The sequence below is a fragment of the Geodermatophilus sp. SYSU D00525 genome, assembly GCF_054050475.1.
Genome location: NZ_JBJGZK010000002.1, coordinates 1 through 228,763, shown reverse-complemented (window position 1 = coordinate 228,763; position 228,763 = coordinate 1). Strand labels below are relative to the sequence as shown.

The 228,763-nt window shown below is 74.8% G+C and carries 218 protein-coding genes, 1 pseudogene and 1 riboswitch (1 of these 220 cut by a window edge); of the genes and pseudogenes, 115 read left to right on the top strand and 104 right to left on the bottom strand.

The window, feature by feature from the left end; genetic code table 11:
- A protein-coding gene (locus tag ACI796_RS03070) for a YihY/virulence factor BrkB family protein (protein WP_456939790.1) crosses the window boundary here: on the top strand, positions 1-177 show its 3' end. It extends 894 nt beyond the left edge of the window; the window shows 177 of its 1,071 coding nt (coding positions 895-1,071); the start codon falls outside the window, past its left edge; it ends in the stop codon at positions 175-177.
- Here ACI796_RS03070 and ACI796_RS03065 read toward each other — a convergent pair.
- Positions 174-404 carry a DUF3039 domain-containing protein gene (locus tag ACI796_RS03065; protein ID WP_456939789.1) on the bottom strand — a complete coding sequence of 77 codons (231 nt, stop codon included), beginning with the start codon at positions 402-404 and terminating at the stop codon, positions 174-176. The two genes, ACI796_RS03070 and ACI796_RS03065, sit on opposite strands and share 4 nt — an antisense overlap.
- A gap of 101 nt (positions 405-505) precedes the next feature.
- On the opposite strand from ACI796_RS03065, the gene ACI796_RS03060 reads away from it, so the two are divergent.
- Positions 506-1,459, top strand: coding sequence for a pseudouridine-5'-phosphate glycosidase (locus ACI796_RS03060; protein ID WP_456939788.1), 954 nt, complete (start codon positions 506-508; stop codon positions 1,457-1,459).
- On the top strand, positions 1,456-2,337 hold the full coding sequence (locus ACI796_RS03055) for a carbohydrate kinase family protein (RefSeq protein ID WP_456939866.1): 882 nt from the start codon (positions 1,456-1,458) through the stop codon (positions 2,335-2,337). Before ACI796_RS03060 ends, ACI796_RS03055 begins: the two co-directional genes overlap by 4 nt.
- Before the next feature lie 6 nt (positions 2,338-2,343).
- Here ACI796_RS03055 and ACI796_RS03050 read toward each other — a convergent pair whose 3' ends face one another.
- Together ACI796_RS03050 and ACI796_RS03045 are read right to left on the bottom strand one after the other, a co-directional pair.
- Positions 2,344-2,703, bottom strand: coding sequence for a DUF3099 domain-containing protein (locus ACI796_RS03050; protein ID WP_456939787.1), 360 nt, complete (start codon positions 2,701-2,703; stop codon positions 2,344-2,346).
- A 158-nt stretch (positions 2,704-2,861) separates the two neighbouring features.
- Positions 2,862-3,449, bottom strand: coding sequence for an HhH-GPD-type base excision DNA repair protein (locus ACI796_RS03045; RefSeq protein WP_456939786.1), 588 nt, complete (start codon positions 3,447-3,449; stop codon positions 2,862-2,864).
- Here ACI796_RS03045 and ACI796_RS03040 point away from each other — a divergent pair.
- The 4 genes and pseudogenes from ACI796_RS03040 to ACI796_RS03025 form a co-directional block, all read left to right on the top strand.
- Positions 3,433-6,453, top strand: a pseudogene (locus ACI796_RS03040) (chemotaxis protein CheB); the annotation flags it as partial. The gene ACI796_RS03045 and the pseudogene ACI796_RS03040 sit on opposite strands and share 17 nt — an antisense overlap.
- 233 nt (positions 6,454-6,686) lie before the next feature.
- Complete coding sequence (locus ACI796_RS03035; protein WP_456939865.1) at positions 6,687-7,013, top strand: GAF domain-containing protein; 327 nt, start codon at positions 6,687-6,689, stop codon at positions 7,011-7,013.
- 36 nt (positions 7,014-7,049) lie between these two features.
- Positions 7,050-7,376, top strand: coding sequence for a PAS domain-containing protein (locus ACI796_RS03030; protein WP_456939785.1), 327 nt, complete (start codon positions 7,050-7,052; stop codon positions 7,374-7,376).
- Between the two features lie 178 nt (positions 7,377-7,554).
- On the top strand, positions 7,555-7,686 hold the full coding sequence (locus ACI796_RS03025; protein WP_456939784.1) for a hypothetical protein: 132 nt from the start codon (positions 7,555-7,557) through the stop codon (positions 7,684-7,686).
- A gap of 33 nt (positions 7,687-7,719) precedes the next feature.
- On the opposite strand, the gene ACI796_RS03020 is transcribed toward ACI796_RS03025, so the two are convergent.
- Positions 7,720-7,845 (bottom strand): hypothetical protein, encoded by a 126-nt coding sequence (locus tag ACI796_RS03020; RefSeq protein ID WP_456939783.1) that lies wholly within the window; start codon positions 7,843-7,845, stop codon positions 7,720-7,722.
- A gap of 213 nt (positions 7,846-8,058) precedes the next feature.
- On the opposite strand from ACI796_RS03020, the gene ACI796_RS03015 reads away from it, so the two are divergent.
- A complete protein-coding gene (locus ACI796_RS03015) occupies positions 8,059-8,382 on the top strand; it encodes a hypothetical protein (RefSeq protein WP_456939782.1) in 324 nt (107 codons plus the stop codon).
- Between the two features lie 185 nt (positions 8,383-8,567).
- Here the strand turns inward: ACI796_RS03015 and ACI796_RS03010 are convergent, their stop codons facing one another.
- Positions 8,568-9,782: a glycerate kinase gene (locus tag ACI796_RS03010; protein WP_456939781.1), complete on the bottom strand. Its 1,215-nt coding sequence runs from the start codon at positions 9,780-9,782 to the stop codon at positions 8,568-8,570.
- A gap of 1 nt (position 9,783) precedes the next feature.
- Positions 9,784-11,193, bottom strand: coding sequence for a C4-dicarboxylate transporter DctA (dctA, locus tag ACI796_RS03005; RefSeq protein WP_456939780.1), 1,410 nt, complete (start codon positions 11,191-11,193; stop codon positions 9,784-9,786).
- Between the two features lie 129 nt (positions 11,194-11,322).
- Here dctA and ACI796_RS03000 point away from each other — a divergent pair, with 129 nt between their 5' ends.
- The 5 genes from ACI796_RS03000 (at position 11,323) to ACI796_RS02980 (ending at position 16,228) form a co-directional block, all read left to right on the top strand.
- Entirely contained in the window at positions 11,323-12,219 is an 897-nt protein-coding gene (locus ACI796_RS03000; protein ID WP_456939779.1) for a LysR family transcriptional regulator, read from the top strand.
- Between the two features lie 101 nt (positions 12,220-12,320).
- On the top strand, positions 12,321-13,403 hold the full coding sequence (locus tag ACI796_RS02995; RefSeq protein WP_456939778.1) for a tartrate dehydrogenase: 1,083 nt from the start codon (positions 12,321-12,323) through the stop codon (positions 13,401-13,403).
- A 103-nt stretch (positions 13,404-13,506) separates the two neighbouring features.
- Positions 13,507-14,244, top strand: a complete 738-nt coding sequence (locus ACI796_RS02990; protein WP_456939777.1) for an ATP-binding protein — start codon at positions 13,507-13,509, stop codon at positions 14,242-14,244.
- Between the two features lie 86 nt (positions 14,245-14,330).
- A complete protein-coding gene (locus ACI796_RS02985; protein ID WP_456939776.1) occupies positions 14,331-15,152 on the top strand; it encodes an MEDS domain-containing protein in 822 nt (273 codons plus the stop codon).
- On the top strand, positions 15,149-16,228 hold the full coding sequence (locus tag ACI796_RS02980; protein ID WP_456939775.1) for an anti-sigma factor RsbA family regulatory protein: 1,080 nt from the start codon (positions 15,149-15,151) through the stop codon (positions 16,226-16,228). Before ACI796_RS02985 ends, ACI796_RS02980 begins: the two co-directional genes overlap by 4 nt.
- 52 nt (positions 16,229-16,280) lie before the next feature.
- Here the strand turns inward: ACI796_RS02980 and ACI796_RS02975 are convergent, their stop codons facing one another.
- Positions 16,281-17,528: a PP2C family protein-serine/threonine phosphatase gene (locus ACI796_RS02975; protein ID WP_456939774.1), complete on the bottom strand. Its 1,248-nt coding sequence runs from the start codon at positions 17,526-17,528 to the stop codon at positions 16,281-16,283.
- 22 nt (positions 17,529-17,550) lie between these two features.
- A complete protein-coding gene (locus tag ACI796_RS02970) occupies positions 17,551-17,937 on the bottom strand; it encodes a hypothetical protein (protein ID WP_456939773.1) in 387 nt (128 codons plus the stop codon).
- 168 nt (positions 17,938-18,105) lie between these two features.
- Between ACI796_RS02970 and ACI796_RS02965 the strand changes: the two genes are divergently transcribed.
- Positions 18,106-18,528 (top strand): CBS domain-containing protein, encoded by a 423-nt coding sequence (locus ACI796_RS02965; RefSeq protein WP_456939772.1) that lies wholly within the window; start codon positions 18,106-18,108, stop codon positions 18,526-18,528.
- Between the two features lie 20 nt (positions 18,529-18,548).
- On the opposite strand, the gene ACI796_RS02960 is transcribed toward ACI796_RS02965, so the two are convergent.
- The 3 genes from ACI796_RS02960 to ACI796_RS02950 all read right to left on the bottom strand — a co-directional run bounded on the left by ACI796_RS02960 (position 18,549) and on the right by ACI796_RS02950 (position 21,288).
- Positions 18,549-19,880 carry an adenylate/guanylate cyclase domain-containing protein gene (locus ACI796_RS02960; RefSeq protein WP_456939771.1) on the bottom strand — a complete coding sequence of 444 codons (1,332 nt, stop codon included), beginning with the start codon at positions 19,878-19,880 and terminating at the stop codon, positions 18,549-18,551.
- An 89-nt stretch (positions 19,881-19,969) separates the two neighbouring features.
- Positions 19,970-20,416, bottom strand: coding sequence for a GNAT family N-acetyltransferase (locus tag ACI796_RS02955; protein WP_456939770.1), 447 nt, complete (start codon positions 20,414-20,416; stop codon positions 19,970-19,972).
- Between the two features lie 80 nt (positions 20,417-20,496).
- Positions 20,497-21,288, bottom strand: coding sequence for an alpha/beta fold hydrolase (locus ACI796_RS02950; protein ID WP_456939769.1), 792 nt, complete (start codon positions 21,286-21,288; stop codon positions 20,497-20,499).
- 253 nt (positions 21,289-21,541) lie between these two features.
- Between ACI796_RS02950 and ACI796_RS02945 the strand changes: the two genes are divergently transcribed.
- The 5 genes from ACI796_RS02945 to ACI796_RS02925 all read left to right on the top strand — a co-directional run bounded on the left by ACI796_RS02945 (position 21,542) and on the right by ACI796_RS02925 (position 25,416).
- On the top strand, positions 21,542-22,321 hold the full coding sequence (locus ACI796_RS02945; protein ID WP_456939768.1) for a PIG-L deacetylase family protein: 780 nt from the start codon (positions 21,542-21,544) through the stop codon (positions 22,319-22,321).
- 59 nt (positions 22,322-22,380) lie between these two features.
- The gene (gene dtd / locus ACI796_RS02940) at positions 22,381-22,812 is read left to right on the top strand and encodes a D-aminoacyl-tRNA deacylase (protein WP_456939767.1); all 432 of its coding nucleotides are present in this window, start codon (positions 22,381-22,383) and stop codon (positions 22,810-22,812) included.
- A gap of 247 nt (positions 22,813-23,059) precedes the next feature.
- The gene (gene sigB / locus ACI796_RS02935) at positions 23,060-24,043 is read left to right on the top strand and encodes an RNA polymerase sigma factor SigB (protein WP_456939766.1); all 984 of its coding nucleotides are present in this window, start codon (positions 23,060-23,062) and stop codon (positions 24,041-24,043) included.
- 110 nt (positions 24,044-24,153) lie between these two features.
- On the top strand, positions 24,154-24,705 hold the full coding sequence (locus ACI796_RS02930) for a TIGR03086 family metal-binding protein (RefSeq protein ID WP_456939765.1): 552 nt from the start codon (positions 24,154-24,156) through the stop codon (positions 24,703-24,705).
- Between the two features lie 66 nt (positions 24,706-24,771).
- The gene (locus tag ACI796_RS02925) at positions 24,772-25,416 is read left to right on the top strand and encodes a dihydrofolate reductase family protein (RefSeq protein ID WP_456939764.1); all 645 of its coding nucleotides are present in this window, start codon (positions 24,772-24,774) and stop codon (positions 25,414-25,416) included.
- A 10-nt stretch (positions 25,417-25,426) separates the two neighbouring features.
- Here ACI796_RS02925 and ACI796_RS02920 read toward each other — a convergent pair whose 3' ends face one another.
- On the bottom strand, positions 25,427-28,132 hold the full coding sequence (locus ACI796_RS02920; protein WP_456939763.1) for a bifunctional acetate--CoA ligase family protein/GNAT family N-acetyltransferase: 2,706 nt from the start codon (positions 28,130-28,132) through the stop codon (positions 25,427-25,429).
- Positions 28,125-29,306: an acetoin utilization protein AcuC gene (locus ACI796_RS02915; protein ID WP_456939762.1), complete on the bottom strand. Its 1,182-nt coding sequence runs from the start codon at positions 29,304-29,306 to the stop codon at positions 28,125-28,127. The genes ACI796_RS02920 and ACI796_RS02915 overlap by 8 nt, the downstream gene beginning before the upstream one ends.
- A 205-nt stretch (positions 29,307-29,511) precedes the next feature.
- Between ACI796_RS02915 and ACI796_RS02910 the strand changes: the two genes are divergently transcribed.
- Complete coding sequence (locus tag ACI796_RS02910; protein WP_456939761.1) at positions 29,512-30,219, top strand: metal-dependent transcriptional regulator; 708 nt, start codon at positions 29,512-29,514, stop codon at positions 30,217-30,219.
- A 111-nt stretch (positions 30,220-30,330) separates the two neighbouring features.
- Positions 30,331-32,412 (top strand): S9 family peptidase, encoded by a 2,082-nt coding sequence (locus ACI796_RS02905; protein WP_456939760.1) that lies wholly within the window; start codon positions 30,331-30,333, stop codon positions 32,410-32,412.
- Between the two features lie 6 nt (positions 32,413-32,418).
- On the opposite strand, the gene ACI796_RS02900 is transcribed toward ACI796_RS02905, so the two are convergent.
- From ACI796_RS02900 to ACI796_RS02890, 3 genes are all read right to left on the bottom strand, one after another.
- Positions 32,419-33,516 carry a DUF4192 domain-containing protein gene (locus ACI796_RS02900; protein ID WP_456939759.1) on the bottom strand — a complete coding sequence of 366 codons (1,098 nt, stop codon included), beginning with the start codon at positions 33,514-33,516 and terminating at the stop codon, positions 32,419-32,421.
- A 145-nt stretch (positions 33,517-33,661) separates the two neighbouring features.
- A complete protein-coding gene (locus ACI796_RS02895; protein WP_456939758.1) occupies positions 33,662-34,387 on the bottom strand; it encodes a hypothetical protein in 726 nt (241 codons plus the stop codon).
- A 54-nt stretch (positions 34,388-34,441) separates the two neighbouring features.
- Positions 34,442-34,735, bottom strand: coding sequence for a Dabb family protein (locus ACI796_RS02890; protein ID WP_456939757.1), 294 nt, complete (start codon positions 34,733-34,735; stop codon positions 34,442-34,444).
- 62 nt (positions 34,736-34,797) lie between these two features.
- Here ACI796_RS02890 and ACI796_RS02885 point away from each other — a divergent pair, with 62 nt between their 5' ends.
- The 6 genes from ACI796_RS02885 (at position 34,798) to yczE (ending at position 40,490) form a co-directional block, all read left to right on the top strand.
- Complete coding sequence (locus tag ACI796_RS02885) at positions 34,798-36,051, top strand: glycosyltransferase family 4 protein (RefSeq protein ID WP_456939756.1); 1,254 nt, start codon at positions 34,798-34,800, stop codon at positions 36,049-36,051.
- Between the two features lie 34 nt (positions 36,052-36,085).
- The gene (locus tag ACI796_RS02880) at positions 36,086-36,847 is read left to right on the top strand and encodes a class I SAM-dependent methyltransferase (RefSeq protein WP_456939755.1); all 762 of its coding nucleotides are present in this window, start codon (positions 36,086-36,088) and stop codon (positions 36,845-36,847) included.
- 37 nt (positions 36,848-36,884) lie between these two features.
- The gene (locus ACI796_RS02875; RefSeq protein ID WP_456939754.1) at positions 36,885-37,919 is read left to right on the top strand and encodes a prenyltransferase; all 1,035 of its coding nucleotides are present in this window, start codon (positions 36,885-36,887) and stop codon (positions 37,917-37,919) included.
- A 65-nt stretch (positions 37,920-37,984) separates the two neighbouring features.
- Positions 37,985-38,800 (top strand): glycosyltransferase, encoded by an 816-nt coding sequence (locus ACI796_RS02870; protein ID WP_456939753.1) that lies wholly within the window; start codon positions 37,985-37,987, stop codon positions 38,798-38,800.
- Positions 38,800-39,735 (top strand): glycosyltransferase family 2 protein, encoded by a 936-nt coding sequence (locus tag ACI796_RS02865; protein WP_456939752.1) that lies wholly within the window; start codon positions 38,800-38,802, stop codon positions 39,733-39,735. The genes ACI796_RS02870 and ACI796_RS02865 overlap by 1 nt, the downstream gene beginning before the upstream one ends.
- Before the next feature lie 149 nt (positions 39,736-39,884).
- Entirely contained in the window at positions 39,885-40,490 is a 606-nt protein-coding gene (yczE, locus tag ACI796_RS02860) for a membrane protein YczE (RefSeq protein WP_456939751.1), read from the top strand.
- Here yczE and ACI796_RS02855 read toward each other — a convergent pair.
- From ACI796_RS02855 to ACI796_RS02840, 4 genes are all read right to left on the bottom strand, one after another.
- Positions 40,474-40,803, bottom strand: coding sequence for a TraR/DksA family transcriptional regulator (locus tag ACI796_RS02855; RefSeq protein ID WP_456939750.1), 330 nt, complete (start codon positions 40,801-40,803; stop codon positions 40,474-40,476). The two genes, yczE and ACI796_RS02855, sit on opposite strands and share 17 nt — an antisense overlap.
- Positions 40,793-41,368 carry a class I SAM-dependent methyltransferase gene (locus tag ACI796_RS02850; RefSeq protein WP_456939749.1) on the bottom strand — a complete coding sequence of 192 codons (576 nt, stop codon included), beginning with the start codon at positions 41,366-41,368 and terminating at the stop codon, positions 40,793-40,795. Before ACI796_RS02850 ends, ACI796_RS02855 begins: the two co-directional genes overlap by 11 nt.
- A gap of 161 nt (positions 41,369-41,529) precedes the next feature.
- Positions 41,530-42,798: a YibE/F family protein gene (locus tag ACI796_RS02845; RefSeq protein WP_456939748.1), complete on the bottom strand. Its 1,269-nt coding sequence runs from the start codon at positions 42,796-42,798 to the stop codon at positions 41,530-41,532.
- 63 nt (positions 42,799-42,861) lie between these two features.
- The gene (locus ACI796_RS02840) at positions 42,862-43,323 is read right to left on the bottom strand and encodes an STAS domain-containing protein (RefSeq protein WP_456939747.1); all 462 of its coding nucleotides are present in this window, start codon (positions 43,321-43,323) and stop codon (positions 42,862-42,864) included.
- Between the two features lie 163 nt (positions 43,324-43,486).
- Between ACI796_RS02840 and ACI796_RS02835 the strand changes: the two genes are divergently transcribed.
- The 7 genes from ACI796_RS02835 (at position 43,487) to ACI796_RS02805 (ending at position 49,150) form a co-directional block, all read left to right on the top strand.
- Entirely contained in the window at positions 43,487-43,987 is a 501-nt protein-coding gene (locus ACI796_RS02835; protein ID WP_456939746.1) for an Hsp20/alpha crystallin family protein, read from the top strand.
- Between the two features lie 93 nt (positions 43,988-44,080).
- Positions 44,081-44,470 (top strand): helix-turn-helix domain-containing protein, encoded by a 390-nt coding sequence (locus ACI796_RS02830; RefSeq protein WP_456939745.1) that lies wholly within the window; start codon positions 44,081-44,083, stop codon positions 44,468-44,470.
- A 58-nt stretch (positions 44,471-44,528) separates the two neighbouring features.
- Complete coding sequence (locus ACI796_RS02825; RefSeq protein ID WP_387990729.1) at positions 44,529-44,840, top strand: metal-sensitive transcriptional regulator; 312 nt, start codon at positions 44,529-44,531, stop codon at positions 44,838-44,840.
- Positions 44,841-44,869: 29 nt separating this feature from the next.
- Complete coding sequence (locus tag ACI796_RS02820; protein ID WP_456926947.1) at positions 44,870-45,079, top strand: heavy-metal-associated domain-containing protein; 210 nt, start codon at positions 44,870-44,872, stop codon at positions 45,077-45,079.
- A 29-nt stretch (positions 45,080-45,108) separates the two neighbouring features.
- Positions 45,109-45,975: a hypothetical protein gene (locus tag ACI796_RS02815; protein WP_456939744.1), complete on the top strand. Its 867-nt coding sequence runs from the start codon at positions 45,109-45,111 to the stop codon at positions 45,973-45,975.
- A 35-nt stretch (positions 45,976-46,010) separates the two neighbouring features.
- Entirely contained in the window at positions 46,011-48,257 is a 2,247-nt protein-coding gene (locus ACI796_RS02810; protein WP_456939864.1) for a heavy metal translocating P-type ATPase, read from the top strand.
- Complete coding sequence (locus ACI796_RS02805; protein WP_456939743.1) at positions 48,254-49,150, top strand: oxidoreductase; 897 nt, start codon at positions 48,254-48,256, stop codon at positions 49,148-49,150. The genes ACI796_RS02810 and ACI796_RS02805 overlap by 4 nt, the downstream gene beginning before the upstream one ends.
- Positions 49,151-49,189: 39 nt before the next feature.
- Here ACI796_RS02805 and ACI796_RS02800 read toward each other — a convergent pair whose 3' ends face one another.
- Together ACI796_RS02800 and ACI796_RS02795 are read right to left on the bottom strand one after the other, a co-directional pair.
- Positions 49,190-50,119: a M56 family metallopeptidase gene (locus tag ACI796_RS02800; RefSeq protein ID WP_456939742.1), complete on the bottom strand. Its 930-nt coding sequence runs from the start codon at positions 50,117-50,119 to the stop codon at positions 49,190-49,192.
- Position 50,120: 1 nt separating this feature from the next.
- Positions 50,121-50,480, bottom strand: coding sequence for a BlaI/MecI/CopY family transcriptional regulator (locus tag ACI796_RS02795; protein ID WP_456926943.1), 360 nt, complete (start codon positions 50,478-50,480; stop codon positions 50,121-50,123).
- Between the two features lie 166 nt (positions 50,481-50,646).
- On the opposite strand from ACI796_RS02795, the gene ACI796_RS02790 reads away from it, so the two are divergent.
- From ACI796_RS02790 to cydC, 3 genes are read left to right on the top strand one after another with little or no spacing between them, the layout of a single operon-like run.
- On the top strand, positions 50,647-52,197 hold the full coding sequence (locus ACI796_RS02790) for a cytochrome ubiquinol oxidase subunit I (RefSeq protein WP_456939741.1): 1,551 nt from the start codon (positions 50,647-50,649) through the stop codon (positions 52,195-52,197).
- A gap of 14 nt (positions 52,198-52,211) precedes the next feature.
- Entirely contained in the window at positions 52,212-53,225 is a 1,014-nt protein-coding gene (cydB, locus tag ACI796_RS02785; RefSeq protein WP_456939740.1) for a cytochrome d ubiquinol oxidase subunit II, read from the top strand.
- Between the two features lie 11 nt (positions 53,226-53,236).
- A complete protein-coding gene (cydC, locus tag ACI796_RS02780; RefSeq protein ID WP_456939739.1) occupies positions 53,237-56,617 on the top strand; it encodes a thiol reductant ABC exporter subunit CydC in 3,381 nt (1,126 codons plus the stop codon).
- A gap of 73 nt (positions 56,618-56,690) precedes the next feature.
- On the opposite strand, the gene ACI796_RS02775 is transcribed toward cydC, so the two are convergent.
- Positions 56,691-56,999: a hypothetical protein gene (locus tag ACI796_RS02775; RefSeq protein WP_456939738.1), complete on the bottom strand. Its 309-nt coding sequence runs from the start codon at positions 56,997-56,999 to the stop codon at positions 56,691-56,693.
- 262 nt (positions 57,000-57,261) lie between these two features.
- Between ACI796_RS02775 and ACI796_RS02770 the strand changes: the two genes are divergently transcribed.
- The 5 genes from ACI796_RS02770 (at position 57,262) to ACI796_RS02750 (ending at position 60,200) form a co-directional block, all read left to right on the top strand.
- Positions 57,262-57,498 (top strand): hypothetical protein, encoded by a 237-nt coding sequence (locus tag ACI796_RS02770; RefSeq protein WP_456939737.1) that lies wholly within the window; start codon positions 57,262-57,264, stop codon positions 57,496-57,498.
- A 129-nt stretch (positions 57,499-57,627) separates the two neighbouring features.
- Positions 57,628-58,035 carry a nuclear transport factor 2 family protein gene (locus tag ACI796_RS02765; protein WP_456939736.1) on the top strand — a complete coding sequence of 136 codons (408 nt, stop codon included), beginning with the start codon at positions 57,628-57,630 and terminating at the stop codon, positions 58,033-58,035.
- A gap of 5 nt (positions 58,036-58,040) precedes the next feature.
- Entirely contained in the window at positions 58,041-58,427 is a 387-nt protein-coding gene (locus ACI796_RS02760) for a nuclear transport factor 2 family protein (protein ID WP_456939735.1), read from the top strand.
- A 21-nt stretch (positions 58,428-58,448) separates the two neighbouring features.
- Positions 58,449-58,847: a nuclear transport factor 2 family protein gene (locus ACI796_RS02755; protein WP_456939734.1), complete on the top strand. Its 399-nt coding sequence runs from the start codon at positions 58,449-58,451 to the stop codon at positions 58,845-58,847.
- Positions 58,848-58,895: 48 nt separating this feature from the next.
- Positions 58,896-60,200, top strand: a complete 1,305-nt coding sequence (locus tag ACI796_RS02750; RefSeq protein ID WP_456939733.1) for a PP2C family protein-serine/threonine phosphatase — start codon at positions 58,896-58,898, stop codon at positions 60,198-60,200.
- On the opposite strand, the gene eutC is transcribed toward ACI796_RS02750, so the two are convergent.
- The 4 genes from eutC to ACI796_RS02730 form a co-directional block, all read right to left on the bottom strand.
- The gene (gene eutC / locus ACI796_RS02745; RefSeq protein ID WP_456939732.1) at positions 60,197-60,943 is read right to left on the bottom strand and encodes an ethanolamine ammonia-lyase subunit EutC; all 747 of its coding nucleotides are present in this window, start codon (positions 60,941-60,943) and stop codon (positions 60,197-60,199) included. The two genes, ACI796_RS02750 and eutC, sit on opposite strands and share 4 nt — an antisense overlap.
- Positions 60,940-62,355 carry an ethanolamine ammonia-lyase subunit EutB gene (locus tag ACI796_RS02740; protein ID WP_456939731.1) on the bottom strand — a complete coding sequence of 472 codons (1,416 nt, stop codon included), beginning with the start codon at positions 62,353-62,355 and terminating at the stop codon, positions 60,940-60,942. Before ACI796_RS02740 ends, eutC begins: the two co-directional genes overlap by 4 nt.
- A gap of 86 nt (positions 62,356-62,441) precedes the next feature.
- The gene (locus tag ACI796_RS02735) at positions 62,442-63,323 is read right to left on the bottom strand and encodes an SDR family NAD(P)-dependent oxidoreductase (RefSeq protein WP_456939730.1); all 882 of its coding nucleotides are present in this window, start codon (positions 63,321-63,323) and stop codon (positions 62,442-62,444) included.
- A 36-nt stretch (positions 63,324-63,359) separates the two neighbouring features.
- Positions 63,360-63,791, bottom strand: a complete 432-nt coding sequence (locus ACI796_RS02730; protein ID WP_456939729.1) for a hypothetical protein — start codon at positions 63,789-63,791, stop codon at positions 63,360-63,362.
- Between the two features lie 85 nt (positions 63,792-63,876).
- Here ACI796_RS02730 and ACI796_RS02725 point away from each other — a divergent pair, with 85 nt between their 5' ends.
- The 5 genes from ACI796_RS02725 to ACI796_RS02705 all read left to right on the top strand — a co-directional run bounded on the left by ACI796_RS02725 (position 63,877) and on the right by ACI796_RS02705 (position 67,293).
- Positions 63,877-64,503 carry a hypothetical protein gene (locus ACI796_RS02725; protein ID WP_456939728.1) on the top strand — a complete coding sequence of 209 codons (627 nt, stop codon included), beginning with the start codon at positions 63,877-63,879 and terminating at the stop codon, positions 64,501-64,503.
- A gap of 63 nt (positions 64,504-64,566) precedes the next feature.
- Positions 64,567-64,836, top strand: a complete 270-nt coding sequence (locus tag ACI796_RS02720) for a DUF2277 domain-containing protein (RefSeq protein ID WP_456939727.1) — start codon at positions 64,567-64,569, stop codon at positions 64,834-64,836.
- A 104-nt stretch (positions 64,837-64,940) separates the two neighbouring features.
- On the top strand, positions 64,941-65,474 hold the full coding sequence (locus ACI796_RS02715) for a hypothetical protein (RefSeq protein WP_456939726.1): 534 nt from the start codon (positions 64,941-64,943) through the stop codon (positions 65,472-65,474).
- A gap of 47 nt (positions 65,475-65,521) precedes the next feature.
- On the top strand, positions 65,522-66,016 hold the full coding sequence (locus ACI796_RS02710; RefSeq protein ID WP_456939725.1) for a PGPGW domain-containing protein: 495 nt from the start codon (positions 65,522-65,524) through the stop codon (positions 66,014-66,016).
- Between the two features lie 86 nt (positions 66,017-66,102).
- The gene (locus ACI796_RS02705; RefSeq protein WP_456939724.1) at positions 66,103-67,293 is read left to right on the top strand and encodes an FUSC family protein; all 1,191 of its coding nucleotides are present in this window, start codon (positions 66,103-66,105) and stop codon (positions 67,291-67,293) included.
- A gap of 46 nt (positions 67,294-67,339) precedes the next feature.
- Here the strand turns inward: ACI796_RS02705 and map are convergent, their stop codons facing one another.
- Positions 67,340-68,122, bottom strand: a complete 783-nt coding sequence (map, locus tag ACI796_RS02700; protein WP_456939723.1) for a type I methionyl aminopeptidase — start codon at positions 68,120-68,122, stop codon at positions 67,340-67,342.
- A gap of 69 nt (positions 68,123-68,191) precedes the next feature.
- Here map and ACI796_RS02695 point away from each other — a divergent pair, with 69 nt between their 5' ends.
- Positions 68,192-68,449, top strand: a complete 258-nt coding sequence (locus ACI796_RS02695; RefSeq protein WP_456939722.1) for a hypothetical protein — start codon at positions 68,192-68,194, stop codon at positions 68,447-68,449.
- On the opposite strand, the gene ACI796_RS02690 is transcribed toward ACI796_RS02695, so the two are convergent.
- Positions 68,446-68,676, bottom strand: a complete 231-nt coding sequence (locus ACI796_RS02690; protein ID WP_456939721.1) for a hypothetical protein — start codon at positions 68,674-68,676, stop codon at positions 68,446-68,448. The two genes, ACI796_RS02695 and ACI796_RS02690, sit on opposite strands and share 4 nt — an antisense overlap.
- Positions 68,677-68,824: 148 nt before the next feature.
- On the opposite strand from ACI796_RS02690, the gene ACI796_RS02685 reads away from it, so the two are divergent.
- Positions 68,825-69,373: a DUF6328 family protein gene (locus ACI796_RS02685; protein WP_456939720.1), complete on the top strand. Its 549-nt coding sequence runs from the start codon at positions 68,825-68,827 to the stop codon at positions 69,371-69,373.
- Positions 69,374-69,385: 12 nt separating this feature from the next.
- On the opposite strand, the gene ACI796_RS02680 is transcribed toward ACI796_RS02685, so the two are convergent.
- Complete coding sequence (locus ACI796_RS02680) at positions 69,386-69,832, bottom strand: very short patch repair endonuclease (protein WP_456939719.1); 447 nt, start codon at positions 69,830-69,832, stop codon at positions 69,386-69,388.
- 62 nt (positions 69,833-69,894) lie between these two features.
- Between ACI796_RS02680 and ACI796_RS02675 the strand changes: the two genes are divergently transcribed.
- A complete protein-coding gene (locus ACI796_RS02675) occupies positions 69,895-71,325 on the top strand; it encodes a hypothetical protein (RefSeq protein ID WP_456939718.1) in 1,431 nt (476 codons plus the stop codon).
- Here the strand turns inward: ACI796_RS02675 and ACI796_RS02670 are convergent.
- From ACI796_RS02670 to ACI796_RS02645, 6 genes are all read right to left on the bottom strand, one after another.
- On the bottom strand, positions 71,240-72,001 hold the full coding sequence (locus ACI796_RS02670) for a glycosyltransferase (protein WP_456939717.1): 762 nt from the start codon (positions 71,999-72,001) through the stop codon (positions 71,240-71,242). The genes ACI796_RS02675 and ACI796_RS02670 overlap by 86 nt on opposite strands.
- On the bottom strand, positions 71,998-72,855 hold the full coding sequence (locus ACI796_RS02665) for an NAD-dependent epimerase/dehydratase family protein (protein WP_456939716.1): 858 nt from the start codon (positions 72,853-72,855) through the stop codon (positions 71,998-72,000). Before ACI796_RS02665 ends, ACI796_RS02670 begins: the two co-directional genes overlap by 4 nt.
- Positions 72,852-73,649, bottom strand: coding sequence for an aldolase/citrate lyase family protein (locus ACI796_RS02660; RefSeq protein ID WP_456939715.1), 798 nt, complete (start codon positions 73,647-73,649; stop codon positions 72,852-72,854). The genes ACI796_RS02665 and ACI796_RS02660 overlap by 4 nt, the downstream gene beginning before the upstream one ends.
- A gap of 43 nt (positions 73,650-73,692) precedes the next feature.
- Positions 73,693-74,760 (bottom strand): ABC transporter ATP-binding protein, encoded by a 1,068-nt coding sequence (locus tag ACI796_RS02655; protein WP_456939714.1) that lies wholly within the window; start codon positions 74,758-74,760, stop codon positions 73,693-73,695.
- The gene (locus tag ACI796_RS02650; RefSeq protein ID WP_456939713.1) at positions 74,757-76,313 is read right to left on the bottom strand and encodes an ABC transporter permease; all 1,557 of its coding nucleotides are present in this window, start codon (positions 76,311-76,313) and stop codon (positions 74,757-74,759) included. The genes ACI796_RS02655 and ACI796_RS02650 overlap by 4 nt, the downstream gene beginning before the upstream one ends.
- Positions 76,314-76,411: 98 nt before the next feature.
- The gene (locus tag ACI796_RS02645) at positions 76,412-77,434 is read right to left on the bottom strand and encodes an iron ABC transporter substrate-binding protein (protein ID WP_456939712.1); all 1,023 of its coding nucleotides are present in this window, start codon (positions 77,432-77,434) and stop codon (positions 76,412-76,414) included.
- Positions 77,435-77,649: 215 nt separating this feature from the next.
- On the opposite strand from ACI796_RS02645, the gene ACI796_RS02640 reads away from it, so the two are divergent.
- The 3 genes from ACI796_RS02640 to ACI796_RS02630 are packed head-to-tail and all read left to right on the top strand — an operon-like array spanning position 77,650 to position 79,968.
- A complete protein-coding gene (locus tag ACI796_RS02640) occupies positions 77,650-78,642 on the top strand; it encodes an ATP-binding cassette domain-containing protein (protein WP_456939711.1) in 993 nt (330 codons plus the stop codon).
- On the top strand, positions 78,639-79,502 hold the full coding sequence (locus tag ACI796_RS02635; RefSeq protein ID WP_456939710.1) for an ABC transporter permease: 864 nt from the start codon (positions 78,639-78,641) through the stop codon (positions 79,500-79,502). The genes ACI796_RS02640 and ACI796_RS02635 overlap by 4 nt, the downstream gene beginning before the upstream one ends.
- A gap of 19 nt (positions 79,503-79,521) precedes the next feature.
- Positions 79,522-79,968 (top strand): GNAT family N-acetyltransferase, encoded by a 447-nt coding sequence (locus tag ACI796_RS02630; protein ID WP_456939709.1) that lies wholly within the window; start codon positions 79,522-79,524, stop codon positions 79,966-79,968.
- A 7-nt stretch (positions 79,969-79,975) separates the two neighbouring features.
- Here ACI796_RS02630 and ACI796_RS02625 read toward each other — a convergent pair whose 3' ends face one another.
- Positions 79,976-80,530 (bottom strand): DM13 domain-containing protein, encoded by a 555-nt coding sequence (locus ACI796_RS02625; protein ID WP_456939708.1) that lies wholly within the window; start codon positions 80,528-80,530, stop codon positions 79,976-79,978.
- 81 nt (positions 80,531-80,611) lie between these two features.
- On the opposite strand from ACI796_RS02625, the gene ACI796_RS02620 reads away from it, so the two are divergent.
- Positions 80,612-80,995, top strand: a complete 384-nt coding sequence (locus ACI796_RS02620; protein ID WP_456939707.1) for a PaaI family thioesterase — start codon at positions 80,612-80,614, stop codon at positions 80,993-80,995.
- A 57-nt stretch (positions 80,996-81,052) separates the two neighbouring features.
- Here the strand turns inward: ACI796_RS02620 and ACI796_RS02615 are convergent, their stop codons facing one another.
- Both ACI796_RS02615 and ACI796_RS02610 read right to left on the bottom strand, forming a co-directional pair.
- Positions 81,053-81,664, bottom strand: a complete 612-nt coding sequence (locus tag ACI796_RS02615; RefSeq protein ID WP_456939706.1) for an LppU/SCO3897 family protein — start codon at positions 81,662-81,664, stop codon at positions 81,053-81,055.
- Positions 81,665-81,779: 115 nt separating this feature from the next.
- Entirely contained in the window at positions 81,780-82,019 is a 240-nt protein-coding gene (locus ACI796_RS02610; RefSeq protein ID WP_456939705.1) for a hypothetical protein, read from the bottom strand.
- 121 nt (positions 82,020-82,140) lie between these two features.
- On the opposite strand from ACI796_RS02610, the gene ACI796_RS02605 reads away from it, so the two are divergent.
- Positions 82,141-82,422 (top strand): DUF427 domain-containing protein, encoded by a 282-nt coding sequence (locus ACI796_RS02605; RefSeq protein ID WP_456939704.1) that lies wholly within the window; start codon positions 82,141-82,143, stop codon positions 82,420-82,422.
- Positions 82,423-82,521: 99 nt separating this feature from the next.
- Here the strand turns inward: ACI796_RS02605 and ACI796_RS02600 are convergent, their stop codons facing one another.
- From ACI796_RS02600 to ACI796_RS02590, 3 genes are all read right to left on the bottom strand, one after another.
- Positions 82,522-82,947, bottom strand: a complete 426-nt coding sequence (locus tag ACI796_RS02600; protein WP_456939703.1) for a hypothetical protein — start codon at positions 82,945-82,947, stop codon at positions 82,522-82,524.
- 119 nt (positions 82,948-83,066) lie between these two features.
- A complete protein-coding gene (locus ACI796_RS02595) occupies positions 83,067-84,047 on the bottom strand; it encodes a ferritin-like domain-containing protein (protein ID WP_456939702.1) in 981 nt (326 codons plus the stop codon).
- A 100-nt stretch (positions 84,048-84,147) separates the two neighbouring features.
- Complete coding sequence (locus ACI796_RS02590; RefSeq protein ID WP_456939701.1) at positions 84,148-84,879, bottom strand: TetR/AcrR family transcriptional regulator; 732 nt, start codon at positions 84,877-84,879, stop codon at positions 84,148-84,150.
- 104 nt (positions 84,880-84,983) lie between these two features.
- Between ACI796_RS02590 and ACI796_RS02585 the strand changes: the two genes are divergently transcribed.
- The gene (locus tag ACI796_RS02585; protein ID WP_456939700.1) at positions 84,984-87,170 is read left to right on the top strand and encodes an MMPL family transporter; all 2,187 of its coding nucleotides are present in this window, start codon (positions 84,984-84,986) and stop codon (positions 87,168-87,170) included.
- Positions 87,171-87,221: 51 nt separating this feature from the next.
- On the opposite strand, the gene ACI796_RS02580 is transcribed toward ACI796_RS02585, so the two are convergent.
- The 3 genes from ACI796_RS02580 to ACI796_RS02570 form a co-directional block, all read right to left on the bottom strand.
- Complete coding sequence (locus ACI796_RS02580) at positions 87,222-87,362, bottom strand: hypothetical protein (protein WP_387988812.1); 141 nt, start codon at positions 87,360-87,362, stop codon at positions 87,222-87,224.
- 559 nt (positions 87,363-87,921) lie between these two features.
- On the bottom strand, positions 87,922-88,380 hold the full coding sequence (locus ACI796_RS02575) for an NUDIX domain-containing protein (RefSeq protein ID WP_456939699.1): 459 nt from the start codon (positions 88,378-88,380) through the stop codon (positions 87,922-87,924).
- Between the two features lie 12 nt (positions 88,381-88,392).
- On the bottom strand, positions 88,393-88,926 hold the full coding sequence (locus ACI796_RS02570) for a hypothetical protein (RefSeq protein WP_456939698.1): 534 nt from the start codon (positions 88,924-88,926) through the stop codon (positions 88,393-88,395).
- A 153-nt stretch (positions 88,927-89,079) separates the two neighbouring features.
- Here ACI796_RS02570 and ACI796_RS02565 point away from each other — a divergent pair, with 153 nt between their 5' ends.
- Positions 89,080-95,097, top strand: a complete 6,018-nt coding sequence (locus ACI796_RS02565; protein WP_456939697.1) for a DUF4011 domain-containing protein — start codon at positions 89,080-89,082, stop codon at positions 95,095-95,097.
- A gap of 98 nt (positions 95,098-95,195) precedes the next feature.
- Positions 95,196-96,497 (top strand): threonine ammonia-lyase IlvA, encoded by a 1,302-nt coding sequence (gene ilvA, locus ACI796_RS02560; protein ID WP_456939696.1) that lies wholly within the window; start codon positions 95,196-95,198, stop codon positions 96,495-96,497.
- On the opposite strand, the gene ACI796_RS02555 is transcribed toward ilvA, so the two are convergent.
- Complete coding sequence (locus tag ACI796_RS02555) at positions 96,494-98,731, bottom strand: SpoIIE family protein phosphatase (protein ID WP_456939695.1); 2,238 nt, start codon at positions 98,729-98,731, stop codon at positions 96,494-96,496. The two genes, ilvA and ACI796_RS02555, sit on opposite strands and share 4 nt — an antisense overlap.
- An 11-nt stretch (positions 98,732-98,742) precedes the next feature.
- Positions 98,743-99,093, bottom strand: a complete 351-nt coding sequence (locus ACI796_RS02550; RefSeq protein WP_456939694.1) for an STAS domain-containing protein — start codon at positions 99,091-99,093, stop codon at positions 98,743-98,745.
- 66 nt (positions 99,094-99,159) lie between these two features.
- Here ACI796_RS02550 and ACI796_RS02545 point away from each other — a divergent pair, with 66 nt between their 5' ends.
- Positions 99,160-99,594, top strand: coding sequence for an ATP-binding protein (locus ACI796_RS02545; RefSeq protein ID WP_456939693.1), 435 nt, complete (start codon positions 99,160-99,162; stop codon positions 99,592-99,594).
- 55 nt (positions 99,595-99,649) lie between these two features.
- Here the strand turns inward: ACI796_RS02545 and ACI796_RS02540 are convergent, their stop codons facing one another.
- The 3 genes from ACI796_RS02540 to ACI796_RS02530 form a co-directional block, all read right to left on the bottom strand.
- Complete coding sequence (locus ACI796_RS02540) at positions 99,650-100,246, bottom strand: HD domain-containing protein (protein WP_456939692.1); 597 nt, start codon at positions 100,244-100,246, stop codon at positions 99,650-99,652.
- Between the two features lie 114 nt (positions 100,247-100,360).
- Positions 100,361-101,329, bottom strand: a complete 969-nt coding sequence (locus ACI796_RS02535; protein ID WP_456939691.1) for a TIGR03557 family F420-dependent LLM class oxidoreductase — start codon at positions 101,327-101,329, stop codon at positions 100,361-100,363.
- A 123-nt stretch (positions 101,330-101,452) separates the two neighbouring features.
- Entirely contained in the window at positions 101,453-101,884 is a 432-nt protein-coding gene (locus tag ACI796_RS02530; RefSeq protein WP_456939690.1) for an ester cyclase, read from the bottom strand.
- Between the two features lie 242 nt (positions 101,885-102,126).
- Between ACI796_RS02530 and ACI796_RS02525 the strand changes: the two genes are divergently transcribed.
- The 3 genes from ACI796_RS02525 (at position 102,127) to ACI796_RS02515 (ending at position 105,281) form a co-directional block, all read left to right on the top strand.
- Positions 102,127-103,290: an RtcB family protein gene (locus tag ACI796_RS02525; RefSeq protein ID WP_456939689.1), complete on the top strand. Its 1,164-nt coding sequence runs from the start codon at positions 102,127-102,129 to the stop codon at positions 103,288-103,290.
- Between the two features lie 121 nt (positions 103,291-103,411).
- Positions 103,412-104,341 carry an MBL fold metallo-hydrolase gene (locus ACI796_RS02520; protein ID WP_456939688.1) on the top strand — a complete coding sequence of 310 codons (930 nt, stop codon included), beginning with the start codon at positions 103,412-103,414 and terminating at the stop codon, positions 104,339-104,341.
- A gap of 13 nt (positions 104,342-104,354) precedes the next feature.
- Positions 104,355-105,281 (top strand): fumarylacetoacetate hydrolase family protein, encoded by a 927-nt coding sequence (locus ACI796_RS02515; protein WP_456939687.1) that lies wholly within the window; start codon positions 104,355-104,357, stop codon positions 105,279-105,281.
- 59 nt (positions 105,282-105,340) lie between these two features.
- Here the strand turns inward: ACI796_RS02515 and ACI796_RS02510 are convergent, their stop codons facing one another.
- The 3 genes from ACI796_RS02510 to ACI796_RS02500 all read right to left on the bottom strand — a co-directional run bounded on the left by ACI796_RS02510 (position 105,341) and on the right by ACI796_RS02500 (position 106,626).
- On the bottom strand, positions 105,341-105,544 hold the full coding sequence (locus ACI796_RS02510) for a hypothetical protein (protein ID WP_456939686.1): 204 nt from the start codon (positions 105,542-105,544) through the stop codon (positions 105,341-105,343).
- 122 nt (positions 105,545-105,666) lie between these two features.
- Positions 105,667-106,239, bottom strand: a complete 573-nt coding sequence (locus ACI796_RS02505) for a hypothetical protein (protein WP_456939685.1) — start codon at positions 106,237-106,239, stop codon at positions 105,667-105,669.
- A gap of 228 nt (positions 106,240-106,467) precedes the next feature.
- Positions 106,468-106,626, bottom strand: coding sequence for a hypothetical protein (locus tag ACI796_RS02500; protein ID WP_456939684.1), 159 nt, complete (start codon positions 106,624-106,626; stop codon positions 106,468-106,470).
- Between the two features lie 359 nt (positions 106,627-106,985).
- Positions 106,986-107,137: riboswitch (cyclic di-AMP (ydaO/yuaA leader) on the top strand.
- 12 nt (positions 107,138-107,149) lie between these two features.
- Here ACI796_RS02500 and ACI796_RS02495 point away from each other — a divergent pair.
- The 3 genes from ACI796_RS02495 to ACI796_RS02485 all read left to right on the top strand — a co-directional run bounded on the left by ACI796_RS02495 (position 107,150) and on the right by ACI796_RS02485 (position 109,863).
- Positions 107,150-107,662, top strand: coding sequence for a C40 family peptidase (locus ACI796_RS02495; RefSeq protein WP_456939683.1), 513 nt, complete (start codon positions 107,150-107,152; stop codon positions 107,660-107,662).
- A 61-nt stretch (positions 107,663-107,723) separates the two neighbouring features.
- Complete coding sequence (locus ACI796_RS02490) at positions 107,724-108,638, top strand: carbohydrate kinase family protein (protein WP_456939682.1); 915 nt, start codon at positions 107,724-107,726, stop codon at positions 108,636-108,638.
- Positions 108,639-108,687: 49 nt separating this feature from the next.
- Positions 108,688-109,863: a DUF222 domain-containing protein gene (locus tag ACI796_RS02485; RefSeq protein ID WP_456939681.1), complete on the top strand. Its 1,176-nt coding sequence runs from the start codon at positions 108,688-108,690 to the stop codon at positions 109,861-109,863.
- A gap of 37 nt (positions 109,864-109,900) precedes the next feature.
- Here the strand turns inward: ACI796_RS02485 and ACI796_RS02480 are convergent, their stop codons facing one another.
- From ACI796_RS02480 to ACI796_RS02470, 3 genes are all read right to left on the bottom strand, one after another.
- Complete coding sequence (locus ACI796_RS02480; protein WP_456939680.1) at positions 109,901-110,518, bottom strand: hypothetical protein; 618 nt, start codon at positions 110,516-110,518, stop codon at positions 109,901-109,903.
- An 87-nt stretch (positions 110,519-110,605) separates the two neighbouring features.
- Complete coding sequence (locus ACI796_RS02475) at positions 110,606-111,097, bottom strand: hypothetical protein (protein WP_456939679.1); 492 nt, start codon at positions 111,095-111,097, stop codon at positions 110,606-110,608.
- Positions 111,094-114,366, bottom strand: coding sequence for a TM0106 family RecB-like putative nuclease (locus ACI796_RS02470; protein ID WP_456939678.1), 3,273 nt, complete (start codon positions 114,364-114,366; stop codon positions 111,094-111,096). Before ACI796_RS02470 ends, ACI796_RS02475 begins: the two co-directional genes overlap by 4 nt.
- Before the next feature lie 156 nt (positions 114,367-114,522).
- On the opposite strand from ACI796_RS02470, the gene ACI796_RS02465 reads away from it, so the two are divergent.
- From ACI796_RS02465 to ACI796_RS02455, 3 genes are read left to right on the top strand one after another with little or no spacing between them, the layout of a single operon-like run.
- Entirely contained in the window at positions 114,523-115,020 is a 498-nt protein-coding gene (locus ACI796_RS02465; RefSeq protein WP_456939863.1) for a DUF2510 domain-containing protein, read from the top strand.
- A gap of 35 nt (positions 115,021-115,055) precedes the next feature.
- Positions 115,056-116,462 carry an ADP-ribosylglycohydrolase family protein gene (locus ACI796_RS02460; RefSeq protein WP_456939677.1) on the top strand — a complete coding sequence of 469 codons (1,407 nt, stop codon included), beginning with the start codon at positions 115,056-115,058 and terminating at the stop codon, positions 116,460-116,462.
- A gap of 44 nt (positions 116,463-116,506) precedes the next feature.
- Positions 116,507-116,953: a hypothetical protein gene (locus tag ACI796_RS02455; RefSeq protein WP_456939676.1), complete on the top strand. Its 447-nt coding sequence runs from the start codon at positions 116,507-116,509 to the stop codon at positions 116,951-116,953.
- 81 nt (positions 116,954-117,034) lie between these two features.
- On the opposite strand, the gene ACI796_RS02450 is transcribed toward ACI796_RS02455, so the two are convergent.
- A complete protein-coding gene (locus ACI796_RS02450; protein WP_456939675.1) occupies positions 117,035-117,628 on the bottom strand; it encodes a VOC family protein in 594 nt (197 codons plus the stop codon).
- Between the two features lie 105 nt (positions 117,629-117,733).
- On the opposite strand from ACI796_RS02450, the gene ACI796_RS02445 reads away from it, so the two are divergent.
- The gene (locus ACI796_RS02445) at positions 117,734-118,096 is read left to right on the top strand and encodes a DUF1330 domain-containing protein (protein WP_456939674.1); all 363 of its coding nucleotides are present in this window, start codon (positions 117,734-117,736) and stop codon (positions 118,094-118,096) included.
- 10 nt (positions 118,097-118,106) lie between these two features.
- On the opposite strand, the gene ACI796_RS02440 is transcribed toward ACI796_RS02445, so the two are convergent.
- The gene (locus tag ACI796_RS02440; protein ID WP_456939673.1) at positions 118,107-118,700 is read right to left on the bottom strand and encodes a hypothetical protein; all 594 of its coding nucleotides are present in this window, start codon (positions 118,698-118,700) and stop codon (positions 118,107-118,109) included.
- The gene (locus ACI796_RS02435; protein WP_456939672.1) at positions 118,693-120,087 is read right to left on the bottom strand and encodes a DUF4407 domain-containing protein; all 1,395 of its coding nucleotides are present in this window, start codon (positions 120,085-120,087) and stop codon (positions 118,693-118,695) included. The genes ACI796_RS02440 and ACI796_RS02435 overlap by 8 nt, the downstream gene beginning before the upstream one ends.
- A gap of 210 nt (positions 120,088-120,297) precedes the next feature.
- On the opposite strand from ACI796_RS02435, the gene ACI796_RS02430 reads away from it, so the two are divergent.
- The gene (locus ACI796_RS02430) at positions 120,298-121,155 is read left to right on the top strand and encodes a trypsin-like serine protease (protein ID WP_456939671.1); all 858 of its coding nucleotides are present in this window, start codon (positions 120,298-120,300) and stop codon (positions 121,153-121,155) included.
- Between the two features lie 54 nt (positions 121,156-121,209).
- Here ACI796_RS02430 and ACI796_RS02425 read toward each other — a convergent pair whose 3' ends face one another.
- Positions 121,210-121,941, bottom strand: coding sequence for an endonuclease/exonuclease/phosphatase family protein (locus tag ACI796_RS02425; RefSeq protein WP_456939670.1), 732 nt, complete (start codon positions 121,939-121,941; stop codon positions 121,210-121,212).
- A 164-nt stretch (positions 121,942-122,105) separates the two neighbouring features.
- On the opposite strand from ACI796_RS02425, the gene ACI796_RS02420 reads away from it, so the two are divergent.
- Entirely contained in the window at positions 122,106-123,314 is a 1,209-nt protein-coding gene (locus tag ACI796_RS02420) for a hypothetical protein (protein ID WP_456939669.1), read from the top strand.
- Between the two features lie 184 nt (positions 123,315-123,498).
- On the opposite strand, the gene ACI796_RS02415 is transcribed toward ACI796_RS02420, so the two are convergent.
- The 3 genes from ACI796_RS02415 to ACI796_RS02405 form a co-directional block, all read right to left on the bottom strand.
- Positions 123,499-124,752 (bottom strand): hypothetical protein, encoded by a 1,254-nt coding sequence (locus tag ACI796_RS02415; RefSeq protein ID WP_456939668.1) that lies wholly within the window; start codon positions 124,750-124,752, stop codon positions 123,499-123,501.
- Between the two features lie 239 nt (positions 124,753-124,991).
- A complete protein-coding gene (locus ACI796_RS02410) occupies positions 124,992-126,092 on the bottom strand; it encodes a DUF475 domain-containing protein (RefSeq protein ID WP_456939667.1) in 1,101 nt (366 codons plus the stop codon).
- A gap of 27 nt (positions 126,093-126,119) precedes the next feature.
- Complete coding sequence (locus tag ACI796_RS02405; protein ID WP_456939666.1) at positions 126,120-126,701, bottom strand: TerD family protein; 582 nt, start codon at positions 126,699-126,701, stop codon at positions 126,120-126,122.
- A 169-nt stretch (positions 126,702-126,870) separates the two neighbouring features.
- Between ACI796_RS02405 and ACI796_RS02400 the strand changes: the two genes are divergently transcribed.
- Entirely contained in the window at positions 126,871-127,389 is a 519-nt protein-coding gene (locus ACI796_RS02400; RefSeq protein ID WP_456939665.1) for an HAD domain-containing protein, read from the top strand.
- A 14-nt stretch (positions 127,390-127,403) separates the two neighbouring features.
- On the opposite strand, the gene ACI796_RS02395 is transcribed toward ACI796_RS02400, so the two are convergent.
- The 3 genes from ACI796_RS02395 to ACI796_RS02385 all read right to left on the bottom strand — a co-directional run bounded on the left by ACI796_RS02395 (position 127,404) and on the right by ACI796_RS02385 (position 130,478).
- A complete protein-coding gene (locus ACI796_RS02395; protein ID WP_456939664.1) occupies positions 127,404-128,423 on the bottom strand; it encodes an OmpA family protein in 1,020 nt (339 codons plus the stop codon).
- A 145-nt stretch (positions 128,424-128,568) separates the two neighbouring features.
- Positions 128,569-129,768 (bottom strand): hypothetical protein, encoded by a 1,200-nt coding sequence (locus tag ACI796_RS02390; RefSeq protein ID WP_456939663.1) that lies wholly within the window; start codon positions 129,766-129,768, stop codon positions 128,569-128,571.
- Positions 129,765-130,478: a hypothetical protein gene (locus ACI796_RS02385; RefSeq protein WP_456939662.1), complete on the bottom strand. Its 714-nt coding sequence runs from the start codon at positions 130,476-130,478 to the stop codon at positions 129,765-129,767. Before ACI796_RS02385 ends, ACI796_RS02390 begins: the two co-directional genes overlap by 4 nt.
- Before the next feature lie 756 nt (positions 130,479-131,234).
- Between ACI796_RS02385 and ACI796_RS02380 the strand changes: the two genes are divergently transcribed.
- The gene (locus ACI796_RS02380) at positions 131,235-132,119 is read left to right on the top strand and encodes a DUF4268 domain-containing protein (RefSeq protein WP_456939661.1); all 885 of its coding nucleotides are present in this window, start codon (positions 131,235-131,237) and stop codon (positions 132,117-132,119) included.
- Positions 132,120-132,156: 37 nt separating this feature from the next.
- Here ACI796_RS02380 and ACI796_RS02375 read toward each other — a convergent pair whose 3' ends face one another.
- Positions 132,157-133,797: an NERD domain-containing protein gene (locus ACI796_RS02375; RefSeq protein WP_456939660.1), complete on the bottom strand. Its 1,641-nt coding sequence runs from the start codon at positions 133,795-133,797 to the stop codon at positions 132,157-132,159.
- A gap of 201 nt (positions 133,798-133,998) precedes the next feature.
- On the opposite strand from ACI796_RS02375, the gene ACI796_RS02370 reads away from it, so the two are divergent.
- Positions 133,999-134,586 (top strand): DUF6642 family protein, encoded by a 588-nt coding sequence (locus tag ACI796_RS02370; RefSeq protein WP_456939659.1) that lies wholly within the window; start codon positions 133,999-134,001, stop codon positions 134,584-134,586.
- Between the two features lie 9 nt (positions 134,587-134,595).
- Here the strand turns inward: ACI796_RS02370 and ACI796_RS02365 are convergent, their stop codons facing one another.
- A complete protein-coding gene (locus ACI796_RS02365) occupies positions 134,596-135,264 on the bottom strand; it encodes an NUDIX hydrolase (protein WP_456939658.1) in 669 nt (222 codons plus the stop codon).
- 63 nt (positions 135,265-135,327) lie between these two features.
- Here ACI796_RS02365 and ACI796_RS02360 point away from each other — a divergent pair, with 63 nt between their 5' ends.
- From ACI796_RS02360 to ACI796_RS02340, 5 genes are all read left to right on the top strand, one after another.
- Positions 135,328-136,179 carry an ARPP-1 family domain-containing protein gene (locus ACI796_RS02360; RefSeq protein WP_456939657.1) on the top strand — a complete coding sequence of 284 codons (852 nt, stop codon included), beginning with the start codon at positions 135,328-135,330 and terminating at the stop codon, positions 136,177-136,179.
- Position 136,180: 1 nt separating this feature from the next.
- Positions 136,181-137,581, top strand: coding sequence for an ADP-ribosylglycohydrolase family protein (locus tag ACI796_RS02355; RefSeq protein WP_456939656.1), 1,401 nt, complete (start codon positions 136,181-136,183; stop codon positions 137,579-137,581).
- A gap of 32 nt (positions 137,582-137,613) precedes the next feature.
- Complete coding sequence (locus ACI796_RS02350) at positions 137,614-138,837, top strand: hypothetical protein (RefSeq protein ID WP_456939655.1); 1,224 nt, start codon at positions 137,614-137,616, stop codon at positions 138,835-138,837.
- Positions 138,834-139,508, top strand: a complete 675-nt coding sequence (locus ACI796_RS02345; RefSeq protein WP_456939654.1) for an HD domain-containing protein — start codon at positions 138,834-138,836, stop codon at positions 139,506-139,508. Before ACI796_RS02350 ends, ACI796_RS02345 begins: the two co-directional genes overlap by 4 nt.
- A gap of 230 nt (positions 139,509-139,738) precedes the next feature.
- Complete coding sequence (locus ACI796_RS02340; protein ID WP_456939653.1) at positions 139,739-140,428, top strand: hypothetical protein; 690 nt, start codon at positions 139,739-139,741, stop codon at positions 140,426-140,428.
- Positions 140,429-140,451: 23 nt separating this feature from the next.
- On the opposite strand, the gene ACI796_RS02335 is transcribed toward ACI796_RS02340, so the two are convergent.
- Positions 140,452-142,062, bottom strand: coding sequence for an SIR2 family protein (locus ACI796_RS02335; protein ID WP_456939652.1), 1,611 nt, complete (start codon positions 142,060-142,062; stop codon positions 140,452-140,454).
- Positions 142,063-142,358: 296 nt separating this feature from the next.
- On the opposite strand from ACI796_RS02335, the gene ACI796_RS02330 reads away from it, so the two are divergent.
- The 5 genes from ACI796_RS02330 to ACI796_RS02310 are packed head-to-tail and all read left to right on the top strand — an operon-like array spanning position 142,359 to position 155,298.
- Positions 142,359-146,987, top strand: a complete 4,629-nt coding sequence (locus tag ACI796_RS02330) for a DEAD/DEAH box helicase (RefSeq protein ID WP_456939651.1) — start codon at positions 142,359-142,361, stop codon at positions 146,985-146,987.
- Entirely contained in the window at positions 146,875-148,797 is a 1,923-nt protein-coding gene (locus tag ACI796_RS02325; protein ID WP_456939862.1) for a UvrD-helicase domain-containing protein, read from the top strand. Before ACI796_RS02330 ends, ACI796_RS02325 begins: the two co-directional genes overlap by 113 nt.
- A complete protein-coding gene (locus ACI796_RS02320) occupies positions 148,794-151,964 on the top strand; it encodes a hypothetical protein (RefSeq protein WP_456939650.1) in 3,171 nt (1,056 codons plus the stop codon). Before ACI796_RS02325 ends, ACI796_RS02320 begins: the two co-directional genes overlap by 4 nt.
- The gene (gene drmB, locus ACI796_RS02315; RefSeq protein WP_456939649.1) at positions 151,961-153,688 is read left to right on the top strand and encodes a DrmB family protein; all 1,728 of its coding nucleotides are present in this window, start codon (positions 151,961-151,963) and stop codon (positions 153,686-153,688) included. Before ACI796_RS02320 ends, drmB begins: the two co-directional genes overlap by 4 nt.
- Positions 153,688-155,298 (top strand): AAA family ATPase, encoded by a 1,611-nt coding sequence (locus tag ACI796_RS02310; RefSeq protein WP_456939648.1) that lies wholly within the window; start codon positions 153,688-153,690, stop codon positions 155,296-155,298. Before drmB ends, ACI796_RS02310 begins: the two co-directional genes overlap by 1 nt.
- 7 nt (positions 155,299-155,305) lie before the next feature.
- Here ACI796_RS02310 and ACI796_RS02305 read toward each other — a convergent pair whose 3' ends face one another.
- The 6 genes from ACI796_RS02305 to ACI796_RS02280 all read right to left on the bottom strand — a co-directional run bounded on the left by ACI796_RS02305 (position 155,306) and on the right by ACI796_RS02280 (position 163,229).
- Entirely contained in the window at positions 155,306-156,421 is a 1,116-nt protein-coding gene (locus ACI796_RS02305; protein WP_456939647.1) for a DNA cytosine methyltransferase, read from the bottom strand.
- A 9-nt stretch (positions 156,422-156,430) separates the two neighbouring features.
- A complete protein-coding gene (locus ACI796_RS02300) occupies positions 156,431-156,853 on the bottom strand; it encodes a very short patch repair endonuclease (RefSeq protein ID WP_456939646.1) in 423 nt (140 codons plus the stop codon).
- A 49-nt stretch (positions 156,854-156,902) separates the two neighbouring features.
- The gene (locus ACI796_RS02295) at positions 156,903-157,988 is read right to left on the bottom strand and encodes a DNA cytosine methyltransferase (RefSeq protein WP_456939645.1); all 1,086 of its coding nucleotides are present in this window, start codon (positions 157,986-157,988) and stop codon (positions 156,903-156,905) included.
- 93 nt (positions 157,989-158,081) lie between these two features.
- Positions 158,082-158,804: a TY-Chap2 family putative peptide chaperone gene (locus ACI796_RS02290; RefSeq protein WP_456939644.1), complete on the bottom strand. Its 723-nt coding sequence runs from the start codon at positions 158,802-158,804 to the stop codon at positions 158,082-158,084.
- Between the two features lie 40 nt (positions 158,805-158,844).
- The gene (locus ACI796_RS02285; protein ID WP_456939643.1) at positions 158,845-161,106 is read right to left on the bottom strand and encodes a HelD family protein; all 2,262 of its coding nucleotides are present in this window, start codon (positions 161,104-161,106) and stop codon (positions 158,845-158,847) included.
- A 239-nt stretch (positions 161,107-161,345) separates the two neighbouring features.
- Entirely contained in the window at positions 161,346-163,229 is a 1,884-nt protein-coding gene (locus tag ACI796_RS02280; RefSeq protein ID WP_456939642.1) for a hypothetical protein, read from the bottom strand.
- Positions 163,230-163,521: 292 nt separating this feature from the next.
- Here ACI796_RS02280 and ACI796_RS02275 point away from each other — a divergent pair, with 292 nt between their 5' ends.
- The 4 genes from ACI796_RS02275 to ACI796_RS02260 are packed head-to-tail and all read left to right on the top strand — an operon-like array spanning position 163,522 to position 168,371.
- Positions 163,522-165,642, top strand: a complete 2,121-nt coding sequence (locus ACI796_RS02275; RefSeq protein ID WP_456939641.1) for a helix-turn-helix domain-containing protein — start codon at positions 163,522-163,524, stop codon at positions 165,640-165,642.
- Complete coding sequence (locus tag ACI796_RS02270) at positions 165,639-166,631, top strand: hypothetical protein (protein ID WP_456939640.1); 993 nt, start codon at positions 165,639-165,641, stop codon at positions 166,629-166,631. Before ACI796_RS02275 ends, ACI796_RS02270 begins: the two co-directional genes overlap by 4 nt.
- 3 nt (positions 166,632-166,634) lie before the next feature.
- Positions 166,635-167,525, top strand: coding sequence for a DUF6339 family protein (locus ACI796_RS02265; RefSeq protein ID WP_456939639.1), 891 nt, complete (start codon positions 166,635-166,637; stop codon positions 167,523-167,525).
- Between the two features lie 30 nt (positions 167,526-167,555).
- The gene (locus ACI796_RS02260) at positions 167,556-168,371 is read left to right on the top strand and encodes a sigma factor-like helix-turn-helix DNA-binding protein (RefSeq protein WP_456939638.1); all 816 of its coding nucleotides are present in this window, start codon (positions 167,556-167,558) and stop codon (positions 168,369-168,371) included.
- Positions 168,372-168,406: 35 nt separating this feature from the next.
- Here the strand turns inward: ACI796_RS02260 and ACI796_RS02255 are convergent, their stop codons facing one another.
- The 3 genes from ACI796_RS02255 to ACI796_RS02245 form a co-directional block, all read right to left on the bottom strand.
- Positions 168,407-169,045 carry a hypothetical protein gene (locus ACI796_RS02255; RefSeq protein ID WP_456939637.1) on the bottom strand — a complete coding sequence of 213 codons (639 nt, stop codon included), beginning with the start codon at positions 169,043-169,045 and terminating at the stop codon, positions 168,407-168,409.
- Position 169,046: 1 nt separating this feature from the next.
- Positions 169,047-169,853, bottom strand: coding sequence for a hypothetical protein (locus tag ACI796_RS02250; protein WP_456939636.1), 807 nt, complete (start codon positions 169,851-169,853; stop codon positions 169,047-169,049).
- Positions 169,854-170,364: 511 nt separating this feature from the next.
- The gene (locus ACI796_RS02245; protein WP_456939635.1) at positions 170,365-170,496 is read right to left on the bottom strand and encodes a hypothetical protein; all 132 of its coding nucleotides are present in this window, start codon (positions 170,494-170,496) and stop codon (positions 170,365-170,367) included.
- 300 nt (positions 170,497-170,796) lie between these two features.
- Here ACI796_RS02245 and ACI796_RS02240 point away from each other — a divergent pair, with 300 nt between their 5' ends.
- Positions 170,797-172,653: a DNA/RNA helicase domain-containing protein gene (locus tag ACI796_RS02240; protein ID WP_456939634.1), complete on the top strand. Its 1,857-nt coding sequence runs from the start codon at positions 170,797-170,799 to the stop codon at positions 172,651-172,653.
- A gap of 218 nt (positions 172,654-172,871) precedes the next feature.
- Here ACI796_RS02240 and ACI796_RS02235 read toward each other — a convergent pair whose 3' ends face one another.
- Both ACI796_RS02235 and ACI796_RS02230 read right to left on the bottom strand, forming a co-directional pair.
- Positions 172,872-173,372: a hypothetical protein gene (locus ACI796_RS02235; RefSeq protein WP_456939633.1), complete on the bottom strand. Its 501-nt coding sequence runs from the start codon at positions 173,370-173,372 to the stop codon at positions 172,872-172,874.
- 1,208 nt (positions 173,373-174,580) lie between these two features.
- Positions 174,581-176,089 (bottom strand): DNA-methyltransferase, encoded by a 1,509-nt coding sequence (locus tag ACI796_RS02230; RefSeq protein WP_456939632.1) that lies wholly within the window; start codon positions 176,087-176,089, stop codon positions 174,581-174,583.
- Between the two features lie 790 nt (positions 176,090-176,879).
- Between ACI796_RS02230 and ACI796_RS02225 the strand changes: the two genes are divergently transcribed.
- Together ACI796_RS02225 and ACI796_RS02220 are read left to right on the top strand one after the other, a co-directional pair.
- A complete protein-coding gene (locus tag ACI796_RS02225) occupies positions 176,880-178,691 on the top strand; it encodes a hypothetical protein (protein ID WP_456939631.1) in 1,812 nt (603 codons plus the stop codon).
- A 188-nt stretch (positions 178,692-178,879) separates the two neighbouring features.
- Positions 178,880-180,109 (top strand): hypothetical protein, encoded by a 1,230-nt coding sequence (locus ACI796_RS02220; RefSeq protein ID WP_456939630.1) that lies wholly within the window; start codon positions 178,880-178,882, stop codon positions 180,107-180,109.
- A gap of 222 nt (positions 180,110-180,331) precedes the next feature.
- On the opposite strand, the gene ACI796_RS02215 is transcribed toward ACI796_RS02220, so the two are convergent.
- The gene (locus ACI796_RS02215) at positions 180,332-180,652 is read right to left on the bottom strand and encodes a hypothetical protein (RefSeq protein WP_456939629.1); all 321 of its coding nucleotides are present in this window, start codon (positions 180,650-180,652) and stop codon (positions 180,332-180,334) included.
- 211 nt (positions 180,653-180,863) lie between these two features.
- Complete coding sequence (locus ACI796_RS02210; protein WP_456939628.1) at positions 180,864-182,144, bottom strand: diguanylate cyclase domain-containing protein; 1,281 nt, start codon at positions 182,142-182,144, stop codon at positions 180,864-180,866.
- Between the two features lie 239 nt (positions 182,145-182,383).
- On the opposite strand from ACI796_RS02210, the gene ACI796_RS02205 reads away from it, so the two are divergent.
- Positions 182,384-183,928, top strand: coding sequence for an acyl-CoA synthetase (locus ACI796_RS02205; protein WP_456939627.1), 1,545 nt, complete (start codon positions 182,384-182,386; stop codon positions 183,926-183,928).
- Positions 183,929-184,057: 129 nt separating this feature from the next.
- A complete protein-coding gene (locus tag ACI796_RS02200; protein ID WP_456939626.1) occupies positions 184,058-184,681 on the top strand; it encodes a hypothetical protein in 624 nt (207 codons plus the stop codon).
- Positions 184,682-184,687: 6 nt separating this feature from the next.
- Here ACI796_RS02200 and ACI796_RS02195 read toward each other — a convergent pair whose 3' ends face one another.
- Positions 184,688-185,434, bottom strand: a complete 747-nt coding sequence (locus tag ACI796_RS02195; RefSeq protein WP_456939625.1) for an enoyl-CoA hydratase-related protein — start codon at positions 185,432-185,434, stop codon at positions 184,688-184,690.
- A 122-nt stretch (positions 185,435-185,556) separates the two neighbouring features.
- Between ACI796_RS02195 and ACI796_RS02190 the strand changes: the two genes are divergently transcribed.
- From ACI796_RS02190 to ACI796_RS02175, 4 genes are all read left to right on the top strand, one after another.
- Positions 185,557-186,597, top strand: a complete 1,041-nt coding sequence (locus ACI796_RS02190; protein WP_456939624.1) for a hypothetical protein — start codon at positions 185,557-185,559, stop codon at positions 186,595-186,597.
- Between the two features lie 66 nt (positions 186,598-186,663).
- Positions 186,664-187,257: a DUF6318 family protein gene (locus ACI796_RS02185; RefSeq protein WP_456939623.1), complete on the top strand. Its 594-nt coding sequence runs from the start codon at positions 186,664-186,666 to the stop codon at positions 187,255-187,257.
- Positions 187,258-187,616: 359 nt separating this feature from the next.
- Positions 187,617-188,153: a hypothetical protein gene (locus ACI796_RS02180; RefSeq protein ID WP_456939622.1), complete on the top strand. Its 537-nt coding sequence runs from the start codon at positions 187,617-187,619 to the stop codon at positions 188,151-188,153.
- 82 nt (positions 188,154-188,235) lie between these two features.
- Positions 188,236-189,246 carry a YncE family protein gene (locus ACI796_RS02175; RefSeq protein ID WP_456939621.1) on the top strand — a complete coding sequence of 337 codons (1,011 nt, stop codon included), beginning with the start codon at positions 188,236-188,238 and terminating at the stop codon, positions 189,244-189,246.
- On the opposite strand, the gene ACI796_RS02170 is transcribed toward ACI796_RS02175, so the two are convergent.
- The gene (locus ACI796_RS02170) at positions 189,243-189,812 is read right to left on the bottom strand and encodes a TIGR03086 family metal-binding protein (protein ID WP_456939620.1); all 570 of its coding nucleotides are present in this window, start codon (positions 189,810-189,812) and stop codon (positions 189,243-189,245) included. The genes ACI796_RS02175 and ACI796_RS02170 overlap by 4 nt on opposite strands.
- A gap of 38 nt (positions 189,813-189,850) precedes the next feature.
- Here ACI796_RS02170 and ACI796_RS02165 point away from each other — a divergent pair, with 38 nt between their 5' ends.
- Together ACI796_RS02165 and ACI796_RS02160 are read left to right on the top strand one after the other, a co-directional pair.
- On the top strand, positions 189,851-190,327 hold the full coding sequence (locus ACI796_RS02165; protein ID WP_456939619.1) for a TY-Chap domain-containing protein: 477 nt from the start codon (positions 189,851-189,853) through the stop codon (positions 190,325-190,327).
- Between the two features lie 25 nt (positions 190,328-190,352).
- The gene (locus tag ACI796_RS02160) at positions 190,353-191,129 is read left to right on the top strand and encodes a hypothetical protein (RefSeq protein ID WP_456939618.1); all 777 of its coding nucleotides are present in this window, start codon (positions 190,353-190,355) and stop codon (positions 191,127-191,129) included.
- A 66-nt stretch (positions 191,130-191,195) separates the two neighbouring features.
- On the opposite strand, the gene ACI796_RS02155 is transcribed toward ACI796_RS02160, so the two are convergent.
- Together ACI796_RS02155 and ACI796_RS02150 are read right to left on the bottom strand one after the other, a co-directional pair.
- Entirely contained in the window at positions 191,196-192,428 is a 1,233-nt protein-coding gene (locus tag ACI796_RS02155) for a hypothetical protein (protein WP_456939617.1), read from the bottom strand.
- A complete protein-coding gene (locus ACI796_RS02150) occupies positions 192,425-193,345 on the bottom strand; it encodes a hypothetical protein (RefSeq protein WP_456939616.1) in 921 nt (306 codons plus the stop codon). The genes ACI796_RS02155 and ACI796_RS02150 overlap by 4 nt, the downstream gene beginning before the upstream one ends.
- On the opposite strand from ACI796_RS02150, the gene ACI796_RS02145 reads away from it, so the two are divergent.
- The 5 genes from ACI796_RS02145 to ACI796_RS02125 all read left to right on the top strand — a co-directional run bounded on the left by ACI796_RS02145 (position 193,340) and on the right by ACI796_RS02125 (position 195,974).
- A complete protein-coding gene (locus ACI796_RS02145; protein WP_456939615.1) occupies positions 193,340-193,624 on the top strand; it encodes a hypothetical protein in 285 nt (94 codons plus the stop codon). The genes ACI796_RS02150 and ACI796_RS02145 overlap by 6 nt on opposite strands.
- Positions 193,625-193,665: 41 nt before the next feature.
- Positions 193,666-193,887 (top strand): hypothetical protein, encoded by a 222-nt coding sequence (locus ACI796_RS02140; protein WP_456939614.1) that lies wholly within the window; start codon positions 193,666-193,668, stop codon positions 193,885-193,887.
- Entirely contained in the window at positions 193,884-194,267 is a 384-nt protein-coding gene (locus tag ACI796_RS02135) for a type II toxin-antitoxin system VapC family toxin (RefSeq protein WP_456939613.1), read from the top strand. The genes ACI796_RS02140 and ACI796_RS02135 overlap by 4 nt, the downstream gene beginning before the upstream one ends.
- 82 nt (positions 194,268-194,349) lie before the next feature.
- Complete coding sequence (locus ACI796_RS02130; protein WP_456939612.1) at positions 194,350-194,775, top strand: DUF1810 domain-containing protein; 426 nt, start codon at positions 194,350-194,352, stop codon at positions 194,773-194,775.
- 143 nt (positions 194,776-194,918) lie between these two features.
- Complete coding sequence (locus ACI796_RS02125) at positions 194,919-195,974, top strand: glutathione S-transferase family protein (protein ID WP_456939611.1); 1,056 nt, start codon at positions 194,919-194,921, stop codon at positions 195,972-195,974.
- A 58-nt stretch (positions 195,975-196,032) separates the two neighbouring features.
- Here ACI796_RS02125 and ACI796_RS02120 read toward each other — a convergent pair whose 3' ends face one another.
- The 7 genes from ACI796_RS02120 to ACI796_RS02090 form a co-directional block, all read right to left on the bottom strand.
- Positions 196,033-196,251 carry a hypothetical protein gene (locus tag ACI796_RS02120; RefSeq protein ID WP_456939610.1) on the bottom strand — a complete coding sequence of 73 codons (219 nt, stop codon included), beginning with the start codon at positions 196,249-196,251 and terminating at the stop codon, positions 196,033-196,035.
- Positions 196,252-196,305: 54 nt separating this feature from the next.
- Complete coding sequence (locus ACI796_RS02115; protein WP_456939609.1) at positions 196,306-196,476, bottom strand: hypothetical protein; 171 nt, start codon at positions 196,474-196,476, stop codon at positions 196,306-196,308.
- Positions 196,477-196,529: 53 nt separating this feature from the next.
- On the bottom strand, positions 196,530-196,769 hold the full coding sequence (locus ACI796_RS02110; protein WP_456939608.1) for a hypothetical protein: 240 nt from the start codon (positions 196,767-196,769) through the stop codon (positions 196,530-196,532).
- A gap of 50 nt (positions 196,770-196,819) precedes the next feature.
- Positions 196,820-196,990 (bottom strand): hypothetical protein, encoded by a 171-nt coding sequence (locus ACI796_RS02105; RefSeq protein WP_456939607.1) that lies wholly within the window; start codon positions 196,988-196,990, stop codon positions 196,820-196,822.
- A gap of 323 nt (positions 196,991-197,313) precedes the next feature.
- On the bottom strand, positions 197,314-199,176 hold the full coding sequence (locus ACI796_RS02100) for a hypothetical protein (RefSeq protein WP_456939606.1): 1,863 nt from the start codon (positions 199,174-199,176) through the stop codon (positions 197,314-197,316).
- A 731-nt stretch (positions 199,177-199,907) separates the two neighbouring features.
- The gene (locus tag ACI796_RS02095) at positions 199,908-200,642 is read right to left on the bottom strand and encodes an alanyl-tRNA editing protein (protein ID WP_456939605.1); all 735 of its coding nucleotides are present in this window, start codon (positions 200,640-200,642) and stop codon (positions 199,908-199,910) included.
- Between the two features lie 30 nt (positions 200,643-200,672).
- Positions 200,673-201,407, bottom strand: a complete 735-nt coding sequence (locus tag ACI796_RS02090; RefSeq protein ID WP_456939604.1) for a type 1 glutamine amidotransferase — start codon at positions 201,405-201,407, stop codon at positions 200,673-200,675.
- 140 nt (positions 201,408-201,547) lie between these two features.
- On the opposite strand from ACI796_RS02090, the gene ACI796_RS02085 reads away from it, so the two are divergent.
- Positions 201,548-202,168: a hypothetical protein gene (locus ACI796_RS02085; RefSeq protein WP_456939603.1), complete on the top strand. Its 621-nt coding sequence runs from the start codon at positions 201,548-201,550 to the stop codon at positions 202,166-202,168.
- Positions 202,169-202,214: 46 nt separating this feature from the next.
- Here ACI796_RS02085 and ACI796_RS02080 read toward each other — a convergent pair whose 3' ends face one another.
- The 4 genes from ACI796_RS02080 to ACI796_RS02065 all read right to left on the bottom strand — a co-directional run bounded on the left by ACI796_RS02080 (position 202,215) and on the right by ACI796_RS02065 (position 208,014).
- The gene (locus tag ACI796_RS02080) at positions 202,215-203,288 is read right to left on the bottom strand and encodes an acyl-CoA dehydrogenase family protein (RefSeq protein WP_456939602.1); all 1,074 of its coding nucleotides are present in this window, start codon (positions 203,286-203,288) and stop codon (positions 202,215-202,217) included.
- The gene (locus ACI796_RS02075) at positions 203,285-204,454 is read right to left on the bottom strand and encodes an acyl-CoA dehydrogenase family protein (protein ID WP_456939601.1); all 1,170 of its coding nucleotides are present in this window, start codon (positions 204,452-204,454) and stop codon (positions 203,285-203,287) included. The genes ACI796_RS02080 and ACI796_RS02075 overlap by 4 nt, the downstream gene beginning before the upstream one ends.
- Before the next feature lie 117 nt (positions 204,455-204,571).
- On the bottom strand, positions 204,572-207,211 hold the full coding sequence (locus tag ACI796_RS02070) for a SpoIIE family protein phosphatase (RefSeq protein ID WP_456939600.1): 2,640 nt from the start codon (positions 207,209-207,211) through the stop codon (positions 204,572-204,574).
- Positions 207,208-208,014 (bottom strand): alpha/beta fold hydrolase, encoded by an 807-nt coding sequence (locus ACI796_RS02065; protein WP_456939599.1) that lies wholly within the window; start codon positions 208,012-208,014, stop codon positions 207,208-207,210. The genes ACI796_RS02070 and ACI796_RS02065 overlap by 4 nt, the downstream gene beginning before the upstream one ends.
- A gap of 149 nt (positions 208,015-208,163) precedes the next feature.
- Between ACI796_RS02065 and ACI796_RS02060 the strand changes: the two genes are divergently transcribed.
- From ACI796_RS02060 to ACI796_RS02040, 5 genes are all read left to right on the top strand, one after another.
- On the top strand, positions 208,164-208,889 hold the full coding sequence (locus ACI796_RS02060) for a hemerythrin domain-containing protein (RefSeq protein WP_456939598.1): 726 nt from the start codon (positions 208,164-208,166) through the stop codon (positions 208,887-208,889).
- 417 nt (positions 208,890-209,306) lie between these two features.
- Complete coding sequence (locus tag ACI796_RS02055; protein WP_456939597.1) at positions 209,307-210,032, top strand: hypothetical protein; 726 nt, start codon at positions 209,307-209,309, stop codon at positions 210,030-210,032.
- A gap of 8 nt (positions 210,033-210,040) precedes the next feature.
- The gene (locus ACI796_RS02050) at positions 210,041-210,778 is read left to right on the top strand and encodes an alpha/beta fold hydrolase (RefSeq protein WP_456939596.1); all 738 of its coding nucleotides are present in this window, start codon (positions 210,041-210,043) and stop codon (positions 210,776-210,778) included.
- Positions 210,779-210,887: 109 nt separating this feature from the next.
- Complete coding sequence (locus ACI796_RS02045; protein ID WP_456939595.1) at positions 210,888-213,212, top strand: HelD family protein; 2,325 nt, start codon at positions 210,888-210,890, stop codon at positions 213,210-213,212.
- 55 nt (positions 213,213-213,267) lie between these two features.
- Positions 213,268-214,470 (top strand): hypothetical protein, encoded by a 1,203-nt coding sequence (locus ACI796_RS02040; RefSeq protein ID WP_456939594.1) that lies wholly within the window; start codon positions 213,268-213,270, stop codon positions 214,468-214,470.
- A 68-nt stretch (positions 214,471-214,538) separates the two neighbouring features.
- Here the strand turns inward: ACI796_RS02040 and ACI796_RS02035 are convergent, their stop codons facing one another.
- Positions 214,539-215,759: a cytochrome P450 gene (locus ACI796_RS02035; RefSeq protein WP_456939593.1), complete on the bottom strand. Its 1,221-nt coding sequence runs from the start codon at positions 215,757-215,759 to the stop codon at positions 214,539-214,541.
- Between the two features lie 56 nt (positions 215,760-215,815).
- Positions 215,816-217,438 carry an SIR2 family protein gene (locus ACI796_RS02030; protein ID WP_456939592.1) on the bottom strand — a complete coding sequence of 541 codons (1,623 nt, stop codon included), beginning with the start codon at positions 217,436-217,438 and terminating at the stop codon, positions 215,816-215,818.
- Between the two features lie 96 nt (positions 217,439-217,534).
- Between ACI796_RS02030 and ACI796_RS02025 the strand changes: the two genes are divergently transcribed.
- Positions 217,535-218,626, top strand: a complete 1,092-nt coding sequence (locus ACI796_RS02025; RefSeq protein WP_456939591.1) for a hypothetical protein — start codon at positions 217,535-217,537, stop codon at positions 218,624-218,626.
- Here the strand turns inward: ACI796_RS02025 and ACI796_RS02020 are convergent.
- Positions 218,623-219,294 (bottom strand): hypothetical protein, encoded by a 672-nt coding sequence (locus ACI796_RS02020; protein ID WP_456939590.1) that lies wholly within the window; start codon positions 219,292-219,294, stop codon positions 218,623-218,625. The genes ACI796_RS02025 and ACI796_RS02020 overlap by 4 nt on opposite strands.
- A 108-nt stretch (positions 219,295-219,402) precedes the next feature.
- Between ACI796_RS02020 and ACI796_RS02015 the strand changes: the two genes are divergently transcribed.
- The 3 genes from ACI796_RS02015 (at position 219,403) to ACI796_RS02005 (ending at position 221,994) form a co-directional block, all read left to right on the top strand.
- Positions 219,403-220,245, top strand: coding sequence for a DUF1206 domain-containing protein (locus ACI796_RS02015; protein WP_456939589.1), 843 nt, complete (start codon positions 219,403-219,405; stop codon positions 220,243-220,245).
- A 64-nt stretch (positions 220,246-220,309) separates the two neighbouring features.
- Positions 220,310-221,140, top strand: coding sequence for a DUF1206 domain-containing protein (locus ACI796_RS02010; protein WP_456939588.1), 831 nt, complete (start codon positions 220,310-220,312; stop codon positions 221,138-221,140).
- A complete protein-coding gene (locus ACI796_RS02005) occupies positions 221,137-221,994 on the top strand; it encodes a DUF1206 domain-containing protein (RefSeq protein WP_456939587.1) in 858 nt (285 codons plus the stop codon). The genes ACI796_RS02010 and ACI796_RS02005 overlap by 4 nt, the downstream gene beginning before the upstream one ends.
- 73 nt (positions 221,995-222,067) lie before the next feature.
- On the opposite strand, the gene ACI796_RS02000 is transcribed toward ACI796_RS02005, so the two are convergent.
- The 3 genes from ACI796_RS02000 to ACI796_RS01990 form a co-directional block, all read right to left on the bottom strand.
- The gene (locus ACI796_RS02000; RefSeq protein WP_456939586.1) at positions 222,068-222,829 is read right to left on the bottom strand and encodes an SDR family oxidoreductase; all 762 of its coding nucleotides are present in this window, start codon (positions 222,827-222,829) and stop codon (positions 222,068-222,070) included.
- A 74-nt stretch (positions 222,830-222,903) separates the two neighbouring features.
- Positions 222,904-224,115: an acetyl-CoA C-acetyltransferase gene (locus tag ACI796_RS01995; protein WP_456939585.1), complete on the bottom strand. Its 1,212-nt coding sequence runs from the start codon at positions 224,113-224,115 to the stop codon at positions 222,904-222,906.
- A 161-nt stretch (positions 224,116-224,276) separates the two neighbouring features.
- Complete coding sequence (locus ACI796_RS01990) at positions 224,277-224,666, bottom strand: STAS domain-containing protein (RefSeq protein ID WP_456939584.1); 390 nt, start codon at positions 224,664-224,666, stop codon at positions 224,277-224,279.
- A 274-nt stretch (positions 224,667-224,940) separates the two neighbouring features.
- On the opposite strand from ACI796_RS01990, the gene ACI796_RS01985 reads away from it, so the two are divergent.
- The gene (locus ACI796_RS01985) at positions 224,941-225,255 is read left to right on the top strand and encodes a hypothetical protein (protein ID WP_456939583.1); all 315 of its coding nucleotides are present in this window, start codon (positions 224,941-224,943) and stop codon (positions 225,253-225,255) included.
- A 164-nt stretch (positions 225,256-225,419) separates the two neighbouring features.
- On the opposite strand, the gene ACI796_RS01980 is transcribed toward ACI796_RS01985, so the two are convergent.
- Positions 225,420-228,410 carry a sacsin N-terminal ATP-binding-like domain-containing protein gene (locus ACI796_RS01980; protein ID WP_456939582.1) on the bottom strand — a complete coding sequence of 997 codons (2,991 nt, stop codon included), beginning with the start codon at positions 228,408-228,410 and terminating at the stop codon, positions 225,420-225,422.
- Positions 228,411-228,763: the final 353 nt, after the last annotated feature.

Below are 228,763 nucleotides of genomic sequence, written 5' to 3'. Positions count from 1 at the left end.
CCGATCGCGGCGCTGCTGTTCCTGTTCTTCTTCGGGATGGCGGTGCTGCTCGGCGCCGAGCTGAACGCGACGATCCAGGAGCGCTGGCCGGCGCCGCTGCGCCGGCACACCCGCCGGGCGCAGCGCCGCCGCGCCGCCGAACTCGAGGCCGAGGCCAAGCGCCTCGGACTGCGCTAGTCCTTGCGGAGCTGGTCGTAGACCTCCTTGCAGGCCGGGCAGATCGGGCTGCCGGGCTTCGGCGCCTTGGTCACCGGGAAGACCTCGCCGCACAGCGCCTCGACCAGCGTGCCCATGACGGCGCTCTCGGCGATCTTGTTCTTCTTGACGTAGTGGAAGACCTCGTTGGCGTTGCCCGTGTCCGAGTCGCGGACGTCGGGCTTCTCGAGGAGGTCGGTGTCGCTCACGGTCTCTCCCAGGCTCGGGGACGTCTCCTGCGCGGGCGCCCCGGCGTCCTCCGGCGGAGGTGGTGGCCGGGGGCGTCCGCCCCGCCCACCATGATGGCAGGGTGCCTCCCGAAGCTCCCCGGACCGAGCCCCGCCATGCCGCCGCCGCACCCCTGACCCTCTCCCCCGAGGTGGCCGAGGCGCTCGAGGCCGGTGCCCCCGTCGTCGCCCTGGAGAGCACGCTGCTCGCCCACGGCCTGCCGCGGCCGGACAACCGCGCCGCCGCCGACGACGTCGAGGCGGCCGTCCGGGCCGGCGGCGCGGTGCCGGCCACGATCGCGGTGCTCGACGGCGTGCCGCACGTGGGGCTGACGGCCGAGCAGGTCGACCGGGTGTGCGCCGACCCCGACCTGGCCAAGCTCGGCGTCCGGGACCTGCCGGTGGCCGCCGCCCTCGGCCTGTCCGGCGCCACCACCGTCTCGAGCACCGCGCTGCTGGCCGAGGCCGCGGGCATCGGCGTGTTCGCCACCGGCGGCCTGGGCGGGGTGCACCGGCAGTCGGCCGAGACCTTCGACGAGTCCGCCGACCTCACCGCGCTGTCGCGCACCTCGCTGGCCGTCGTCTGCGCCGGCGTGAAGTCCATCCTCGACGTCCCGGCGACGCTGGAGCGGCTGGAGAGCCTGTCGGTCACCGTCGTCGGCTACGGCACCCGCACCTTCCCCGGGTTCTACGTCGCCGACTCCGGCGCGCAGGTGGACTGGGCCGTCGAGTCGCCCGAGCAGGCGGCCGCGGTGCTCGCCGCACGGCGCGAGCTGGCCCCGGGCGCGGTCGTCGTCGCCAACCCGCTGCCGGCCGACGAGCAGCTGGATCCGGAGCTGCACGCCCGGGTCATCGCCGACGCCCTCGCCGCGGCCGAGGCCGCCGGGGTGCGGGGCAAGGCGGTGACGCCGTTCGTGCTCGACCACCTGCACCGGGCCAGCGAGGGCGCCACGCTGGCGGTGAACGTGCGGCTGGTGCTGCGCAACGCCGAGCTGGCGGGGCGGATCGCGGCCGCGCTGGCCGCCGCGGCCCGCTGAGCACCCGCCCGGTCGTCGTCGTCGGCGACCTGGCCACCGACGTCGTCGCCGTCCTGTCCGGCGGGCCGGCGCCGGGCTCGGACCGGCCGGCCGTCATCCGCACCCGCGGCGGCGGTGCCGGGGCCAACGTCGCCGCGCACCTGGCCGCGCTCGGGGTGCCGGTCACCCTGGCCGGGTGCGTGGGCGACGACCCGGGCGGCGTGGCGCTGGTGGCCGAGCTCGCCGCCGCCGGCGTGGGCCTGGCGGTGCGGACCGTGCCCGGCGCGGCCAGCGGGACGATCGTCAGCCTGGTCGAGCCCGACGGGCAGCGGAGCATGCTCGCCGACCGCGGCGCCAACTTGGACCTGCGGCCCGGTGACGTCCCGCCGCCGGTGCCCGGCGGCCACGTGCACGTGTCGGGCTACACGCTGCTCGACGAGCGCCCCCGCGCGGCCGGGCTCGCGGCGCTGGCCGCGGCCCGGGTGGCCGGGTGCACGGTGTCGCTGGACCCGGCCTCGACCGGGCCGCTGACCGGCTACGGCGTGGACCGGTGGCTGGCCGACACCGCCGGCGTCGACCTGCTGCTGCCCAACGCCGACGAGGCGCGGCTGCTGTCGGGGTGCGCGGACGTCGTCGACGCCGCCCGGGCGCTGGCCGCCCGGCACGGCGCGGTCGCGGTGACCCTGGGGGCCGACGGTGCGCTGTGGGCCGCCGGGACCGCGGTGCTGCACCGCCCGGCGCACCCGGCCCGGGTCGTGGACACCACCGGCGCCGGGGACGCGTTCACCGCCGGGCTGCTCGCGGTGTGGCTGGGCGGGCCGGACGCCGACCCGGCCGCCGCACTGGACGCGGGGCTGGCCCGGGCCGCCGAGGTGGTCGGCCGGCCGGGCGCGCGCTGAGGCGTCTCAGCCCTCGATGACCGTGCCGCCCTCGATGGCGCGCCGCCGGCGGGCGGGGTCGTCGAGGATCCGGTCGGGCTGCGGCGCCCTGTACCGGTGGGCGTTCAGCTTCTTCTTCGGGGGCCGGTCGTTGGCCATGACGACGGCGATCCAGGGCAGCACGGTGCCGAGGACCGCGAAGAGGATCGCGAGCCAGAGGATCTGGTAGGTCGCCGCGGCCAGCACCAGGGCGACGGCGCGGACCGCCATCGTGAGGATGTACCGCTTCTTCCGGGCCGCGTGCTGCTCGGCCAGGCTGGGTTCGGCCTGGGTGATGAGCACCGGCTCCGACCGGCGGGGTCGTGCGGACTGCTGGCTCGAGGCCACGGACACCCATCCCCTCCGCTGGCCCGGGGCCCGACGCTGTCGCCTCACGACCGGGACCGGTCCCTGCTGGCCGGCCCCGGGGATCCCCGGTCCGGCCCCCATGGTGCCACCGGGACAGGGGCTGCGCAGGTGCCTCCGCGGACGATCCCGGGCCACTTTCAGCGTGTCGCGGCCGCGTCCTCCGCCGCCTTCTTGGCGGCCTGCTTCGCGGCCCGCACCTCGGCCAGCGACTCCGGGCCGGTGATGTCGGCGACCGAGCGCCGCGAGCCCTCCTCGCCGTAGGAGCCGGCCGCCTCGCGCCACCCGGGCGGGGTCACGCCGTACTGCTTGCCCAGCAGCGCGACGAGGATCCTCGCCTTCTGCGCGCCGAAGCCGGGCAGCTCGCCGATCCGGCGCAGCAGCGTGGTGCCGTCCGGGACGCCGTCCCACACGCCCTCGGCCCGGCCGTCGTAGCGGTCCACGAGCAGCCGGCACAGCGCCTGGGCGCGGGCGGCCATCGAGCCGGGATAGCGGTGCACGGCCGGCGGTCCCTGGAACCAGGCGAGCAGCCGGTCGGGGTCGGCGTCGGCGATCGCGGCCGCCGAGAGCGTGTCCACCCCCATGCGGTCGGCGAGCAGCCGCGGGCCGGCGAAGGCGCGCTCCATCGGGAACTGCTGGTCCAGCATCATCCCCAGCAGTAGTGCCAGCGGGTCCCGGCCGAGCAGCTCGTCGGCGACCCGATCCTGGGTGATGCGGAGGGTGGGCACGGGCCGATCCTGCCGCACCGGTGCCGGGAGAGTCCGCCCTGCGCCACCGTGGGTGATCGAGGAGCCTGACGGCCCGCCACCGGCAGCTCGGTGGGGAGCGCCTGCACCCTGCCGGACAGGCGTCAGTGGTGCACGATCGACCGCACACACCGGGGGCCCAGCAGCGAGCCCAGGTGGGGCGCCGAGCGCTGAGCCGAGGTGCGCAGCTGTGGACGATGAGCACGAGGCGCGGGGACGAGCTGCTGTCGACGTCGTCGCGCTGGTGACGTCGGCGGGCGGTCTGGACGCCCTGACGGCCGTGCTCGGGCAGCTGGCGCCGGATCTGCCGGCGGCGGTGGTCGTGCAGCAGCACCTGAGCGGCCAGGGCAGCCAGCTGGTGGCCATCCTGCGGCGGCGCACCGGCCACCGGGTCGAGTGGGCCGAGGACGGGGCCCGTCTGGAGCCCGGACTGGTCCTCATCACGCCGCCCCGGCAGTCCGTGGAGGTCCTGCCCGACGGCAGCTGCGCCGTCAGCCGGATGGAGCCGGGGACCGTCGAGCGGCCGCACGACAGGCTGCTGGCCTCGCTGGCCGACTCCTGCGGACCGCGGGCGTTGGCCGCGGTGCTCACCGGGATGGGCAGGGACGGCGCGGCGGGTGTCCGGGCACTGAAGGCCGCCGGCGGGATCGTGGTGGCGCAGAGCCAGGACACCGCCGAGCAGCCCTCGATGCCCCGCGCCGCCGTCGAGGCCGGAGCCGACCTGGTGCTCCCTCTGCACCGGATCGGCGCCGTCGTCACCGACGTGGTGGGCGGTGCCCCGATACCGCGCGACGACGACGAGCGCGACGCCGTCTCGGCGACGTTCGGGAACCTCGGCCGCGTGGCGGCCGCGGCCGAGGACATCGACTGGTCGCGGCACCCGCTCGGGCCCGTGCGCCGGTGGCCGCCGGCGCTGCGCGACGCGCTTCGCCTGGCCGCGGCCTACCCGACGCCGTGCACGGTCATGTGGGGCGAGGAGTTGTTCCACTTCTACAACGACCAGGCCGTGCCGACGCACCGCGACCGGCACCCCGACATCCTGGGGCTCCCGACACGGGAGGCCTTCCCCGACCTCGCCGAGCTGGTCGACGGGATGTGGCGGGAGGTCCGCGCGGGGCGGACCCTCCACATGCCGCAGACGGTCGTGCCGATGGTCCGCGGTCGATCGGTGCAGGACACCTGGTTCGACTTCGTCCACGTGCCGCTGCGCGACGCGGACGGCGCGGTCGCCGGCGTGTTCAGCGTGTGGAACGACCGGACCGCCGAGGTGGTCGGGAGCCGGCGGATGGCGACGCTCACCCGCCTGTCGGCCGTGCCGGCCGCGCACGGCCGGCAGGAGGCGCTGCGCGCCGCGTCCGCGGTGCTCGAGCACGCGGCCGACGTCCCGTTCGCCGCGGCGTACCTGGTCGACACCACCGGGCACGCCCGGCTGGTGCAGTCGGTGGGCCTGCCCGCCGACAGCGCGATGGCACCGCCGCTGGTCCGCGTGGCGCCGGGCGGATCCTGGCCCCTCCACCTGGTCCTGGACTCCGGTCGTCAGGTGGTCGTGGACGACCTGGCCGCGCGCTTCCGCGGCCACCTCATCGGCCCGGAGCGCACGGCACCGGAGACCGCGGTGCTGCATCCGCTGCGGGACGAGGCGACGGACCGGGTGGTCGGCGTCCTGGTCCTGGGCGCCGCCCCGCGACTGCCCTTCGATGGCCGCTACCGGGAGTTCCTGACGCTCGTCGGCGAGACGCTGTCGGGGAAGGCGGCCGAGTCGCACGCCCGTGCACGAGAGCAGCAGCGCCTGTCCCAGCTGGCCGAGCTGGACCGGACCAAGACGGAGTTCCTCTCCAACGTCTCCCACGAGTTCCGCACGCCGCTGACCCTCCTGCTCGCCCCGCTGGAGGAGGCCCTCCGGCGCGCCGACGAGCTCCCCGACGACATCGCCGCGGAGCTGGCGGTGGCGCAGCGCAACGCCCGCCGGCTGCTGCGGCTGGTCGGCACGTTGCTGGACTTCTCCCAGATCGAGGCCGGCCGGCTGCGCGCCCGGTTCGCACCCACCGACCTGGCCGCGCTCACGGCGGAGATCGCCTCGATGTTCCACAGCGCCGCCGAGACCGCCGGGCTCAAGCTCACCGTCGACACCACCCCGCTCCCGCAGCCGGCGTGGGTGGACCCGGAGATGTGGGAGAAGATCGTCTCCAACCTGGTCTCCAACGCGCTGAAGTTCACCTGGACCGGCGGGGTCGACGTGAGCCTGCGCGCCCTGCCCAACCACGCCGAACTCGTGGCCCACGACACCGGCGTGGGCATCCCCGCCGACCAGCTCCCGTACGTACTCCAGCGGTTCCACCGGGTGCCGGGGACCCGCGGACGCACCCACGAGGGCACCGGCATCGGGCTGGCGCTGGTCGACGAGCTGGTCCGCCGCCACCACGGCCGGATGCGGATCACCAGCGAGCTCGGCGCCGGCACCGCGGTCGCCGTCTGGATCCCACTGGGCCGCCGTCCCACCCCGGAGGGCACGCCCGTCCCGGAGGCGCGGGCCGGGGAGGTGGCCGCGGCGATGGCCGAGGAGGCCGGCTCCTGGGACGCCACCCGCGAGCGGAAGGACGCCGCCCTCGATCTCGACGACCACCTTCCGGCCGAGGTCCCGGCCGGCAGGGTGGGCGGGGCGCGGGTGCTGGTGGTCGACGACAACCCGGACATGCGCGACTACGTGACCCGGCTGCTGGCCGCCTCGTGGACAGTGACCGCAGCCCGCGACGGCGCCGAGGCGCTGGACCTGGCCCGCCGCGACCGGCCGGACCTGGTCCTCGCCGACGTGATGGTGCCCGGCCTGGACGGGTTCGCGCTGCTGCGCGCGATCCGCGCCGACGAGGCGCTGGCCGCCGTCCCGGTCGTGCTGCTCACCGCCCGCGCCGGGGAGGAGACCGCCATCGAGGGTCTGCTGGCCGGCGCCGACGACTACGTCGTCAAACCCTTCTCGGCTCGCGAGCTGGTCGCCCGGGTCGCCGCCCAGCTCGAACTGGCCGGCATGCGACGGCGTGCGGCGGCCACCGACGCCTTCCGGCTGGCCCTCACCGACGCGCTGCGCGCGATGTCCGACCCCGCCGACATGCAGGCGCGCGCCGCGGCACTCCTCGGCCGCCATCTGGGTGCCGGCCGGGCGTACTACCAGGAGTTCGACCACGCCGCCGGCACCGTCACGTCCACCGCAACCACACGGACGGGCTGCCGTCACTGGAAGGCACCTACCGGATCGCCGGCTACGGGCAGGAACTCGTCGACGAGACGCTACGGGCGGGTCGGCCGCTGGTCGTCCGGGACTCCGCCGACCTCGACGAGCCGGCCCGGGCGTCGTGGGCGGCGCTCTCGGTCCGCGCCGGCATCGCAGCGCCCAACCTGCGTGCAGGGGTGTGCGTTGCCGCCCTCGGCGTGGCCGACGCCGAGCCGCGGAACTGGACGGACGAGGAGATCGCCCTCGTCGAGGAGACCGCGGAGCGGACCTGGGCGTTCGTCGAGCGGGTCCGCGCCGAGGGGGCACTGCGTGCGTCCTAGGAGCGCTTCCGCACCGTTGCCGACACGGTCCCCGCGTTGATCTGGCAGAACGACGCCGCCGGGGAGATCGTCTTCGTGAACCGCGCCTTCCTCGACTACACGGGTCTACCGGAAGCAGGGATCAGCGGGGAGCGCTGGCACGGGCTGGTGCATCCCGACGAGGCGGACGCCTACGTCGCCGACTACCTGGCCGCCGTCCGGGCCCGGGTCCCCTGGCACGACCGCAACCGGCTCCGGCGCCACGACGGCGCCTGGCGGACCTTCGACAACTACGCCGCCCCGCTGTTCGCGGCCGACGGGACCTACCTCGGCCACGTCGGTGTGTCCGTCGACGTCACCGACCAGAGCAACGCCGCCGAGTAGCTCCCGGGCCTCCACCACCGCCGGACGACCTCCCCTCGCGAGCCTCCAGCGGGCAGAGCTGCGACGATCGGACCGGCCGGGACCGGGTCGACGCCGCCCACCCGACGACCGCTCGCGCGCCGCCCCGCTCCGGGCCGGAGCCGTCGCCGCCGGGGCACTGCGCGACACCTGGCTCCGGGTGCGACCCGCCCTGAGCGGCAGCCGGCACCTCACCCGCGTGCGGGCCGGCCCGCTGCACCACCCCGGTGGCGCGATGCGCGGCTGGCTCGGCATGGACACCGGCCCTCGAGGACGGCGCCGGACGACGTGACCGGCCCCGGCGAGCAGAGGCCCGTAGTCGCTGTCAGCAGTCGTTCGCGCTGCTCCCTCGACGCACGTACCGGTCGGACAGCGTGCCGAGGACGAGGGCGAGCGGGTCGCGGCCCAGCAGCTCGTCGGCGGCGTCCTGGGTGATCCGGAGCCGTGGCACCCCGGCAGTGTGCCCGACGGGGCCGGTGATCCCGCCTGGGTCCTGCCGCGGTCGGCGCCCGGCGACCCCGGCCCTGCCCGCGCGCGCCGCGCGAGGCTCATCCCTCCCGGAGGAGGCTCCGGCCCTCCCACGGGAGCAGCATCGCCGCCGGGTGGGGTGCCGTGGCGGCGGGAACGGGCCACCGGTACCCGCCGGCGGAGAGGGGAGCCCGTGGTGACGGCGACGGACGCAGTCCCGACGGCGCCGGCCGACAGCGCATCGGCCGCCGCGTCGATCACGCAGACCCTCCGGCTCGGTCACGGGGCGCTGTTGCGCGCCCTCCAGGGGAACAGGGTCGACGTCCCCCTCCCGGTCCTCGGCACGGTCCACCTGCCGCCGCTGGACAGCCTGGCGCTGTACGCGGGCCTGGCGGCGCTGGCGGCGGTCGAGGTCCTGGAGTGGCCCGTCGCCGCCGCCATCGGGGTCGGGCACCTGCTCGTCCAGCAGGAGCACTTCCGGTTCCTGCACCACTTCGGGGAAGCACTCGAGAAGGCCTGAACGCCCCACGCTCCCTCGTGGCCCGGCCCGTCGGGCAGTCGCCCGGCAGTGGCGCGGCGCGGAAGTGACGCCGCCCACCGGCCGACCGTGGTGGAGGAGGCCCTGGTCACCCACTGCGCGACCGCCGGCCCGTCACCACGATGGCCTCCGGAGGACGGTGACGACCGGCGCACCCGGCGCTCCCGTCAAGGACGCCGGCCGCGAGAGCCCGACGCCGTTCGGGCCCCGCGAGCCGTCGGCGTGAGCTCGTCCGGGACGGGGACCTCGCGGTCCCGGTGACGGGTGCCGGTCGGACGTCCGACGGCCGGGGAGCGGAGCTGCCGCCCGATGCGCTCCCCCGCGACCGCGGCGAGGCGCCGCGACAGGTCCGGGTCCCGGCTCGGGTCCCCGTCGGTCAGCTCCCCGAGCGCCACCACCTGACCGATCCCCAGCCGCCGCCGCTCCTCCGGCGTCAGCAGCGACTGCCCGACGACGGCGGAGACGAGACGCGGTGCGGAGCGCGCCGCGACGACGGCGGGCAGCTTCCCGCCCAGGGTCTGCCCGTCGATGCGTCCCTCACCGGTGACGACGGCGGCGCAGTCCGCCACCGCGGCGTCGAAGCCGAGGAGGTCGAGGAAGAAGCCGGCCCCGGCCACCCGCCGGGCGCCGAGCCAGCGGCAGGCGAGGCCGAGCCCGCCCGCGGCCCCGGCGCCGGGCTCCTCCGCGAGGGCGGTGGCGCCCAGCAGGCCGGCGAGGTGCCGCAGGCCCGCCTCCAGCTCACGCACCTGGTCCGGGCCGGCGCCCTTCTGCGGCCCGAACACGGCCGCCGCACCCTCGGCACCGAGCAGCGGGTTGGTGACGTCGGTGGCCACGACGAGCTCCACTCCGCCCAGGTCCCGCAGGCCGGACACGTCGATCCCGGCGATCCGCGCCAGCGTCCCGCCCGCCGGGTCGACCTCCCGCCCCGCGGCGTCGCGGAACCGGACGCCGAGTGCGGCGAGCATCCCGGCGCCGCCGTCTGTGCTCGCGCTGCCGCCGAGGCAGAGGACGACCCGCCGGGCCCCCGCGTCGAGGGCCGCGAGCACCGCCTGCCCGAACCCGGCGCTGGACGACGTCATCGGGGCCGGCACGCCCGGCGGGAGGGTGCCCAGACCGCACGTGCCGGCGACCTCGACGACCGCGGTCGTGCCGTCGAACGCGAACGCGGTGTCGTGCCGGCGTCCGTCCGCCCCCTGCACGGCGACCGGGCGGGAGGCGGAGCCGGCGTGCACGGCGGCGGCCACGCTGCCGTCCCCGCCGTCGGCGAGCGGCAGGAGCCGGGCGGTGACCCCGGCCGCCGCCAGGCCCCGCCCGACGGCGGTCGCCACCTCGAGGGCGGTGAGGGAGCCCTTGAACTTGTCGGGGGCGACGAGGACGCGCACGTCAGGTCCTCGCCACCGCGGGGACGGCGACGGCGCCCGGAGCCGGGTGCGGCCGCGCCGGGGCCGCGACGTCCCGGGTCCCCTCCGGCGCCGCGTCGAGCTCCTGCACCGGCGGGACGTCCTCGCCGCGCAGGACCCGGCGGGCACGATCACGGTCCAGCGACCCGTCCCAGGAGGCGATGAACAGGGTCGCCACGGCGTTGCCGCAGAAGTTCACCAGCGCCCGGCACTCGGACATGAACTTGTCGATGCCGAAGACCAGCATGATGCCCGCCGCCGGGATGGTGCCGACGGTGGACAGGGTCGCGGTCAGGGCGATGAAGCCGCCGCCGGCGACGCCGGCCGCACCCTTCGACGTCAGCAGCATGACCGCGAGCAGGCCCAGCTGCTCGGGGATCGACAGGTCGGTGTTCGTCGCCTGGGCGATGTAGAGCGCGGCCAGGGAGAGGTAGATGGCGGCGCCGTCGAGGTTGAAGGAGTAGCCGGTCGGCACCACCAGGCCGACGGTGGACCGCTCCACCCCGGCGTGCTCCATCTTCCGCATCAGGCCCGGCAGGGCCGGCTCGGCGGTGGAGGTGCCGAGGATCAGCAGGAGCTCCTCCCGCAGGTAGCGCAGCAGGTGGAGGACGTTCAGCCGCAGGTGGGCCATCACGGCCCCGAGCACGACGACCACGAACAGCGCCGAGGTGACGTAGAACAGCGCGATCAGCGAGCCGAGGCTGGTCAGCGTCTCCAGCCCGTACTCGCCGATCGCGTAGGCCATCGCCCCGAACGCGCCGAGCGGGGCGGCCTTCATGAGGAACGCCAGGACCGTGAACACGACGGCGGTCAGCCGCTGGACGCCCGAGAGCACCGGGGCGCCGACCTTGCCGACGGCGTTGAGGGCCACGCCGAAGAGCACCGCCATGAAGATGATCTGCAGGATCTCGCCCTCGACGAACGGCGCGACGGCGCTCTCCGGGAGCACGCGCAGCAGGAAGTCCCACCAGTGCTGCTCCTGCCCGGCCGCCACCAGCGAGCCGACGTCCTCGGTGGGCTGCAGCGTGCTGACGTCGGCGTCCACACCGTCGCCGAGGCGGAACAGGTTGATGGCGACCAGGCCGGCCATCATCGCGAGGATCGTGCCGACCTGGAAGTAGGTCAGCGCCTTGATCCCGGTCAGCCCGACCTTCCTCAGGTCGGCGACGCTCGCGATCCCGCCCACGATCGTCAGGAACACGATCGGGCCGATCAGCATCTTCATCAGCCCGACGAAGGCTGTGCCGATGGGCTCCATCGCGACGCCGACCGCGGGCCACAGGGCGCCGACGACGACGCCGAGCACGATGGCGACGAGGACGTGGACGTACAGCTGCCGGTACCAGCGCTTCTTCTCGGCGGCCGGTGGGGTGTGCGCGTGTGACAGGTCCATGGGGCACCTCGGTCCGTGCGGTGGGAGACGTGGTGGCCGCCACGGTGGGTGACCGGGGCCACACGCGTCCAAGACGCTTTCGCTACACCACCGGTAGGTTGGGCCTATCGGTCCGCGGGAGGGAGCGCGGTGGACGTCCGGCAGCTGAGCTACTTCCTGGCCGTCGTCGAGACGATGAACTTCGGCCGTGCCGCCGAGCAGTTGCACATGGCCCAGCCCTCGCTGTCCCAGGCCATCGGCGCGCTCGAGCGGGAGCTCGGCGTCCCGCTGTTCCACCGGGTGGGCCGCGGCATCGTGCTCAGCGACGCCGGCGCCCAGCTGATCGAGCCCGCCCGCCAGGTGGTCCGGGACCTGGAGGCCGCGCGGGCCGCGGCCCGGTCCGCCCGCGGGCTGCAGCGCGGCCGGGTGGAGCTCGTCGCGATGCCCAGCCCCGGGATCGAGCCGCTGACCACCCTGGTCCGCGCCTTCACCACCGCCCACCCGGCGATGACCGTCACCGCGGACGCCGCGTTCACCCCCGAGGAGGTGGTGCAGGCGGTCAAGGCCGGCCGGGCCGAGCTCGGGCTGCTCGGCGCCGCCTCGCCGCCGCACACCGGCGGGCTCCGGGTGCTCCCGATCGAGGAGCAGCCGCTGGTCCTCGTCTCCCCACCGGAGGGCGGGGAGCCCCGCCGGTCGCCGGTGACGCGGGAGGACCTCGCGGGCACGCGGCTCGTCGTGAGCAGGGAGGGCAGCCTCATGCGGCGGCTGGTCGACGACGTCCTGGCCAGCGGCGTCGACGCCCGCATCGTCGTCGAGGCCGAGCACCGCACCTCCGTCCTGCCGCTGGTCCTCGCCGGCGTGGGGCACGCGGTGCTGCCGTCGTCCTGGACCCCGCTCGCCGAGCGGGCGGGCGCGCGCGTCCGGCGCATCGAGCCCCCGGTCCTGCTCCGGATCGCCCTGGTCTCCCGCGCGACCGCCCTGACGCCGGCGGCGCAGGCCTTCGTCGCCTGCGTCGAGGACTACGTCGTCGGCGTGCAGGACCGATAGGGCCGGGCTATCCGTCCCATCGACGATCGGTGTTGGACGGCCGGGGAGGTGACGCCGTTCACTCGGGAGCGACCCCAGCAGCCGTCCTCCCGGAGACCGCCATGACCGCCCAGCGCACCTTCCGCATCGCCGCCATCCCCGCCGACGGAGTCGGGATCGAGGTCGTCGCCGCCGGCCGCGCCGTCCTCGACGCCCTCGCCGGGGCCTCGAACGGCCGCTTCGCCTTCGACTGGCAGGAGTTCCCCTGGGGCGCCGCCTACCACGCCCAGCACGGCCGGATGATGGACGAGGACGGCCTCGAGCAGCTCGAGGACTTCGACGCCATCTACTTCGGCGCCGTCGGCTGGCCGACCGTCCCCGACCACGTCAGCCTGTGGGGCCTGCGGCTGAAGATCTGCCAGGGCTTCGACCAGTGGGCCAACGTCCGCCCCGTCGAGTTCCTCCCCGGCATCCAGAGCCCGCTGCGGAAGGCCGACACCACCGAGCTGGGCTGGGTCGTCGTCCGGGAGAACTCCGAGGGCGAGTACGCCGGCTTCGGCGGGCGCAACTTCGCCGGCCGCGACGACCGCGGTGAGGTGGCCGTCCAGTCCGCGGTGTTCACCGAGGTCGGCTGCGAGCGGATCATCCGGTTCGCCTTCGACCTGGCCCGCACCCGGCCCCGCAAGAAGGTCTCCAGCGTCACCAAGAGCAACGCCCAGCAGTACGGCATGGTGCTGTGGGACGACGTGTTCGCGCGGGTCGCCGCCGAGTACCCGGACGTCGAGACCGAGAGCGTGCTGGTCGACGCGATGGCCGCCAAGTTCGTCCTGCGCCCCGAGGACCTCTCCGTCGTCGTCGCATCCAACCTCAACGCCGACATCCTCTCCGACCTCGGCAGCGCGCTGGCCGGCAGCCTGGGCCTCGCGGCCAGCGCCAACCTCAACCCGGAGCGGCGCTTCCCGTCCATGTTCGAGCCGGTCCACGGCTCCGCGCCGGACATCGCCGGCCAGGGCATCTGCAACCCCGTCGGCGCGATCGGCAGCGCCGCGCTCATGCTCGAGCACCTCGGCCTGCCCGACGAGGCCAAGGCCGTCCAGCACGCCGTCGAGGTCACCTCGGGCAAGGGCATCCGCACCCGCGACGTCGGCGGGACCGCGAGCACCGACGAGGTCACCGCGGCCGTCATCGAGCACCTGTCCCTCTGACCGCCCCTGCCGCGAGGAGCACCCGGGATCGCGTACGGCGTCCCCGGGTGGGTAGACCCGATGCGGGCCGAGATCGACCCCTACCCGGCACCTGGGGTGACGCATGGGCGCGAGCGTGTGGGCGCGACGCCCGCCTCCGGCCCCGTGGCCGGGCCCGCCGGCGACGTGGCCGGAACAGCCGGCCACCCTCGCCGCACTGCCCGGTCTGCGCCGCCGCCTCCGCGCGGCGATCGCCGACGGCGAGCTCCCGGCCGGGTGCGACGACGGCGAACGGCTGCTGCTGGTGGTCGAGGAACTGGTGTCCAACGCGCTGCGGCACGGCCGCCCGCCGGTGACCGTCACGGTCACCGCGCCCCGGCTCGGCTGGCTGGTGGCCGTGAGCGACACCGCCGCCGGCCGGCCGCCGGTCCCGGCCCTCGGGCGGGACCCCGCTCGCGGCGGCATGGGCCTGTCCCTGGTGGCGCGGATCTGCGGTGCGCACGGGTGGGTCGCCGAGGACGCCGCCAAGGTCGTCTGGGCGCGGGTGCCCTACCTCGAGCTGCTCCGGACGGACCGTGCCCACCGGGCCACCGACCGGGCCCGCGGCCTGGCCGAGCGCCTCGTCGAGACCGCGGACCGGACCGCCAGGACCCTGGACGCGCTGGCCGTGCAGGCGGACTCGGGCGGTCGGACCGACGTCGCCGGCCGGTGCCGGAGCGGGGCCAGGCGGGCCCGCCTGGAGGCCGAGCGGGCCCGCTGGGTGGTCCTCACCGCGCCTGGCCCCCGGTCGGACGCCCGGCGCACCGCCCCGCCTCCTCCCCCGCTCGGCAGGACGTCGTCCCCGGTCCCCGGTGTCCTGTGACGGTCCCCGCCGCCGGCGTCCCGGTCCTTGACCCCGGGCGCCCAGCGGTCCGCGCGCACCGCGCGCACCGCGCGTAGCGTTTCCCCGTGGGCGTTGTCGGGGAGGTCCCCGGCACCGAGTGCGGCGAGCACGTCCTGCAGCTGCACCGGTCCGAGGACGAACAGCTGACCGGTCTGACCGCCTGGGTCCGCCGCGGGCTGGACCTGGGCGAGAAGGTCGTCTGCACCGGGTCCCCGCGGCGGCCCGTGGACGCGCTGGTCGCCGCGCTGGACGGACGGGGTGCGGACGCGACCGCGGCCGTGCGCGACGGGCGGCTCGCGGTGCTGACGGCGGAGGACTTCTACGGCGCCGAGAGCCACGCCACCGTGGTGGACCGCGCGCTGGCCGAGGGCTTCGCCGGGGTGCGGATGGCGGCCGACGAGCCCGCCTGGCTGAGCGCGCTCGACCCCGCCGCGCACCGGGTGGTCGAGCAGCAGATGGACGAGCTGGTCTGCACCCGGCCGGTGCACACGCTGTGCCAGTACCCGCACGCGGGCACCGCGGGGTCGCGGTTGGAGGACGTCCTCGCCGTCCACCGGTCCGGGGTGCACGAGGCGACCTTCGCCACGACCCGGGACCTGGACGGGCTGGCCCTGCACGGTGAGGTCGACGGCACGAACGCCGACGTCTTCGAGGCCGTGCTGGCGACGGCGAGCCGGGGCGCGTCGCGGGTGCTGTGGCTGGACCTGGCCGAGGTGACCCACCTGGACGCCGGGTCCTGCTGGCGGCTGGAGGACGCGACGCTGGGGTTCCGGCTGGCCGGCGGCCACGTCCTGCTCGTCGCCCCCCAGCCGCCGGTCGAGCTCATGCTGCAGCTGATGGAGGTCGACGAGCTGCCGGGCGTGCACGTGGTGGCGGGGCGGCCATGACCTCCGGCACCGGAGCGGAGCTGCTGCACGCCGCGCTCCTGTACGGCTCCGCGGACGAACTGGTCGCCGCGGCGGCGCCCTTCCTCGCCGACGGGCTGGCCGCGGGCGACGCGGTGGTGCTCGCCTGCGGAGACGAGCACGACGCGCTCCTGGCCCGCGCCTCCGGCGGCGGGGACCGCGTCCTGCGGCTGTCGTCCGGGGAGGTCTGGACCGGCTGCGCGCGGGCGCTGGCCACCTGGCGCCGGCTCGTGGAGCGCCGGACCGCCGCCGGTGCCCCGCGGGTCCGGCTGGTCGCCGCCGTTCCTCCCGGCCCGGGGCGGTGGGCGGAGTGGCACCGCTACGAGGCGGCCCTCACCGTGGCGCTGGCCCCGCTGCCGCTGACGGCGCTGTGCGTCTACGACCGGCGCGCGATCTCCGACCGGGTACGGGACGGGGTGGAGGAGACGCACCCCCTGCACCTGACCGCCGGCGGTCTCGTGCCCGGCGACCGCTACGTCGAGCCCGCGACGGTGCTGCGGCGGGACTCCGCGAGCCCGCCGCCCGCGGTGCCGGACGGCCCGCCCGCCCTCGTCCTGGCCGGCCTGACCGACGCGACCCGGCTGCCGCAGCTGCGCGCCCACGTGCGGGCCGCGCTGGACGGCGCGGACGGGCAGGCGCGGTCGTACGGCCGGTTCGCCGCCGCGGTCACCGAGGTGCTCGGCAACGCCTTCCGGCACGGCACGCCGCCGGTCGCCGTCCGGGTGTGGACGACGCCGACCCGGCTGGAGTGCACCGTCACCGACTGCGGGGACGGCTTCGACGACCCGCTGGCCGGGTTCGTGCCCCGCGGGAACGGCGCGTCACCGGCCGGAGCGGGCCTGTGGGTGGCCCGGCAGGCCTGCGACACCGTCGAGACGTTCCGCACCCCGACCGGGTTCGCCGTCCGCCTGGCCACCTCGCTGCCCGAGCCGGACGCCAACCCCGGGCCCGCCCCGGGGGTCGCGGCCCCCGAGGCCGCGGCCGACCGCGCGGACCGGGCCCGCGCCGAGGCCCGCGAGCTGGCCCGCCGGCTGGCCGCGCGGTTGCAGCCGTCCTGACCGGAGGCGGCGGGTACCCCGCACCGGTGTCCCGGTCCGTGCCGGACCGGGGTCAGGCGCCCGACGAGGCGTGGCCGGGGTCGGCCCCCTGCTCGGTGGTGCGCTCCCGGGGCGGTCCGCCGTACCAGTCGAGGCAGAGCATCGTCGCGTCGTCGCGGAGGTTCCCGCCGGTCGCCCGCAGCACCGCCGCGCCCAGGGCCTGGACGACCTCGCGCGGGTGCAGGTCCGCGGTGGCGACCAGCGCCGCGGCCACGTCCAGCGACGCCGCGTTGCGCTCCAGCATGCCGTCGGTGAGGAAGACCATCCGGTCGCCGGGCTCGAGGGGCAGCGGCTGCACGTCGAAGGTCTTGCCCGGGAGCACGCCGAACGGCGGCTCGACGCGCAGCGCGATCTCCTCCACGGCACCCGCGCGGAGGCGCAGGGGCAGGGTGTGCCCGGCGTTGACGACCAGCGCCGTGCCGGTGCGCAGGTCGACGCGCACGAGCTGCCCGGTGACGAACCGGCCGGGCGTCGCGTGCCGGGCCAGGGAGTCGTTGGCGTAGCCGGCCTGCGCGCCGAGGTCGAGCCCCTTGCGGCGCCCGTTGCGCAGGCTGCCGACCAGCAGGGTGGCCAGCAGCGAGGCCTCGACCTGGTGGCCGACCGCGTCGGTGATCGACAGCTGCAGGGAGTCCCGGTCGAGGTTGTAGTCGAAGGTGTCCCCGCCCACCTCGGCGGCCGGCTCCAGCCAGCCGGCGAGGGTGAACTGCCCCGCCTCGCAGGTGTAGGCCGCCGGCAGCAGCCGGCGCTGGATCTCCGCGGCCAGGGTGAACGGAGTGGAGCGCATGCCCCACTCGAAGACGTCGGTGTGCCGCCGCGCGGCGACGAGGACGTAGGCCAGCGCGTGCGCGGCGGTCTCGACGGTGGCGACCTCGGACGGGGAGGGCGGGCCGGGCAGCAGCAGCTCCAGCAGGCCGATGGCGTCCCCGCGGTTGGTGACCGGGACGATCACCCGGGCGCCCGCGTCGACGTGCTGCACGTCGACCTGCTGCGTCCGCAGCACGCGCCCGTACGGGCTCCCGCTCAGGGGCACCGTCTCGGCCTGCTCGGCCCCCTGGCTGCGGGCGCCCTCCACCCGGCCCGTGGACGTCAGCCGGACGACCGAGCGGCCGGTGAAGTCGGTGATGAGGAAGTGCACCTCGCGGGCGCCGACCATCTCCGCGAGCCTGGCCGCCACCACCGGCACCGCGTCGACGGGCGGCGCCGCCTCCACCTCGTCGAGGAGCTGGCCGACGTCGATCCCGCCGGCCTCTGACCCGGGCACACGCAGACGGTAGCGAGACGCGTCACCGCACGCCCCCGCCTCGCCGCGACGACGTCGCCGGCCTCTCCCCCGCCCCGGCCCGGGGCGGTCCGGCGGCCGGGTGGGACCAGTCGGTCCTCCGCGCCGGGGAACGCCAGTCGTTCGCCGCCGGCACGCGCCTCACCCGCTCGATCGCCTCGACGCTCCGGCCGAGCGACGTGCTGGTGCGCTCCTGCCGCCGATGTGCGTCCCGGCGGGCCCGCTCGAGGGCCTCGCGCAGCGGCCCGGCCCCCGGCGCGACGGACACCCACGCGGTGCCCCCGGCGACCAGCCGCTCCAGCGCCGTCCCGCGGACGAGACGGGAGACGTCCTCGACGTGGTGCAGGACCCCGACCGCCCTCCCGTCGGCGTCGAGGACGGGCGAGTCCACCGGGAGCCAGGTCCGCTCGACGAACGCTACGGACGTCCGCGCCCCGGTCGAGGTCGTGCGCCGCGGCTCCGGTGCTGCTGGTGCCGCGCCCGCCCTCGGGAGCAGACTCGTCCCGGGCCCCTGGAGGGCTCCCCTTCCCGCGGCGGCCCCGCTCGAGAGGAGGACCCGATGACCACGACCACCACCGGTCACGTCACGGTCGGCGAGGTGATGCGGCCCCCGGTGACGACGGTCGAGCGCGACGCCCACGTGGCCGCGGCCGCCTGGCTGATGAAGAAGCACCACGACAACGCGCTGGTCGTGGTCTCCGACGGCGCGGCGCAGGAACCGGTGACCCTGGTCTGCGACAGCGACGTCGCCCAGGTGGTCGCCGACGGGCGGGACCTCGAGCAGGTCCGGCTCACCCAGCTGCCCCTGCCGCCGATGGTGCTGGTCGCGCCGGACACGCCGGTCACCGAGGCCGCGGAGCGGATGCTCGCGGCCGGCGTCGTCTACGCGCCCGTGGTGCGGGACGGGCACCTGGTCGGGCTGGTCGACATCTCGGCCGTCTGCCGGGGGCTGCTCACCGAGCGGAGGACCGGCGCCGCCTGACCGCCCGGAGCCGGGCGTGCTCAGGCGGCCAGGGCGAACAGCGGCCAGGTGCCGGGGACGCCCCGGAGCGCCCGGACGCCGCGCTCGACGAACTCCAGCCCGGAGCCGACGACGAGGTCCCTGACCGTGCCGGAGACGAGCACCTCCCCCGGCGCCGCCTCCGCCACGACCCGCGCCCCGATGTGCACCGCCAGGCCGCTGACCCCGCCGCCGTCGGCCCGTTCCACCTCCCCGGCGTGCACCCCCGCCCGCAGCCGCAGCCCGACGGTCGCGGCGGCCTCGCGCACCGCGACCGCGCACCGGATCGCCCGCGCCGGGCCGTCGAAGGTGGCGAGCAGCCCGTCGCCGGCGACGTCGACCTCCTGCCCGCCGTAGCGGGCCAGTTCCTCGCGTGCGAGCGCGAGGAACCGGTCGCGGATGGAGGACCAGGCGGCGTCCCCGACCCGCGCGACCAGCTCGGTGGAGCCGGCCAGGTCGAGGAACAGCACCGTGGCGAGGACCGTCGTGGCGGCCCGGCCCGACGGGCGGGTGCCGGTGAGGAACTCCTGGATCTCGGCCAGCGGGGTCTCGGTGTCGCCGAGGAAGAAGAGGTGGTCGTCGCCCTGGAGCTCGACCAGCCGGGCGCCGGGGATGTGCTCGGCGAGGTACCGGCCGATGCCGATCGGGATCATCAGGTCGCCGCGGCGGTGCAGCACCAGGGTCGGCACCCGGATGGTGGGCAGGACGTCGCGCAGGTCGATGTGCGGGTAGAGCTCGAACACCCGGCGGGCCATCCCGGGGCTGGCACCCAGGCGCTGGAGCGTCCCCCACCAGGCGCGCAGCGCCGTGTCGTCCCGGCGTCCGGGGCCCCAGGCGCCCAGCCCGGCCCCCTCGCCCCAGTGCTCGACCAGCCCGGACAGCATCGCCGTCATCACCGGCTCCTCCACCCCGCAGGGGAAGTCCGGACCCCGCGTGATCCGCGGGTAGGCGCCGTAGAGCACCAGCGCCCGGGTGCGCTCGGGGTGCTGGGCGGCGAAGAGCAGGGCCATCGCCCCGCCCTCGGACACGCCGAAGAGGGCCGCCCGCTCGGAGCCGGCCGCGTCCATCACCGCGGTGAGGTCCTCGACCCGCTCCTCGAGGCTGGCCGGGCCCGGCACCGGGTCGGACAGGCCGGTGCCCCGCTTGTCGAACAGGATCAGCCGGCTGAAGCCGGCGAGGCGCTCGAGGAACCGGCGCAGCGACGGCTCCTGCCAGTTCCAGTCGAGGTGGGAGATGAACCCGGGGGCGGCCACGAGGTCGAAGGGCCCCTCCCCGACCACCTGGTAGGCGATGGCGAGGTCCCCGCTCCGGGCGTACCGCGTCCTCGGCGCCACGGGGCAGTCTGGCACGCGGGCCGCCGGCCCCGGCACCCGCGGACGACCCCGGGCCAGGGGCGTCCCGCACGACGGGGTGCCGGTCCCCGTCACAGCGCCCGGGTCAGGACCTCCCGCCCCGTCCGGGTGAACCCGCGGGCTCCGTACCACTCCGCCAGCCGGTGCGACCGCTGTCCGGCGGGCGTGACGACGACGTCGAGCTCGGCGCAGCCACGATCGCGGCACCAGTCGGCGGCGGCGTCGACGAGCCGCGCGGCCCAGCCCTGCCGGCGGTGTCCCGGCAGCACGTAGAGGTCCTCGAGCTCGGCGTTCCGGCCGACCTCGAAGCCGAAGGTGGTCGTCACCGTCGCCACCGCCACGACGCCCGCCTCCGCCTCGGCGACCAGCAGGTGGTTGGCCGGCTCGGCGAGGAACGGGCGGACGCGGGCCCGGACGTCGGCCTCCGAGGTGGCGAACCCCTCCTCGCGGAAGAAGCGCACCAGCAGGTCGGCCACCGCGCCGGCGTCCTCGGGACCGGCCGGCCGGACGCCGCTCATCCCGCCGCTCCGCGGCGCGGGAGGCCTCCGGGAGCCACCGCGACGGACGCCGGGACCGTCCCCGGCCGGCCCCTCGGGGCTCACGGCACGGTGAGGAGGAAGCGGCGCACCGCGGCGTCGAACGCCGCGGGGGCCTCGAGGTTGACGACGTGGCCGACGCCGGGGAGGAGCACCAGCCGGGATCCGGGGATCGCGGCGTGCAGGGCCTCCGCCACCGGCCGCGGCGCCCGCACGTCCTCGGCGCCGCAGAGCAGCAGCGTCGGGACGGCGACGGTCGGCAGCACGTCCCGCAGGTCGGCGTCCGCGAAGGCGGTGAGCATCGACCGCGTCCCGGCCGGACGGACGTCGAGCATCACGCCGCGGACGAGGTCGAGGGTCTCCTGCGGCACGGGGCCGGCGAAGAAGCCGGGCAGGTAGCCGTCGATCCACTCCGCCGGCGGGCGGTCGACCTCGGCGAGCACCCGCCGCAGCCGGGCCTCCACCTCCTCCGGGGGCAGCGACCCCTTCCACCCGGCGTAGGCGGAGACGAGGACCAGGGAGCGGACCGCCTCCGGGTGACGCTGCCACACCGCGAGGGCCAGCCCGCCACCGAAGGACAGCCCGCACAGGTGCACCCGGCCCAGGCCGAGCCCCTCGACGAGCGCGGCCACCGCGTCGGCGTACCCGGCCAGGGGCAGGTCGGCCGGCGGGTCGGGGGACGCGCCACAGCCGGGCGCGTCCCACGCGACCACGTCGAAGTCGTCCGACAGCCCCTCCAGCTGCGGCCGCCACTCCCGGCCGTCGCTCCACCCACCGTGCAGGAGCAGCAGCGGCGCGCCCGCACCCGCGCGGTGGTAGGCGATGGTCCACCCACCGGCCTGGACGACGTCCACGGCGGCCCCTCGACGATGCTGCTGGCCGTGGCGCGGGGCGGCTGCCGTCCCGCGGGCCGAGCGTCCCACCCGGGCTGCCGGCCGTCGAGACGCCGGTTCGCGGGGACCGGACGACCCTGGCGCGACCGCCACCGGACGACTCTGGTGCGACCGCCACGGGACGCGGGATGCTGCCTCGCCGACCCAGGGAGCGGGTCGGACCGGCCGGCCGGGCGGGCAGAGCGCCCGACCGGTGCGGGACGAGGAGGCGGCCGTGCCGCAGAAGCTGACGGTGTCCCAGCTGGGGACGGTCCTGGGGGTCTGGGCCCATCCGGACGACGAGGCCTACCTGTCGGCCGCACTGATGGCCGAGGCCCGGGACGCGGGGCAGACCGTCGTCGTGGTCACCGCCACCGACGGCGAGCTCGGGGGCGACGGTCCGGTCGCCGGCCTGCGGCGGCTGGAGGTGGTGGCCGGCCTGGCCGCGGTCGGCGTCACCGACCACCGGTGGCTCGGCTTCCGGGACGGGCGGTGCGCCGCCGTACCCCCGGACGTCGGCGGCCGGGCGGTGCGCGCCCTGCTCGAGGAGGTGCGGCCGGACACCGTCCTCACCTTCGGCCGCGACGGCCTGACCGGGCACCCCGACCACGCGGCCGTGTCGGACTGGGTCGAGCGGGCCTGGCGGGCGGACGGGTGCCGCGCCCTGCTGCTGCAGGCCACGCTCACGGAGAGCTTCCACCGCCGCTGGGGCCGGCTCACGGAGCGCTCCGCCGTGTGGATGCCCGGAGCCCACCCGCCGTCCGTGCCCGACGCGGAGGTGGCCCTGCAGGTCCGCGCGCACGGGCGGACCGCGCGTCGCAAGCTCGAGGCCCTCCGGGCGCACGCGTCGCAGACCGCCGTCCTCCGGGAGTCCGTCGGGGAGGACACCTACCTCCGCTGGTGGTCGGAGGAGAGCTTCGTCCGGGTCCCCACTCCGCCGGCGGTCCTCGTCCCCAGGCCCCGGGCCCCGGGCGACGTGGTCCCGCGGGCGGTGTCCGGCGGCGGGGACCGCTGACCGTCCCGCCGGGGCGGAGCGGGTCCGGTCGTCGCGCACCGGTCGCGCAGGATGGGCCGGTGCGCGCGGTGGTGAGCAGGGTGTCCTCGGCCTCGGTGACCGTCGACGGGGCCGTCGTCGGGGAGATCGGGCCGGGCCTGCTCGCGCTGGTCGGCGTCGGCCGGCACGACGACGCCGGCCGGGCCCGCGCGCTCGCGCGGAAGGTCCACGAGCTGCGGGTGTTCCCCACCACCGACGGCGCCCGCTCGGCCGGCGACCTGGACCTGCCCGTCCTAGTGGTGAGCCAGTTCACCCTCTACGCCGACACGCGGAAGGGCCGCCGTCCGTCGTGGGACGCCGCCGCGCCCGGGGACGTCGCCGAGCCGCTGGTGGACGAGGTGGTGGCGGAGCTGCGGCGGCGCGGGACCTCCGTCGCGACCGGCGTGTTCGGCGCGCGGATGGCGGTGGCGTCGGTCAACGAGGGGCCGATGACCTTGCTGCTGGAGGTCTGACCCGGCGACGGAACGGGTACGGGGGGTGACCGAACACACGGCCTGTGCGTTCTCTGTGAACCCGGGCCGCGTGGAACACCTGGCCCCGTCGGGACCGTTGTACGGGGCGAAACACAACGGACCACAACGGACGAACGAACCGCGGGGGCCCCGCCGGACAACGGAGCCCCATCCCCGACGCGGGTGCGCCACCGTCACCGGACAGCCGGCGGTGCATCCGAACTCCGAGCAAGGACGAAGACATCCCGTGACGCTCCTCCAGTCTTCCCCCAGCGACGCCCTCGAGGTCCGCTCGCCCCGCCGCGAGCCGGACACCAGTGGCCTGGTGTCGACCGACCTGGTGCGCGTGTACCTCAACACCATCGGCAAGACCGCCCTGCTGACCGCCGAGCAGGAGGTGGAGCTGGCCAAGCGCATCGAGGCCGGCCTCTACGCCGAGCGGCTGCTCGCCGAGCGGCAGCTCACCCCCGCCCTGCAGCGCGACTACAAGGCCCTCGCGGTCGACGGCAAGGCCGCCAAGCGGCACCTGCTCGAGGCCAACCTCCGCCTGGTCGTCTCGGTGGCCAAGCGCTACACCGGCCATGGCATGACGTTCCTGGACCTCATCCAGGAGGGCAACGTCGGCCTCATCCGCGCCGTCGAGAAGTTCGACTACACCAAGGGCTTCAAGTTCTCGACCTACGCGACGTGGTGGATCCGCCAGGCGATCACCCGCGCGATGGCCGACTCCGGCCGCACCATCCGGCTCCCCGTGCACCTGGCCGAGCAGGTCAACAAGGTCGTGCGGACCCGCCGGCGGGTGCACCAGGAGCTCGAGCGCGAGCCCACCGCCGAGGAGCTCGGCCTCGAGCTCGACATGACGCCCGAGCGGGTCACCGAGCTGCTCGAGTACAGCCGCGACCTGGTCAGCCTCGACCAGACCGTCGGCGCCGACGAGGAGTCCCGCCTCGGTGACTTCATCGAGGACGCCGACGCCGCGGTGGCCGAGGACGCGGTGGCCTTCCAGATGATGAAGGGCGACGTGCGCAACGTCCTCTCCACGCTGGAGGACCGCGAGCGCGACGTGGTGGTGCTGCGCTTCGGCCTCGACGGCGGCCAGCCCCGCACGCTCGAGCAGATCGGCAAGCAGTTCGGCCTGTCCCGCGAGCGGGTGCGCCAGATCGAGCGCGAGACGATGGCCAAGCTGCGCGACCCGCAGCGCGCCGACGCCCTGCGCGACTACCTGGCGTAGGCACCGCCTCCGGAGAGCCGGCTCCCCCACGGGGGAGCCGGCTCTCGGCGTTGACAGGGACCGCACCCCGGGCCAGGCTCGTGCTCAACCGAACGGTTGAGGAGACGGCCATGGCGGACACGGCGGAGCGGTGGGCGAGGCTCGCGGACGACTTCGGCCGGAGGGTCGACGGCGTCCCCGCGGACCGCTGGGGCGCCCCCGCGCCGTGCGAGGGCTGGGTGGCCCGCGACGTGGTGCGGCACCTCGTCGAATGGATGCCGTCCCTCTACTTCCCCGCCGTCGACCTGCCGGTGCCCGCGCACCCGTCGGTCGACGACGACCCCGCGGGCGCCTGGCGGGCCACCGACGCGGCGATCCGGGCCCTGCTCGCCGACCCGGAGCTCGCCCGCCGGCCGACCAGCACCCGCGCCGGGGAGATGCCGCTCGAGGACCTGGTCGCGATGACCGGCCTCATGGACCTGCTGGTGCACGCCTGGGACCTGGCCCGCGCCACCGGCCAGGACGAGACGCTGGACGCGGAGGAGGCCTCGGCGTTCCTCGCCGGCATCGAGCCGTGGGACGCCGCGCTGCGCGGCAGCGGGCACTACGGCCCGCGCGTCGCGGTCCCCGACGACGCCGACGACCAGGCGAAGCTGCTCGCCTTCACCGGCCGCCGTCCCTGACCCGGACCCGCCGATGAGTTCCGGCGCCGGCGGCGGTCAGCCCGTCGTCGACACCGAGGAGGAACCGTGGGCCAGCTGCTGAGGGTGCAGAACTTCACCGTCTCGAGCGACGGGTACGGCGCGGGCGAGGGCCAGAGCCTGGAGCGGCCGTTCGGGCACGCCGACCCGGGGGTGCTGATGGCCTGGGCTGTGGACACGGCAGGCTTCCCCGGCCGCACCGGACCGGGCGGCAGCCGCGGCCTGGACGACTACTTCGTCCGCGACTTCTCCCACGGCATCGGCGCCGAGATCATGGGCCGGAACAAGTTCTCGCCCCACCGCGGCCCCTGGCCGGACCTCGAGTGGCGGGGCTGGTGGGGCGACGAGCCGCCGTTCCACACGCCGGTCTTCGTGATGACCCACCACGTGCGGCCCTCGTTCACGCTGTCGGACACGACGTTCCACTTCGTCGACGCCGACCCGGCCACGGTGCTGGAGAAGGCGCGCGCGGCGGCCGGCGGTGCCGACGTCCGGCTCGGGGGCGGCGCCACGGTGATCCGGCAGTTCCTCGACGCCGACCTCGTCGACACGCTGCACGTCGCCGTCGTGCCGGTCGAGCTGGGCGGCGGCCCCCGGCTGTGGACCTCGCCCGACGAGCTGCTCGACCGCTTCCACCGCGACGTCGTCCCCAGCTCCAGCGGGGTCACGCACCACCTGTTCTGGCGGAAGTGACCCGGGCTCCTCAGTCGCGCATGCGGCGGGGGCCGGGGTCGACGCGGGCGGTGGGCGGGCCGACCCGCACGGTGCCGCCGGCGACCACGAGCGAGCGGCCGCCGTGCCAGGGGTCGGCCGGGCCGACGATCACCGGCGACAGCGTCAGGCCGAGCACCTCGGGCAGGTCCTCGGCGAGCCGGGCCACCCGCAGCAGCAGGTCCTCCAGCGCCGCGACGTCGACCGGCTCGGCCCCCCGCCAGCCGTCGAGCAGCGGCCACGCCCGCGGCGCGCGGACCAGCTCGGCGGCGTCGAGGTCGGTGAGCGGCAGCGTGCGGTAGGCGCGGTCGCCGAGCAGCTCGGTGGCCACTCCCCCGAGGCCGAAGCTGACCAGGGCGCCGAACGACGGGTCGTCGACGACCTCGATGACGGTGGCCACGCCCGGCGCGGCCATCTCCTGCACGATCACCGGGTCGCCGGCCGGGATGGCCTCGAACGCGGCGCGGACGGCGCCGGCGTCGGGCAGGTCCAGCCGCACGCCGCCGAGGTCGGTGCGGTGCCGCAGCCACGGCGCCGTCGACTTGAGCACCACCGGATAGCCGATCCCGTCGGCCGCGGCGACGGCCTCGTCCGCGGTGGTCGCCGTCCGCGTGCCGAGCAGCGGCACCCCGTAGGCGCCCAGCAGGGCGATGACCTCGTCGTCGGTGAGCTGCCGCCCGCCGGGTGACTCCGCCATCGCGCCGAGCACCACCGACCGGGCCCGGCCGGCGTCGACGCCGGGCAGCTCGGGCACCGTGCCGGCCGGCCGGCGGCGCCATCGGGCGTACTCGGCGACCCGCGCCAGCGCGATGACCGCCCGCTCCGGCGTCGCGTACGACGGGACCGAGCCGCGGGCCGGCATGCCGTCGGTGTCGGGCACGGTGAGCTCCGGCGGGATGCCCTCCGCCGACAGGAAGGTGGCGAGCACCGGCTTGGCCGAGTCCTGCGACACCTCGCGCAGCGCCCGGCCGTACGCGTCGGGCGAGGTGTGCACCAGCGGCGGGAGGAACACCGCGACGACGGCGTCCACGCCCTCGTCGTCGACCGCCTCCTGCAGCGCCGCACGGAAGGCCTCCGGGGTGCCGGCGGTGCCGATGTCGACCGGCGCCTCCTGCGCCAGGGTCAGGCCCTGGTCGAGGACGGCGTCGGCGACCAGCACGCCCAGCGCCGTCGAGTTGCCGACGACGGCGACCCGGTCGCCCGCCGGCAGCGGCTGGTGGGCCAGCAGCATGCCGACCTCGAACAGCTGGGCGACGGTCTCGACCCGGATGACGCCGGCCGAGGCGAACAGCGCCGCCACCGACTGCTCGGGCACCGCGACCGACGTGCCGGCCAGGCCCGGGGTGAGCCCGCCGTGCCGGCCGCTCTTCACCGCGACCACCGGCTTGGTGCGGGCGACGCTGCGCGCGAGCCGGGCGAACTTGCGCGGGTTGCCGAAGCTCTCCAGGTGCAGCAGCACGACCTCGGTGCCGGGGTCCGTGGCCCAGTACTGCAGCAGGTCGTTGCCGCTGACGTCGGCGCGGTTGCCGGCCGAGACGAAGCTGGACAGGCCGATGTTGCGGCTGCCCGCCCGCTCCAGCAGGGCCACGCCGAGCGCGCCGGACTGCGCGAAGAAGCCCACCCGCCCGCGGCCGGGGACCCGCGGCGCGAGGCTGGCGTCGAGCCGGATCGCCGGGTCGGTGTTGACGATGCCCAGGCAGTTGGGGCCGACCACCCGCATGCCCGAGGCGCGTGCCGCGGCGACCAGCCGCCGCTCGGCCTCGCGGCCCTCGGGCCCGGTCTCGCCGAACCCGCCGGAGATGACCACCAGGCCGCGGACCCGCTTGCGCCGGCAGGCCTCCACCACGCCCGCGACCTCGTCGGCGGGGACGGCGACGACGGCGAGGTCGACGTCGCCGGGGACCTCCTCGATGGAGGCGTAGGCCGGGACGCCGCGCACGTGCCGGGTGCCGGGGTTGACCGGGTAGACCGGCCCGTCGAAGCGGTAGTCGAGCAGGTTGCGCAGGACGAGGTTGCCGATCTTGCCCTCGTCGTTGCTGGCGCCGACCACCGCGACCGACGACGGGGTGAGCAGCCGCGCGATCGACCGGGACTCGCTGCGCTGCTCGCGCTCGTAGGCGACCGCCAGGGAGGTCTCGGTGGGGGCGATCGGGAAGGTCAGGTGGACGACGCCCTCCTCGTAGGAGCGCCGGGCCTGGTAACCGGCGTCGAGGAAGACCCGGACCATCCGGCCGTTCTGCGAGAGCACCTCGGCGACGAAGGTGGTGATGCCGCGCTCGCGGGCGGCGGCGGCCAGGTGCTCGAGCAGCACCGAGCCGAGGCCGCGGCCCTGGTGCGCGTCCTCGATGAGGAAGGCCACCTCGGCCTCGGTGGTACCCGGGAGGCGGTCGTAGCGGCCGACGCCGATCAGCTGGTCGCCGAGCAGCAGGACGAACGCGACGCGGGCGTCGTGGTCGACGTGGGTGAAGCGGTGCAGGTCCCGGTCCGACAGCCGCCTCATCGGCCCGAAGAACCGGTAGTAGCGGGTCTGGTCGGAGCTGCGGTCCATGAGCCCGGTCAGCCCCTCGGCGTCCTCCGGGCAGATCGGGCGCAGGTGCACCGTGCCGCCGTCGGCGGCGATGATGTCGGCCTCCCAGTGCGCGGGCGGCTGCGGCGCCGCCTCGGCGGGGGGCTGGCCGACGGTCTGCTGGTCAGTCACGGGGGTCGTCCGGGTCGAGGCCGAAGTAGGGGAAGGACGCCGTGCGGGTGCGGGAGATCGCCCGGTCGACGCGGGACTCGGTGTACGGGTCCCACGCCGAGAAGCCGGTGTAGCCGCCCTCGGTCATGTGCGTGGGCGGCCGGGCCCGCAGCCCCCGGGCGACGACGTCGTCGCGCCAGGACTGCGGGATCGCCGTCGCCGGGTCCAGCCGCTCCCCCGACGCCTCGGCGAGCAGGTGCGTCCAGGCCCGCGGCACGCAGCGCACCAGCCCGTAGCCGCCGCCGCCGAGGGCGATCCAGCGGCCGTCGCAGACCTCGTGCGCGAGCTCGTGCACCGCCCGGTAGCTGGCGCGCTGGCCGTCGACGGTGAGCGCCAGGTCGGCCAGCGGGTCCTCGTGGTGGGCGTCGCAGCCGCACTGGGTGACCAGGACCTGCGGCGCGAACGCCCGCACCACGCTGGGGACGACGGCGGTGAAGGCGCGCAGCCAGCCGGAGTCGTCGGTGCCGTTGGGCAGGGCGAGGTTGACCGCGGTGCCCAGCGCCTTCTCGGGGTCACCGGTCTCCTCGGGGAAACCGGTGCCGGGGAACAGCGTCAGCGGGGTCTGGTGGACGCTCACGGTGAGCACCCGTGGGTCGTCGTAGAAGGCGGCCTGCACGCCGTCGCCGTGGTGCACGTCGAGGTCGACGTAGGCGATCCGCTCGTAGCCCCGGCCGAGCAGCCAGGCGATGGCGATGGCGGCGTCGTTGAACACGCAGAAGCCCGAGGCGCGGTCGCGCATGGCGTGGTGCAGGCCGCCGGAGATGTTGACGGCGTGCTGCGCCCGGCCGGTGTGCACCAGCTCGGCGGCCTGCACGCTGCCGCCGGTGATGAGCGCGGCCGCGTCGTACATGCCCTCGAAGACCGGGTTGTCGGCGGTGCCCAGGCCGAACGCCTCGTCGGGGTGGGTCGGCGCGCGCCGCACCGCCTCCAGGTAGGCGGGGTCGTGCACCAGGGTGAGCAGGTCCTCGCCGGCCGGCGTGGGGCGGACCACCTCCACCCGGCCCGGCGCCAGCACGCCCAGCCCGTCGGCCAGCCGCATGGTGAGGTCCAGCCGCACCGGGTGCAGCGGGTGCTCACCGCCCATGGTGTAGCCGAGCAGGGCGTCGTCCCACACGACGGCCACCGAGTCGCTCACGGGCCCTCCCTGTCGCCGTCGCCGTCCGTGCCGGGCCCGCCGCCGGGCCGGTGCCCCGCGGGCGGCGCCCGGTCCGGACGCTACCGCCGCGCTCCTGCGGCCGTCCCCTCCGAGGCACCGTGTGACCTCGCCCGGGAGCCCGTCCGCGATCCCCGGACCGGTGGCCCGTGCGCCGTAGGATCGGGGCCGACACGGAGGAGTGCCAGTGAACGACCTCATCGACACCACCGAGATGTACCTCCGCACGATCTTCGAGCTGGAGGAGGAGGGCATCGTCCCGCTGCGGGCCCGCATCGCCGAGCGGCTGCACCAGAGCGGCCCGACGGTGTCCCAGACCGTGGCCCGCATGGAGCGCGACGGCCTGCTGACCGTCGAGGGCGACCGCCACCTGCAGCTGTCGGAGACCGGGCGCGCCCTCGCGACCGCCGTCATGCGCAAGCACCGGCTAGCCGAGTGCCTGCTCGTCGACGTCATCGGCCTCGACTACGCCGAGGTCCACGAGGAGGCCTGCCGCTGGGAGCACGTCATGAGCGAGGCGGTGGAGCGCAGGCTGCTCACCCTGCTCGGCAACCCGACGGTCTCGCCCTTCGGCAACCCCATCCCGGGCCTGGACGCGCTCGGCGGGGAGACCTCGGCCGTCCTCGACGCGCTGACGCTGCTGTCGAACACCGCGACCGCCGAGGGCCGTCAGGTCACCGTCCGGCGGATCAGCGAGCAGCTCCAGGAGGACGCCGCGCTGCTGCGGCAGCTCGCCGACCAGGGCGTCCGCCCCGGCGCCACGATGGTGGCGCAGTCGGTGAACGGCACGATCAGCCTCGACGGGCACCCGCTGCCGCAGGGCGTGGCCCAGCACCTGTTCGTCTCGGCGCTGGACGAGGACCTGAGCCCGGTCGAGGCCGCCGTCCAGCTGTAGCCGCCCCCTGCCCCCGAGCGTCGCAGCGCCCGGTCCCCCGCTGCGGCGAGGGGCCGGGCGCTGCTGGTTACGGTGGGCGGCACCGTCCCGTCGTCCCCGCGAGGAGCCCCGGTGAGCCCGTCCGACGCCGTGCCCGAGACCGCTCCCGAGCCCGATCCGGCGCACCCGTTCGCCCGGCTGGCCGACTTCGTCGCGATCCCGCGGGTGACCGGCCTGGCGCTGGCCGACGACGGCCGGCTGGCGGTCTCGGTGCAGACCCTCGACGCCGACCGGAAGAAGTGGGTCTCGGCACTGTGGGACGTCGACCCCGAGGGGCAGCGCCCGCCGCGCCGGCTGACCCGCAGCGCCCCCGGTGAGGCGGCGCCGGCGTTCGCCCCGGACGGCACGCTGCTGTTCGTCTCGGCCCGCCCCGACCCCGCCGCGGGCAAGGACGGCGGCGAGCCCCGGCCGGCGCTGTGGGCGCTGCCGCCCGGCGGCGGGGAGGCCCGGCCGGTGGTCACCCGGCCCGGCGGCGTGGGCGGGTTCGCCGTCGCCGCCGACAGCGGCGAGGTCGTCGTGGTGGCCTCGAGCATGCCCGGCGCCGCCGACGCGGACGAGGACGAGCAGCGCCGGAAGGCCCGCACCGACGCCGGGGTGTCGGCGGTGCTGCACGAGGCCTACCCGGTCCGGTACTGGGACAGCGACCTCGGCCCGGCGTCCCCGCACCTGTTCTGGGCCGGCGCGCTGCCCGCGGAGGACCCCGCCGGCGAGCCGGCCGGGCCGGTGCCGCTGCGCGACCTGACGCCCGACGCCGTCCCGCCGCTCGGCGCCGGGGAGGCGGTGGCCCTCTCCCCCGACGGCCGGCTGCTGGTGCGCGTGGACTCGGTCGCCGACGGCCCGGCCGGCCGGCGCGACCGGCTGGTCCTGATCGAGACCGCGACCGGCGACGGCCGGGTCCTGGTCGACGACCCGCTGGCCGACGTGTACGCCGCCGCGTTCTCCCCCGACGGCGCCTCGGTGGTCTGCGTGCGCGAGTCGACGACCACCTACGCCGAGCCGCCGGACTTCACGCTGCTGCTGGTCGACGTCGCCTCCGGGGACGCCCGCGACCTGACCCCCGACTTCGACCGCTGGCCCAGCGCCCCACAGTTCAGCGCCCAGGGCGACGCCGTCTACTTCCTCGCCGACGACGACGGCCGGCACGCGCTGTTCCGGGTCGAGCTCGCCGGGGGCGCCCCGGTCCGGCTGACCGGCGACGGCGCCTACAGCGACCTGCGGGTGGCCCGCGACGGCAGCGCCCTGTTCGCGCTGCGCTCTGCCTACGACGAGCCGCCGGCGCCGGTGCGCCTGGACCCGCGCGCGACCGGCCAGCACCCCGAGCCGCTGCCGGCACCCGGCGCGCTCGGGCCGTTGCCGGGCACCCTCCACGAGGTGCGGGCCACCGCCGCCGACGGCGCCGAGGTGCAGTCGTGGCTGGTGCTGCCCGAGGGCGCGAGCGCCGAGACCCCGGCACCGCTGCTGCTGTGGATCCACGGCGGGCCGCTGATGAGCTGGAACTCCTGGTCGTGGCGGTGGTGCCCGTGGGTGCTGGCCGCCCGCGGCTACGCCGTCCTGCTGCCCAACCCGGCGCTGTCGCAGGGTTTCGGGCAGGACTTCGTCCGCCGGGGCTGGGGCGAGTGGGGCGGCGCGCCCTACACCGACCTGATGACCGCCGTGGACGCCGCGCTGGAGCGGCCCGAGGTGGACCCGGAGCGGACCGCGGCGATGGGCGGCTCCTTCGGCGGCTACATGGCCAACTGGGTGGCCACCCAGACCGACCGGTTCCGGGCGATCGTCACCCACGCGAGCCTGTGGGACCTCGACTCGTTCGTCGGCACCACGGACGCCGCCTACTACTGGGAGCGCGAGTGGGGGATGCCGCTGGTCGAGCAGAAGCGCTACGAGCAGAACTCCCCGCACCGGTTCGCCGACGCCATCCGCACGCCGGTGCTGGTGATCCACGGCGACAAGGACTACCGCGTGCCGATCGGCGAGGGCCTGCGGCTCTGGTACGACCTGCAGAAGCGCGGCGTCCCGTCGCGGTTCCTGTACTTCCCGGACGAGAACCACTGGGTGCTCACGCCCGGCAACGCGACGGTCTGGTACGAGACGGTGATCGCCTTCCTCGCCGAGCACGTCCTCGGGCAGGAGTGGGAGCGACCCGAGCTCGTCTAGTCCCGCTCACCCGGCCTCCTCGAGGGTGTTGCCGATCAGCTCGCGCAGCCGGGCGGGGGGCAGGCACCGCGCCAGCCCGTCGGCGAGCAGCCGGGGCAGCCGGGCGTCGGGATCGGCGGCCAGGGCGCGGTCCAGGGCCACGTTGGCCATGGCGCCGTCGCCGCGCAGCCAGGCGCTGACCGCGAGCAGCGTGGCCGGCGGTCCGTCGAGCGGCACCGGCGCGCGGCGGGTGCACTCGGTCCACAGCACCTCGGCGGCCGCGGCGTCGTCGCCGAGCGCCAGGCCCAGCGCGCGGTCGCGGACGTCCGGGATCGTCAGCCCCCACAGCACCCGGGCCACCCGGGCGTCGGCGAGCCGGGTGGCCGCGGTGGCCGGTCCGGGCCGGCACTCGGCCAGGGCCGCGGTGATCGCCGCGCCGGCCTCCGCGGCGACCGCGTCCCGGCCGAGCGCGCGGAGCCGGGCGGCGTGCTCGCGGCCCTCCGCCAGGCAGGCCGCCGCCATCGCGGGCGCCCCCGGGTCGCCGGCGGGCGGGGTGATCCGCGCGGCGAGCGCGGCGCGGTCGGCGGCCAGGACCGCCCCGCCGGCCACCGCCGCGGCGGCCAGCGGGCTCGCCCCGGCGGGCAGCGGCGTCCCCGCGCCGGGCTCGCAGCACGGGTACGGGCAGTCGTAGTCCCACCAGCGGCCCGACCGGACCAGCAGCGCCTCCCGCACCGGCACGTCCCGGGCGTCGAGGGCGAGCACCAGCTCGTGCACCAGGTCGCGGTGCGGGAGCTCCGCCACGGGCTCCCCCGGCCCGAGGGGCAGGACGAGGGCCGACCGGTCGTCGGGGGCCATGACGTCAGGGGCATCGGACACGACCGCCAGCAGCACCGCGACCGGGTCGTCGGTGAGCAGCTTGTCGGCCAGCGTGGCCGCCAGCGCGCGGGCCGCGGCGGGCGGCGGGAGGTCGGCGCGCACGGTGAGGCCGACGCGGCTGCCGTTCGGCCCGCGCAGGCCGACCAGCACGATCGACTCGGCGGGGTGGAAGCCGAGCAGGTGGGGCAGGGCGGCGGCGACCTCGCCGGTGTCGCCGAGCCGGATGACGGGGATCGGGGGTTGGTCCACCCGGCCGACCCTGGGGCGGAACGGGACCCCGATCCGCCCGGACGGTGCGCCTGTGGAGGGGACCGCCCCTGTGGACGGCCGGGCCCGGACCTGTCCGGCCCCTGCAGGGGCCCGCCGCGAGCGTGCGAGCGGTGGGGGTCCTTCCTCAGTCGAGGGCGGCGGCCTGCGTCTCGTACGCCTGCTCGAGCAGGCCGGTGAACGCCGTGAGGTCCGGGCGCCCGCCGGAGGTGTCGGTCCTCAGCAGCACGACCACCCGCTCCCCGTCCTGCACGGTGCCGACCAGCGCCGGCACGGTCAGCTGCTGCCCGTCGGGCCCGGTCACGGTGGTCGTGTAGCTGATCCCGGCGGAGCCGTCGCCGAGGTCGGGGACGTCGAGCTCGGCGAAGGCGATGGTGACCGTGCCGATCTGCGGCGCGCTCACCTGCACCTCCCGGCACTGCTCGAGGTGCTGCCCGAAGCCGGCCGGCGCGTCCTCGGCCGGGCCGCCGGAGGCCAGCGCCTGCACGGTGGTCACCGTCCCGGCGACGGCGACCTGCGCGGCGACGTCGTCGTACTCGTCGAAGGACGGCGAGGTGCCCTGCACCGCGGGCTCGCACTCCGGCGGGGTCACCTGCAGGTCCTCGGTGGCGCCGCCGGCCACCGCCGCGCCCTGCTCCAGCTGGGCCTCGGTCAGCGGGGTGACCTGGGCGCCGGGGCCGAACGCCTCGGCCGGCAGCAGACCGGGCGCGAGGTCGGTCCCGGCGGACGGTGACGACGACGAGGGAGAGGCGGGCGAGGCCGTGCCCCGGACCTCGTCCCCGCCGCAGGCCGCGAGCAGCGGGACGGTGAGCAGGCCCGCGGTGGCGGCGAGCACGGCGCGGCGTCCGGTCACGCGCCGGACGCTAGCCAGCGGCGGGCGGGGCCGCAGCACACCCGCGCGCCGGCGTCACAGCTCGTACTGGACGGCGCTGCGGGCGGCCAGGTACGGGCGGACGTGCTCCGCGATCACCGCGAGGTGCACCGGGTCGGTGGCGTAGCGCCGGAAGGTCTCGGCGTCGGGGAAGTCGGCGACCAGGACCGTGTGCGCGTTGCCCTCGACCAGGCCGGCGTCGGGCGCGACGGTGAACGCCAGCGACCCGGGCACCTGCTCGGGCAGCCGGCGCAGCGCGGCCACCGTCTCGGCCCGCCGGGCCTCGTCGGCGGCGTCGGACCAGGTGAAGTGCACGACGTGTCGGATCACGCCGGTCACCCTGTCAGGCGGGCCCGGAAAGTGGACGGGACGGGGTCGGTAGGGTCCGGCGCATGGGACGACGGCTGCGGATCGCACTGCTGTCGTACCGCAGCAAGCCGCACGGCGGCGGGCAGGGCGTCTACGTCCGGGCGCTGTCGCGGGAGCTCACCGCCCTCGGCCACGACGTCGAGGTCCTCAGCGGCCAGCCCTATCCCGAGCTCGACGACGGCGTCCCCCTCACCCGGGTGCCGAGCCTGGACCTCTACCGCGAGCCCGACCCGTTCCGGACGCCGCGGCCCTCGGAGTTCCGCGACTGGATCGACGTCGCCGAGTGGGCCGCGATGTGCACCGCCGCCTTCCCCGAGCCGCTGACCTTCACGCTGCGCGCCGCCCGGCTGCTGCTCCCCCGCGCGCACCAGTTCGACGTCGTGCACGACAACCAGAGCCTGGGCTACGGGCTGCTGCGGCTGGTCCGCGCGGGCGTCCCGACCGTGGCGACCGTGCACCACCCCGTCGCCATCGACCGCCGGCTCGAGCTCGCCGCCGCGTCCTCGCTGCGCCGCCGGCTGACGCTGCGCCGCTGGTACGCCTTCACCGCCATGCAGGCCCGCGTGGCGCCCCGGCTGGACGCGGTCACCAGCGTCTCGGAGAGCTCCCGGCGCGACATCGAGACCCACTTGCACGTCCCCGCCGCGGGCGTCGAGGTCATCCCGGTCGGCATCGACCCCGACGTCTTCACCCCGCCGCCGGCCGACCGGCCGCGCGAGGCCGACTCGATCGTCGTCACCACCAGCGCCGACGTCCCGCTCAAGGGCCTGGTGCACCTGCTCGAGGCGGTGGCCAAGCTGCGCACCGAGCGGCCGGTGCGGCTGACCGTCGTCGGCACCGCCCGCCCCGGCGGTCCGGCCGAGTCGGCGCTGGACCGCCTCGGCCTGCGCGACGCCGTCCGCTTCACCGGCCCGCTGCCCGAGGCCGAGCTGGTGCGGCTGCTGCAGACGGCCACCGTCGCCGCCATCCCCTCCCTCTACGAGGGCTTCTCGCTGCCCGCGGTCGAGGCGATGGCCTGCGGGACCCCGCTGGTCACCACCGACGCCGGCGCGCTGCCCGAGGTGGTCGGCACCCAGGCCGGCCTGCGGGTGCGGGCCGGGGACGTCGACGAGCTGACGGCGGCGCTGAAGCTGGTGCTGGAGAAGCCGTCACTGCAGGAGCAGCTCGGCCGCGCCGGGCGCCGCCGGGTGCTGGCCTCCTACACGTGGCGCTCGACCGCGGAGCGGACCGCGGACTGGTACGCCGAGGTGCTGGACCGGAAGGGGCGCCGCGGATGACGCCGGGCCCGACGCGCGACCGGGAGGGTCGTCCGTGCTGACCGTCGACTACGACCTGCTCGACCTGCGCCCCGGCATGACCGTGCTGGACCTCGGCTGCGGGGAGGGCCGGCACGCCTTCGAGGCCTACCGCCGCGGCGCGTCGGTGGTCGCCGTCGACTGGGGCGTGCCCGAGGTCGAGACGACCAAGCGGTGGCTGGGCGCGATCGCCGAGGCCGGCGAGGCGCCCGCGGGGGCGCGCTACGAGGTGGTCCGCGGCGACCTGCGGCACCTGCCGTTCCCGGACGCGAGCGTCGACCGGGTGATCGCCTCGGAGGTGCTCGAGCACATCCCCGACGACGGCACCGCGATGACCGAGATCGCCCGGGTGCTCAGACCGGGCGGGCGGGTCGCCGTCACCGTGCCGCGGTACGGCCCGGAGCGGGTGTGCTGGGCACTGTCGGACGCCTACCACGCCAACGAGGGCGGCCACGTCCGCATCTACCGCGGGGACGTGCTGCGCGCCCGGCTGTCGGTGGCGGGCCTGGTGCCCGGGCGCAGCCACCACGCGCACGCGCTGCACGCGCCCTACTGGTGGCTCAAGTGCGCCGTCGGCGTGGACCGGGACGCCGCCGTCGTCCGCGCCTACCACCGGCTGCTGGTGTGGGACCTGACGAAGCGGCCGTGGGTCACCCGACTGGCCGAGAAGGTGCTCGACCCGCTGATCGGCAAGAGCCTCGTCGTCTACGCGGACAAGCCCCGGGTGCCGGCGGCGGGCGCCCGCCCGGAGCGGGAGAAGACCGCTGCCGTCCGCTGAGCTGCCCGAGCTGCCCGGCGTCCTCGACGGGACCGCCGTGCGGCGCACCGTGGCCGCCATCGCCGCCGAGCAGGGCCGCGACGGTTCGCTGCCGTGGTTCCGCGGCGGGCAGCTGGACCCCTGGGACTCGGTCGAGGCGGCGATGGCCCTCGACGTCGGCGGGGAGCACGCCCGGGCGGCGGCGGCCTACCGCTGGCTGGCCGCCCAGCAGCGCGCCGACGGCTCCTGGGCCGCCGAGTACCGCGACGGCGCCGAGACCCAGCCCGCCGTCGAGAGCAACCACGCCGGCTACCTCGCCGTCGGCGCGTGGCACACCTGGCTGACCAGCGGCGACGAGCGGCTGGTCACCGAGCTGTGGCCGGCCGTGCGCCGCGGCCTGGACCTCGTCGTGGACATGCAGTTGGCCTCCGGCGCGATCGGCTGGGCGCTGCGCCCCGACGGCACCCCGGACGACGTCGCGCTGCTCACCGGCAACGCCAGCCTGTTCCAGGCGCTGCGCTGCGGCATCGCGCTGGCCGGGCTGGCCGGGCAGTCGCAGCCGGACTGGGAGCTGGCGGTCACCGGCCTCGGCACGGCGCTGCGCACCGACCCCGCCGCCTTCGCCGACCGCTCCCGCTGGTCGATGGACTGGTACTACCCGGTGCTCGCCGGCGCGGTCACCGGCGGGCCCGCCCGCACCCGGCTGGCCGACGGGTGGGACCGCTTCGTCGTCCCGGGCCTGGGCGCCCGCTGCGTGGCCGACCGCCCGTGGGTGACCGGCGCGGAGACCTGCGAGCTGGCGCTGGCGCTCGTCGTCGCCGGGCAGCCGGAGGCCGCGCTGGAGCAGGTGGCGGCCATGCAGCACCTGCGCCACGACGACGGCTCGTACTGGACCGGCTTCGTCTACCCCGACGACGCCCGCTGGCCGGTCGAGCGGACGACGTGGACGGCGGCGGCGGTGGTGCTCGCCGCCGACGCGCTGGCCGGCGCCACACCCGCCTGCGGGCTGTTCGCCGACCCCGCGGCGCTGCCCGCACCGGGCACCGAGGACGCCGGTTCGGCAGCGCCGCTGCCGGGCAGTGCCTCTGCGTGACGCGCACGTCGGCACGCCCCCGCACCCCCCCGAACCCCGCCGGCGACGGCGTCAGCGTCGTGGTCATGAGCCGCGACCGGCGCGCGGACCTGCTGGCCACGCTGCCCCGCCACGAGGCGCCGGTCGTCCTGGTGGACAACGGCTCCACCGACGGCACCGTCGACGCCGTCCGCGCCGCGCTGCCGGAGGTGACCGTGCTGCCGCTGGCGGACAACGTCGGCGCGCACGCCCGCACGATCGGCGCCGGGCACGCGGGCAGCGAGTTCGTGGCCTTCGCCGACGACGACTCGTGGTGGGCGCCCGGAGACCTGGCCCGCGCCGCGGAGGTCATGCGGGCGCACCCGCGGCTGGCGGTGCTCAACGCGCGGGTCCTCGTCGGCCCGGAGGAGCGGCTGGACCCGCTGTGCGAGGAGCTGGCCGTCAGCCCGCTCGGCACCCCGGCGCACCTGCCCGGGCCGCGGCTGCTCGGCTTCATCGCGTGCGCGGCGATGGTGCGCACCGAGGCGTTCCTGTCCGTCGGCGGTTTCGACCCCGTGGTGCGCTTCCCCGGCGAGGAGGAGCGGCTGTCCCTGGACCTCGCCGCCGCCGGGTGGGACATCGCCTACGTCGACTCGGTGACCGTGCACCACCACCCCTCGACCCGGCGGTCCGACCCCGCGGGGCGGCGCACGGCGATCTGGCGGTCCAGGCTGCTCACCGCGGTGATGCGGTTGCCGCTGCGCGACGTCGTCCGCACCGTCGTCACCGCGCTGCGGACCGGTGCGCCGGAGCGGCGGGGGCTGCGCCGGGCGCTGCCGGACCTGCCCGCCGCGGTGCGCCGCCGCCGGCGGCTGCCCGCGCACGTCCTGGCCGACCTGCGCCTGCTGTCCGGGGGCGCCTGATGACCGCTGCCGCGCCCCGGCCCCGGCCCGCGGACCCCGGCCCGGACGCGCGGGTCGCCGTCGTCGTGATCACCCACCAGCGCCGCGACGAGGTGCTCGGGGCGCTGTCCCGGCTGCTGGCGCTGCCCGAGCGGCCGCACGTGGTGGTCGTCGACAACGGCTCCACCGACGGCACCGCCGGGGCCGTGCGCGAGCGCTTCCCCACCGTGGAGCTCGTCGCCAGCCCGGAGAACCTGGGCGCGACCGGCCGCAACGTCGGCGTCGACCGGGTGGACGCGCCGTACGTGGCCTTCTGCGACGACGACACGTGGTGGGAGCCGGGGTCGCTGCGGCGGGCGGCCGACGTCCTCGACGCGCACCCGCGGCTGGCCGTGGTGACCGCGCGGATCCTGGTCGAGCCCGGCGGCCGCGAGGACCCGATCGTGCCGGAGCTGCGCGACTCCCCCGTCCGCGGCGCCGGCTGGCTGCCCGGCCCGGCCCTCGGCTCGTTCCTCGCCGGCGCGAGCGTCGTCCGGCGGGCGGCGTTCCTCGAGGCCGGCGGCTTCTCCGAGCGGCTGTGGCTGGGCGGGGAGGAGGAGCTCATGGCCGGCGACCTCGCCGCCGCCGGCTGGGAGCTGTGCCACCTGCCCGAGCTGACCGTGCACCACCGGGCGTCGAGGGCCCGCGACTCGCACCGCCGTCGGCGCGACGGCATCCGCAACACCCTCTGGACGACGTGGCTGCGGCGCCCGCTGCGCCCCGCGCTGCGCCGCACCCTGCACCTGCTGGCCACGTTGCCCCGGGACCGGGTGACCGCGCAGGCGCTGTGGGCCGCCGTCCGCGGGATCCCCTGGCTGGTGCGGGAGCGGCGGGTGCTGCCCCCGCACGCCGAGGCCCGGTTCGCCGCGCTCGACGCGGCCCAGCGCCGCTCCACCGCCCGCCGCTACGTGAGCTGACGCGGCGGCGTCCGCCCGGCCGGGGCGGCAGAGATGGCCGTTTCTGCCGCCCGGCGGCGCGGACCAGGCCAATCCGGCCGATTGGCCCGTAGGAGCCGGGCCGGGTGGGCAGCAGAGTGGCGGGCGTGTTGCAGCACCGTCCGGTTCCCGTGTCCGCCCGTCTCCCGCGTCGCCTCGTCCAGCTCTACGCCGGTCTCGCGCTCTACGGGGCGTCGATGGCCCTGCTGGTGCGGTCCTCGCTCGGGGTCACGCCGTGGGACGTGCTGCACCAGGGGCTCGCGCAGCGGCTGGGCTGGTCGCTCGGGCTGGTCACCGTGGTGGTGGGCGCGCTGGTCCTGCTCGCGTGGATCCCGCTGAGGGAGCGGCCGGGCATCGGCACGGTGAGCAACGTCGTCGTCATCGGGGTCGCCGTCGACGGCACGCTCGCCGTCCTGCCCGCCCCGTCGCACCTGGCGGCGCAGGCGGCCTTCGCGGCGTCGGGCATCGTCCTCAACGCCGTCGCCACGGCCGCCTACGTCGGGGTGCACCTCGGACCGGGCCCGCGGGACGGGCTGATGACCGGGCTGGTCCGGCGCACCGGCGGGTCGGTGCGGCTCGTGCGCACCACGATCGAGGTCGCCGTCGTCGCGACCGGGTGGCTGCTCGGCGGCACCCTCGGCGTCGCGACCGTCGCCTACGCCCTGGCCATCGGCCCGCTCACGCAGCTGCTGCTGCCCCGCCTGTCGGTGCGGCCGGAGGTCAGCGCGCGCAGCTGATGCAGGTGCGGGCGGTGGGCCGGGCGGCCAGGCGCTCGGGCGCGATCGGCCGGCCGCAGGACTCGCACCGGCCGTAGGTGCCGGCCTCGACGGCGGTGACCGCGGCGTCGACGTCGGCCAGCCGGCGGCGCGCCTGCTCCAGCAGCGCCGCCACCTGCTGCCGCTCGAACGCGATCGTGGCGCCCTCCGGGTCGTGCTCGTCGTCGGCGTTGGACGCCTGCGACGCGGCGACGATCTCGTCGAACTGCCGGGTCAGCGCCTCGATCTGCGCCTGGGCGGCCGCCCGCTCCGCCCCCAGCGCGTCAGCGGACACGGCGCAGCAGCCGCAGCGAGCCGGTGCCCGGCAGCTCCTCGAAGTCCCCGGACCCCAGCACCCGCCGGTAGACGCCGAACGGCGCCTGGCCGCCGTCGGCGGGGTCGGGGAAGACGTCGTGGATGGCCAGCGTGCCGCCGACGGCGAGCTTGTCCACCCAGGCGTCCTGGTCGCGGCGCGCAGACTCCTCGGTGTGGCTGCCGTCGAGGAACAGCAGCGCCAGCGGGGTCGACCACAGCGGCGCGAGCACCTCCGAGCGCGCCACGACGGCGACCACGACGTCCTCCGCGCCGGCGTCGGCGATCGTGCGGCGGAACCGCGGCAGCGTGTCGACCCGCCCGACGGCGGGGTCGACCAGCGACGGGTCGTGGTACTCCCAGCCGGGCTGGTGCTCCTCGGAGCCGCGGTGGTGGTCGACGGTGACCACCTGCCGGCCGGTCTCCCGCGCCGCGGCGGCGAGGTACAGCGCCGACTTGCCCATCCACGAGCCGATCTCCAGCAGCGGGCCGGGCACGGCGACCGTGCGGGCGGCCTCGTAGAGGGCGCGGCCCTCGTCGGCGGGCATGAAACCGGGGGCGGCCTCGGCGGCGGCCAGCAGTCGGAGGACCCCGTCCTCCTCCCGCCTCGCACGCTCAGCGCCGGGCTCGGCCGCCTGCAGGGGCCCACTGCGGGCGGGCGAGCGGTGGGGGGCAGGGGGTCCTTGCTGGGGCCGGTCAGTGCGCGTGTTCACCGGGCGAACCTCGCACGCAGGGCCGACATCCGCGCCTCCGGGGCCGCGCCGGCCGCCGTCCCGGCCGCGGTGGCGAAGAACGCGCCGACCGCCGTCGTCACCGGGACCGCCAGCACGAGCGCGATCGCGCCGACCAGCGTGCGGATGACCTCCTCGGCCACCGCGGCGCTGGTGAGCGTGACGCCGGCGGGCTGGGTGTAGACCTCGAACAGCAGCAGCAGCGGCAGCGCGGCCCCCGCGTAGGCGAAGACGATCGTGTAGACGGTCGAGGCGATGTGGTCGCGGCCGACGGCCATGCCGCGGCGGTACAGCTGCCGCCACCCCATCGCCGGGTCCACCTCGTTGAGCTGCCAGATCGCCGAGGCCTGGGTGATCGTGACGTCGTTGAGCACGCCGAGGCCGGCGACCACGACCCCGGCGATCACCAGGCCGGAGAAGTCCAGCGTCGGGTCGAACGTCAGCAGCTGGATGGTCTCCTCGCTGGTGAGCCCGGTCAGCCGCGCGACGCCGACGGCCACCGAGCCGAGCACGGTCACCAGCGCCAGGCCGAACAGGGTGCCCACGAGCGCCGTCGTCGTCCGGGCGGAGAAGCCGTGCGCGAGGTACAGGACGACGAACATGATCGCCGACGAGCCGACCAGGCTGACCAGCGTCGGCGAGGACCCCTCGAGCAGCGCCGGCAGCACGAACTGCAGCAGCACGAAGAACGCGAAGGCCAGGCCGACCAGCGCGGCGAGCCCGCGCAGCCGCGCGACCGCCCCGACGACGAGGGCGAAGGCCACCGCGAGGACGACGATCGGCGTGGTCCGCTCGAAGTCGGCGAACTGGTAGTCCGGGCCGCCCTCGGCGCCGGGGTCGCGGGTGAGCACGAGGGTGTCGCCCTCGCCCACCCCGTTGGCGACCACCTCGGCCGAGAGGTCGACCTGCTGGTACTCCCCCCCGCCGTCGCCCTCGAGCACCTCGACGACGGCGGTGGCGCAGGTCGCCTGCCCGGTCCCGGCCTCGCCGCAGGGCAGCGTCTGCAGCGAGACCACCCGCGCGTCGGCGTAGGTCGTCCCCGCCGGGAGGAAGGTGGCCGCGACCTGCTCGGCGCGGGTCGGCTCGCCGCCGGGCCAGAGCGCGACCAGGCCGACCACGGTGGCCAGCCCGACCGGCACGAGCAGCAGGAGCATCAGCGTGACCGCGCGGCGCCGCCGGGTCAGCGTCTCCGGGCTCGGCGGGGGCGCGTCGGGGTCGGGCCCGTGGCTGTGGGTGTGGGGCGGCACCCGGCCAGGCTAGGAGCAGCCCCCGGCCCGGGACCGCCCGACACCGCGGTGGGGCGCCGCCGGTCAGGCGCTGCGGCCGTCCGGCCCGTCCGGGCGCCGCGACGGGCCCCCCGACGGTGGTGCGCCGCCGGCGTCGGCCGGCCCGGCGCCCTCGCCCACCACCTCGAAGCGCCGCCACAGGCCGGTCAGCTGCAGCGGCCGGGCGACCGCGGCCGGCGGCTCGACCAGCGCCACGGTGACCGCCCGCGGCTGGGTCATCCGCTGCAGCTGCACGAGGACGGCCATCCCGGCGGAGTTCATGTAGGAGACGCCGCTGAGCTCCAGCTCCACCCGCGAGAGCGTGGGCACCGACAGCAGCTGGTCGGTGACCACGCGGACCAGCGGCCGGCGGGCGGCCTCGGTGAGCTCGCCGGTCACGGTGATGCAGCTGACGTCGCCGTCGAGCCGGGCGTCGACCTCGGGCTCGCCCTCGTGGGGCGTGGTGTCCTCGGCCGCGGGTCCACCGGTTTCTCGGTGCTCGTCCATGCCCGGGGTCTGCCCCCGTTGCCCGCCGTCCATGCGCGGGCGGGAACACACGTGGGCAAGAGACGTTTACACGAGTGTCTGGTCGAGGTAATCTTCAGTTGCCACTGGAGGTTCATCCCCGGGCAGCGATCACCATCCGGATCTCCGAGGAGGTTCACCAGCCATGGTGCTGACCGCGTACGACCCCTTCCCCAGCGCGTCCGCCGCCTTCCGCGCCCTGGACCAGCTCACCGGCCGCCCGGGCACCGCCCGCGCCCTGTCGGGCATGCCGATGGACGCCTACCGCGTCGGTGACAAGTTCGTCGCCCACTTCGACCTGCCCGGCGTCGACCCGGGCTCGATCGACCTGTCGCTGGAGGGCACGACCCTCACCGTCAGCGCGGAGCGCTCGGTCCCGCAGCTGGAGGGCGCGGAGTGGGCCGTCGCCGAGCGCCCCTACGGCGCCTACACCCGGCAGCTGGTCCTCGGCCGCAGCCTCGACACCGACCGGCTCGAGGCCAGCTACCACGACGGTGTGCTCACCGTGAGCATCCCGGTCGCGGAGAAGGCCCGGTCCCGCAAGATCACCGTGACCCGCGCCGACGTGCCGGCCGCGGTGGAGAGCCGGACCATCGAGGGCGAGCAGGAGCCCGCCCAGGGCGAGACGCGGGCCGTCGAAGGCTGACCGCCGTCGCGTCCGAGGGGGCCGGGCCGGTGCGGCCCGGCCCCCTCGTCCCGTCCGGGGCCGGAGGCCTCGACACCGCAGGGAGGAGGTCCCGTGACCGCTGACGGCGACCCGCAGCAGGCCGACCCGGCGGCCGACGCCGTGCGCCGGCTCGACGACCCCGACTTCCCGGCGCTGACGATGAGCCAGGCCGCCGCGCTGCTCGGCGTCCAGGCCGCCTTCCTGCGCAGCCTCGACGGCTCCGGCGTCCTGCAGCCGCACCGCTCCCCCGGCGGCCACCGGCGCTACTCGCGCCACCAGCTGGTCCTCGCCGCGCGACTACGCGGCCTCCTCGACGACGGCCACACGCTCGCCTCCGCCGAGGTCATCCTCGGCCTGCAGGACGAGCTCGCCGACGCCCGCGCCGACACCGTGCGGCTGCGCGAGACCGTCGACCGCCTGCGCGCCGGGCGCTCGGAGGACCCGGAGCCGGACCGCGCCTGACACCCCGGGGTCGCCCCCTGGGTTGATACCCCCTGGGGGTAGGGGTACCGTTGCCGCCGTGACCGACTCGGAGAGCGCCCCCGGCCACGTCCACGGCTACATCCACCGCAAGGACGACCACCTCAAGCGGCTGCGCCGCATCGAGGGCCAGGCCCGCGGGCTGCAGCGCATGGTCGAGGACGAGAAGTACTGCATCGACATCCTCACCCAGGTCTCGGCGATGACCTCCGCGCTGCAGTCGGTGGCGCTGAGCCTGCTCGAGGAGCACCTGTCGCACTGCGTCGCCGAGGCCGTCGCCACCGGCGGCCCGGAGGCCGACGCGAAGGTCCGCGAGGCCTCCGCCGCGATCGCCCGGCTCGTCCGCTCCTGACACCCCACCCCACCCCGGAGGACCCCGCCATGAGCACCGCCAGCTACACCGTCACCGGCATGACCTGCCAGCACTGCGTCGCCTCGGTCACCGAGGAGGTCAGCGAGATCCCCGGCGTCACCGACGTCGAGGTGGACCTGGCCAGCGGCGGCCTGACCGTCACCAGCGACGCCCCCGTCGACGACGCCGCCGTTCGCGCCGCCGTCGCGGAGGCCGGCTACGAGGTCGCCGGCCGCTGACGCGGCCGGCCGGTCGGGAGGGAGCTGTCGTGCGCACCGCCACCCGGGTCGCCGCCACGCTCGGCGCCGCGGCCGCCGTCCTCGGCGCCGGCTGGGGCGCGGGTGCCCTCGCCGGCCCGGTGGGCGCGCCCCCGGCCGCGGTCGAGGAGCACGCCGGCGACGGCGGGCACGCGGCGGCTCCCGCCGGGGAGCACGACCTGCCCGCCGGGCTCGCCGTCTCCGCCGAGGGCCACACCCTCGACCTCGCCGACGACGCCCTGCCCGCCGGCGCCGCCGTCCCACTGTCGTTCCGGCTGCTGGGGCCCGACGGCGCCCCGGTGACCGCCTACGAGACCGTGCACGAGCAGGACCTGCACCTGGTCGTCGTCCGCCGGGACCTCACCGGCTACCAGCACGTGCACCCCGAGCTGTCCCCCGACGGCACCTGGACGACGACGGTCGCGCTCGAGCCCGGCTCCTGGCGGGTGCTGGCCGACGCCACGCCCACCGCCCTCGGGCGCGACGTGGTCCTCGGCGCCGACCTCGCCGTCGGCGGCGCGTGGGAGCCCACGCCGCTGCCCGCTCCCGCGGCGACCGCGGAGGTGGACGGCTACACCGTCACCCTCGACGGCGACCTGGTCGCCGGGGAGGAGTCCGAGGTCGTGCTCACCGTCAGCCGCGACGGCGTGCCGGTGACGGACCTGCAGCCGTACCTCGGCGCCCGCGGCCACCTGGTCGCGCTGCGCGCCGGCGACCTCGGCTACCTGCACGTCCACCCCACCGGCGACTCCGGCGGGCAGGTCCGCTTCGCCGTGCAGGTGCCCGCGGCCGGCGGCCACCGGCTGTTCCTCGACTTCCGCCACGGCGACGTCGTCCGCACCGCCGCCTTCACCCTGACCGCCCGGAGCGCCCCGTGACCACCCCCACGCAGATCGAGCTGTCGATCGGCGGCATGACCTGCGCGTCGTGCGCCGCCCGCATCGAGAAGAAGCTCAACCGGCTCGACGGCGTCACCGCCACGGTCAACTACGCGACGGAGAAGGCGCGGGTCACCTTCGGCGACGGCGTCGCGCCCGAGGACCTCGTCGCGACCGTGGAGAAGGCCGGCTACACCGCAGCCCTCCCGGCGCCGGCCGAGGAGGACGCCCCGGAGGCCGACCCCGACGCCGGGCTGCGGCAACGGCTGGTGCTCTCGGCCGTCCTGAGCCTGCCGGTCGTGCTGCTCGGCATGGTCCCCGCGCTGCAGTTCGAGTACTGGCAGTGGGCCTCGCTGACGCTGGCCGCGCCGGTGGTCGTCTGGGGTGGCTGGCCGTTCCACCGCGCCGCCTGGACCAACCTCCGGCACGGCGCGGCCACCATGGACACCCTCGTCTCGCTGGGCACCCTCGCCGCGTTCGGCTGGTCGCTGTACGCGCTGTTCCTCGGCACCGCCGGGGAGCCGGGGATGACCCACCCCTTCTCGCTGGCCGTGACCCGCGGCGACGGGAGCGGGGACGTCTACCTCGAGGCCGCCGCGGGCGTGACCACCTTCCTGCTGGCCGGCCGGTACGCCGAGGCGCGCGCCAAGCGGCGGGCCGGGTCGGCGCTGCGGGCGCTGCTGGAGATGGGCGCCCGCGAGGTGTCGGTCCTGCGCGGTGACACCCGGGACGGTGGCACCGAGGTGCGCGTGCCGGTCGAGCAGCTGCACGCGGGTGACCTGTTCGTCGTCCGGCCCGGCGAGCGGGTGGCCACCGACGGCGAGGTCGTCGAGGGCTCCTCCGCCGTCGACGCCTCGATGCTCACCGGCGAGTCGGTGCCGGTGGAGGTCGGCCCGGGCGACGCGGTCGTCGGGGCGACGGTCAACGCCGGCGGCCGGCTGGTCGTGCGGGCCACCCGGGTCGGCGCGGACACCCAGCTCGCGCAGATGGCGCGGCTGGTCGAGGAGGCGCAGAACGGCAAGGCGCAGGTGCAGCGGCTGGCCGACCGGGTGTCCGGGGTGTTCGTGCCGGTCGTGCTCGCGCTGGCGCTGGCCACCCTGGGCTTCTGGATCGGCACCGGCGCCGGCGTGGCCGGGGCGTTCCCCGCCGCCGTCGCCGTGCTGATCATCGCCTGCCCCTGCGCGCTTGGGCTGGCCACGCCGACCGCCCTCATGGTCGGCACCGGCCGCGGCGCGCAGCTCGGCATCCTCGTGCGCGGTCCGGAGGTGCTGGAGTCCACGCGGCGGGTCGACACCGTCGTGCTCGACAAGACCGGCACCGTCACCACCGGCCGGATGAGCCTGGCCGGCGTCGTCGCCGCCGACGGCGAGGACGCCGGCGAGGTGCTGCGCCGGGCCGGCGCGCTGGAGGACGCCTCCGAGCACCCGATCGCCGCGGCCGTGGCCTCCGCCGCCCGTGAGCGGGCCGGCGCGCTGCCGGCCGTCACCGGGTTCCGCAGCGAGGCCGGGCTCGGCGTGCGCGGCACCGTCGAGGGCGTGCCGGTCGCCGTCGGCCGGCCCGCGCTCGTGGGCCCGCTGCCCCCGGAGCTCGCCGCGGCGGTCGCCGAGGCCGACGCCGCCGGGCGCACCGCGGTCGCGGTCGGCTGGGACGGCGCCGCGCGCGGCGTGCTCGTCGTCGCCGACACCGTCAAGCCGACGTCGGCGGCCGCCGTGCGGCAGTTCCGCGCCCTCGGGCTGCGGCCGGTGCTGCTCACCGGCGACTCGGCCGCCACCGCCCGTGCGGTCGCCGCGGAGGTCGGCATCGACGACGTCGTCGCCGAGGTGCTGCCGCAGGACAAGGTCGCCGCCGTCCGGCGGCTGCAGGCCGGAGGCGCGACGGTGGCGATGGTCGGCGACGGCGTCAACGACGCGGCGGCGCTGGCCCAGGCCGACCTGGGGCTGGCGATGGGCACCGGCACCGACGTCGCCATCCAGGCCAGCGACCTCACCCTCGTCCGCGGCGACCTGCGCGCCGCCGCCGACGCCGTCCGGCTGGCCCGCCGCACGCTCGCGGTGATCAAGGGGAACCTGTTCTGGGCGTTCGCCTACAACGTCGCCGCGCTGCCGCTGGCGATGGCCGGGCTGCTCAACCCGATGATCGCCGGGGCCGCGATGGCGTTCAGCTCGGTCTTCGTCGTCACCAACAGCCTGCGGCTGCGCCGGTTCCGCCCGCTGCCGGGCAACGACACCTCCGCCGCGCCCGCCGGCACGCCGGCGCCCGCCCCCGCGTTGGACCCGGCATGACGAGCCGCTGGACCACCGCCGACGTCCCCGACCAGACCGGGCGCACCGCCGTCGTCACCGGAGCCACGAGCGGGCTGGGCCTGGCCACCGCCCGGGCGCTCGCGGAGCGGGGCGCGCGCGTGGTGCTCGCCGTCCGCGACCCCGCCCGGGGCGAGTCGGCCGCCGCCGGCCTGGCCGGCGACGTCGAGGTGCGCCGGCTGGACCTGGCCGACCTGGCCTCGGTGCGCGCCTTCGCCGACGGCTGGAGCGGTCCGCTCGACGTCCTGGTGAACAACGCCGGGATCATGATGGTGCCCGAGGGCCGCACCGCCGACGGCTTCGAGCTGCAGCTCGGCACCAACCACCTCGGCCACTTCGCGCTGACCAACCTGCTGCTGCCGCACGTCACCGACCGGGTGGTGACCCTGTCGTCGGGGGCGCACCGGATGGGCGCGATCGACCTCGACGACCTCAACTGGGAGCGGCGGCGGTACTCCGCCGAACGCGCCTACGGCCAGTCGAAGCTGGCCAACCTGCTGTTCACCCTGGAGCTGCAGCGCCGGCTGACCGCCGCGGGCTCGCCGGTGCGGGCGCTGGCCGCGCACCCCGGCTGGTCGGCCACCAACCTGCAGGGCCGCACCGGGAACCGGCTGAAGGACGCGTTCGCGCTGCTGGGCAACCGGGTGGTCGCGCAGTCCGCGGAGCAGGGCGCGCTGCCGACGCTCTTCGCCGCGACCACCGACCTCCCCGGCGGCAGCTACGCCGGACCGGACGGTCTGGGCGAGCTGCGCGGGTACCCGACCCTGGTCGGCCGGACGGCCGCGGCCAGCGACCCCGACCTCGCGACCCGGCTCTGGACGGCGTCCGCGCGGCTCACCGGCGTCGACTTCCCGGCCACCCTCCCCACCCGCTGACCCGCCTCCGACAGGAGCCACTAGCGCTGTGAAGGCCCCTCAGAGGGCCGGGAGCAGGAGCAGGACGGTCGGGACCAGGAGGAGCAGCCCGGCGCAGAGCAGGACGGCGGCGCGGGCGGCGGCCGGCAGCGGGGCCGGCGGGTCGACCAGCCGGAGCACCCGGGCGGTGACCGCGCTGCCGGTCACCGACAGCGCGCCGCTCGGCACGCCCCCGCCCGCTCCCCCGGCCGTGACGACGATCGCCTGCGCCAGCGTGCGCCGCGGGTCGGGCCCGGCCAGCGAGGTCACCGCGCGGTCGTCGGCGCGCATCTCCACCAGCCCGCGGACCGCGGCGTGCGCGCGGGCGGCGGCGGGCAGCACCGGCAGCGCCGCCTCCCACGCCACGAAGGGCAGCAGGTAGAGGTGGTGGTGCTCGGCCAGGTGCGCCCGCTCGTGGGCGACGACGGCGGCCAGCTGCCCGTCGTCGAGCTCGGCGACCATGCCCGAGGACAGCACCAGCAGCGGGCGGGCGCCGGGGATGCAGAACGCCACCGGCGCGGGGTGCTCGAGCAGCCGGGCGTCGGGGGCGGCCGCCGACGGCTGCACGACCAGCTCCAGCAGCGCCCGGTGCCGCCGCCGGGTGCGCGCGGTGCGCACCCACGACAGCGCCAGGACGCCGAGCAGCTCCGCGGCGAGGACGCCGGCCAGCGTGAGGGTGACCCAGTGGTCGCCGCGGACCGGGTCGCGGGCCGGGTGCCCGGTCAGCACCGCCCAGCCGGCCTCGGGCAGTGAGTGGCCCCACGGCGCGAGCCCGTGCACGAGCAGCGCGCCGATGATCGACAGCCCGCCGGCCAGCCCGATCGCCTGCCAGCAGACCAGCGCCACCAGCGGGTCGCGCCGGGGCCACTGGGCGCGGCCGAGCAGCGCCGGCACCGGCCAGGCCAGCAGGACGGCGAGGACCGCGAGCGCCGCGGCGGTCGCGGGCAGCACGTCAGCGCGCGTCCGGCGCCGTCTCGCTGAGCAGCTGCCGCAGGAGGCGGGCCTCCTCCGGGTCGACGCCGCCGACGAACCGGGCGAGCACCGCCTGCCGGTCGCCGGCCTGGCCGAGGACCTCGTGCATGAGCTCGGCGGCGTGGTCGGCGCGGCTGGCCCGCGGGCGGAAGCGGCGCGGCCGGGCGTCGTCATGCTCGACGAAGCCCTTGGCCTCCAGCCGGGACAGCACGGTGTGCACGGTGGTGAGCGCCAGCTCGCGGTCGGCCAGCGCGTCGCGCAGCCCGGCCGCGGCCACCGGCCCGTCGGCCGCCCACAGCACGTCCATGACGGTGCGCTCCAGGTCTCCCAGCGACGCCACGGCCCCTCCCGTCCTCGTTTCTACCCAGCGTAGAACGGGGTCCCGGGCGAGCGCACGCACCCTGTCGCGCACCTCACCCCGACGCGTTCTACGTGGCGTAGAGAAGTAGTTCTACGAGGCGTAGAAAGGAGGTGTCGGTCGGAGGCACAGACGAGGAGCAGCGCGCGTGGACGTGCTCGACATCGCCCGGTGGCAGTTCGGCATCACCACCGTCTACCACTTCCTGATGGTCCCGCTGACCATCGGACTCGGGATCCTGGTGGCCGTCATGCACACCCTCTGGGTGCGCACCGGCAAGCCGGAGTGGCTGCGGATGACCCGGTTCTGGGGCCGCGTCTACCTGGTCAACTTCGTGCTCGGCGTGGCCACCGGCCTGGTCCAGGAGTTCCAGTTCGGCCTGGCGTGGAGCGAGTACTCGCGCTTCGTCGGCGACGTGTTCGGCTCGCTGCTGGCGATGGAGGCGCTGCTCGCCTTCTTCCTCGAGTCGACCTTCCTCGGCCTGTGGATCTTCGGCTGGGGCCGCATCCCCAAGAAGCTGCACCTGGCGGCGCTGTGGGCCGCGGTGATCGGCTCCATCGTCAGCGCGTACTTCATCATCGCGGCCAACTCCTGGATGCAGCACCCGGTCGGCGTCGTCGTCGGCGAGGACGGGCGCCCCGAGCAGGTCGACTTCCTCGCCGTCCTGACCAACAACACGGCCCTGGCCGCCTTCACCCACGCGATCGTCGCGGCGCTCATGGTCGCCGGTGCCCTGCTGGTCGGCATCGGCCTCTACCAGCTGCGCAGGCGGAAGCTGGCCGGCGCCCCGACCACCGACGTCGACCACTCGGTGTGGCGCCGCTCGGTGCGGCTCGGCGGGTACGTGTCGCTGGCCGCCTTCGTCCTGGTCGCCGTCACCGGCGACTGGCAGGGCAAGCTCATGTACCAGCAGCAACCGCTCAAGATGAGCTCGGCCGAGGCGCTGTGCGAGACCGAGGCGCCGGCACCGTTCTCGGTCTTCGCCTGGGGCAAGCTCGGGTCCAACGAGTGCGACGACGTGCACAGCTGGACCGTCCCCGGCCTGCTCTCCTTCCTCGCGCACAGCGACTTCGAGACCGCCGTCCCCGGCGTGAACGAGCTGCAGGAGGAGTACTCCGCGGTCTACGGCGCCACCTACCCCGACGACCCGTCCTTCGGCGACCGCGCCGGCCAGCCGATCGACTACACGCCGGTGCTGGCGGTCACCTACTGGAGCTTCCGGCTCATGATCGGCATGGGTGCGGTCTCGGCCGGCGTCGCGGCCTACGCGCTCTGGGCCACCCGCCGCGGCCGGGTGCCGACGTCGCGGATCGGCGTCCACGGCTCGCTGCTCGCCGTCGGCGCGCCGTTCGTGGCCAACGCGACCGGCTGGGTGTTCACCGAGATGGGCCGCCAGCCCTTCGTCGTCTACCCGAACCCGGACGTGCCGGTGGACGAGCAGGTGTGGTTCTTCACCGCCCAGGCCGTCTCCCCCGGTATCACCGCCGCCGAGGTCTGGACCTCGCTGATCAGCCTCGGCCTGCTCTACGGCGCGCTCGCGGTGGTCGAGCTGTTCCTCCTCGTCCGGCTGGTCCGCCGTGGGGTCACCACCGGCGACACGACGCCGACCCCGCCCGCGGTCGGGTCGTCCCGGAAGGACGACGACCCGCGTCCGGGCGACGACCGGGCCGACGACGACGTCCTCTCCTTCGCGTACTGACCGGAGTGCCTGACATGGACCTGCAGACCCTGTGGTTCGCCGCCGTCGCGGTGCTGTGGACCGGCTTCCTGCTGCTGGAGGGGTTCGACTTCGGCGTCGCGGCGCTGCTGCCGGTGCTCGGCCGGCGCGGTGCCGAGGGACGTGCCGACCGGCACCTCATGCTCCGCACGATCGGCCCGGTGTGGGACGGCAACGAGGTCTGGCTGATCACCGCCGCCGGCGCGGTGTTCGCCGCCTTCCCCGGCTGGTACGCCACCTGGCTGCCGGCGCTGTACCTGCCCTTCGTCCTGGTGCTGCTCGGCCTGATCGTGCGGGCGGTGGCCTTCGAGTGGCGGCACAGCTCGCACGACCCGCGCTGGGACGCCGCCTGGACCCGCGTCATCACCGGCGGCTCGCTGGTCGCCGCGGCGGGCGTGGGCGCGGCGCTGGCCGCCACCACGCTCGGCCTGCCGATCGACGCGGCGGGCGACCGGGTCGGCGGCCCGTTCGCCGGGCTCGGCTGGTCCGCGGTGCTGGGCGCGGCCGCGGTGGTCGGCTACTCGCTGGTGCACGGCGCGCTGTTCCTCGCGCTCAAGACCGACGGCCCGCTGCGGCTGCGGGCGCGGGCGTTCGCGCTGCGCTGGTCGCCGGTGGCCGCGCTGCCGCTGCTGGCGTGGTCGGGGCTGGTGCAGCTGCGCTCGGGCACGGCGCTCACCGGCGCGCTGTGGCTGGTGGCCGCGCTGGCCGTCGTCGTCACGTGGACCCGGGTGCGGCTGGACCGCGAGGGGCAGGCCTTCGCCGGCTGGGCCACCGTGCTGCTGGCCTCGGCGGCCACGCTGTTCGGCTCGGCCTACCCGGTGGTCGTGCCCTCGACGATCGACCCGGCCTTCGACGTCACCGTCGCCGAGGCCTCGGTCAGCGACTACACGCTCACCGTGATGACCTGGGTGGCCGCGGTCGGCCTGCCGGTCGTGCTCGCCTACCAGGCCTGGACGTACTGGGTGTTCCGCCGCCGCCTGACCGCCGAGCCGCAGCACGTGGCCGCGTGAGGGCGGCAGGAATGGCCATCTCTGCCGCCCCCGCCCGGGCGCGGGGGCCGCTGGCCCCACTGGCCGGCGTGCCGGGACTGCCCGGCGCGCTGGCCCGGGCGGCGGCTGCCGCCCTCGGCTCGACGGCGGGGCTGGTGCTGCTCGCCGCCGGCCTCGCGCACGCCGTCGCCCGGGCCGCCGGGTACGCCGACGGCGACCTGACCGCCCCGCTCGCGCTGGCGGCCGCCGGCGCCGTGCTGCGCGCGCTGGCCGGCACCCTCGGCGAGCGGGCCGCCCCCCGCGACGCCCGCCGCGCCGAGGACGCGGTGCGCCGCACGCTGCTCGACCGGCTGGCCGCCTCGCCCGCCGCGGTCGCCGCCGCGGGCGGGCCGGCCCCGGCCGCGGTGCTGGCCACCACCCGGCTGGCCGACCTCGCGCCCGCCCTGGCCACCTACCTGCCCGCGCTCGCGCAGACCGCCGTCGTCCCGCCGGTGCTGCTGGTCGTGCTGGCCGCCACCGACCTGCTCTCGGCCGGCCTGGTCGCGGCCACCCTGCCGCTGGTGCCGCTGTTCATGGCGCTGGTCGGGCTGGCCACCCGCGACGGCACCACCGGCGCCGCCCGCGCCCTGGACCGGCTGGCCGCGCACGTCGCCGAGCTCGTCCGCGGGCTGCCGGTGCTGGTCGGCCTGGGGCGGGCCGCCGAGCAGGTGACCGCCCTCGCCGAGCTGGGCGAGGCCACCCGCCGCCGCACGCTGGCCACCCTGCGCCTGGCGTTCCTCTCCGCGCTGGTGCTCGAGCTGATCGCCACGCTGTCGGTGGCGCTGGTCGCGGTCACCGTGGGCCTGCGGCTGGTGCACGGCGACCTCGCGCTCGCCGTCGGGCTCACCGCGCTGCTGCTCGCCCCCGAGGCCTTCGCACCGCTGCGCGCGCTGGGCACCGCCCACCACGCCGGCGAGGCCGCCACGCTGGCCGCCGCCGAGGCGCGCGCCGTGCTGGCCGCGCCGGTCGCCACCGCTCCCCCGGCGGTGGACGACGACGACCCGCGCGGCGCCGACGTCGCCGTCTCGGGACTGACCGTGCGCCACCCCGGCCGCGCGCTGCCCGCGCTCCCGCCGGTCGACCTCGCGCTGCGCCCCGGCGAGCTGGTGGTGCTGCGCGGGCCCAGCGGCTCGGGCAAGTCCACCCTCCTGGCCGCGCTCACCGGCGCGGTCGACCCGGCCGCGGAGGTCGGCGGCACCGTCACCGGCGTCCCGGCCGGCGCGGTCGCGCTGGTCCCGCAGCACCCGCGGACGACGGCGCGGACGGTGGCCGACGAGCTGCGCCGGCACGCCGCCGCCTCCCCGGGCGTGGACGCGGTGGTGGCCGAGGCGTTCGTCGTCGAGGCGCTGCAGCGGGTCGGCGCCGAGGCGCTCGCCGGGCGGGACTGCACCACCCTCTCCCCCGGCGAGCTGCAGCGGGTGGCGCTCGCACGGGCGCTGGTGCGTGTGCGCCGCGGCGCCCGGCTGCTGCTACTCGACGAGCCCACCGCCCACCTCGACGAGGCGTCGGCCGCCCGCGTCGCCGCCGTCCTGGCCGGCCTGCGCGGCACGGTCACGGTCCTGCTGGTCACCCACGACCCGGCCCTGGCGGCGCTGGCCGACCGCACGGTGACGCTGTCGAGCCCCGCCACCCCGCCCTCCCCGCCGGGATCGCCGGTCCCGGCGGCTGCGGCGGCCCGGGGCGACGGGATCGCCGACGTCGTCGCCCCGGCACCGGCCGCGAGCACCGCGGTCCCCGCCCCCACGGGGCTCGGCTGGCCGCGGCGGGCGCTGGTCCGGGCGGTCGCGGCCGGCACCGCCTCGGCCGGCGCGGGCGTCGCGCTCACCGCGGTGAGCGGCTGGCTGATCGTCCGCGCCGCGGAGATGCCGCCGATCCTCACGCTGATGGTCGCCATCGTCGGCGTGCGCGCCTTCGGCCTCGGCCGCGCGGCGCTGCGCTGGGTCGAGCGGCTCACCGCGCACGACGCCGCCCTGCGGATGGCCGCCGACCTGCGGGTGCGGGTCTGGCGGGCGCTGACCGCGCAGGGCGTGGCCGCCGACCGGACACCGGGCAGCGCGCTGGCCCGCGTGGTCGGCGACGTCGGCCTGGTGCAGGACCTGTCGGTGCGGGTGGTGCCGCCCGCGGTCGTCGCCGCCACCGTCCCGGTGCTCACGCTGGCCGCCCTGGCGCTGCTCTCCCCGGGCGCCGCGGCCGCCGCGGCGCTCGTCCTGGCGCTCACCGCCGCCGGCGTGCTGCTGGTGCACCGGCGGGTCGACGCCGGCGCCGCCCGCACCGAGGGCGCGCTGCGGGTGGCCGCCCTGCGCGACGTCACCACCGCCCTCGACGGCGCGGCCGACCTGCGCGCGCACGGCCTCGCCGCCGCCACCGCCGCCGACCTCGCCGCGGTGGCGGGCCGCCGGTCCGCCGTCGCCGCCACGGGCGCCCGGGCCGGCGCGCTCGGCACCGGCCTGGTCGTCCTCGGCACCGGGCTGGCCGCCGTCGCCGCCACCGCGGTCGGCGCGGCGGCGGGCCTCGGCGGCCCGGAGGTCGCGGTCCTCGGCCTGGCCCCGCTGGCGCTGGCCGAGCCGCTGGCCGGCCTGGTGTCCGCGCTGCAGCGCCGCGGCGCCCTCGCCGACGCCCGCGCCCGCCTCGACGCCGTCCTCACCGCCCCGGTGCCCGCCGACCCCGCCGATCCGGTGCCCGCCCCCGCGCCGGTGCGCGACCTCGCCGTCACCGGCCTGGTCGCCGGCTGGCCCGGCGGCCCGGACGTGCTGCGCGGCCTCACCGCGCGGGCGGCTGCCGACGGCGGCTGGCTGGTGGTCCGCGGCCCGTCCGGCGCCGGCAAGTCGACGTTCCTCGCCGTGCTGCTCGCGGCGCTGCGCCCGCGGGCGGGGCGCTACGCGCTCGGCGGCACCGACACCGCCCGGCTGACCGGCGCGGCCGTCCGCGCGCGCACCGCCTGGCTGCCGCAGGACGCGCACGTCTTCGCCTCGACGATCCGCGCCAACCTGGCCCTCGCCGCCCCGCGCGGTGAGCTGGCCGGCCCCGGCGGCGAGGCGCGGATGACCGCCGCGCTCACCGCCGCCGGGCTCGGCCCGCTGCTGGCCGGGCTGCCCGACGGGCTGGACACCCCGGTCGGCGCCGGTGGCACCGCGCTGTCCGGCGGCGAGCGGCGGCGGCTCGCCGCGGCCCGGGCGCTGCTGGCCGCCCGCGACGTCGTCCTGCTCGACGAGCCGACCGCGCACCTGGACCCGCCGACGGCGGCCGCCCTGGTGCGGGACCTGCGCGACGCGCTGGCCGGCCGGGTCGTCGTCTGCGTCACCCACGACGACGCCGTCGAGCAGCCCGGCGACACCGTCCTCGACCTGGGCGGGCGGGTGGCGCTCCCCGCCTGAGGACGTGACCCGACAGCGCACGTCCCGGCGTCGCCGGCCCCCTCCCGGGGCCCGCCCCGAGCATGCGAGGGCCTCAGGCGGCCGCGGCGCCGGACCAGCCGCGGCCACCCGGTCCCACCCGGCGCACCTCGAAGCCGGGGCACGCGGGCAGCCGGGGGTCGACGACGAGGGGCACGGCGGCGGGCTCGCCGAGCGAGCGCGGGCCGGTCCCGTGCCAGCCGAGCTGGGCGCCGAGCCGCTGGAGGAGCTCCGGCCGGAGACGGATCTCGCGGGGCGGCGCCGTGCCCGGCATCCAGGCGACGGCGAGGAGGTCCCCGGCGACGTCGGACCGGGTGGCGTGCCCGGCGGAGGTGGGGGCGAGGGTGAGGGTCGTGGTGGCCATGACGAGCCTCCAGGGGCGGTCCCCCCGTGCTCCGTACAACACCGGGGTGGACGAGGTCATGCCTACCGCCGAGGTCTGACAGTTCCCCCCTGCTACCCGGCCGGGCCGCCGGGAACCGGCGCCGGCGGGATCAGTTCCCGGCGGGCACGTCGACCGGGGCCTCCGGGCCCGGCCGGGCCCCTGCAACAGGGGCAGGTCGTCGCCGGACCGGGAGCCGCCCGGGTCGTACCGGTTGCGCGGGCGATCGGCCGGCAGCAGCCCCATGGCCGCGCGGGTGACGGCCACCGGCTCGGCGCAGGACACCGTCTCGGCCGCGGTGCCCCGGCGCAGCCGGCCGCCGGGCCAACCGCGGACCAGCCCGCGGGTGGCCGGGAACGGCCGGCCGTCGAGGCGGGCGACCGTGCGCAGGACGGCGTCCTCCATCGCGCGGGTCACCCCGCCGTCGTCGGCCGGGCCGACCAGCTGGCACAACCACCTGCCGCTGCGGCGTCGTCGCTGACCCAGGTCACCCCCGCACGGACGGACGGCGACCGCCACACCGGGTCGCACGGCCCTCCTCCCGCGCCCCCGCCGGGTCGACACTGACGGAGCCGTCCACGGGGGACCCGTCCTCGGGAGGGAGAGCACCGTGACCGAGCACCCCAACCTCATCCGCAGCCGCGAGGGCTACGAGGCGTTCGCCAAGGGCGACCTGGCCTTCCTGACCGAGCAGTGGCGCGAGGACGTCCGCTGGCACGAGCAGGGCTCCACCGAGCTGGCCGGCGACTACGAGGGACCGCAGGCCGTCTTCGGCATGTTCGCCCGGCTCATGGAGCTGACCGAGAACAGCCTCCGCGTCGAGCCGGTGCAGATGTGCGCCGACGACGAGTACGGCATCGCCCTGGTCCGGTTCACGGCCCGCCGCGGGACCGCCCACCTGGAGACGCTCAGCGCCCAGGTCGCCCGCTTCGACGGGGACGGGAAGCTGGCCGAGTTCTGGAACTGCCCCACCGAGCCGGGCGTCCTCGACGCCTTCTTCGGCGAGCACCCCGTGTGACGGGCGTGGCGCCCCCGGACGTCGCCCGCCACCACGAGGCGTACGCGGCGTGCGGCAGGGGCGACCTCGACCACCTGCAGGAGCTGTGGCGCCCGGACGTCCGCCGGCACGAACCCGGCAGGAACCGGCTCAGCGGCGACCACACCGGCACCGACGGGGTCTTCGAGCTCTTCGGCCGGGTGTTCGTCCTCAGCGACGGCACGTTCCGCGTCGACCTGCGGGCGGCCTCCGCCGACGACACCGACGGCGCGGCGGTCGTCCGGATCACCGCCTCCCGCGGCGACCGGCAGCTCGACGTGCTCGCCGCCCACCTGGTCCGCTTCGAGGACGGCGGTCGCCGAGTTCTGCCAGGCGCACACCGACCAGGCCGCGGTGGACGCGTCTCCGCCTGACCGACCGACGAGGAGGCGACCGTGACCAGCTCTCCCCACCCCCACGTCACCGTGCTGCTGGAGGGCTACGAGGCCTTCGCCGAGGGCGACCTCGACCGCCTCCCCGAGCTCTGGACCGACGACGTCCGGTGGCACGAGCCCGGGACGCACCCGCTCGCCGGCGACTACACCGGTCCGCAGGAGCTCGTCGGCCTCTTCGGCCTGGCGTACGAGGTCACCGGGGGCAGCTTCCGGGTGGACGTGAGATCCGCCTTCGCCGACGACACCGACGGCGTGGCGGTCGTCCGCATGACCGCCCGTCGCGGCGACCGGGACCTCGACGTCCTCGCCGCCCACCTGGTCCGCTTCGAGGACGGCCGGATCGCCGAGTTCTGGGACGCGCACACCGACCAGGCCGCGGTGGACGCGTTCTTCGGCTGAGCCGGGTCCCGGCGTTTGACGGGCGCGGGTTCCGCGCACGGGAGGACGGTGCGGGAGGACCAGGCGGACGGCGGGGGGTCGGGCCACCGCGGCTTCCGGGACGGGTCCGGGGAGCGCCCGGCGGTCGAGAGCGTCGGCGAGCGGCTGCTCGGCTCGCTGCTCGACCGCGCCCACCTCATCCCGCCGCGCCTGGTCGGCCCGCTCGTCGCCCAGGAGCTGCACGGCGCCGGCGTCGAGGAGGTCGCCGTCCTGCTGCAGGACGTCGACCAGGTCGAGCTGCGGCCGCTGACCGGGCCGCTGCTGTCCGGCGAGCCGGTGGCGATCGAGGGCAGCGCCGCCGGCGCCGCCTTCGCCGGGGACCGGCTCGTGGAGGAACGGCTGCCCGGCGGCCAGGTCCGGCTGCACCTGCCGATGCTCGACGGCTCGGACCGGGTCGGCGTCCTGACGCTGGTGCTGCGCGGGATCACCGACGCCGACCGGGTGCTCGCGCAGCGGGTCGCCGGCCTGGTTGCCGACCTCGTCGTCACCAAGGACCTCTACACCGACACGTTCGCGCGCGTCCGGACGCGGAAGCCGATGACGCTGGCCGCGCAGCTGCAGTGGAAGAACCTGCCGCCGCTGTCGATGACCACCCCGGACGTCGACCTCTCGGGGATCCTCGAGCCGGCCTACGAGGTCGGCGGCGACAGCTTCGACTACGCGCTGGACGAGCACGTCCTGCACCTCGCCGTCTTCGACGCCATGGGGCACGGGCTCACGGCGGCCACGATGGCGAGCACGGTCCTCGCCGCCTACCGGCACGGCCGGCTGCGCGACGTCCCGCTGACCGAGACGTACACCGAGATGGACCGGGTGGTCGGCGAGGTCTTCCCCGGCCGGTTCGCCACCGGCCAGATCGGCCGGCTCGACACCGAGACCGGCGAGCTGCGCTGGGTCAACGCCGGGCACCCGCCCGCGCTGTGGCTGCGCGGTGGCCGGGTGATCGGCGAGCTGGCGGGCCGGGCCAGCCGGCCCATCGGCTTCGGCAGCGAGGACCCGGAGGTGCACACGGTCCGGCTGGAACCGGGCGACCGGGTGCTGTTCTTCACCGACGGCGTCGTCGAGGAGCGGCTGGAGGGCGGGGAGCAGTTCGGCGAGGCCCGGCTGCGGGAGCTGCTGGAGCGGACGTCGGCCGAGGGGCTCGCCGCGGCCGAGACCGTGCGCCGGCTCTCGCACGCGCTCATGGCCGCCCGCGCCGGCCGCACCAGCGACGACGCCTCGCTGCTGCTCGTCGAGTGGAAGCGCCCGCCCCGCGACGACGAGCTCGCCCCCGACATCCCGGAGTCGACCCCCACCGGGGCGCAGAGCCGCTAGCCGGCCGGGAGGACCGGGCCCTCGTCCTTGAGCGCGACGCCCGAGGCGCCCAGCTCGCGGGCGGAGGAGAGCAGCACGGCCACCGTGTCGGCGGCCCGGGCGTAGGACAGCCCGTGCGGCGGGCGGACGTTGGAGACGCAGTTGCGCTCGGCGTCCACCCGCCCCGGCCGCGGGTCCCAGGTGAGGTAGACGCCGAGCGAGTCCGCCGACGACAGCCCCGGCCGCTCGCCGATCAGCACCACGACCGCGCGCACGCCGAGGGCCTCCCCCACCGCGTCGCCCAGCGCCACCCGCGCCTGCGTGGCGACCACCAGGGGTGCCACGGTCCAGCCGGGCAGCCGCTCGAGCAGCGCGGCGGCCAGCCCCGGCCCGTGCGCGTGCACCGCGCGCGGGGAGAGCCCGTCGGCCAGCACGACCGCGAGGTCGGCGCCGGACCGCGGCAGCGCCGTCCCCGCGGCGAGCTGCCGGCCGAGGTCGGGGCGCTGCAGGTAGGTGGCGCGGTCGGGCGCGGCCGAGGCGACGGTCAGGACCTCCCCGCCGAGCGCCGCGCGGACCGCGTCGACGTCGAGCGGTGAGTGGACGGCGTCGCGGGCGGCGGCGTGCGCGGCACGGAACTCCAGCTCCCGGTGCGTGGGCAGCGCGTCCCCGGCCCGGCCGAGCGCCACCCGCGCCCGGGTCGCCGACCGCAGCACCGCCCACGGGTCGACGGCGGGAGTGGCCGTCTCTGCCGCTTCCCCGGTCACGCGGACGCCGCCGCGAGGAGGGCCCGCGCCGCCGGGGCGTCGGGGGCGAGCTCGCGCACCCGGCCGGCGCCGTCGAGCAGGTCCATACGGGCCAGCCACGCCTCGAACTCCGGCGCCGGGCGCAGGCCGAGCACCTGCCGGGTGGTGAGGACGTCGGAGAACGACAGCGACTGGTAGTGCAGCATCACGTCGTCCGAGCCCGGGACGGCGATGACGAACGAGCAGCCGGCCGCGCCGAGCAGCAGCACGAGGGAGTCGGTGTCGTCGCCGTCCACCTCGGCGTGGTTCGTGTAGCAGACGTCGACGCCCATCGGCAGGCCGAGCAGCTTGCCGCAGAAGTGGTCCTCCAGGCCGGCGCGCAGCACCTGCTTGCCGTCGTAGAGGTACTCCGGGCCGATGAACCCGACGACGGTGTTCACCAGCAGCGGGCGGAAGTGCCGGGCCACGCCGTACGCGCGGGCCTCCAGCGTCTGCTGGTCCACCGGCCGCCCGCCGACGCCGAGGTGCGCGCCGGCCGACAGCGCCGACCCCTGCCCCGTCTCGAAGTAGGTGACGTTCTGCCCGACGGTGCCGCGGCCCAGCGCGAGCGCCCCGGCGCGGGCCTCGGCGAGCAGGTCGAGGGTGACGCCGAAGCCGCGGTTGGCCTCCTGCGTGCCGGCCACCGACTGGAACACCAGGTCGACCGGCGCGCCCTGCTCCAGCGCGCGCAGCGTCGTCGTCACGTGGGCGAGCACGCACGACTGCGTCGGGATGCCGTAGCGGCCGATCACCGCGTCGACCAGCTCCAGCAGCGCCACGGTGCGGGCCGGGGAGTCGGTGGCCGGGTTGATGCCGATGACCGCGTCGCCGGAGCCGTGCAGCAGCCCGTCGACGATCGAGGCGGTGACGCCCACCGGGTCGTCGGTGGGGTGGTTGGACTGCAGCCGGGAGGCGAGCGTGCCGGGCAGGCCGATGGTGCTGCGCAGCCCGGTCACCACCCGCGCCCGCCGGCCGACGGCGACCAGGTCGGCGTTGCGCATGAGTTTCGACGTCGCGGCCACCATCTCCGGGGTGAGGCCGGGCGCGAGCGCGCCGATCGACGCCTCGTCGCCGGCCGCCGCCCAGGCCAGCAGCCGGTCGCGGAACTCCCCGACCGTCAGCGAGGCGACCGGCGCGAACGCCGCGGCGTCGTGGGTGTCGAGGACGAGCCGGGTGACGTCGTCCTCGTCGTAGCCGACCACCTGCTCGTCGAGGAAGGTGGCCAGCGGCAGGTCGGCGAGCACGGTCTGCGCGGCCACCCGCTCGGCGGCCGACTCCGCCGCGCACCCGGCGAGCACGTCCCCGGAGCGCAGCGGGGTGGCCTTCGCCAGGAGCTCGACCAGCGTGGGGAACTCGTGGGTGTGGCCGCCGAGGGTCGTGCGGCGGACGGTCACGGCGGCTCCCCGGGTCGGCGGCCCGGCCAGCGTGGCGCGGCGCCGCCCGGCGGGTCAACGGGGTGGGGCGGGACGGAACACGCCGTTCACGGGATGCCGTGCCACCGCCCCTCCTCGGCGTTGCCGGCCGGCCGGGACTCGAAGACGTTGCCCTCCGTCGGCTCCGTCCGGTGGTCGTCGGCGAGGGCGAACACGCGCAGCAGCGGGCCGACGAGGGCGTCGTAGACCGCCGGGAGGAGCCGGAAGCCGAGGATGACGACGGGGTTGGCGAAGCCGGACTGGACCAGCCGCCGCGGCCGGTCCAGCCGGGCGACGACCGAGCGGGCGACCCGCTCCGGCGAGTAGATGGGGATCGGCGGCCGGCCCTTGAGGCCGATGTAGCTGCCGGCCTGCGAGTAGATCGGGGTGTTCACCCCGCCCGGCGCCACCGCCGACACGTGGATGCCCGCGGCGTCGCGCGTCTCCTGCTGCAGGACGCGGATCAGCCCGAGCTGGCCCCACTTGGCGGTGATGTAGCTGCCCATGAGCGGCGTGGTCACCGAGGCGAGCAGCGAGCTCACGACGACGAGGTGCCCGGCGCCCTGCCGGCGGAACTGCGGGAGGACGACGCGGGCGAGGTTGGCCGTGCCGTGCAGCGCGGTGTCGACGACCCGCTCGTACACCGCCTTCGGCACGTCCTCGACCCGCCCGTAGGCGATCACCTGTGCGGCGTGGACGACGACGTCGAGACCGCCGGAGCGGACCACGGTGCCCTCGACGACGTCGCGCAGCGCGTCCTCGTCGAGCACGTCGGCCGGGCAGACGACGACGTCGGCCGCGCCTTCCGCGCGGACCTCGGCCGCGGTCTCCTCCAGCGCCTGGCGGCCCCGGGCCAGCAGGACCAGTGACGCGCCCCGCCGGGCGAAGAGGCGGGCGGTGGCGCGGCCGATGCCGCTCGAGGCACCGGTGATCAGGACGGTCTGCGGCATGCGGGGACGTCTCCTCGGTTCGGGGTCGTCCCCCGGCTACCCCGGTCGGTTGCCCGCCATGCGATCGAGCACGTCGAGCAGCCAGCCGGGCCCGCGGACGTCGGTGCCCTCGGGCAGCCGCGCGCGCAGGCCCCGGTCGGCGGTCACGGCGAGCACCGCCCGGCCGGCGCCGGCCAGCGCGGCGGCCTCCGCGGCCAGGGCGTCGTCGCCGCTGCCGGCCGCGCGTACCAGGCGGACGCCGTCGGGGGCCGGGACGTCCCGCGCGGCGCCCTCCACGACGACCACCACCTCGTCGACCACCACCTCGTCGACCACCACCTCGCCGACGTCCACCTCGCCGTCGTCCTCCGGGAGCGCCGCACCGGCCAGCCGCCGCAGCAGCCGGGAGGTCGCGCCGGCGCGGTCGCGCCACCAGCCGTCGGGGCGGGCGCCGACGACGTTCGCGGCGTCGACGAGCAGGACGGTCACGTGTCCTCCCTGCGGGTGACCCCGTTCGCGCAGGTCCGGAGCCGGGTAGCGGGGGGCCAGTCCACCCCCGTGACGAGGAGGTCCGATGGCGAGCACCGACCGTACCCACCACGACCACGATGCGACGGCGACCACCGAGGGCTCGCACGCGACCCGCGGCGCCGCCCGCGACGCGATCGACGCGCAGCGCGACCGCTTCGGCGGGATCAAGTGGGGCGCCGCCTTCTTCGGCTGGCTGTCGGCCAACGGGCTGGCGGTCGTCCTGATCGCGCTGCTGGCCGCCGCCGGCGTGGGGCTCAGCCTCGCCGAGGTCGACGGCGTCGAGGACGTCCCGGCCGACCCGACCAGCGCCCTGGGCGTCGCCGGCGGGATCGCGCTGCTGGTCGTCCTGTCCCTGGCCTACCTCGCCGGCGGCTACGTGGCCGGCCGGATGGCCCGCTTCGACGGCGCCCGGCAGGGGCTGGCGGTGTGGCTGGTCGGGCTGCTGGTCGTCGTGCTGCTGGCCGTGGCCGGGACGGTGCTGGGCGCGCAGTACAACGTGCTGCAGCAGCTGAACCTGCCGCGCATCCCGATCGACGAGGGCACCGCGACCACCGCCGGGATCGTCACGCTGGCGGCGGTCCTGGTCGCCACGCTGATCGGCGCCCTGCTCGGCGGCACGCTCGGCACCCGCTACCACCGCCGGGTGGACCGCGTCGGCTTCGGCGTCTGAGAGCGCGGGGCCCCGGTCGACGACCGGGGCCCCGCGGTCGTACCCCGGCCATACGCTGCGCCCATGTGCCGCAACATCCGCCCCCTGTCGAACTTCGAGCCGCCGGCCACCGAGGACGAGGTCCGGGCCGCGGCGCTGCAGTACGTCCGCAAGATCAGCGGGTCCGCGCACCCGTCCCGGGCCAACGCCGAGGCCTTCGAGTGCGCCGTCGAGGAGGTGGCCGCGGCGTCCGCCCGGCTGCTGGACTCCCTGGTGACGACGGCCCCGCCGAAGGACCGGGAGGTCGAGGCGGCCAAGGCGCGCGCCCGCGCCGCCGTCCGCTACGGGACCTGAGACCCCAACGGGTCGTGCACGATCCACTTGCCCTCCCCGGGCATGGCCTCCGGTGGAGCGGGTAGGGGGCGGTCTCCCGACCCCTTCCCCTCCAGGAGACCCCGATGGCCCGCAACACCCTGTCCCGCGCCCTGCACGACCTCGGCCTGTCCGCCTGGTTCGGCGGCACGCTGGCCAACGCCGTGGCCCTGAACGCCGCTGCAGCGGACGCCGGCGGGGACGCCGGCCGGGTCGCCAACACCGGCTGGAACCGGTGGACGCCGGTGAACGCGCTGGCCATCGGCGCGCACCTGGTCGGCAGCGTCGGCCAGCTCATCGGCAACCGCGGCCGGGTGGCCCAGCAGGAGGGCGTGGCCGGCATGTCCGCCGTCAAGACCCTGCTCACCGCCGCCGCGCTCGGCGTCACCGCCTACAGCCGCTCGCTGGGCCAGGTCGTCAACAGCCAGGACAACCCGTCGGCGAAGTCCGGCACCAAGCCGACCAAGCGCACCAAGGCCGAGATCGCCCACGCGCAGCAGCAGCTCGACTCGTTGCAGTGGGTCATCCCGGCCCTGACCGGCGCGCTCGTCGCCGTCAGCTCCTACGCGGGTGAGCAGCAGCGGCCGAGCGAGGTCGCGAAGGGCGTCGCCCGCCGCTGACCGGGGTACCGACCCCGGACCGAGCCGTTCCGACCGGAAGGGGACCCGTGTCCCGGACCGACACCCGCACGACCACGTTCTCCGGCAACACCGTGGCCGACCGGCCCGCCGGCGGCCGCGGCGCCACCGTCTGCGCGCACTGCACCGACGGCCTCGGCCGGCCGCGGCCGGTGCCGCCGGACTCGTGGCGCGGCCGCATCCGGCAGAACCCGCCGCTGCACCTGGCGTACCGGATCGCGGTGTTCGTCGCCGGGCTGCTGTTCGTGCTGCTCGGCGTCGCGCTCACGGTGCTGCCCGGGCCACTCACGATCCCGCCGATCCTGGCCGGGCTGTGGGTCTGGTCGACGGAGTTCGACTGGGCGCGGCGGTTCTTCGCGGCGTTCCGCCGCAAGGCCGTCGCGGCGTGGCGGCACGCGCGGCAGCACCCGGTGAGCTCGGCGCTGGTGACCGTCGGCGGGCTCGTGGCCGCCGCGCTGGCGTTCTGGGCGGTCGGGCACTTCTCCCTGGTCGACCGGGCCACGACCGCGCTCGGCCTCGGCTGACCCCGTACGGCCCCGGCCGCCGTCCGCGCTCCGGCGGACGGCGGCCGGCGCGTGTCCGGGCCCGTTCCGCGGGAACAGGAGGCCCCGTGGCCGGACCGCAGGCCCTGCCCCGCCGGCTGCCCCGGCTGGTCCGGCGCGGGCGCACCCCCGGCCTGCGCACCGGCAAGACCGTGCTCGCCGCGGTGCTGGCCTTCCAGGTCGCGACCTGGCTGGACACCAGCAGCTCGCCGGTCCTCGCGCCGCTGACCGCGCTGCTGGTCGTTCAGCTGACCTTGTACGAGACGCTGGCGACCGGCTGGGAGCGGATCGCCAGCGTCACCGCCGGGGTCCTGATCGCGGCGCTGTTCGCCTCCGTCGTCGGCCTGTCCTGGTGGAGCCTCGGGCTGGTCGTCGGGCTCTCGCTGGTCGTCGGCCGGCTGCTGCGGCTGGGGCCGCACCTGGCCGAGGTGCCCATCAGCGCGATGCTCGTGCTGGCCGTGGGCGGGGCGGAGAGCGCGGCACTGGACCGCGTCACCGAGACGCTGGTCGGCGCGGCGGTCGGGGTGCTGGTGAACCTGGTGGTCGCGCCGCCGCTCTACGTCCAGCCGGCCGGCGAGTCGATCGCCGAGCTGGCCGAGCGCATGGCCGGGTTCTGCGACGACCTCGCGGCGGCGCTGCGCGGCCCGTGGTCGCGCCGCCTCACCGACGACCTGCTGGCCCGCGCCCGCGCGGTGAGCGCGGAGGTGGCCCGCGCCGACGGCCGGCTCGCCCGCACCGAGGAGAGCGCCCGCCTCAACCCGCGCGGGCGGGCGGCCCGGGAGGCCCAGCCGCGGCTGCGGAACACGCTGACCGCCCTCGAGCGGGTGCACGTCACCCTGCGCAACGTCGCCCGCGTGCTGCTGGACCGCACCTACTTCGTGCCCGGGGACGACGCCGACCGCGCCTGGTCGCGCCCGGCGCGGGACGCGCTGGCCGACGTGCTGCTCGCCGTCGCGGCCACCCTGCGCGACGCCGCGGCCGTGGCGGTCGGCACCGGTCCCGCCGCCGGGATCGACCCGGCGTGCCTGGAGACGCTGCTGGCGCTGCGCGGCCGGCTGGCCGAGGCGCTGCTCGTCGACCCCCGGGCGGACCCGGCCGCCTGGTCCCAGCACGGCGCCCTGCTCGACGCCGTGGACCTGCTGCGCGTGGAGCTGGGCACCGCGCTGCAGCCGCCGACGGCGTCGTGGGCGCCGCCGCCCCTGGCCGCGGCGCAGCGGCGCGCCGTCCGCCGGGCGATGACCCGGCGCCGGCGGCGATGACCCGGCGCCGGCGGCGATGACCCGGCGCCGGCGGCGCTGACCCGGCTCAGGGGGCGGTGAGCACCACCGGGCCGTCGTCGGTGACCGCGACGGTGTGCTCGACGTGCGCGGCGCGCCGGCCGTCGGCGGTGACCACCGCCCAGCCGTCCTTCTTGTGCTTGTAGCGGTCGCCGCCGGCCAGGAGCATCGGCTCGATCGCCAGGGTGCTGCCGGCGTGCAGGCGCACCCGGTCCAGGCCGGCGGAGGGCCGGTTGGGCACGAACGGCGGCTCGTGCATGGAGCGGCCGATGCCGTGCCCGCCGTGGTCGGGCAGGTGCGCGTAGCCGTACCGCCGGGCGACGTCGTCGACGGCGCGGGCGACGTCCTGCAGCGTCGCGCCGGGCACCGCGGCGGCGATGCCCGCGGCCAGCGCCTCCTCGGTCGCGGTGACCAGCCGCGCGTCGTCGTCGGAGGCCTGCTCCCCCACCAGCAGCGAGATGGCGGCGTCGCCGTTCCAGCCGTCGACGACGGTGCCGCAGTCGACGCTGAGCAGGTCACCCTCCTTCAGCCGCTGGCCGCTGGGGCGGCCGTGCACGACGACCTCGTTGGGCGACAGGCACAGCACGCCGTTGTAGGCCGTCGGCGCCCACGCCGGCTTGTAGCCCAGGAACGACGACGTCGCGCCCGCCTCGTACATCGTCGTCTTCGCGAGGTCGTCGAGCTCGCGCAGCCGCACGCCGGGGACCGCCGCCTCCCGGACCGCCGCGAGCGTCTGCGCCACCGCGCGCCCGGCGGCGCGCATGGCGTCGAGTTCGTCGGCGGTCCGGGGAGGCAGCACGGTCAGGTCCACGCCTCCGACGGTACGAGCCGCCCGGCGCACGGCTGGCCGCGCCGCCCGGCCGGTGCCACGGTGACCGCCATGGACTTCCGCAGGGTCAGGCCCGGGCAGTGGCACCGGGCCGCCCGCATCGAGATCACCGAGCCCGGCGGGCTCCCGACGGCGCGCGAGGTGCACGAGCGCTGCCACGTCCTGTTCACCGAGGGCTGGTGCTACGTGGAGACCTCCGACGGGGACATCGACGTCTACCCGGCCTACCGGGTGCGGGCCGTGCACGACCTGCGCGAGCCCGACCAGCCCGACGAGGCCCCCGGGACGGCGCCCAGCCCGCTGCTCTAGCCGGCGTCGGTCTCCCGCCGGACGTCGGCCGGGTCGGGCGTGCGGAAGACCGTGTCGTGGTCCCCGGCACCGGCGACCGACCCGCCGCCCTCCTCGGGACGGTCGGGCTCCTCGCCGCCGACGCCGAGACCCTCGGCCGGCGGCGGTGCGCCGGCGCCCGGGTCGGCGGCGGCGACCTCGTCGTCCGGGCGGTAGCGGTTCGGCGTCATCGGCTCCCACATCGACATGGCCCTCCCCTACCCGGCGCCGGTCCCTCCCGTCGGCCGTCCGGGTGACCAGCAGGTGATCACCCGGCGTCCGGCGGGTACACGGCACGTGAACGGCCGGGGTCACGGGGACCTGCGGGGCGGCCGGTCACGGAGGGAGCACGCGACGATGACGACGACGGGCGCTGGTCAGCGGGCACGACGGGACGCCCGGCCGGTCCCCGCCCAACCCGGGGCCGACGGCGCGGACGACGGGCGGCGGGAGAGCCGCCCCGAGCGGATCGACCGCGAGCTGATGGAGCTGCTCAACGAGCTGCGCGTGGCGCTGCCCGGGGTGCAGTTCCTGTTCGCCTTCCTGCTCGTGGTGCCGTTCCAGCAGGCGACGTCGCGCGCGACGGACTTCCAGCGCGACGTGTACTTCGTGACGCTGGTCGCGGTCGTCGTGGCCACCGCACTGCTCATCGCCCCGGCCGCGCAGCACCGGGCGCTGTTCCGCCAGCACGACAAGGAGGACCTGCTGCGGCGCAGCAACCGCAACGCGTTCCTCGGCCTGTGCGTGCTCGCCGTCGCGATCGTGTCGGCGGTGGTGCTGGTGGTCGACTTCCTCTTCGCCCTCCCCCAGGCGCTGGTCACCGGCGGCGTCGTGGCGCTGCTGCTCGGCTGGCTCTGGATCGGCAGCCCGGCCGTCCAGCGGGTGCGCGGCCGCGCCGGCGACTGACCCGCCGCGGACTCAGCGGCCGAGGACCGCGCAGACGGCGTCGGCGACGACGTCCGGGTCCTCGTGCTCCCAGAAGCGCAGCACCCGCCAGCCGAGCCCGGTGAGGACGGCGTCGGTCCGGCGGTCGCGCGCGGCGTTGCCCGCGAGCTTCGCCGCCCACCAGCCGCGGTTGGCCTTGGGCACGTGGCCGCACTGCGGGCAGCCGTGCCAGAAGCAGCCGTCGAGGAAGACGACCAGCTTCCGGCCCTTCCAGACGATGTCGCCGCGCGCCCGCGTCTGCGGGCAGGGCCGGACGTCGACCCGATAGCGGACGCCGCGGGCGTGCAGCCGCCGGCGCACCGCCATCTCCGGTCGGGTGTCGCGCCGGCCCTGCCGCCGGAAGCGCGCCGCCACCACCTCCGACGACGGCGCGGGTGCGGTCCCGGGTCCGGCCGTCGGGTCGGGGTCGGCCGGGGACACCCTCGCATCCTGACCCGCGGCACCGACGGTCCGGCGGCGCGGCTCGCCTAGGCTGGCGCCCCGTGCAGACGGCGGTGACGACGGAGGCCGCGCCGCGGCCGGCCGGCGGGCCTCTCCGCTGGTCCCCCGTCGAGCTGCTCCCCTCGGCGGTGCTCGCGCTGCTGTGCGCCGTGCTGCTGGCCCCCGGGCACGGGCTCTGGTTCGACGAGGCGTTCACCGCCGAGGTCGCCCGCCGCCCGCTGGCCGACATCCTGCGCGCGGTCGTCACCGGGGAGGGCGTGACCGGTTACCTCGCCGACGTCCCGCCCTCGTACAACGCGCCCTACTACCTCGTCGTGCACCTGTGGGTGTCGCTGCCGGGGCTGGGCGGGGACACGTCGCTGCGGGTGCTGTCCGTGCTGGCCACCGCCGGCGGGCTCGCGCTGGTCACCCGGGCGGTCACCCGGCTGGCCGGGCGGGCGGCCGGGGTGCTGGCCGGCCTGGTGCCCGCCGCCGCGCCGCTGCTGCTCGAGCAGGCCGTGGAGGCGCGCAGCTACGGGCTGGCCGTCCTGGCCACCGGCGGCGCGCTGCTCGGCCTGACCCGCTGGCTGCAGACCGGGCGCGGGCTGCTGCTGTTCGGCCTCGCCGGCGCCGGCATGGGCCTCATGCACTGGTACGCCGTCACCGTCCTGGCCGCGTTCGTCGCCGCGGCGCTGCTGCTCCGCGGCCGCGCGGCCGTGCCGGTCGCCGTCGTCGGGACCCTCGCCGCCCTGCCGGCCGCCGGGCTGGTCGGCGTCAACCTGCTCAACGGCACCGGCGCGCGCAACGCCGAGCACCTGCGCGACACCGGCGGCACGCTGGCGAACCTGGCCGTCGAGGCGTGGGCCGGCGGGCGCACGCCACTGCTGTACCTCACCGTCGGGCTGGCCGTGGTGGGCGCGCTGCGCAGGGCGGGGATCCGGGTGGTCGGCGTCTGCTGGGTGCTGGTGCCGCTGCTGCTCCTGCTGGCCGCCGAGACCGTCCGGCCGGTCTACCTGCCCCGCTACCTGCTGGCCGGGCTGATCGGGCTCGGCGTGCTCGCCGCGGCCGGGGTCACCGCCCTCCCCCGGGGCGCGCGGGCGCCGGTGGCCGCGGTCCTGGTGGGCCTGTCGCTGGTGGCGAGCGCGCCGCTCGCCACGCGGGAACCGCGGGAGCGGTCGGACGACGTCGTCGCGTTCCTGCTGCGCGAGCAGCGGGCGGGTGAGCCGGTGGTGGCCGCCGACCAGCGCGCGGCGCTCGGGCTCGACCACTTCGTGCGGACGCTGGGCCCGCGGCTGCGCCCCGACGTCGTCCTGCCGCCCGAGGACGCCCCCGCCGGTGCCGGCCGGGTCTGGCTGGTGCGGCGCCTCATCGACGGCGAGCCGGTGCCCACCGACGACGACGCGATCCTCAGCGACGCCGGCCTGTCCCCGAGCCGGACCGAGGAGTTCCCGGCCGCGAAGACCGACCTGGTCGTCCAGCTCTGGGAGCGCTGACCCCGCGCGACGCGGCCCACGCCAGCGAGCGCAGCGACTGCCGCAGCCGGGCGCGGGCGCTCCACGCCGACGTCCCCACCGGCCGGCGGTCCCGGGCGACCGGCACGCTGGCCAGCGGGGCGCCGGCCAGCCCGGCGGCGAGCACGACGCTGGGCGCGTCCCCGGCCAGCACGGCGTCGACGACGGCGTCGCGCACCGCGGGCCCGAGCGCGAGGAACGCGCCGGCGTCCGGCGGCAGGCCGGTGAGCCGGGCGGCGACCCGCCGGTGCAGCTCCCCGGTCAGCCGGCGCACCGGCGACTGGTAGTGCCCGCGGCGGCCGGCGAACACCGCGCCGACGTCGCCCCGGGCCAGCCGGTCGAGCAGGACCGGCACGGCCTCCGGCGGGTCCTGCAGGTCGGCGTCGAGGCACACCCACACGTCGGCGTCCTCGGCGGCCAGCCCGGTGGCCAGGGCCCGGTGCTGGCCCACGTTGACCTCCAGCGCCGTGACGGCGACCCGCGGGTCGGTCGCCAGCCCGCGCGCGACCGCCACGCTGCCGTCGGGCGAGGCGTCGACGACCAGGCGCAGCCGCCAGTCCCGGCCGGCGAGCGCCGCGGCCAGCCGCTCCGCCAGCGGCCGCAGGGTCGCCTCGTTGCCGTACACCGGGACCACCACCGCGACGCGGGGCGCGGTCATCCCGCCGCCCACGTGCGCGCCAGCCCGTCGGCGAGGCCGACCGTCGGCGTCCAGCCGAGCAGCTCGCGCGCGGCGCTCGGGTCGCACACCCAGTCGGCGGCGTCCCAGTGCCGGCCGGGGTGGGCGCCCGGCGCGATCGCGATCGGCCGGCCCGTCACCCGCTCCGCGGTCGCGACCAGCTCCGCGACGTCGGTCTGCACGCCGGTGCCGACGTTGACCACCGCGCCCGGCGGGAGCGTGTCGTCGACCGCGGCCCGCACGCAGGCGTCGACGACGTCGCCCACCCACACCCAGTCCCGCCGGCTCACCCCGGCCGGCAGCGGCACGGTCGCGCCGGTGCGGGCGGCGGCGAGCACCACCGGCACCAGCCGGGTCGGGTGGTCCCCGGGCCCGTAGACCTGGAAGGCGCGCAGCACCGCCGCCCGCACGCCGCGCTCGGCGGCGGCCCCCTGCAGCAGCAGCGACCCGGCCGCCTTCGTGGCGCCGAAGAAGCCGCGCGGCCGCAGCGGGGCGTCCTCGGCCAACGGCACCGGTGCGGCCGCGTACTCGGTCGACGAGCCGAGCCGCACGACGGCGCGGCACCGGTCGGGCAGGGCGTCGACCAGCCACGGGCTGGTGTTCACGGCGACCGTGGCCGCGCGCTCGGCCGGGGTCGCCTTCGCCCGCCCGGCGGCCAGGGAGAAGACGACGTCCGGGTCGGCGGCGCGGACCGCGGCCGCGGCGGCGACCGGGTCGGCGAGGTCGACGTGCGCGCGGGTCAGCGCGGTGACGTCCCAGCCGTCGGCGCGCAGCCGCGCCACCAGGTGCCGGCCGACGAAGCCGCCGGCGCCGGTGACCAGCGCCCGGCCGCTCACGCGGGCAGGGCGACCGGGAGGTCGGCCGCGGCGGCCTCCACCGCCGCCACGAACCCCGCCCGCCGCTCGACGACGGCGGGCGGGTCCGCGGCGGACAGCCCGGCCAGCGCGGCGAGCAGGCGCGGCACCTCCACGAAGGGGTCGCGCCCGGCCATGTCCGCGGTGAACGAGCGCCGCAGGAAGGTGAAGTCGGTGCGCAGGCGCACCAGCTCGGCGGCCAGCAGGTCCCCGGGCACCGGGAACCCCCCGCCGGGCAGGGTCAGCCCGCCGACCCCGAAGGGCACCGGGACGGCGGCGCGCACGGCCTCGACGGTCCCGTCGACCAGCGGCCGGAACAGCTCCCGCGACCGCCGGTCGATGCGCAGGTCGTTCAGACCGACGTAGATCCGCGACAGCGGCCGCCGGGCCAGCTCGGCGACCCGGTCGACGGCGTCCTGCGTCTCGACCAGGATGCCCAGCCCGCAGCGGCCGGCGACCACGTCCAGCGTGCGGTCGACCTCCTCGGGCGTGCGGACCATGGGCAGCAGGACCTCGTCGGCGCCCGCCGCCACCGCGTCGGCCACCTCGCGCGCCGTCCACGGGCCCGCGGCGTTGATCCGGCACAGCAGCCGCCCGTCGGTGGCCGCGCGCACGCGCACGAGGTCCGCGAGGGTGTCGGCGTTGATCTGGGTGCCCTCGCCGGCCTGCCGGCGGTGCTTCCCCCGGCGCTCCCAGTCGACGACGATCCCGGCCGCACCGGCCGCGACGACGTCGCGCCCCCAGGCGGCGTCCACGGTGAAGAGGAACAGGTCCACGCGGTGAGCTTAGGCACACCTAACCCACAGCCGGCGCCCAGGGTCAGGCCGGTGCCGGGGCCTGCCCGACCACCTGCGACGGCGCGACCGGGGGCGCCGGGAACGGGACCGCGGGGCCCTGCACGGTGACGGTGACCTCCGCGCCGGGCAGCGGCAGGTCCGCGCCCTCGGTGCGCGCGCTCACCCGCCGGCCCGACGGCAGCTCCAGTTCGACGCGGGCGTCGTGCCCGTAGAAGTCGACGTCGCGCACCCGGGCGCCCGGGCCGGCGGCCAGCCGCAGCTGCTCGGGGCGGAGCAGCACCCGGACCGGCCCGTCGGGGCAGGGCCGGCCCAGCGTCAGCTCACCCAGCTCGGAGGCCACCCGGCCCCCGGCGGCGACGCCGTCGAGCACCACGGCCTCCCCGACGAAGGCGGCCACGTCCAGGTCGCGGGGCTCCCGGTAGAGCGTGCGCGGGTCGGCCAGCTGGGCGAGCGTCCCGCCGCGCACGACCGCCACCTGGTCGGCGGTCGACAGCGCCTCGGCCTGGTCGTGGGTGACCAGCACGGCGGTCGCGCCGGTGGCCCGTAGCGCCTCGACGACGGCCCGCCGGGTGTCCTCCCGCAGCGCGGCGTCGAGGGAGGAGAACGGCTCGTCGAGCAGCACCAGCGACGGCTCGGGCGCCAGGGCCCGGGCCAGCGCCACCCGCTGCTGCTGGCCGCCGGAGAGCTGGTGCGGCGCCCGGTCGGCGAGCGCGGCGTCGAGGCCGACGAGGGCCAGCAGCCCGGCGATCCGGGCCCGGTCGCGGCGCAGCCGGCGGGGCAGGCCGAAGGCGACGTTGCCGGCCACGCTCAGGTGCGGGAACAGCCCGCCCTCCTGCGGCACGAAGCCGATGCCGCGCCGGCGGGCGGGCACCCCGCGGCCGGCGCCGGCCACCACCCGGCCGCCCAGCTCGACGGTGCCGGCGTCGGGGTCGTCGAACCCGGCGACGATGCGCAGCAGCGTCGTCTTGCCGCAGCCGGAGGACCCCAGCAGGGCGGTGGTCGTCCCGGCGGGGACGTGCAGGTCCACCCCGGTGAGCACGGGGGTGCGGCCGTAGGACTTCGCCAGGCCGGTGACGGTGAGCGCGCTCATGGGGTCAGACCTCGTCGGACATCGCGGGAGAGGGCATCGCGGGGAAGGGCATCGCGGGAGAGGGCATCGCGGGAGAGGGCATCGCGGGAGAGCAGCACCGTGGCCGGTGCCGAGAGCAGGACCATGACGACGGCGTAGGGCGCGGCGGCGCCGTACTCCAGCGCGCTGCTGGCCGACCAGAACGCCGTCGCGAGCGTCTCGGTGCCGGTCGGGGCCAGCAGCAGGGTCGCGGTGAGCTCGGTGACCACCGCGAGGAACACCAGCGCCGCGCCCGCGCCGATCCCCGGGGCCAGCAGCGGCAGGGTCACCCGCCACAGCCGGGCGGGTGCGGGGACGCCGAGGGAGGACGCGACCTCGTCGTGCACCGGCGGTGACTGCTCGACCGCCGCGCGCACCGTGACGATCGCGCGCGGCAGGAAGAGGATCGCGTAGGCGGCCAGCAGCACCGGGACGGTCTGGTAGAGCGCCGGCAGCGCCCGGATGCTCACCGCGACCAGCGCCAGGGCGACGACGATCGCCGGCACGGCGCTGCCCAGGTAGGTGGTGCGCTCGAGGAGGGTGGCCAGCGGCCCGCGGCGGCGCACGGCCAGCCAGCCGGTCGGCAGGGCCAGCGCGGTGGTGACGGCCGCGGCCGCGGCGGCCAGCGCGAGCGTCGTCCCGGTGGTGGCGGCCAGGGTCGCCCAGTCGACCCGCGCGGAGGCGCCGGTCAGGAACCAGGACGCCAGCGCGGCGACCGGGACGAGCAGCGCGAGCCCCGCCACCGCGGCGAGGGCCAGCAGCGCCGGCCCGGTGAGCGAGCCGAGCCGGACCGGGCGCGGCTGCCGGGCGGCGCCGGCCCCGGTGCGGGCGTACCCGCGGGCGCCGCGCAGCCGGATCTCGGCCACCAGCAGCACCAGGCACAGCAGCACGAGGACGCCGGCGAGCATGGTGGCCGCGGGGCCGTTGAAGGTGGCGCGGTACTGGTCGTAGACCGCCGTGGTGAAGGTCGGGTAGCGCAGCATCGCCAGGGCGCCGAACTCGGCCAGCACGTGCAGGGCGACCAGCAGCGCCCCGCCGAGCACCGCCACCCGCAGCTGGGGCAGCTGCACCCGCCGGAACACCGCCCAGCCCGACAGGCCCAGGCCCCGCGCGGTCTCCTCCAGCGCCGGGTCGGTGCCGCGGAGGGCGGCGACCGCGGGCAGGTACACGAACGGGAAGTAGGCCAGCGAGACGACCAGCAGCGCGCCGCCGTAGGTGTCCAGGCCGGGCAGCAGGGAGATCCACGCCGAGCCGGTGACGAAGGCGGGCAGTGCCAGCGGCGCGACCATCAGCACGTGCCAGACCCGGCGGCCGGGCAGGGCGGCGCGCTCGACCAGCCAGGCCGCGCCCACGCCGAGCACGACGCACACCGCGACCGAGCCGGCGACCAGCCGGACGGTGTTGCCCAGCAGCTCCGCGACCCGTGGCCGGAAGACCAGCTCCGCCACGCCGCTCCACCCGACCTCGGCGACGGCCACCCCGATGTGCACCAGGGGGAGCAGCGCGAGCGCCGCCACGGCCGTGGCCAGCGCCACCGTCACCGGCGCGCGCCGGGCCCGGGACGCGCGCCGGCTCCGCGACGCCGGCAGGGCGGGCGCCGCGGAGCGCGGACGGGCGGGGGCCGGGGAGGTGTTCAGAGCAGGCCCACCTCCTGCATGAGCTCGGTGACCCGCTCCTGGTCCAGCGAGCCGGGGTCGACCGCCGGCGCCCCGAGCGTGTCCAGCGGCGGCAGTGCCTCGGCGGAGGGCACCCCGGTGCCGACCGCGTACTCCAGGGCGGTGCTCTCGGCCAGCCGCTCCTGCGCCTCCCGGCCGGTCAGCCAGGCGACCAGCCGCTGCGCGTCCTCGGGCTGGTCCGACGAGGCGAGGACGCCGGCCCCGGAGACGCTGAGGAAGGCGCCCGGGTCCTGGCCGCCGAAGAGGTGCAGCCGCGCGTCGTCGCCCTTGAGGCCGCCCTCGGCCTGGTCGCGGTACCAGTAGTAGTGGTACATGACGCCGGCGTCGATCTCGCCCTCGTCGGCGGCCACCATCACGGCGGTGTTGCTCTGGTAGACGCCGGCGTTGCGCTCGAGCCCCTCCAGCCACGCCCGGGTGGCCTCCTCGCCGCGCAGGGCCAGCACCGCGGCGACGATCGCCTGGAAGTCCGCGCCCCCGGCGGCGATCCCGATGCGGCCCTCCCAGGCCGGGTCGGCCAGGTCCAGGATCGACGCCGGCAGCTGGTCCTCCGGCAGCGCGGCGGGGTCGTACACCAGCACGGTCGAGCGGGCGGCGAAGCCGGTCCAGGTCCCCGACGACGGGCGGAACTGCGCACCGACCTGGTCGAGCGTCTCCTGCTCGAGCGGCGCCAGCAGGCCCTCGCGGTCGAGGACGGCGATCGACGGGCTGTTCTCGGTGAGGAAGACGTCGGCGGGCGAGGCGTCGCCCTCCTGCACGATCTGGTTGGCCAGCTCCGCGTCGTTGCCGTCGCGGAACTCCACCTCGATGCCCGTCTCCTCGGTGAAGCCCTCGAGCATCGTGCGCACCAGGCTCTCGTGCTGGGCGCTGTACACCGTGAGCGTCTCCGCGTCCGACGCCCCGGCGCTCCCGCAGGCGGCCAGCGCGCCGGAGAGGCAGACGGCGGTCAGGACGGCGGCGGTCGCCCGCCCGGGCGTGGTCACGGGTCCTCCAAGGGGACGTGCACGGCTGATCTCGACAGCCAGGGTAGGCACACCTAACCAGAGGTGCCGACGGGGCCGGGAACCGATGAGTCCCGCCCCCCTCCCCGGTCAGAAGCGTCAGACCCGCGCGGGACCGTGCGGGCACCCGACTCGGGGAGCAGGGGGTGGGGCACGTGACGGCGTACGTCGGTGATGCGGCGCCGGCCGGTGGACAGGTGTCCGGGAGCGACGGGGTCCCGGCCATCGAGGCCGTCGGCCTGGTCAAGCGCTTCGGCACCACGACGGCGGTCGCCGGGGTCGACCTGCTGATCCCGCAGGGCGGCGTGCACGGCTTCCTCGGCCCCAACGGAGCCGGCAAGACGACCACGATCCGGATGCTGGCCACCCTGCTCCCGCCCGACGGCGGCACCGCCCGGGTGTTCGGCCACGACGTCGTCACCGACGCCGACGCCGTCCGCGCGCGGGTGAGCCTGACCGGTCAGTTCGCCTCCCTGGACGAGGTGCTCAGCGGCGCGGAGAACCTGCTGCTGCTCGCCCGGCTGCTGGGCTACTCCCGGGCCGCCGCCCGCCAGCGCACCGACCAGCTGCTGTCGGCGTTCGGCCTCACCGAGGCGGCCGGCAAGCAGGTGAAGAACTACTCCGGCGGCATGCGGCGGCGGATCGACATCGCCGCGAGCATCGTCGTCCGGCCCGACCTGGTCTTCCTCGACGAGCCGACCACCGGCCTGGACCCGCGCAGCCGCAACCAGGTGTGGGACGTCGTGCGGGCGCTGGTCCGCGGCGGGACGACGGTGCTGCTGACCACCCAGTACCTCGACGAGGCCGACCAGCTCGCCGACCGCATCTCCGTCATCGACGCCGGCCGCGTCATCGCCGAGGGCACGCCGGGTGCGCTGAAAGCGTCGGTGGGGTCGGGCACGCTGCACGTGCGGGTCGGCGACCCGGCCCGCCGGGGCGCCGCCCGCGAGCTGCTCGAGCGGGTGCTGGCCGTGCCGGTGACCGAGGACGGCGACCCGGCGGCCCTCACCGCCTCGGTGCCCGACGCCGGGCCGGCCGCCCGGGCGCTCACCGAGCTGGAGGCCGCCGGCATCCCGCTGGCCCAGTTCGCCCTCGGGCAGCCGAGCCTCGACGAGGTCTTCCTCGCCCTGACCGGCCGGCCCGCCGAGACCGCCGCTCCGTCCGCCCCCGACCCGGAGGACCCGCGATGACGACCCTCGACAGCCCGCCGGCCGCGACCGCCCCCGCCGAGGTCGCGGCCCCGGACACCGACGCGGTCCTCGCCGCCCTGGGCTCCGGGGAGCACCCGCGGCCGCAGGGCGCGCTGGCGGCGTCGGCGACGTTCGGCCGGCGCACCCTGCTGCGGATCAAGTACGTCCCGGAGCAGCTGTTCGACGTCACCGTCTTCCCGGTGATGCTCACGCTGATCTTCACGTACCTGTTCGGCGGCGCCCTGGCCGGCTCGGTCGACCGCTACCTGCAGTTCTTCCTGCCGGGCATCCTCGTGCAGAGCATCCTCATGATCACGATGTACACCGGGGTGGCGCTCAACACCGACATCGAGAAGGGCGTCTTCGACCGCATCCGCTCGCTGCCGGTCTGGCGGCCCAGCGCGCTGGTCGGCGCGCTGCTCGGCGACGTCGTCCGGTTCACGCTGGCCTCGGCGGTGGTCATCGGGCTGGGCCTCGGGCTCGGGTTCCGGCCGCAGGGCGGGGCGGTCGGCGTGCTCGCGGCCGTGGCGCTGCTGCTGGTCTTCGCCTTCGCGCTCGGCTGGATCTGGACCTACCTGGCACTGGTCGTGCGCACGCCGAACGCGGTGATGGGCTGGAGCATGCTGGTCATCACGCCGCTGACGTTCGGCAGCAACATCTTCGTCGACCCCGCCACGATGCCCGGCTGGCTGCAGGCCGCCGTCGAGGTGAACCCGGTCAGCCACCTGGTCAGCGCGGTGCGCGGGCTGGTGCACGGCGAGGTCGCCGGCTCCGACGTCGTCCTCGTGCTGGTGTGGGCGGCCGCGCTGGTCGCCGTCCTCGGCCCGCTGACGATGCGCCGCTACCGCACCCGTAACTGACGTCGGCTACAACGGGAGGGTGCCCGCCTCGCAGCCGACCCTCCGCACCGCGTCCTTCGCCGAGCTCACCCCCTTCGAGGTCTACGCCCTCTGCCGGTTGCGGGTCGACGTCTTCGTCGTCGAGCAGGAGTGCCCGTACCCCGAGCTCGACGGCCGGGACACCGAGCCGGCCACGCGGCACCTGTGGTTCGAGCAGGACGGCGAGGTCCTGGCCACCATCCGCGTCCTCGACGACGGCGCGAGCCGGGCGATCGGCCGGGTCGCCACCGCCGCGTCCGCGCGCGGGCGGGGGCTGGCCGCGCGGCTGATCGAGGCCGGGATCGGGCTGTGCGACGGCGCCCCGATCACGCTGGGCGCCCAGGCGCACCTGCAGGGCTGGTACGAGCGCTTCGGCTTCCGGCTCAGCGGCCCCGGCTACGTGGAGGACGGCATCCCGCACGTGCCGATGCGCCGCGAGCCCGCCTGACCCCTGCTCAGGCCGCCGTCGCCGGCCCGAGGTCGGCGGCGCCGAAGGCGGCGTCGAACCGGTCGCACCAGATGACGACGCTCGTGTACCCGGTCGCGTCCACACCCGCGGGCACGGCGTAGTTCTGGTCGCCGACGTTGCCCTTGAGCGGCCCGAGGTCGACGAACTCCTCGTCGAAGGCGGCCTCCTCGCCGGTGGCCGGGTTCTGCGACAGGTACACGTACAGCGCCGGGCCGTTGGAGGTCTCGAAGCCCTCCAGCCGGACGACGACCTGCCCGTCGGGGAGCCGCACCACCCGGGCGGTGCCGACGGTCTCGTGCTCGCGGGAGACGAACGTGCCGGTGGCGAGGTCGACCGGCCCGGGCGGTGCCACGGTGATCACCGCTCCCCCGCCGTCGCCGGTCCCCGCGGTCTCCTCCGCGGCCGCCGGCGGCAGGCTCTCGTCCACCCGCTCGTCGTAGAAGAGCTTCTGCGGCTGGAACCAGACGAGCGTGACGGCGGCCAGCGCCACCACCACGACCGCCGCCGCCAGCCAGATCCAGGTCCTCCGCCGCGCTGCCACGGCGGCGGACCCTAGCCGCGGCCCCGCCGCCCGTGGGGTTCCGCGGGCGTGGCTCCCCGGCGGGCGGGTACCGCGCGCCCCATGGCAGACGACGCGACCCCCGGCGGATTCGCCGGCCGGCTCGGAGTGACGGTGGAGGACGCCGGCGACGGCGCCGCGACCCTGGCGTTCGAGGTCCGCGACGAGCACCTGAACCCGGCGGGCACGCTGCACGGCGGCGTCGTCGCGACGCTGGTGGACACGGTGATGGGCCAGGCGGTGCGCAGCACCACCGGCGACGGCGAGGTGCCCGCGACCAGCCAGCTCACCGTCACCTACCTGCGCCCGGGGAGGCCCGGCCCGCTCGAGGTGCGCGGCCGGGTGCGCACCCGCGGCGAGCACCTGACCATCTGCGAGGCCGACGTCGAGCAGGAGGGCGAGGCGCTCGCGCACGCCGTCGCGACCTTCGCGCTGCTCCGGCGCTGAGGACGCGAGCGCCCCGCCGGCCGGGCCGGCGGGGCGCTCGTCGTGCGGAGGTCGGGCTCAGGCGACCGGCTCGAGGCAGTAGACCCTGCCCTCGTCACCGGTGCTGCCGTACCAGAGGGCGTCGGTGGCCGAGGCGAAGTCGATGCAGGTGTCGGGGTCGGCGAGGTACTCGCTCTCCGTCTGCTCCTCCTCCTCGATGCCGACCACCCGCAGCTCGGCCGCGGAGTCGTCGCAGTCGACGACGTCGACGTCCGTGCCGCTGGTGCGCTGGACGCAGTCGCCGACCTCGGGGGCGCCGAAGTCGATGAACCGGAACGCCGCGATGCCGCCGGCGATGGCGACCGCGGCCACCGCGCTGCCGATCTTCTTGCCCTTGCCGGGCTTGCCGGCCGGCGCCGGGCCGCCGAAGGGCCCCGGCTGCCCGGGCTGGCCGGGACCGAACGGACCCGGCGCACCGGGCTGGCCGAACGCGGGCTGGCCGGGCTGGGGCTGGCCGTAGGCCGGCTGGCCGGGCTGGGGCTGACCCCACGCGCCGGGCTGACCGGGCTGGGGCGGGCCGCCGGCGGGCGGCTGCCATCCCCCCGGCTGCGGAGCGCCCTGCGGCGGGACGGGCTGACCGGGCTGCGGGCCCCCGGCCGGCGGGGTGCCGGGCTGTCCCGGGTTCGTCATGTCGTGCTCCTCGGTGCTCCGACCGGCGCCGGGAGTGGCACGCGGTCCGGCGGGCACCTTCACACACGGCGAACGCGCTGGTCAGGAGGACGCGCCGCAGCCTCCCCCACGCGGGTCAGGCCGGGACCGGGTCGTCGAGCACCACGCTGACGCTCGCCGGGGCGCCGGCCGGGTCGTCCTCGTACACCTCGTCGTCGTCCCCGGTGCCGCACTGGCTGACCAGGAGGATGAAGGCGAACACCAGGACGATCAGGCCGAGGAAGGTCCCGAGGAGCACCGCCCGGCCGCGTTTGGGCCGCGGCTGCATGCCCCGCCGCGGGTCGTCGGGGTCGGGCGGACGGGCGGCCTGGGACATGGGCGGGCTCCTCGTGCGGGACCGGCGGGGCGGCATCTGCTGCGCCCTCTCCCCCGGACACATGCCCAGCCCGCCCGCCGGTACGCCTGCGGGGCGTGGCGGCGGACGGCACGATCACCCCATGACCACAGCCACGTGGAACGGGACCGTCATCGCGGAGTCCGATGACATCGTGACCGTCGAGGGCAACGCCTACTTCCCCCGCGAGTCGGTGCGCGAGGACGTGCTGCGCCCGTCGTCGACGCACACGACCTGCCCGTGGAAGGGGCAGGCGTCGTACTTCACGCTCGAGGTCGACGGGCAGACCAACCGGGACGCGGCCTGGTACTACCCCGACCCGAAGGAGGCGGCGGAGCAGATCACCGGCCGGGTGGCCTTCTGGCGGGGCGTCGAGGTGCGCTGAACGACGAGGGCCCGGCCGCCGCGGCGGCCGGGCCCTCGCGGCCCCTCTGCAGGGGCCCGCCGCGAGCCTGCGAGTGGCGGGGGGCAGAGGGGTCCTTCCTCAGGAGCCGGGGCGGCCACCGGCGAGCTCGCGGGCGGAGGCGGCCTCGTCGGGCGCGAGGGCGGCGGTGCGCTCCTGGCGCTCGATGGCCCGGTGGTAGGTCTCCCAGGCCTGGTCGGGGGTGACGCCGAGCGCGCCGGCGATCTGCTCCCAGCTCGCCCCGCCGCGCAGCGCGGCGCGGAAGCCGGTCAGCTGGCTGTCGTGGGCCTTGCGGGCGATGACCTCGCCGAGCGCGAGGATCTCCAGGGACTCCGGCACGTCGAGGGAGGTCTGCTGGCTCAGCAGCGAGGTCCAGTCGTCGTCGTCGCGGTCACGGACGGTGTTGAGAGTCGTCGCCCCGGAGTCCCGCCGGCTGAGGAAGTCGAGGCGGGTGGCGGCCGTCTGGAGCGAGAACTCCTGCTCCAGGGCCTCGGGAGTGATCTGCATGTCCCCACCTTCCCCGAGGAGCCGGACGGTCGCGACCTGCTGCGACGCGGATCTCCCCCGGTCGGCGGAGGGCCCGCACCCAGGGTGGGTGCGGGCCCTCCGGAGCGTGCGGCCGGGCGTCACTTCTCCTTGACGCCCACGGCCTCCTTGGCCACCGCGGCCAGCGCCACCTGCGCGGCGCTGATCACGTCCGACCGGTTCTTGTGCGTCTCCTCGTAGCGGATCAGCACGCTGATCTGGTGCGGGTCGCGCAGCGCCTTGGCGGCCTCGGCGGCGTCCGGGGTGGACATCGAGTCGAAGCCCTTCACCGGCAGCTCGTCGGCGGAGACGTCGCCGAGCTCCTCGCGGGCCGCCCGGGCGGCGTCGGCGGCCTCCCGGTTGCCCTCGCGGTCGGCGACCCGCTCGGCCCGGCGCAGCGCGGCGCTCCGGCCGGCCCCCAGGGTCTCGCGGACGGCGCCGGCCAGGCCGCCGGCCGTGCTCGCGGCCTGCCCCAGCCCCTCGCCGACCTTCTGCCGCCGCTGCTCGGCGCTGTCGACCGCCTGGTTCACCCGGTTGGCGACGAAGCGGTACGGCGCGACGACGGCCCGGCTCGCGGCGCCGGCGACCTGCTGGAACGGGGTGGGCCGCAGCGCGGCGGGGCCGCCCAGCGCCTCCTCGGCCAGCACCACCTGGAGCCACTCGACGGTGGCCTCGTGGGCGGTGACCAGGCCCTCGGCGAGCCGGACGACCTTCTCCAGGCCGGCCTTCTGGCCGAGCACCTTCAGGTAGAGGGCGCGGTCGTGCAGCTGGTGCTCGAGCGAGAGGTCCTGCAGCAGGGCCTCCTCGATGGGCGCGGCCTGCTCGAAGGTGGCCTTGAGCACGGCGGCCAGCCGGCCGAGCGCCGGGGTGACGACGTCGGGCACGCCACCGAGCTCGCGCAGCTCCGCGGTGATCAGCCGGGTGCGCTCGGCGGCGTTGTCGGCGTTCTGGGTCAGCTCGCGGCGGACGGCGTCGGTCCGGGCCTGCAGCACCCGCGTCCGGGCGACCTGCTCCTCGGTCTGGCTGAGCAGGACGAGCGCGCGGAGCTGGTTGACGATCTGGGCGTTGTCGTTGTCGGTCACGGCGGGGACTCCAGCGATCGGGGACGACCTGACGCCCTCTTCCTGCCCCGCCGTCGGGCGCCGCTAACAACAGCAAGCGGATTGCTAGCAGTGAGGGCGGTCACACCTCCGGCGGCACCCAGTCGGCCGAGATGCCCAGCTGCTCCCCGATCGCCCGCATCTCCGCCTCGAACAGCGGGGCGGCGTCGGCCAGGGCGAACTTCAGGTGGCCGAAGACCTCCATGCAGACCAGCCCGTACAGGCGCACCCAGCAGGAGAGGAACACCGCCATCACGCCGAGCGGCAGCTCGACCGGCAGCGTGGTGCACCAGGCGCGCAGCTGCTCCTGGAAGTCGGGGGCGAGGTCGGCGTCGGCCGGGACCGGGAACGGCCGCCGGAAGTACACGGCCGCGAGGAGCGCGGCGAACACGCCGCCGAAGCGGCGGCCGGCGGCCGCGGCCGGCCCGTCGCCGGTCTCGTCGGGCACCACGCCGTCGGCCGCCGAGCCGAACAGCAGCCCGAACTCGGCCGGGTGGCCGACCGCCCAGGTGCGGAAGGCGCGCGCGGTGACCAGCAGCTGCGTGCCGGGCCGGGGCGGGTCGACGGCGTCGCGCGCGGCCTCCAGCCGGTCGCACAGCTCGTCGTAGAGGTCGGCCACCACCTGCTCCACGAGGTCCTCGCGGCTGGCGTAGTAGCGGTAGAGCGCCGGTGCGGTCAGCCCCACCTCGCGCGCGATGGCCCGCAGCGCCAGCCCGTCCGGCCCGTGCTCGACCAGCACACGACGGGCCGCACCGCGGATGTCACGCAGGGTCTCGGCGCGCAGCCGCTCGCGCCTGCCGATCGGCTCCGCCACGGCCGACCACCTCCCCGGGTTGACGCGAGTGAACGGTGTATGCAGAGTTATCGCCGTTCGCTAACACTGTTCACCCAGCCTACCGGGGAGAGGGAGGGATCGCCGTGTTCGAGGCCCTCGGACGAGTGGTGTACCGACGGCGACGGTGGGTGCTGGCGCTGAGCGCCGTGGCCGTCGTCGTCGCCGGCGTGTGGGGCACGGGCGTCTTCGGCCGGCTCACCAGCGGCGGCTTCGAGGACCCCGCCAGCGAGAGCGCCCGGGCCGCCGAGCTGGCCGTCCGGGAGCTGGGCCGCGACGCCTCCGACGTCGTCGTCCTGTACCGCAGCGACGACCTGACCGTCGACGACCCGGCCTACCGGGACGCGGTCGGTGCGTCGCTGGCCGGGCTCCCCGACGGCGTCGTCGAGCGGGCCACGACCTGGTTCGACACCGGGGCGGCGCCGCTGGTGAGCGAGGACCGCCGGTCCACCTACGCCGTGCTGACGCTGGCCGGGGACGCCGACGCCCGCACCGACGCCGTCGGGGTGGTCGAGGACGAGCTGGCCGCGCCGGGCCTGGAGACGTCGATCGGCGGCACCGCCACGGTCGAGCGCGACATCAACGAGCGGGTCAGCGCCGACATCGCCCGCGCCGAGATGATCTCGCTGCCGGTGCTGGCGGTGCTGCTCGTGGTCGTCTTCGGGAGCCTGGCCGCCGCGAGCCTGCCGCTGGCGATCGGCGTCACCGCGATCCTCGGGGCGTTCACCGCGCTGCGGGTGGTCAGCCTGTTCACCGAGGTGTCGGTGTTCGCGGTCAACATCGTCACGATCCTCGGTCTCGGGCTGGCGATCGACTACGGCCTGTTCGTGGTCAGCCGGTTCCGCGAGGAGGTGCGCCGGCAGGCCACCGTCGAGGACGCGCTGGCCCGCACGATGGCGACGGCGGGCCGCACGGTCGCCGTCTCCGGGATCACCGTGGCGCTGTCGCTGGCCGGGCTGGTGGTGTTCCCGCAGGTGTTCCTCCGCTCGATGGGCTTCGGCGGGGTGAGCGCGGTGCTGGTCGCGATGCTCGCCGCGCTGACCCTGCTGCCCGCGCTGCTGGCGGTGCTCGGCAGGCGGGTGGACGCGCTGTCGGTGCCGTGGCGCCGGCGGACGCGGGACGCGGAGCCCGGCCGCGGCGCGTGGGAGCGGATCGCCCGCGGCGTCATGCGCCGGCCGGTGCTGGTGACCGTCGCCGTCGTCGGGCTGCTGCTGGTGCTCGCACTGCCCTTCCTGCGCGTGCAGTTCGGCGCGATCGACGTCCGGGCGCTGCCCGCCGGCACGGAGAGCCGGGTGGTGGCCGAGACGATCGACCGGGACTTCCCGCCCTCGCCGTCGGGCCCCGTGACCGCCGTCGTCAGCCTGCCCGACCCGGTCGACTCCCCCGCCGGCGCCGCCGCGCTCGAGGGCTTCGTGGCCGACGTCGCCGCGCTGCCGGAGGTGGACGGCGCGTCGGTGACCGGGGCGGCCGGCACCACCGCGCGGGTGTCGGTGGCCTACGACGGCGACCCGGTCGACGCCGACGCCCGCGCGCTGGTCGCCGACGTCCGCGACGTGCCCGCGCCGCCGGGCGGCGAGGTGCTCGTCGGTGGCGAGAGCGCCGTGATGACCGACCTGCTGGACAGCCTCGGCTCGCTGTTGCCGTGGATGGCGCTGATCGTGGTCTCGACGACGTTCGTGCTGCTGTTCCTGGCCTTCGGCTCGGTGGTGCTGCCGGTCAAGGCGGTGCTGGTGAACGTGCTGTCGCTGGGTGCCTCGTTCGGCGCGCTGGTGTGGATCTTCCAGGACGGCAACCTGTCCGGGTTCCTGGACTTCACGCCGACCGGGTTCATCGAGGCGACCCAGCCGATCCTCGTGCTGGCCATCGTGTTCGGGCTGTCGATGGACTACGAGGTCTTCCTCATGTCCCGCATCCGCGAGCAGTACGACCTGACCGGCGACAACACCGCCGCCGTCGCCACCGGGCTGCAGCGCACCGGCGGGATCATCACCAGCGCGGCGCTGCTGCTGCTCGTGGTGATCGGGGCGTTCTCCACCTCGGGGATCACGTTCATCAAGATGATCGGCGTCGCGATGGCGATCGCGATCGTGGTGGACGCGACCGTCGTCCGGACCCTGCTGGTGCCGGCGACGATGCGGCTGCTGGGGCGGGCCAACTGGTGGGCGCCGGGGCCGCTGGGCCGGGTGTACGCCCGGTACGGGATCCGCGAGTCCGACGGCGAGGTGCCCCCGGCGCCGACGCCCCGGCCGCTGGAGCCGGCCGGCATGGCCTGACCGCTCCACTCGCACCGGCTCCGCGGGCCGCCGCGGAGCCGGTGCGGCGCCTCAGCGCGCCGGCGCCGGGGGGACCGGGGGCCGGCGGCGGGTCTCCAGCCGCAGCACCGGCTGGGTCAGCTGCGCCAGCGCGGCACAGCGGGCGCAGACCGGGCCGGGGTGGGTCTCGGCGGCGCAGGTGTCACACAGCACGCGGGTCTCCTCGCTCGGGAGTCCGTGGGGACTCGGGAGCCAGAACATGCCACCCGCCTCCGACGTCGCGCCCACCCGTGGGACGGGTGTGACGTCTCGTCAGCGATCCGTCATCGACGGCGGCGCCGCGGGGGCGGTCCCCCACCCCGGGCGGCGGCGCACGACGGCGGTCGCGACGGGTCGGGCGACGGGCGTGCAGGTGCATACCTGGCCGGCACAGCGGTGCGAGGTGCTCACGGGGACCTCCCGGGACGGTGGCCGCCGAGGATGGCGGCACCCCGTCGGCGGCGCGAGGCCCGGCGCACCGGTGGGACGAGACGTCACACGATCGACCCACCCCGTTCCCCCGTCCGGCATCCCCCGGCCGCCGGGGAGCGCGCATCCGCCGGATGTCGACCCGACGTCGTCTCGAGGCGCTGACGCCGGCGGCCGGCGAGTGGTCCCCTGCCGGGGTCACCGCGACTCGACGACCCCGGCGAGCGACCACTCGCCGCCGGGTGTCGACCCGCGGCCGTCTCCGGACGGCCGGGACAGCAGCACGTCGACAACGGGCAGGGCGTCAGCCGGCGAGCAGGTCCAGCAGCCGGTCGAGGTAGGGCACTTGCCCCTTCACCAGCTTGGCCCGGGCCTCGTCGACGCCGAACCAGGCGGCGCGGTCGATCTCCGGGAACTCCTGCACCCGCCCCGACCGCGGCGGCCACTCGACGGTGAACGTGTTGCTGACCGCGGCGTCCGCGTCGAGGTCGCCTTCGCCGGCCCACACGGTGAGCACCTTGCCGCTGGTCCGCAGCTCGCCGAGCGGCACCAGCGTCGTCGCCGGCACCGGGCTGCCGAGCTCCTCCTCGAACTCGCGGTGCGCGACCGCGAGCGGGTCCTCGCCGTCGGCGTACTCACCCTTGGGGAACGACCAGGCGCCGTCGTCCTTCCTCGCCCAGAACGGCCCGCCCATGTGGCCGAGCAGCACCTGCACGTCGGGCGCGCGCCGGTACAGCAGGACCCCCGCGCTCCGTCTCGGCACCGGCTCAGCCTGTCACGGGCAGCGCGGGCCCCGGTCGCCGTTGCCCCGGCCGTTGCCGCGGCCGTCCTGGCCGCGGCCGGGCGGGTCGGCGCAGGCGACCGGCAGCTCGGCGGGCGGCGGGAGGGGCGCGGCCGTCGTCGGAGCGGGCGTCGCCGATGGGACGGCGACCGGCACCTCGGCGACCACCTCCGGGACGGCGGCCGGGGAGGGCGCGGGCGTCGTGGGCGCGGCCGACGACGGGTGCGGCGACGCCGGGCGCGCGACGGGGTCGGTCGGGGCGGCGGTCCGCACGACGGGCGGCGCCGCGTCCACCGCCGTCCCCGTCACGGCCGGCGCGACCAGCACCGCCAGGCCGCCGACGGCGAGCAGCACCGCGAGCGCGCCGAGGACCGCGAGCCACCGCCGCCGGAACGCCGACCGCGCCGCCCGGTGCCGCGAGGAGGTGGGCAGCCGGTCCGTGTCGAGCCCGTCGGAGAGGTCGTCGAACAGGCCGTCGGAGAGGCCGTCGGAGGGCACGTCGGGCAGGGGCTCGGAGGCGCTGCGCACCCGGCTGAACGTACGGACGCGACACCCCTGATCCGGCCACCGACCCGCTCCCCCGTGCCCGCCCGGCAACGTCTCGGCCCTCCCGTCACACCCGCCCCAGACGCTCCACGCGGATGACCGGACCGGTCCGTCCGGGCCGGTAGACAGGACGCCATGAGCACCACGGACACCCGCCCGCATCCGCACGACGGGGTCCGGACTGCCGTGGCGATCTCGGCCACCAGCACGCCGGTGCTCTCCTACGCCCTCGCGCACAACCGCGTCCCGGTCGTGTCGCGGCTGGCGTTCACCAACCACGGCGCGGCGGTCCGCGGCGCCACCGTGCGCCTGGGCGTCCAGGACGCCGAGGGCCCCATCGGCAGCCCGGTCGAGCTGCTGGTCGACCTCGACGCCGGCACCACCACCGTGCTCAGTGACGTCGGCCTGGTCATGGACCCCGCCGCGATGCTGCAGATCGAGGAGCAGCGGCCCGGGTCGATCGAGATCGACGTCGCCGTGGACGGCGTGGACGTCGCCGGCACCGCCGTCCCGGTGCAGGTGCTCGCCGCCAGCCAGTGGCTGGCCACCCCCGTGCCGCTGGCGCTGGAGATGCTCGCCGCGCACGTGCTGCCCAACCACCCCGCGGTCACCGCGCTGCTGGCCGAGGCCGCCGCGGTGCTCGAGGAGCGCACCGGCGACCCGTCGGTGCAGGGCTACCAGGCCGGCCCCGAGCGGGTCGACGCGATCGTCGCCGCGATCGCCGCCGCCGTGCGGGCCCGCGGCATCCGCTACAGCGAGCCCCCGGCCAGCTGGGCCGACATCGGCCAGAAGGTGCGCACCCCCGGCGACGTCCTCGACGGCCGGGTGGGCACCTGCCTGGACACCGTCGTCGTGCTCGCCGCCGCCCTCGAGGCCGCCGGCGTCCGGCCGCTGCTGTGGGTGGCCGAGGGGCACGCCTTCCTCGGCTACTGGCGCGAGGAGCGCACCGCCGAGAGCGCGGCCACCACCGACGTCGCGCCGCTGGTCAACCTGGTCGACCTCGGCCTGGTGCGGCTGGTGGAGACGACGCTGCTGACCAGCCGCAGCGCCGAGGAGCCCGACGCCGACCGGCTGCACCGCGCCGCCTACGACGCCTGGCTGCCCGGCACCCTCGACCGCGTCGTCGGCGTCACCGACGTCCACCGCGCCCGCCGCGACGGCATCCTGCCGCTGCCCGCCCGCACCCGCGGCCCGGACGGCTCGGTGCAGGTCATCGAGTACCGCGCCGCCGAGCACGACCCCACCGCCCGCCCGTCCGGCCGGCACGCCGCCCCGGTCGCCGGCGGCCGCCCGGGCGTGCCGCCGCGGGTGCAGCAGTGGAAGAACAGCCTGCTCGACCTCAGCCTGCGCAACCGGCTGATCAACTACACCGAGGGCGCCGGCCTGCCGCTGGTCGTCCCGGACGCCTACCTCGCGGGCCTGGCGGACCTGCTCACCGGCGACGACGCCCTTACCCTGCTGCCGGGCGACCGGCTGGCCGCCGTGCACGTCGAGCGCGGCGTGCGCTCGGCCCGCGAGCTGCCGGTCGGCCTGCTCGGCGAGGCGCTGGTCGACCGCCGCACCGTGCACGCCGACGTCACCGAGGGCGGCTACCTGCCGCGGCTGCGCGGGCTGGCGCACCGGGCGCGGACCGTCCGCGAGGAGACCGGCGCCAACAACCTCCACGTCGCCATCGGCAGCCTGGCCTGGGAGCTCGACGGCCGCTCGCTGCGCTCGCCGCTGGTGCTGCTGCCGGTGGTCCTCTCCCCCGCCGGCCGCACCGGCGTCTACCGGCTCACCGCCGACGAGTCCTCCGCCGCCAGCCCCAACTGGTGCCTGCTGGAGAAGCTGCGCCAGGTGCACGGGCTGACCGTGCCGGGGCTGGACGGCGAGGGCGTCGACGTCGACACCGCGCTGACCGCCGTCCGCCAGGCGCTGGCCGACGCCGGGCTGCCGTTCCGCGTCGAGGCCACCGCCGACCTCGCCGTCCTGCAGTTCGCCAAGTACCGGCTGTGGCGCGACCTCGACGAGCACTGGGCCGAGCTCACCGCCAACCCGCTGGTGCACCACCTCGTGCACGCCCCGACCGAGGCGTTCACCGACCCGGTGCCGGCCGCGGCCGCCGACGTCGACCTCGACGAGCTGGCCGCCCGCTGCCCCGTCCCCGCCGACGCCTCGCAGCTGCGCGCGGTGGCCGAGGGCGTCGCCGGGCGCACGTTCGTGCTCGAGGGCCCGCCCGGCACCGGCAAGTCGCAGACCATCACCAACCTGCTCACCCGCGCGGTCGCCGACGGCAAGCGGGTGCTGTTCGTGGCCGAGAAGCGGGCCGCGCTCGACGTCGTCGCCCGGCGGCTCGAGGCGGTCGGCATGGGCCCGTTCGCCCTCGACCTGCACGACCGGGGCGCCCGCGCCGCGGAGGTCCGCGCCCGGGTGCGCGCGGCGCTGGACCACGCCGTCGCCGTCGACGAGCAGGGCCTGGCCGCCGACGGCGACGACCTGCGCGCCGCCCGCCGCACCCTGGCCCGCTACGCCCACCGGCTGCACGCGCCGAACGCCGCCGGGCTGTCCTACTACTCCGCGCGGACGGCGCAGCTCGCGCTCGGCGACGACGTCCCGCAGCTGCCGGTGCCGCAGACCTTCGCCGCCGCCGCGTCCGCCGCGACGCTGGCCGAGGTGCGCCGCGCGCTGGCGCTGCTGCCCGACGTCGCCGACCTGGTCCGCCCCTCCCCGCGGCACCCGTGGGCGTTCGTCGACACCGCGCGGGTCGACCTGCGCGCCGCCCAGGCCGCCGCCGCCGAGGTCGACGCCGCCATGCGCGCGCTGCCGGCCGAGGAGCACCTGGCGCGGGCGCTGCGCGAGGTGCGCACCCCCGGCGACCTCGACGACCTCGCCCACCTGCTGTCCGGTCCCGCGGTGGGTCTCGACGTCCTCGACGAGGTGCCGACCGAGCGCTGGACGACCGCGACGACGACGGTGCTCGGCGAGGTCGCCGCGTTCACCTCCGCGGTCCACCCGGGGCTGGAGCTGGCGACCTCCGAGGCGCTGGCGCTGCCGCTGGCCGACCTCTACGTCGCCGCCCAGACCGCGCAGGCCGCCCGCTGGTGGGCCCGCCGGCAGGGGCTGCGCGCGGTGCGGGCGCAGCTCGCGCCGGTGCTGCGCCCGGGCGTGACGGTCAAGCTGCGCGACGTCGCCGAGCTCACCGCGTCGCTGTGGCGGCTGCAGACCGCCGCCGCCGGCATCGCCGCCCGCGCCTCGGTGATCCCGGGGCTGTCGGTGCCGGCCGGCTGGAACCCGCTGCTGGAACCCACGCTGCTCGACGGGCAGGTCGCCTGGCTGCGCCGCGCCGGCGCGGTCGTCGACAGCGCCCGCGAGTTCGCCGTCGCGCTGCGCCGCTACGTCGTCGCCGGGCCCGGGCCGGACGCCGCCGCGGCCGCCGCCGTCGTCCGGCTGCGCGACGGGCTCGACGCCCTGCTGCGGGTCTGCTCCAGCACCCCGGCCGCGCTGGCCGCCTGGTGCGGGGACGACGGCGTGGTGCTGCGCTGGGCGATGACCCGCCCCGAGCGCGGCGTCGAGCACAGCGGGCTGATCTCGCTGCGCCGGTGGGCGGAGTTCCTCGACACCCTCGAGCCGCTGCGCGCCGCCGGGCTGACCGAGGCCCGCGCCGCGCTGGTGTCCGGCCGGCTGCCCGCCGAGGACGCCCCGCGCGCCTTCGAGCACGGCCTGGCCGCCGCGTCGACGGCCGAGCGCCGCGCCGCCACCGGGCTGGACGGCTTCGACGAGGCCGCGCACGGCAAGGCGATCACCCGGTTCACCGCCGCCTCCCGGGCGGTGCGCCGGCACCTGGCCGCCGCGCTGCCGGCCGAGGTGCTGGCCGGCCGGGACCTCCGCGACGCCGGCGACCGGCTCGGCGCGCTGCAGCGCGAGCTCGGCCGCTCCCGCCGCGGGCCGGGCGTGCGCGCGCTGCTGGCCGAGTACGGCGACCTGGTCACCGCGGTCATGCCGTGCGTGCTGGTCAGCCCCGACTCGGTGGCGCGGTTCTTCCCCGCCAAGGCCGGGCTGTTCGACCTGGTGGTCTTCGACGAGGCCTCGCAGATCCGCGTCGCCGACGCCGTCGGCGCGCTGGGCCGGGCCAGGGCCGCCGTGGTCGTCGGGGACAGCGAGCAGATGCCGCCGACGTCGTTCGCCGAGCCGGTGTCGGTCCTCGACGACGAGCTCGCCGAGCTGCTCGGCACCGCCGTCGAGGACGAGGAGTCGATCCTCTCCGAGTGCGTGCAGGCGCGGGTGCCGCGGCACTGGCTGTCCTGGCACTACCGCAGCCAGGACGAGTCGCTGATCGCGTTCAGCAACGCGCACTACTACGAGAACCGGCTGTCGTCGTTCCCGGCGCCCACCCATGGGCGCCCCTCGCCCGACGTCGACGGCCGCGGCATCTCGCTGGTCCGGGTGCAGGGCACCTTCCACCGCTCCGGCGCCGGCCGGCTGCTGCGGACCAACCCGATGGAGGCCAAGGCCGTCGTCGCCGAGGTCCGCCGCCGCTTCGACGCGGGTACGGGCGGAGATGCCACAGCGGTGCCGTCGATCGGCGTGGTGACCTTCAACGCCCAGCAGCGCGCCTACATCGAGTCGCTGCTGCGCGACGCCGGCGACGAGCGGCTGACCGAGGCGCTGGACCGCACCGACGGCGAGGGCCTGTTCGTCAAGAACCTGGAGAACGTGCAGGGCGACGAGCGCGACGTCGTGCTGTTCTCCACCGGCTTCAGCCCCGACGACCGCGGCGTGCTGCCGCTGAACTTCGGCCCGCTCAACCGGGTGGGCGGCGAGCGCCGGCTCAACGTGGCGATCACCCGCGCCCGGCGGCAGGTCGTCGTGTTCTCCTCCTTCGACCCGTCGGCGCTGCGCGCGGAGCAGACCTCGTCGCTGGGCATCAAGCACCTGCGCGCCTACCTCGACCTGGCCGCGCTCGGCACCGACGCGCTGCCCCGTGAGGCGCGGCGGCCGTCGGTGCCCGACCGGCACCGCGAGGAGATCGCCGCGGCGCTGCGCGAGCGGGGGCTGGCGGTGCGCACCGACGTCGGCCTGTCGGAGTTCCGCGTCGACCTGTCCGTGGCCCGGGCTTCGGCGCCGGAGAGCCCGGTCGTGGCGGTGCTGCTCGACGGCCCCGAGTGGGCGCGCCGGCGCACCGTCGGCGACCGCGACGGCCTCCCGGTCGAGGTGCTGTCGGGGATGCTCGGCTGGCCCGTGGTCGAGCGGGTGTGGCTGCCCTCGTGGCTGCGCGACCGCGACGCCGTCCTCGACCGCATCGTCGCCGCGGTGGCCGCGGTCCCCGGGCCGGCGCCCGCTGCCCCGGCCGCCGCGCCGGCCGTGGTGGACGACGTCCCGGCCCCCGTCGTCGAGCTCCGCGTCGCCGAGCACCCCGCCGCCGAGGCGGAGCCGGATCTCGAGCCCGAGCCGGAGCCCGCCGCCGAGCCGGAGGGCCGCGGACTGCCGACGCTGCGCTCGATGGTGTCGGCCGCGGTGACCGCGCTGCCGGTGCCGCGGCACGCGCCGGTCGAGGCGCCGGTGGTGACGACGCCGGTGACGCCGGTGCCGCTGACCGTCGTCCCCGACCCCGTCGAGGAGCCCGCTCCCTCGCCGGAGCAGCGGTTCCGCGCGTGGGCGCCCAAGCCCGCGGGCGACCGCAAGGTCCTCGACAACCTGGCCGACCCGCGCAACGCCCGCCTCGTGAAGCGGGTCCTGACCGCCGGGGTCAAGGCCGAGGGGCCGGTGCACCGCGACCGCCTCGTCCGGCTGGCCGCCGGCGCGTTCGGGCTGACCCGGGTGAGCGAGGCCCGCCGCGACGCGCTGCTGGCCCTGCTGCCCGCGGGCGCCCTCGACGGCGAGGTCGTCTGGCCGGACACGCTGGACCGGGAGACCTGGACCGCGTTCCGTCGCCAGGCCACCAGCACCGCGCGCCCGCTCGAGCAGGTGCCGGTGCAGGAGGTCGGCAACGCGATGGTCGCCCTGTGCCGCACGTCCGGCGGGCTGACCCAGGACGAGCTGTTCCTGCGCACCGCCGAGGTGTTCGGCTACCGCCGCCGCACGCCGTCGCTGGCACCGCTGCTCGCCGAGGCGCTGGCCCGGGTCACCGCCGCCGGCCGCGTCACCACCGGCGACGACGGCCGCCTCACCGCCTAGCCGACCTGTTCTGCGGGTCCTCGTGCTCTGCCCCCACGGGCGGGGCAGAGCACGACCGTCCGCAGGAGCACCCCCGGCCGCGGGCAGGATGGGGCACCGTGAGCACCGCCGGGACGACCGAGGCGACCGCGATCCGGGACTTCGCCGCCGACGTGCGGGACGCCGTCGGCCGGCTCGCCGGGGTCGCCGAGCGCACGCCGCTGCAGCGCAACGAGCGGCTGTCCGCGCTCACCGGCGCCGACGTGTGGCTCAAGCGCGAGGACCTGCAGGTCGGCCGCTCGTACAAGGTGCGCGGCGCGTACAACACGATCAGCCGGCTCGACGACGCCGCCCGCGCCGCCGGCGTGGTGTGCGCGAGCGCCGGCAACCACGGCCAGGGCGTCGCGTACGCCTGCCGGGCGCTCGGCGTGCGCGGCGCCGTCTTCGTGCCCGGCACGACGCCGCGGCAGAAGCGCGCCCGCATCCGGGCCCTCGGCGGGGACACGGTCGAGCTGGTCGTCACCGGCGACACCTACGACGACGCCGCGGCCGCCGCCGCGGCGCACGCCCGCACCAGCGGCGCCACGCTGGTCCCGGCCTTCGACGCCTGGCCGGTCGTCGTCGGGCAGGCGACCGTCGCGGTGGAGGTGCTCGACCAGCTCGGCGGCCACGCGCCCGACGTCGTCGTCCTGCCGCTCGGCGGCGGCGGGCTGCTGGCCGGCTGCGGCACCTGGCTCGCCCAGGCGAGTCCCGGCACCCGGCTGGTCGGGGTGGAGCCGGCGGGCGCGGCGAGCATGGCCGCGGCCCTGGCCGCCGGGCGGCCGGTCGAGCTGCCGGAGATCGACACCTTCGTCGACGGCGCCGCGGTCCGGCGGGCCGGCAGGGTCACCCATCCCCTGGTGCGCGACTGCGGCGCCGAGCTGGTCGCCGTCCCCGAGGGGCAGGTCTGCACCGAGATGCTCGACCTCTACCAGGTCGACGGGATCATCGCCGAGCCCGCGGGCGCCCTGGCCCCCGCCGCGCTCACCGGCGGCACCGTGCCGGTCGAGCCGGGGCAGACGGTGGTCTGCGTGCTGTCGGGCGGCAACAACGACGTCAGCCGGTACGCCGAGGTCATCGAGCGCTCCCTGGTCCACCAGGGGCTCAAGCACTACTTCCTCGTCGAGTTCCCGCAGGAGCCCGGCGCGCTGCGCCGCTTCCTCGACGACGTGCTCGGCCCCGACGACGACATCGTGCTGTTCGAGTACGTCAAGCGGGACAACCGGGAGACCGGCGCCGCGCTCACCGGCATCGAGCTGGGCACCGCCGCCGCACTGCCCGGCCTGCTCGACCGGATCGCCGCCAGCCCGCTGCGCATCCAGCACCTGGCGCCGGACTCCCCGGCCTACCGCTACCTCGTGCGCGGCGGAGGGCTGGGCTAGACCCGGGCCAGCCCCACCACGGTGACGTCGTCGGTGCCCGCCGGGTCCAGTGCCGCGACGACGCCGTCCACGACCTCCTGCGGCTCCCCGGCCAGCGTGGCCACCGCCGCGCGCACCGCCTCCAGGCCCTCGGGCAGCGGGCGGTCGCGCCGCTCGACCAGCCCGTCGCTGTAGAGCAGCAACCGGTCGCCGGCGTCCAGCCGCAACCCCACCTCGGGGTAGTCGGCGTCGTCGAGCAGGCCGAGCGCCGGCCCGCGGCCGTCGGCGACCAGCCGCGCGGCGCCGTCGTGGGCGTGCACGGCGGGCAGGTGCCCGGCGTTGGCCAGCGCCAGCGCGCCGCTGACCGGGTCCAGCTGCACGACCAGGGCGGTCGCCATCTCCCCTGGCAGCAGCGCGGCGACCAGGCGGTTGAGCTCGGCCAGCGCCGCGGCGGGGCCCTCGTCGCGCAGCAGCGCGGCGCGCAACGCGTGCCGCAGCTGGGCGGTCACCGACGCGGCGGTCAGGCCGTGCCCGGCGACGTCGCCGAGCACCACGGCCAGCCGGCCGCTGGGCAGCGGCACCAGGTCGTACCAGTCGCCGCCGACGACGTCGGCCTCGCTGGGCCGGTACCGCGCGCCGAGAGCGACGCCGGGCACCTTGGGCAGCTCCTCGAGCAGCAGGGTGCGCTGCAGCGCGGCCGACAGCCGGTCGTCCTCGCCGGCGCGGGCGAGCACAGCCGCGCCGAGGTGGCCGGCCAGTGCGCGGGCGGCGGCGACCTCGTGCTCGTGCCACGGGCGGGCGGTGCCGCGCACGGTCTCGGTCCAGCGGGTGAACGACCGGCGCGGGGACAGCCGCCCGTCGGTGACCTTCGACGTGTGCGGGTCGCCGCCCCAGCTGACCTCGCGCGGGGTCTCGGGGCGGAACCAGGCGAGGAAGTCGCCGCGCCCGCCGCCGACCTCGACGGCGAGCACGCCGCTGGCGTCCTCGGCGAGGTCGGCGAAGCCGGGCAGCGCGAGGGTGAGCCGGTCGGTCGCGCCGCCGGCCCGCAGCACCGCGGGGACGACGGCGGCGACCCGGTCGGCCGGCGGGGTGCGCCCGAGCAGGTGCAGCCGCCCGTCGAGGCGGACCGCGGCGCCGGCGACGGGCAGCAGGTCGAGCGCGGTGAGGTCGCCGTCGACGAGCGCGGCGGCGGGGGTGCGCGGCGTGCGGCCGATCGCCGACACCAGCTCCGCCTCCCGCTGCGCGACGGCGACCACCCGGTCGCGCTCGCCGGCCTCGACGGTGGTGTGCAGCAGCAGCGAGGCGGTGCGGCCGAGGAACTCCGCGGCGGTGCGGTCGGCGTAGGAGGGGCGGTGCGCGCCGCTGTAGCCGTGGCAGGAGATCAGACCCCAGAGCTTCCCGCGGTCGACGAGCGACACCGACATCGACGCGGTGACGCCCATGTTGGCCAGGTACTCCAGGTGCACCGGCGAGACGCTGCGCAGCATCGCGCCGGACAGGTCCAGCGGCCGCCCCGTCCCCGGCACCAGCGGCGGCTCCAGCGGCACCGGCGTGTAGGTGGCGTCGGGGATCAGCCGCATCCAGTTGGTCGCGTAGAGGGCGCGGGCCTGGGCGGGGATGTCACTCGCCGGGTAGTGCAGGCCGAGGAAGGGCTCGAGGTCCGCCCGCCGGTCCTCGGCGACCACCTCGCCGTTCCACTCGGCGTCGAAGCGGTAGACCATCACCCGGTCGAAGCCGGTCAGCGCCCGCACCTCGCGGGCCAGGACCGCGGTCAGCCCCTCCAGCGACGTCGGCGCGGACAGCCGCTGCAGCACCGTCGGCAGCCGCCGGTGCCAGGCCGCGCCGGCCTGCTCGGCGCCGGCGACCGGCTCCCACTCGGTGACCAGCAGGTCGCCGCTGCGGGACAGGACCAGGTCCAGCTCACTGCCGCCCGGCGCCACCCGCAGCGGGTCGGCCTCGGCGAGGTCCCCGGCCAGCGCCGCCCGCAGCCGGTCGAGCTCGGCGGGGGTGAGCAGGTCGGCCAGCGTGCGGCCGGTGGGGTCGGTGCCGAGGACGTCGGCGGCGTTGGCCGAGGCGACGACGACGGCGAGGTCGGGCTCGGTGACGGCGAGAAGCGCGCCGTGCGGCTGGATCGCCCCGGGGACCGCGATCGGCTCCTCCGCGCAGCGGGCGAGCGCCTCGTCGTCGACCGTGCGGCGGAGCGGGTCGGGAGCCGGGGACGGCGGGTGCGCGGCGGGGCTCTCGGTCGCGGTCATCGCGGCCGACCCTACGACCCGACCTCCCCGTCGGTCAGGCTCGCCGCCTCGACCACCGGCACCAGGCGGGACAGCTCCAGCAGGTCGATGACCAGCCGGACCGGCGTGTTCTCCCGCGGGCAGACCACCTGCAGCGCGGTGCCGGCCGCGGCGGCGGCCCGGGCGGTGCGGGCGAGCTGGCGGGCGCCGGAGGAGTCCAGGAAGGTCGTGTCGGTCAGGTCGACCACCAGCGCCCGCGGCGAGCGGGACAGCTCGGCCTCGACGCACTGCGCCAGCCGATCCACCGTCGCGATGTCCAGTTCACCGCGTACCCTCAGCGCGGGCCGCCCGTGCACCGCCACGCGGTCGACGGCGAACAGCACGATGGCTCCCTCGGTACTCGGAACGGACCCGAGGAGCGTACGCGCCGTCACGGGAGGGGGCTCGGCATGGACATCGCGTTCACCGTCCGGCTGCCCGTCGACGTCGACAGCGTGCCCTTCGTCCGCGGCCTGTGCCGGCAGGCGCTCGACCACCTGCGGATCGAGCGGGCCGTCGTGGAGGAGACGACGCTCGCGCTCACCGAGGCCTGCGCGAACGTCGTCCAGCACGCCGGGGACCACGCCGAGTACCAGGTGTCGGTGGAGATCGACCGGGCGCTGTGCCGGATCACCGTGGTCGACGACGGCACCGGCTTCGACCCCGAGGAGGCGGTCGCCCGGGCCGGTCTCGACGGCGAGCGCGGTGCGGGGCTCACGCTCATGCAGGCGCTGGTCGACCGGCTGGACTTCCGCCGCGACCCCGACGGCCGGCACTGCGTCAGCCTGGAGAAACGGCTGACCACCCGCCCGTCGCTGCGCCTGCTCGACCGCAACCGGCCCTAGGCCGTCCTCTCCCGCGGACGCTCGTGCTCTGCACACACCCGTGTGCAGAGCACGACTACGCGTCGAGGGGGTTGGCCCGCGCCCGGGCGGCGAAGCCGTTCGCGGAGAACCGCCCGGCGAGCGAGTCCGGCTTGCGGCGGGCCTGGTCCTCGAAGCAGGCGACGAACTCGCCGATGAGGCCCAGCCGCGGGTACTCGGCGAGGACGGCGGCGCGCAGGTCCGCGGGCCAGGCGTCCGGGTCGCGGCCGGAGATGTCGAGGCCGGTGGCCAGCTCCAGCAGGTGCCCCTCGGGGTCGGCGGCGACGTCGACCTCCGGCGCCATGTGCGCGACGACGATCTCCGCGACCCGGCGCCGCCGCGCGGCCGGCCAGCCCGCGCCCGCGGCGAACACCCAGCCGACCGCCCCGCCGGCCTCCTCGAACGGCAGGGTCGCGCTGTCGAAGACCGGCACCAGACCGAGGTCGTGGACCATCGCGGCGACGAACAGCAGCTCCTCGTCGAAGGCGATGCCGTGCCGGTGGGCGTGGTCGGCGGCCCAGAGGTAGGAGCGCAGGCAGTGGTTCACCAGCGCCGGTGAGCTGAACTCCTGCACCACCTCCCGCGCGAGGAGGCAGGCGGCGGTGTCGGGCAGGGCGGGGAGGGAGGCGGTCACGGTCGGCGAGTGTGCCGCCGCCGGGACCGCCGTCGGGCCCTGCTCCCCCGCCCGCCGCGCACCCTGGCAGGTCCGTTGCGGAACCCGGCAGGGACGGTGTCCTGACGAGGGCTGTCACGCCGAGGGCGTCAGCTCCCTCACCCGCTCGACGAGCCCGCCGGCGCAGGCGTCGATGAACCCGTCGGGGTCCGGGCCGACGTTCTGCAGGACGAGGTGGTCGAAGCCGGCGTCGACGTAGGGCTGCGCCTGCTGCAGGTGCTTCTCGAGGTCCGGCCCGACGGAGAACTGCCCCCGGATGTCGTCCTCCTTCACCGTCTGGCTGGCGGCGTCGAAGTTGACCGGGTTGGGGAGCTCGCTCATGACCTTCCAGCCGGTGAGCGCCCAGCGGCTGGTCCTCAGCGCCTCCTGGACGGCGGACTCCTCGTCCTGCGCCCACGCCATCGGCACCTCGGCGTAGAGCGGGCCCTTCCCGCCGGCGTCGCGGAAGGCACCGACCAGGTCCTCGCGCGGCTCGGTGGCGAACAGCCCGTCGCCGTACTCGGCGGCCAGCTGCGAGGCGTTGGGCCCGCCGCTGGCCACCGCGATCACCGGGAGCTCGTCGGGCAGGTCGAAGACCTGGGCGTCCTCGAGCTGCAGGTACTTGCCCTCGAAGGTCTGGTAGCCGCCCTGCCACAGCTGCCGGATGATCTGCAGCGCCTCGCGGAGCATCTCGTGCCGCACGTGCACCGCCGGCCAGCCGGTGCCGACGACGTGCTCGTTGAGCCGCTCACCGGCGCCGATGCCGAGGGTGAACCGGCCCTCGGCGAGGATCTGCACCGTCGCCGCGGCCTGGGCGATGACCGCGGGGTGGTACCGGATGATCGGGCACGTCACGCCGGTGACCAGGCCGATCCGCTCGGTCTTCGCGGCCATCGCGCCGAGCATCGACCAGGTGAAGCCGCTGTGCCCCTGGACGTCGAGCCACGGGTGGTAGTGGTCGCTCATCTCGACGAAGTCGAAGCCCGCCTCCTCGGCCCGCACCGTCTGGCGGACGATCTCCTCGGGCGGGAAGGCCTCGGTGGCGAGCTTCAGTCCGACCTGCATCGCGCGCGTCCTCACTGTCGGGTCCAGCGGTCGCACGAGGGCTGCCCGGGCCCCGCGGAACGGAAACGGCACGCCGGATTCCCGGACCGCCGGTGCCGGCGGCCCGGGAGGTGCCTCCCCGGCTCAGCCCGGGACGACGTCGAGCCGCAGGCCGAGCTGCTGCAGGAGGGTGAGCTGGTCGAAGTAACCGACCACGCGCGTGATGCCCGCCGGCCCGGTCTCGATCAGGTCGACCCCGGTCAGGTCGACCCGGCGCTCGGTCGGCGCCGGCAGGCCCGGCAGCACGCCGCTGTTGGTGCCCTGCAGGCGCCAGCGGACGTACGCCCGGGAACCTTCGCCGATGACGTCCTCGACGGTCAGCCTCAGGTCCGGGAAGGCCGCGAGGAAGCCGGAGACGAACCCGGCGACCGCGCCCTTCGGGAGGGGCTCCGGCAACGAGGGGTCGGTGTAGACGCCGTCGTCGGCGAAGGTCGCGGCGACGGCGTCCCCGTCGTGGTCCTGCCAGCCGCGCAGGTACCGCTCGGCCAGCTCGGCGGCGCCGAGTGTCGTGGTCATCCCGGTCTCCCCTCGGTCGGTGGACGGGCACCGCGGCGCGGACGGGGGCCGCCGCGCGCCACGGCGGGTGGTCGCGCGAGGGTGCCGAGGCTAGTGCCGCGCGGCTCGGAAGCCGAGGGAGTTCCCCGCCGTGGGGTCCACGGGTAATCCGGTCGCGCCGCGCGAGCCGAGCGCGTTGACTGCCCCGGCCCGAACGGCAGAGACGGCCATTTCTGCCGCCATCCCTGGAGACGGAAAGGACCATGGAGGAGATCAGCGAGCGCCTGCTCAGCTGGGCGTCGATCCTCGAGGACGCGACCCGCGAGCAGGCCGAGCGCACCGCCTCGCTCCCGTTCATCCACCCGCACGTGGCGCTGATGCCCGACGCCCACCTGGGGCTGGGCGCGACCGTCGGCTCGGTCATCCCGACCGACGGCGCGATCATCCCGGCGGCGGTCGGGGTGGACATCGGCTGCGGGATGATGGCCGTGCGCACCCAGTTCACCGGCGACGACGTCCGCGGCCGCAACCTCGCCGTGCTGCACGAGCAGATCGCCCGCGCCGTGCCCCTGTCGGCCGGCCGCGCCAACCGGAAGGTGCGCGAGACGGCCGCGCCGCGGATCGAGGAGCTCCGCGCACTGCCGGGCGCGGACCAGGCCGACGGCGTCGTGCGCGACTGGCCGCTGCAGCTCGGCTCGCTCGGCTCGGGCAACCACTTCATCGAGGTGTCCCTCGACGAGGCCGACCGGGTGTGGCTGTTCCTGCACTCGGGCTCGCGCGGCGTCGGCAACAAGCTGGCGTCCACGCACATCCGGGTGGCGCAGGAGCGCACGCGGGCCCGCGGCGTCGCCGTCCCCGACCGCGACCTCGCCTACCTGGAGGAGGGCGAGCCGGAGTTCGACGCGTACATCGAGGCGCTGCACTGGGCGCAGCGGTTCGCCGCGCTCAACCGCGAGGAGATGATGGACCGCGTCGCCGACCAGGTGTCGCGGTTCCTCACCGAGGAGGTCCGGCGCGAGCAGGTGGTCCAGTGCCACCACAACTACACCGAGCGGGAGACCCACTACGGCCGCGAGGTGTGGCTGTCCCGCAAGGGCGCGATCGCCGCGCGCCGGGGGCAGTGGGGGCTCATCCCCGGCTCGATGGGCGCGGCGTCCTACGTCGTCGTCGGGAGGGGCGACGCCGCGTCGCTGACCTCGGCGCCGCACGGCGCCGGGCGGGCGTTCTCCCGGTCGGCCGCGCGCAAGCGGTTCAACCGGGCCGACCTCGACCGGCGGATGGCGGGCATCGCCTGGGGCCGCTCGGACGCCTTCCTCGACGAGCACCCCGAGGCGTACAAGGACATCGACGTCGTCATGGCCGACGCCGCCGACCTGGTCGAGGTCCGGCACACGCTGCGCCAGGTGGTGAACGTCAAGGGCGACTGAGTCCCCTGCCGCGTGCTCGTGCTCTGCCCCGCCGGTGTGGGCAGAGCACGAGCACGCCGGAGCACCCACCCGAGGAGCCCGCCGACTTTCCGTGCCACCTGGGCTCCAGCAGAGTGACGGCGTGACGACGTCGATCGAGGCCGCGGCGCTCGAGCAGGTGGCGCCGGGGGTCTTCGCCTACGTGCAGCCCGACGGCAGCTGGATGATCAACAACACCGGCGTCGTCACCGGCGACGACGGCACGGGGCTGATGGTGGACACCACCTCGACCGAGGCCCGCAACCGCGCGCTGCTGGCCGCCGTCGGGTCGGTGGCGCCGGGCCGGCTGCGGGCGCTGGTGAACACCCACCACCACGGCGACCACACCTTCGGCAACTGGCTGGTGCCCGCCGAGACCCCGGTCGTCGGGCACGTGCACGCGCGGGAGGACCAGCTCGCCGCCGGGCTGCTGGCCGCGCAGGTGCTCACCGGCCCGGACTACGGGCACCTGGAGGTGCGCCCGCCCGACCTGACGTTCACCGGCGGGCTGACGTTGCACCTCGGCGAGCGGGCGGTGGAGCTGCACGCGGTCGGGCCGGCGCACACCCGCGGCGACGTCGTCGTCTGGCTGCCGGCGCAGCGGGTGGCCTTCGCCGGCGACGTCGCGTTCGCCGGGGGTCAGCCGTTCCTCGCCGAGGGCAGCGTGGCCGGCTACCCGCGGGCGGTCGAGGCGCTGCGCGCGCTGCAACCCCACGTGCTCGTGCCCGGGCACGGCCCGGTGTGCCGCGGCGAGGAGGTCCCCCGGCTGCTCGACGAGCTCGCCGGCTACGCCGCCTTCGTCGCCGCGACCGCGCGCGAGGGGCACGCGGCCGGGTGGTCGCCGCTGGAGACCGCCCGCCGGCACGCCGACAACCCCTACGCCGGGTGGCAGGAGTCCGAGCGGCTGGTCGGCAACCTGCACCGGGCCTACGCCGAGCTCGACGGCCGGCCGCCGGGCGAGCGGCTGCCGCTGGCCGAGATCTGGCCGGACATGGTGGCGTTCCACGGCGGCCCCATCGGCTGCCGGGCGTGAGGGAGGAGAGCTGATGCGCTGGGTCACCTACGTGTCGCCGTCCGACGGCGCGGAGCGGGCCGGGCTGCTGCGCGACGGGCAGGTGCACGGGTTCGACGCCGCGCTGGCCGACCTGCTGCCCGACCTCGCCGCGGCGGCGGAGCGCACCCCGGCCGAGGTGGTGCCCGAGGACGGGCTGGTACTGCGCGCACCGGTGCCGCGGCCCCCGTCGGTCCGCGACTTCCTGTCCTTCGAACAGCACGCGCGCAACGCCGCGGCCGCGTTCGGCCGGGAGGTCTCGCCGGTCTGGTTCCGGCAGCCGGTCTTCTACTTCACCAACCCGGCGGCGGTGCGCGGGACCGGCCAGCCGGTGCCGGTCTCCCCCGGCTCGGCGGCGTTCGACTACGAGGTGGAGGTCGCCGCGGTCGTCGGCCGGGCCGGGTCGGACCTCACGCCGGAGCAGGCCGAGGCCGCGATCGCCGGCTACACGGTGTTCGTCGACTGGAGCGCCCGCGACGTGCAGGGCGTGGAGTCACAGGTCGGCCTCGGCCCGGCCAAGGGCAAGGACGGCGCGACGACGCTCGGCCCCGTCCTGGTGACCCCCGACGAGCTCGAGCCGTACCGCTCGGGCGCCGGCTACGCGCTGCGGATGGCGGCCGCGGTCGACGGCGTCGAGCAGGGCGGCGGCAACTGGGCCGACATCCGCTGGTCGTTCGGGCAGATGCTCGCCTACGCCTCGCGCGGCACCGAGCTGCGGCCCGGTGACGTCGTCGGCAGCGGCACGGTCGGGACCGGGTGCCTGCTGGAGCTGCGGTCGCTGCACGGCGAGGAGCGGCACCCGTGGCTGCGGCCGGGCGTGGAGGTCGCGGTGACCGTCGAGCGGATCGGCACGGTGACCGCACCGATCGTCGCCGGCCCCGACCTGGTCCCGCTGGGTCCCGCGGCGGCCGCGCGGGCCTAGGGCGGAGCCTGCCCGCGCTCCGGGGCCACTGTGACCCCGGAGCGCGGACACGCGCCGGTTCAGTCCTCCGCCCGGCCCATCCCGGTGCCTTCGGCGGCGCCGGGGAAGCCGGGGCGGTCTCCGCTCCCCATGGGCCCCTGGGCAGCGCGGGGTCCCTGCTCGGGTGCGTCGTCGGCGACGCCGTTCTCGTCGGGGTGCTCACCCGGCAGCACGTGGTCGTCGGTGCGGCCGTCGGAGCCGCCGTTCGGCGGACCCTGGGTCATCGCGGACCTCCTCAGCCGTGCTCCGACCGGACGGCTGGGCTCGCCCCGGTCGGAGCACGGGGTACCCGTCCCGCCGCCCCGGACACGGCTCGGGCGGTCGCCGTCCGCTCGGGGACGGGTGGTCAGGGGCAGCTCTCCTCGAGCTTCACGACGCCGAGGTCGATGGCGCCCTCGACGTCGCCGGTGACCCGCTGGCCGGCCGGGACGTTCTGCGTGCAGACCTTCCAGTTGGCGTCGAGCACCTGGTTGCGCGTGCCGAGCAGGTCATGGGACAGGCTGAGGAAGACGCCGTGGGTCTGGATCAGGTCCTGGGCGTCCTGCAGGGTCATCCCGACCACCGACGGCATGGCGAAGTCGACCACCGGCGCGGCCGACGTGGTCGGGGTCGCGGTGGTGCTCGGCACGACGGCCGGCGGCGGGGCGCTGGAGACGGGCGGGACGGCCGGCTGCGGGCTCGGCGTGGCGGTCACGGTCTCGGTGACCGCGGTGGTGCTCGCGGCCGCGGTCGCCGGCTCGTCGTCGTCGCCGCCACCGAGCGCGGCGCCGATGGTGCCCACGACGAGGACCAGCGCGAGGACGGCGAACCAGGGACGCAGGTAGACCGGCGTCTCCTTCTCCTCCGGAGGCGGGGGGAGGAATCCGGGCAGCGGGCCCTGCGGCGGCTGCCAGGGCTGGCCGGGCGGCGGTCGGGTCATCGGGACACCCCGTCGTGCTGGAGGGACCCGCGGCGGGCGCGGCGGCACCGCTGTCGCGGGAGGAACCGCGGGAGCGTGCCACGGGGGGACACCGGTCCCCGGGACATCCGGGACGGCGTCGTCGCGGAACGGTCACGGGACGCCCCCGTCGCCCCGCCGGTCTCCCCGGACACGCCGCGGCCCCCGTCCCGGGCCGGGACGGGGGCCGCGATCGATCGGGACCGCGGGTCAGTAGCCGCGACCGGACTGGCCCTTGCCGCCCTTCGCGTTCTTGGCCTGGAAGTCGCGGACGAACTGCTTGATCTTGGCCTGGTTCTGCGGCTTCCGGAGCTCCTGGACGACCTTGGCGGCGACGCCCGAGGCGATCAGGTTCCTCATCATCCCCATGGGGGGCTCCCTCCTCTCGGTTACTGCATCGGGTGCCCCGACAACGGGCGGCGCAACCGTCGCGATCCCGGCTGTGTCCCCCGATCCGGTCGTGGCGGGTCGTTGACGGGCTGTACGGGCACACCGCCGGCTCCTTTCTCCTCCGCCGCGGCGTGTCGGCGCCGTCCCTCCGGATCTCGCACGGCGGGGGCGCCGGCTCCGGTCCTGGTGAGGCGGGCGATTCGGATCCGCTGCCCGCGTCAAGTCCGCGACCGGCGTCCGGGCGTGGCGCGACTCCGGTCCGGTTGAGTGCTGCAACCCCCGTCCCTACCGTCGTCGCGGTCCGGCCGGGACCCACCGTCACGCCCCCTGTGTGACACCCGCCGGACACGCCGAACCGGACGCCGGCAACTCAGCCGGCACCGGGCCGGGGACCCACGTGAGCACTGGGGTGAAGCGCGCTCCGTCGCGCCGGGCGACTCCTCCGTCCGAACCCGTCAGCTAACCCGGTAGGCGATCGCGGAGAACAGGAGAACCGTCGTCGATGACGACTGCACGCACGTCCACCGCCCGTCGCTCGTTCCGCGGCATCGCCGTCGCGGCCATCGCCGGAGCCGGCATCGCCCTGTCCCCCCTGCCGGCGTCGGCCTCCACGGGCGGTGGCGGTACCGGGACGGTCGCCGCCGCACCGGCGCCCGCTCCCAACGGGGCGGCCCAGACGGCCGTCGACACCGCCCTCGCGCAGGTCGGTGACCGCTACGTCTACGGCGCGACCGGCCCCGACAGCTTCGACTGCTCGGGCCTGACCAGCTACTCCTACCAGGCGGCGGGCGTCTCGATCCCGCGCACCTCGAAGGCCCAGTCGACGTTCGGCACCCCGGTGGCGAAGGCCGACCTCCAGCCGGGTGACCTGGTGTTCTTCTACAGCCCCGTGTCGCACGTGGGCATGTACATCGGCAACGGCCAGATGGTCCACGCCTCGACCGCCGGCAAGCCGGTGGCCGTGGTCGACCTGGACTCGATGCCGGAGTACGCGGGCGCGCGCCGCGTCGCCTGACGCACGGAACGGTGCCCCCGGCCGGCTCGCCCGGCCGGGGGCACCGACCCATCCTCGGGTGGTGACCGCCGCCGATCCCCCCTGGCCGCGGCCGGCCGGCTCCGGTCCGGTGGTGGCGGTCGGCAAGCTCGTCGCCGACCAGCTGCTCGTGCTCTCCGCACCCCTGGTGATCGGCGGCCAGCAGCGCGTCGGGCGGACGACGACGGCCGGCGGCGCGCCCGCCAACGTCACCGCCGGCGTGGCCCGCCTGGGTGCGCCCGCGCGGCTCGCGGGCTGGGCCGGCGCCGACCCGCTCGCCGACGGGCTGCTGGCCGGTCTCGCCGGGCGCGGCGTCGAGATCGCGGTGGTCCGCCGCGGCCGCGCGCCGCTGGCGACGGTGCTCGTGCACCCCGACGGCGAGCGCACGGTGCTGACCGACCGCGGGGAGGGCGGCCTGGAGCCGGCCGACGTCCGCCGGGAGTGGTTCGCCGGCGCGGCCGTCGTCCACCTCGACGGCTACGACCTGCTGCGCTACCCCGACGCGGTGCGGGCCGCCGCCGACACGGCGCACGACCTCGGGGTGCCGGTGAGCGTGGACGTCGCCGCTGCCGCCCGGATCTCTGCCCACGGCGTGGGTGCCTACGCCGACCTGCTCACCGGGCTGCGTCCGGACGTGCTCTGCTGCAACGCCGCCGAGGCCAGCGCCCTGGGTCTGGACGGCGACCGGCCCGCCTGCGCGCCGCCGCTGGTGCTGGTTCACGCCGGCGCTGCCCCGACTCGGGTCGTCACGGTGGCGGGCACGGTGGAGGTGCCGGTCGAGCCGCTGCCCGCAGGTGGGCTCCGCGACACGACGGGCTGCGGCGATGCGTTCACGGCGGGGCTGTTGACCGGCTGGCGCGCGGGTGCGTCCGTGCTGGACGCCGTCCGGGCCGGTCATGCGGCGGCCGCCGTGGTGGCCGGAGTGATCGGCGCTCAGCCGCCGCAATCGGGCCGCTGACCTGCGGATTCATGCTGCGTGCGAGTGTCGGATCGGCTAGACTTCGATCATGTGTTCGGAGGAGCCGGGCGGCGGTGACGTCCTCGACGACGTCGCTGCGCTGGTCGCCGAGCGCCACCGGATCGACGCCCGCCTGGCGCGGGCGGTGCGGGCCGCGGAGCTGTCCCAGGCGCCCGAGCGGGACGGGCTGAGGTCGATGGCCTCGTGGCTGCGCGGGCACTGCCGGCTGTCGACGGTGGAGGCCTCCCGGCTGGTGCGCAACGGCCGGGCGCTGGAGCACCTGCCGGCGCTGGCCGAGGCGCACGAGACGGGGCTGGTGTCGGCCGAGCAGGTCGCGGTCGCGGCGCGGGCGGTGACCCCCGAGCGGCTGGCCTCGGCGCTCGAGCAGGGCGTGGACCTGGCGGTGATCGACGCGGTGCTCACCGGCGTGGCGGTCGAGCGGCAGCACTCCGATCTGGTCCAGGTGGTGCAGCACTACTGCAACGACCTCGATCCCGACGGGCCCGAGCCCGACCCGACCGAGGGCCGGTCGCTGACGCTGGCCAGGCACGCCGACGGCTCGCTCTCCATCCGCGGGCACCTGGACGCGGTGGGCGGGGAGAAGCTGCAGACCGCGCTGGAGGCGCACGTGCAGGCCGACCGCCCCGCCGGGGACGACCGCACCCGCGCCCAGCGCCTCGGGGATGCGCTGGTCCAGGTCGCCGACAACGTGCTGGCGGCCGGGAGCCTGCCGCTGCTGCGCGGGCACAAGCCGCACGTGGTGGCGCGGATCGACCTCGCTGACCTGGCCGCTCCGGGCACCGGTCGCAACGCCGCCACGCTGGGCTCGGGAGTGACCATCTCCGCCGCCCGCGCCCGCTGGCTGGCCTGCGACGGCACGATCTCCCGGGTGGTGTTCGGTCCCGACGGGGTACCGCTGGACCTGGGCCGGGAGCAGCGGCTGGCCAGCCCGCACATCCGCCGCGCCGCCGAACTCCGCGACGGCGGATGCGTGTTCGCCGGCTGCGGCGCCCCGACCTGGTGGTGCGACGTGCACCACCTGGTGCACTGGATCGACGGCGGCGACACCAGCCTGGAGAACTCGGCGCTGCTGTGCGAGCGCCACCACACGAAGGTCCACCACGGCTTCCGCGTCGAACGACAACCGACCGGCACCTGGCGCACCTACCGACCCGACGGGTCGGCGATCACCGTCCCGACCCCACTCCTCGCCCCTGTCGCTTGACGCGTCCGGACTACGCGGGGTCCAGGCTCCGACCGAATCAGAGGACCGTCCTCTCGTTCAGTCGTTCCTGCGCATGCACCGGCAAGGCGACGTCGATGAACAGCTCACTCAATGCGTAGTAGCCACCGCGGACCGAGCGAGCATCAACGATGGCGTGAGCCGTGGCTGTGTCCAGCTCCAGCCGGGACGCGATGACGGCCGCAGGGGCGGTGTTGATGTCGACGAGGCCGCCGTCGTCGTATCCCCGCCCGAGATCGGGACGACCGATCCCCAGTTCGCGCGCCAAGGCCGGGTCCCGCATGAACAGCGAGCGCGCCTCGTCCCTCCGACGTCGTGCTTCGAGCGCGCGCGTCATCGCAGGGTCCGCCCCGATCAGTGCGAGCTCGCGTTCGTAGACGTGACTGCGCAACCGCTGCAGACGGAAGCACGCGACGACCAGCAGAACCAGGACGACGAACGCGAGCGCATCGTTCAGCCACTCGGGCCCGGCCCCCGCGGTCCTCCCGGGACGATCGTCGGACAGCAGGTTCCCTGCCAGGATGAAAGCGACGCCCCAGCCGCTGTAAGCGATGGCCCAGAGACGTGCAGATGCATCGCGCAGTCGACCCGCTGCATGCCAGAACGGGATGGCCGCGAAGACGCCGGCCGAGAACACGGTGACGAGGAGGTACCAGCTGCCGGGCCCGCGCCAGGCCCGGACGCCACCGGGTCGTTGGGATGTCATTCCTCTCCCTGCTGTGGATCAGTACTTGACGCCGAGGAACCGCTCGGCGCAGCTCATGCACAGGCCGGTGTTGTCGTGGACGTGCTCGCGGGCGTTGACCTCGCGGCACATCGGGCACCAGCGGAACGTCCGACGGCGCCGACGGGCGATCTCCTCGGCTGCCGCGGCGAGGACCTCTGGCTCGAAGAGGACCTCCTCCGCCTGGAAACTCCGGTCGGCGACGAACTCCCACACCAACGGCCACACCCCGTGCCACCGGGGTTCGGGACGAGCGAGAGTGAAGACGAAGCCGTCCCAGCCGACCGCCACCTGCGCCGGCCGCCCGGAGACGAACCAGCGCTGGTACCCGAGGAGTTCGGGCCCCACGGGACTCGACGTGTCGACCTCCTGCCAGCCGGCACCCAGCGCCCGCACCAGAGCGCTGACCGGCACGCCGAGCAGCGAGGCCAGTGCGGCGTCGTCGGACGTGGACGGCTCGGGCTCCCGGTCGTCCGGCAGGTCGGCGCTCACCGCGCCATCTCGGCCAGGCGGCACATGGCGTTGACCTGGCGCAGTTGCTCCGGCGTCCGGACCGCGGCGTCGAGCAGCAGCGGGCTCATCACCACCACCGCCAGCGCCTTCGCCCGCGACACCGCCACGTTGAGCCGGTTGAGGTCGTAGAGGAACGACACCCCGCGCGGCGCCTCGTCGGCCGACGTCGACGTCGTCGAGTAGACGACGACCGGCGCCTCCTGCCCCTGGAACCGGTCGACCGTCCCGACGCGCGCCCCGTCGGGCAGCAGCGAGCGGATCAGCGCCACCTGGTTGTTGTACGGCGCGACGACGAGCACGTCGTCCGGGCCGATCGGCCGCTCGGCGCCCTCGGCGTCCACCCAGCCGACGCCCTGCAGCGACTCCCAGACCGCGGCCACCTCGGCCGCCTCCTCCATCGAGGACGCCGACGCGGCCACCGTGTGCTCCACGTACCGCACCGCCAGCCCGGCCCCGGACACCAGCCCGCCCGGCCGCACCGTGATCCGCTCCCGCAGCGGCGCCGACTCCAGCCGGCCTTCGTACGCGAGGTCGGACACGAACGCGGTCAGCGCCGGGTGCATCCGGTAGGTCGTGTCGAGGAAGACGCCCCGGCCGACCGGCACGGTCGGGTGCCCCTCCAGCAGGTGCTCCAGCGCCGAGAGCCCGGACTCGCCGGGGTGCACGCCCTGCGTGGGCTGGGCCAGCTGCTGCGGGTCACCGAGCAGCACCAGCGACCGGGCCGAGCGCGCCACCGCCACCGCGTTGGCCAGCGAGAACTGCCCCGCCTCGTCGACGACGAGCACGTCGACGGCCTCGGCGAGGTCGGGCTGCGTCCAGAACCACGCCGTCCCGCCGACCAGCGACACGTCGCCGTCCAGCAGCCGGGAGGCGACCTCCCTGCCGTCCTTCGACCACTCCACGCCCGGCGCGCCGCAGGCCTGCTTCTCCTCGCACTTCTGCAGCGCCGGCCGGCCGACGGCGGACAGCACGTTGCCGATCACCGCGTGGGACGTCGCCGTGACGCCGACCTTCTTGCCGGCGTCCAGCAGCGCCCGGATCAGCCGCGACGCCGCCCGCGTCTTGCCGCTGCCCGGCGGGCCCTGCACCGCGAGCACCTCGCCGTCGAGCCGCAGCCCGAGCCGGACGACGGCGTCGCCGGCCTCCTCGTCCGGCAGGCGGCGGCAGTCGGCCGGCACCCGCCGCTCGAGCAGCGCCTGCCCGAGGCAGTCGCGCCCCTCGAGGACGTCGGACGCGGTCGCGGCGATGGCCGCGCGCATGCCCTTGTCGTCGAGCGGGCCGCTGGGCCCGAGCCCGCGCGGGGTCGCCGGGACCTTGGCCGTCTTGACGACGACCCGCCCGGCGACGGCGTCCAGCGCGACGACGGTCCCGACGCTCACCCGCTGGTCGACGTCGACCGCCGTCGACCCGACCGCGAGCTTCGTGTCCTGCGGCGGGAAGCGGTACTCGTAGAGCTTCGAGCGCTTCTCCTGGCCGACCTCGACGGGCGCGGTCAGCCGGCCGAGCGCGGTGCCGTCCTCGACGAGCGCGTCGTCGTCGAGCTCCTTGCGGGCGAAGTACTCCCACCAGCCGGGGCGGGCCTCGCGGCGATGCCACTGCACGAGGTCGCCGAGCAGGCCGTGCCCCGCGTCCTTGAGCCGATCGACCAGTGCCAGCTCGGCGAGGTCGGACTCGGTCCGCTCGGTCGGGCCGGTGGCCTCCGACACCAGTGGGCGGTCCTGGCCGCCGAACTCCCGCTCGAGCTCCTCGCGCTGGGTCTCCAGCCAGTCGTGCAGCTCGCGGGTCGAGTCGACGTCGTCCTTGTTGTAGTCCTCGATCGCCTTCAGGCGGGCGTCGTCGCGGTCGGCGAGCCACTGCTCGTAGGCGATGACGCTGCTCATCGCGTCGGCGACGTCGCCGGTGTGCTGCCGGCCGTAGAACGCCTCGACCTTCTTGATCGAGTACGAGCCCTTGCTGATCCGCATCGACTGCTTGACGACCGGATAGAGGTCGACGAACCGCTCGTTGCGCAGCAGCTCGTCGAGCTCCGCCTCGCGGACGCCGTACCGCCCGGTCAGCCGCTTCAGCGCGCTGACCTCGTAGGCGGCGTAGTGGTAGACGTGCATGCCGGGGTCGGCGTCCCAGGCCGCGATGATCAGGCCGATGAGGTCGGCGACCATCTGCTTCTCGGCGGCGGGGTCGTGCGCCCACAGCGCGGTGAAGCTGCCGTCCCGCCGTCCGACGCCGGCCAGGTACTCCAGGCCTGCGCCGTCGGCGGAGTGCGGGTCGCCCTCGAAGTCGAGGTAGAGGTCGCCGGGACTGGGCGCGGGCAGCCGCAGCAGGCCAAGGTCCTTGACCGGCGGGAGCAGGGTGCGGCTGGGGACGCCGGTGCGGCGCTCGTCGAGCTGCTGGCGCGCCTGCTCCTGCACCCGGGTGCGGGTGGCCGCGCCGATGCGGGTCGCCTTGAGCGTCTCGGGCGAGGCGTCGGCCAGCTGCTCGAGGGTGGTGATGCCGGCGGCGCGCAGGGCGTCGCGGGTGTCGCGGCGCATGCCGGCGACGAGGCTGAGGTCGTCGGCGTCCTGCAGCTCGGCGTCGCACTTGGGCTTCCACGTGCACTGGCTGCAGTAGGGGCCGGGGACCGGCTCGGTGGCCGGCGGGTCGGCGACGAAGGCGGTCAGCCGGGCGCGGGCGCGGCGGGCGTAGGCGGCGACGTCGACCAGCCGCCACGGGTTGGTGACGCCGTCGCCGGTGACGACGCAGACGCGGTCGGGCTGCCTGCCCTGGAGGACGGCGAGCCGCTCGGCGTAGGTGGCCATCTGCAGCAGCGCGGGCACCTTGACGCGGCGGGCGAGCTTGGCGTCGGCGACCTCGTACGACCAGTCCCCCAGCGCCGAGGGGGTGGGCACCTTCAGGAGGAAGTCGGCCGCGCCGCCCCAGACGCCGTCGAAGAACGCGGCCTGCCAGATGACGTCGACGCCGTCGCGCATGGCCTGCAGGGTCATCGCCTCGGCCTCGCGGCGGCCCGCGGCGTCGAACCGGGCCGGGATGCGGACGACGCTGCGGCCCTCGGCCTCGAGCGCGTCGAGGTAGCGCAGCTCGTGCTCGGTGCCGAGGTCGGCGATGAGCGCGGCGTGGTCGCCCGGGCCCTCGGCGAGCGGCTTGAGCCGGCCGTCGGCGACGGCGAGGTCGAGCGTCGTGAGGTGCGCGCAGGCCTGGTGGCGGGTCAGGTCGGTGGGGCTCAGGACCAGGGAGCCGTCGGTGCGGTACATCGAGACGGGACGGTCTCATGCGGCGGCCGTGATCGGGGTCTTCCGCGCCGGAGGCGTGCGTGCCCCTGTCCCACACCATCAGAAGACGCGCAGTGACACCGACCGCGCACGAGGCACCCGTCCGGGTGACTGCGCTGGGGTTGCCGGCGAGTGACGATGCGGAGCGCTGACCACCCCGAAGACAGGAACGAGCCCGTGGGACTGCTGCGCAAGACGGCTTCGATCTTCACCGTGGGAGCGGTGTCCTTCCGCAGCCAGGAAGACCGCATGACGCGCTATGCCAGGCAGACACGGAACGCAGCGCGCGCCCAGGTGGCGCAACAGGCTGTGGCACTCGAGCACCAACGCCAGCTGATCACTCAAGGCGAGTACGCGGCAGTCCAACAGCAGGTCCAGGCCGGGGGTCAGCAGCAGATGCACTTCCAGCAGTTGCAGGCCCTCACACAAATGTCCCGGCCGGGGCAGCCACCTGTCCCGCCGCAGCCCTTGCACCCTCGTCCGCCGGCACTCCCGCACGCCCTACCGACGCCCCCGCCTCCGCGGCCCGTTCCCCCGGCTCCGCCGGCGGGTTGGTATCCGGATCAGCAGGACCCCCGGCTCGTGCGGTGGTTCGACGGGATGCGGTGGACGGAACACACGCAGCCCCGCGCGTAAGGCGGCGCCGTCAGCCCGTCACGGAGACTGAGTACGTGACCGCAGGACTGCACCGCTCGCACCGGGTGGCGGGTGCGCTCGTCGGGTCGGTGGTGGGCGACGCGCTCGGGGCGCCGTTCGAGTTCGGCCCGGCCGGGGCGTTCTCCGCTCGCTTCCCCGTGGCCGCGCGCGGATCGGCGACCGAGATGTGCGGCGGCGGGTCGCTGGGGTGGGAGCCGGGCGAGTTCACCGACGACACGCAGATGGCGCTGCTGGTGGCGCAGTCACTGGTCGAGCGGGACGGGCTCGACGAGGCCGACGTCTACGACCGGTTCGCGACCTGGGCGGCGGCCGGCCCGCCGGACATCGGCGTGCAGACGCGGGCGGTGTTCGACTCCGGCCTGCCGTGGGACCGCGCGGCGGCCGAGCACTTCGCCCGCACCGGACGCGCGGCCGGCAACGGCTCGCTGATGCGGACGACGCCGGCGGCGATCTGGTTCTCCCGGTCCGGCACCGAGGCCACCGTCGACGCCGCCCGGCGCATCTCGGCGCTCACGCACGGCGACCCGGCGGCCGGTGAGGGCTGCGCCGTCTTCCACGAGCTCGTGCGGGTGGCGCTGGACGGCGGGGACCCGCTGGCCGCCGTCCCCGCGGCGCTCGCGCTGGTCGCGGAGGAGCACCGTCCCCGGTGGGCGGCCGTCCTGGCGCCGGACTGGGAGCCCTCGATGGCGACCGAGTCCAACGGCGCGGTGTGGCCGACGCTCGGCCAGGCGCTGTGGGCGCTGCGGCACGGGCGCGACTTCGCGGAGGTGCTGCGCCTGGTGGTCGACCTCGGCGGCGACACCGACACGGTCGCCTGCGTGGCCGGCGGGCTGGCCGGCGCGGTGTACGGGATGGGCGGCATCCCGATGCGGTGGGCGTCCGTGGTGCACGGCCGGGTGCCCGGATACGGGGACCGCGTGTGGCGGCTGCCCGACCTGCTGCCGCTGGCCGCCGCTCTGGACGGCAAGGAGTTCTTCCAGGCCGAGACGGGCGTGATCCCGCGGATCGGTCCGGCGGAGGTGCTGCCCGGCATCTGGGCGGGGAACCTCGACGGCGCCCGCGCCAGCGACGAGGACTTCGCCGTCATCAGCCTGTGCCGGCTGGCGGAGCCGTTCCCGCACACGCTGCACCGGATGGCCTACATCGCCGACAACAGCCACAACGTCGACGTCGACGTCGTGCTGGCCGACGTCCTCGACGACCTCGCCGCGCTGCGCGCCGAGGGCCACCGGGTGCTCGTGCACTGCCACGGCGGGGCCTCGCGCACCGGCCTGGTGCTGCGCGCCTGGCTGGTCCGCGAGGAGGGCATGACGCCGGACCAGGCGACGGCGCACGTCGCCGAGCGCTGGCCGCACCTCGGCCTGTGGAACGACTCGTTCACCGCAGCGCTGGAGCGGCTGGAACGCAGCCATACCGCCTGAGATCCCAGCGCATGTGATGTCTCCGACCGAGAAATAGAGAGTGAATGTCTCACTTCATCGCCAGCATCAACCTGCAGGGCGACCGCTCTGCGAACTGGGACGCCTGCAAGGACAATGGCCTCCTCGGAATCCCCGACGCTGTGGCACTCGAAGCCCGACGAGCCGTGGTGAGCAACGACGTCATCTACATCTGGAAGGCGGGCGGCCTCCGACACAACGGAGGACTGCTGGCAAGAGCTGAAGCCGTTGGACCCGCTGCCCCGATGCGCGGCACAGAACCGTGGGTGGACAACGACCGCTACGGGTGCACGATCCCGATCCGCGTCACCCACGAGTTCACTCAGCCTGTCTTCGACCCTTTCCCGGCCAATGCTGCCAACCGTCTCGGTATCGAGAACGGCTGGGTCACCCGCTCATGGGCAGCAATCTCCGACGCGCGGACGATTCGGTCGATCGAGCAGGAGTTCGAGCGGTCGACGCCAGCCGGCTGAGCATTCCAGGGCATGGAACGCGTACGACTGGACGCCCTCGCCGCCGTCCTCACTTCGCGCGGACCACTCGGTCGACCGACGTCAGACGTCGGTGATCCGGATGGCCAGCAGGTCGGACACCTGGACAGGACGGCCGGCGTCGACGACCAGCTCCAGCCGGTGCCGGCCACGGCGGTGCACGAGCCGCGGACCGGCGTAGCGCGGGACGTCCGCCCCGGCGGGCCCGACGTGGTGGACACACTGCAGCGCCCCGGCAGCCGGGGCCGTGCCGGCGCGGCGGCGGAGCGGGACGTCGAGCACGAAGACCAGCGGGCGTGCAGGGTGGCGCTCGTCGTCGCGGTGCACCCAGATCGGGAAGCCGAGGTCGGCGTACGGCCAGAAGGCGGGCTCCTGCTCGGGTGGGAGCCGGCCGCGCAGCCCGATGCCGAACGGGCTGGCACCCGTGGTGGCCCAGTCGGCCCGGCGGTCCAGCCTCAGCGGGTTGCCGCGGGCCTCGGCGCGGTCCTCGACCCACACCAGCTCCAGGTAGTGCCCGGCGAGGAGGAGCCGTCGGTTGCGGGTGCCCTGCCCGGGGTGCGCCGTCCCGGCGTCGAGCTCCCAGCCGGCCGCGGTGAGCCGCTCGGCCCAGGCCTCCTCCGGACTGGCCATGCAGAGCACGTGGTCGAGCTCGAGCACGTCTCCAGTGTGCCGCCGCGCCACGCGGCGAGGGCACCCCCCCACGGGATCCGGTGTGCACATCCGCGGAAGTGCACCGGCGACGTCCCTTGTTAGCGTCCGGACATGGCGATCGACCCGCGCGGAGCCGACCTCAAGCGCTACCTGCAGGAGGACCCGGGCGGGCCGGTGGTGATGCTCAACCTGCTCCGGTTCGCCGAGGGCGGCCGGGAGTCGTACGACCGGTACGCGCAGGCGCTGTCGGAGACATTCCTCCCCCGCTACGGCGGCGAGGTCCTCTATGCCGGCGACGGCGGCACCCCACTGGTGGCCGAGCAGGGCCAGGACTGGGACGCGGTGCTGCTGGTCCGCTATCCCTCGCGCGAGGCCTTCAGCCGCATGGTCGCCGACCCCGAGTACCAGCAGGTCACGCACCTGCGCACCCAGGCGCTGACCGAGGCCGTGCTGCAGCCGACCAGCTCCTGGTGACCGGGCGCGGTCAGGCCGTGGGGACGACCACCTCGCGGATGCGGCCGGCCAGCTCGGCGTAGCCCACCGGCGGGCCGGCCAGCGCCTCGACCCGCGCCAGTCCCACGCTCGACTGCCCGGTCGCCTCGACCACCGAGCGCGGCAGCACCCAGAACGACCACTGGCCGAGGTCGAGCGCGTCGTACAGTGCGTGCTCGGTGGTGGTGAGGACGGCGAAGACGTAGCCGTCGGCGTTGTACGTCGGCTCCCCCACGGGACCCCCGTCGGTCCAGAGGCGAGCGCGCAGGCCACCGAAGGTGATCGACGACAGCTTCGACTGCTCCCATGCCTGCAGGTAGGCGCCGGACTTCACCTCCAGCCGCAGCCCGTCTGGCGTCAGCACGTCGTAGGGGTCCCACTCGACGCGCGGCCGCAGGTCCGCCCCCACCGCCCGGGCGACCAGGTACTCGGCGAGCATCGGGCGCACGGTGTTGGTGCGCAGGTCCGAGTAGGCCCACGCCCAGAAGTCGCGCAGCCTCGCCCCGGCGCCGTCGATCGGCTCGTCCCCGCTGAGGATGCGCGCCGGCGGCAGCGGGCCCCAGGCCGTCGTCCCGGCGTCAGACACCGGAGGTCACCCGGCCACCCGGGCGGCGGGTCGGGCGGATGGTGCGCGCGGCGGAGCGGGCCAGACGGATGGGGCCGGTGTCCCAGATCTTCTGGACGGGCTCGTCGACCGGCGGCGCCGGCTGCGGCACCGGTCGGGCGGCCTCCTCGGCCTCGACCTGCGCCTGGGCGAGCGCGGCGAGGTGGCGGGCGCGGATGGCGGCCTTCTGCCGGTCCAGCCGCTCCTGCTCGGCCATGACCAGCATCTCCTCCTTGGCCTCGGCCACCGTGCGCCGCGACTGCTGCTGCATCTCCTCGATGTCCACGTCGCCGGTGTCGCGCAGCGCCGCGAGCTTGTCGTAGGCGGTCGGCGGACCGAAGTTGAGCAGCACCTTCATGAGCACCGGCAGGATCTCGACGCACATGAACAGCAGCGACAGCATGAACTTCGCCGCGGCGAGCGTGGCGTTGCGGTCGCTGAGCCGGTCGAGCGCCTCCAGCCGCAGCAGGATGCCGCCGGAGCCCTCGTTGGTGGCGTCGAACGCGACCTGCAGCCGGTCCAGCTCGGCGGTCAGCCGGGCGAGCTCCGCCTGGTCCGTGGTCAGGGCGGCGGCGGCGAGGTCGGCGCTGCGCGACTCGGCATCGGAGGCCGCCTCCTGCGCGTCGTCCAGGGCCGCGCGGGCCGAGGCGACGACGCCGGCCTGCGCGTCGGCCGCGGCGCGCGCCTGCACGTAGGCGTCGCCGGTGCCCGGGTCGCCGGTGCCACAGGTGCCGTCGAGCTCGCACTGGGCGCGCGCCTCGAGGTCGCGCTGGGTGGCGAGGGCGGCGTCGTAGGCGGACTGCTTGGCGGCGACGTCGGCCTGCACGGCGGCTAGCGCCGGGTCGCTCTGCCCGCCAGTGGCGACGACGTCCTGCCCCTGCGTCACCCGCTCCTGCAGCTCGTCGAGGCCGGCGAAGCGCGCGTCGGACTCCAGCGACTGCCGGTACGCGTCCGCGGCCTCGGCCTGCATGACGGTGATCTCGGCGTCGATCTCCTTGTGGAACACCTGCAGTGTCAGGGGCGTCGCGACGACGACGCCCAGGATCAGCGCCAGCCCCACGCGCGGGACGGCGAGGGCGAGGTTGCGCTTGAGCGAGGCGTCGTGCGCCATGCCGACGAGAAGCATCCGGTCGAGGTTGACCACGACGGCGCCCCAGCCGAGGCCGAGCACCAGCGCGAACGGCCACCAGACGCCGAGGGCCATGTGCAGCGCGAACGACGCCGAGGCGACGGCGAGCCCGCCGGTGCTGAGCAGGACCCCGCCGAGCGCGGCGAACCGCGGACGCGCGCCGGGCGCGGCCTCGAGCAGGTCGGGCCGCGCGCCGCCGAGGACCGCGAGGCGGTCCTGGAGCCGTCGTCGTCCAGCCATGGAGTGCACTCCCCGAGCGCCGGGGGTCGTGGTTCGTCCGCCGCTCCCCTGCCCCATCGGCAGTCGGCGCGCGAGGCGGGACACCGTCGTCACACGAGCCCCACGTGACCGAACGGAATGGTCCGGCTCCGCTCTGGCGTGCCGTTAGTCACCCTGTCTGACCTCTCGGCGGCCGGTGCTGGACCGGCTCGGAACCGAGGGAGGAACCGGATGCGGAAGACCGTGACCACGGTGGCACTGGCGTCGGCGATGCTGCTGGCCGGAGGGACCGCCGCGCAGGCGATCACGGGCAACTTCACCGACGACACCGTGCACGACTACGTCGGCCTCGCCGTCTTCTACAACGCCGACGGCACCCCCTCCCACCGCTGCTCCGGCACCCTGCTGACCGACACCGTCTTCCTGACGGCCGGGCACTGCGTGACCTCGGACGACGAGGGCACCCTGGCGGCCAGCGCGCGGGTGTACTTCGAGCAGGACGTCCAGGCGAAGGTGCCGGGCTACCCGACCAGCGGTGGCGTCGAGTCGCACGAGCTCTACTCGTACGGCTACGAGGGTCTCGGCAACATCCCGGAGACCAAGGACGCCGGCGTGCTGATCCTCGACCAGTCGGTGGAGGACACCTACGACATCAACGAGTACGCCTCCCTGGCCGGCGCCGGTTACCTCGACGAGTACAAGGCGAACCACCCGGGCAACTCGGCGACCACGACGAGCTCGGGCTACGGCGTGCAGGAGAGCAACGGCAGCCAGACCAAGCAGGTCGCCTACCGGGAGCGGCTGACCGCCGAGAGCTTCATCATCGGGCTGAACGGCACCAACGCCGGCGGCTACAACGTGAAGCTGTCGACCAACCCGGGCAGCGGCCGCGGCGGTACCTGCTTCGGTGACTCCGGCGGCCCGGTCCTCGTGGGTGACACGGTGACCGCGGTCAACTCGTTCGTCATGAACGGCGCCTGCGCCGGCACCGGCTTCGGCTACCGGGTCGACCAGCAGCCCTTCCTCGACTGGCTGAAGGCGACCGTCGGCGACGACGCGTGGTACGACATCGAGCGCGTCACCCTCTGACGCACTCGTGATGAGGCCGTCCCGCCACGGTTGACCGCGGTGGGACGGCCTCCGTCACGTCCGGGGCAGGTCGACGTCGGCCGTGTAGGCGGCGTGGTCGCTGACGTTCCTGCCGTCGGGCCACGTCGGCCGGTGCGTCTGTGCAGCGCTGCCGGCGAAGTGCTCGCTGACGGCCAGGTGGTCGATCGAGCGCATCCGGCCGTTGAGGTGCTCGGCCTCCGCGGTCAGCGCCACCAGCCCGAGCGAGTCGAACGCCGACTGGAGCGCGGCCATCCCGGCGACCGTGGTCCCGTCGAGCGGGCGCTGGAGCGGCTGGTTGAAGTCCCCGCCCCAGACGAGCGGCTCACCCTCACGGCGCTCACCGCGGATCCGCTCGAGGTGGTGCTGCAGCACGAGGTCGAACTGCGCGAACTGACCGGTCGGGAGCCCGTGCCAGTACTCGTGGGCCCCCTTCCACGGCAGGACCGAGCAGGCGACCAGGACCGTCGTCCCGTCGACCTCGACGCGGGCGAGGACGAGCCCCTCCTCCCCCGGGTGCTCACCGCCCGCCGGCACCGGGGTCAGGGGCAGCTTCGTCTCGATGCCGGCCCACCGCTTCGGCTTGTCGCCGTCGAAGCTCCGGGGCGGCGAGACGGTGAAGGAGCCACCGCGCGGGTCCCAGTCCTGGTGCACCTCGGTCAGCAGCCAGAGGTCGGCCTTCTGGCCGTTGAGCCAGGCCGAGATGGCCTGTCCCTTCACCGACGACGGGCTCGGGCAGAGCCGCAGGTTCCACGTTCCGATGCGCACGGTGCTCCTCAGGTGCTCGGTTCACCGACACCCTGACGCGTCCTGGTACCGGAACGGCGTCGGCGCGCGGCGCGCGTCACCCGCGTTGGCGAGACGCAAGGGCGCCGCAAGCGCGGCGGCCGAGGGTGCGGGCACCAACCCACGCACCTCAGGAGCACTCCCCCATGCGCTCGTCCCGTCCCGGCGCCGCCGCGCTGCTCGCCTCCGCCGTCCTCGCGGCCGGCTGCTCGACCTCCGTCGTCGGCGTCGCCGAGCCGGCCGGGCCGGCCGCCGCCGGACCGCTCACCGAGGTCCTCGGCCAGGTCGAGGTCGACGCGGACGTCGAGGGACACGTGCGCCTCTCCGACGTCGCCGCGACGCCAGAAGGCGGCTTCGTCGTCCTCATGACCGGCGACCTCGCCAGCAACCACCGCAGCGTCCTGGTCGAGCTCGTCCCGGGCGACGGCGGCCTGGTCGTCGACACCGTGACCGAGGGCCCGCCCGCCCTCGACCTCGGCGAGGTGCACGTCGCGCCCGACGGCACGGTGGTCGCCCTCGTGCCGATCGTGCCCGCCGACACCAGCGGCGGCGGCCGGGAGCTGGACCTCGCCCTCGCCGTCCTCGAGCCGGGCGGCGACGAGCCCGACGTCCGGCGCATCGCCGCCGATGCCGAGCTCGGCACCCCCGACACCGGCACCGGCGTCCTCTCCCCGGACGGCACGACGCTGCACGCGAGCCTGCAGTGGTACGTCGACGGGGACACCGTCAGCCGCCTGGCCACCGTCGACGTCGCCACCGGCGAGGTCACCGCCAGCGCGCCGCTGCAGGTCGAGACGCCGGGCCAGGCGGTCGCGCGGGACGTCGCCCTGCGTCCCGACGGCGGCCTGGCGGCGCTGGTGACCGTCGACCGCGACGCGGAGGGCGACGTCGACGGCGTCGTCCTGGCGCAGTACGACGCCGACCTGCTGCCCGCCGGCGAGCCGGTGGAGCTGGTCGAGGAGCCGGAGAGCACCGGCTACGCGCTGGCCGTGCTGGCCGACGGGACGACGGTGGTGTCGGTCGTCGCGGGCGAGTGGGACACCGGCGAGCCGCGGCTGGTGACCGTCCGGGACGGTGCCGTGCAGGCCACCGCGGTCCTGCCCGGCTCGGGCACCGACCTCGCCGCCGAGCCGGGCGGGCAGCACATCTACCTGGTGCACGGGCGGCCGGAGGCCGGCGTCGGCCTGGCCACCGTCGCGCTCGCCACCGGGGAGACCGTCGCCGACGTCGAGCTGTGCCCGGACGGGATTCCCGCGCCGCTCGCCCTCGCCGCGGACGGGCGCACGGTCGCCGTCACCGTCGCCTGCGAGCAGGACGAGAACCTCACCGCCGACCTCGCCGTCCTCGTCGGGTGAAGACGCCGGTGCCCCGGCCGCGCGAGGCGGCCGGGGCACCGGGTCGTGCAGGAGCGACGGTCAGACCGAGACGGTCTCCCGCTCGGGCTGCGGGTCCTCGTCGGACGACGCCGCGGGGACGGCCATGCTGACGAGGAACGGCAGCGTCAAGAACGTGAATCCCGCAGGATCCCTAGGCCAGCGCCTACTCGACGGCGCCGTCACGTCCGTCGTCATCCGCGCGCCGACCGAACGTGCGCGCGGCGATCCCGCTGGAGATCCGGCCCGTCACCGACCGGGCGCGGTCGAAGGTCTCGCTACCGAGGCGCAGTGAGGCGTCCACGCCGTCCGCTCCGGTCTCCAGGACCCGGTCGCGGAGCTCGGAGGCCGCGTCCGTCCAGCCCCTCGCCTCCAGTGACTCCCGTCCGGACTGGATACCGAGCCGTCCGTGGAGGTCTCCGATGGCGGTGACGACGTACTCGCTGGACTGCACGACGGCCGGGGACGCCACCGGGTTGAACAGCACCTTCGAGTTGGCGGTGGCCGCTGCTGCAGTCATGCGGCTCAGCAGGCGCTCCGTGGTCTGCGCGATCGCCTCCAGCCGCTTCTGTCGGACCTCCTTCAACCCGAGGCGATGGCCGTCCAGGTCGTCGGGAGCCACGTCCAGGACCCGGTCCAGCTCGATCACCGCCACGGCATCCATCAGCTGGAAGCACCGGGCCAGGACGGCGAGCCAGCTACCGACCTTCGTCTCGACGTCCTTCGTCGCTTTGGCGAGGTCACCGATCTTCGCCTTGCGCTCCACCTTCTCCGCGAGCGCGTCGAGCTGGCGCAACGCATACGCCTGGGTCCGCGCGATCGTCGACGACGAGGCCTGCACCTTCGACCAGGTCACCTCATTGATCCGACCGCCGTGCTCCCGGATGGTCAGCGCCTCGTCGATGTCGAAGCCCACCCCGATCATGTCCGCAAGGACGGCGTCCTCCTGGGCGCGCAGCACGTCATCGAGCTTCTCGTCGATCGTGGCGAGGTAGTCGGTGATCTCGTCCATGGCCTGCTGCATGGCGAGCTGCGTCATGATCCCCGCAGCACCGCTGAGCAGCGCCGGATTGGCCGCCTTCGAGCCGGGCCCCTGCGCGATCTGCAGCCACTTCTGTATCGATCCGGGCTCTCCGATCATCGCGTGGCTGACGCCGTGCTTCTTGGTCGGCATCAGCCCGTGCTTCGCGACCAGATCCGCCGACTGCTTGGTCAGCTTCACCCACCGCCCCGACGCTTCCCCGATCGTCGAGCCGGCGTCCGCGAGCGCGGCCGCACGGCTGAGCACACTCCCGAGCCTGGGCAGCTCGCGAGACCCGTAGGCCAGCCTCTCGGAGATGAGGAAGCGCTCGACCGCCGCCCGATCGCCGATGACCGCCAGGCCATCACCGTCACTGATCAGCTGGACTTCGCTGGTCATCGTCGTCTCCAGGTCGCGAGCGGGCGGAGCTGTGGGCGTCCAGACCTTCGGAAGACAGCGCACGGCGCTCAAGGTCAACAGTCCGCGCGCTCCACCTGGCCCGAAACCGATTCCACCGTTCTCACATCCGTCTCACCGGCTCCGTGCGTTGACGCCGGCGCTCTCCGAATGCACCGCTCAGACGCCGGTGCCCCGGCCGCGCGAGGCGGCCGGAGCACCGGGTCGTACAGGGAAGGCGGTCAGACCGAGACGGTCTCCCGCTCGGGCTGCGGGTCCTCGTCGGTCGACGCCGCGGGGACCTCGTGGGCCTCCTCCCGCCGCTGCGCGACGACGCTGGCGACGACCGCCGCGACGATGAACAGCAGGCCGGTGAGGCCGGTGACGTACTCGCTGATGTGGAACCGCAGCTCGAGGATCATGATCGTCGCGAGCACGCCGATCGCCCACATGGCGCCGTGCTCGAGGTAGCGGTACTGCTCGAGCGTGCCGCGGTCGACCATGAAGATCGTCAGCGACCGCACCCAGAAGGCGCCGATGCCCAGGCCCAGGGCGATGATCAGGATGTCGCTGCTGATGGCGAACGCGCCGATGACGCCGTCGAAGCTGAACGACGCGTCGAGCACCTCGAGGTAGAGGAACGCGGCGGCACCGGCGCCGGCGACCGCCTTGGTGGCGGTGCCGGTGGCCGACGGCGTCGACTCCTCGTCCTCGTCGTCGTCGGACTCCATGAGCTCGTTGAGCCCGCCGATGAGCAGGTAGGTGAACAGGCCGGCGAGGCCGGAGAGCAGGACGGTGCCGTACTTGTCGTCGTCGGCCATCTGCGAGCCGGTGTAGATGACCGCGAGCGCGATGACGATCGACAGGTAGGGCAGCTTGCCGGCCTTGGCCAGCGGCTTCTCCAGCCAGGCGAGCCAGTGGACGTCGCGCTCCTCGTCGAAGGCGAAGTTCAGGAAGATCATCAGCAGGAAGATCCCGCCGAAGGTGTAGATCGCCTCGGCGGACGCCTCGACGTTCTCGGCGTAGGCCTCCTGGTCGGTGAGCGCCAGGTCCCAGACCTCGGGGATGGACAGCTGCGCCGTCACCGAGACGAGCAGGATCGGCAGCAGCAGCCGCATGCCGAACACGGCGATGAAGATGCCGACGTAGAGGAACAGCTTCCGCCACAGCGGGCTCATGTTCCGGAGCACCTTGGCGTTGACGACGGCGTTGTCGAAGGACAGGCAGACCTCGAGGACGCCGAGCACGGCGACGGCGAGGAGTGCGGCGGGACCGCCGAAGAGCACGGCGGTGACGAGGGCGGCCGCCGTCAGGAAGACGGAGAAGCCGAAGTAGCGGATCACGGGGTGCTTTCTGCTCGGGTACGGGGGTCAGGCGACGTCGACGCCGAAGTCCTGCGCGATGCCGCGAAGACCGCTGGCGTAGCCCTGGCCGACGGCGCGGAACTTCCAGTCGCCGTCGCGGCGGTAGAGCTCGCCGAAGACCATCGCGGTCTCCGTCGAGGCGTCCTCGGTCAGGTCGAAGCGGGTGATCTCGCGGCCGGTGACCTGGTCGACGACGCGGATGAACGCGTTGCGGACGCCGCCGAAGTTCTGCCGGCGGGTGTCCGCGTCGTAGATGGACACCGCGAAGACGATCTTCTGCACGAGCGGCGGGACGGCGGTCAGGTCGACCTGGATGACCTCGTCGTCACCCTCGCCCTCGCCGGTGAGGTTGTCGCCGGTGTGCACGACGGAGCCGTCGGGGCTGCGCAGGTTGTTGAAGAAGACGAAGCCGTTGTCGTCCGGGGTCACCCTACCCCGCTCGTCGACCATGATCGCCGAGGCGTCGAGGTCGTACTCGGTGGTCGAGAAGGTGGCCACGTCCCAGCCGAGGCCGACGTTCACGGCGCGGAGGCCCGGGGCCTCCTTGGTCAGCGAGACGTTCCCGCCCTTGGTGAGGACGACGGACATGCTGCTCCCCTCGTTCGGTTCTGGCGCAGCTCCGCGGCTGCTCCGGGCACGGCCGCCGATGCTGCCCGACACCGGTCCGGAAGACCACGGACCTCCGCGTCGGCGGGGTGGCTGTGACGGGTGCGCACGGACCGAGAGCCGGGCGAGACGCCGCGGGTAGGGAGCGGCCATGGCCCCGACCGGCGACCGCCCGATCCTGCTGCTCGACGTCGACGGGGTGCTCAACGCACCCGTCCGCACGCTGCCCGACGGCTGGCATCGGGGCACGTTCAACGGGTTCGTGCTGTCCTGGGACCCGACCGTCACCGCGCGACTGCGGGGGCTGCACGAGTCGGGCCGGGTCGAGATCCAGTGGCTGACCACCTGGACGACGGACGCCGATCGGCTGCTGGCCGAGCCGATGGGCCTGCCGCGCGGGCTCAAGACCCACGCCCGCACCGACTCCGCGCCGACCGGCTTCCTGGGACCGCTCTGGGGCGAGTCGGGCTGGTGGAAGCTGGCCGTCGCCCAGGAGGTGGCCGCGGCGGAGCCGGACCGGCGGATCGTGTGGATCGACGACGACCTCGCCGAGCAGGCGGCCGACACCGGCGACTGGCTGGCCGCCCACCCGCACGTCCTGGTGGTCGCGCCGGACCTCTACGTCGGTCTCACCCACGCGCAGCTGGACGAGATCGAGGCGTGGCTGTGATCCTCCGCGGCCGGTCAGCCGCAGGTGAGGCCGGCGCCGCCGACGATCTGGACGACGACCTTGCGGTTCTCCTCCGCCGGCTCCTCCACGTACTCGGGGAAGTCGCTGCCGAGGCCGATGGCCGTCATGCCGTCCGGCCGGGCACCCAGGTCGACGAGCAGCTCCTCGACCGCCTGCGCGCGCTCGAGACTCAACTGGAGCTGACCGTCCAGGTCCCCCACGTCCGCGGTGGTCCCGGTGACCGTCGCCGAGACGCCCGGCCGGGAGAGCTGCTGCGCCAGGGGCGTCAGGGCGGCCACGGCCGCATCCCGGTCGAGGAACTCGGCGCTGTCCGCCACGAACCGCACGGCGTCCTCGGTCAGGGTGACGGTGCAGGTCTGCGCACCCGCCACCTCGACGGGCGTCACCGCGGGGAGCACCGCGGGCGGCTGGGTCAGCGGGGACTCCTCGACGACGACGTCCGCCGCGCCGGCCGTGCGAGCGAGGGCCGTCCAGATGTCGATGAGGTTGGTCCGCTGCGGCCGCTCGAGAGGGGCCTGCGGGGCGAAGGTGTCCCCGATCCCCTGGAACACGACCGTCACGCCCTCGAGGTCGGGCAGCCGACCGGCCTCGGCCAGCTCGCCGGCCAACGTGTCCGAGTCCGCGTCGAGCAGGCCGGACCGCCGGAAGTCCACGGCCCCCGCGGTGGACAGCCCGGAGTCGACGACCACCACGGTGTGCCGGCCCTCGGCCGACGAGATGCTCCGTACGGCCAGGTCGACGGCCGCGAGGAGGTCCACCTCCTCGTCGTCGGCCTCCGCCGTGGTGAGCCCCTCCTCCACCGCCCGGCGGTTGTCCTCCCTGCTGGCCTCCCGCGCCGGGCCGGTCGCCCCTTCGGCGACCAACTGCTGGGTGCCCACCAGGTGCGGTTCGCCGTCCGCCACGACGATCGCCGCCAGCGACTGGTCCTCCAGTGCGGTGTCGAGGGCGTCGAGCGCCCGGCCGTCCAGGCGCGGGGCCGGCATGTTGCTCCGGGCGCCCACGACGAAGGCCACGCCGCCGGTCGGGTCAGGACCGTCGTCACCTCCGCAACCCGCCACGCCGGCGAGGAGGGCGGCCGAGGCGGCGACCGTCAGGAGGTGGCGCGCGGGAGAGAAGGTCGGCACTGTCGGCGGTTCCGTTCTGGTCGTGCGGGTGGGGTCAGGCCGTCGGCGTCGTGGCGCGGGGCTCGGGGACGGTGACGGCCGGCGCCCGGCCGGTGACCAGCCCCGTCGTCGCCTCGGGGGCGCCGAGGTGGGCGGCCACCTCGATGCGGACCAGTTCCTTGAGCTCGTCGATCTCGGCGTCGACCCGGGCGATGCCGTCGATCGCGAGGTGCGCCGCGCGGCCGACGTCGGCGCGGGCCAGGTCGAGCGCCTGCTGGGCGGTCTTCAGCCCGTGCGCCCTCCGGGCGGCCGTCTCGCGCTGCTGCGGCAGCCGCTTGCGCAGGGCGAGGTAGGTCCGCATGCGCGGGTGGTGCTCGGAGAAGCCGGCGTAGTACGCGAGCAGCCCGGACGCGAGGAACAGCCCGGCCAGCAGCACGGCCGACAGCAGCGGGTCGGTGCCGTCGCCGGTGGTTGTCGCGGTACCGAAGCCGCCGGTCGCCGTCCCGGCCTCGTCCGCGTTGAGCCGGAAGGCGAAGGCGACGCTGCCGAGGGCCAGCCAGCCGACGGCCATGAGGCCGATGGCCACCCGCCCGAGGCCGCCGCGCGCCTCGCGGAGCTCCTTCACCGCCCGGCCGATGCCGTGCATGAGACCGACCGACGCCGCCGCGAAGGCTAGCGTCAGCGCGCCGATGACCAGCTCGCCGGCCTCGCGGTACGCCGTGGCCAGGACGATGTAGAAGGTGGCCAGGTCCCCGGCCGCGGCCAGCAGCAGCAGGACCGTGATGACGAGGGTGTGCAGCCACGGGCGCACCAGCCCCTCGAGCGGGTCGAGGGTCGGGCGGGGACGGCGGCGGCGCTCGCGCGACTCGACCGGCTCCCGCTCGGCGGGACCGAGCAGCTGGGTCTCGAGGATGCCGATCATCCGCTCGGTGTGCGCCACCTCGGCCTGGGCCGACTCGAGCCGCTGGCCGGCGACGACGATCTCGGCCTCGAGCCGGGCGACCTCACGCTGCGCCGCGTCCTCGGCGCGGGTGCGGTCGGCGTCGACCTCGGCCCGCCGGGTCCGGCGCATGCCCTCCAGCCAGGCGTCGAGGACGTCGCCGTTGGCGGCGTCGATCGAGCCCGAGCCCGCGAGCTGCGCCACGCGCGCGCGGACGTCCTCGTGCACGTCGCGGCGTCCGGCTCCCGGCCACGCGACGTCGATGGTGACGACGGGCTGCCCGTCTCGCGACGGACGGGACCAGGGACGCTTCACGCGGACACCTCCGAGGGTTCGGTGGTCGGCAGGGACGGGTCGGCCTCGGCCCACGCCGGCGGCCGGGCGAGCTGCGTGTCCCACCGGCGCACCAACTCGTCCCGCTCCGGGTGCCGGCGGATGAGCGCGCGGCGGTAGACGGCGGCCTGGCGGTCGGTGAACTCGGCGAGCCGTACGACGCGCGAGCGGGCGACGTCGGCCCGGGCGCGCAGCCGGGCCCGGAGGTCGGCCTGCTCGGCGACGGCGTCGTCGAGCTGCCGCTGCAGGTCGGCCTGGGTGGCGCGGGCCCGGTCGAGCTGACGGCGGTACGCGACGGCCCGGCGCTCACGGGTGGCCGTCTCGGTCATGGCGTCCTCGTTCGGGAAGCGCAGGGAGAGCCACTCCTCGGTCGGCGGCTGCGCACAGCGCTCGACCTCGTCGGCCTGGCGCACCAGGGCGGCGGCCAGGGAGGACAGCTGCGCCTCGAGCTGGCCCAGCCGGACGACGGACTCGTCGACGTCGGCGAGGTAGCGCGTGCGCTCGCGCTCGCAGGCGTCGCCGAACTGGGCGATGAGGTCGCGCAGGACGGGCGTCGTCCCGGCGTCCAGGCCGACGGGCAGGCCGGCGCGCCGGTCGGTGCGGGCGTACCAGCGCAGGCGCAGCCGCTGGCGCAGCGGGATGCGCAGGGTGCGGAAGCCGAGGTCGACCTCGTGCGTGATGGGACCGGCCACGTCACTCCCCTCACGGATGAGTCGCCGCCGGACGTGCGGCGGATGCGGTGGGAAGCCGTCGAGCGAGGGCTCCTCCAGTCGTCGCATATACGCCGCGACCGGCGGCGGAGACGGACGACCAGCGAAACGTATTCGTGCCGGATGATGCGGGGCCCGCGTCGCCGGGAGCCGTCATCCCAAGTGGGGAGGGCGGTCGTCAGCGTGTGGGAGCCGTCCAGCGGGCCACCGCGGTCGGGACGCCGGGCGGGAGGTAGCGCGGCCCGACGACGGTCTCATCGCTGCAGCCCCCAGTCCCACGGCACGCGTGCCGACTTCCGCTCGTCGTGCCGCGGGCCGAGCGTCTGACCGTTCTCTACCGAGGTCGTCCCGCCGCGGCTGTGCGGGTGGACCTGGCCGGCCTCAAGGTCCTTGATCGCCCTGCAGCGCCATCGAGGACTGATTTGTGCTCGCGCAGGTGGCTCGCGCATGCGAGGACCGTCCGCAGCGACACCGGTACGTCGGCCTCGTCAGCAGGCCCATCGAGAGGGGCTACGACGGCGGGTGCTACCGGTCCATCCCCCGGAAGGACAGGCAGCCGACGACACCGCTCGCCATGCGCGTCAGGTGGACGTCTGCTGGCAGAACTCCGACGATGACGCGGTCCGCCAACCGCCGTCCCCGAGGAGCACCGTGACCGTCCTCCCCTCGCTGGGAAAGCTCGAGGTCGTACCCGTCACCGAGGTCTGGAAGCACGAGGCCCTCGTCTTCACTCCCTGGTTGCTGGACAACGCTGACCGCCTCGGCGAGGCGTTGGGGATGGAGCTGGAGCTGACGGTCAACGAACACCCGGTCGGGGACTTCTTCCTCGACCTCCTCGGGCACGACCTCAACACCGGCGAGACGGTCATCGTCGAGAACCAGCTGCAGAAGACCGACCACGGGCACCTCGGGCAGCTGCTCACCTACGCAGCCGGCGTCGACGACGTCGCGAATGTCGTCTGGGTCTCGCCCGAGTTCCGGCCGGAACACCGCGCGGCGCTCGACTGGCTGAACACCCACACGCTCCCCGGCACCCGTTTCTTCGGAGTCCAGGTCTCGGCCGTGCGGATCGGGGACTCGGTGCCCGCGCCGTTGTTCACGGTCGTCAGCCAGCCCAACGACTGGGCTCAGTCGACGAAGAGCGCAACGCAGAGCCAGTCCGCCCCCGGTCCCAAGTCGACGCTGTACCAGGCCTTCTGGCAGCAGTTGCTCGACCGGTTGAAGGCCGAGCACCCCGGCTGGTCCAAGGGCAAGGCGCCGCTCAACAACTACTTCGTGATGTCGGCCGGCGGCCACGGACTCGTGTGGGGGCTGAGCTTCACCAAGGACCCGCGGATGCGCAGCGAGCTCTACTTCGACCACCCCAGCGCCGCGCACAACGAGCTCATGTTCGACCGGCTGTCCGCTGTGAGGCGGGAGTTCGAGGCCGCGTTCGGTGGACCGCTGCTCTTCGACCGGCTCGACGGGAAGAAGGCATGCCGGGTGGAGGCCGCCTCCGCTCCCGCCTCGATCGAGCAGGAGGACGAGTGGCCGGCCTACGTGGACTGGATGGTCGACACGCAGGCGCGCCTACGGACGGCCCTCACCGCCATCGGCGGGTTGGCCGCACTCATCTCGGACTGATCTCGGGCACGGCAGGCCGGCGAGGGGTCCTGCCACGTCAGCTCCCCGAGGTGAGCCGCCGGACGACGGCCTCGCCGCCGACGCGGCGGATGAGCTCCAGGTCCCCGCAGACGACGAGCAGGTCGCGGGCGCGGGAGAGGCCGACGTAGAGCATCTCCCGCGCCCGCGCCTCGTCCCGGAAACCGTTCACTGCCAGGACGACGGCCGGCCGCTCGAGGCCCTTGAAGCCGAGCACGTGCCCGTAGAAGAGGTCGTCGCCCTCCCAGAAGGTCTTCCAGTAGGCGTCCTGCCCGTCCTGCTGTCGCTCCACCTGCACCGGGTGCCGGTGATAGGTGGTGAGCAGCGCGACCGCCTCGTGCGGCCAGCCCTCCCCCAGCAGCGCGTCGGCGGCGTCGTCCGCCGCGGCGACGGCGTCCTCGGTCGCGCACGGGACGAACCGCACGGGCACGCCGTTGCCGCCACGGTTGCGCATCTGGGTCGGCGTCAGGCTGCCGAACGTCCCGGCGATCTGCTTGGTGTTGCGCAGGTTCTCGACGAGGTTGAACGGGGTCAGTGCCACGGTCGGCCGGCCCTGGCGCGCGAAGACCCGCTGGCCCTCATCGGCGAAGACGTAGAGCTGGCCGTCGTCCGGCGAGCGCAGCGCCGCCACGACCGCGGGCCACCAGCTCTCGGCGAAGTCCTGCGCCTCGTCGATGACGACGGCGTCGAAGCGCTCCTCCTCGGGCAGGGCGCCGGCGAGGGAGACCATCTGCTCGGGGAGCCGGTGCTCCCAGTAGCCGCTGTCGTCGTCGGTGCCGGGCGGCACGCCCCAGTCGATGCCGAGGCCGTGGAAGGTGCCGACGTAGGCCGGGCGCTCCTTCGGCCGCCAGGTGGCCACCCGCCGGCGGAGGAACTCCGCGAGTCCCCGCGAGTAGCACATGACGGCGACCCGCTCCCCGGCGCGCGCGAGCCGGCGGGCCTTCTCCAATGCGAGCCAGGTCTTGCCCGAGCCGGCTCCGCCCCGGACCTCGACCCGACGGTTGTCCTCGAGCATGTCGAGCACGCGCGCCTGCTCGCGGGTGAGCAGGTCGCACTCGGCCTCGCGCTCGTGCAGCTGGGCGAGGAGGTCCTGCTGCGGGATGCCGACGCCGCCGAGGCAGTCGACCAACACCTCGACGTCGTCGGCGGTCGGCGGCTCGCTCTCCGTCTCGCACTGCCGCAGCGCGGAGGCGACGCGGGCGGCCGCCTGCCCCAGGTCGGTGCGGTCGACGACCATCCAGCGCGGCGCGTCCGGCGCGGCGAAGTCCTCGGGGACGACGGTCGCGGGCAGCGCGACGAGGTGCACCATCCGCGGATCGCCGGCACGCCACCGCCGGTCCTGGCGCAGGTAGTCGCGCAGCAGGTACTTGCAGCGCACGGCCTGGTCGACCGGGTGGATGCGCCGGTCCGCACCGTTGCCCGCCTGGCGCCACTCAGCGTCCTGCAGGTACACGCTGCCGCCCTTGACCTCGATGACGGCGATGCCGAAGCCGGGCCAGGCGACGATGACGTCGGCCTCGCGGTCCTCACGCCGGTCGCTGAACCGCTGGCCGCACACCATGACGGCGTCGTCGGGCAGCTGGTCCCGCAGCGCGTCGGCGAACTCCTGCTCCGCGTGCGACTCGAAGACCGGCTCGGCCGGGAAGACCCGTGCCGTCACGTGCACACCCCACTCGTCTCCATCCACCGCCCGTGACCGTTCACGACGTGACGCCGGCGAGCATCGCAACGGGCGACCCCCTCCCGGGACATCCCCGAGGGGTGGACACCTCGTCCGACTCTCGAGGCACCACGGCCTCACGAGTCGCACCGGCGTCCCGGCCTCCGCCGCGCGGCCGGGCAACCGAGTCAGCCTGGGTCCATGCCGAGCAACGGGATCTTCTGCCTCGAGGGCGAGTGGGAGGAGCGGCTGACGGACAAGCTCAGCGTCCGCCCCGGCCTCGACATGCTCATGACGATGCGCAAGGACCGCCTGATCCACCGCAACGCGGCGACGTCGGACGAGTTCGCGCACTACTTCACCAAGTGGACGTCGCACCGCTACAGCGCTTTTCCGCTCGCCTACCTGGCCTTCCACGGGCGCCGCGGCAAGGTCGCGCTCGGTCGGGACGACCTGTCGCTCGCCGAGATCGCCGACCTGGTCGAGCGGCCGCTGACCGGCCGGGTCGTCTACTTCGGCTCCTGCGAGACCCTCGGTGCGACCGATGCCCAGCTCGCCGAGTTCGTGGCCCGTACCGGCGTCCGCGCGGTCGTCGGCTACACCCGCCAGGTCTACTGGAGCGAAGCCGCGGCCTTCGACCTCACCCTGCTGCCCGAGCTCCTCGACAGCACCGACCCGAGGAAGCAGTACAACCGCCTGACCAAGCAGCACCCCTACTTCGTCGACGGCCTCGGGCTCCGCATCGCCACGGCGACGTGGGTGTCGCCACGGAGGCGCAGCGCGGCCTAGTCACGCCCCTCAGGCGTGCCGGAACAACTCAGCCGGTCGCCCGACCGACCCTCGGGTCATCTGTCCTGTGCTCACGAGGCGGTCCTTGACGTGTCGTCGGAAGACGTCGGGCTGTAGACGGTGTCCGGCCACGGCCTCGTGCAGGCGCCGCAGGTCGCGGAGGGTGAACGGCTCCGGGACCAGTCGCTCCGGGTCCGGGCGCTCGGCGTAGGCGGCCCGGACCCGGGCGACCGCCATGTCCACGATGTCGTCGTGGTCGAAGGGCAGGCCGGTCGCCTCCGCCACCGGGCGCAGCTGGACGTCGCCCGGGCGCGCTTCGCCGACCGGTGCGACGACCGCCGTCGGGAGCAGGACGACGTGCGCCACCGACAGCACCCAGCCCCGATCGTCGCGCCGGGGGTCGTCGAAGACGTGCAACTGCCGCGGCGCCTGGCCGCGGAGGCCCGCCTTCTGGTCGAGCGAGCGCAGCACCGCGTCGGCCAGGGTCTCGCCCTCGTGCAGGAAGGTGCCAGGGAGCGCCCACGCGTCGGATCGAGTCGCGCTGTCGCGACGGACCAGGAGGACCAGGAGCCCCAGCTGGGGATCGGGTGTCAGCACGGCCGTGTCGACGGCGACCGAAGGCCGCGGATAGTCGACCAGCCTCCGGCCGGAGGCGTCGCGGTACTCGATGGTTGACATTAACGCGGATCCCGCCTAACTTAGGTTTGCGCGGTTGAGCGCAATCTACGGGAGGTGGGCACCATGAACAACCTCGAGGTCCGACTGCACGTCGGCCAGGGGACCACTCGCGGACCGCTGACGGTCTTCCCCGTCTGGACCGACGCCCCGACACTCCCGTCGCGCTACCTCACCGGCGCCGGCGTCCCGGTCGAGGTCGCCGAGCGGGCGGGCTCCCCCGTCGTCGACCAGGTCGTCGTCACCAACCGTGCCGACCGTCCGGTCCTGCTCCTGGCCGGGGAACTGCTCGAGGGAGGCTGGCAGACGCGTGCCCTCACCGGCTCGATGCTTCTGGCTCCCGGCCTCCCGACCGTGCAGCAGGTCGTCTGCGTGGAGCAGGGGCGGTGGGGTGGGCCCACCGCCCACACCCGGAGGGCACGCCGGACCCCCTTCACCGTCCTGTCCGCGATGGACGGGGACCAGGCTCAGCACGCGGTCTGGGACCGGGTGCGCGGACTCGGGTCGGTGGCGGGACCGTCGGCCACCGACTCCCTGGCGGACCGCCTCGACCGCACGGAGGCAACGGCTCGCGACCTGACCCGTGGACTGCGACCGCTGGCCGGTCAGCGCGGCCTGCTGGTGGGCATCGGCGGCCGGCCGGCCTGGATGGAGGTCTTCGACAGCGCCCGGACCCTCAAGGCCCACTGGGCGGGGCTGCTGCATGCCGCGACGGTCGACGCCCTGAGCCGCCCGGCCGTCCGCACGCCTGCGGCCCTCGCCCGCAGCTTCGCCGAGAACATCGAGCGCACCCGCCTCCTCCCCGACGGCCCGACCGGCCTCGGTCACCGCGTCCGCGGGGGTGACCGGGTCGGCGTGACGGCCCTGACCTGGTCCGACCGCACCGTCCACCTCACCGCCATCACGTCGGAGGCTTGAGATGACCGTTCCCCTGTCCCGCCGGCACCGTGTCGCCGGCGCCCTCGTCGGCTCCGCCGTCGGCGACGCGCTCGGCGCGCCGTTCGAGTTCGGCCCGGCCGGTCGCTTCTCCGCCGAATTCCCCTCCCCCGCCCGCGGTGCCCGTACCGAGATGCGCGGCGGCGGCACGCTGGGATGGGAGCCGGGCGAGTTCACCGACGACTCGCAGATGGCGCTGCTCGTCGCGACCTCCCTGGTCGACGAGGGAGGACTCGACGAGGCCGACGTCTTCGACCGGTTCCGGGCCTGGGCCCAGGCCGGCCCACCGGACGTCGGTGTCCAGACCGGCGCCGTCCTCCGCTCCGGACTCCCCTGGGACCAGGCCGGGGCTACGCACTTCGCCAGGACCGGTCGCGCGGCCGGCAACGGCTCGCTCATGCGGACGACGCCCGCGGCCATCTGGTTCTCCCGCTTCGGCACCGACGCCACCGTCGACGTCGCCCGGCGCATCTCGGGCCTGACCCACGGCGACCCGGCGGCCGGCGAGGGCTGCGCGGTCTTCCACGAACTCATGCGCGTGGCCCTGGACGGCGGCGATCCGCTGGCCGCCGTCCCCACGGCTCTCCAACTGGTCGAGGACGAGCACCGCGACAGGTGGGCCACCGTCCTCGCGGAGGACTGGACGCCGGAGAAGGCGACCGAGTCCAACGGCGCCGTCTGGCCCACGCTCGGCCAGGCGCTGTGGGCGCTGCGGCACGGCCGGGACTTCGCCGAGGTCATGCGGCTGGTCATCGACCTCGGCGGTGACACCGACACCGTCGCGTGCGTCGCCGGCGGCCTGGCCGGGGCCGTGTACGGGATGGGCGGCATCCCGTCGCGCTGGGCGACGGTCGTGCACGGCACCGTCCCCGGACACGGCGACAGGGTGTGGCGGCTGGCGGACCTGCAGCAGCTCGCGGCAGCTCTCGACGGCGCACCGCTGAAGAGGTACGACCCCGGCCGCACCGAGCGGCTCGGCCCGGTCGAGGTCGTGGACGGCATCTGGGCGGCGGACCTGGACGGCGCCCGGTACAGCGAGGAGGACTTCGCCGTCGTCTCGCTCTGCCGGCTCGGCGAGCCGTTCCCCCACCGCGTGCACCGCATGGCCTACCTGGCCGACAACGACGACAACCCCGGTCTCGACGCCGTGCTGGCCGACGTCCTCGACGACATGGACGCGCTGCGCGAGGAGGGGCACCGCCTCCTCGTGCACTGCCACGGCGGGGCCTCGCGCACCGGTCTCGTCCTGCGGGCGTGGCTCGTCCGCCAAGAAGGGAAGGACGTCGAGGAGGCCACCGCCCTCGTCCGCGAGCGCTGGCCGCACCTCGGCACCTGGAACGCGAGCTTCACCGCCGCGCTGTACCGCCTGGCGCGGTCGCGGTGAGTGCTCTGGACGTCGGAGTCGTCCGAGCACGGGTGGCCGACCGGGTGAGCGCCTGGGACGACGAGGACGTCGCCATCGAGGTCGAGGAAGCCCGGGGCGGGTTCCTCCAGGTGACGATCCGCAGCCGCTTTCCGCTCGTCTACTACACGCAGTGGGTGACCCTGGGATCCGACGGCGAGGTCACGCTCCCGGCGCCCGACGACGGCTTCACGTCGCTCGGCGCCCGAGGGGCGACCGTCGGGACCGTGACGACGGACGACGAGGCGGTGACGACGGTCGTCGCCCAGGTCGAGCGGGCCGTTCGGGTCCTGCACGAGGACCAGGCACGCGCCACCGAGTCGGCCCGACCCTCGGCTCAGCCTGCCGTGGCGCCCGAGGACCTCGCGGTCGCCTGCGAGATGTGGCAGGGCGGTCGGGACACCGGGTCGTCCCGGCTGCGGGGCGCTGCCCGCGTCCTCACGGGCGTCCGGCACTACTTCTGCGCGCCGTTCATCAGGGCGCAGGAGGAGCAGGCCCGGGCGTCGGTCAGCGACCTGCGGGCGGCCGTCGCCCTGCTGCGCGCAGTCAACGCGGCCGACCACCTGGACGCCGACGGGTGGGACGCCCGGGTCGGCCTGCCGGCGCGCGGCTTCGCCGGCCGGGGCCTCGCCGCCAAGCCCGATCAGGACCCGCAGATCGAGCGGCAGCTCGAGAGAGGGTCGATCGAGATGCCGCTGTGGGGCGTCTCGCTGAGCCCCGTGGTCGCTGAAGGCTTCGGTACCCGGTTCGTCTTCGAGTTCGTCGGCCCGTTCCCGGCCGTCCCGGCGTGGGTGGCCTCCGGGGTCACGGCCGAGGAGGAGGAACTGGTCACCGGCGGGCGGTACCGGGTCCTCGGGCAGGAGCAGCGCGGGGAGACGACGCACGTCCGGTTGCGGTGGATCGGCGCGAGCGGCGACCGGGTCGGCTCGGACGCCCTGCTGTTGGCCGTGCTGAGCGCCGTCCCGGGTGTCGTGGGCAGTTCGCTGACGCGGTCGGCCGGTGGCCGAGAGGAGCTCGAGCTGCGACTGGGCGCGGAGGACTCGGCCACCGTCACCCGCGTGCCGGACGCGGACGAGGTGACGGTCGTGCGCTACTGGCCGCCGGCCCCGGACTGGGCGGCCAGGGGCGACGACGAGTACAGCCAGTGGGCCGCCATCCGGGCGGCCTCACGGACGACGACGGAGCAGGCGACGGTCGACACGGTCGTCGCCGCGGTGATGAGAGGACGGGACGGATGACGACGCTCGAGGACCGCAAGACGATGGGCAGCGGCCCGCTGTCGACCCGCTACGACGAGGCGCTGGCGTACGCGTCAGCGCACCACCGGGAGCAACTGCGCAAGGGCTCGCGGGTGCCCTACCTGACTCACCTGATGAGCGTCAGCGCGCTGGTGCTCGAGCACGGCGGCAGCGAGGACCAGGCGATCGCCGGGCTGCTGCACGACGCCGTCGAGGACGCGCCGCCCCACACCACGGGTGGTGCGGTCCTCGGTGAGATCCGGTCGCGCTTCGGTGACGCCGTCGCGGACCTCGTGCGGGCATGTTCGGACGGGTTGGACGCCGACGGCAACCGCAGCGGGACCTGGGCCGAGCGCAAGCTCGCCTACGTCGAGGCCCTACCCGGCAAGCCGGCCGAGGCGCTCGTGGTCACCGCTGCGGACAAGACGCACAACGGGCTCTGCATCGCCGCCGACGTCCGTCGCTACGGGCAGGGCTTCTGGAAGACCTTCAACGCGTCGCGCGACGAGCTGCTCTGGTACTACACGAGCGTCGAGCGGGCGGTCGCCGAGCGACTGGGCGACCACTCCATCACCGCGGCCCTGCACCGGGCGGTCGATGAGCTGCTGGCCGCGGCAGGCGTCGAACGGGCGTCCGTCCCCGCGGAGCTGTCCGCGCTCCACGAGGCCTGACAGCGTCCTGTTCTGTTTCACCGGCCAGCAGATCCAGCGCGCACCCGCTGCGGCCGACCCCAACTATCTGTGGAGGTACCGACATGGCGTTACCCACTTGCCCGCTCTGCGACAGCAGCGATCTCGACGGAGTGGAGAAGCTTGCCGATGGCCGCCTCGTGGTCCGCTGTCTCGTCTGCGACCACGAGTGGGTACGCGGTGAGGCGCTCGCTCCCGCCAAGCCGACTGTGGTGGCCACCTACGAGAGCCTCAAGGTGGTCTTCCCCACGGCCGACGACGTCCGCCCCGAGGTCCGCAGGCGTGTCGACGCGCTGATGGACGCCTTCCTGAGTACTCAGCCGCAGACGGACCCGCAGGTCGCCCCCTACTGGGCGAAGTACCAGCAGGTCTTCAGCGAGGACGCCCTGTGGGACGCCGACCCCGAGGACCTCAAGGCGTTCGCCAACAGCAGCATCGGCGCGCACCCCGGCAACATGTCCGTGTTCAACCGGGCCTGGAACGACTTGGGGCCGGAGAAGGCCGCCGCCCGCGTACGGGCCACGATCGACCACCTCCTCCGCGGCCCCGCCGGCACCCGGCTCGAGGACCGCTTCACCGATCTCGTCGAGGAGCGGAAGGGCCTGGGCATGGTCGGCTTCAAGGAATCCCTGCTGACCCGCGTCCTCTGCGTCACTCAGCCGGAGCGGTTCCTCCCGATCCTCAAGTACTCCACGCCGTCCGGTGGCAAGAAGGAGATCGCCCTCCTCGTGTACGGCCTCGACCTGCCGCCACGCGAGAAGGTCTCGTGGACGATCGGACGACTCGTCACCTGGAGCAACGACCTCCTGGTCAGCCTCCTGCAGGACCGATTCCCTGAACTCCAGCACGCCTCCGCATTCCTCTGGTGGGCCAAGGACCAGGCCCCGGCGCCGGGCGCCTGACACACCGCTCGGCGTCGCCCAGGTCACGGGCGTTCGTGTGCACCCCACCGGTGCAGCGCGTCCAGAACGTCCTGCCACTCGGACGTTCGACGCGTCGTCCCGGCGACCTTCCGCACCCGTCCTGTCAGTCGGGCAAGCTCCTCCGCCAGCTCACGCTCCGCGGGATGGTCGAGGAGATCGGCGTACCGGCGGTCGAGCAGGTGGGCCGACTCGCGCGACGCCAGGACCGCGATCCGGTCCAGGAGGATCTCGAGGTCCCGACCGGCGGCGGTCATCCGCACGTAGCGCTCGTCGTCCGACTCCTCCGCGGGGGCCGCAGGTCCGACGGCCACCGACTCGAACTCGGGGTGCCACAGCCGCGCAGTGAGGTCGTCCCGCTCCAGCATCAGGAGCGTGCCCATCGTCGTCCGGGACCGGTGGTCCTCGTTGAGGGAAGCCACCTCGTGGACCAGACGGATGACGTTGTCGTCCGTCATCGAGGCACCGACGACGAGCAGGTGCTTGGTCATTAACGTCGCCTGGAGGACGCTCGCGAGCGGACGTTGCGTGGCGTCGTAGCGGACGAACGAACGGCGGTCCAGCACGATGTCGTGCGGTCGCCGGGCGTCGCCGTGCATCTTCACGAGCCAGCTCCGGTCGCGTGACAGCGTTGCTCGCGGGTCGGCGCCGGGCAGGACTAGCGGGACCTCCCGGCCGGTCACCGCCTTGACTGCCCTCTCGTACAGGTCGTCGAAGTTGGTGGTGACCACCTGCTCGACACCCAGTGACGCCAGGAGCACGTGTCCGAGTGCGTACCGGGTCGGGTTGCCGAGGGCGTCGACGACGTGCTCACCGAGGCTCTTGCCCGCCGGCCGACGACCCCCGCCGCTGGCCGGGGCACCGGCCAGCCGACGCAGCACCTCCGCTGCGTCGAGCGGGTTGAGACCCATGAGGGCATCGACTCCGCCCGGAACGTCCATCCGTCGGGCCACTGCCGACAGCAGCCCGCGCCAGGTGGGGAGCCCGGCCGCGACGCCCGTACCGGCACCCATGAACAGGGCGAGGTCACCGCTGCGCGCACGTGCAGCGAGACGCGAGGCCAGCGCGTCCTGCCGGCCGGGCAGCGGCACGAGGCCCATGGCGCGGCGCTGCGCCTGCAGGGCCGAGTAGTCCGACCGGCTGGCCGCGACGATCACGACGTCCAGACCGTCGGGCGCCTTCTGCGCCTCCTCGAGGAGGCCGCGGATGACGGCGCCCCGCCGCCTCCCGTGGCCACCGCCGCCGACGCCGACGACAGGAAGCGCGATCCGCCGGGGACGCCCTGCCGGCGTCTCGCCGGAGTCGGCCACGGCCTGGAGAACCTGCCGCATCCCGTCACGGAGCCACTCGACGTCCCCGCCCGCCGACGCACCGACGTGCAGCAACCAGCGTGACGGCCCGCCGCCGGCCCGACCGTCTGGATCCAATCGGAGGTACCGGTGTTCGTCGTCCAGCGGCACGATCCTCTGCCGCTCGGGGACCGCGCCGTCCCAGCCGAGGGTGCGCCACCAGTGGCGCCGCACGCCCGCTGGACCGCGCTGATCCGTCGAGACGACCACGTCGTCGCAGTGCAGGGCTTCGAGAGTTCCAGGGACGACGAAGACATGGGCTGCCACGCCCGGGATCCTGCCGCGCCTCAGTGCGAGTGCATCCGATGAGGGCCCAGCCGAGTGTTCGCATCAACCGAGGCACGACACCGATGCGCCTTCGATCCCAGGCTTGTATCAGTTGCACCGCCGAGCCCAGCTGCCTCGAAGGCAGCACGGATCCGTCTTGATGGTGGAACTGATCACTCCCGCGTGCTTACCGTCCGCACGGCGCCGCTGACGAAGCGTCGTCATCGGACGCCCCGATGTCGTTCCGGTCCCTTATGGTCCGCGGGCATCGGTCAACGGGGACGGAGTGGTCGCACGTGAACATCGACGGCTGGGCCGGGGTCGACAGCGAGCTCGGCGCCCACGTCCGTGAGCAGTCCGAGCGCTGTCTCGCCGCCTACCGCGAGAACCCGCTCCTGGTCGCTCAGGACGGCGCCATCGAGGTCTCGACCGCCGAGGGCGGGTACGGGCGCAAGCAGCTCTACGAGCTCATCCAGAACGGTGCCGATGCACTGGTCGGTCGCACCGGCCGGATCTCCGTCGTCCTGATGAACGACACCCTCTACTGCGCCAACCAGGGAGCGGCGGTCACGCCCAAGGGCGTCGACGCCCTGATGACCTCCCACATGTCGGTGAAGCGAGGAACCGAGATCGGACGGTTCGGCCTGGGCTTCAAGTCGGTCGTCGGCATCAGCTCGGCACCGCAGGTCTTCAGCCGCTCCGGCTCCTTCGGGTTCGACCGGGCGGCCTCGCGGGACCGTATCGAGCGGATCGTCCCCCATGCCGAGAAGTACCCGACCCTGCGCCTGGCGGAGCCGCTCGACCCGGCTGTCGAGGCGTCTCGCGACGAAATCCTCGCGAACCTCATGACCTGGGCGGACACGGTCATTAAGCTGCCGCTCCTGCCGGGCTCCGATTGGCTTGCGAGCGACGTCCAGGACTTCCCCGGCGAGTTCCTGCTCTTCTCGCCCCACGTCACGCAACTCGAACTCCACCACCTCGAAGAGCTCTTCACCAAGGAGGTGCGGACCACCACCCGGGACGACGGTGCCGTCGTCCTCGACGTGGCCGGGGAACGCACCGCCTATCGGGTCATGCGGCGCGTCCACCGCCCGTCCGAGCGAGCGCAGCGCGACGCCGGCGAGCAGGCCCGTCGCGATGAGATCCCCGTCGTCTGGGCGGTCCCCGAGAAGGCACGTGGTCGGCTCGGCGCGTTCTGGGCGTTCTTCCCCACGGCCTCCAAGACGACACTGTCCGGCATCGTCAACGCGCCGTGGAAGACCAACGAGGACCGCCACGACCTCCTCGCCGGCCAGTTCAACGACGAGATCCTGACCCAGGTCCTGCCCGGCATGGTCGCCGAGGGGCTCCCACTCCTGGTCGACCCCGCCGATCCCGCGAGCTTCCTCGACGTACTCCCGGCCCGCGGCCGGGAGCAGCGCTCCTGGGCGGACGACAGGATCAACGACGCGGTGTTCCGCGCGGTGGCCCGTGTCGACTGCCTTCCGGACGGAGACGGACGCCTGGGGTCCGCGGACCGTCTCAAGCTCCACCCGAAGGACCTCGATCCCGAGTGGCTCGAGGCCTGGGCGGAGTGCCCCACCCGACCCCGCGACTGGGTCCATCACACCGTCGACAAGAACAACGAGCGCCGGCTCAAGGCGGAGCGCCTCGTCGCACAGGTCGGACGGCGCCCCCGCGAGCTCGCCGAGTGGCTCGAGGCCCTCAGCGCCGGCCGTCACCTGGTCGGCGCAGCTTCCGCGGTGCTCCTGGCGGCACGGATCGTGGCGGACCGGCCGGACCTCGAGTCAGAGATCCGCAGGGCGGCGCTCGTCCTCACTGACGACGAGCAACTGGCGCCGATCGTTCGGGGGTCTCTCTTCCTCCCGACCGAGGGCCTCGAGAGCAGCGACGACCTCTCCTTCGTCCATCCGCACCTCGTGGCCTTCCCCGGTGTGGAGGAAGCCCTCCGTCAACTCGGCATCAACACGGTCGACCAGTCGGGACTCCTGCGAGCACTCGTCAAGCAGGAGCGCGATGCTTGGGACGACGAGCGCTGGACCTGGTTCTGGCTGACGAGTCGTTCGGTGGACCCGGCTGTCGCCGCCGGGATCATCCGCGAGGAGCTCGGCGATTCACTGGCGAGCCTCCAGGTCCGGACGCTGGCAGGTCGCCGTGCAGCGTTGTGGGACACCTACCTCCCCGGCTCGGTGGTCCCCGCGGACAGGAGCCGTGACGCCGCCTTCGCCATCGACATCGTGTGGCACCAGGAGGACCGACCTCTCCTCAACCTGCTCGGTGCTTCCGCGGGTCCTGCACTGCACCCCGATCGGTCGGGAGAGGGGTGGCTCGACGACTACGAGAAGTGGGCCATCAAGCGCTACTACGAGCAGTTGCCGCGCGGTGGCCCCCGTCCGGCCGAGGGTTACCTCCGAGTGCACATCGGGACCGTGCCGGACCCCCTCGGTCTCATGACCAGCCTGTCCTCGGCAGGACGGGCAGCACTGACCCGAGCGGCCCTCGACCTCGGACCCGAGCAGGACCGCACGGTCGCTCATGCCACGGTCGCTCACTACCCACGACAGACGGTCACCGGTCCTCTGACCTGGTACCTCAGTCGCCATGGCGTGGTCGACACCGCCTACGGTCCCCTGCCGATCCCCGAGGTCCTGGCCCCGGACGATCGGGTCCGGGACATCTTGCCCGTCGCGCGTGTCACCCGTGACGAGGCGGATCGACTCGGCATTCGTCGCGGCATCACGGGCATCAGCGACCCGGAGTGGCGGCGGTACCTGAGTCGTGCCGGGGAATGGAGTGACGACGCCCGGCGCAGCAAGCTCTACGCCGTCGCCGCGGAGCACGCCTCGGCGCCGGAGGCGCTGCACGTCCGGCTCGGTCAGCGTGTCGTGGAGGTCGACACCGAGGACGTCTACGTCGTCGACGACGAGCGCGAGTACGGCGCCCTGCTCGCTCAGTCGATCCCGGTACTCCTCGTGCCCACCGCCGAGGACGCGACGCGACTGGTCGACGCCTGGGGTCTCGCCGACGGGAGCACCCTGCTCGCCACGGAGGTCTCCTTCACGGCCGCCGGGGAGGCCGGCCCGCTGGTCGACCGGTTTCCCCCACTGCGCCTCTACCTCCCGCCGGATCTCGAGGGCCTTGAGCTGGTGCCGTGCCGGGACATCCAGGTCAGCACCGTCACGCCGGCCGGTCGCTCCACCGAGTACCGGGACTTCCTCCTGCACGAGGGGCGCGTCCACGCCGTCCTCGGCACGGACACCGCCTTCCTCCGGCGGCTGTCCCAGGAGCTCGACCTCGATCTGAGCGACTCCGACGTCGACCACGTCATCCGTCAGACCGAGGACCACGCCGCACGCAACAAGGCCGCCGCCATCCGGGACGCGGACGACGACGATGAGCGACTCCTGATGGCCGTGGGCGAAGCTGCCCTCCGTCGAGCCATCCCCCAGTTGGCTCTGTCCTCCCTCGAGACCGGTGGCACCCGGCTCGAGGGCCGGGAACTGGCGGAGATCGCCCGAGCCGTGCACGGGATCTCCGTGCTCAGCAAGCTCCGCCAGGGCCTGTCCGACCAGGGCCTGGAGCCCCCGGAGCGGTGGGCCGGCAGCTCCAAAGCGCGACGCTTCGTCACCGACCTGGGGTTCTCGTCCGACTTCGCTGGCATGCCCGCCGCCAGCCGTCCCTCGCTCATGGAGGTCGACGGTCCTGCGCCGTTGCCGCCGCTGCACGACTACCAGGAGCGTGTCCTCGAGGAGACCCGTGCGCTCCTCCGGGGCCGAGGTCCCTCGCGTGGCCTGATCTCCCTCCCCACCGGGGCCGGCAAGACCCGGGTCGCGGTGGAATCGCTCGTGCGCCACGTCCGCGAGGAGGGGCTGACGGGGCCGGTGCTGTGGATCGCGCAGAGCGACGAACTGTGCGAGCAGGCGGTCCAGACCTGGTCCTTCGTCTGGCGTGCGGCAGGCCCGCCCGAGCGGCTGCGCATCAGTCGCCTCTGGGGCGACAACAGCGCCAGCCGGGTGGACGACGGCTTCCACCTCGTCGTCGCGATCGACGACAAGCTGAGCTCGATCCTGGACCGGGAGGAGTACTCCTGGTTGAAGGAGGCCGAGGTCGTCGTGGTCGACGAGGCCCACACCTCCATCTCGCCGACCTACACCCGCCTGCTCGACTGGTTGGGTCGTGGCCGAGCGCGGCGACAGCGACCGCTCATCGGGCTGACGGCCACGCCGTTCCGAGGGGTCAGCGAGGACGAGACGAGTCGCCTCGTCGCCCGCTACGACAACAACCGGCTGGACCGGACCGCCTTCGGCGACGTCGACCCGTACACCGCCCTGCAGGACCGGCGGATCCTCGCCCGGGTGCAGCACCGGCTGCTCGACGGTGCGGACGTGCAGCTCAACGAAGCCGAGCTGGACGAGTTGCGCAGGTTCCGCCGGGTGCCGCGCCAGCTGGAGACCCGTCTGGGTGCCGACCAGGACCGCAACGAGATGATCGTGCGCTCGATCCTCGATCTGCCCGAGGACTGGACGGTCCTGTTGTTCGCGTCGTCGGTGGAGAACGCCGAGACCCTCGCGGCCATGCTGGCCGTCCGCGACGTCCCCGCCGTGGCCATCTCCGGTGGGACGGACCCGGCGGAGCGGCGGTACTACGTCGAGCGCTTCCGCAGGGGCGACATCCGGGTCATCACCAACTACGCGGTGCTGGCCCAGGGCTTCGACGCCCCGGCGGTGCGCGCGGTCTACGTGACCCGACCGACCTTCAGCCCCAACGTCTACCAGCAGATGATCGGCCGGGGGCTGCGTGGTCGACTCAACGGTGGATCCGACGAGGTGCTCATCGTCAACGTCCAGGACAACTTCGACCAGTTCGGCGAGCGTCTGGCCTTCTACGACTTCGAGTACCTGTGGAGCGGCGCCGCCTGTGGATGAGGAACCGACGCTTGACGAGTCGCAGCGACGGGTGGCCGAGGCACCCGCTGGTGCCCGACTCATCGTCACGGCGGGCGCCGGGCAGGGGAAGACCGAGGTCGTCGCGGCACGCCTCCGCCACCTGATCGAGGAGGAGGGGCTCAGCGGGACGGACGACCTGTTGGTCCTCAGCTTCTCCCGTGCGGCGGTCGCCGCCGTCCAGGGCCGCGTCCGGGGCGACAGCTCGCTCGCCGCCGTCACCGTCCGGACCTTCGACAGCCTCGCCTCCCGGCTGCTGCTCGAGGCGGGCGAGGACGTCGAGGGCCTGCGGTTCGACCCCCGGATCCGCGCGGCCACCGAGCTGCTCGAGAAGCCGGACTCCGACGTCCCGACCGTCGACCTGCTCCGCCACGTCGTGGTGGACGAGGTGCAGGACCTGGTCGGGGACCGGGCGGAACTCGTTCTCGCGCTCCTGCATCGACTGGACGCCGAGGCAGGCTTCACGGTGCTCGGCGACCCGTTGCAAGCCGTCTACGACTTCGTGCTCGACGAGTCGAAGAGCTCGATGACGAGCACACAGCTCCTCGACCGGCTGCGCGCCGCCCTCGGGGCGGTCGACCTGCAGCTCGAGCACCACTACCGCGCGCAGACCGCGGAGACACGGGCCGTCGTCGGTCTCGGCGACCGGATGCGGACGGCCCGGTCGGGTCGCAGCCGGCTCAACAAGGTGCGTCACCACGTCGACGGCCTCCCACCGGTCGGCACGCTGGACGATCTCGTCCGGCTCCTCCCCCGCTGGACCGGCCGAACCGCTCTGCTCTGCGACACCAACGGCCAGGCCATGCTCATCTCGCGACAGCTCGACGAGCTGTCGGTGCCCCACCGGCTACGCCGACCGGCCGAACAACTGTCGGTCCCTTCGTGGGTGGCGGGGGTCCTCGCGGATTCGCCGACCCGCCACATCGACCGCGCGACGTTCGACCGCATGGTCGACGAGACGGGGCTCGTCGTGCCCCACACCGCATGGCGGCTCCTCAAGGCCACGGAGCGGCGGCGGCGCGCACCCCGCGAACTGGACCTCGTCGAACTCGCGGCACACGTCGCCGCAGGAGACGTTCCTGTCGAGCTGGCGGACGCGGGGGACGCGGACGTCGTCGTGTCGACCGTCCACCGGGCCAAGGGGCTGGAGTTCGACAACGTCGTGGTGGTCGAGCAACCGGAGCGCGCGGCGGAGGAGCCGGACGACGACGCCGACGACGAACGCGCACGCGAGCTCTACGTCGCCGTCTCCCGCGCCCGGTCCCGCCTGGCCACCGTGAAGTCGCCGAGCACGAGCGGCCTGTACCGCGATCGCCGGCCTCCCGGCCGGTGGGTGCACGGGTACAAGTCCTGGCAGACCAACGCCTTCGGGTTCCAGCTCTCCGACGTCGAGCGCAAGCGTCCGTACGGCGACGACCCCGACACGGCGCAAGAGGTGCAGCGGCTCCTCAGGTCGGAGCTCGCCGCCGCCGGCCTGCCGGTGCAGGGCCAGCTGGATCCCCGCCGCAGCACCCCGTCCGCGCCGGTGTACGAGCTGTCGGTCCGCGGACACCCCGTCGCGATCACCTCGGCCGGCTTCGGGGCGGCACTGATGCAGCGGTTGAACCGGGTCTGGCGCAACCACCCGGGACCTCCGGCGGCTCTGCACGGGCTGCGGACCGACGGGGTCGAGACGGCAGCAGGACCGCCCATGGCCGGCGACCGGCTGGGGGTAGGTCGGTGGGGACTGTGGCTCGCGCCGCGGATCGGCGGACTGGCTCACCTGGAGTACGAGAGAAAGGACCGAGGATGACCACGCTGGCCGACCAGTACGGGTTCCGCGAGGACCTCGTGGAGACGCTGTGCCGCGACCTCCTCGGGCCCGCGGCACCGGACGAGGTGCTCGATGAGAGCCCGCTCGACCGCTACGTCACCGGCGTGCTGTTCCCGACGACGGCCGCAGGGACGGACGAGGAGCGCGACGAACCGGACGCCGAGACCGGCTCCGGCGCGGACGCGGGGTACGACCCCGGGGTGGCCCTGTCCCGGCAGCGTCACCCGTCGTCGATGGGTCTCTCCTTCGCCGTCGACCGGTCCGTAGCCGACGCGGTGACCCTCACGTCAGCGGCCGCTCGGTACGCCGCCGAGACGCCGGTCGACGCCCCGGAGGAGCCGGCTGCACACAGCCGCTCACGCCGGCCCCGCGGTAACGAGGCATGGCGCCGCGTCGCCGTCGGACCCGTGACGACGAGGGTGGACGTCACCCGCCCCGGCATCCAACAGTTCCCCGTCGCTGACGGACTCGAGCTCTACTGCGTCGTCCGCCCCGAGCAGGACCGCGTCGTCCCCGTCACCGCCGTCCTCCGCAACACCTTCAGCGTGGCGCGCGGGGAGCTCCGCGACGGGTACTGCTTCCTCCAGCCGTCGCTCGAGGTGTCCGGGCCCGAGGGGGCGTTCGTCGACCGTCGGTCCGGCCGCCAGGTCGCGGTCGACGACGAGGACCTCGAGTCGTACGACCTGCTCTTCCGGGACGTGCGGACCTTCGCCGTGGGCCACGGCTGTGCGGTCGAGTGGGAGACCGGCCGCCCGACGGTGTCCCGCCTCGGGACGACGTTCCTCCCGTCGCACGAGCTCCAGCTGGCCACACCCCGGGAGCTCCCCGCGGTCGACCTGCGCATGAGCCACCTGGCCGAGGCTCCGGACGACGTGGTGGTCGGCGGACTCCGCCGGCTCGTCGAGGAGTACCGGCGGTGGATCGCCGAGCAGCGCACCGAGGGCGACCGACTCCCGGAGCCGCTGCGAGCGACCGCGGCCCGTCACATGGACGACGCCGAGGAGGCGGCCGGCCGGATCCTCTCGGGCATCGACCTGCTGGCGGACCGTCCCGACGCCATGCTCGCCTTCCGCCTCATGAACCGGGCGATGCAGGCTCAACGTGCTCGTCAGGACTGGATCCGGTCGGGCGCCCACGGGGAGCCGCCGGTCGGCGCCGAACAGACCTGGCGTCCCTTCCAGATCGCCTTCGTCCTGCTGGCGCTCAGGGGCATCGTCGACCCGGAGCACGAGGACCGGGAGCGGGCCGACCTGCTGTGGTTCCCGACCGGTGGTGGCAAGACCGAGGCCTACCTCGGCCTCATCGCCTTCACGATCCTCATGCGTCGGCTCACGGCGCCGACAGCCGGCGGGGTCAGCGTCCTGATGCGCTACACGCTGCGTCTGCTGACCCTTCAGCAGTTCGAGCGCGCGGCCTCCCTCATCTGCTCCCTGGAGGTGCTGCGGCGGACGACGTCGTACCTTCCGGGTGCCGCCCCGATCAGCCTCGGCCTCTGGGTCGGTCAGAGCGCCACGCCGAACACCGTGGACAAGGCTCGCGCCGCCCTCAACAAGATCCGCGGCGGGCAGAAGCTCGCGACCGAGAACCCCGTGCAACTGACCCGCTGTCCGTGGTGCGGCATCGACCTGGACGTCGACGACTACGCCGTCGACCGACGGGTCCCCGAGCTCCGCGTCTCCTGCCGCAACCGGGACTGTGCCTTCACGGGCGGCCTGCCCGTCCATCTCGTCGACGAGGACGTCTACCGGGTGCGGCCGTCCCTCCTCATCGGCACGGTCGACAAGTTCGCGATGCTCGCCTGGCAGGAACGGGCGAGCAGCATCTTCTCGACGGACGGGCAGGGACTGCCGCCGGACCTCATCGTCCAGGACGAACTGCACCTGATCTCCGGTCCACTGGGCACCCTCGTGGGGCTGTACGAGGCCGCGGTCGACGCCGCCTGCGCTCGCCGGCACCGGCCCAAAGTCGTCGCCTCGACCGCGACGATCCGGCGGGCCAAGGCCCAGGTGCGAGCCGTCTTCGACCGCACCTCCGCCCAGTTCCCGCCCCCGGGGCTCACCGTGGGCGAGACGTTCTTCTCCGAGGACGCCGATCCCGAGAAGAAGGGCACCCGGCGCTACGTCGGCATCATGGCGCCGGGCACGAGCCAGACGACGCTCATGATCCGCACCTACGCGGCGGTGGTGCAGGGCACGCAGGACCGGCCGGCCGCGGACGAGGTGAAGGACCCCTACTGGACCCTGGTGGGGTACTTCAACAGCCTCCGCGTGTTGGGCGGCGCCTACATGCAGGTGCTCGACGACGTCCCGGACCGACTCAAGGTCCTGGCGCAGCGCACCGGTCATGAGCCGCGCAGGGTCACGCAGGAGCCGATGGAGCTGACCAGCCGGACGGACTCCTCGGACATCCCCCTGCACCTCACCCGACTGGGCCGCGGGCTCCCCGACCCGGACACCCCCGACGTCGTGCTGGCCACCAACATGATCTCGGTGGGTGTCGACGTCGACCGGCTCGGGCTGATGGCCGTGATGGGCCAGCCGCAGGCGACGGCCGAGTACATCCAGGCGACCAGCCGCGTCGGCCGCAAGTACCCGGGTCTCGTGCTCGTCATGTACAACGGCGCGCGCTCCCGGGACCGGTCCCACTACGAGGACTTCCTGCCGTACCACCAGACGCTGTACCGCCAGGTCGAGGCGACGAGCGCGACACCGTTCGCGGCGCGGGCACGGGACCGGGGCCTGCACGGCGTACTGGTCGCCATGGCCCGCCTGCTCGCTCCGGGCGCCGGTCCGGACACGGGGGCCGGCCAGGTGGATCGCTTCCTGACCGACCTCGAGGCGCTGGCCGCGAGGATCGTCGAGCGGGCCAGGGACGTGGAGCCCGACTCCGCCGACGACACGGACAGCCAACTCCAGTCGCTCATCGACGTCTGGGTCCGCGAGGCGGACGCCCGCAAGCCCCTGCGCTACTCCGTGTACGGCAAGCCGGAGACATCACTCCTGGTCCAGGCAGACCAGGCGGTGACCGACACCAGGTTGAACCTCGACACGGACGACGTCCCCTGGCCCACGTTGACGAGCCTCCGCGACGTCGACGCCACCTCGTCACTGCACCTGGTCCCCAACCGAGACAGGAAGTTCCGATGAGCCCGCGCCAGGTGCCCACCGCCCGACGCTCCCAGCTGGTCACCACCTACGGAGTGGGGGCCCTCTTCCCCGCCCAGAACGAGAGCTTCATGGTCATGGGGCTCGAGGAGTGGGCGGACGCGGGTCTGGGCCCGGAGATCCTGGAGGCACGACTGGCGCGCAGCCTGCGCGTCTCGTCCTTCCATGCGCCGGCCGCGGGCAGCGACAAGGGCCGGGACGTCCCGGTGATCCGCCTCCCGGAGTACCAGTTCTGCCCCGAGTGCCGCCGGCTTGCGCCGATCTGGGAGTTCGGCGGGTGGAACGAGCACGTCTGCAAGGAGTGCGACGCCGACCTGGTGCCCTCCCGGTTCGTGGTCTGCTGTCCGCGCGGGCACATCGACGACTTCCCGTACCACGCGTGGCTGCACGGCTCGAACACCGGCATCGGGTCGCCGGAGCACCGCCTGCGCCTGCACGCGCTCGGCCGGAGCTCGTCGCTCAGTGACATCCGGGTGTCGTGCACGTGCGGGACCACGCCGATGAGCCTGGAGGGAGCGTTCGCCGCCGACGCCTTGCGCGGCGTGCGCAGCTGCTCGGGCCGACGCCCGTGGTTGGGCGCCGACTCCCGGGAGTCCTGCACCGAGGTCCCGCGGACCCTGCAGCGGGGTTCGTCGAACGTCTGGTTCCCGGTCGTCGCATCCGCGATCTCCATCCCGCCGTGGTCGGAGGGCGTCTACCGGCTCCTCGACCGGCACTGGTCCGTGCTCGCCGCGATCCCGCCAGACGCGGTCCGCGCCACCCTGAGCGGGATGGCGCTGCCCGCGCACCAGTACACCCTCGACGAACTCACGGACGCCGTGCTGCGCCGACGCGGCGAGACGCCCGGCGAGGAGGACGACGACCTGCGCGTCGGCGAGTACAAGGCCCTGGTCGCCGGTCGACGCGAGGGCAAGGACAAGCAGGACTTCGTCTGCGAGCCGACGTCCGTCCCCCCGTCCCTCGCCGACCAGGTGGTCCAGGTCTCGCGGGTCTCCCGGCTGCGCGAGGTCCGGGCCCTGCGGGGGTTCACGCGGATCCTCCCCCGGACCCACGAGACACCGGACGAGCACGTGGCCCCCCTGACGCGGAACGGGTCGTTCTGGCTGCCGGCCATCGAGGTCACCGGCGAAGGCGTCTTCCTCCGCCTGGACGGCGATCGGCTCGCGACCTGGGAGTCCGGGGACTTCGCCCGTGGACGGGCGGAACTCCTGCAACGCATCGTCGACCAACGCGCCGCGGACCGCGGGCTCGGCCAGCAGCCGGTCGTCACCGCCCGCGACCTGTTGCTGCACTCCTTGGCGCACGCCCTGGTGGAGCAGCTGAGCCTGGACGCGGGCTACCCGTCCGCGTCCCTGCGGGAGCGGGTCTTCAGCGACGGCGACATGGCCGGGGTGCTCGTCTACACCGCCACCTCCGACTCGGGCGGCAGTCTGGGCGGTGTGGCCGCCCAGTCCGAGGAGGGGCGGATGCAGCAGGCGGTCCTCGGAGCGATGGCCCGGCTGTCCTGGTGCTCCTCCGATCCCGTCTGCATCGAGTCGGTCGGCTCCGGCGCGGACGCGCTCAACCTGGCCGCCTGCCATGCCTGCCTCTTGGTCCCCGAGACCAGCTGCGAGCGCAACAACACCTTCCTCGACCGCGCGACCCTGGTCGGCACGCCGGAGAACCCGGAAGCCGGCTTCTTCTCGGCGCTGTTGAGCCGGGTCTGATGGCGAGGTTCGTCCCGCCGCTACGGGTCTCGTCGGGTCGGAGTCCCGCCGAGACCCGCGTCCTGCAGTGGCTGAGCAGGCTGGGTGACGAGTGGACGGTCCTGCACTCGCTCGGGGTTCTCAACCACCCGTTCAAGCGCTGGGCCGAGGCGGACGCCCTCGTTATCGGCCCTCCGGGGCTCGTCGTCCTGGAGGTGAAGGGCGGCCGCGTGGCACGGCGACAGGGCGTCTGGGAGTTCACCGACCGGTCGGGACGTGTGACGCGGAAGCGAGAAGGCCCGTTCGACCAGGCCGGCGGCGCCCACGGGGCCATCCGCCGGCACCTCGTCGACCAGGGCGCCCTGGGCCCCGACCAGTGCTCCGGGTGGGCCGTCGCACTGCCGGACGTGACGCTGACCGGACGCGCACCCGACGTGGTCGAGGAGGTGCTCCTCGACGCGAGCTCGGAGTGGTCCGCACCCGAGCTCGTGCTGAAACGGTGGTGCCGCCATTGGGCAAGACGGTCAGGCGCGGCGTCTCCCTTGACTCCCGAGGACGTCGCCGCGGTCGTCGAGATCCTGCGCGGTGATCTCGACCTGCGCCCGGCGCTGTCGCTGCTCGCCGACGAGGTCGACGAGGAGCTGACCCGCGTCACCGCCGAACAGGAGCGGGTGCTGCGCGCGGCGGCGGACAACCCACGGCTGGCGGTCGCCGGCAGGGCCGGGACGGGTAAGACCATGCTGGCCCTCGCGGAGGCCCGACGTCTGGCCGACGAGGGCGGTCGAGTGCTGCTGACCTGCAGCAGCGCCCCGTTGGCCCGCAGGCTCGATCTCGCCCTGCAGGACGCTCGGGGGATCGACGTCCGGACCCCCTCCGAGCTCCTCACGACCACAGGCCCCGACCGGTACGACGCGGTGGTCGTGGACGAGGCCCAAGACCTGGGTGCGGGCTGGCGGCACATCGTCGACGCCCGCGCACGCGGAGGCGTCGAGGCGGGCACGTGGCGGCTGTTCCTGGACCCGGCGCAGGACCTGGCCGGCGCCGGTGTCGACATGGCCTCGACCCTCCCGGCGTCCACGACGCGGATGAGCCTGACCCTGAACTGCCGCAACACGCGTCAGATCGCGGTGATGGCGTCGATGCTGACCCGGACCGAGCTCGACGCGGAAGCACCCGTGCTCGGTCCCGAGGTGGTGATGCACTGGTGGACCGACCCCTCGGAGCAGGAGCGACTCCTCGCTGCAGAACTGCAGGACCTCGTGGGGTCACTGCCACCGGCGCGCGTCGCCGTGCTGACCCAGCGGCCGATGATGGCGGCCCGGCGCGCTGCACTGTCCCGCCTCGCGGGCGTTCCCCTGGCCGGGCTCGAGGAACGACGGCCGCATGCCGTCGTGGTGGCGACGGCGGAGGAGTTCAAGGGACTCGAGGCGGTTGCCGTGCTGATCGCCGACCTCGAGTCGCTGGCCCGGGCGACCGACCGCCGCCACGCCTACGTCGCCTGCACGCGCGCACGGGTCCGGTTGACGTTGTTCCTGCACGAGGCCGTGCGAGAGGAGTACCAGGCCGGCGCCGCCTGGTTCGGTGGCGTGGTGACCCGGCGGGCGACGCCCCGCGGGCTCCAGTCCTTCTGACGCCGCGTCAGGCGGCGAGTCGGGCGGCCACGACATCGGCGACCGCACGGGCCATGGGCGGCGGGACGGCGTTCCCGATCTGGCGAGCGATGTCCGCCTTGGTGCCGCACCAGAGGTGGCGGTCGTCGAAGCCCTGGACGACCGCCGCCTCCGCGTGGGTGAGCGCTCGGTTGACCTGCTCGCCGCCGTTCTCCCACTGCGGGTGCAGGAAACGTCCCTTCTCGGGCCGGAAGAACTCGGTGCGGATGGTCACCGCGGGCTCGTCCCAGCGCAGCCGGCCGAGGACGTCGCCGGCGCCTCGGGTGTGCCGCCGCCAGCAGGGGTACTGGAGCTCCTCGGGCAGGTCGAACCGCCCCTGTCCCGGCGCGATGTGCGCGTAGCGGATCTCGGAGATCAGGGCATGGTTCTGCGTGACGTGCAGGTCCCGGAGCTTGAAGATCCCCGGGATCTCGTGTCCCTGGAACTGAGCGGTGCTCTCGGGCAGCCATGTCTCACGGACGCGGGGCTGCAGGACGACCGGCCCCTCGAGGAACGCCTCCCGCAGGCTGATCCACCGTCCTAGGTCCCCGACCGGCGCCTTCGCGTGCGTCTGCTGCGGTCCGTCGACCGGACCGATCCGCGACCCGACGACGATGGTGCGGATGCGCTTCTGCGGGGTGCCGTAGTCCGCGGCGTTGAGCCGGAAGACCTGGGTGTCGAAGTCGGCGAGCTCGCCCTCCTCACTCGCGGCCTGCCGGAGCAGCTGGAACTCCGGGGTCTTGGCGAACCGGTCCACGTTCTCGAAGACGAACATCCGCGCATCGGACTTACGGACGACCCTCACGAACTCGCGCCAGAGCTGGTTGCGCATGTCCGCGGGGTCACGCTTGCCGAGGGCGGAGAACCCCTGACACGGTGGCCCCCCGATGACGAGGTCGACGCGCGGGACGTCGGTGTACCCCGTGATGTCCCCGGCGTGGGTGTGCGCCCCCAGGGGGTCAAAGTTCGCGGCGTAGGTGGCGGCCGCCGCGCGGTCGATCTCCACCGCCCCGACACTCATGAAGCTCCCCTGGTCGAGGAAACCCCGGGTCATCCCCCCGCAGCCGGCGAACAGGTCGAGCACCGTGAAGCCATCCCCCCGCACCGCCTCACGTTAGCCGGCGTCACCGACAGTCATCACCGCCGACTCACCGTGCCCCTCGTCACGCTGCCCCTCCAGTGCTCCGAGCACCCGCTCCAGGGCCTCCTCGGGTGACTCGTGCTCCCACACCTCCACGACCGTCCAGCCGAGGTCCTCGAGGTGGTGACGGGTCTCCTCGTCCCTGACCTTGTTCTTCTCGATCTTCTGCCGCCACCAGTCCGCATTCGAGGCCGGCCAGGTGGCGTGGAGCGGACAGCCGTGCCAGAAGCAGCCGTGGACGCTGACCGCGACGTGCGCCTTAGTGAACGCGATGTCGAGCTTGCGTCTCGGCATTCCTGGTACCGGCCAGCCGACTCGGTACCGCTTGCCTCGGCGGTGCAGGAGACGTCGCAGTGCCAACTCAGGACCGGTGTCGGCGCGCGCCTGCTTGCTCATCCGGGCGGCGACACCCGGTGAGCTGGCGCCAGGTCGCTCTGCTGTTCCTTCAGTCACGATCCTGAGCATCGAGCAGCGAGTACAGGTGGAGCGCGATGGCCTTCGCGAGTCCTGGCGGAACCGCGTTGCCGATCTGCCGTGCAATCTCAGTCCGCGTGCCCACAAAGCCGAAGTCGTCCGGGAACGACTGCAAACGAGCTGCCTCGCGGTGCGTGATCGGACGATCAGCAACCGGATGCAGGTAGCGCCCCTTCTCCGGTTTGTTGAACTCGGTTCTGACGGTGCCACTCGGCCTCTCCCACCAGAGACGACCCATGACGTCCGTCGTGCCGGTCAGCTTCTCCTTCCAGCACCGAGGAGTAATGTCCGGCTCCTTCTCCATGAGGTCGAACCGGTTTCCTCCGTACGGGATGGCCTTGTAGCGCTGCAGCGATTTAGGGTTGACCTTTTCTCGCACGAAGTGCAGATCCTGACCCCCGCTTCCATCATCGCCCGGGGCCGTCCGTACGGGCATGAGGTCGAGGCCTTCAAATGCGTCTCTCACGGTCACGTAGGGACTCATGTCCTTGGACTCCGGCCCATGCGTCTTGACCGGAGGCCACGGAACTTCCTTGTCACCCCGAACGGCCATGAAGATGCCTCGCCGCCTGTTCTGCGGTACACCGTAATCGGCGGCGTTGAGCACCCCGAAGTTGAACCTGTACTGGGAGAGCTCGGGGTCCGTGGCCATGAGATGCAACAACTCCGCGAACTGCGCGGACTTCTGAAATTGCGGAACGTTCTCGATCACGAAAGCGCGAGGCTTCACCACCCGCACCGCCCGCAGGTACTGCTCCCATAGACTGTTTAACCGAGCCCGTGCATCGGCGTCCCGCTTCTTGCCGAGCGGAGAGAACCCTTGGCAGGGAGGGCCGCCGAGGATGACATCCGCCGGTTCGAACTCGGACAATTCCTCGATCGGACCGTCATGCACCAGGCATCCGAAGTTCTGCTTGAACGTGCGAGCAGCGGCGGGGTCGATCTCGACGGCCTGCACCGGGACGAAGCCCTTCTGCGCCTGGGCGAACCCGAGACTCAAACCTCCTGCCCCCGCGAACAGGTCCAGCGTGCGGATCTCTTCAGGCGTCTCGCTCACCAGGCTCCCTTCCGGCACAACGCGTGGAGCCTAGGTTCCCCGAGGGGTACGACGGTTTCGACCCGCCGGCCGTCCAGCTTCGTCCCGACGAGATCACACGCCAGTGATCCACTGCGGTGCGGCCTGCCGCAGTGGCTCGGACGGCTGCGGGAGCGCGGGCGCCCGGCGGCGGGCCGGCCTCCTCGTCAGTTCAGCCACCAGTTGCGGCAGGGCCGTCCCGCGGTCGTAACGCGACATCAGGTCGAGCCTCTCGCCTGTCCCGGTGAAAGCCCAACCTCGGTGGAGATGCGCGACGACGTCGTCGCCGCGCGAGAGACACCAGATCTCGTTGGCCGGCACCTCGGCCAGTTCACGGACCGGCGCGGAGTCCGGCATGCCGGAGCCGTAGCTACCGCTGCTGTCGTGGAAGACGGACCGACAGTCCCACGGCCCCTCGAAGAGTTGTTGCGCGAGAACCGCAGCGATCACCCGATAGGTCAGGACGTCGGGATCGGTCCGCGGCCGACGGGTGGGGACAGCGATGCGGTGCGCGCCGAGAACCCGGTCCACCACCACCTCCACGCCGTCGGGCCGCAGCGCCAGTTCGTTCATCTGCCGCGGCTCGAGGAACGGCCCGTCCGACTCGACCTTCGGGGCGTGCAGCGATCCGAGCCTGTTGATGTCGACGTACAGGACCGGTCCCCTGAGCGCCAGACAGTCCATCTGTCCGCCGCCTGGGTGGGTCTCGTAGACCCGGTGGCCGGGCACCCGCCGGCACAGCTCGGCGGCGATCCGCCACGAGAAGGCGATCTGCAACCGGTGGGTGTCGAAGTCCATGGGCCTTTCCTGCACTGGTCCGTCTGTGGTCGAAGCCGACTCAGTCGTCGAGGTGCTGCAACAGCTCGTCAGCAGACACGCCGAGCTCTCGGCGCAGACCGTCCAACAATCGCGGCCAGTTGGCCGGCGGGACGGCACCCCGGATGGTGTCCGCCAACCTGGCGGCCACCGTCCGGACGACGAGCGCAGCGATGTCGTCGAGCCCGCCGTCGACGACCGGTGCGGCTCCAGTCAGCGCGGTCGACGACGGAAGCTGCGTCGAGGCGGAGTGGTCCACCGGAGCGTCCTCGGCCGTTTCGAGGACGGCCTCGCCGACCTGGTCCTCGGAGTGCACGACGGGGTCGCTGCGGTCGACCTCGCTGCCCGGCAGTGTCGCTGGTGAACCGCTCGGCGTCGGCGAGGGCACGAGGTGCTCGTCGACGATCTCGGCGACTGGCTGCAACTCGAGTGGCAGGTGCTCCGTGACAGAGATGACGGCGTCTGCCCGATCATCGGACTCCGGTGCCGAGAGCGGCAGCGCGCGACCGGCGTGGACGACGTCGAGGAAGCGCGTGGTGCGGGTCAGGGCCACGTAGAGCATCCGTAGGCCCCGTTCCGACTCCTCGACGATCGCCTCGGGCTCGACGACCACCACCGAGTCGAACTCGAGCCCCTTGGCGTCCTGCGGGCTCACCAGGTTGATCGACGCGCCGAGCGCTCCCTTGCCGGCATCGCTGTACCGGACGTTCTTTGCCGTCAGCGCCTCGACGACCGCCGGACGGATCGAGTCCGGGCAGACGATGCCGACGAACAGGCCCTGCGCCGCCCGGTCCTGCGCGATCTGCACCGTGCGCCCGACGCGCTCCTCCTCGTTGACCTCCGCGAGGCCTGGTTCCTCGGGCCCCTGCCGGACGACCCTCGGCGGCGTCACGCCCGGCGCCGCCTCCGGCAGCAGCCGGGCGGCGAACTCGAAGACCTGCTGCGGGACGCGATAGCCGAAGGCGAGTTCCTCCACCTCCACGGGATGCTGCCGCTGCAGGGCCTCGGTGACGTCGTCCCACGAGTCCCGCGCCCACACACCGGTGGACTGGGCCAGGTCCCCGACGAGGGTCATGGAGCCGTCGACGGACCGCCGACGGACGGCGCGGAGCTGCATCGGCGTGAGGTCCTGCGCCTCGTCGACGACGATGTGCCGGTACTGCGCGGGAGATCCGTTGACGAGGGCGTCCGCCTCGTCGAGCAGGGCGACGTCGGCGTCGGTCCACGTCTCGTCCGAGAGCCGCTCGGCCGGTGCTCGGAGCAGGCGCCCCACGTCGCCGGCAGTGAAATCGTCCCCGGCCGCCGCGAGCAACCGCTCCCGCGAGGCGAGCAGGTCACGGACGAAGGCCTGGGGCGTCAGCGACGGCCAGAGCCGCTCGACCGCGGCGTCGATCTGGGTGGGGCTCACGGACCCGGCCGTACGCCGGCCCATCTCCTCCGTCATCCACGCCCGCAGACCGGTCCGCCCTCCGACATAGGTGGGCGATGCCAGGTATCGGATCAACGCCAACTGCAGTTCCTGTCGCGTGAACCGCGCTGCGCTTCCTGTGGACTCGACGGCCAACTCCTCCAAGCGGTCCGGCACCCGGACCCTCTGCCGGAGCGCTCGCTGGAGCAGCCCTGCCATGCGACCGTCGCCCTTGAGGCGCGCGGTGTCCGCCTCCTCGAGACGACCGGTGGAGGCCGTCGGACCGAGTCCACGCAGGTCCCGATGGACGACGTCGACGTCCCCGAGGCCGGGGAGCACCTGACGGATGTACCGCGTGAAGGTCGGATTGGGCCCGATCACCAGGACCTGCTCGGCCGACAGGCGGTCCCGGTGGTTGAAGAGCAGCCACGACACGCGGTGGAGGGCGACTGCCGTCTTGCCGGTCCCCGGTCCCCCCTGGACGACGAGCAACTGCTCGAGCGGGGCCCGGACCAGCCGGTACTGGCTCGAGTGGATGGTCTGGACGATGTCCCGCATCTCACCGGTGCGGTCCTGTTCCAGATCCCGCAGGACCGTGTCGTCGATGCCCGACGCCTCGAGGCCGGTGAGCTCGCCGACGCGGCGGGCCAGGTCCTCGAAGACGACGTCCTCGAAGTCCTGGACGGTGTTGCGCTCGGTCCGGAACTTGCGGCGCCGCAGGAGTCCTCGGGTGTCGTCGTACGTGGCCTCGAAGTACGGGCGGGCGAAGTCCGTCTGCCAGTTGACGACGAGGGGGTTGCGCTCCTCGTCGGTGATCAGGTGCTTGCCGATGTAGACGACCTCGCCGTCGTCACGGTCGAAGCGGCCGATCGCCACGGGCTCGTCCGGGCGACCGAGGGTCTCGAGGATCCGTTCGGCGCCCCGCCGCACCGCCGCAGCCGCGGCCCGAGAACCGGCCGCGGCTCCCGGGGCCGCCTCGAGGGTCCGCCTCTTGCGCTCGCGCGCCTCCCACGCGGTGTCGAAGTAGGCCTGCTCGCGGGCCAGCTCGTCCTCGATCGTGTCCGTCATCGCCTCGCCACCCCGTCTGCCGTGACCCGCGTCGTCGTGCCTCACGGTCACCGGAACTGTGCCGTCGGCAGATGTTGGCCCACGTATCCGACATGGACGACGCCGGACGCGCCTCTGCTGTCGTCGTGGAAGTGAAGGCGAGGCGCCGGGGTTCCTCGCCGGACGATCCTGATGTGGGCGGGCATGTACACCCGGCCGCCCTGCGCGACCCGCTCGGGCACGGGGAACACGCGCTTGTCCCTGAGCGTCGGGTTGTTGTCCACGGACTCCGACTCGACGAGTGCGACGGCGTTGGCCGATACCGCTGCACGGGACGCCGGCGGAGCCTGACACCAGGAGACGAAGTTGCCGCTGTGCTCCCCGCGTCGGACGGCGGCTGTGTAGTCGTCCAACGCGGAGAGGGCGTTCCAGACCTTGATGGCGAACAGCTCGGCTCCCGGGTGGGTGTCGAGTTCCGCCGCAGCGGCGTCCGTGGGGCCGATCTCCACGTGCGCCAACCGCTCCCGTGCCAGCTGGAGTACCTCGACCACCGAGTGAGGTATCTCGAGCGTCGTCCCGTCCGTCTCCCAGGCCGATGCCCCGAGCTGGGCCACCCGGGCCTCGAGCCAGCGGGTGCGTCGCCGCGCGGCCTCCTCGGCGCGAGCGGCCTCGGCCAACTCCAATCGGAGGTAGTCGGTCGCGTCGGCCGACTCCCGCTGGGCCAGCTCCGCCGCCCTCACCTCTTCGGCGGCCTCCGTCAGCAGCTGGTTCAGCACCTCGCGGTCCGCCTCGCTCTCCGCGAGTTCGGTCCGCAACGACGTCGACTCCACCGTGACCGACGTCGGACCCGTGCCCTGCCGGGACGCCAGCAGCCGATCGATCTCGTGGCTCAGCACGTCCTGCGCCGAGGCGACCAGGGTGAGGTCGCCGGACCCCGGGATGTCCCCACCGGTGACCGCCCGGATGCGGGCGATCTGACGGCGGAACCACGGGAGGACCGTCTCGACCGGCCGCCCGGACGACCGGCCCGGGCGAGGCGCCCGCGCCGTCCCCGACAGCAACCGACGGACGGTGACAGCGTCCAGAGGACCCGGGCGCTGGGTGGACAGGTGGAGGACCTGGTCCTTGACCGCGGGGAGGGCCCGCTCACCGAGGGATGAAATCGAGGTCCGTCCCAGGAGACGGTGGCGGGTGGCGAGGTCACCCGACGCGCCGACCTCGGTGAGGTACGTCCTCAGCGCACCGCTCGGGACGGCGAAGCCATCGGGCAACGCAGACGCGAAGGCCTCCGACGCCTCCCGGCCCCCCAGCCGGAAGACCGCTGCGACGCCGGCCAGGTCACGAGCGAGGTCACGCGCCAAGGCCTCTTGGTCGTAGGTGTCCGACGGATCGTGCGCGAAGACCAGCACTGGCACCTGACGGACCGGGTCCTGGAGATAGTCGACGAGCTCCGCGACATGCGCAGCGGTGGCCAACAGGACGTCCGCGGTGAGAGGCATCCGGCCGTCGTGGGCCTCACCGGCGGCCATGAGGTCCCGGACGATCCGCGGGCTGCCGGGACGTACCGGACGGCCGCCGAAGGGCTCGTGCTCGAGGTCGACCCACACCCAGTCGCGGACGCGTGGGGGCCGTTCAGCGGGAGGACGTCCGGGCCCGGAGAGAGCGGCCTGCTGCATCGACGGGACCGGTCCCGAGGTCGTCCACGACGTGGTCGTCGTCCATCGACCGTCCGGCGTCTCCTCGACCAGTCGGATCCTGTGCAGGTGCCCCGCTGCATGGTCGAGCGGCACCGTCTGGCGCTGCAACCACGCAGGGTGATCACCGGCAGGGAGCGGCGTGCTCATCGACGGGGCGAGCCGGAAGTCGTCGGGGACGAGGCCCTTGGCGTGCAGCCAGACGGCATAGAGGGGCTCGACCCGCCGCACGATCGAGCCGTCGGTGTCGTCGACCACCGCCCTGTAGACCAACGGCAACGCAACGCCCCCTGTACTCCGTGGACGACCCGGCGGCAGCGGATCGAGTGCTCGTTGCTAGCACGGCGGAGCCGGGCGACGACGGACCCCGCGCCGCTCTGCAGGTCCGCCCAGGCTGATCGAGGGCCGACGTGCCTCTCCAAGACCCCACTGTGTCGTTCGGTTAAGTCGAAACTGCAAAGTATTCGAAGTAGTTAACCTGTGGTTGACAGAAGGGGACCAGGACTCCACACTCCTCGACCAACGTCAAGCAGCGGTGAGAGGAGGCGGAGTGGACGACACCTTCGCCAAGCGCCTGGGCCAGATGCTCGTCCTGCGTGGACTCACGCAGTCGGGACTGGCCGCTCGCCTGGGGGTCACCCCGGCGGCCGTCAGTTCCTGGATGAACGGCAAGCCCTGCAGCCGGGCGAGCCTCCTGCAGATCGCGGAGGCGCTCGACGTCCCCGCCGACTACCTGCTCAGCGGCCGCGGTGAGATGCCCGTCGACGTCGCGGGGCTCCGCGCCGACTACCGCCGGAACCTCAGCCTGTATGCGCGGCCGGCACCCGTGGACGGCGGTCGGGAGTTCGGCAATGTCGCCGAACACGCCTTCGAGCTCTCGCTGCCGCGGCTGGCCCGTGAAGTGGGCCAGAACAGCTCCGACGAGCTCGTCGAGGGCGGGACCGGCGTCCGCATGGTCTTCAGCATCCTCGAGCTCACCGGCCGGACGCTGACCGAGTTCGAGGACACCATCCTCTGGCAGGAGTACCGCGCCCATCTCGAGGCGGCCGCCCAGGACACCCGCCGCAAGGCGGCCCGAGGAATCGCGACGGCACTGAAGCGCCTCGACGAGGACCGTCGGATGGTCCTCCTGCGGATCGATGACTACGGCGCAAACGGCCTGACCGGGTCGGAGTACGGCCGCAGCCGCTTCACCGCCGTCCTGCGCAACCAGCTGGACAGCCAGAAGGGCGCGGCCGGGGGCGGGAGCTTCGGGCTCGGCAAGAACGCCATGTGGGGCTGCAGCGAGTTCTCCCTCGTCCTGGCCAACAGTCGTCTCTCGATCCCCGAGGACGGGCAGTCCGAGGACCGGTTCTTCGGCCGCGGTCAGCTCCCCGCGCACAGCCTGCGTGGCAAGGAGTACGCCGGCCCCGTCTGGCTCGGGCAGCCCGACCCGTCCCGGACCGACCAGGTCAGCGGGACCGCGGTCGTGCGGTCGGTCTTCGGCAACCCGGTCCTGGTGGAGGACGCCCACCTTAAGCGCGAGGGCGACGACCCCGGCACCTCGTTCCTGGTCGTCGGTTTCCACGATCCGTCGGGTGAGGCGGAGTCGCTGGAGGACATGGCCCGCACGCTCATCGAGGGCATGGCCGACAACTTCTGGGCGGCCATGACCCCGCGCCCCGAGGGGGAGCCGAAGCTCCGGGTCGCCGTCCGCACGCTGCGGGACGGGCACGTCTCGAGCGACCGCGCCGTCGAGCACGGTGCGCGTAAGCCGGGCTTCGTCCAGGCATACGAGAAGCACCTCACCGACGAGACGGTGGACGACGTCGAGCTGCTCCAGCACCCCGGTGACGTCCTGCGCCTGCAGGTGCCGCTCCAGGTGCCGGCGCGGATCAGCGACGACGACCCGCATCCGAAGACGGAGCACGAGGCAACCGTCCTCGTCCGCCTGGCGCACGCGGACGAGGAGCGGGTCGGTCACGTGGTCTGGCTCCGCGGCAGCCTCATGACCATCCAGGAGCAGCGGGTGTCCGCGCTCCCCGTCGGGGCCGCGCCGTTCCACGCCGTCGTCCTGGCAGGCCGGGCGGCCGGGGACGACGCGGCCGCGCAGGCCGCCGAACGGTTCCTCCGCGCCGCCGAGCCCCCGCAGCACGACAAGTGGATCGCCACGGGCGACCTGACGTCGTCCTACGCACGCGGCGCCAAGACCGCCCTCAACAACTTCCAGTACGCCGTCCTGAAGGCCATCCGCGAGGCGGTCAGCCGTCCCGACAAGGGCCGGTCCGACGGGCCGTCGGACCTCAAGAACCTGCTGCGCATCGGGGCCCCGCCGCAGGCCTCCGGCGGTCGGCCGACGGTCAAGACGGTGTCGGGCGGCCCCACCGTGGACGGTGCCTGGGCGGTGGAGGCGACGGTGAGCCTGCCGCCCCCGAAGCGGAAGTCGCTCACCGAGTGGCGCCTGGCCCCGGTCCTCCGCTTCGCGACGGACAGCGGCGCCGCCATCGGCGTGCGCTGGGCCTCCCTCGAGGAGGTCCAGAACTGCCGGGTGGAGAACGGGCAGCTGGTGACGCCGGTGACGACCCGGACGCTCAAGTTCCGTGGGGTCACCGACCCCAGCACCCACCCTGTGGCGGCCGCCCGGGCGAAGGTCCAGGTGGACGTGCGTGTCCAGGGAGAGGTGACGGCGTGAAGGAGCTCTTCCCCTACCGCGAGCTGCGTGGAGCGGTGCAGCTGCGGGTCGTGGAGGCCACGCTCGACGGCAAGGCCCTCCCCTGGGACGCCGTCTTCGACGACGAGCGGGTCGTGCAGCTCAACGATCCGGACGGTGCGCCCTGGGACAGCGGCCGACTGACCGTCGAGCTTCACGGGCCGGAGGCCGAGCTCCAGGCCCGAGCCGGCGACCTAGGGCGCATCCGGGCCGTCGTGGTGCTCAACTGCGGTCCGAGCAACACCCGGGTCGCCGTCGAGCTGCAGCCGGGTACCGCTCCTGCGACCTGGGCGGGCGAGGTGGACCTGGACCGTCCCGACTGGTACGGCCAGGCCACCCTGCGCGGCACGCTCGTGGCCGACATCGACGGCGTCAGCGACCGCATGGCCGGTTTCGCCGACCCGTGGACCGTCCGCTTCGACGACCTCCCACCGCGGGAGGTCAAGAACGGCATGCGGATCACCTGGGTCGACTTCGAGAACCCGCCGGAGGACCAGGCCTTCCTGCACGAGTACTCCGCGGACGTCTGCTTCCTTCGGATCGAGCCGGACGAGCCGCAGCTCTACCTCAACGACTCGTTCGACGGGCTGCGCTCCCTGCTCGACGAGCGCCCGCGCCGACCCGCCGCCGAGCGCGCACTGCGCGACCAGGTCCTCGCCGACATCGCGGCCCGGACGTGGCAGGCGCTCTTCCTGTCCTCCCTCGAGGCAGTCCAGGAGGACGAGCAGGGGGACCTGCAGCCGCCGGAGGCGGACTGGCAGGGGCACGTCCTGGCGACGCTGCTCCCCCGGCTGTTCCCCGACACCCCCTACGAGGAGTCCCTCAAGGACGCCTGGACGACCCGACGGGAGGCGGACGGGGCGGCACGCCTGCAGGAGCGCCTGCTCCCGGCGGCCGGCCAGCAGGCGGACTACCCGAAGAGGCTGCGCGCAGCGCTGAAGACCATCTCCACCGAGCCGGACGAGGACTGAGACGTGACGAGCATCCGAGAGCTGTCGTCCCCCGCGACCGCCCTGGCCTCTGCCGCCTGGCGTGCCGGCGGTGAGAGCGTGGACTTCACTCCGTACCAGACGTCCCGGCCGCGCGAGGACGGGATGCCGGACATCGACCTCGCCGCGGTGCGGCAGGTGGTCCACCACGCCATGGACGAGTTCACCGGTCGGCGCGAGCAGAGCGACGCCTGGCTCGCGCCTCGCCTGCACGCCACCCTGCGACTGTCCCGGCGGGAGGCCGCCCGCCCCGGCCTGTGGCGCCACCTGGGCCTGGCGGTGGTGCCCGAGTACGTGCGCTGGCGGTGGGGGCCGACCGACGAGGACAAGGGCGACCCGGCGGCGCCCGACCGGTTCCACGGGCCGACGTACAAGCACGCCCTCGGCCGGCTCTGGTGGGGCGCGGAGCTCTTCCGGAACGGTTCCGACTACTCACCGGTCGAGAAGGCGTTCGGGAACCAGGACCTCATGAACAACTTCTTCCGGATGGACATCGCCCACCATCGACCCACGACACAGGCGGCGGTCCGTGTCCTCTTCCCGGAGGACGGCACCAAGCGCGGCGGCCGCGAGGCGAACGCCCTCGCCAAGGCCGTGAACGCGGCGGCCACCACGCTGCTGGTCGACGCCCTCGCCGCGGACCCGGGCCTCGATGTCGACGTCCGGCGATCCTGGATGCAGGAGTCGGTCGACGCCCTGCTCGTCATCGATCGCCGTCCGATCGGCCCCGACGACCCGCGGGTCCCCGAGGACAGCGTCCGGGTCATGACCGAGCTGCTGGAGCAACTGTTCAAGGAGGCGCCCGTGCGGGGGAAGCACCGCGCCGACGACGCGGGCCAGCCATCGGGCCCGGCCGAGTCGGCTGCTACCGCCTGAGACGCAAGCACGACGAGAACGGGGAACACGGTGACCCTCTGCGCCTACTGCAACGACACGGTGCACACCGCGCCCGGGTGTCCGGACCGCAAGCGGGTGATGTACGAGCGATACGTCGACGGGGAGACGTACGACTCGATCGGGCGTGACTTCGGCGTCACGCGGGAACGGGTCCGGCAGATCGTCGCCGCGGTTGCGGGTCCAGGGGTGCGGGCCGCCGACCAGGCCCGCGCCGCTCGACGCGAGGCCCGGGAGCGTGAGCTCACCGCCCTGCGATCCAGGGTCATGGACTACCTACGGGTCAACCCCGGGGCGAGTCGCCACGAGGTGGCCGACCACCTCGGGTGCCGGCCGGACGAGGTATCCATCGTGCTGGGCCCGGACGCGGGCCGGCTCCTGGTGCGGGACCCGGCCACCATGGACCGGGTCTACACCCGCTCGCAGGTGCTCGAAGGGTTGCGCCGCGCAGCGGCGTGGCTGGGGACGCCCACCATGTCGAGCGGGGACTACGACCGCGCCTACCGGGCGCTCGGCGGCATGCCGTCGGGGGTGCGCATCCTGCAGTTGTTCGACACCTGGAACGCGGCCCTCACCGAGGCCGGCCTCCCGGTCAATGCGCCTCGGCGTCAGTACAGCCGGCGGTGGTCGGAGGCTGAAATGCTGCAGTGCGTAGTCGACTATCTGGCCGACGACGGCAGCACGGGCAGCATCGAGGACTACGGCAACTGGGCGAGGGAGCACGGCGCACCCAGCGGGCAGACCGTCCGCAACACCTTCGGTTCCTGGACGGCGGTCAAGTCGGCTGCGCTCCCACTGCTGCACGCCCGCCGACACCGGGGAGCCTGAGTCAGCGCTCCGGTGTCAGCGGGCGAGCACTGCACCTACAAGTCCTCCAACGGTCCCCCGAGGTCGTCGATCACGTCGCTACGTCCGTCGTACTTGAGCCGGATGGAGACCAACCGGTGCACCTCGCGGAGGTCTCGTCGCGTGGCGGCGTCCCCCGCCGTCACATCCAGGATCTGCCTCCGGAGCTCGGCGACGCGCTCCTCCAGCTGTCTGACCGCTCGTTCCTGAGCACCGGCTGCCCGCTCGAGCCCGTCGACCTGCTCGGACTCGAGCTCGAGGGGTCGGAGGCGATCACGAGCTTCCTCGAGCTTCCGTCGGCCGGCCTGGACCTCGGCGCGCGTGTTCCGGAGGTGATCGACCAGAGCCGCAATCGTGTCAGCCAGGTCGTGGACCGGCTCGCCGTCGGCTGCCCTCTGCAGGACGTCGATGTGCTCCTGCAGAGTCTCCTTCCGCTCGGCGATGGCCCGGAGCCGCTTGACGACATCGCGCAGCTCCGTCAGTTCGGCGCGCGCCCGAGTGACGGGGTTGAGGAGACGCTGAGCGTCATCGCAGGCGTCGAGGGCGGACTTCTTCAGCCGCTCGGCGTCGAACCCGAGAGGGATGAACCAGAACAGGTGGAAGCGGCCCGGAGGCTGCCACGTCTCGATGACGGCGCGGTCGTCGGCCAGTCCCACGTCAGTAGCCCCTGTCCCAGCCGCCGTAGCCTTGGTCCTCGTAGTAGTCGCCGCCTGACTCCTGCCACTGCGGCTCCGGTTCGGGCTCCGGCGGGAAGTGTTCGTCGATGAGACCGGATGGAGCGCCGGCGTCGACGAGCGAGACCACCAGGTCCAATGCACGATCTCGTCCGTGGCGCGAGATCCACTCCCGGATGACCTCGCTCAGACCCTTGTAGTACCGCTGTTCCGCCGATGAAGCTTCGTAACGCAGGTACTCCGCCTGTTCCAGGTCCCGCTCGAGTTGCTGCTCGATCTCGCCCAGCTGCCGGGCCCGTTCCCGCGCCAGACGGAGCCTCCTCTCGGCCTGCGCTCGCCTCGCGGGCGACCGCTCCTGCAGGTCCGTGGCCCGAGCGGACAGCCGCCGCGCCTCTGCCACCTCCTGGCGTGCTCCGGCGCGGGCTTCAGCACTGTCCAGCATTGCCCGCGCGGCGCGGAGCGTCACGTCACGGGCGTCGACGGGGCCAGGTCCGTTGAGGAGCCGACCGGCGGCTCCGTGGATCCGCTGGCCCCAGGAACCGACGTCTCGTGCGACGTCCCCGAGGGTCCGGAGTCTCTGCTCGAGAAGCCGACGCTCTGCGCCGAGTGCCTTGAGCTCCCCCCGCTGGCTGTCGCCTTCACCGAGCAACTCGGTGAGACGCCGCTTCACTCGGCGCATCGCTTCCAGCGCGCGGGCGTTGTCCCCCTCATAGCCCTGTCCGAAAGCCTCCTCGAGGAGCTCAGTGAACTCGGACAGACGTTCACGGATGGCTGCTTCGCTGCCGGTCACGGTTCCTCCTTGAGTACACATCCAGAGCCCCGCGGCGCCTCGACAACCCACACCGGTCGAGGTGCCGACCTCGCCGCACCCGGCGGCGCAGCATCTCAGGTGGGACGGATGAGTCGGCTTATCCCACGCCTGCAGTCATTCCTCCGGGTTGCACAGCCGCGGAGGCGACCGCCGACTCATCGATGCGTCAGCCGAAGACATCCGCCGCTCACCGTCCGCGTCGGGCGGCAGGGCTCCGCGCACCGCAATCGCTCAACCCACTCGGCTTGTACGCTTCATTGCAGTGACTACGACATCGTCATATCGACGAGTCCCTCCGCCATGCAGCCTCGAGGTTTTGCTCGAGGACCACGACGGAGCGCGCTGCTCGGACTGACAGCGGCGCTGGACCGGACTGACGGCGCTGCGGTTCGCAGCGGTCGGAGGGACGAACGGTTGTTGCCTGCTCCCTTAAAGGCGGGGGCCTTCCAAAGGGCGGGCGGCTTCAGCGGTTCAGAGACGGAAAGCGCTCCTAGTTGACGGCGAGCTTGGCTCGCGTGGCTCCAGCGAGGTCAACGCCGACGACGTCGGCCAGCCGCAGCAGGTAGAGGTGCACGTCGGCCATCACCTCCCCCAGCCGGTCGTTGAGTGGTGGCTGCCGCACGGCCGCCATCTGCTCGGCCGCCGGGAGCCACTGCAGCAGCTCGGCCAGCTCCCCTACCTCGCCGACGAGCGCGCGCCAGCGACTTCGGGTCGTGGAACCGTCCCCAGTCCCGGGCCTCGGTGAAGGCGCGCATCCGCCGGGTCAGGTCCTCGATGTCCAACACGAGTCGAGTATCGGGACGAAGCCGGACCCTGACGGCAGCTACTGTCCAGAGACGCGGCCCGACAGGCTTCCGGACTCCGGACACGCCTCCACCCGCACGAGTCGATTCGTGCTGCCCGGAGACTGTCCTTGCCCCTGTTGCGCACCTCCGCGCGAGGTCTGGCCGACCTCGTCCGCGACGGCCGCGTCGGCGCCGTCCTCGCCGAGCAGATGTCGTTCCAGATGAAGCGCCGGGCCTCCGCGTCCGAGATCCGCTCCTGGGACGCCAGCCTCCGCGTCCTCGCCGACGACCTGCTCCAAGCCGGTCTCGACCGGGTCGAGGTGTTGCTCGAGCACCAGCTGCCGCTGAGCAGCAAGCGGATCGACGTCGTCCTGGCCGGCCGGCACGCGCGCCGGGACGCGCCGTCCTACGTCATCGTCGAGCTCAAGCAGTGGACTGAGGCCGAGAGGTTCGAGGACGACGTCGAGCTCGTCGTCCAACCCTCCTACGGACCTCACCCCGTGCTGCATCCGGTGGCCCAGGTCCGGTCCTACGGCGAGTACCTGCTCGACTTCACGTCCGTGCTGCACGGGACCACGGACGTCCTCGCCGGCGCGGCCTACCTGCACAACGCGACGACGTCCCGCGTCGGCAGCCTCTTCGACTATCCGCAGGACGACCTCGGGAGGCTGTTCACAGGTCAGAGCCACGGCGAGTGGCTGGACTTCCTGCGTAGCCGGCTCGCACCATCTGACGGCAGCGTCTTCGCTGACCAACTGCTGCACTCGGCGATCGCCCCGAGCAAGCAGCTAATGGCAGTTGCGGCCGAGGAGGTCCGCCGCCGGGAGCAGTTCGTCCTGCTTGACGAGCAGCGCGTGGCCTTCGACCTGGTGATGCACGAGGTGGAGAAAGCCCGCGCGGGCAACCACAAGAGCGTCGTGATCGTCTCAGGCGGTCCCGGAAGCGGGAAGAGCGTCATCGCGCTGTCGTTGCTCGGTGAGCTCAACCGTCGTGGCCGCTCGGCCATCCACGCGACCGGCTCGCGGTCGTTCACCCAGACGCTGCGACGGGTGGCCGGCGCCGGGTCGCGGCAGGTGCAGTCACTCTTCAAGTACTTCAACAGCTTCATGGACGCCGACAAGAACGGCTTCGACGTCCTGATCGCCGATGAGGCACATCGGCTCCGTGAGACCTCCGCCAACCGGTGGACGCGGGCTGAACTCCGCACCGACAAGGCTCAGGTAGACGAGCTCATCGACGCAGCCCGCGTGCCGGTGTTCCTGTTGGACCAGAACCAGGTCGTCCGCCCCGGTGAGATGGGGACGGTGGAGGACATCGAGGCGGCCGCACGAAAGCGCGGGCTGGAGGTGCACCACGTCGACCTGAGCGCGCAGTACCGGTGTGGCGGGTCCGAGGCCTACATCGACTGGGTGGAGCGGCTGCTCGGGCTACGCCCTGGCGGACCGGTCTCGTGGGGCGGCGACCCCAACTTCGAGGTGCGCGTCGTTGAGTCGCCGTCGGCGATGGAGGCCGCGCTGGCCGCCAAGCTTGAGGAGCACTACGCCGCCCGCATGGCGGCCGGCTACTGCTGGCCGTGGAGCGACCCGCGCAAGGACGGCACCCTCGTCCCCGACGTACAGATCGGCGACTGGGCCCGGCCGTGGAACCTCAAGGGCGACCGGTCGGTGGGCGGCGCTCCTCCGTCGGCGCTGTGGGCCAGCGAGCCGGCAGGCTTTGGTCAGGTCGGCTGCGTCTACACCGCGCAGGGGTTCGAGTACGACTGGAACGGCGTCCTGATCGGCCCGGACCTCGTGTGGCGGAACGACCGATGGGTCACTGTTCGGTCGGCCAACCGTGACCCCGACTTCCGCAACGGCAAGAAAGTCAGCGACCGGGAGTTCGACGCACTCGTGCGGAACGTCTACAAGGTCCTACTCAGCCGCGGAATGCGGGGGACATTGATCTTCTCGACCGACAACGCCACGCACCATTTCCTGCAATCCCTTGTTGCATGACCGGCCGCGGCTGGCCAGCCTCAGTTGCTCAGGCACAACGTCGAAGCGATACCTAATCCAGAAGAAGGACGAGGTGGTGTCGACACCGCTCTCACAACTCCCGCCGGAAGGGCTGCTGGCATGGCGCCGTTCGCCCACCCTGATGTGCCAAGTGAACGGTCAGGTAATACTGAGGCGTGCATATGGGGCACTTGACGGCGCAACAGTTCTGACGGTGCTCAGTCTTCTCCCAGAGAGGACAACTCATCCCTGACATCGGTGCAATAGAGCATCATCGATTGCCCGGCCAAGATGCCCATATCTCCGGGGCCAAGGTTGAATTGCGAGATTAGGCCCATTAGGCCGAATAAGCCATCATTCCGCAAAACCGTACAGGTCGCCTCCATCATAGTCTGCAACCTGTCGTCGCTGGCATCTTGCAATGCTGGCACCTCGGCGCGCACCTTGTCAAAGGCGGCCTGCTCCTTCCGATCCTCCGCGGTTGGCCAGGTAAGATATGAGAGAATTGCCCCGCAGGCGGCCGTCACAAGAGCCGCACCAAGCACCAGGGTCTTCCATTTAAGCCACCTCGGCTTGGCTTCCCCGATGTCCTCAACCGGGGAGGAGCCAGGCAACGGCGGGGGCTCGGTGGACGCCAAATCTTGCGATCGAGATTGCAAGCCGGGCACGACAACTGAGCTTGGTTCATGGTCCGAGCCAACCATGTCTTGCTCATGCATTTCGGCATCCTTTCGCTGCGGCCAGCGTGTCCTGTCCCCTCCGACGCCAGCAGGCGCCGCCAAGGATGTAGCAAGCCGTCCGGCCTGAATGATGTTCGTTAGGCGTCTAGTGCTCTCCGCCACTGCGACCTAGGACCGCACATACTTCTTCGACGACTTGACGCGGAAGTTGAGCCGAACGCCGCTGGTAGACCAAGGTGACCGACGTAGGCACCACGAACTGGGCGGGGCAACCACGGAGGACTCAACCTAGCCGGCGGAGCCGTGACAGGTCACGCCTTACCTTCGCTGAGTCAAACCCGCATCAGCGACCTACCAACGAATTGCCGTCGCGTTTCTGCTCTATAGCGCTAGATGTGGCGACTTTTCATCTGGCAGGGGGTCGTTTAAGTACAGCGACACCCGTGGTGAAGTTGATATCCCCATAGGTATTGCCTATCTGTTTGCCTCAACTGGCGGGCAAGCCTGATCCGACCTCAGGCTTGTCGATAAGTCTTCGGCTACGGCCGATAAACCGTTGAGGTGCGGGCGGACCGACATCCCCCTCGTGAACAACAAGGCCTCGGCGCCCAGAACCTCGCACGCCATGAGATCATGGCCGCGCTGCGCTGAAGCAGCTGAGGACTGGCCGACCTACCGCCTAGTTGATTGCATTCTGATTCGGCTCTATAGGCCAATACTGAACCTTGCGACTCTTACACACCGAGCCGCCCGTGCGAGGGGAGATCGTCGTCATGCGCCTCAGAGTTGATGCCGCAACGTCTCACGTCACTCAATCGCCAACGTCATGCGGGTTTCCGACTCGGACCTGCAGTCGACCGGGCTCCGAACCCTGGCAGCACCGCAACGGAAGCGCGCCCAGGACGCCGGGGAGGGCCCGTGTTCTGTCCGAGGCGGTCGTGCAGTGGATCGCCAAGGAGTGTGCCGATGGCCCATCACTACGCTCCATTGCCCGTCGACTGACTCATGGCCGGATCGAAACTCTGGGGGAGGCCAACAGCGGAAGGCCACCTCCGTGATGAGCGTCCTCGAATCAATCTAATTAGGCCCTCCAGCCGCGAAGCGACGAGTAGTCCGCGCTCACCCGAGGTAGGCGCACAGCGAAACTCACTATTCGCGCCCTTCCCGAGTCACTCCTCCAACATTCACTGATGTCGCCGGCCGCCTTCATAACCTGGGCGCCTGACAACCTGCGGCCTAGAGTCCTGCTACGGGGCCAAGACTTGGCACTCTCCTTCCGCGTCGGCCTCAGCGGTCACTACAGGTACCTCCTCGGCCTCCGGGGCCACCGCGAGCACCTCCTCGGCCGTCGGGCCCACCACGGCCTCCCGAGCCACCACAGGCACCTCCTCGGACTCCTGGGTGACCGCCAGTGCCGCATCCGTCACCTCTGCCGACCTCCGTTGGTCCAGAGGGATGCAGTCAACGAGTGCCAAAGCCCTCTCCGCCTGAGCGAGGTACTGCGCGCTGACGTCCATGCCGATGAAGCGTCGACCCAGCGAAAGGGCGGCGACCCCGGAGTTGCCGCTGCCGACGAAGGGGTCCATCACTACGTCGCCCAGGGTTGTCGAGAGCCCGATGCAGCGACCGGGCAGCGCCACAGGGAACTGTGCGCCATGGCCCTTGCCGCCGTTCGAGGTATAAAGCTTCCAAACCTCCGCCTCTTCGATGTCCCGCCTGTCGACGGCCTCATCGGTATCCCAGAAGTCCGATAGCTTATCGGTCTCCGCCGAGGAATTCCGACCCCCGAGCTTCGCAGGCAGCTCTCGGTAGGCATTGCGATTGAACCTAGGAGTGCGCACCTTGGAAAGATGAAGGACGTACTCAAGGCTGCGACTTACCCGCGAGTTCTGGGGCTCGGGGAGCGTGTGGGGCTTAGCCCACGTGATGACGCTCTTGACGTAGTAGCCGATTCGGCTCGCACGCTCAGCGATCATGCCAGGGATTAGACACTGTTCGCCGTCCTTCAGATACGCGTGACCAGCGCTGTACCGCCTACATTCATGATCCGCCCACGACCTCTTGTCATGCCCCTGCATCGCCCGCAGCGCCTCTGCCGCATTTCCACGGATCTGCGTACGGGTGTTGTATGAATCCATGACGTTCCACCACACCGATGCTGTGTTAGCAAGGCTTGGCAACAATTCATAGAGAAGTTGGGTTGTATGCCTGGCGAACCCTTCCGGGGTCTGCTCATGTCCATACGGACACTCCTCGCCGTCGGCCCATCGCACGAAATGCGAGTCCTTATAGATGCGCATCGCCCAGTAGGGTGTCGACGTAACGACACAGTCGACTGATGCGGCGGGGAGTCGCCGCAGCAGGTCGAGAGTGTTCCCCTTATGCAAGCTGAAGTGGTCCGGAGTCGGCAAGGGATCTTCCACCGTTGCCACTCGCTGCGCCAAGAGGTAATCGAGGACCTGACTTCGCCGGACGAACGTCTCTTTGTAGGCGTCTTGATCCAATAGCGTCAGAACGTCTCGAGCGTCCGGCTGACGGCTATGACCCAGGACCTTGCGCATAAAGACGGGCGACATGCCAACGAGGGCGCCGACAAGCCTAATGTCGAAGGACCCGTCAGTCTTGCCAAATGCGTCACGGTCAAGCGCCGAGACAGGAGTCTGTGGCTTGATGTCCGGCAGTGGTCGCTGCGATTCCAATAGCACTCCTATCATCGTGGTGGCGAGACGGTGCCCAGCCTCGCGGTCAGCGATCACACCCTACGGCAGGCCTCCGACAAGTCCCCGGCGTACACACGAAACCGCGATGAGTCTAGGCGGCTAGGGCGGCGGGACAGTGCCTCGATTCAAGATCCGTACTCGACCAGGTCCTGTCGTAACGTCCCGGTTGAAGGTGCGAACTAGAAGATCTTCAGTGCTCGATCAACTGCGCCCGAGAGCTCTGCCGTTTAGCCCGACTCAGTCTGCGACGAATAGAGGCGGCGTGGATGCTCTGCATCAGCAAGCGTACGTGGCCAGACGATAATTGTTTCCACTCATCGCCGCTCCTTTCATCAATGTCCGGCACAGCGACACAGATACGCATACTCGCCACCCGGGCACGACTATTCCTGAGGCAAGTCGTCTATTGTAATCAGGTGAAGGAAGTTGCGAGCACAAACACCTAGCTGACTGATTTCGCGTCGCGCACCGAGCCCAGCTTGAACGACACAACGTTCCGGATGGCGTTCTCGACTGGCTGTCACACGGCGACTCGCAAGGCGACGTCCCCAACTCAAGGGATGCCACCCTTCGGTTCGATAACTGCTCCAGTAGCTGCAGGGCGAAAGGCCACATGGTGCTTGAGCTTGTTACCACGGTCCACCATGGGCATCTGCCCGCCCCATCTGACGCTTTCGCCAGCGCCTCACCCGCCCCAGAAGAGCGACCGCGCCCCGTCAGCGTGCGCCAGTCACTCTCCGTCGCTGAAGCTCATCCGTCGGTAGCCTAGAGTGCCACGCATGAAAGAGCTGACAACCGGGAGCCGCAGCCAGGCGGCTGGTAGCTGATGGCACGTTGCTCCGAGGCCGCACTGGAGGCCTCGCTGCGGGAGCTGAGCGAACATGCCTCCGGGAACAAGCACCGCTCAAACTGGCTGTCGGTCCTACTGGCAGCAAAACGGGCTGCCGTTGCCGGCTACCCGCTCAGCATCAATGGCACAAACCGCGCCGTGACGGATTTGTTCGTAATTTATCCGAATCATCCGCGGGGCCGGATCAGCCCGTTCGTCGACCTAGCGTCGAGTGACCGCTGGCTGAAGGTGCAGAATTCCGGCCGCAGCACCGTGTGGAACAACGGCACGCGAAGCGGAAACCAACGGATATTATTCGTGCAGGGACATTACAAGAACGGCCTGCTGCCAAATGCGGCCAACATTGCGGTGCAGCACCTGGGAACAGAGGACCCACTGCCGGGCCGTGATGCCCTGGCCGTATTCTTGACGCGCGCTCATGACTGGCCGACCGAGCCGTCGCGGGCCGACCTGCACGCCGCGGCGCAGGCCTACGCTGGGCTAAGCGCGGCCGAGTTCGAAGCTATTAGCGAGGACACCGTCCTGCCGGTGCCCGTCTTGCCGGTACCCGAGCTCGGCCAGCCAGAGTGGTCACTGGACTTGCTCGCCGCGAGCGGTCTGGGGCCACCGGCCGCCGCGCCCCCTCCTGGCGGGCCGCCACCGGCGGACGACATTCCAGTGGGTGAGGTGCATGAGCTGCCGGAGCGCTTTCGGCGGTTCCTTCACCAGCATGGCATCGCCACCGAAAGCCGTGGCGAATCGCTCGACCTGCTGGCCGCCGTCCTGTCCTCGCAACTCGTCATCATGGCCGGGCCAAGCGGCAGCGGGAAGTCGCTCATGGCAGCCGCCCTGGCGGCCTTCTTCGCGCCGGACACCCGGCGGGCCCGGCTGGAATCGTCTCGGCTGCTGGCCAAGCGCGAGGAGTTCCTTGGCTACTACTCGCATCTGGCCGGACAGCGCTTCCAGGCCTACGACCCACTGCTCGACTTGCTGGCCCTAACGGACGGTCCGGCCGACTCGCCGCCCATGGTAATCATCGAGGAAGCCAATCTGTCGCCGATCGAAGGCTACCTGTCGCCTCTGGTGCACGGCCTCGGCGGGCTGCAAGCCGAAATTCTGCCGATCACTCTGCACACCCAGCCGGACGACGTCGACTCCCAGGTGCCGGAACGCCGAGTGCCGCGCGTGCTCGAACTTCGGCCCTATCCGCGCTTCTTCGCCACCATTAACGTAGATGCCGAGTCGCCTGCGCCGGCGCGCAAGGTGGTCAGCCGGGCCTGCGTGGTATTGCTGGAGACGCCGGCCTTCGAGACCGCCTTGGCGGCCGTCGACACCGTGACGCACCCGTCAATCGCGGAAGCGGCCGGACCGGCAGCCGGTTTAATCGGCCGGCCGACCATAGCCTTCGACCGCTATCGAGAGACGGGCAGCAACGTCTACGAGCAGGCGCTGACCAGACGGGCCATGCAACTGCGCGACAGCCTCGGCGTTGACGTCATCGCCCACCGCGCCTTACAGCGCAGCCTCATGTATATGTCCTGGTACGTCGAGTTGGAGGGCGTGTCGGAGGCTGAGCCGGAGAACGAGACCGGTGAGGCTATCGATGCAGCCGTCGAGGTTGCGGCCGACAACGCTCTGGTGCACTTCGTCCTGCCCAGCCTGCCAGCCGTCCAGTTCGAGCGGGCACTAGAGGCCCTCGACGACGGCCAGCGTTCCGGCATGCTGGCGGCTCGGATCACGCGGCTGCGACGGGCCGCCAGCGAGCAGCAGTTTGGGCCACCGCCCGATTTCTGGGGAGCGCTGAGCTGAGCGCCACCATCCGCTATATCCGTGCCGGCCGCACGATCGCTCAAGTAACGGTCGACGGGCGGCTGCTGACACCGGCTCTGCCCTACGGGCTGCGACTGGAATCCGACGCCGCCGGCTTCAGCATCTACGAACCGGCGGACCGGGCGCTCGCCGGTGAGCTGACCATTCCGTACGTAGTAGGCCGAACAGTGCAGTTTGCTGAGCTGCTCGTACCGTCAAACGGCCGCTTTACGCAGGAGGACCTGCGCTGTCTCTGGCAGGCCGGCAGCGAGCTGGCGAGTTGGCGCGCGGCCCGCCAAGCGGTGGCCCGAAGCGAAGGAACCTTCGGTACGCCGGAGATTGCTGGGCAGGCGCCTGAACTACGCGACTGGCGCTCGTTAACGGCCTGCGCCCAAGACGCCGCGAGCCTGCTGGCCGGCTGGCCGACCATGCTCGACCGGCGTGAGGCCTGGTACGCGATTGGCATCCCGGTCGGAGTGGAGGATCTAGCCAGCACAGAGCGTGGCGCCGAGCAGCGCGGCTACGTGGCCGCGGACAACCAGGGCCAGCTGGTAGTGACGCAGAGCGCCCGAACTCGCGGTACACGCCGACCGTTGACTTCCCACACGTTGGCGACACTCTGCCTAGCGATCGTGCAGCTCGTTCGGAAGTCGCTGCCACCAACTGAACAGCGCCTGCTCCGGCCGCTCCTCCAACCGATCGCGGCCGTGGGACAACGGGCGACCGCGCCGACCGGGGCTCGTGATCCGGACCCGTCGTCATGGCCGCCGGCCTTTCTGGCGTTCTCGGCCTCCTGCATGCGCGTGCTGGTCGAGGTCCAGTCGGCCGAGCGGGGGCGCGGCGTGATCCCGTTCCTCGATGCTGACGAGCTGTATGAAGCCTGGCTGGCTACTGAGGTGCGGCGCCGGCTGGATGCCCGCTTCGGCGCGTGGGTAGCGCCGGGGTCCGACGCCCTGGCGGCTTGGAACCATGAAGGCGTGCGATTTGAGCTTTGGGTGAAGCCAAGCATCAGCCGCGCCGGCCTGCAGCTAGGCACGGCCCAGCTGCAGGCGATTGTGGCGCAGACGCTCACCCCGGATCTCGTGCTGACTGCCAACCGCGGCGATAAGACTGAGCTAACTGTGCTCGACGCCAAGTCCTGGGCCGTCATGCTGCCGGAAGACGCGCTTGCGCAAAGCGCGAAATATCTCTACGGGCTCCGCCGCCCTGACGCGCCAGCTGCTATCCCGGCAATCGTCGGGGTCGATCTCGTGACCTGCGCGGCGCGGCCGGCTGTCTCCGATCCGGCCCTATCTAGAGTCAATATCATCTCGGTCACGCCGACTCGGGCTACCGACCTGCTAGATGAGCGGATCAACGAGCTCGTCGATCAACTGATTGACGCATTAAGCGAGCGGGAGCGGTCGGCGTCGACTTAGGAATGCGCTAATGCTTTCGTTGAGCGCGTCCGTCAGCTACCCGGCGGCGTGGTCAGGCAGGAGATGCCGACGCCCGCCTCGTTCCCCTGGCCGATAAACCCAAATTGGAAGCGGCTCCGCGATCTGTGGCTGCCTTCCCCGGGCCCAGTGTAGGTGTTGCCAGCTCGCTGAAGGTTTGCGTCGCAGATGCCATAGAGGTCGCTGGTCAGACAGCCCGCTTCGTCAGAGTCGGTCAATCCAGGTGTCTTCGTCGCGGTCGTCCCACGCAGAGGTACGACTCGTCTGCGGCGCTCTCGTCGAAGCGAGCGAAGACACGACGCGCAGTGCCTCTGCACGCGTCAGCGACCGCAGCGACTCGACAGGTCGCGCGACTATGGCTTCGATCGCTTTCTGTCGCTCGGCCATCGTCGTCAGGCCACGGGTGGTTAATGCCGTCCTGACGTCGTTGACCAGCCAGTCGGCGATCGAGGCCTCCGTGAGGACCGGCTGGGTCGACTCCTCCGTGGATGCGTCGTCGCCAAAGAGTGAGAGCTCGTCTGACACGAAGCAATGCTAGGCGGTCACGCCGGCGGTCGATCTCAACGGCTAACAACTCTCGTGGACGTGGCGGAGGTAGGCGAAACCGGAGGAGCCGGGTGAAACCTTCCAGCTCACGGCACCGTGACGACCTCGTTGCGGACGTCGCCTCTCGCCACCGAGACAGCTTCGGGTCGGCAGCCACCCGGCCGGCGGGCTCGAACGCCGAGTTGCGGCCTCAACGCAATCTCGGCTGCTCTCCGGCGTCGATCATGTGTAGGCCGCCGCGGCCATGCTCCTTGGCGCCGTACATCGCCCGATCCGCCAGCGAGAGCACCTCGTCCAGCGTCGTCCCAGGTGCAGCCATCGCCAGCCCGATGGAGGCCGATACCCGAACGGTCCGCCGGCCCACCTCGACCTCGTCCACGAGCGCTGCCGCCAGCTCGTGGCCGATGGCCTCCGCCGTAGCAGCGTCCACCCTGGGCAGGACCGCCACGAACTCGTCCCCGCCCAGCCGGCCCACCACGGCCCCCGGCAGCTCCTTCGCCACGTGCCGGCGCAGCCGGTCGGCGAGCCGGACGAGCAGCTGGTCCCCCACCGCGTGGCCGCCGCGGTCGTTGACCTCCTTGAACCGGTCGACGTCCACGAACAGCACCGCTCCCCCGACGGCCAGCGCCGCGCGGCCGGTGTCGAGCAGGTGGCTGCGGTTGGCCAGCCCGGTCAGCGGGTCCTGCCGGGCCGACCGCAGCAGCGCCTGCCGCCAGCCGTCGGCCTTGGTCGCCACCGCGGTCAGCCGGTCCACCGTCTCCTGCAGCCGCACCGTCTGGTCGGCGTCCGCCTCCTCGGCCAGCCCCGCCGTCGACGAGGCCAGCGTCTCGAGCACCGTCTCCAGCGGCAGGCCGGCCGCCACCGTCTCCAGCGTCCGGCCCTGCGCGGCCAGCAGCTCGCCGTCCCACCGGTGCGCGGCCACCTGCCGCCGCAGCGACAGCACACTGCGCACCAGCCGGACCTGGTTCTCGAGCAGCTCCTGCTCGGCCAGCGAGAACGCCCGGGGCTCGTCGTCGAAGACGCCGAGCGAGCCGAGGACGAAGCCGTCCTCGTCGATCAGCGGCACTCCGAGGTAGGAGCGGATCGCACCGGCCGCCACCGCCGGGTTGTCGCGGAAGACCGGGTGGTCGAGCGCGTCGGCCACCTGCAGCGGCGCCCGCAGCGCCACCACGTACGCGCAGAACGACAGCTCGTCGGGCACGTACGAGTACGGCGCCCCCGCGCCCCGCTCGGCCGGGAAGCACTGCTCGTCCGGGCCGACCAGGTTGATGACCGCGATCGGCGCCTCCACCGTCCGCGCCATGCACGCGACGACGGCGTCGAGGTCGGAGACCCCGGCGTGCCCCGGCAGCCGGTAGCTGGCGATCGCGGCCAGCCGGGCCACCTCGGCGACGGCAGGCCGCGGATCGGGCAGCGGGGCGTCGGCCGGCGCGGACTCGGGCAGGCGGGGCGTCGGGACGGCGGCGCTCACGCGCGGCGACCCTAGTGGCCGAGCGTGACCGACGGAACACGCTGTGGCACCGGGACATCCCTCGACGTCGAGGCGCCGAGCCGGCCCTCCCCGACGGCGGCCTCGAGCTCGGCGGGACCGCGCCTTCCCGCGGCCGGCGGCCCGGCCCGTCCCGCGGCGAGAGGTGCCGTCCGCCTCTGTCGCCGCGGAACCTCTCGTCGCGACGCTCCGGGTCCCCACCGGATCGGGAGGTCGGCACCGTGTACGTCACCCAGGGCCTGCACCGCCACGTCCAGCAACGCGCGGACGAGATCGCCACCGTCTGCGCCGGCCGCACCCGGACCCACGCCGAGTCCGTCGACCGGATCGCCCGCCTGGCCGCTGCTCTCCAGCAGCTCGGGATCCGGGACGGCGAGCGCGCGGCCGTCCTGTCCCTGAACTCCGACCGCTACTCCGAGGTCCTCGGCGCGACGCTGTGGGCCGGCGGCGTCGTTGTCCCGGTCAACATCCGGTGGAGCGTCCCCGAGATCGCCGACTCCCTCGCCGAGGTCGGGGCCCGGGTCCTCGTCGTCGACGACGTCTTCGCCGCGTACACCGAGCCGATCCGGGCGGCCCACCCGCGCCTGGAGCACGTCGTCCACGCGGGCGACGGCCCGACCCCCGAGGGCATGCTCGCCTTCGAGGAGCTGGTCGCGACGTCCGAACCGGTCGAGGACGTCCGCCGCGGGGGCGACCAACTGGCCGGCGTCTTCTACACCGGCGGCACCACCGGCCGGTCCAAGGGCGTCATGCTCAGCCACGACAACCTGCTGACGTCGTCGATGGGCGCGCTGGTCGCCAACCACTTCCCGCCCGGTGGGGTGGGCCTGCACTCCGCGCCCATGTTCCACCTCGCCGCCTTCTCCAACTGGGTCGGCGCCGTGGTGATCGGCGGCACCCAGGTGATGATCCCGGCGTTCGACCCGGTCGCCGTGCTGACCGCCGTCCAGGAGCACGGCGTCACCGACCTGCTGCTGGTCCCCACGATGATCCAGCTGGTGGTCGATCACCCCCGGGTCGACGAGTTCGACCTGAGCAGCGTCCGCCGGGTGGGGTACGGCGCCTCCCCCATGTCCGACGCCCTGCTCGGCCGGGCGATGAAGACCCTGCCCAACGCCCGCTTCCTGCAGGCCTACGGCATGACCGAGGTCGCCCCGGTGGCCACCCTGCTCACGGCCGAGGACCACGAGGACCCGGCGCACCGGCGCTCGGTCGGGCGCGCCGCTCCGCACGCCGAGGTGCGCGTCGTCGGCCCGGACGACGTCGAGCTCCCCCGCCGGGAGGTCGGGGAGATCGTGGTCCGCGGCGGCCACGTGATGCTCGGCTACTGGGACCGGCCGGAGGAGACCGCCGAGGCGCTGCGGGGCGGCTGGATGCACACCGGCGACGCCGGCTGGATGGACGACGAGGGCTACGTGTACCTCACCGACCGCATCAAGGACATGATCATCTCCGGCGGGGAGAACGTGTACTCCGTCGAGGTGGAGAACGTGCTCGCCCAGCACCCGGCGGTGGCCACCTGCGCGGTCATCGGGGTCCCCGACGAGACGTGGGGCGAGCGCGTGCACGCCGTCGTCGTCCCAGCGGCCGGCGCCGCCGTCACCCTCGAGGAGCTGCGGGCCTTCTGCGCCGACCGGCTGGCGGGGTACAAGACGCCGAGGTCGATGGACGTCGTCGACGCGCTGCCGCTCTCCCCCGTCGGCAAGGTCCTCAAGCGGACCCTGCGCGAGCCCTACTGGGCGGGGCAGGAGCGCGCCGTCCACTGAGGTGGGCCGGCCGGGGAACAGCCGGACGACGACTCGCTCGACGTCCGGGCCATTGCCTCGCGCACCGAGCGTCGACAGGCTGAGCCGGAACGCCGTAGGAGCGTTCCCGCCAGGTCAGGAGAGCGGCCCATGCACGCACGGTCCACGAGCATCCGCGGCCACACGGCCGGCATCGACGCCGCCGTCGCCTACGTGCGCGACGACGTCCTGCCGACAGTTCAAAGCACCGACGGCTGCGTCGGCCTCTCCATGCTCGCCGACCGCGACAGCGGCCGCTGCATCGTGGCGACCGCCTGGAGGGACGAGCAGGCCATGCGCGCCACCGCCGCCGAGGACCGCACCGTCCAGCACCGCCTGGTGCACGTCCTCGGCGGCGGGCACGCCGACGTCCGGGAGTGGGACATCGCGGTCCTCCACCGGGACCGTCCGGCCGGGGACGGCGCCGGCGCGCAGGTCACCTGGGCCCGCATCGCGCCGAACCACCTCGACGACCTGCTCGACGCCTACCGGCACAACCTGCTGCCCAAGCTCCAGGAGCTACCCGGCTTCTGCAGCGTCAGCATGCTGGTCGACCGGCGCCTCGGCCGGACGGTCAGCGTCACCAGCTTCGAGGACCGCGACGCCGCGGGGCTGGTGCGCCGGCACGCCCGATCGCTGCGCGAGCAGTTCGCGCAGGCCCTGGGCGCCAAGATCGTGGACGTCGCCGAGATGGACCTCGTCCTCGCCCACCTGCACGTCCCCGAGGCGGTGTGAGCGGTCTCAGTCCTCGGCGGACCGGCGCATCGACCACATCTGCGCGGGGCGCTCGAACTGGGTGGCGACCTCCCAGCTCACCGCGCCGTTGACGACCTCCTTGCGGAAGTTGCCGACGGCCACGCGGGCGAGCTCCGGGTCGGCGGCCACGCGGCGGGCCAGCTCGAGGGCGCGGTCCTCGACGGCGGCGTCGTCGACCGACTCCCACGCCAGGCCGAGCTCCACGGCCTTGGTCCCATTGATCTCCTCGCCGAACAGCGCCATCGCCGCGGCGGCCTCGCGGCCGATCAGCCGGGACAGGATGACGAAGTGCCCGCCGCCGGGGTGCAGGCCGCGCTTGAGGAAGCCGGCCAGCAACCGGGCGTCGTTCGCGACGATCCGCAGGTCGGCAGCCAGCAACATGTTCATCCCGGCACCGACGGCGGACCCGCGCACGGCGGCGATCGTCGGCACCGTGACCTGGCCCAGCCGGTAGAAGGAGTCGTAGATCCGGCCCATGCCCTCGTAGGCGTCGGGCGCGGCCGGGTCCTTGCCGGCGTTCGTCAGCGTCGCGACGTCGCCGCCCGCGCAGAACGACTTCCCCACCGCCCGGACGACGAGCGCCCCGACCTCGGGCTGGGCGTCCACCTCGTCGAAGACGTCGATCAGCTCGCCGGCCATCTGCGGCGTCAGCGCGTTGCGACGGTCGGGCGCGTTGAGCGTCACCACCGCCACGCCGCCGTCGACCTCGAGCAGGACCTCGGCGTCAGCCACGAGTGCACCTCCGGATCGGGGCCCGCGGGCCCGGGGACCGTCTGCAGGCATCAGACCACGACGCCGTGTTGCCGCCCTGCGCGGGCCGGTCCCACACTCGGCTCCCCACCTCCGGAGCCCGCATGCCCGCCCGCCGCACCGCGATCCTCGCCCTTGTCTCGCTATTGGCTACGGGCTGCACCGACGTCGAGGGCGACCCGAGCCCCGCGCCGACGACGTTCACCGAGCTCCTGGGCACCACCGACCTGGACGCCGTCGCACCCGCCGGGGTGGACGTCGTGGACCTCGAGGCCGGTCCGGACGACGCGCTCGTCCTGCTCGCCGACAGCGCCGACCCGGCCGTCACCTACCTGGCGCGGGTCGGTGAGGACGGCGTCGGCGACGTGCAGCGGTTGGACGGCGCCGGCGAGCAGCTGTTCGTGGGACCCGACGGCGCCGTCCTCGTCCTCGGCCCGGGTCGGCTGACCACCGTGGGCGGCGGCACCGTCGAGCTGGGCGTCGACAGGGAGACCGCCGCCCTCTCCCCCGACGGCCGCCGGCTGTACGTGGCGGGCGAGGGCCGGCTGGCCGCGATAGACCCCGCTACCGGCGAGGTGCAGGCGACCGCCGACCTCGATCCCGGCCTCGCGGTGAAAGTCCTCGCCGCCGGACCGGACGGGCCGGTCGCGCTCATGAGCGACGCCCGCGCGCTCGACCTTGCCGACGTCGCCGTCCTGGGCACCTGGAGCGAGGACCTGGGGCAGGCCGAGCTCGTCGAGCTGGCCTCCGACCGCCCGGCCAGCATCCCGTCCGCGCTGCGGCTGACCGACGACGGCGATGCGGTCGTGACGCTCACCGTCCACGGCGACGACCCGTTCCGCGTCTCGGTCGTCGAGGACGGCGAGGTGACCGCCACGCACCCCATCCCCGGCACCGACCGCGCCCCCGCCGACCTGGCCCTCTCTCCCGACGGGCGGGTCGCCTACCTGGCGGTGGCCGGGTTCGAGGTGGAGTCCGGCGCGATCACGCTCGACCTGTCCAGCGGTGAGCAGCTCGCGGCCGGCCGGCTGTGCGAGGGGCAGGGCACCTTCGGCCGGGTGGCGCTCACCGGCGACCGGCTCACGGTGATCGGGGCGTGCGTCGGAGGGGACAACTCGTCGACCACCGCGTTCGTGCTCGGGTAGCCGTTCGGGTGGGTTGTCCCCAGGGTGCGATCCGGAGCGGCGCTGTTCTGGTTATCGTCCGCGATCGTGCGAAATCCCGGCACCGGACGGACGAGCCTCATCGCGGTGGTCCTCGGCACGGCGCTGCTGCTGCCCGCCTGCGCGGCCAATGACGACGACGAGGCACCGAGCACGAGCCTGCCGACGACGTCGGCGCCCGCGCCCAGCACCGAGGCGCTGCCCGTGGTGGGCCCGGCCGACTTCCCCGTGCCGCCCGAGGCCCGCACCCAGGACGCCGCCGGCGCCGAGGCCTTCCTCCGCTACTGGATCGACCTGCTGAACCGGCAGCGCGCCATCCCCGCCGGGCAGCCCCTACGCGACCTCGGGCCTGAGTGCAACGAGTGCCGGCGCATCGCCAACAACTATGACGAGGCGGCCGCTGCAGGAAATCGGTACGTCGGCGGGGAGGTGACCATCACTGCCGTAGCTCAGCCCGCACTCGACGGCCCAATCGCGCAGTACTCCTTCAGTGCGCGTCGAGAGCCTGTCTCATTGGTTGACGGCTCGGGTGCAGTCCTTGAGGCACAGCCCGATCCGGCGCCGCGGCTGTCCTCGGGTCTCTACCTCGAGTGGGACGAGAGCGCCCGCTCATGGCGGGTCACGTCCTTCCAGCTCGGATGAGACGTCCTTTCGCGGTGATCACCGCAGCCCTTGTGTTGGTCGTGTGGATGACGGCCTCGGTCGGGTCGTCATCCTTGGCTTGTTCATTCGACGACTGCGGCTCGACCGGTGTGGCTGACGGAGCGGCCTCTGTCGAGTACTCCGGCGGAGCGGTCAACCAATTGGTGAGCGGCGGTGGGGCCGCTGCCGTGGACTACGTCTGGCGACTGATTCAGCCTTGCGCCTTGACTGACGAGCGCGAGGGCGCCTGCACGGCCATCGACTTTCAGGACTGCCCCGCCGACCCCGGGCAGGTCATGCGCTATCTCTCCGTCCAACAGCGGCCCGTTGTACGTGCGGATGGCACAGCCGTGATTCCGGTGACCCCTGGCTTCGGTCCTGGGGACCTGCTCGGCTCCTGGACAACGCTCCGCACGGCGTGCATCGACATCACCGCGCTGAACCCGCCGCCATCGCCGGAGGAGGTGTTCGCCTACTTCCAGCGACTGCCGCTGCCGCAGCTGACCACCTCGCACGCGCCGCCGGGCCGGGGCCTGTCCGGACTCCCGGTCGTCTTCTGGACCGACGCCCCGACCACCCAGACCTTCACCGTCGACGTCCGCGGCTACGCCGTCGTCATCGTCGCCGAGGCCCAGCGCTACACCTGGCGCACCGGCGACCCCGCCGCACCCACGCTCACCACCACCGTCCCCGGCGGGGCCTATCCCGAGCAGGCGACCGAGCACCTGTACCGCTCGGGCACGTACACCGCCTCGCTCACCGTCACCTGGGGCGCCACGTTCACCGTCGACGGCAGCGCGCCGGCCGACGTCCCCGGCACCACCACGACCGACGGTCCGCCGGTCACCTTCGACGTCGTCGAGGCCAGCGCCGTCCTGACGAACCCCTACGACTGACCAGCTCAGCGGACAGCCGCCCGCACGACGCCGTGCCGCGGACCGCACCGCGACCCCGCTTGCCCTGACACACTCCGCCGACATGCGCCCCAGCCCCGGGCTCGTGCTCGCCGCTCTCCTGCTGACCGGCTGTGGCGGGGCGGTGGCGGGCACGGCGATCCCGGGGCCGACGACGGTGTCGCTGGCCGACGTCGCGGGCGCGGACGCCGAGGTGCTCGACGTGGCCGCCACCGCCGACGGCCGGTCGGTCGCGCTGCTGGCGCCGCCCGGCGGCCCGCTCACCCTCGCCGACGTCGCCGCCGACGGCACCGTCACCGCCGTCCCGCTCCGCGGCCTCGACTCCGAGCGGCCCGGCCTCACCCGCATCGCCGCGGACGGCGAGGGCGTGGTGGTCGTCGGGTTCGCCGCCGGGCGCGTCGCCCTCGTCGAGGCGGACCTGCGGCGCGTCGACGCGCCGGAGCCGGTCGGCACGCTCGGTGCCGCCGACGTCGCGGCGCTCGACGCCGTCGTCCTGGACGGCGTGCTGCTCCTCGCGCTCGGCGGCATCGACGGCGCGCACCGGCTGGTCGCCGTCGACCCCGAGAACGGCGTCGTCCGCGGCGAGGTCGCGCTGCCCGGCACGCCGCGCGACCTGCACACCTCGGGGGACGGCATGGTCGTCGTCGCCACGGACACCGGGCGCAGCGCGTCCGCCGTCATCGTCGACGCCGCGCTGCAGATCGTCGGCGAGGTGCCGGTCGGCCCGGGTGCCGCGGGCCCGCTGGCCGTCGTCGACGGCGACGTGTACGCGACCGTCGGCGGGTCCGGCGAGGTCTCGATCACCCGCGGCTCGGAGGTCCTGGCCACCGTGCCCGGTGACCTGCCGGCGCTGGTGACGGTCGACGGGGACACGGCCACGCTCGTCGACACCGTGGCCGACGGCGAGGTGCCGCGGGTGCTGCAGCGCACCATCGACCTGGCGGAAGGCGAGGTGGTGGCCGAGGTGGAGCTGTGCGACGGCGGCGCGGTCGACGGGTCCGACGTCGACGGGTCCGGCCGGGCGTCGGTGGTCAGCGACTGCCGCGGCGAGCCGGTGCTCTGGCGGATCGGCTAGGCCGGCGGCTTCCAGCCCGGGTCGCGGCCGGTGACGCCGAGCAGGCGGTCGAGCGCGGGGGCGTCGGCGGGCACCGGCACGACCGGGCCGTACAGACCCGGCGGGCGGTCGTCGCCGAAGGACTCGGCGAACGCGCGGCAGGTGTCGGCGTCGCCGTCGGCGACCGCGTACGGCTGCCCCGTGGCGGCGGCGAGGTCCCAACCGTGGACGACGACCTCGTCGAGCGCGACGACGGCCGTGACCTCGCCCGGCATCTCGACACCGCCGGCCGCCGTCATCCCCTCGTGCGCCGCGGGGTCGCGCCAGGCCACGGCCAGCGCGTCGAGCTGCGCGGGGATGAAGGTGCGCCAGTCGGCGGGCAGGTGCGTCGGGTCGGTGGAGGCGGTGCCGTCGACCGGCGTCTTCTCCGCGGCCATGCGGAAGGCGTAGGCGAGCCCGGCGAGGTGGCCGAGCAGCCCGGCCACGGTCGTCCCCTCGCACGGGGTCGGGGCGGTGAGCTGGTCGTCGCGGATCCCGGCCACGACCCCCGCCGTGGCGGCCGCTGCAGGTCCCAGGTCGATCGTCATGCCAGGGCAGACCGCCGCCGTCCCCGAGAATGAGCGGCGTGCCGAGGTACGACCGCGACGCCGCCCTGTGGGATCCGTTCCGCCGCCGGCTGGCCGGCCTGCTCGAGCGGCTCGGCGACGGCGGGTTCGTCATCGCGCAGGTCCCCGACGGCGCCTACGTGCAGTTCGTGAACGAGGGCAGGGACCTGCTCGGCGAGTGCTGCGACCCGCGCCTGTTCGACGACATCGCGCCGCGCGCCGCCGTCCTCGACGAGAGGATCCGCGCCGTCGGCTGGGACCCGATCGACCCGCACGGCGGCTCCCCCAACTACAGCGTCACCTGGTACCCGGGCGCGGGGACGCCGGTGGGCGCGGTCGACCCGGACGACGCCCGCGACGCCGCCGCGCTCGCCGTGGACACCTTCCGCCGGGTGTTCGACGTCGCCGACCCGCGCCGCCTGCACCTGCCCGACGACGGCGCCGGCGACGACGACGCCACTCCCCCGGCGCAGGTGCTCCCACTGCGGCCACGCTGAGCCGCGGACGGAGTTGAATGGGCCCGTGTCGGGAGGACCGGACGCCCTCGCCCTCGTGCTCCCGAGCGCGGGGCCCGACCCGATCCCGCTGGCCACCGCGCTGGCCGCGGTCCTCGGGTACGCCCGCGGCCGCCGTCCGCTGTTCTTCCGCTCGCCCAGCGTGCCGCAGGGCCGGTGGGTGCAGGTGCTGGCGTACCCCTTCGACCGCTTCGACGCCCAGCGGCCCGAGGCAGCCGACGGCCCCACCGACCGCGACGTCCTGCTCGCCGAGGGCCTGCACGGCCGGCTCGACCCGGCGGGGTGGCGCGAGGTGCGCGGCCGGCTCGACGACGTCTGGGCGGACTACGCCACCGCGGTCGACCGCGCGGCCGGGCGCCCGATGTGGGAGCTGCCCGCCGACGAGTTCTCGGTGCTCATGGAGCCGGGCACGGTCGGGGCGGCGCTGCGGTCGGCGACCGAGGGGCCGGGGGCGCGGCACGTCGTCGCCGCGCTGCACCACCGCTCCCCCGCGCTGGTGCCGCTGACCGACGGGCACACCCGCCGCCAGCTGTGGGGCCACCTGCGCGAGGGCGACAGCGGGCCCGCGGCGATCGTCCACCGGGAGCTCACCGCCAACGCCGACGCGTTCGCCGCGCTGGAGACGGCGACGGCGCGGCTGCTCGGCCGGCCCCTCGGCCGGGTGCGGCTGCATGACATCCTGCTGTGGCTGTCCGGCTCGCTGCGGATGACGCACGCGGTCGCCGTCGGCCGGGCGCTCGCCGCCGAGTCGGACGAGGGCCTGGAGGCGCTGCTGCCGGCGTGACCGTCGGACGCGTCGGGCACGGCGGGCCTGCGCCCGCCGACCTCCTCCGGCTCACACCGGAGTCCGTCACCTGGTGCTCGGGCCACCTCGCGTCGTGGAGGTGATCGGCGCGGCGATCGAGCCGGAGGCCACGTCGGGCAGGGTGCGGGCCGGCAGGCTCAGGAGGCTCGGCACCGCAGCACTGGCGTCGTCGACCACGTGCACCTGCCAGGGCACGTCAGGCGTGAGTGCCGTCAGCTGTCCTGCCGTGTAGGGACCGATCGCCGGCCTGGTCCGACCCCGGGACGTCTTGGGGGCGACGACGAGGTCTAGATGGACGACGCTGTCGTCCCCGGCCGGCCAGCCGAGGTCCGCGCGGATGGCCGGAGCGTGGGCACGCACCCAGACGGCGTAGTCGAGAGCTTGGAACACCAGCATCGGGTCCGAGCCGATCTTCGTCTCGATGACGTGGAACCGACCCTCCGCGTCGAGTCCGAGGAAGTCGATGAACCCCGGTGCGCCGTCGCCCCGCCACGCCGGGTACTCGCGCTCGAAGTGGGTGACTCCCAGACCCGTCAGCCGCGTAGCAGCCAGGGCTGCCTGCAGTTGGTGCTCGACGTGGGTCTCGTCGCGCCCGGTGAGCCGGTCCTGGACCGCCGTCGCGACCGCAGCCTCGATGCGAGCTCGCTGGACGCTCGTCGGGGCATCCGGCAGGACCTCCGTGAAGGGAGGACGGTCGGCCGGCGGCTCGCGGTACTGCACGCCCGCCTGCACCAGGACCCCACCGCTCTGCCTCATCATCTTGAGCACCTGGCGGCCCGCGCAGTGCCATGCCAGGTAGCTGCCACGGTGTGCAGGGTCCAGTGCCCGGTGACGGTCGGCCGCGTCCACGAGGTCGGTCACCCACGTCGACCGCTCACCGAGGTCGTGCGTCCCTTCTCGGCGGAGCCCCCGCCCCTGGGCCTCGGACACGGCCTCCTCGACCGACGGGATCGCCACGGACGACGTCGTGAGATCGTCCGCGACGGCCCAGAGCCGGACCTCCGTCGCCAGGAAGGCGATACGGGCGGCGATCGAGGGGACCGCGGCGGCCGGCACCAGGAGCGCCAGGGTGCGATCGCCCTGCCACGCCACGGCATGTGCGACTGCCGTGCTCACGTCCTCCAGAGGCCGACCAGGCGGTACCGCGAGGACGAGGGTCCCGCCGTCCCGGGTCAGGAACCACTTCCCCAGGGTGGTCAGCTTCCGCCCGGGCTCGAACAGCGTGGCGTCCCCGACGACGTTCGCGACGACCGGCTCGAGTGCAGGGACGCCGGTCATCGGCGGTGGCGACCGATGAGGCAGAGCTCGACGACCTTGTTCGTGAGCGGGTACCCCGCGGTGAGCGGTGCGCCGACCTGGTCGCGCAGGACCGTGTCGAGTTCCTTCTGCACCGCCTCCGAGGTGGACGCCCATTCCCGCTGCACGGCCTCGAAGTGCGCCCGGTAGTCGTAGCCGTGGGGAAGGCCCATGGCTGCCCTGTCGACGACGGGGAACACCGCGGGGAGGAGGAAGTGGCAGAACTTCGCCGTGAACACGGGCGACCGCACCGGCTCAGCCCGGAGCCGGCGTTGCTTGAGCGGCCGGACCACGGTCACGAAGTCTTCGACGTCCTCCCAGCACACCTCCGCCACGTCGCGGTCCTCAACCTGCGCGCAGGAGGTCTTCCAGCTCTCCCGCAATGCCGGCAGGGCCTCGTGGACCCTCGCGGTCACGCCGCTCGGGCTGGCCGGGCGGATTGCCTTCCACGCCTTCAGGTGCGGCAGGAAGCCGCTCCACCACGCCTCGCTGAAGTCACCACGGGGGTTCTCCGCTGCGAGTCGGGAGTAGAAGTCGTTGTGGAAGTCCTTCGGCCAACGCGTCCCGCGCCAGTACGCGACACCGGCCCGGAGCTCCTCCACGGTCAACGGCATGTCGATCCCCTCAACGTCCGCCTGTTGCGTCTGGAGGATCGGCGGCCCGGACGACGTCTCAAGTGCTGTGGCGCGTGACTCCTCCGTTCGTGGCGTCGGGACGGTGGCCGCAGCCCTGTTGATCATCGGATGAGTGCACGCGACACGCGCCGACACGCCGGTGCGGGCGGCGCGCAGGCGATGATCAACAGCCGCACCGGCGCGCCGTTCCGCCTGACGCCCGGTCTGCCGATACCAGTAGGGAACGGGCGCGACCACGGCCCGGAACGAGAGGACCGCATGCACCCCCGCACCCGGCTCGAGACGGTCATGGCCGCTCCCCTCACCACCGGGAACCTGCTGGCCGACTGCGAGCGCTGGTGCCGCGACACCCTCCCGCCCCGGGAGTCCGGTCCCGCCACCGTCCCCGCCCCGCGCCCCGCACCGCGCGAGCGGCGCAGCGCGCCGGAGCGGCTGGAGCGGCGCCGCGCCCCGGTCACCGGCGCCGCCGTGCGGGCCATCGCCCGGACGCTCACCGAGGCGGCCAAGGCCCACCACGACGGCGCGGAGGCCGGCGCCGCCTGAGCCGTCCGCGAGTTGCTTGCAGCTTGCTAGCATCCTGCGACATGAGGACTCTGTACCTCCGGAACGTCCCGGACGACGTCGTCGAGCGGCTGGAGCGGCTCGCCGCCCGCGAGGCGACGTCCGTGGGTGCGCTGGCCGTCCGGGAGCTGGCTGAGGCCTCCCGCCGCGCGGACAACCCGGCGCTCCTCGGTGTGCTGCCCGACCTCGGGGTCCCGGCCGGGGACGTCGTCGCGGACCTGGACGCCGAGCGCGCAGGGCGGTGATCGTCGCCGACGCCTCGGCGGTCGTCTCCGGCCTGCTGAACGCCGGTGCCGCACGGGACCTGCTCGGGCGGGAGCGGATCCAGGTGCCGCACCTGGTCGACGTCGAGGTGGCCAGCGCGCTGCGGCGGGCCGCGGCGGCCGGCTCCGTGACGCCGGGCCAGGGGTGGGCGGCCCTCGACACCTGGCGCCGCCTCGGGGCCGCCCGGCACCCCGTCACCGGTCTGCTCGACCGCGTCTGGCAGCTGCGGGAGAACCTCACGGCGTACGACGCCACCTACGTCGCGCTGGCCGAGGCCCTCGGCTGTCCGCTCGTCACCGCCGACGGGCGCCTCGCGCGGGCGCCCGGCCTCCGCTGCCCCGTGACGGTCGTCCCGGGGTAGCTCCCCGCCGGCGTCGCGCGGCAGCGGCGCGCGAGCGTGGCCCCCGGGTGTCGCCCGGCGGGCCGGGGGAAAGCCCCTGCGCATGACCGACGACGACCCGTACCGGCTGGCCCGCTTCGTCGAGGCGCAGACCGACACCTACGCGCAGGCGCTCACCGAGCTGCGCGCCGGGCACAAGACCAGCCACTGGATGTGGTTCGTCTTCCCGCAGGTCGCCGGTCTCGGCCGCAGCGCGACGGCGCAGCGGTTCGCGATCTCCGGGCTCGACGAGGCCCGCGCCTACCTCGCCCACCCGGTGCTCGGCCCGCGGCTGGTCGAGTCCGCGCAGGCGCTCACCGAGCTGCCCGGCTCCGACGCCGCCGCGGTGCTCGGGTCGACCGACGCGGTGAAGCTGCGCTCGTCGATGACGCTGTTCGCGCACGCCGACCCCGACCAGCCGGTGTTCCGCGCCGTCCTGGACCGGTACTTCGGCGGCGAGGAGGACGACGCGACGACGTCCCGGCTGTAGTCCTCCGCCGACTCGCGCTCTGCCCCGCCGGTGTGGGCAGAGCACCAGCGAGCGCGGACCACCACCGGCACTCCTGGGGCGGGAGTTGCGGGTCACCCCGGTCCACCGGGCGGCGGGGGGCGCGGTCGGCGAGAGTTGATCGTGTGAGCGAGGACCAGGGATCCGGCTACGTCTCCAACGGCCAGGAGTACAAGCGCGACACGAACTACATCACCGACCGGATCACCGCCGACGGCTCGAGCGAGTGGCCGGTCGAGCCGGGCCGCTACCGGCTGGTCATCGCCCGCGCCTGCCCCTGGGCCAACCGCGCCGCGATCGTGCGCCGGCTGCTCGGCCTCGAGCCGGTCATCTCGATGGGCATCTGCGGGCCCACGCACGACGAGCGCAGCTGGACCTTCGACCTCGACCCGGGCGGGCGCGACCCGGTGCTCGGCTACGAACGGCTGCAGGAGGCCTTCTTCGCCCGCGACCCGGAGTACCCGCGCGGGATCACGGTGCCGGCGATGGTCGACGTCCCGACGAAGGCCGTCGTCACCAACGACTTCGTGCAGATGACGCTCGACTTCTCCACGCAGTGGACCAAGTACCACCGCGACGGCGCCCCCGACCTCTACCCCGAGCACCTGCGGGACGAGATGGACGAGGTGATGCAGCGCGTCTACACCGAGGTCAACAACGGCGTGTACCGGTGCGGCTTCGCCGGCTCGCAGCGCGCCTACGACAAGGCCTACGACCGGCTGTGGACGGCGCTGGACTGGCTCGAGGAGCGGCTGTCGACGCGGCGCTTCCTCATGGGTGACACGATCACCGAGGCCGACGTCCGGCTGTTCACCACGCTGGCCCGCTTCGACGCCGTCTACCACGGCCACTTCAAGTGCAACCGGCAGAAGCTGTCCGAGATGCCGGCGCTGTGGGGCTACGCGCGCGACCTGTTCCAGACGCCAGGGTTCGGCGACACCACCGACTTCCCGCAGATCAAGGAGCACTACTACGTCGTCCACGCGGACATCAACCCGACGCAGGTCATCCCGATGGGCCCGGACACGTCGAACTGGCTGACCCCGCACGGGCGCGAGGCGCTCGGCGGCTCACCCTTCGGCGACGGCACCCCGCCCGGGCCCGTGGCCGCCGGCGAGGAGGTGCCGGCGTCGCACGGCCCCGGCGGCATCGGGCACCGGCCCGACGACGAGCGCCGCTGACCGGCACGCGGTGCCGAGGGGTCGGCGGACCGGACAGCACCCTCGGCGTGGCCGGGTCTCAGCCACCGTCGCCTCCGCCGCCACCGTCGAAGCCACCGCCCGCGTCGCCGCTCGCCCTGCCGCCGAGCGGGAAGCGGGACGGGTGGGGGCGCCCGCCCCACTCGCCGAGGCCGTGGTCGTCACCACGCCACTCCCCGGCACCCGTGCGGTACCGGTGCAGCGCGACGAGCAGGACGAGGACCACCGCGAGAGCCGCGAACACCACGATCACGGTCATGGCGCGAAGGTCCCGCGCGCACGAGCCGGACGACAGAGCCCTCCGACCCCGGGGTCAGTCCCCGCCGCCGCCGTCCCCGCCACCGTCTGAGCCGCCGTCGGAGCCGCTGTCGACCCCGTCGCCCCCGGACCAGCTGCCGTCGCCGGCACCGGGCTGCGGACGCTGCCAGGACAGGATGCAGTAGATCGCCATCGCCACGAAGGCGAGGATCGAGAGCGCGGCCACGGGCGGGCACCGTGCCGCACCTCGGGCCGGGGCGCCAGGGGTCCGCGCGCGGGTCAGTCCCCGCCGCCGCCCCCTCCTCCGCCGTCTCCCCCACCGCCACCGGAATCGCCCCAGCCGCCGCCGTCGTGGTGGCCGTGGTGTCCGCCGTCGCCCCAGTTCCCGCCGTCGCTGTACCAGCCCCCGCCGTCACCGCCGGAGCGCCGGGGCCCGCCCCGCCGGGCGGCGCGTATCGCGGCGGTGAACATGGCGGTGGACACGAGCAGGACCAGGGCGATCACGATCCACGGGAGCACGAGCGGCACCGTGCCCGACAGGTCGACCGGACGCCAGTGATCCCCGCGCCTCAGCTCACCGCGCGGTCCTCGGCCCGGTCGACCTCGGCCGCGCACCGGGCCGTCGCGGCGGCGGTGGCGAGGGTGTCCCGGTCGAGCCACTCGAGCAGGAACCGGGAGCCGTGCACGTCGACGAGCGTGGCGCGGTCCGGCAGCGGGCGCAGTGCGCACGAAGTCGTCATGACGTCATGACTAACACACGGACGTGTCGCGCACGTGGCCGTCCGGCGTCCTGCGGATGTCACGGGTCGGATCGGTCGACGGGGGCGGGGGCGCCGGTGTCGCCACCGCCCCCGTCGTCCGGAGTGTCGGGCAGGGAGGTCAGGGGTGCCGCGCGACCGGTCGGTGCGCGTAACCCCCATCCCCGATACCTCCCCGCCCGGTGGCCCCGGCCCAGCGGTGGCCAGTTCGGGGTCACGCCCGGGAAGGCAGCGCCCAGTCGGCGGTGCGGTGCGGGAGAGATCCCCGACCTCGGCCGGCGGCTGGTGCGCGCCTGGCAGGGAGGTCAGTCGGGAGAGAAGGACGGGTCGCGCAGGACGGCGGCGACGGCGGCGGAGGCCGACGTCGGCGCCGGGGCGGTGCAGAGGGCGGTGGCCGGCACGCCCGACGGGCAGATCGCGGCCAGGGTGGTCAGCCAGGTCGAGGCCGACATGGTGGGCGCCGGGGGCGCGATCGGCCGCGGCTCGGGCGCCACCGGCGCCGTGGGCTCGGTGGGGAGGTCGTCCTCGAGCGCCGGGTCGACGGGCCGCGGGGCGGTGGACCGCTGCCGCTGCGTGACCGTGGTCGCCGAGGTCTCGGTGGCGTCGTCGGCCGCGCCGCACTCGGCCTGAGGGGCGGTCAGCAGGACGGCCACGGTCGCCGGGGCGACGGCGAGTCCGGTGGCCCGCGCGGTCTGGGTAGTTGCGGTCCCGACCGCGGGGGCGGTCTTGGCGACCGGAGCCGAGGACGAGGTCGTGACCTGCGCGGTGGCGGTGCCGGCGACCGCGGTGGTCACCGCCTCGGCCTCGGCGGCGACCGGCTCGGTCACCGGCGTGACGGCCTCCGCCACCGCCACGGATTCGACGGCGGTCTCCACCACGGGCGCGACGGCTTCGACCACCTGCACGAGCGGCTGCGTCACCGACTCGACCACCGTGTCGATGACCGGGCCGGCCGCCCCGTTGACGACCTGGGCCACCGGCACGACAGGCGCGGTGACCGTCTCGACGACAGACGCGACAGGATCGAGGACCGTCTCGAGGACGGGCGCGACCGGGTCGACCACGGTCCCGATCACCGGTGCGGCAACGTCCTCGACGACGGGAGTGACCGGTCCCAGGACCGGGACGACGTTCTCGACAGCAGGGACGAGCGGCTCGGTCACCGTCTCCACGATCGGCGCGGCCGGCTCCACGATCGCCTCGACGATCGGAGCGACCGGCTGCGTGATCGGCTCGACCACCGGCGTCACCGGCTCGACCACCGCATCGACCACCGGAGCCACAGGACCGGTGACCACCTCGACCACCGGCGGGATGACGTCCTCGACCACCGGGACGACCGGCTCGACGACCGTCCCCACCAGAGGCGGGACTACCCCGACGACAGGAGCCACCGGTCCGGTGACCGTCTCGACGACCCGAGCCACCGGCTCCGTCGCGGTCTCCACGACGGGTTCGACGACGGTCTCGACCACCGGAGCCACCGGCTCGGTCACCGTCTCGACCACCGGAGCCACCGGCTCGGTCACGGTCCCGACGACCGGAGCCCCCGGCTCGGTCACGGTCTCCACGACGGGTTCGACGACGGTCTCGACCACCGGAGCCACCGGCTCGGTCACCGTCTCCACGACCGGAGCCCCCGGCTCGGTCACGGTCTCCACGACGGGTTCGACGACGGTCTCGACCACCGGAGCCACCGGCTCGGTCACCGTCTCCACGACCGGAGCCCCCGGCTCCGTCGCGGTGTCCACGACGGGTTCGACGACGATCTCGACCACCGGAGCGACCGGCTCAGTCACCGTCTCGACGACCGGAGCCACCGGCTCGGTCACCGGCTCCACCACCGGCGCGACCGGCTCGGTCACGGTCTCGACCACCGGCGCCACCACCGGCGACACCGGCTCAGCAACCGTCTCGACGACCGGCGCCACCACCGGCGCCACCGGCTCCGTCACGGTCTCGACCACTGGAGCCACCACCGGCGCGACCGGCTCCGTAACTGTCTCGACCACCGGCGCCACCGGCTCGGTCACCGTCTCGACCACCGGCGCCACCGGCTCCGTCACGGTCTCGACCACTGGAGCCACCACCGGCGCGACCGGCTCGGTCACCGTCTCCACTGCCGGTGCGACCACGTCCTCCACGACCGGCAGAGGCGCCTCGCTCACCGGCTCAGGCGTCTCCGCGGGAACGTCCGCAACCGGCTCCACCACCGGTGCGACCACGTCCTCCACGACCGGCAGAGGCGCCTCGCTCACCGGCTCAGGCGTCTCCGCGGGAACGTCCGCAACCGGCTCCACCACCGGTGCGACCACGTCCTCGACCACCGGAACAGGCGCCTCGCTCACCGGCTCAGGCGTCTCCGCGGGGACGTCCGCGACCGGCTCCGGAGGGGACTCAGGCGCGGGAGCGGGCTCAGGCACAGGAGCCGGCTCGGGCACGGAAGCCGGCTCGGGCACAGGAGCCGGCTCGGGCACAGGAGCCGGCTCGGGCACAGGAGCCGGCTCAGGCACGGGAGCCGGCTCAGGCGCGGGAGCCGGCTCAGGCGCGGGAGCGGGCTCAGGCGCCGCGGCGGGGACCTCCGCGACCGGCTCGACCACGGGCTCGACGGGGACCTCGTCGACCGTCGCGCCGACCTCCTCGACCGGCCCGCCGACCAAGGAGCCCGCCGGAGCGAGCGGGTCATCGGCACGGGCCGTGGCGGACGCGATCAGCAGGAGCGCGTAGACGCCGGCCACCAGGCCGATCAGGAAGAGGACCCGACGGGACCAGCCAGCGACTCCGGCGCTGCTCACCGACCCCCGTGTGGAAGTCCCCTTCCGCACGGACGCAGACTAGAACGACTCCATCCGGACCGCTCGTCGATCACGGCAACGCGGCGTACCGGGACCTCGCCGGACTAAACGACGCGGATGCGCAGCCGGCGGAACCCGCGGCCCTTGCTCTCCATCTTGACCACCTCGACCCGGCCGACCATCGCCGTCGAGGCGACGTGCGTGCCGCCGTCGGCCTGCAGATCGAGACCGACGATGTCGACGATCCGCACCTGCTCGATGTCGGGCGGCAGCAGGTCGGTCGCCGTCCGGATGAGGTCGGGGATGGCGTAGGCCTCCTCACGCGGGAGCGTGCGGACCCGGATCGGCCGGTCGGCGGTGATCTCGGCGTTCACCGCCTCGGCCACGCGGTCCTTGAAGTCGGCCGGCACCTCGGCGAGGTCGAAGTCCATCCGCGCGGTCAGCGGCTCCATGTTGCCGCCGGTGACCTTGGCGCCGAAGTCGCGCAGCACCACCCCGGTGAGCACGTGCAGCCCCGAGTGGGTGCGCATGAGCGCGGTCCGGCGCTCGTCGTCGAGCGCCCCGCGGACGGCGGTGCCCGGCGGCGGCACCGGGTCGCCCTCGACCGGGATGAGGTACAGCTCGTCGCCCTTGCGGGTGCCGGCGATCCGGGTGCGGACGCCGCCCCACAGCAGCACGCCCTCGTCCGGCGGCTGCCCGCCGCCGCCCGGGTAGAAGGCGGAGCGGTCGAGGACGATGCCCTGCTCGGGGTCGGCCGCGACGACGGTCGCGTCCCACTCCCGCACGGTGGCGTCGGCGAGGTCGAGGCGGTGGGTGTGCCCGTGCCGTTCAGCGCTCACGGGCACCCATCCTGCCGAACGCGCCCCGGCTCAAGCCGCCGTCTCGTCCTCCGTCTGCCACACCCGGTCGGCGCGGTCCAGGAACGCCTCGACGAGCCGGGCGCAGGCCGCGGCGGCCTCCGGCTCCCTCTCGGCGATCTCGCGGCGCAGCCCGGGCACCAGCGCGGCGGCCTCCGGCGGCGGCGGGCCGGTGAGCTCCCAGGTCTCCTCCCACGCGGAGAACGCGCCCGGGTCGATCTCCGGGTGGAACTGCACGCCGAGGTGCGGGCCCGCGGTGAACGCCTGCACCGCCCGGTCGGTCCGCGCGACCTCCACCGCGCCGGGCGGCACGGTGAACCGGTCCCCGTGGTACTCGAACCAGGGGCCGGCCGGCACCAGTGCGGGGTCGGCGGTCTCGACGTCGAGGAACCCGTGCTCGCCGGCGGGCGCCTGCGCGACCACGCCGCCCAGCACGCGCGACAGCGCCTGCCCGCCGAAGCAGACGCCGAGCACGGGCGTCCCGGCGTCGACCGCGCGCCGCAGGTACGCGAGCTCCGCGGCCAGCCACGGCACCGTGTCGTCGTAGGCAGCCGCGCCCGAGCCCATGACCACCAGCGTGCGCAGCGTCGCGGGGTCGGGCAGGTCGGTGAGCAGTGGGGAGTCGCCGACGGTCGTCCCGACGACGACCGTCAGCCCCTGCGCCTCCAGCGCCGGCCGCAGGGTGCCGACCAGCCGGTGCCCGCGCGAGGGGTCGGCGTCGTGGACGAGGACGAGCGCGGTGTGCACGCACCCAGTATCCGCGGCCTCACCGACCGTCCCGGACGTCCCGCGCCGGGGTGCCCCCCTTCCGCCGGGCCGCCGCCGGGAGCAGGCTGACGCCCGCGGCGGTGCCGCCCGGGCAGCGCCGCCCCCAGAGAGGAGCGGCCATGTACGCACGCTCGACCTCCGTCGCGGGCACACCGGAGAAGCTCGACGACGGGATCGCGTACGTCTGCGACGAGGTCATGCCCGCGCTGGCCGACATGCGCGGGTTCGTGGGCCTGTCGATGATCACCGACCGCGCCAGCGGACGGGCCGTCGTCACCTCGTCCTGGCGCGACGTCGAGTCGATGCGGGCCAGCGCCGACCGGGTGCGCGCGATGCGCGAGCAGGCCGCGGAGGCCTTCGGCGGGGGCGTCACGGTCCAGGAGTGGGAGGTCGCGGTCATGCACCGCCGCTCGGAGGCGCCGGCGGGCGCGTGCACGCGCGTGACCTGGTGGCGCACCGACCCCGCCGGGCTGGATCGGGTCATCGACGCCTACCGCAGCGTCCTGGTGCCGCGGATGGAGGACTACCCCGGCTTCTGCAGCGTGAGCCTCATGGTCGACCGGGAGAACGGGCGGGCCGCGTCCGCGGTGACCTTCGAGGACCGCGACGACATGGACGCCGGCCGCGCCCACGCCCGCGCCACCCGCGACGACTTCGCCCGGTCCATGAAGCTCGAGATCACCGACGCCGAGGAGTTCGACCTCGTCCTCGCCCACCTGCGGGTGCCCGAGACCGTCTGAGACCCGCTCGTCCGCCTCCCCCACGCGGGAGGCGGACGGGACCGGCTCACACGACGGCGGTGAAGGCCGGCCAGACGTCCTGGGGGCCGGCGGCCACCAGCCCCGCGCCGAGGAACCGCGACCAGGTCAGCTCGCTGCCCGCCTCGTCGCGCCAGGACCAGCAGCGCCGGGTGAGGTGGTGCAGCCGGTGCTCCTGGGTGAAGCCGATCGCGCCGTGCACCTGGTGGGCCAGCTTCGCGACCCGCTCGACGGCCTCCCCCGCGCGCACCTTCGCGGCGGCCGCGGCCAGCCCGATCGTCGTCTCCCCACGGTCCAGCGCCTGGACGGCGGCGTCGACCAGCGCGGCGGTCGAGGTGACCTCGCCGGCCATCTGCGCCAGCTCCACCTGGATCGCCTGGAACTTGCCCAGCGGCCGGCCGAACTGGTGCCGCTCGCCGGCGTACTGCACCGTCCACGCCAGCACCTGCTCCAGCGCGGCCGAGATCTGCACCGCGCGGGCGAGCGCGTAGCGGGCGCGCACCTCCGCGGCCCGCGCCGGGCTCAGCAGCGCACCGCGCGCGCCGACGCCGTCGAGCACCAGCGACCCGCGCGGCTCCCCGGCCAGGTTCACCGCCCGCGACGCCGTCAGCCCCGCCGCGTCGACCAGGGCCAGCACCGCGCCCTCGATCCCGGCCGGCGCGGTGGCGAGCACCGCGACGTGCCGGGCCACACCGGCCCACGCGACGTCGGTGGCGGTGCCGGAGAGGGTGAACCGGCCGGGCCCGTCGCCGTCGTCGGAGGGCTCGGCGGCGACCGTCCCGTCGACGGCGACGGTCAGTGGCTCCTCCGGCGAGGGCAGGTCGAGGTCGGCGGCCACCACGGCCGGGCCGGCCACGAGGAGCTGCTCGGCCACCGGCACCGCGGCGGCGCCGGCCGCCAGCGTGCGCACGATCGCGACGGCGTCGGCGAGCTCGCCGCCGGAGCCGCCGGCCTCCTCGGGCAGCCCGACGCCGGTGAGCCCGGCCCCGGCCAGCGCCGACCACAGGCCCTCGTCCCACGGCCGCTCGGCGGTGAGGACGAACGGCTCGTGCCCGGACAGGATGTCCCGGACGGTCTCGACCACCAGGTCCTGATCGCTCATCGCAGCCCCAGCCCCCGCGCCACGATCCCCTTGAGGATCTCGTTGGTGCCGCCGCGCAGCGTGTAGCCCGGCGCGTGCAGCTGTGCCTCGGCCAGCGCCCGGCCCAGCGGGTCGGGGCTGTCCAGGGACGCCGGGACGTCGACCACCCGGCGCACCTCGTCGACGACGTCCTGCTCGAACGTCGTCCCCATGTCCTTGACCAGCGCGGCCGGGATGTCGGGCAGCTCCCCCCGGTCCAGCGCGGCGGCGATCCGCAGCGACAGCTGGCGCAGCGCCAGCGCCCGGGAGGACAGCCGGCCCAGCACCGCCAGCTGCGCGGGGTCGCCGGTCGCGGCGGCGCGGCGGCCGAACTCGGCCAGCAGCGGCCAGGTCGAGAGGAACCGCTCGGGCCCGGACCGCTCGAAGGCCAGCTCCGCGGTCACCTGGTGCCAGCCGGCGCCCTCGGTGCCCAGCAGCATGTCGCCGGGCACGACGACGTCCTGGAACACCACCTCGTTGAAGTGGTGGCCGCCGTCGAGGATGCGGATCGGGTTGACCGTGATGCCGGGCAGCGACAGGTCGACCAGCAGCTGGGTCAGCCCCTGGTGCTTGCCGCGCGGGCCCTCGCCGGGCGGGCCGGTGCGCACCAGCACGATCCCGTAGTGGGAGTGGTGCGCGTTCGACGTCCAGACCTTGGCGCCGTTGACCACCCAGTCGCCGTCGGCGTTGCGGGTGGCGCGGGTGCGGATCGACGCGAGGTCGGAGCCGCTGTCGGGCTCGCTCATGCCGATGACGAAGTAGCACTCCCCCGCGGCGATGCGCGGCAGGATCTCCTTGCGCTGCGCCTCGGTGCCGTAGCGGAGGAGGTTCGGCCCGGACTGCCGGTCGGCGATCCAGTGCGCGGCCACCGGGGCGCCGGCGGCGAGCAGCTCCTCGGTGACGGCGTAGCGCTCCTGCGCGGTGCGCTCGTGGCCGCCGTACTCCTTGGGCCAGGTCATGCCCAGCCAGCCGCGGGCGCCGAGCTTGCGCGAGAACTCCGGGTCGACGCCGGACAGCCAGGTGTCGACGTGCGTGGTGAAGGTCCCCGCGGCGAGCTCCTGCGCGAGGAACTCCCGGACCTCCAGGCGGACCCGCTCGGCGGCCTCGGACGGCGGTGCGGGCGCCAGGGTCAACTGGTTGCTGCTCATGACGGACACGTCCCCACGTCGGCGTGGCAGTTGTCCCCCCGGTTCTACCGTGCGCCGGCGCGCAACACCCGCGCCCGGGTGTGTCGGACGCCGTCCGCCTGCCGGGCGGGGCGGCGGTCAGTGCCGGTCGTCGCCGGGGAACGCGTCCCGGGCGAGCTGGCGCAGCCCGTCGGCCACGTCGCCGGCCACCGTGGTCAGCCGGTCGACGGCGCCGGAGACCAGGCGGCGCACCGCGGCGGGGTCCAGCCCGAGCACCGAGCCGAGACCCGCGGCGACGTCGATCCCCGTGAATCCGGGGACCGGGTCGGGCGGCTCCGCCCGCCCCGGTGTCCAGCGCATCGCGTCACCGGAGACCGTGACGTCCCCGGTCGCGCCCTCGAGCACGTCGGTCAGCTCACTGCGCGTCTGCTCCACGGCGGCCTCCTCGCGCCCGGCCCCGCGGACGGGGCGGTGGCTGCGATGGTCCGCCTCCTCCTCCCGGCCCGCCAGACCCTCGCCCGGCAGCCGGGTGAGCACGAGCAGGGCGACGTCGTCGGCGCGGCGGGGCCCGGCCAGCGCGTCGAGCAGCCGGTCGCACAGCGCGTCCGGGTCTGTGTCGCCGGGGGCCGCGGCGGCGACGGCGCGCAGCCGGTCCAGCCCGGCGTCGATGTCGGCGGTGCGGCTCTCCACCAGGCCGTCGGTGAACAGGACGAGCGTGGCGCCGGGCCGCAGCCGGCCCCGCCACTCCGGCGCGGGACCCGGCGGCGCGCCGAGCAGCCGGCCCGGGCGGACGTCGAGCAGCCCGGCCCGCCCGCCCTCGACCAGCAGCGGCGGCGGGTGGCCGGCCGAGGCGATCTGCAGCCCGCCGGTGGGCGGGTGCAGCCGGGCGAACAGCGCGGTGGCCATCCGCGGCAGGCCGAGCAGCGGCCAGCTGCCGTGCAGCCGGTCGACCAGCGCCGCCGGGCCCGGCCGGTCCACCAGCAGCGCGCGGTGCACGCTGCGCAGCTGGCCCATCGTCGCCGCGGCCGTCACGTCGTGCCCGACGACGTCGCCGACGACCAGCGCCACCTCGCCGCCGGGCAGCGGGACGACGTCGTGGAAGTCGCCGCCCACGTCGGCGCCGCGGCTGGCCGGCAGGTAGCGGACGGCGACGGCGTACCCCGGGACCGCCGGCGGCGCGGGCGGCAGCAGGCTGGCCTGCAGCGTGTGCGAGGTGTGCTCGTCGAGCTCGTGGCGCTGGGCGACGTCCATGCCCTGCGACATCTGCAGCGCGAGCTGCTCGGCGGTCTCGACGTCGGCCTCGGTGAACGGGCCGCGGCGCACGTCGGCGGCGAGCGAGAGCACCCCGAGCGGCCGGTTCTCCGCGACCAGCGGCACGCAGACGAGGTCGGCCAGCTCCAGCGCCCGGGTGACCTCCCGGTGCCGCGGGCTGGTGGTGGCCCGGGCGAGCTCGGCGTCGGCCGCCCCGCGCAGCCAGACCGTGCGGTGCTGGGTCAGCGCCCGCACGCTCGGGTGCGAGCCGTCGCGACGGGGCAGGTGGAGGTCGCGCAGCTCCTCGACCAGGGGGCGGCGGGCCGGGTCGGCGTGCGCGACCACCGGCTCGGCCAGTCCGTGCTCGGTGAGCACGTCGACGACGCACACGTCGGCCAGCCGGCGGACGGTCAGCTCGGCGAGCCCCGCGATCGTCTCGGTGACCCCGTGCCCGGCGGCCATGAGCCGGGCGGCCTCGAGCAGGAACGCCGACCGGGCCGCCTGCCGGACGGTCTCCTCGTGCAGCCGGACGCGCTCGAGCGCCTGCCCGGCCTGCCGGCCGAGGGTGGCCAGCAGGTCGGCGTCGGCCGGCGCCAGGGAGCCGCGGGCGCCGGGCTCGGCCAGGCTGATCAGCTCGCTGTCGTCGGTGACGCCGAGGACCAGCACCAGCGCGCCCAGGTGCCGGTCGTCGGCCGCCGTCACCGGCACGACGACGACCGCCTCCTGCCCGGCCTCGGCCATCGCCTCCGCGAGCCCCGGCCACCGGTCGCGCAACGCCGGCCCGACCGGCACCGACCGGACGCCGCCGGTGCGGACCAGCTCCGCGCCGTCCCGCGCCGCCGCGGCCAGCTCGCCGAGCAGGTGCGGCGCCACGTGGTCGCTGGCGGCCAGGGTGACCGGCGGCGGCGCCCCCTCGGGCCCGGGCGCGGCCAGCCACAGCGCGGCGCCGCCGGCCTCCACCGCCGCCCGCGCCCGGTGGACGACGACCTCGGCGACCTGCTCGGGCGACGCCGCGGCGGCCAGCTCGGAGACGACCTGCTGCAGCGTGCGCGCCCGCGCCTCGGACTCGGCCGCGGCCCGCTGCGCGGTGAGCAGCGCCCGCTCGTAGCGTCGCCGCGAGGTCGCCTCGAAGACCGTGGCGCGCACCAGCAGCGGCAGCCCAGCCTCGTCGCGGACCTCGACCGCGTTGACCAGGCAGGGCAGCACCGACCCGTCCGCGCGGACGACGTCGAGCGCGACCTCGCGGACCGCCCCCTGCAGCCGCAGCAGCGGCGCGAGGTGGGTCTCGTAGAACACCCGGCCGCCGGCGTTGAGCAGGTCGGGCAGCCGGCGGCCGCGGACGTCGCCGGGCTCCCGGCCGGTCCAGGTGCAGAAGGTGCGGTTGACCTTGACCACCCGACCGTCGGGGACCATCGACAGGTAGCCGCAGGGGGCGTTCTCGTAGAGGTCGGCGGGGTCCTCCTCCAGCAGCCGCGCGAGACCCTCCGGCTGCTCGAGCCGGTCCGGGGGCGGTGCGGGGTCGGTCACGGGCCGACCGGGCCCCCGAGGAAGGCGCGGATCGCCGCGGTCGTCTCCTCGGGCGCGGACAGGTGCGGGCAGTGCCCGGTGGCGGACAGCCGCCTGAAGACGCTGCCCGGGACCTGCGCGTGCACGAACCGGCCGACGGGCTCGGGCGCGATCGCGTCGTCGGAGCACTGCAGCACCAGCGTCGGGACCCGGACCGCGGGGAGGTCGGTGCGGTTGTCGGAGAGGAAGGTGACCCGGGCGAAGTCGCGGGCGACGCGGGGGTCGGTGCGGCAGAAGCTCTCGGCCAGCTCCGCGGCCACGTCGGGGTGGTCCGGCCCGGCGACCACCGCGGCCAGCCCCGCCGCCCACTGCGCCGGGTTGCTGTCGAGCGACTCCAGCAGCGCGGCGACGTCGGCCCGGCTGAAGCCGCCGGTGTAGTCCTCGTCGTCGACGTAGCGGGGGCTCGGTCCGATCATCACCAGCGCCCCGAACCGGCCGGGGTCGGCCCGCACCGCCAGGACGCCGATCATCGCGCTCACCGAGTGGCCGACCAGGACGACGTCGGTCAGGTCCAGCTCCCGGACGACGTCGAGGAGGTCCTCGGCATAGCCGCGCAGGGTGCCGTGGCGGACGGGATCGTAGGCGGAGACGTCGGACCCGCCGGCGCCGACGTGGTCGAAGGTGACCACCCGGTGGTCGACGGCGAACTCGGGCACCAGGGCCCGCCACATCGTCTGGTCGCAGCCGTACCCGTGCGCGAGGACCATCGGCCGGGCCCCCTCCGGCCCGCTCACGCGTACGCAGTTCCGCGTGACCACCGTCACGCCCGGGACGGTAACGGACGCGGGCGTCCCTGTCCCCGCCCGCCCGCGCACGGACCCCTGTCCCCCCGGCCGGCGGGCTCCTACCCTGCCCCCGTCCCGGACGAGACCCGGTCCGGTCCCTCCCTCCTGAGCTGCACCGGAGGTGCCCCGTGACCGCCGTCCCGACCTCCCTGCGTCCCCCCGCACCCGCCGCGGAGATGTCCGCCGCGACCCGGGCCGGGGACTCCCAGCGCGTCCTGCACCGGCTGGTCCGCCGGGAGCTGCGGACCCTCGCCGAGCTGGCGACCTGGGCGCCGCCCGGCGACGCCGCGCGCCCCGCGGCGCTCACCCGGCACGCCGACCTGGTCGGCCGGGTGCTGCTGGGCCACCACGCGATGGAGCGAGAGCTGCTGTGGCCGGCCCTGGAGCGCACGCTGCCGGCCGCCGTCGCCGGGTCGGGCCGGGCGCGGGTCGCCGCGTGGACCACCCGCTGCGCCGCCGTCGACAACCGGCTGCGCGACCTGTCCACCGCCGCCCGGCAGTGGGCGGTCGCCGGCACGCCGCCGGCCCGGGACGCCTTCGCGCTGGCCTGCCTGGACCTCGCGGCCGTCGTGGACGCGCAGACGGCGGCCGAGGAGCGGGAGCTGGTGCCGCTGCTGGAGGCGCACCTGCCGGCGCGGGAGTGGACGGCGATCGTGCACGCCGCGCGGCCGGCGCTGTCGGGCCGCGAGCGGCTGACGGTGCTGGGGCTGGCCCTGGAGGACGCCTCACCGGCGGAGCAGGCGCGGCTGCTGGCGGGGCTGGGCCGGGGGACCCGGCTGGTCTGGCGGCTGGCCGGGCGGGCGCGCTACCGCGCGGCGGTGGTCCGGCTGCGGGGTGCCCCGCCCTCGCACTGAAGGCCGGGCCGAGGGAGCGGGCGCGACGACGAGCCCGCTCCCGGAGGGGTCAGAAGCGCGACGTGCCACAGTCCCGGCAGCGCTTCTTGGCCGTGGTGGTCTCGCCGTGGCAGTTCGGGCAGGTCCAGGACGCCCGCTCGGTGGGGCGCTCGGTGGTGGTCGTGGACATGGTGTTCTCCCCTGTCGTCCGGGAGCCCCCGACGGTAGGCAGCCGGGATGTCGGGCAGGTGTCCTGCGGGTTGCGGGACGACACGGTCTCCCCTGACTCCCCACCCATCCCGCCACGGGGCACTGGCAGCGCACTGGTACGCGGGTGCAAGCCGGGGCTCCAGTCGGCGTCCAGTCCCGTCCATGCGGCGCGCGGGAGCGTCCTCGCAGCGAGCCGGACAGCGGCTCGACGACCGAGGAGGCACTGCCGTGACCCGTACTGCCGTGACCCGCACTGCTCTGACCCGCACCCGCGCCGCCCGCACCCTGCTGCGCACCGCCGTCCCCGCGACCGCGTTCGCCGCCGTGCTCGCCACCGCCGGCACCGCGTCGGCCGGTTCCGTCGCCTACAATGCCTACGACACCGACGCCAACGGCTACGTCGACCTCTACGCCTTCGACGACAGCGGCGACTGGTACGAGGACACCTGGGCGGTCGACTGGGACGAGGACGGCTACGTCGAGCAGGTCGCCCTCGACACCGACCTCGACGGCTGGGCCGACACCTTCGCCTTCGACGGCGACGAGGACGGCTACGTCGAGGAGGTCGGCGTCGACACCACCGGCAACGGCCTGCCCGACGTGTGGGGCGCCGACTCCGACCACGACGGGTACGTGGACGCCGCCGCCTACGACGTCGACGACGACGGGTACGCCGACTGGTCCGAGCCGATGGCCCCGACCTCCTACGCCTACGCGACGGTGACCTACGTCTTCGCCGAGGCCGACGGCTGGACCTACTGGGAGCTGTCGGTCGAGTACGGCTACGGCCTGACCTCCGACCGGGACGACAGCGGGATCAGCCCGGCGGCCGGCGGGACGTTCACCGCCGCCGGGGACACCGCCGCCGACGACACCGCCGCCGACGACACGGCGCACGAGTGGACCGGCGACACCGTCGCCACCGCGCTGCAGGAGCTGGCCGGCCTCCTCTGAGCCGGCCGATGAGTCCGGCGCCCGGCGCCGGTCCCGAGGAGGTGGCCGTCTTCCTCCTCGTCCCCGGCGCCGGCGGACACGCGTGGTACTGGCACCGCCTGGTCCCCGAGCTCGAACGCCGGGGGCACCGGGCGGTCGCCGTCGACCTGCCCGCCGACGACGACACCGCCGGACTCGAGCGGTACGCCGACGTGACGACGGCCGCGCTCGACGCCCGGTCCGCGGACGGGGACGCCGTGGTGGTCGGGCAGTCCATGGGCGGGCTCACCGCGCCGCTGGTGGCGGCCCGCCGGCCGGTGCGGCTGCTGGTCCTGCTCAACGCGATGGTGCCGCGGCCCGGCGAAACCGGCGGGGAGTGGTGGGACGCCGTCGGGCAGGCGGAGGCCCGGGCGGTGTGTGCCCGCGCGCAGGGCCGGCCCGTGGACGACGACGTCCAGACCGACTTCTCCCACGACGTGCCGCCCGAGGTGTGGGCGGCCGGGGCCGGGCACGCCGGCGACCAGTCGGGGACCCCGTTCGGCGAGCCGTGGCCGCTGGCCGCCTGGCCCGACGTGCCCACGCGGGTGCTCGCCGGCGCGGAGGACCGCTTCTTCCCGGTCGCGCTGCAGCGGCGGGTGGCCCGCGAGCGGCTGGGGCTGGAGGTCGACGAGGTCCCCGGCGGGCACCTCTGCGCGCTGAGCCGGCCCGTCGAGCTGGCGGACGCCCTCGTGGCGCAGACCTCGCCCCGACACGCGGGCGGGAGATGACAGCGAGGGGGTGAAAGGCGCAGGATGGTCGATTGCCGCGCGCGTCAGGAATGGCGCGCGGAATGGCACCGAAGAGAGATTGCCGACCATTCTAGCAGAGGGAAGTGCATTGCCGGCGAGCCCGTCCGACGTCGCCCCCGACCCAGGCCTCGACACCGAGGTGGCCCTCGAGCAGGTGTACGTCACCGACCTGTACCGCCGGCTCGACGCCGCCCGCGAGCTGGCCAGCACCCGCTGGCGGCAGGCGATCACCTGGCCGGCGGTCGACCCGCAGACGCTGCAGGAGCGCGACGCCACCGTCCGCTTCCACGGCGAGCGGGTGGTCGCGCTCGACGCCGCCGAGGCCGGGCTGGTGGTCGGCCGCATCGACCGCGCCGACGACGGCGGCGCCCTCTACGTCGGCCGGATCGGCCTGCCCGGCGACGACCCGGCGCAGGACCCGGCGCTGGTCGACTGGCGGGCCCCCGCGGCCCGGCCGTTCTACGTCGCGACGCCGGTGCAGCCGCTGGGCATCGTGCGCCGCCGGCACATCCGCACCCGCGGGCGCACCGTCGTCCGCCTCGACGACGAGGTGCTCACCGACGGCGTCATGGGCTCGGGCCTGACCGGCGAGACCGCGCTGCTGGCCGCGCTCGACGCCTCGCGCACCGGGCGGATGACCGACATCGTCCGCACCATCCAGGCCGAGCAGGACCGGGTGATTCGCAGCGACGCCGCGGGCGTGCTCGTCGTCCAGGGCGGGCCGGGCACCGGCAAGACCGCGGTCGCGCTGCACCGGGCGGCCTACCTGCTCTACACGCACCGCGAGCGGCTGGCCCGCCGCGGCCTGCTCGTCGTCGGCCCGACGCCGACCTTCCTGCGCTACATCGCCGACGTGCTGCCCTCCCTCGGCGAGACCGGCGTGCTGCTGGCCGGGCTGGGGCAGCTGCGCCCGGGACTGGACGCCCGCGGCGAGGAGTCGCCGGAGACCGCGGCGGTCAAGGGCCGGCTGGAGATGGTCGACGTGCTGCGCGCCGCGATCGCCGACCGTCAGGTGGTGCCCGCCGCGCCGCGGGAGGTCGAGGTCGACGGGTTCCGGCTGCGGCTGCGGCCGATCGACGTCACCCGCGCGCAGAACGCGGCCCGCAGGGCCGACCCGCTGCACAACCTGGCCCGGCCGGTGTTCGTCCGGCGCGTCGTCGACACGCTGACCAAGCGCTACGCCGACCGGCTCGGCCGGGACGTGGACGGCGGCGCGGGCCTGCTCGACCGGGAGGACGTCGCCGCGCTGCGCCGTGAGGTGAGCAAGGACCCGGGCGTGCGGTCGCTGCTGGCCGAGCTGTGGCCGGTGCTCACCCCCGAGCGGCTGCTCACCGACCTGTTCGCCGACCCGGGGCGGATCGCCGCGGCCACCGTCGGCTGGTCCGACGCCGACCGCGCGCTGCTGCACCGCCCGCGCGGCAGCGAGTGGACCACCGCCGACGTCCCCCTGCTGGAGGAGGCCGAGGAGCTGCTCGGGTTCGACGACAGCGCGCAGCGCGCCCGCGCCGACCGGGACCGCCGCCGCGCGCTGCAGCGGGCCCAGGAGACCCTCGACGTGCTGCACGGCTCCCGGTCGGTGGACCTGGAGGACGAGCACCTGGAGGCCGAGGTGCTCAGCGCCGGCGACCTGCTGTCGGCCGAGGACCTCGCCGACCGGCAGCGCGAGCTGGACCTGCGCACCACCGCCGAGCGGGCCGCCGCGGACCGCACGTGGACCTTCGGGCACGTCGTCGTCGACGAGGCGCAGGAGCTCTCCCCCATGGCCTGGCGGCTGCTGGTGCGCCGCTGCCCCACCCGGTCGATGACCGTCGTCGGCGACGTCGCGCAGACCGGCAGCCTGGGCGGCGCGCAGCGGTGGGACGCCGTCCTCCGCCCGCACGTCGGGGACGCGTTCCGGCTGGAGGAGCTGACCGTCAACTACCGCACCCCGGCCGAGGTGATGGCGGTGGCCGCCGACGTGCTGGCCGCGACCGGCACCGGGCTGCGGCCGCCGCGGTCGGTGCGCACCGGCGGCCCGCCGCCGGCCGCCGAGGTCACCGGGGAGTCCGCGCTGGCCGGGCGGGTCGCCGCGGTGGCCGCGGACCTCGCCGGCCGGGAGGGGACGACGGCCGTGCTCGTGCCGCCGAGCCGGGTGGCCGCCGTCGTCGCCGCGCTCGGGGAGCTGCGGCCGGACGTGCAGTCCGGGCCGGGCGCGGACTCCTCGCTGGGGCCGGTGGTGCTGACCCCGGGCGAGGCCAAGGGCCTGGAGTTCGACTCGGTGGTGGTCGCCGACCCGCAGGGCGTGCTCGACGAGGGCGTGCGCGGGCTCAACGACCTCTACGTCGCCCTCACCCGCGCCACCCAGCGGCTGACCGTGCTCTCCCCCGGCCCGCTGCCCGCGGTGCTCGGCCGGCTGGCGCCCGCGGCGGCCTAGCGGGGTCCAACCGCGGGCGCAGTGGGGCGCAAGCGCCGTCCGGAGGGTGGACGGCGTGTCCCGCTCCCGTCTGCTGACCGTGTCCGCCCTGCTCCCCGCCGTGCTGCTCGCGACGGCCGCCTGCTCCCCGGCTCCAGCGGCCGCGCCCTGGTCCGCCGCGCCGGCGACGGAGGCCGCGCGGACCACCGTGTCCGTCCCCGGCAGCGGTCCGGCCGGGGACCACACCGACGCCCACGCGGTCTCCGCCGGTCCGGACGGCACCACGCTGGTCCTGCTCGCCGGTGTCGACGCCGCCGTGGACGACACCGCGCCGGGCGCCGCGCTCGCCGTCGTCGGCCCGGACGGCACGACGGTGCAGGCGACGACGGAGCTCGCGCCCGGCTCCCACCCGGACGCCGCGTTCGGCTCCGGTGGTGCGGCCGTGGTGGCCGGGCTGGTGTGGCCGGGCACGGGACCGGTCGGCTACGCGCTGCAGGTCGTCGACCCGGCGACCGGGACGATCACCGCCACCCTCCCGGTCGCCGTGCCCGCGGACGTGCTGCTCACCGGCTCGGCCGCGGCCGTGGGCCCCGACGGCGTGCTGTACGTGGCCGTGTCCCGCAGCGGCGGCCCCCCGCTGCTGCTCGCCGTGGACCCGGCCACGGGCTCGGTCCTGACCTCGGCCGACGTCGACCTCGCCATCGACGGGGTCGAGCCCACCTCCGCGGAGGTCGGGGCGGTCGCGGTCTCCCCCGACGGCTCCCGCGTGGTCCTGGTGGCGGAGACCCTGGGGCCCGACACGTGGGCACCGGCCCGCAGCCTGCTGCTGGCCCTGACGCCGGACCTCCTGCCGCGGAGCGCACCGGTCGACCTCGCGCCCGGCTTCGTCCGCGCCGTCGTCGAGGACGTGGTCGTCACCGGCGACGGGACCGCGTACGCGGTCGTCCGCGGTGCCGACGCCGACCGCACCGACCGCGAGCACGTGGTGGCCGTCGCGGTGGGCGCGACGGAGCCCACGGTGCTCACCGCCGACGGCGCCTTCCGCGGCACGCCGGTCACCGACGCCGCGTTCGACGGGACGGCGCTGTGGCTGACGCTGCAGCAGGAGTCGGCCGCGGCGTCGGTGGTCGCCGTCGACCTGACCACCGGTGGGGTCGGGGCGCCGCTCGGCCTGTGCGACGACCAGGCCGGGTACCTCCACGCCGGCGACGACGGCCGGATCGCGGTGACCGCGCGGTGCGACGGCGAGGCCGTGCTCTGGTGGCTCGACCCCCGCTGACCCTGCTCCGCGGACGCTCGTGCTCTGCCTCCACGTGCGGGGCAGAGCACGAGCGCGCGTGGAACGGGTCAGTGGGACTGCATCACCACGCGGCTGGCCGGCAGAGCGGGGATGCGGCGCAGCGAGATGCTCAGGTCCTGGCCGGGGGCGAAGTCCGCCCGCAGCCGGGCGAGCCGGGGCGCCAGCGCGGCGAGCAACGCGACCGTGATCCGCTCGCCGGGGCAGCGGTGGTTGGTGCGCGGGTCGCCGCCGCCCTGGGGCACCAGGTCGAACTCGCCGATCTCCCGGTCGAGGAACCGCTCGGGGCGGAAGGCGTAGGGCTCCTCCCACAGGTCCGGGTCGTGGTTCTGCCCGTAGAGGTCGAGCAGCACCATCGCGTTCCTCGGGATCGTCTGCCCGGCGAACTCCAACCGCTGCGGCGCCCGGCCGCCGATGAACGGCGCGAAGGGGTAGAAGCGCCGCACCTCGTGCGCCCACGCCTCGGCGAAGGGGGCGTCGGCGGCGGCCAGCTTGCCGCGGTAGTCGGGCCAGGTGGCGAGCGCGTGCCCGGAGAAGGCCAGGAACCAGGCGACGGCGGTGGTCGGGCGGATGACGTTGAGCAACTCGACGGCGGCCACCCGCGGGTCGAGCAGCCCGCCGTCGGCGTCCCGGTGCGCGGCCACGACCTGCAGCACCGACCCCGGCGGCACCACCAGCTCCCCGGACCGGACCCGCTGGACGATCCCCGCGAGCCACTCCTCGCGCCGGCCACGGGCCCGCCGCGCGCGCCAGTGCCGCGGCCCACCGGTGGCGAAGCCGTCGACCATCGCCAGCAGGTCGCGGGCCAGCGCGGGCACCTCGGCGTCGGTGACCGTGATGCCGGCCCACCGGGTGACCCCGCCGGCGATCACCCGCGCCGACTCGTCGAACAGCACGAACTCCGGGCGGGCGGCCCATTGGCGGGCGGCGTCGTCCCAGGCGGCGGCGGCCCGCTCGGTGAGCGCCTCGACCGCGGCGGGGTCCATGAGCACCTGGACGAACATCGCCTTGCGCACCCGGTGCGCCTCGCCGTCGAGGGTGTGCACCGCGCCCTTGCCGAACAGCGTGCCCTGCACCGGCTCGGGGATGGCGTGCGCGCGGTGCACGTGGTCCTCGTCGTAGAGGAACCGCGCCGCCTCCGGGCCCTCGACGCCGACCGCGGGCAGGCCACCCAGCCGCGTCCCGACGGCGTGCCGGCCGGAGTCGCGGCGCAGGTCGGGCAGCCAGGCGTAGCCCTTGGTGAGCAGGGCGAGGGAGTTCTCCAGGCGCATGGGTCCCGCGGTTCCCCGGACGAGGGCGGGTCAACCTCGGCCGGGTGGGGCCGGCCTCAGCCCGGGCGCTGCTGCTGCAGCCGGTCGTCGCGGGCGTCGGTGGCCTCGTCGACGGGGCGGTCGTCGCCGGACCCGTCGCGCGCGCCGGCCGACCGCCCGGCGCCCAGCCGGCGCAGCAGCGCGGCCACCTCCCCCGCCGCCGACGGTGTCGACGCTCCCTCCGGCAGGCGCTCGGCGACCGGCTGCAGCGCCTCGGCCAGCACCCGCTCCTCGTCCGAGAGCATCCCGCGGTAGGCCGGGTCGAGCAGGTACCCGGTGGGCGGCGTGGACAGGCAGCCGAGCAGGTCCAGCAGCACCTCCAGCCGGCGCGCGGCCTCGGCCGGGGAGGCGTCCGGCCCGCCCATCGCCACGGTCTCGACGTCCTGCTCCCACAGCCGGCTGCGGGCGGCGTCCTCGCGCAGCGCGAGCACCGTGCCGGAGCGGCGGCGCGGCTCGCGCCCGGGCACCTGCACCGCGCTGCGCACCTGGTGGGCGATGCGGATCAGGTCGTCGTCGAGCATCGAGGTGCCCACGAACAGCACGTGCCGGGTGAGCAGCAGCGAGTGCAGGACGCCGGAGAGCGCGGCGCGGGAGTCGCCGAGCTGCAGGTACTCCTCGCGGGTCAGGACGACGCCGGCCGGGTGCGCGGCGTCGCCGTGCAGCTTGAGCAGCCACGGCCGGCCGGGCCGGGGCTCGTCGTAGGGCAGCACCGACAGCTCCCGGCCCATGTCGGCGGCGGCGAGCTCGACCAGCGGGTCGTAGTTGGTGGTCACGAACTCCTGCACCGGCAGGTCGGCGATCAGCGCGTGCGCCAGCGCGTACGGCCCGGGGCCGAAGCGCTCCTGCACGAACCGCTCGAGCTCGTCGCGGCCGAGCTCCCGGGCGAGCAGCGCCGCGGCGTCCTGCGGGGGCAGCCGGGACAGCCCCTCGCGCAGGTCGTCGTCGAGGCCCGAGCGGGCGGCCAGCTCCCCGAGCAGCTCCTCCCACGTCGGCAGGCCGGCGGCGGCGCTGACCCCGGCGCCGATGAACAGCGCCAGCTGGCCGCGGCGGGCGCGCTCCCCCAGCTGCTCGGCCAGCGCCCTCAGCGGCTCGGGCAGGTCCCAGCCGGCGTCGTCGCCGCGGCGCACCCGCTGGGCGGCGGCGAGGTCGCTGGGCCCGCGCAGCACCAGCGCGACGTCGAAGCCGTGCTCGTCGGCGGCCTCGCGCAGCACCGGCAGCAGCTGCTGCAGCAGGTCCCCGCGCCGCCCGGCGGCCCCGCCCCAGCCGGTGCCCAGCGCCGGCAGCCCGACCAGCCGCCGCGCCCGGCCGTGCACCGGCTCGGTCACCTCGCGGCGGGCGACGGCGGCCAGCGCCTCGCGGGCGCCGTCGAGCAGCCAGCCCAGCCCGCGGCCGCAGTCGTCGACGGTGTCGAGCAGCCAGGCCCGCCGCGGCCCGGTGCCGGGGACCTCGAGCACCCGCTCGTCGCCGCGCCACGCCAGGTCGACGCACACGCCGTCGGCGTCCTCGTCGCGCACCAGGTCGTCGGGCAGCAGCGCCCGCCAGCTGGCGCCGACGCGCAGCGTCCGGCCGGTGGGCACGAGGACGTCGTCGCAGGACAGGCGGGTGAGGTCGGCACCCACGACGAAGACGTGTCCACTCACGCCCGCTCCCCTACCCACGGCACCGCCGCGACGGAACGGGACCGGGTGCAAGTCGCGCCCAAGCCCGGCGCGAGCGGGCACCCCCACGGTGGTCCCGTGCCCAGCCGCCTCCTGACCGCCGCCGCGCCGCTCGCCCTGGCCGCCGCGCTGACCGCCTGCACGACGACCGTCCCCGGCTCCGCCACCGGCGCGGCCCCGCTGACGGTGCTCACGTCGACCGTCTCCACCGGCAGCACCGGCGGGCTGGTCAGCGGCGTGACGGTCGCCGGCGAGGAGGTGCTGCTGCTGGTCGCCGACCCCTACGGGGGCGCCGGGCTGACCGTCGTCGACCCCACCTCCGGGGAGGTCCCCGGCGAGGTACCGCTGCCCGACGACACGCGGGCCGACGTCGTGCTCGCCACCGGCGGCGGGACGCTCGTCGCCGGGGAGTTCCCGTCGGGCTACGCGGTGGCCGCGGTGGACCCGGGCGGCGGGCGGGTCACCGCCACCACCCCGGTCGCGCCCTTCCCCGCGGACGCCATCGGCACGGTGGCCGCGGCGACCCCCGACGGCGGCCTGCTGGTCGGGGTGCAGCGGGCCGACGGCGTGCCGGTCGTGCTCCGCGTCGACCCGGCGACCGGCGCGGTGACCGGCACCGCCGAGCTGCCGCTGGCCGGTCTCGCCGAGGGCGCGGGCCGGTTCGCCGTCGACGCGCTCGCACCGACGCCCGACGGCGGGGTGGTCGTGTCGGCGTCCGTGCCGCGCGAGGGGCGCGGGCCCTCGGTCGCGGTGCTGGTCCGCCTCGGCGCGAACCTCGCCGCGGTGGGCGAGCCGGTGGTGCTGCTGCCCGGCGAGGAGGAGTCCGGCGTGACCGGTCTGGCGGTCGGCCCGGACGGGACGGCGTACACCGTCGTGGCGCCGGAGGGGTCCGGCCCGGCGGCGCTGGTCGCGCTGGCCCCCGGCGCGGACGCGCCCGTGCGGCTGGCGGTCGTCGACGCCGCGCCGGCCGCGCTGGCCGTCGTCGACGGGGAGCTGTGGGTGCTGCACGACCGGGTCGCGCTCACCCGCGTCGACCCCGACGGCTCGGTGACCGGCCGGGTGGAGCTGTGCGCCGACGGGACCGCCGACGGCCTCGGGGTGGGTGCCGACGGCGCGCTGGTCGCCGTCACCACCTGCGACCGGGCGACGGTGTGGCGGGTGGAGCGCTAGCCCGCCTGCGGGACGCCGCAGCCGCCGGCCGAGCAGGCGCAGCCCCCGCACCCGGCCGGGCGGGCCGGCGCCGGGGCGTTCGCGACCGCGCGCAGTCCCGCCGCGGCGACCAGCAGCGGCACCGCCGCCAGGCCCGCGGCCAGGGCGGCGACCACCGTGGCGACGTCGGCGGCGCGGCCGGCCCCCTGGACGGCGAGCGTGCCGGCGAGCAGCGCGCCGACCAGCACCGTCCACACCAGCAGCGCAGCGCCGCCGCGGCGGGCGGCGCCCCCGCGGGCGAGCGCGACGGCCGAGCCGGCCAGCAGCGTCAGCGGGACGCCGGCGAGCAGCACCCAGCCGGTCGCGGCGGCGGAGACGACGGCGACCGCGACCGCGGCGACCCCACCGGCGACGGCGGCCGCCCCGGCCGGGACCGATCCCGCGCGCAGCAGCCCGGCGCCGCGGGCGGCGGCGAGGACGCCCAGCCCGCCGAGCAGCAGCCGGGCGCCGAGCTCCCCGGTCACGACGGCGAGCACCGCGAGGACGACGAGCACGACGCCGACGGCGGCGCGCAGCGGCCAGGCGCGGCGGGCGGCGTCCCGCTCGGTGCGGAGGGGAGCGGTGCCCGCCTTCGTGCGTGCCGTCTTCGTGCGTGCCGTCGTCGTGCGTGCCGTCGTCGCGTTGACCACGACGCCCAGTGTCCCGCATCGGCCGCCGGACCCAGCGCGGCGGCCCGGTGCGTGCGACGCTCGGGGTCCCGCGCGAGCAGGCGCACGGGCGAGGACGACGGGGGCGGCGTGACCGAGGGCGGGGTCCGGGCGCCGCAGCGCGCTGCCCGCAGCCGCCTGCTCGAGCACGTCGCCCGCGCCGGGCTGGTCGGGTACGCCCTCATCCACCTGCTGGTCGCCTGGCTGGCCCTGCAGCTGGGCTTCGGGACGCCGGGGCTGGTCACCCCCGCCGAGTCGACCGACTCCGCCGGCGCGCTCGCCCTGCTCGCCGCCACCCCGCTGGGCAACGTGCTGCTGTGGGTGCTGGCCGGCGCGCTGGCCGGCCTGTGCCTGTGGCAGGCGGTCGAGGTGCTGCGCCACCACCACCGGCTGCCGCCGCCGGGCCGCGAGCGCCGCGCGGCGCTGGTGCAGGTGGTCAAGACCGTGGGGACGGCGGTGTTCTACGGCTACCTGGCGGTGGCCGCGGTCCGGCAGGCCCTGGGCCTGGTCCACGAGCCGGCCGAGGACCGCGAGGCGGTGCGGGGCGTGCTGTCGTGGCCGGCCGGGCAGGAGCTGGTGGTGGGCGTCGCGGCGGCCGTCGTCGGCATCGGGCTCTACCACGTGCGCAAGGGCCTGCGGTCGGACTTCCTCGGCGAGATCGACCTCCGCACCGTCGCCCCGGCGCTGTGTCGGCTCACCCACCGCTCCGCCCAGGTCGGCTTCGTGCTCAAGGGCGTGGCGCTGGTCCTCGTCGGCGGCATCGTCGGCTGGGCCGCGGCGACCTTCGACCCGGCGCGCGCCACCGGTCTCGACGGTGCGCTGCGCGCCGTCGCCGGGGAGCCCTACGGCCGGTGGCTGCTGGTCGTCGTCGCCACCGGGCTGGCCTCCTTCGCCGTCTACCTGCTGGCCCGGGCGCGGCACCCGGTCGGCTGACCGGCGCGGCGGCCGTCCCCGTGCCACGCTGACGCCGCACAGGAGCGGACGGAGGAGGGCGGCCATGGCCGGGACGGGGACGGCGTCAGGGACGTCGGGCAGGAGCGACGCCCTCGAGAACCTGGCCCGCGTGGGGCTGGTCGCGTACGGCGTCGTCCACCTGCTCGTGGCGTGGCTGGCGCTGCAGCTGGCCTGGGGCGGCGGCGACCAGCCGGCCGACCAGTCCGGCGCGCTCGGCACCCTCGCCGAGACGCCGGTCGGGAAGCCGCTGCTGTGGGTGCTCGGCATCGGGCTGGTGGCGCTCGCGCTGTGGCAGGCCGCCGAGGTGCTGCGCTGGCGGTACGGCTGGTCGGCGTCGGGCGAGCTGCGCAAGAGGGCGGTCACGAAGTCGGTCAAGGCGCTGGCCAAGGCGGTCGTCTACGCGGTGCTGGCGGTGGCCGCCTTCCGGTTCGCCGCCGGCGCGGGCCAGTCGAGCGCGGCCCAGCAGCAGCAGGCCGCGGCCGGCGTCTTCGGCTGGCCCGGTGGCCGCTGGCTGGTCGGCGTGGCCGGCCTGGTGGTCATCGGCATCGGCATCCACCAGGTGGTCAAGGGCGTGAAGAAGAGCTTCGTCGACGAGATCGACCTCACCTCGGCGCCGCCGGCCGCCCGCCGCACGGTCACCCGGCTCGGCCAGGTCGGCTATCCCGCCAAGGGCGTGGCGTTCGGCGTCGTCGGCGGGCTGCTGGTCTACGCGGCGGTCACCGTCGACCCGGCGAAGGTCTCGGGCCTCGACGGCGCGATGCGCACCATCCTCGAGGCCCCGTTCGGGAAGGCCCTGCTGACCCTGGTGGCCGTGGGCATCGCCGCGTTCGGCGTCTTCTGCTTCGTCCGGGCCCGCTACCCCGAGCGGACGTGACGGGGCCGCTCTCCCGCGTGCACCGGGCGGTCGCGGCCGCCCGGGAGGTCACCGACCACCCTGTCCTGGCGGCCGCCGCCCGCGTCGGGCTGGTCGCCTACGGGGTGGTCCACCTGCTCATCGGCTGGCTGACCTGGCGGCTCTCCCGCGGCGCGGCCGGCACCGACGCCGACCAGACCGGGGCGCTGGAGACGGTCGCGGCCACCCCCGGCGGATCGGTGCTGCTGTGGGCGATCGGCCTGGGTCTGCTGGCGCTGGCGCTCTGGCAGGCCGGCGAGGTGCTGCTGTGGTGGCGCGGCCTGCTCGACCGCGCGCACCGCACCCGCACCGCCGTCGTCTGCGCCAAGTGCCTGGCCAAGGCGTTCGTGTACGCCGTCCTCGGGGTCACCGCGCTGCTGTTCGGCGTCGGCGCCGAGTACGAGGCCGACGAGCGGCTGCGCGAGCTGACCGGCGAGACCCTCGAGGTGCCCGGCGGCGCGGTCGCGGTGGCGGTCGCGGCCACCGGCGTCGTCGCCGTCGGGCTGTACTCGCTGTGGCGCGGGGCCACCGGCGGCTTCATGAAGGACGTCGACCTGCCCGCCGCGCCCGACCGGTGGGAGCCGGTGATCGAGGCCGTCGGGCGGGTCGGGTACGTGGCGAAGGGCGCGGCGTTCGGCGTCGTCGGGGTGCTGCTGTGGCGCGCGGCGACGACGGCCGACGTCTCCACCGCCACCGGCCTGGACGGCGCGATGACCACGATCGGCCGGACCGGCGCGGGACCGTGGCTGCTCACCGTCGTCGCGGCCGGGTTCGCGGCGTTCGGCGTCTACGCCCTGGCCCGAGCCCGCTACCCCGACCGCGACCCGTCGCGGTGACGTGCTGGAACGGCTCCCGTGCAGGGGCCCTCCGCCTGCGCGTGCGAGGCGTGGGGGGCACGGGGGTCCTCCGTCAGGTGCGGGGGCCGCCGGCGACGTAGACCACCTGGCCGGAGACGAAGCCCGCGCCCTCGCTGACGAAGAACGACACGGTGTGCGCGATGTCCTCGGGCACGCCGGCGCGGGCCACCGGGATCGCCGCGGCGCGCTCGGCCACGTACTCCTCCCAGTCCCGGCCGATCCGCTCGGCGGTCGCCTTCGTCATCTCGGTCTGGATGAACCCCGGGGCGATCGCGTTGGCGGTGACGCCGAACTTGCCCAGCTCGAGGGCGAGGGTCTTGGTGAAGCCCTGCAGCCCGGCCTTGGCGGTGGCGTAGTTGGCCTGGCCGCGGTTGCCCAGCGCGGAGGTCGAGGACAGGTTGACCACCCGGCCCCACTGCGCCTCGACCATGTGCTTCTGGCAGGCGCGGGTCATGAGGAACGAGCCGCGCAGGTGGACGTGCATGACCACGTCCCAGTCGGCGTCGGTCATCTTGAACAGCATGTTGTCGCGGGTGACGCCCGCGTTGTTGACCAGCACGACCGGCGGGCCGAGCTCGGCGGCGATCCGGTCGACGGCGGCCTGCACCTGCTCGGCGTCGCCGACGTCGGCCCCCACCCCCAGCGCGCGCCCGCCCGCGGCCTCGATCGCCTGGACGGTGCCGGCGGTGGAGGACTCGTCGAGGTCGAGCACCGCGACGGCGAAGCCGTCGGCGGCCAGGCGCACCGCGGTGGCCGCACCGATGCCGCGGGCGGCGCCCGTGACGATCGCGGCGCGGGCGGGGGACTCGCTCATGGGGAGGTTCTCCTCGGGGTCGGGGGCTGCCGGCCGATCATGCCGGGCAGCCCCCGGACACGCCGGGCGAGGTGTCACACGCGCTCGAGGACGGCGGCCAGACCCTGCCCGCCGCCGATGCACATCGTCTCCAGGCCGTAGCGGGCGCCGCGGCGGTCCATCTCGCGGGTCAGCGTCGCGAGGATCCGCCCGCCGGTGGCGCCGACCGGGTGGCCCAGGGAGATGCCCGAGCCGTTGACGTTCATCCGGTCGAAGTCGGACTCGGTGAAGCCCCACTCCCGGGTCACCGCCAGCACCTGGCTGGCGAAGGCCTCGTTGAGCTCGATGAGGTCGATGTCGGAGAGCTTGAGGCCGGCGAGGTCCAGTGCCTTCGCCGTCGCCGGGACCGGGCCGATGCCCATGGTCCGCGGCGGGACGCCGGCCACCGCCCAGGACACGACGCGCGCCAGCGGGCGCAGGCCGTGCTCGGCGGCCTTCTCCGGCGAGGTGACGACGCAGACCGCGGCGCCGTCGTTCTGGCCGCTGGCGTTGCCGGCGGTGACGGTGGCCTCGGGGTCGTCCCTGCCCATGATCGGGCGGAGCTTCGCGAGGGTCTCGACGGTCGAGTCGGGGCGGATGTGCTCGTCGCGGTCGACGACGGTGTCGCCCTTCCGGCCCTTCACCGTCACCGGGACGATCTCGTCGGCGAACCGGCCCTCCTCGGTGGCGGCGGCGGCGCGCCGGTGGCTGCGGACGGAGTACTCGTCCTGCTCCTCGCGGCCGATCGAGTACTCGCGGCGCAGGTTCTCCGCGGTCTCGAGCATGCCGCCGGGCACCGGGTGGTTCACGCCGCCGGCGGTGACGCGGCCGCGGGCCAGGCCGTCCTGGAGCAGGACGCCGGGACCGGCCTTGACGCCCCAGCGCATGGCGGTCGAGTAGAAGGGCGCGTTGCTCATCGACTCGGCGCCACCGGCCAGCACGACCTCGGCGGCGCCGGTCTGCACCTGCATCGCGGCGTACAGCACCGCCTGCAGGCCCGAGCCGCAGCGACGGTCGACCTGGATGCCGCTCGCGGTCACCGGCAGGCCGGCGTCGAGGGCGGCGACGCGGCCGATGGCCGGCGCCTCCATGGTCGGGTAGCAGTGGCCGAGGACGACGTCGTCGACCGACTCCGGCGGCAGGCCGGTGCGCTCCACGAGCGCCCTGACGACGGTGGAGGCGAGGTCCTGCACGGGCACGTCCCGCAGCGACCCCCCGAAGCCCCCGACCGGGGTCCGCAGCGGCTCACAGATGACCGCGTCACGCACGGCGTCCTCCTCCTCGACTCGGCCGGCGGGCAGGCCCCGCACCGCCGCCGAGTCTGCTCCCCGGCGAGGGGCCGCGCGCAGTCAGGTCGGGAGGACGGGTGCCACGAGGACGGGTGCCACGAGGCCGGGTGCCATGAGGACGGGTGCCACGACGACGGGTGCTAGGCGGCGCCGGCTCCGGTGCCGGGCCGGACCTGCTCGACGCCCAGCAGGTCCCACAGGCCGGTGACCTGCAGCGCCCGGACCACGGCCCGGGTGCCGACCAGCACCCGCAGGCGCGTGCCCTGCGCCTCGGCGGTGCGGTGGGCGATCGCCAGCGCGGACAGGCCGGCCGAGTCGAGGAAGGTCACGGCCTCGAGGTCCACGGTCACCACCCGCGCGCCCGAGGCGAACGCGCCGTCGAGCTCGCGGCGGAGCAGCGGCGCGCTGGCGCAGTCGACCTCGCCGGTGCACAGGAGCCGGGTCGCGCCGTCGACGGAGACGGTCTCGACGGTCAGGAGGTCATCGGCGGAGCCCGAGGTGGCCGGAGGGCCGGAGGAGAGAGTGGTCACGGTGCGCCTCTCGATAGAGGGCGGGCCCGTGCGGAGGACAGCGGCTCGAGAGCCACACCACGGCGCGGAGTCCGACATCGGCGGAGCACGGCTGGATGTTGAACCGCAACCCGGACGGTAGGCGCGGGACGGGTGGGGCGCAAGGTCCGCCACGGCGTGCACGCCCTGCCGGGACCGGCGTGTCGCCCCCGGCGCGCGGGGCCGTGACCAGGGACTCCCCACCCGGGACGCAGGGGACGGCCCCCGCCCCGCGGAGGCGGGGATACTGGACGGCGTGAACGCGCGACTGGTGCTGGCGGGCCTGATCTGGGCGGCGGTCTCGGTCGTGGCGTTCCTCGCGATCCCGGACGTGATCGTCGCCGCCGGGCTGGTTATCTTCGGGGCCGTGCTCCTCCTGGTGCTGGTCATGGCCCGGGACTGGGACACGCACTCCTCCTTCGAGGAGCGGGAGATGCTCCGCGCGCGCCGGCGCAGGGCCCGCTGGGAGCGCACCGCGGACTCCCGTGCCCGCGACCGCGAGCGGTGGGAGGCCCACCAGGCGCGCAAGGCCGCCCGCGCGGCCGGAGCCGACGACGCCCCGCAGCGGTGACCGCGCCCCGGTGAAGCACTCGACGGGCCGGACCGGGACTCCCTATCGTCGCCGCATGCGCTCCTGAGCCGACCGCCTCGCCGCGACGTCCGCGTCCTGCCACCGGGACGCCCGCGGGTCGAGCTGCCGCTCCCCGCTCCCCTCCGCCCTCCCGGGCCCCCGGGCTAGCCGATCGCGTCCTCGGCGGCGAGGTCGGCGGCCCGGCCGGGGTCGGCGAACGCCTCGGCCAGCGCCTGCCGCAGCGGCCAGGCGCCGGCCCGCCAGGCCAGCGCCCGGCCGAGGGCGGCGGGGCTGCCGTCCACGTGGTCGACGCCGTCGCCGGGCCACCACGGCACCGGCCGGCCGCCGGCCAGCAGCGGCTCGTGGACGGCGACCTCGCCGGTCAGCTCCGGCACGCCCAGCCGGGCGGCGGCCAGGCCGGCCCCCGGCACCGCCGCCCACGGCTGCCGGCGCACCGGGGTGCTCGTGACCTCCGCGCGCACCCGCTCGCCGGCCAGCGGCAGGTCGAGCAGGTCGGCCACCGCCCCCGGCGCGCCGCCGGCCGGGACCAGCAGCGCGTCGACCAGCGGCTGCACCCACGGGACGTCGAGCACGACGACGGCCTCCCGCGCCGGATCGGCGACCCGGTCCGGCGCCACCCGCACCCGGCGCGGCGGGTCGACGTCGACACCGTCGAGCGCGCGCGCCAGCCGGGCGTGGACCGTGCGCAGCACCGGCGCCGGCACTGCGCGCGCGGGGTCGCCGAGCCGGTCGAGCAGGTCGAGCGCGGTGTCGACGTCGGCGAGGACGTCGTCGACGGTGGCCGGCAGCCGCAGCCGCCCGAGCACCGCGGCCGGCCCGTCGGCCGGGTCGTACAACCCCCGCAGCTCGCGGCTGCCCGGCGCGCACAGCCGGTCGGGGCGCCGGCCGCCGAGCACCGGGTGGGTGGACAGCCACCAGCGCAGGTAGCAGGGCACCGCGACCCCGTCGAGGACGACGTCGGCCCACGCCTCCTCCGGCGCGGCGGCCAGCAGCGGCAACGCGCCGGCCCAGTCGGTGACCAGCTCCAGGTCCCGGACGGCGGTCAGTGGCGGCCACGCCGGCGGGGGTCCGCCGGGCGGCAGGCGGTCGAGGGCGGCGTCGGCCCACTCGCCGGCGGCGTCGACGTCGAGGTCGTCGGGGTCCTCCGCGCGCACCAGCGCGAACTCGGCGAGCACGCCTGCCGCGCGCAGCACGGCCGGGTCGTGCGCGGCGGCGAAGTCCGGGTCCAGCGTCCCGAGCGCGCCGTCGCGGAGGACGGCGGCGAGCGGGGCGCCGGGCAGCAGCAGCTCCCCCGCCGGCGCCCACGCGCCCTCGGTGTCGGGCAGCGCGAGCTCGGCCAGCCAGGGCAGCTCCCCCGGCGCGGTGCCGGCGGCGGCCACCAGCGCGAGCACCGCCTCGGCCAGCGCCGCCGGGTCGCCGTCGTCGAAGCCCTCCTCGACCGCGTCGACCGACTCCTCCACCGCGCCCCGCACGTCCGGGTCGGCGAGCACGACCGCGGCGGTCGCCGGGCGCGCGCCCAGCCGCTCGAGCAGCCGTCGGGCGGCCGGGTCGGCGACGGCGCCGGGGTCGGCGACCCGCAGGTGCAGCGGGCCCAGCCGCGCCACCGGCAGGTCCTCGCCGGGCAGCAGCACCCCGGCCGGGCCGGGTGCGGTCCGCCCGTCGGCCAGCGGCACCGGCAGCGCGCCCAGCTCCTCGCGGTCGGCGCCGTCGAGGGCGGCGTACAGCCGCGCCCACCAGTCCGCCGGCCGGCCGATCCCGGAGACGGCCTCCACCACCTGCGCGGGGCCGACCCGCCGCACGCCGAGGGCGGCCAGCGCGGGTGCACCGTCGCCCCGGGACCAGCCCGCCGGTAGCAGCCCGGGCACGACGCCGGCGAGGACGGCGACCCGCTCGTCGGTCTCGTCGGCGAGGACCGCGGCCCGGCCCGGCGGCTGCCGGGTGCCGGAGTCGTCGGCGGCCGGCAGCCAGGCGGCGGCGCGCAGCCGGTCGAGGACGGCGGAGCCCAGCGCGGCGTCGAGCTCGGCGGCGGCCAGCCCGATGCGGGGCACCAGGCCGAGCACGGCGGGGTCGGCCGGGAGCCCGGTGACCAGGTCGGCGTAGGTGTCCGCGGCGACGTCGACCAGCGCGTCGGTGACCGGGCCGGGCGCCACGTGCCGGCGGTCGGGGCCGAGCGGGAACGGCGCGACGAGCCGGACCGGCAGCGACAGCGGCTCGTCGCTCGGGGTCGGGGCGTGCACCACCTGGCGCCCGGCCGGCGGCACCGGCCGGCCGTCGTCGTCGAGGGGCACCGCCCAGGTGACGTCGTAGCCGCGGCGGGCGCGCTCCTCGACCGGGCGGCCGGCCAGCAGCCCGGCGGGCAGCTCGCCGCCGCGGGTCGCCAGCCGCCAGGTGGTGGTGCGGTCGCCGTCGCGGACCCGGGCCAGGGGCGGGGTGCGCGTGCAGGACAGGGTGCGGACGGCACCGTCGACGGCGACCTCGACCTCGGCGAGGCCCGGCAGCGCCAGAAGCAGCTCGGCCTCCAGCTCCTCGAGCGCGGTGCGGACGGCGGCCCGCGACCCGGCGCGCAACGGGAGGACCACCTCGGTGGCGAAGCCGTCCGGCGGGGGCCCGTCGGCCGGCCACGGCAGCCGCAGCACCGGCACGGCGCCGTCGCGGCGGGCCAGCTCGCCGGCCAGCGCGGGGACGTCGGCCACCGCGGCGCGGGTGTGCGCCGCGCTGAACCGGACGCCGCCGGTGGTCGAGTGGACGGCGGGCTCGTCGGAGACCGCGAGGACGGCGGCGAAGCCCACTCCGAACCGGCCCACCGTCTGCACCTCGTCGCGCTTGGCCGAGGCCCGCAGGGTCGCCAGGCCGCTGACCCCGGCGGCGTCCAGCGGGGCGCCGGTGTTGGCCGCGCGCAGCACCTCTCCCCCGCCGCCCACCGTGGCCAGCTCCAGCCGCAGCCGCCCGGGCACGCCCGCGCGCACGGCGGCGTCGGCGGCGTTCTGCGCCAGCTCGACCAGCAGCCGGTCCCGGTAGCCGCCGCGGACCAGGTCCTCCTCGGCGTTGGCGTCCTCGCGGAAGCGCGCCGGGGAGTCGGTCCACGCGGCGAGCACGCGGCGGCGCAGCCCCGCGGTGTCGAAGGGGTCGGCCACGGGCGCCAGCATGGCAGCGCGCGGACTCCCCGGACGGGTCCCGGACCGGACCTACGCACCGGTAACTTGCCGGGTAACCTGCGCCACATGTCGCTCGCCGAGCAGATGGACACGGTCACCGACGCCGCCGCGGGGACGGTCGACCGGCACGCCACCACCCAGACCTTCGAGTCGACGAACCCGGCCAGCGGCGCCGTCGTCGGCGTCTTCCCGGTCCACGACGCCGACGCCGTCCGCGGGACCGTCGAGGGGGGGGGGGGGGGGGGGGGGGGGGGGGGGGGGGGGGGGGGCGGGGGGGGGGGGGGGGGGGGGGGGGGGGGGCGGGGGGGGGTGGGCCGGGAGGCGGCGGAGGG

Coding starts and splice junctions, on each gene's coding strand:
- dctA (WP_456939780.1), bottom strand. CDS start 11,193: ATGGACCTGTCACACGCGCACACCCCACCGGCCGCCGAGAAGAAGCGC.
- ACI796_RS02995 (WP_456939778.1), top strand. CDS start 12,321: ATGACCGCCCAGCGCACCTTCCGCATCGCCGCCATCCCCGCCGACGGA.
- ACI796_RS02990 (WP_456939777.1), top strand. CDS start 13,507: ATGGGCGCGAGCGTGTGGGCGCGACGCCCGCCTCCGGCCCCGTGGCCG.
- ACI796_RS02980 (WP_456939775.1), top strand. CDS start 15,149: ATGACCTCCGGCACCGGAGCGGAGCTGCTGCACGCCGCGCTCCTGTAC.
- ACI796_RS02965 (WP_456939772.1), top strand. CDS start 18,106: ATGACCACGACCACCACCGGTCACGTCACGGTCGGCGAGGTGATGCGG.
- ACI796_RS02955 (WP_456939770.1), bottom strand. CDS start 20,416: ATGAGCGGCGTCCGGCCGGCCGGTCCCGAGGACGCCGGCGCGGTGGCC.
- ACI796_RS02930 (WP_456939765.1), top strand. CDS start 24,154: ATGGCGGACACGGCGGAGCGGTGGGCGAGGCTCGCGGACGACTTCGGC.
- ACI796_RS02885 (WP_456939756.1), top strand. CDS start 34,798: ATGGGACGACGGCTGCGGATCGCACTGCTGTCGTACCGCAGCAAGCCG.
- ACI796_RS02870 (WP_456939753.1), top strand. CDS start 37,985: ATGAGCCGCGACCGGCGCGCGGACCTGCTGGCCACGCTGCCCCGCCAC.
- ACI796_RS02865 (WP_456939752.1), top strand. CDS start 38,800: ATGACCGCTGCCGCGCCCCGGCCCCGGCCCGCGGACCCCGGCCCGGAC.
- ACI796_RS02850 (WP_456939749.1), bottom strand. CDS start 41,368: ATGCCCGCCGACGAGGGCCGCGCCCTCTACGAGGCCGCCCGCACGGTC.
- ACI796_RS02840 (WP_456939747.1), bottom strand. CDS start 43,323: ATGGACGAGCACCGAGAAACCGGTGGACCCGCGGCCGAGGACACCACG.
- ACI796_RS02835 (WP_456939746.1), top strand. CDS start 43,487: ATGGTGCTGACCGCGTACGACCCCTTCCCCAGCGCGTCCGCCGCCTTC.
- ACI796_RS02820 (WP_456926947.1), top strand. CDS start 44,870: ATGAGCACCGCCAGCTACACCGTCACCGGCATGACCTGCCAGCACTGC.
- ACI796_RS02810 (WP_456939864.1), top strand. CDS start 46,011: ATGACCTGCGCGTCGTGCGCCGCCCGCATCGAGAAGAAGCTCAACCGG.
- ACI796_RS02805 (WP_456939743.1), top strand. CDS start 48,254: ATGACGAGCCGCTGGACCACCGCCGACGTCCCCGACCAGACCGGGCGC.
- cydB (WP_456939740.1), top strand. CDS start 52,212: ATGGACCTGCAGACCCTGTGGTTCGCCGCCGTCGCGGTGCTGTGGACC.
- cydC (WP_456939739.1), top strand. CDS start 53,237: ATGGCCATCTCTGCCGCCCCCGCCCGGGCGCGGGGGCCGCTGGCCCCA.
- ACI796_RS02775 (WP_456939738.1), bottom strand. CDS start 56,999: ATGGCCACCACGACCCTCACCCTCGCCCCCACCTCCGCCGGGCACGCC.
- ACI796_RS02770 (WP_456939737.1), top strand. CDS start 57,262: ATGGCCGCGCGGGTGACGGCCACCGGCTCGGCGCAGGACACCGTCTCG.
- ACI796_RS02735 (WP_456939730.1), bottom strand. CDS start 63,323: ATGCCGCAGACCGTCCTGATCACCGGTGCCTCGAGCGGCATCGGCCGC.
- ACI796_RS02725 (WP_456939728.1), top strand. CDS start 63,877: ATGGCGAGCACCGACCGTACCCACCACGACCACGATGCGACGGCGACC.
- ACI796_RS02720 (WP_456939727.1), top strand. CDS start 64,567: ATGTGCCGCAACATCCGCCCCCTGTCGAACTTCGAGCCGCCGGCCACC.
- ACI796_RS02715 (WP_456939726.1), top strand. CDS start 64,941: ATGGCCCGCAACACCCTGTCCCGCGCCCTGCACGACCTCGGCCTGTCC.
- ACI796_RS02695 (WP_456939722.1), top strand. CDS start 68,192: ATGGACTTCCGCAGGGTCAGGCCCGGGCAGTGGCACCGGGCCGCCCGC.
- ACI796_RS02690 (WP_456939721.1), bottom strand. CDS start 68,676: ATGTCGATGTGGGAGCCGATGACGCCGAACCGCTACCGCCCGGACGAC.
- ACI796_RS02685 (WP_456939720.1), top strand. CDS start 68,825: ATGACGACGACGGGCGCTGGTCAGCGGGCACGACGGGACGCCCGGCCG.
- ACI796_RS02670 (WP_456939717.1), bottom strand. CDS start 72,001: ATGACCGCGCCCCGCGTCGCGGTGGTGGTCCCGGTGTACGGCAACGAG.
- ACI796_RS02655 (WP_456939714.1), bottom strand. CDS start 74,760: ATGAGCGCGCTCACCGTCACCGGCCTGGCGAAGTCCTACGGCCGCACC.
- ACI796_RS02635 (WP_456939710.1), top strand. CDS start 78,639: ATGACGACCCTCGACAGCCCGCCGGCCGCGACCGCCCCCGCCGAGGTC.
- ACI796_RS02620 (WP_456939707.1), top strand. CDS start 80,612: ATGGCAGACGACGCGACCCCCGGCGGATTCGCCGGCCGGCTCGGAGTG.
- ACI796_RS02615 (WP_456939706.1), bottom strand. CDS start 81,664: ATGACGAACCCGGGACAGCCCGGCACCCCGCCGGCCGGGGGCCCGCAG.
- ACI796_RS02610 (WP_456939705.1), bottom strand. CDS start 82,019: ATGTCCCAGGCCGCCCGTCCGCCCGACCCCGACGACCCGCGGCGGGGC.
- ACI796_RS02605 (WP_456939704.1), top strand. CDS start 82,141: ATGACCACAGCCACGTGGAACGGGACCGTCATCGCGGAGTCCGATGAC.
- ACI796_RS02600 (WP_456939703.1), bottom strand. CDS start 82,947: ATGCAGATCACTCCCGAGGCCCTGGAGCAGGAGTTCTCGCTCCAGACG.
- ACI796_RS02565 (WP_456939697.1), top strand. CDS start 89,080: ATGAGCACCACGGACACCCGCCCGCATCCGCACGACGGGGTCCGGACT.
- ACI796_RS02555 (WP_456939695.1), bottom strand. CDS start 98,731: ATGACCGCGACCGAGAGCCCCGCCGCGCACCCGCCGTCCCCGGCTCCC.
- ACI796_RS02545 (WP_456939693.1), top strand. CDS start 99,160: ATGGACATCGCGTTCACCGTCCGGCTGCCCGTCGACGTCGACAGCGTG.
- ACI796_RS02535 (WP_456939691.1), bottom strand. CDS start 101,329: ATGCAGGTCGGACTGAAGCTCGCCACCGAGGCCTTCCCGCCCGAGGAG.
- ACI796_RS02530 (WP_456939690.1), bottom strand. CDS start 101,884: ATGACCACGACACTCGGCGCCGCCGAGCTGGCCGAGCGGTACCTGCGC.
- ACI796_RS02525 (WP_456939689.1), top strand. CDS start 102,127: ATGGAGGAGATCAGCGAGCGCCTGCTCAGCTGGGCGTCGATCCTCGAG.
- ACI796_RS02515 (WP_456939687.1), top strand. CDS start 104,355: ATGCGCTGGGTCACCTACGTGTCGCCGTCCGACGGCGCGGAGCGGGCC.
- ACI796_RS02510 (WP_456939686.1), bottom strand. CDS start 105,544: ATGACCCAGGGTCCGCCGAACGGCGGCTCCGACGGCCGCACCGACGAC.
- ACI796_RS02505 (WP_456939685.1), bottom strand. CDS start 106,239: ATGACCCGACCGCCGCCCGGCCAGCCCTGGCAGCCGCCGCAGGGCCCG.
- ACI796_RS02500 (WP_456939684.1), bottom strand. CDS start 106,626: ATGGGGATGATGAGGAACCTGATCGCCTCGGGCGTCGCCGCCAAGGTC.
- ACI796_RS02495 (WP_456939683.1), top strand. CDS start 107,150: ATGACGACTGCACGCACGTCCACCGCCCGTCGCTCGTTCCGCGGCATC.
- ACI796_RS02485 (WP_456939681.1), top strand. CDS start 108,688: ATGTGTTCGGAGGAGCCGGGCGGCGGTGACGTCCTCGACGACGTCGCT.
- ACI796_RS02470 (WP_456939678.1), bottom strand. CDS start 114,366: ATGTACCGCACCGACGGCTCCCTGGTCCTGAGCCCCACCGACCTGACC.
- ACI796_RS02465 (WP_456939863.1), top strand. CDS start 114,523: ATGCGGAGCGCTGACCACCCCGAAGACAGGAACGAGCCCGTGGGACTG.
- ACI796_RS02455 (WP_456939676.1), top strand. CDS start 116,507: ATGTCTCACTTCATCGCCAGCATCAACCTGCAGGGCGACCGCTCTGCG.
- ACI796_RS02445 (WP_456939674.1), top strand. CDS start 117,734: ATGGCGATCGACCCGCGCGGAGCCGACCTCAAGCGCTACCTGCAGGAG.
- ACI796_RS02435 (WP_456939672.1), bottom strand. CDS start 120,087: ATGGCTGGACGACGACGGCTCCAGGACCGCCTCGCGGTCCTCGGCGGC.
- ACI796_RS02430 (WP_456939671.1), top strand. CDS start 120,298: ATGCGGAAGACCGTGACCACGGTGGCACTGGCGTCGGCGATGCTGCTG.
- ACI796_RS02420 (WP_456939669.1), top strand. CDS start 122,106: ATGCGCTCGTCCCGTCCCGGCGCCGCCGCGCTGCTCGCCTCCGCCGTC.
- ACI796_RS02415 (WP_456939668.1), bottom strand. CDS start 124,752: ATGACCAGCGAAGTCCAGCTGATCAGTGACGGTGATGGCCTGGCGGTC.
- ACI796_RS02405 (WP_456939666.1), bottom strand. CDS start 126,701: ATGTCCGTCGTCCTCACCAAGGGCGGGAACGTCTCGCTGACCAAGGAG.
- ACI796_RS02400 (WP_456939665.1), top strand. CDS start 126,871: ATGGCCCCGACCGGCGACCGCCCGATCCTGCTGCTCGACGTCGACGGG.
- ACI796_RS02370 (WP_456939659.1), top strand. CDS start 133,999: ATGCCGAGCAACGGGATCTTCTGCCTCGAGGGCGAGTGGGAGGAGCGG.
- ACI796_RS02365 (WP_456939658.1), bottom strand. CDS start 135,264: ATGTCAACCATCGAGTACCGCGACGCCTCCGGCCGGAGGCTGGTCGAC.
- ACI796_RS02360 (WP_456939657.1), top strand. CDS start 135,328: ATGAACAACCTCGAGGTCCGACTGCACGTCGGCCAGGGGACCACTCGC.
- ACI796_RS02355 (WP_456939656.1), top strand. CDS start 136,181: ATGACCGTTCCCCTGTCCCGCCGGCACCGTGTCGCCGGCGCCCTCGTC.
- ACI796_RS02345 (WP_456939654.1), top strand. CDS start 138,834: ATGACGACGCTCGAGGACCGCAAGACGATGGGCAGCGGCCCGCTGTCG.
- ACI796_RS02320 (WP_456939650.1), top strand. CDS start 148,794: ATGACCACGCTGGCCGACCAGTACGGGTTCCGCGAGGACCTCGTGGAG.
- drmB (WP_456939649.1), top strand. CDS start 151,961: ATGAGCCCGCGCCAGGTGCCCACCGCCCGACGCTCCCAGCTGGTCACC.
- ACI796_RS02310 (WP_456939648.1), top strand. CDS start 153,688: ATGGCGAGGTTCGTCCCGCCGCTACGGGTCTCGTCGGGTCGGAGTCCC.
- ACI796_RS02300 (WP_456939646.1), bottom strand. CDS start 156,853: ATGAGCAAGCAGGCGCGCGCCGACACCGGTCCTGAGTTGGCACTGCGA.
- ACI796_RS02290 (WP_456939644.1), bottom strand. CDS start 158,804: ATGGACTTCGACACCCACCGGTTGCAGATCGCCTTCTCGTGGCGGATC.
- ACI796_RS02235 (WP_456939633.1), bottom strand. CDS start 173,372: ATGCATGAGCAAGACATGGTTGGCTCGGACCATGAACCAAGCTCAGTT.
- ACI796_RS02225 (WP_456939631.1), top strand. CDS start 176,880: ATGGCACGTTGCTCCGAGGCCGCACTGGAGGCCTCGCTGCGGGAGCTG.
- ACI796_RS02200 (WP_456939626.1), top strand. CDS start 184,058: ATGCACGCACGGTCCACGAGCATCCGCGGCCACACGGCCGGCATCGAC.
- ACI796_RS02190 (WP_456939624.1), top strand. CDS start 185,557: ATGCCCGCCCGCCGCACCGCGATCCTCGCCCTTGTCTCGCTATTGGCT.
- ACI796_RS02175 (WP_456939621.1), top strand. CDS start 188,236: ATGCGCCCCAGCCCCGGGCTCGTGCTCGCCGCTCTCCTGCTGACCGGC.
- ACI796_RS02170 (WP_456939620.1), bottom strand. CDS start 189,812: ATGACGATCGACCTGGGACCTGCAGCGGCCGCCACGGCGGGGGTCGTG.
- ACI796_RS02155 (WP_456939617.1), bottom strand. CDS start 192,428: ATGACCGGCGTCCCTGCACTCGAGCCGGTCGTCGCGAACGTCGTCGGG.
- ACI796_RS02145 (WP_456939615.1), top strand. CDS start 193,340: ATGCACCCCCGCACCCGGCTCGAGACGGTCATGGCCGCTCCCCTCACC.
- ACI796_RS02140 (WP_456939614.1), top strand. CDS start 193,666: ATGAGGACTCTGTACCTCCGGAACGTCCCGGACGACGTCGTCGAGCGG.
- ACI796_RS02130 (WP_456939612.1), top strand. CDS start 194,350: ATGACCGACGACGACCCGTACCGGCTGGCCCGCTTCGTCGAGGCGCAG.
- ACI796_RS02120 (WP_456939610.1), bottom strand. CDS start 196,251: ATGACCGTGATCGTGGTGTTCGCGGCTCTCGCGGTGGTCCTCGTCCTG.
- ACI796_RS02105 (WP_456939607.1), bottom strand. CDS start 196,990: ATGACGACTTCGTGCGCACTGCGCCCGCTGCCGGACCGCGCCACGCTC.
- ACI796_RS02085 (WP_456939603.1), top strand. CDS start 201,548: ATGTACGCACGCTCGACCTCCGTCGCGGGCACACCGGAGAAGCTCGAC.
- ACI796_RS02080 (WP_456939602.1), bottom strand. CDS start 203,288: ATGAGCGATCAGGACCTGGTGGTCGAGACCGTCCGGGACATCCTGTCC.
- ACI796_RS02075 (WP_456939601.1), bottom strand. CDS start 204,454: ATGAGCAGCAACCAGTTGACCCTGGCGCCCGCACCGCCGTCCGAGGCC.
- ACI796_RS02050 (WP_456939596.1), top strand. CDS start 210,041: ATGAGTCCGGCGCCCGGCGCCGGTCCCGAGGAGGTGGCCGTCTTCCTC.
- ACI796_RS02035 (WP_456939593.1), bottom strand. CDS start 215,759: ATGCGCCTGGAGAACTCCCTCGCCCTGCTCACCAAGGGCTACGCCTGG.
- ACI796_RS02010 (WP_456939588.1), top strand. CDS start 220,310: ATGGCCGGGACGGGGACGGCGTCAGGGACGTCGGGCAGGAGCGACGCC.
- ACI796_RS02000 (WP_456939586.1), bottom strand. CDS start 222,829: ATGAGCGAGTCCCCCGCCCGCGCCGCGATCGTCACGGGCGCCGCCCGC.